Origin of the sequence: Flavobacterium chungangensis, from assembly GCF_042654045.1 — a bacterium.
Classification (GTDB): domain Bacteria; phylum Bacteroidota; class Bacteroidia; order Flavobacteriales; family Flavobacteriaceae; genus Flavobacterium; species Flavobacterium chungangensis.
Genome location: NZ_JBHSFY010000001.1, coordinates 230,686 through 461,371, shown reverse-complemented (window position 1 = coordinate 461,371; position 230,686 = coordinate 230,686). Strand labels below are relative to the sequence as shown.

General features: G+C 34.0%; 195 protein-coding genes, 5 tRNA genes and 3 pseudogenes (2 of these 203 running past the window's edge). 97 read left to right on the top strand and 106 right to left on the bottom strand.

Annotated elements, in window-relative coordinates; all coding sequences use genetic code 11:
* The 9 genes from ACFO3N_RS02040 to flxA all read right to left on the bottom strand — a co-directional run.
* Nucleotides 1-407: the 5' portion of a hotdog family protein gene (locus ACFO3N_RS02040; RefSeq protein ID WP_379795018.1), read on the bottom strand. It extends 22 nt beyond the left edge of the window; only the first 407 of its 429 coding nucleotides appear in the window; the start codon lies at nucleotides 405-407; its stop codon lies off the left edge, out of view.
* Nucleotides 407-1,540, bottom strand: coding sequence for a dialkylresorcinol biosynthesis protein DarB (darB, locus tag ACFO3N_RS02035; RefSeq protein ID WP_095930647.1), 1,134 nt, complete (start codon nucleotides 1,538-1,540; stop codon nucleotides 407-409). Before darB ends, ACFO3N_RS02040 begins: the two co-directional genes overlap by 1 nt.
* A gap of 17 nt (nucleotides 1,541-1,557) precedes the next feature.
* Entirely contained in the window at nucleotides 1,558-2,460 is a 903-nt protein-coding gene (locus ACFO3N_RS02030) for an NADPH-dependent FMN reductase family protein (RefSeq protein ID WP_379795017.1), read from the bottom strand.
* Nucleotides 2,461-2,739: 279 nt separating this feature from the next.
* Complete coding sequence (locus tag ACFO3N_RS02025) at nucleotides 2,740-3,621, bottom strand: LpxL/LpxP family acyltransferase (protein WP_379795016.1); 882 nt, start codon at nucleotides 3,619-3,621, stop codon at nucleotides 2,740-2,742.
* Nucleotides 3,622-3,876: an acyl carrier protein gene (locus tag ACFO3N_RS02020; RefSeq protein ID WP_177211448.1), complete on the bottom strand. Its 255-nt coding sequence runs from the start codon at nucleotides 3,874-3,876 to the stop codon at nucleotides 3,622-3,624.
* The gene (locus ACFO3N_RS02015) at nucleotides 3,869-5,104 is read right to left on the bottom strand and encodes a beta-ketoacyl-[acyl-carrier-protein] synthase family protein (protein WP_379795015.1); all 1,236 of its coding nucleotides are present in this window, start codon (nucleotides 5,102-5,104) and stop codon (nucleotides 3,869-3,871) included. The genes ACFO3N_RS02020 and ACFO3N_RS02015 overlap by 8 nt, the downstream gene beginning before the upstream one ends.
* Before the next feature lie 209 nt (nucleotides 5,105-5,313).
* The gene (gene flxB / locus ACFO3N_RS02010; protein ID WP_379795014.1) at nucleotides 5,314-6,045 is read right to left on the bottom strand and encodes a flexirubin biosynthesis SDR family reductase FlxB; all 732 of its coding nucleotides are present in this window, start codon (nucleotides 6,043-6,045) and stop codon (nucleotides 5,314-5,316) included.
* A gap of 94 nt (nucleotides 6,046-6,139) precedes the next feature.
* Entirely contained in the window at nucleotides 6,140-7,348 is a 1,209-nt protein-coding gene (locus tag ACFO3N_RS02005) for a WG repeat-containing protein (protein ID WP_379795013.1), read from the bottom strand.
* Between the two features lie 40 nt (nucleotides 7,349-7,388).
* Nucleotides 7,389-8,909: a flexirubin biosynthesis tyrosine ammonia-lyase FlxA gene (gene flxA, locus ACFO3N_RS02000; protein WP_379795012.1), complete on the bottom strand. Its 1,521-nt coding sequence runs from the start codon at nucleotides 8,907-8,909 to the stop codon at nucleotides 7,389-7,391.
* Between the two features lie 101 nt (nucleotides 8,910-9,010).
* Between flxA and ACFO3N_RS01995 the strand changes: the two genes are divergently transcribed.
* A complete protein-coding gene (locus ACFO3N_RS01995) occupies nucleotides 9,011-10,261 on the top strand; it encodes an NAD(P)/FAD-dependent oxidoreductase (RefSeq protein ID WP_379795011.1) in 1,251 nt (416 codons plus the stop codon).
* 228 nt (nucleotides 10,262-10,489) lie between these two features.
* Here ACFO3N_RS01995 and ACFO3N_RS01990 read toward each other — a convergent pair whose 3' ends face one another.
* The 4 genes from ACFO3N_RS01990 to ACFO3N_RS01975 all read right to left on the bottom strand — a co-directional run bounded on the left by ACFO3N_RS01990 (nucleotide 10,490) and on the right by ACFO3N_RS01975 (nucleotide 14,525).
* Nucleotides 10,490-10,825, bottom strand: coding sequence for an L-rhamnose mutarotase (locus tag ACFO3N_RS01990; protein WP_379795010.1), 336 nt, complete (start codon nucleotides 10,823-10,825; stop codon nucleotides 10,490-10,492).
* A 4-nt stretch (nucleotides 10,826-10,829) separates the two neighbouring features.
* The gene (locus ACFO3N_RS01985) at nucleotides 10,830-11,687 is read right to left on the bottom strand and encodes a fumarylacetoacetate hydrolase family protein (RefSeq protein ID WP_379795009.1); all 858 of its coding nucleotides are present in this window, start codon (nucleotides 11,685-11,687) and stop codon (nucleotides 10,830-10,832) included.
* A 380-nt stretch (nucleotides 11,688-12,067) separates the two neighbouring features.
* The gene (locus tag ACFO3N_RS01980; protein WP_379795008.1) at nucleotides 12,068-12,832 is read right to left on the bottom strand and encodes an SDR family NAD(P)-dependent oxidoreductase; all 765 of its coding nucleotides are present in this window, start codon (nucleotides 12,830-12,832) and stop codon (nucleotides 12,068-12,070) included.
* Nucleotides 12,833-12,869: 37 nt separating this feature from the next.
* Complete coding sequence (locus ACFO3N_RS01975) at nucleotides 12,870-14,525, bottom strand: UxaA family hydrolase (protein WP_379795007.1); 1,656 nt, start codon at nucleotides 14,523-14,525, stop codon at nucleotides 12,870-12,872.
* Nucleotides 14,526-14,696: 171 nt separating this feature from the next.
* Here ACFO3N_RS01975 and ACFO3N_RS01970 point away from each other — a divergent pair, with 171 nt between their 5' ends.
* Entirely contained in the window at nucleotides 14,697-15,587 is an 891-nt protein-coding gene (locus ACFO3N_RS01970; RefSeq protein WP_379795006.1) for an AraC family transcriptional regulator, read from the top strand.
* Between the two features lie 303 nt (nucleotides 15,588-15,890).
* Here ACFO3N_RS01970 and ACFO3N_RS01965 read toward each other — a convergent pair whose 3' ends face one another.
* The 5 genes from ACFO3N_RS01965 to ACFO3N_RS01945 all read right to left on the bottom strand — a co-directional run bounded on the left by ACFO3N_RS01965 (nucleotide 15,891) and on the right by ACFO3N_RS01945 (nucleotide 22,417).
* Complete coding sequence (locus ACFO3N_RS01965; protein WP_198854985.1) at nucleotides 15,891-16,670, bottom strand: L-fucose dehydrogenase; 780 nt, start codon at nucleotides 16,668-16,670, stop codon at nucleotides 15,891-15,893.
* A gap of 276 nt (nucleotides 16,671-16,946) precedes the next feature.
* On the bottom strand, nucleotides 16,947-18,635 hold the full coding sequence (locus ACFO3N_RS01960) for a sodium/sugar symporter (protein WP_379795005.1): 1,689 nt from the start codon (nucleotides 18,633-18,635) through the stop codon (nucleotides 16,947-16,949).
* A 250-nt stretch (nucleotides 18,636-18,885) separates the two neighbouring features.
* Nucleotides 18,886-19,944, bottom strand: coding sequence for a UDP-glucose--hexose-1-phosphate uridylyltransferase (locus tag ACFO3N_RS01955; protein ID WP_379795004.1), 1,059 nt, complete (start codon nucleotides 19,942-19,944; stop codon nucleotides 18,886-18,888).
* A gap of 15 nt (nucleotides 19,945-19,959) precedes the next feature.
* A complete protein-coding gene (gene galK, locus ACFO3N_RS01950; protein ID WP_379795003.1) occupies nucleotides 19,960-21,120 on the bottom strand; it encodes a galactokinase in 1,161 nt (386 codons plus the stop codon).
* A 244-nt stretch (nucleotides 21,121-21,364) separates the two neighbouring features.
* Nucleotides 21,365-22,417: an aldose epimerase family protein gene (locus tag ACFO3N_RS01945; protein ID WP_379795002.1), complete on the bottom strand. Its 1,053-nt coding sequence runs from the start codon at nucleotides 22,415-22,417 to the stop codon at nucleotides 21,365-21,367.
* Nucleotides 22,418-22,519: 102 nt separating this feature from the next.
* Here ACFO3N_RS01945 and ACFO3N_RS01940 point away from each other — a divergent pair, with 102 nt between their 5' ends.
* Nucleotides 22,520-23,518, top strand: coding sequence for a GntR family transcriptional regulator (locus ACFO3N_RS01940; RefSeq protein ID WP_379795001.1), 999 nt, complete (start codon nucleotides 22,520-22,522; stop codon nucleotides 23,516-23,518).
* Between the two features lie 82 nt (nucleotides 23,519-23,600).
* Here ACFO3N_RS01940 and ACFO3N_RS01935 read toward each other — a convergent pair whose 3' ends face one another.
* Complete coding sequence (locus ACFO3N_RS01935; protein WP_095930664.1) at nucleotides 23,601-24,290, bottom strand: NUDIX hydrolase; 690 nt, start codon at nucleotides 24,288-24,290, stop codon at nucleotides 23,601-23,603.
* A 572-nt stretch (nucleotides 24,291-24,862) separates the two neighbouring features.
* Between ACFO3N_RS01935 and ACFO3N_RS01930 the strand changes: the two genes are divergently transcribed.
* The 14 genes from ACFO3N_RS01930 (at nucleotide 24,863) to ACFO3N_RS01865 (ending at nucleotide 45,912) form a co-directional block, all read left to right on the top strand.
* The gene (locus tag ACFO3N_RS01930) at nucleotides 24,863-27,919 is read left to right on the top strand and encodes a SusC/RagA family TonB-linked outer membrane protein (protein ID WP_379795000.1); all 3,057 of its coding nucleotides are present in this window, start codon (nucleotides 24,863-24,865) and stop codon (nucleotides 27,917-27,919) included.
* A 28-nt stretch (nucleotides 27,920-27,947) separates the two neighbouring features.
* The gene (locus ACFO3N_RS01925; protein ID WP_379794999.1) at nucleotides 27,948-29,510 is read left to right on the top strand and encodes a RagB/SusD family nutrient uptake outer membrane protein; all 1,563 of its coding nucleotides are present in this window, start codon (nucleotides 27,948-27,950) and stop codon (nucleotides 29,508-29,510) included.
* Nucleotides 29,511-29,634: 124 nt separating this feature from the next.
* Nucleotides 29,635-30,642 carry an arabinan endo-1,5-alpha-L-arabinosidase gene (locus ACFO3N_RS01920; protein WP_379794998.1) on the top strand — a complete coding sequence of 336 codons (1,008 nt, stop codon included), beginning with the start codon at nucleotides 29,635-29,637 and terminating at the stop codon, nucleotides 30,640-30,642.
* Nucleotides 30,643-30,696: 54 nt separating this feature from the next.
* The gene (locus ACFO3N_RS01915) at nucleotides 30,697-32,235 is read left to right on the top strand and encodes an alpha-N-arabinofuranosidase (protein ID WP_379794997.1); all 1,539 of its coding nucleotides are present in this window, start codon (nucleotides 30,697-30,699) and stop codon (nucleotides 32,233-32,235) included.
* Nucleotides 32,236-32,246: 11 nt separating this feature from the next.
* The gene (locus ACFO3N_RS01910) at nucleotides 32,247-33,869 is read left to right on the top strand and encodes an arabinan endo-1,5-alpha-L-arabinosidase (RefSeq protein ID WP_379794996.1); all 1,623 of its coding nucleotides are present in this window, start codon (nucleotides 32,247-32,249) and stop codon (nucleotides 33,867-33,869) included.
* A 340-nt stretch (nucleotides 33,870-34,209) separates the two neighbouring features.
* Nucleotides 34,210-35,154, top strand: coding sequence for a glycoside hydrolase family 43 protein (locus ACFO3N_RS01905; RefSeq protein WP_379794995.1), 945 nt, complete (start codon nucleotides 34,210-34,212; stop codon nucleotides 35,152-35,154).
* Between the two features lie 110 nt (nucleotides 35,155-35,264).
* Nucleotides 35,265-36,245, top strand: a complete 981-nt coding sequence (locus tag ACFO3N_RS01900; RefSeq protein ID WP_379794994.1) for an arabinan endo-1,5-alpha-L-arabinosidase — start codon at nucleotides 35,265-35,267, stop codon at nucleotides 36,243-36,245.
* Between the two features lie 12 nt (nucleotides 36,246-36,257).
* Nucleotides 36,258-38,237 (top strand): glycoside hydrolase family 127 protein, encoded by a 1,980-nt coding sequence (locus tag ACFO3N_RS01895; protein WP_379794993.1) that lies wholly within the window; start codon nucleotides 36,258-36,260, stop codon nucleotides 38,235-38,237.
* 45 nt (nucleotides 38,238-38,282) lie between these two features.
* Entirely contained in the window at nucleotides 38,283-39,398 is a 1,116-nt protein-coding gene (locus ACFO3N_RS01890) for a glycoside hydrolase family 43 protein (protein WP_379794992.1), read from the top strand.
* A 315-nt stretch (nucleotides 39,399-39,713) separates the two neighbouring features.
* Nucleotides 39,714-41,405, top strand: coding sequence for a ribulokinase (locus ACFO3N_RS01885; protein WP_379794991.1), 1,692 nt, complete (start codon nucleotides 39,714-39,716; stop codon nucleotides 41,403-41,405).
* Nucleotides 41,389-42,090 carry an L-ribulose-5-phosphate 4-epimerase gene (locus ACFO3N_RS01880; RefSeq protein WP_111284502.1) on the top strand — a complete coding sequence of 234 codons (702 nt, stop codon included), beginning with the start codon at nucleotides 41,389-41,391 and terminating at the stop codon, nucleotides 42,088-42,090. The genes ACFO3N_RS01885 and ACFO3N_RS01880 overlap by 17 nt, the downstream gene beginning before the upstream one ends.
* Nucleotides 42,091-42,277: 187 nt before the next feature.
* Nucleotides 42,278-43,786 (top strand): L-arabinose isomerase, encoded by a 1,509-nt coding sequence (gene araA, locus ACFO3N_RS01875; RefSeq protein ID WP_379794990.1) that lies wholly within the window; start codon nucleotides 42,278-42,280, stop codon nucleotides 43,784-43,786.
* A gap of 140 nt (nucleotides 43,787-43,926) precedes the next feature.
* Complete coding sequence (locus ACFO3N_RS01870; RefSeq protein ID WP_379794989.1) at nucleotides 43,927-45,111, top strand: aldose epimerase family protein; 1,185 nt, start codon at nucleotides 43,927-43,929, stop codon at nucleotides 45,109-45,111.
* Between the two features lie 336 nt (nucleotides 45,112-45,447).
* The gene (locus ACFO3N_RS01865) at nucleotides 45,448-45,912 is read left to right on the top strand and encodes an OsmC family protein (RefSeq protein WP_379794988.1); all 465 of its coding nucleotides are present in this window, start codon (nucleotides 45,448-45,450) and stop codon (nucleotides 45,910-45,912) included.
* Nucleotides 45,913-45,958: 46 nt separating this feature from the next.
* On the opposite strand, the gene ACFO3N_RS01860 is transcribed toward ACFO3N_RS01865, so the two are convergent.
* Nucleotides 45,959-47,226 (bottom strand): IS3 family transposase gene (locus tag ACFO3N_RS01860; protein WP_379794987.1). Its coding sequence is split into 2 segments (ribosomal slippage): nucleotides 45,959-46,887 and nucleotides 46,887-47,226, totalling 1,269 coding nucleotides; the frame shifts between segments, so codons are not numbered across the junction.
* A gap of 80 nt (nucleotides 47,227-47,306) precedes the next feature.
* Nucleotides 47,307-47,386, bottom strand: a tRNA-Leu gene (locus ACFO3N_RS01855).
* 285 nt (nucleotides 47,387-47,671) lie between these two features.
* On the opposite strand from ACFO3N_RS01855, the gene ACFO3N_RS01850 reads away from it, so the two are divergent.
* The 4 genes from ACFO3N_RS01850 to ACFO3N_RS01835 all read left to right on the top strand — a co-directional run bounded on the left by ACFO3N_RS01850 (nucleotide 47,672) and on the right by ACFO3N_RS01835 (nucleotide 51,337).
* The gene (locus ACFO3N_RS01850) at nucleotides 47,672-48,613 is read left to right on the top strand and encodes a ribose-phosphate pyrophosphokinase (protein WP_177211423.1); all 942 of its coding nucleotides are present in this window, start codon (nucleotides 47,672-47,674) and stop codon (nucleotides 48,611-48,613) included.
* 122 nt (nucleotides 48,614-48,735) lie between these two features.
* Nucleotides 48,736-49,347, top strand: a complete 612-nt coding sequence (locus tag ACFO3N_RS01845; RefSeq protein ID WP_035646439.1) for a 50S ribosomal protein L25/general stress protein Ctc — start codon at nucleotides 48,736-48,738, stop codon at nucleotides 49,345-49,347.
* Between the two features lie 608 nt (nucleotides 49,348-49,955).
* Nucleotides 49,956-50,585, top strand: a complete 630-nt coding sequence (gene pth, locus ACFO3N_RS01840) for an aminoacyl-tRNA hydrolase (protein WP_379794986.1) — start codon at nucleotides 49,956-49,958, stop codon at nucleotides 50,583-50,585.
* Between the two features lie 140 nt (nucleotides 50,586-50,725).
* Complete coding sequence (locus ACFO3N_RS01835; protein ID WP_095930681.1) at nucleotides 50,726-51,337, top strand: superoxide dismutase; 612 nt, start codon at nucleotides 50,726-50,728, stop codon at nucleotides 51,335-51,337.
* A gap of 885 nt (nucleotides 51,338-52,222) precedes the next feature.
* On the opposite strand, the gene ACFO3N_RS01830 is transcribed toward ACFO3N_RS01835, so the two are convergent.
* From ACFO3N_RS01830 to ACFO3N_RS01810, 5 genes are all read right to left on the bottom strand, one after another.
* Entirely contained in the window at nucleotides 52,223-54,121 is a 1,899-nt protein-coding gene (locus tag ACFO3N_RS01830; protein ID WP_248728938.1) for an amidophosphoribosyltransferase, read from the bottom strand.
* An 83-nt stretch (nucleotides 54,122-54,204) separates the two neighbouring features.
* Nucleotides 54,205-55,128: a PfkB family carbohydrate kinase gene (locus tag ACFO3N_RS01825; protein ID WP_095930683.1), complete on the bottom strand. Its 924-nt coding sequence runs from the start codon at nucleotides 55,126-55,128 to the stop codon at nucleotides 54,205-54,207.
* 293 nt (nucleotides 55,129-55,421) lie between these two features.
* Complete coding sequence (locus tag ACFO3N_RS01820; protein WP_379794985.1) at nucleotides 55,422-56,318, bottom strand: alpha/beta hydrolase family protein; 897 nt, start codon at nucleotides 56,316-56,318, stop codon at nucleotides 55,422-55,424.
* A 20-nt stretch (nucleotides 56,319-56,338) separates the two neighbouring features.
* Entirely contained in the window at nucleotides 56,339-56,743 is a 405-nt protein-coding gene (locus ACFO3N_RS01815; RefSeq protein ID WP_379794984.1) for a hypothetical protein, read from the bottom strand.
* Nucleotides 56,727-57,314 (bottom strand): RNA polymerase sigma factor, encoded by a 588-nt coding sequence (locus ACFO3N_RS01810; protein WP_111286420.1) that lies wholly within the window; start codon nucleotides 57,312-57,314, stop codon nucleotides 56,727-56,729. Before ACFO3N_RS01810 ends, ACFO3N_RS01815 begins: the two co-directional genes overlap by 17 nt.
* 298 nt (nucleotides 57,315-57,612) lie before the next feature.
* Between ACFO3N_RS01810 and ACFO3N_RS01805 the strand changes: the two genes are divergently transcribed.
* Nucleotides 57,613-57,960, top strand: coding sequence for a DUF6249 domain-containing protein (locus ACFO3N_RS01805; protein WP_095930687.1), 348 nt, complete (start codon nucleotides 57,613-57,615; stop codon nucleotides 57,958-57,960).
* Between the two features lie 53 nt (nucleotides 57,961-58,013).
* Here ACFO3N_RS01805 and rnhA read toward each other — a convergent pair whose 3' ends face one another.
* Nucleotides 58,014-58,490 carry a ribonuclease HI gene (rnhA, locus tag ACFO3N_RS01800; RefSeq protein WP_379794983.1) on the bottom strand — a complete coding sequence of 159 codons (477 nt, stop codon included), beginning with the start codon at nucleotides 58,488-58,490 and terminating at the stop codon, nucleotides 58,014-58,016.
* Nucleotides 58,491-58,569: 79 nt separating this feature from the next.
* Nucleotides 58,570-59,133: a phosphoribosylglycinamide formyltransferase gene (gene purN, locus ACFO3N_RS01795; RefSeq protein ID WP_095930689.1), complete on the bottom strand. Its 564-nt coding sequence runs from the start codon at nucleotides 59,131-59,133 to the stop codon at nucleotides 58,570-58,572.
* Nucleotides 59,134-59,308: 175 nt separating this feature from the next.
* Between purN and ACFO3N_RS01790 the strand changes: the two genes are divergently transcribed.
* The 14 genes from ACFO3N_RS01790 (at nucleotide 59,309) to ACFO3N_RS01725 (ending at nucleotide 75,385) form a co-directional block, all read left to right on the top strand.
* Nucleotides 59,309-59,545, top strand: a complete 237-nt coding sequence (locus ACFO3N_RS01790) for an acyl carrier protein (protein ID WP_007137004.1) — start codon at nucleotides 59,309-59,311, stop codon at nucleotides 59,543-59,545.
* A gap of 237 nt (nucleotides 59,546-59,782) precedes the next feature.
* Complete coding sequence (gene fabF, locus ACFO3N_RS01785; RefSeq protein ID WP_250834532.1) at nucleotides 59,783-61,036, top strand: beta-ketoacyl-ACP synthase II; 1,254 nt, start codon at nucleotides 59,783-59,785, stop codon at nucleotides 61,034-61,036.
* 10 nt (nucleotides 61,037-61,046) lie between these two features.
* Nucleotides 61,047-61,787: a ribonuclease III gene (gene rnc, locus ACFO3N_RS01780; RefSeq protein WP_095930691.1), complete on the top strand. Its 741-nt coding sequence runs from the start codon at nucleotides 61,047-61,049 to the stop codon at nucleotides 61,785-61,787.
* 125 nt (nucleotides 61,788-61,912) lie between these two features.
* The gene (locus ACFO3N_RS01775) at nucleotides 61,913-62,401 is read left to right on the top strand and encodes an IPExxxVDY family protein (RefSeq protein ID WP_095930692.1); all 489 of its coding nucleotides are present in this window, start codon (nucleotides 61,913-61,915) and stop codon (nucleotides 62,399-62,401) included.
* 5 nt (nucleotides 62,402-62,406) lie between these two features.
* Nucleotides 62,407-63,840 carry a pyruvate kinase gene (gene pyk, locus ACFO3N_RS01770; RefSeq protein ID WP_095930693.1) on the top strand — a complete coding sequence of 478 codons (1,434 nt, stop codon included), beginning with the start codon at nucleotides 62,407-62,409 and terminating at the stop codon, nucleotides 63,838-63,840.
* 599 nt (nucleotides 63,841-64,439) lie between these two features.
* Complete coding sequence (locus tag ACFO3N_RS01765; protein WP_379794982.1) at nucleotides 64,440-66,107, top strand: arylsulfatase; 1,668 nt, start codon at nucleotides 64,440-64,442, stop codon at nucleotides 66,105-66,107.
* Nucleotides 66,108-66,166: 59 nt separating this feature from the next.
* Nucleotides 66,167-67,183, top strand: coding sequence for an HAD family hydrolase (locus tag ACFO3N_RS01760; protein WP_379794981.1), 1,017 nt, complete (start codon nucleotides 66,167-66,169; stop codon nucleotides 67,181-67,183).
* Between the two features lie 94 nt (nucleotides 67,184-67,277).
* Nucleotides 67,278-68,102 (top strand): hypothetical protein, encoded by an 825-nt coding sequence (locus ACFO3N_RS01755; protein WP_379794980.1) that lies wholly within the window; start codon nucleotides 67,278-67,280, stop codon nucleotides 68,100-68,102.
* Nucleotides 68,103-68,145: 43 nt separating this feature from the next.
* The gene (locus tag ACFO3N_RS01750; RefSeq protein ID WP_379794979.1) at nucleotides 68,146-69,546 is read left to right on the top strand and encodes a DUF2252 domain-containing protein; all 1,401 of its coding nucleotides are present in this window, start codon (nucleotides 68,146-68,148) and stop codon (nucleotides 69,544-69,546) included.
* Between the two features lie 289 nt (nucleotides 69,547-69,835).
* Nucleotides 69,836-70,414, top strand: coding sequence for a DUF4136 domain-containing protein (locus ACFO3N_RS01745; protein WP_095930698.1), 579 nt, complete (start codon nucleotides 69,836-69,838; stop codon nucleotides 70,412-70,414).
* Nucleotides 70,415-70,544: 130 nt separating this feature from the next.
* On the top strand, nucleotides 70,545-71,720 hold the full coding sequence (locus tag ACFO3N_RS01740; protein ID WP_379794978.1) for a helix-turn-helix domain-containing protein: 1,176 nt from the start codon (nucleotides 70,545-70,547) through the stop codon (nucleotides 71,718-71,720).
* A gap of 71 nt (nucleotides 71,721-71,791) precedes the next feature.
* Nucleotides 71,792-72,760, top strand: a complete 969-nt coding sequence (locus tag ACFO3N_RS01735; RefSeq protein ID WP_379794977.1) for a SphA family protein — start codon at nucleotides 71,792-71,794, stop codon at nucleotides 72,758-72,760.
* 47 nt (nucleotides 72,761-72,807) lie between these two features.
* Nucleotides 72,808-73,968, top strand: a complete 1,161-nt coding sequence (locus ACFO3N_RS01730) for a BamA/TamA family outer membrane protein (protein ID WP_379794976.1) — start codon at nucleotides 72,808-72,810, stop codon at nucleotides 73,966-73,968.
* A 220-nt stretch (nucleotides 73,969-74,188) separates the two neighbouring features.
* Entirely contained in the window at nucleotides 74,189-75,385 is a 1,197-nt protein-coding gene (locus ACFO3N_RS01725; RefSeq protein ID WP_379794975.1) for a C1 family peptidase, read from the top strand.
* A 68-nt stretch (nucleotides 75,386-75,453) separates the two neighbouring features.
* On the opposite strand, the gene ACFO3N_RS01720 is transcribed toward ACFO3N_RS01725, so the two are convergent.
* The 3 genes from ACFO3N_RS01720 to ACFO3N_RS01710 all read right to left on the bottom strand — a co-directional run bounded on the left by ACFO3N_RS01720 (nucleotide 75,454) and on the right by ACFO3N_RS01710 (nucleotide 76,664).
* The gene (locus ACFO3N_RS01720) at nucleotides 75,454-76,047 is read right to left on the bottom strand and encodes a zeta toxin family protein (protein WP_379794974.1); all 594 of its coding nucleotides are present in this window, start codon (nucleotides 76,045-76,047) and stop codon (nucleotides 75,454-75,456) included.
* Nucleotides 76,040-76,204: a hypothetical protein gene (locus tag ACFO3N_RS01715; RefSeq protein ID WP_379794973.1), complete on the bottom strand. Its 165-nt coding sequence runs from the start codon at nucleotides 76,202-76,204 to the stop codon at nucleotides 76,040-76,042. Before ACFO3N_RS01715 ends, ACFO3N_RS01720 begins: the two co-directional genes overlap by 8 nt.
* 64 nt (nucleotides 76,205-76,268) lie before the next feature.
* Entirely contained in the window at nucleotides 76,269-76,664 is a 396-nt protein-coding gene (locus tag ACFO3N_RS01710; RefSeq protein WP_379794972.1) for a helix-turn-helix domain-containing protein, read from the bottom strand.
* Nucleotides 76,665-76,842: 178 nt separating this feature from the next.
* On the opposite strand from ACFO3N_RS01710, the gene ACFO3N_RS01705 reads away from it, so the two are divergent.
* On the top strand, nucleotides 76,843-77,121 hold the full coding sequence (locus tag ACFO3N_RS01705; RefSeq protein ID WP_379794971.1) for a hypothetical protein: 279 nt from the start codon (nucleotides 76,843-76,845) through the stop codon (nucleotides 77,119-77,121).
* Nucleotides 77,122-77,240: 119 nt separating this feature from the next.
* On the top strand, nucleotides 77,241-77,921 hold the full coding sequence (locus ACFO3N_RS01700; protein ID WP_379794970.1) for a hypothetical protein: 681 nt from the start codon (nucleotides 77,241-77,243) through the stop codon (nucleotides 77,919-77,921).
* Nucleotides 77,922-79,043: 1,122 nt separating this feature from the next.
* Here ACFO3N_RS01700 and ACFO3N_RS01695 read toward each other — a convergent pair.
* The 3 genes from ACFO3N_RS01695 to rseP form a co-directional block, all read right to left on the bottom strand.
* Nucleotides 79,044-79,117 (bottom strand) — tRNA-Asn (locus ACFO3N_RS01695).
* Nucleotides 79,118-79,156: 39 nt separating this feature from the next.
* Nucleotides 79,157-79,230: transfer RNA gene (locus ACFO3N_RS01690), tRNA-Asn, on the bottom strand.
* An 83-nt stretch (nucleotides 79,231-79,313) separates the two neighbouring features.
* On the bottom strand, nucleotides 79,314-80,657 hold the full coding sequence (rseP, locus tag ACFO3N_RS01685) for an RIP metalloprotease RseP (RefSeq protein WP_379794969.1): 1,344 nt from the start codon (nucleotides 80,655-80,657) through the stop codon (nucleotides 79,314-79,316).
* Nucleotides 80,658-80,855: 198 nt separating this feature from the next.
* On the opposite strand from rseP, the gene ACFO3N_RS01680 reads away from it, so the two are divergent.
* The 9 genes from ACFO3N_RS01680 (at nucleotide 80,856) to hflX (ending at nucleotide 93,302) form a co-directional block, all read left to right on the top strand.
* Nucleotides 80,856-81,770, top strand: a complete 915-nt coding sequence (locus ACFO3N_RS01680) for a hypothetical protein (protein ID WP_379794968.1) — start codon at nucleotides 80,856-80,858, stop codon at nucleotides 81,768-81,770.
* Nucleotides 81,751-82,383 carry an ATP-binding cassette domain-containing protein gene (locus tag ACFO3N_RS01675; RefSeq protein WP_379794967.1) on the top strand — a complete coding sequence of 211 codons (633 nt, stop codon included), beginning with the start codon at nucleotides 81,751-81,753 and terminating at the stop codon, nucleotides 82,381-82,383. Before ACFO3N_RS01680 ends, ACFO3N_RS01675 begins: the two co-directional genes overlap by 20 nt.
* A gap of 143 nt (nucleotides 82,384-82,526) precedes the next feature.
* Nucleotides 82,527-83,597: an NADH:flavin oxidoreductase/NADH oxidase gene (locus ACFO3N_RS01670; RefSeq protein ID WP_379794966.1), complete on the top strand. Its 1,071-nt coding sequence runs from the start codon at nucleotides 82,527-82,529 to the stop codon at nucleotides 83,595-83,597.
* 77 nt (nucleotides 83,598-83,674) lie between these two features.
* Nucleotides 83,675-84,718: a Gfo/Idh/MocA family oxidoreductase gene (locus ACFO3N_RS01665; protein WP_379794965.1), complete on the top strand. Its 1,044-nt coding sequence runs from the start codon at nucleotides 83,675-83,677 to the stop codon at nucleotides 84,716-84,718.
* A gap of 583 nt (nucleotides 84,719-85,301) precedes the next feature.
* Nucleotides 85,302-86,522: an MFS transporter gene (locus ACFO3N_RS01660; protein WP_248728963.1), complete on the top strand. Its 1,221-nt coding sequence runs from the start codon at nucleotides 85,302-85,304 to the stop codon at nucleotides 86,520-86,522.
* Nucleotides 86,523-86,736: 214 nt separating this feature from the next.
* Nucleotides 86,737-89,556, top strand: a complete 2,820-nt coding sequence (locus ACFO3N_RS01655) for a carboxypeptidase-like regulatory domain-containing protein (RefSeq protein ID WP_379794964.1) — start codon at nucleotides 86,737-86,739, stop codon at nucleotides 89,554-89,556.
* Nucleotides 89,557-89,567: 11 nt separating this feature from the next.
* Nucleotides 89,568-90,905 carry a DUF5689 domain-containing protein gene (locus ACFO3N_RS01650; RefSeq protein ID WP_379794963.1) on the top strand — a complete coding sequence of 446 codons (1,338 nt, stop codon included), beginning with the start codon at nucleotides 89,568-89,570 and terminating at the stop codon, nucleotides 90,903-90,905.
* Nucleotides 90,906-91,042: 137 nt separating this feature from the next.
* Nucleotides 91,043-91,900: a hypothetical protein gene (locus ACFO3N_RS01645; protein ID WP_379794962.1), complete on the top strand. Its 858-nt coding sequence runs from the start codon at nucleotides 91,043-91,045 to the stop codon at nucleotides 91,898-91,900.
* Between the two features lie 166 nt (nucleotides 91,901-92,066).
* The gene (hflX, locus tag ACFO3N_RS01640) at nucleotides 92,067-93,302 is read left to right on the top strand and encodes a GTPase HflX (protein ID WP_379794961.1); all 1,236 of its coding nucleotides are present in this window, start codon (nucleotides 92,067-92,069) and stop codon (nucleotides 93,300-93,302) included.
* Nucleotides 93,303-93,471: 169 nt separating this feature from the next.
* Here hflX and ACFO3N_RS01635 read toward each other — a convergent pair whose 3' ends face one another.
* The 6 genes from ACFO3N_RS01635 to ACFO3N_RS01610 all read right to left on the bottom strand — a co-directional run bounded on the left by ACFO3N_RS01635 (nucleotide 93,472) and on the right by ACFO3N_RS01610 (nucleotide 97,663).
* Nucleotides 93,472-94,422 carry a DUF3078 domain-containing protein gene (locus ACFO3N_RS01635; protein ID WP_379794960.1) on the bottom strand — a complete coding sequence of 317 codons (951 nt, stop codon included), beginning with the start codon at nucleotides 94,420-94,422 and terminating at the stop codon, nucleotides 93,472-93,474.
* Nucleotides 94,423-94,500: 78 nt separating this feature from the next.
* On the bottom strand, nucleotides 94,501-95,010 hold the full coding sequence (locus tag ACFO3N_RS01630; RefSeq protein ID WP_379794959.1) for a DUF2480 family protein: 510 nt from the start codon (nucleotides 95,008-95,010) through the stop codon (nucleotides 94,501-94,503).
* 82 nt (nucleotides 95,011-95,092) lie between these two features.
* On the bottom strand, nucleotides 95,093-95,416 hold the full coding sequence (locus ACFO3N_RS01625; protein ID WP_017494560.1) for an SUF system Fe-S cluster assembly protein: 324 nt from the start codon (nucleotides 95,414-95,416) through the stop codon (nucleotides 95,093-95,095).
* Between the two features lie 167 nt (nucleotides 95,417-95,583).
* Nucleotides 95,584-96,009 carry a SufE family protein gene (locus ACFO3N_RS01620; protein ID WP_379794958.1) on the bottom strand — a complete coding sequence of 142 codons (426 nt, stop codon included), beginning with the start codon at nucleotides 96,007-96,009 and terminating at the stop codon, nucleotides 95,584-95,586.
* Nucleotides 96,010-96,011: 2 nt separating this feature from the next.
* Nucleotides 96,012-96,437, bottom strand: a complete 426-nt coding sequence (locus ACFO3N_RS01615) for a hypothetical protein (protein ID WP_095929600.1) — start codon at nucleotides 96,435-96,437, stop codon at nucleotides 96,012-96,014.
* Between the two features lie 11 nt (nucleotides 96,438-96,448).
* Nucleotides 96,449-97,663, bottom strand: a complete 1,215-nt coding sequence (locus tag ACFO3N_RS01610; RefSeq protein ID WP_379794957.1) for an aminotransferase class V-fold PLP-dependent enzyme — start codon at nucleotides 97,661-97,663, stop codon at nucleotides 96,449-96,451.
* Nucleotides 97,664-97,882: 219 nt separating this feature from the next.
* Between ACFO3N_RS01610 and ACFO3N_RS01605 the strand changes: the two genes are divergently transcribed.
* The gene (locus ACFO3N_RS01605; protein ID WP_379794956.1) at nucleotides 97,883-99,232 is read left to right on the top strand and encodes a serine hydrolase domain-containing protein; all 1,350 of its coding nucleotides are present in this window, start codon (nucleotides 97,883-97,885) and stop codon (nucleotides 99,230-99,232) included.
* Nucleotides 99,233-99,338: 106 nt separating this feature from the next.
* Here the strand turns inward: ACFO3N_RS01605 and sufD are convergent, their stop codons facing one another.
* The 5 genes from sufD to ACFO3N_RS01580 all read right to left on the bottom strand — a co-directional run bounded on the left by sufD (nucleotide 99,339) and on the right by ACFO3N_RS01580 (nucleotide 103,841).
* The gene (gene sufD / locus ACFO3N_RS01600) at nucleotides 99,339-100,655 is read right to left on the bottom strand and encodes a Fe-S cluster assembly protein SufD (protein ID WP_379794955.1); all 1,317 of its coding nucleotides are present in this window, start codon (nucleotides 100,653-100,655) and stop codon (nucleotides 99,339-99,341) included.
* 66 nt (nucleotides 100,656-100,721) lie between these two features.
* A complete protein-coding gene (gene sufC, locus ACFO3N_RS01595) occupies nucleotides 100,722-101,468 on the bottom strand; it encodes a Fe-S cluster assembly ATPase SufC (protein ID WP_008466070.1) in 747 nt (248 codons plus the stop codon).
* Between the two features lie 11 nt (nucleotides 101,469-101,479).
* A complete protein-coding gene (locus ACFO3N_RS01590) occupies nucleotides 101,480-101,968 on the bottom strand; it encodes a flavodoxin family protein (protein ID WP_379794954.1) in 489 nt (162 codons plus the stop codon).
* A 7-nt stretch (nucleotides 101,969-101,975) separates the two neighbouring features.
* Nucleotides 101,976-103,424: a Fe-S cluster assembly protein SufB gene (sufB, locus tag ACFO3N_RS01585; RefSeq protein ID WP_111286338.1), complete on the bottom strand. Its 1,449-nt coding sequence runs from the start codon at nucleotides 103,422-103,424 to the stop codon at nucleotides 101,976-101,978.
* An 87-nt stretch (nucleotides 103,425-103,511) separates the two neighbouring features.
* Nucleotides 103,512-103,841 (bottom strand): HesB/IscA family protein, encoded by a 330-nt coding sequence (locus tag ACFO3N_RS01580; RefSeq protein WP_068841559.1) that lies wholly within the window; start codon nucleotides 103,839-103,841, stop codon nucleotides 103,512-103,514.
* A gap of 319 nt (nucleotides 103,842-104,160) precedes the next feature.
* Here ACFO3N_RS01580 and ACFO3N_RS01575 point away from each other — a divergent pair, with 319 nt between their 5' ends.
* Together ACFO3N_RS01575 and ACFO3N_RS01570 are read left to right on the top strand one after the other, a co-directional pair.
* A complete protein-coding gene (locus tag ACFO3N_RS01575) occupies nucleotides 104,161-105,075 on the top strand; it encodes a hypothetical protein (RefSeq protein ID WP_379794953.1) in 915 nt (304 codons plus the stop codon).
* A gap of 78 nt (nucleotides 105,076-105,153) precedes the next feature.
* Nucleotides 105,154-106,011, top strand: a complete 858-nt coding sequence (locus ACFO3N_RS01570) for an MBL fold metallo-hydrolase (RefSeq protein ID WP_379794952.1) — start codon at nucleotides 105,154-105,156, stop codon at nucleotides 106,009-106,011.
* Between the two features lie 85 nt (nucleotides 106,012-106,096).
* Here the strand turns inward: ACFO3N_RS01570 and ACFO3N_RS01565 are convergent, their stop codons facing one another.
* Both ACFO3N_RS01565 and ACFO3N_RS01560 read right to left on the bottom strand, forming a co-directional pair.
* Entirely contained in the window at nucleotides 106,097-106,798 is a 702-nt protein-coding gene (locus tag ACFO3N_RS01565; RefSeq protein WP_379794951.1) for a glycoside hydrolase family 78 protein, read from the bottom strand.
* Nucleotides 106,799-106,800: 2 nt separating this feature from the next.
* Complete coding sequence (locus ACFO3N_RS01560) at nucleotides 106,801-111,429, bottom strand: T9SS type A sorting domain-containing protein (RefSeq protein ID WP_379794950.1); 4,629 nt, start codon at nucleotides 111,427-111,429, stop codon at nucleotides 106,801-106,803.
* Nucleotides 111,430-111,708: 279 nt separating this feature from the next.
* On the opposite strand from ACFO3N_RS01560, the gene ACFO3N_RS01555 reads away from it, so the two are divergent.
* Together ACFO3N_RS01555 and ACFO3N_RS01550 are read left to right on the top strand one after the other, a co-directional pair.
* Complete coding sequence (locus ACFO3N_RS01555) at nucleotides 111,709-113,346, top strand: S8 family peptidase (protein ID WP_379794949.1); 1,638 nt, start codon at nucleotides 111,709-111,711, stop codon at nucleotides 113,344-113,346.
* A 64-nt stretch (nucleotides 113,347-113,410) separates the two neighbouring features.
* Nucleotides 113,411-115,291 carry a M1 family metallopeptidase gene (locus ACFO3N_RS01550; protein ID WP_379794948.1) on the top strand — a complete coding sequence of 627 codons (1,881 nt, stop codon included), beginning with the start codon at nucleotides 113,411-113,413 and terminating at the stop codon, nucleotides 115,289-115,291.
* An 86-nt stretch (nucleotides 115,292-115,377) separates the two neighbouring features.
* On the opposite strand, the gene ACFO3N_RS01545 is transcribed toward ACFO3N_RS01550, so the two are convergent.
* Nucleotides 115,378-116,574 (bottom strand): DUF418 domain-containing protein, encoded by a 1,197-nt coding sequence (locus tag ACFO3N_RS01545; RefSeq protein ID WP_379794947.1) that lies wholly within the window; start codon nucleotides 116,572-116,574, stop codon nucleotides 115,378-115,380.
* 176 nt (nucleotides 116,575-116,750) lie between these two features.
* Complete coding sequence (locus tag ACFO3N_RS01540) at nucleotides 116,751-117,689, bottom strand: L-threonine 3-dehydrogenase (protein WP_095929615.1); 939 nt, start codon at nucleotides 117,687-117,689, stop codon at nucleotides 116,751-116,753.
* A 320-nt stretch (nucleotides 117,690-118,009) separates the two neighbouring features.
* On the opposite strand from ACFO3N_RS01540, the gene ACFO3N_RS01535 reads away from it, so the two are divergent.
* Nucleotides 118,010-118,618: a hypothetical protein gene (locus ACFO3N_RS01535; protein WP_248728991.1), complete on the top strand. Its 609-nt coding sequence runs from the start codon at nucleotides 118,010-118,012 to the stop codon at nucleotides 118,616-118,618.
* A complete protein-coding gene (gene mfd, locus ACFO3N_RS01530) occupies nucleotides 118,611-121,976 on the top strand; it encodes a transcription-repair coupling factor (protein WP_379794946.1) in 3,366 nt (1,121 codons plus the stop codon). Before ACFO3N_RS01535 ends, mfd begins: the two co-directional genes overlap by 8 nt.
* Nucleotides 121,977-122,042: 66 nt before the next feature.
* On the opposite strand, the gene ACFO3N_RS01525 is transcribed toward mfd, so the two are convergent.
* From ACFO3N_RS01525 to ACFO3N_RS01515, 3 genes are read right to left on the bottom strand one after another with little or no spacing between them, the layout of a single operon-like run.
* Nucleotides 122,043-122,303: a DUF6169 family protein gene (locus ACFO3N_RS01525; protein WP_379795186.1), complete on the bottom strand. Its 261-nt coding sequence runs from the start codon at nucleotides 122,301-122,303 to the stop codon at nucleotides 122,043-122,045.
* Nucleotides 122,304-122,306: 3 nt separating this feature from the next.
* Nucleotides 122,307-122,549, bottom strand: coding sequence for a hypothetical protein (locus ACFO3N_RS01520; protein WP_379794945.1), 243 nt, complete (start codon nucleotides 122,547-122,549; stop codon nucleotides 122,307-122,309).
* Nucleotides 122,533-122,682 (bottom strand): hypothetical protein, encoded by a 150-nt coding sequence (locus ACFO3N_RS01515; protein WP_379794944.1) that lies wholly within the window; start codon nucleotides 122,680-122,682, stop codon nucleotides 122,533-122,535. Before ACFO3N_RS01515 ends, ACFO3N_RS01520 begins: the two co-directional genes overlap by 17 nt.
* A gap of 179 nt (nucleotides 122,683-122,861) precedes the next feature.
* Here ACFO3N_RS01515 and ACFO3N_RS01510 point away from each other — a divergent pair, with 179 nt between their 5' ends.
* On the top strand, nucleotides 122,862-123,416 hold the full coding sequence (locus tag ACFO3N_RS01510; RefSeq protein ID WP_379794943.1) for a DUF5683 domain-containing protein: 555 nt from the start codon (nucleotides 122,862-122,864) through the stop codon (nucleotides 123,414-123,416).
* A 165-nt stretch (nucleotides 123,417-123,581) separates the two neighbouring features.
* Here ACFO3N_RS01510 and ACFO3N_RS01505 read toward each other — a convergent pair whose 3' ends face one another.
* The 6 genes and pseudogenes from ACFO3N_RS01505 to ACFO3N_RS01480 all read right to left on the bottom strand — a co-directional run bounded on the left by ACFO3N_RS01505 (nucleotide 123,582) and on the right by ACFO3N_RS01480 (nucleotide 130,053).
* Nucleotides 123,582-125,729: a glycoside hydrolase family 97 protein gene (locus ACFO3N_RS01505; protein ID WP_379795185.1), complete on the bottom strand. Its 2,148-nt coding sequence runs from the start codon at nucleotides 125,727-125,729 to the stop codon at nucleotides 123,582-123,584.
* Between the two features lie 339 nt (nucleotides 125,730-126,068).
* Nucleotides 126,069-126,200, bottom strand: a pseudogene (locus ACFO3N_RS01500) (sigma factor-like helix-turn-helix DNA-binding protein); the annotation flags it as partial.
* Nucleotides 126,201-126,614: 414 nt separating this feature from the next.
* Nucleotides 126,615-127,271, bottom strand: a complete 657-nt coding sequence (locus ACFO3N_RS01495) for a hypothetical protein (protein ID WP_008466087.1) — start codon at nucleotides 127,269-127,271, stop codon at nucleotides 126,615-126,617.
* A 124-nt stretch (nucleotides 127,272-127,395) separates the two neighbouring features.
* Nucleotides 127,396-127,767 (bottom strand): YraN family protein, encoded by a 372-nt coding sequence (locus ACFO3N_RS01490; RefSeq protein ID WP_379794942.1) that lies wholly within the window; start codon nucleotides 127,765-127,767, stop codon nucleotides 127,396-127,398.
* 194 nt (nucleotides 127,768-127,961) lie between these two features.
* Entirely contained in the window at nucleotides 127,962-128,861 is a 900-nt protein-coding gene (locus tag ACFO3N_RS01485) for a S66 peptidase family protein (RefSeq protein ID WP_286971473.1), read from the bottom strand.
* Between the two features lie 154 nt (nucleotides 128,862-129,015).
* Nucleotides 129,016-130,053 (bottom strand): annotated as a pseudogene (locus tag ACFO3N_RS01480) (serine hydrolase domain-containing protein).
* A 167-nt stretch (nucleotides 130,054-130,220) separates the two neighbouring features.
* On the opposite strand from ACFO3N_RS01480, the gene ACFO3N_RS01475 reads away from it, so the two are divergent.
* The 3 genes from ACFO3N_RS01475 to ACFO3N_RS01465 all read left to right on the top strand — a co-directional run bounded on the left by ACFO3N_RS01475 (nucleotide 130,221) and on the right by ACFO3N_RS01465 (nucleotide 132,252).
* Entirely contained in the window at nucleotides 130,221-131,321 is a 1,101-nt protein-coding gene (locus ACFO3N_RS01475; RefSeq protein WP_379794941.1) for an endonuclease/exonuclease/phosphatase family protein, read from the top strand.
* Nucleotides 131,322-131,436: 115 nt separating this feature from the next.
* Nucleotides 131,437-131,976 carry a 3-hydroxyanthranilate 3,4-dioxygenase gene (locus ACFO3N_RS01470; RefSeq protein WP_286971470.1) on the top strand — a complete coding sequence of 180 codons (540 nt, stop codon included), beginning with the start codon at nucleotides 131,437-131,439 and terminating at the stop codon, nucleotides 131,974-131,976.
* Nucleotides 131,977-132,063: 87 nt separating this feature from the next.
* Nucleotides 132,064-132,252 carry a hypothetical protein gene (locus ACFO3N_RS01465; RefSeq protein WP_379794940.1) on the top strand — a complete coding sequence of 63 codons (189 nt, stop codon included), beginning with the start codon at nucleotides 132,064-132,066 and terminating at the stop codon, nucleotides 132,250-132,252.
* A gap of 17 nt (nucleotides 132,253-132,269) precedes the next feature.
* Here ACFO3N_RS01465 and ACFO3N_RS01460 read toward each other — a convergent pair whose 3' ends face one another.
* Nucleotides 132,270-133,226, bottom strand: coding sequence for an MBL fold metallo-hydrolase (locus ACFO3N_RS01460; RefSeq protein WP_379794939.1), 957 nt, complete (start codon nucleotides 133,224-133,226; stop codon nucleotides 132,270-132,272).
* A gap of 112 nt (nucleotides 133,227-133,338) precedes the next feature.
* Here ACFO3N_RS01460 and ACFO3N_RS01455 point away from each other — a divergent pair, with 112 nt between their 5' ends.
* The 6 genes from ACFO3N_RS01455 (at nucleotide 133,339) to ACFO3N_RS01430 (ending at nucleotide 138,551) form a co-directional block, all read left to right on the top strand.
* A complete protein-coding gene (locus tag ACFO3N_RS01455; protein ID WP_379794938.1) occupies nucleotides 133,339-133,962 on the top strand; it encodes a hypothetical protein in 624 nt (207 codons plus the stop codon).
* A 65-nt stretch (nucleotides 133,963-134,027) separates the two neighbouring features.
* Nucleotides 134,028-135,581 (top strand): L-piperidine-6-carboxylate dehydrogenase, encoded by a 1,554-nt coding sequence (gene amaB / locus ACFO3N_RS01450; RefSeq protein WP_379794937.1) that lies wholly within the window; start codon nucleotides 134,028-134,030, stop codon nucleotides 135,579-135,581.
* Nucleotides 135,582-135,709: 128 nt separating this feature from the next.
* Nucleotides 135,710-136,522 (top strand): leucine-rich repeat domain-containing protein, encoded by an 813-nt coding sequence (locus ACFO3N_RS01445; RefSeq protein ID WP_379794936.1) that lies wholly within the window; start codon nucleotides 135,710-135,712, stop codon nucleotides 136,520-136,522.
* A 30-nt stretch (nucleotides 136,523-136,552) separates the two neighbouring features.
* Nucleotides 136,553-137,596 (top strand): hypothetical protein, encoded by a 1,044-nt coding sequence (locus ACFO3N_RS01440; protein WP_379794935.1) that lies wholly within the window; start codon nucleotides 136,553-136,555, stop codon nucleotides 137,594-137,596.
* A 6-nt stretch (nucleotides 137,597-137,602) separates the two neighbouring features.
* Nucleotides 137,603-138,166, top strand: coding sequence for a LemA family protein (locus tag ACFO3N_RS01435; RefSeq protein WP_379794934.1), 564 nt, complete (start codon nucleotides 137,603-137,605; stop codon nucleotides 138,164-138,166).
* Nucleotides 138,135-138,551, top strand: a complete 417-nt coding sequence (locus tag ACFO3N_RS01430) for a hypothetical protein (RefSeq protein ID WP_379794933.1) — start codon at nucleotides 138,135-138,137, stop codon at nucleotides 138,549-138,551. The genes ACFO3N_RS01435 and ACFO3N_RS01430 overlap by 32 nt, the downstream gene beginning before the upstream one ends.
* Nucleotides 138,552-138,602: 51 nt before the next feature.
* Here ACFO3N_RS01430 and ACFO3N_RS01425 read toward each other — a convergent pair whose 3' ends face one another.
* The 18 genes from ACFO3N_RS01425 to aspS all read right to left on the bottom strand — a co-directional run bounded on the left by ACFO3N_RS01425 (nucleotide 138,603) and on the right by aspS (nucleotide 158,861).
* A complete protein-coding gene (locus tag ACFO3N_RS01425) occupies nucleotides 138,603-141,452 on the bottom strand; it encodes a pectate lyase family protein (protein WP_379794932.1) in 2,850 nt (949 codons plus the stop codon).
* 478 nt (nucleotides 141,453-141,930) lie between these two features.
* Nucleotides 141,931-142,701: a Bax inhibitor-1/YccA family protein gene (locus tag ACFO3N_RS01420; RefSeq protein WP_379794931.1), complete on the bottom strand. Its 771-nt coding sequence runs from the start codon at nucleotides 142,699-142,701 to the stop codon at nucleotides 141,931-141,933.
* Nucleotides 142,702-142,863: 162 nt separating this feature from the next.
* The gene (locus ACFO3N_RS01415) at nucleotides 142,864-144,255 is read right to left on the bottom strand and encodes an NADH-quinone oxidoreductase subunit N (protein ID WP_095929642.1); all 1,392 of its coding nucleotides are present in this window, start codon (nucleotides 144,253-144,255) and stop codon (nucleotides 142,864-142,866) included.
* A gap of 66 nt (nucleotides 144,256-144,321) precedes the next feature.
* Nucleotides 144,322-145,761: a complex I subunit 4 family protein gene (locus ACFO3N_RS01410; protein WP_379794930.1), complete on the bottom strand. Its 1,440-nt coding sequence runs from the start codon at nucleotides 145,759-145,761 to the stop codon at nucleotides 144,322-144,324.
* 10 nt (nucleotides 145,762-145,771) lie between these two features.
* Nucleotides 145,772-147,655, bottom strand: coding sequence for an NADH-quinone oxidoreductase subunit L (gene nuoL, locus ACFO3N_RS01405; RefSeq protein WP_379794929.1), 1,884 nt, complete (start codon nucleotides 147,653-147,655; stop codon nucleotides 145,772-145,774).
* Nucleotides 147,656-147,661: 6 nt separating this feature from the next.
* Entirely contained in the window at nucleotides 147,662-147,982 is a 321-nt protein-coding gene (gene nuoK, locus ACFO3N_RS01400) for an NADH-quinone oxidoreductase subunit NuoK (protein ID WP_008466103.1), read from the bottom strand.
* Entirely contained in the window at nucleotides 147,982-148,521 is a 540-nt protein-coding gene (locus ACFO3N_RS01395) for an NADH-quinone oxidoreductase subunit J family protein (RefSeq protein WP_308067632.1), read from the bottom strand. Before ACFO3N_RS01395 ends, nuoK begins: the two co-directional genes overlap by 1 nt.
* Nucleotides 148,522-149,067 (bottom strand): NuoI/complex I 23 kDa subunit family protein, encoded by a 546-nt coding sequence (locus ACFO3N_RS01390; protein WP_111286267.1) that lies wholly within the window; start codon nucleotides 149,065-149,067, stop codon nucleotides 148,522-148,524.
* An 86-nt stretch (nucleotides 149,068-149,153) separates the two neighbouring features.
* Nucleotides 149,154-150,206, bottom strand: a complete 1,053-nt coding sequence (nuoH, locus tag ACFO3N_RS01385) for an NADH-quinone oxidoreductase subunit NuoH (RefSeq protein WP_095929647.1) — start codon at nucleotides 150,204-150,206, stop codon at nucleotides 149,154-149,156.
* Nucleotides 150,207-150,212: 6 nt separating this feature from the next.
* Nucleotides 150,213-151,241: an NADH-quinone oxidoreductase subunit G gene (locus tag ACFO3N_RS01380; protein ID WP_111286263.1), complete on the bottom strand. Its 1,029-nt coding sequence runs from the start codon at nucleotides 151,239-151,241 to the stop codon at nucleotides 150,213-150,215.
* 171 nt (nucleotides 151,242-151,412) lie between these two features.
* Nucleotides 151,413-152,783, bottom strand: a complete 1,371-nt coding sequence (nuoF, locus tag ACFO3N_RS01375; RefSeq protein ID WP_201999056.1) for an NADH-quinone oxidoreductase subunit NuoF — start codon at nucleotides 152,781-152,783, stop codon at nucleotides 151,413-151,415.
* A gap of 1 nt (nucleotide 152,784) precedes the next feature.
* On the bottom strand, nucleotides 152,785-153,315 hold the full coding sequence (locus tag ACFO3N_RS01370) for a complex I 24 kDa subunit family protein (protein WP_057115709.1): 531 nt from the start codon (nucleotides 153,313-153,315) through the stop codon (nucleotides 152,785-152,787).
* Nucleotides 153,316-153,514: 199 nt separating this feature from the next.
* Entirely contained in the window at nucleotides 153,515-154,753 is a 1,239-nt protein-coding gene (locus ACFO3N_RS01365; RefSeq protein WP_095929651.1) for an NADH-quinone oxidoreductase subunit D, read from the bottom strand.
* Nucleotides 154,754-154,774: 21 nt separating this feature from the next.
* The gene (locus tag ACFO3N_RS01360; protein ID WP_379794928.1) at nucleotides 154,775-155,296 is read right to left on the bottom strand and encodes an NADH-quinone oxidoreductase subunit C; all 522 of its coding nucleotides are present in this window, start codon (nucleotides 155,294-155,296) and stop codon (nucleotides 154,775-154,777) included.
* 1 nt (nucleotide 155,297) lies between these two features.
* Nucleotides 155,298-155,846, bottom strand: a complete 549-nt coding sequence (locus tag ACFO3N_RS01355; RefSeq protein ID WP_095929653.1) for an NADH-quinone oxidoreductase subunit B — start codon at nucleotides 155,844-155,846, stop codon at nucleotides 155,298-155,300.
* A gap of 150 nt (nucleotides 155,847-155,996) precedes the next feature.
* Nucleotides 155,997-156,362, bottom strand: coding sequence for an NADH-quinone oxidoreductase subunit A (locus ACFO3N_RS01350; protein WP_095929654.1), 366 nt, complete (start codon nucleotides 156,360-156,362; stop codon nucleotides 155,997-155,999).
* A 242-nt stretch (nucleotides 156,363-156,604) separates the two neighbouring features.
* Nucleotides 156,605-156,799, bottom strand: a complete 195-nt coding sequence (locus tag ACFO3N_RS01345) for a cold-shock protein (protein WP_007137066.1) — start codon at nucleotides 156,797-156,799, stop codon at nucleotides 156,605-156,607.
* 310 nt (nucleotides 156,800-157,109) lie between these two features.
* A complete protein-coding gene (gene aspS, locus ACFO3N_RS01340; protein WP_379794927.1) occupies nucleotides 157,110-158,861 on the bottom strand; it encodes an aspartate--tRNA ligase in 1,752 nt (583 codons plus the stop codon).
* Nucleotides 158,862-159,018: 157 nt separating this feature from the next.
* Between aspS and ACFO3N_RS01335 the strand changes: the two genes are divergently transcribed.
* Nucleotides 159,019-160,014 (top strand): TlpA family protein disulfide reductase, encoded by a 996-nt coding sequence (locus ACFO3N_RS01335; protein ID WP_379794926.1) that lies wholly within the window; start codon nucleotides 159,019-159,021, stop codon nucleotides 160,012-160,014.
* A 210-nt stretch (nucleotides 160,015-160,224) separates the two neighbouring features.
* On the top strand, nucleotides 160,225-160,572 hold the full coding sequence (locus tag ACFO3N_RS01330) for a toxin-antitoxin system YwqK family antitoxin (RefSeq protein ID WP_095929657.1): 348 nt from the start codon (nucleotides 160,225-160,227) through the stop codon (nucleotides 160,570-160,572).
* Nucleotides 160,573-160,629: 57 nt separating this feature from the next.
* On the opposite strand, the pseudogene ACFO3N_RS01325 reads toward ACFO3N_RS01330, so the two are convergent.
* The 7 genes and pseudogenes from ACFO3N_RS01325 to ACFO3N_RS01295 all read right to left on the bottom strand — a co-directional run bounded on the left by ACFO3N_RS01325 (nucleotide 160,630) and on the right by ACFO3N_RS01295 (nucleotide 171,047).
* Nucleotides 160,630-161,742: pseudogene (locus tag ACFO3N_RS01325) on the bottom strand (PepSY-associated TM helix domain-containing protein).
* 251 nt (nucleotides 161,743-161,993) lie between these two features.
* The gene (locus tag ACFO3N_RS01320; protein WP_379794925.1) at nucleotides 161,994-163,544 is read right to left on the bottom strand and encodes a PepSY-associated TM helix domain-containing protein; all 1,551 of its coding nucleotides are present in this window, start codon (nucleotides 163,542-163,544) and stop codon (nucleotides 161,994-161,996) included.
* 5 nt (nucleotides 163,545-163,549) lie between these two features.
* Nucleotides 163,550-163,849 carry a hypothetical protein gene (locus ACFO3N_RS01315; protein ID WP_320494617.1) on the bottom strand — a complete coding sequence of 100 codons (300 nt, stop codon included), beginning with the start codon at nucleotides 163,847-163,849 and terminating at the stop codon, nucleotides 163,550-163,552.
* Between the two features lie 13 nt (nucleotides 163,850-163,862).
* Nucleotides 163,863-164,195 carry a hypothetical protein gene (locus ACFO3N_RS01310; protein ID WP_250834461.1) on the bottom strand — a complete coding sequence of 111 codons (333 nt, stop codon included), beginning with the start codon at nucleotides 164,193-164,195 and terminating at the stop codon, nucleotides 163,863-163,865.
* A 61-nt stretch (nucleotides 164,196-164,256) separates the two neighbouring features.
* Nucleotides 164,257-166,737, bottom strand: a complete 2,481-nt coding sequence (locus tag ACFO3N_RS01305) for a TonB-dependent siderophore receptor (RefSeq protein ID WP_379794924.1) — start codon at nucleotides 166,735-166,737, stop codon at nucleotides 164,257-164,259.
* 218 nt (nucleotides 166,738-166,955) lie between these two features.
* On the bottom strand, nucleotides 166,956-168,197 hold the full coding sequence (gene odhB / locus ACFO3N_RS01300; RefSeq protein WP_379794923.1) for a 2-oxoglutarate dehydrogenase complex dihydrolipoyllysine-residue succinyltransferase: 1,242 nt from the start codon (nucleotides 168,195-168,197) through the stop codon (nucleotides 166,956-166,958).
* Nucleotides 168,198-168,272: 75 nt separating this feature from the next.
* Nucleotides 168,273-171,047 carry a 2-oxoglutarate dehydrogenase E1 component gene (locus tag ACFO3N_RS01295; protein WP_248729027.1) on the bottom strand — a complete coding sequence of 925 codons (2,775 nt, stop codon included), beginning with the start codon at nucleotides 171,045-171,047 and terminating at the stop codon, nucleotides 168,273-168,275.
* Nucleotides 171,048-171,164: 117 nt separating this feature from the next.
* Between ACFO3N_RS01295 and ACFO3N_RS01290 the strand changes: the two genes are divergently transcribed.
* Both ACFO3N_RS01290 and ACFO3N_RS01285 read left to right on the top strand, forming a co-directional pair.
* Entirely contained in the window at nucleotides 171,165-171,716 is a 552-nt protein-coding gene (locus tag ACFO3N_RS01290) for a hypothetical protein (RefSeq protein WP_379794922.1), read from the top strand.
* Nucleotides 171,717-171,767: 51 nt separating this feature from the next.
* Entirely contained in the window at nucleotides 171,768-172,118 is a 351-nt protein-coding gene (locus ACFO3N_RS01285; protein WP_379794921.1) for a hypothetical protein, read from the top strand.
* Between the two features lie 69 nt (nucleotides 172,119-172,187).
* Here ACFO3N_RS01285 and ACFO3N_RS01280 read toward each other — a convergent pair whose 3' ends face one another.
* Nucleotides 172,188-172,541 (bottom strand): hypothetical protein, encoded by a 354-nt coding sequence (locus ACFO3N_RS01280; RefSeq protein ID WP_250834455.1) that lies wholly within the window; start codon nucleotides 172,539-172,541, stop codon nucleotides 172,188-172,190.
* Between the two features lie 67 nt (nucleotides 172,542-172,608).
* Nucleotides 172,609-173,583, bottom strand: a complete 975-nt coding sequence (locus ACFO3N_RS01275; RefSeq protein ID WP_379794920.1) for a polyprenyl synthetase family protein — start codon at nucleotides 173,581-173,583, stop codon at nucleotides 172,609-172,611.
* Nucleotides 173,584-173,849: 266 nt separating this feature from the next.
* Here ACFO3N_RS01275 and ACFO3N_RS01270 point away from each other — a divergent pair, with 266 nt between their 5' ends.
* From ACFO3N_RS01270 to ACFO3N_RS01245, 6 genes are all read left to right on the top strand, one after another.
* Nucleotides 173,850-174,371, top strand: a complete 522-nt coding sequence (locus ACFO3N_RS01270; protein WP_379794919.1) for a YceI family protein — start codon at nucleotides 173,850-173,852, stop codon at nucleotides 174,369-174,371.
* Nucleotides 174,372-174,479: 108 nt separating this feature from the next.
* Entirely contained in the window at nucleotides 174,480-175,079 is a 600-nt protein-coding gene (locus ACFO3N_RS01265) for a TetR/AcrR family transcriptional regulator (RefSeq protein WP_095929670.1), read from the top strand.
* A gap of 92 nt (nucleotides 175,080-175,171) precedes the next feature.
* Nucleotides 175,172-176,506 carry a TolC family protein gene (locus ACFO3N_RS01260; RefSeq protein WP_379794918.1) on the top strand — a complete coding sequence of 445 codons (1,335 nt, stop codon included), beginning with the start codon at nucleotides 175,172-175,174 and terminating at the stop codon, nucleotides 176,504-176,506.
* 12 nt (nucleotides 176,507-176,518) lie between these two features.
* The gene (locus ACFO3N_RS01255; RefSeq protein WP_250834450.1) at nucleotides 176,519-177,586 is read left to right on the top strand and encodes an efflux RND transporter periplasmic adaptor subunit; all 1,068 of its coding nucleotides are present in this window, start codon (nucleotides 176,519-176,521) and stop codon (nucleotides 177,584-177,586) included.
* 92 nt (nucleotides 177,587-177,678) lie between these two features.
* Nucleotides 177,679-180,855 carry an efflux RND transporter permease subunit gene (locus ACFO3N_RS01250; protein WP_379794917.1) on the top strand — a complete coding sequence of 1,059 codons (3,177 nt, stop codon included), beginning with the start codon at nucleotides 177,679-177,681 and terminating at the stop codon, nucleotides 180,853-180,855.
* A gap of 329 nt (nucleotides 180,856-181,184) precedes the next feature.
* Nucleotides 181,185-182,408, top strand: coding sequence for a TCR/Tet family MFS transporter (locus ACFO3N_RS01245; protein WP_379794916.1), 1,224 nt, complete (start codon nucleotides 181,185-181,187; stop codon nucleotides 182,406-182,408).
* Between the two features lie 82 nt (nucleotides 182,409-182,490).
* On the opposite strand, the gene ACFO3N_RS01240 is transcribed toward ACFO3N_RS01245, so the two are convergent.
* Complete coding sequence (locus ACFO3N_RS01240; protein ID WP_379794915.1) at nucleotides 182,491-184,479, bottom strand: T9SS type A sorting domain-containing protein; 1,989 nt, start codon at nucleotides 184,477-184,479, stop codon at nucleotides 182,491-182,493.
* A 53-nt stretch (nucleotides 184,480-184,532) separates the two neighbouring features.
* Entirely contained in the window at nucleotides 184,533-184,970 is a 438-nt protein-coding gene (locus tag ACFO3N_RS01235; RefSeq protein ID WP_095929782.1) for a retropepsin-like aspartic protease, read from the bottom strand.
* 254 nt (nucleotides 184,971-185,224) lie between these two features.
* Here ACFO3N_RS01235 and ACFO3N_RS01230 point away from each other — a divergent pair, with 254 nt between their 5' ends.
* The 5 genes from ACFO3N_RS01230 to ACFO3N_RS01210 all read left to right on the top strand — a co-directional run bounded on the left by ACFO3N_RS01230 (nucleotide 185,225) and on the right by ACFO3N_RS01210 (nucleotide 191,285).
* A complete protein-coding gene (locus tag ACFO3N_RS01230) occupies nucleotides 185,225-186,196 on the top strand; it encodes a CDC27 family protein (RefSeq protein WP_379794914.1) in 972 nt (323 codons plus the stop codon).
* A 263-nt stretch (nucleotides 186,197-186,459) separates the two neighbouring features.
* On the top strand, nucleotides 186,460-187,974 hold the full coding sequence (locus ACFO3N_RS01225) for a S41 family peptidase (protein WP_379794913.1): 1,515 nt from the start codon (nucleotides 186,460-186,462) through the stop codon (nucleotides 187,972-187,974).
* A 313-nt stretch (nucleotides 187,975-188,287) separates the two neighbouring features.
* The gene (locus tag ACFO3N_RS01220; protein WP_250834443.1) at nucleotides 188,288-189,067 is read left to right on the top strand and encodes a TatD family hydrolase; all 780 of its coding nucleotides are present in this window, start codon (nucleotides 188,288-188,290) and stop codon (nucleotides 189,065-189,067) included.
* A 63-nt stretch (nucleotides 189,068-189,130) separates the two neighbouring features.
* Complete coding sequence (locus ACFO3N_RS01215; protein WP_095929678.1) at nucleotides 189,131-190,267, top strand: 1-acyl-sn-glycerol-3-phosphate acyltransferase; 1,137 nt, start codon at nucleotides 189,131-189,133, stop codon at nucleotides 190,265-190,267.
* Nucleotides 190,257-191,285: an asparaginase gene (locus ACFO3N_RS01210; RefSeq protein ID WP_379794912.1), complete on the top strand. Its 1,029-nt coding sequence runs from the start codon at nucleotides 190,257-190,259 to the stop codon at nucleotides 191,283-191,285. Before ACFO3N_RS01215 ends, ACFO3N_RS01210 begins: the two co-directional genes overlap by 11 nt.
* Before the next feature lie 216 nt (nucleotides 191,286-191,501).
* Here ACFO3N_RS01210 and ACFO3N_RS01205 read toward each other — a convergent pair whose 3' ends face one another.
* Nucleotides 191,502-192,743: an MFS transporter gene (locus ACFO3N_RS01205; RefSeq protein ID WP_379794911.1), complete on the bottom strand. Its 1,242-nt coding sequence runs from the start codon at nucleotides 192,741-192,743 to the stop codon at nucleotides 191,502-191,504.
* A gap of 90 nt (nucleotides 192,744-192,833) precedes the next feature.
* On the opposite strand from ACFO3N_RS01205, the gene ACFO3N_RS01200 reads away from it, so the two are divergent.
* The 5 genes from ACFO3N_RS01200 (at nucleotide 192,834) to ACFO3N_RS01180 (ending at nucleotide 195,869) form a co-directional block, all read left to right on the top strand.
* The gene (locus ACFO3N_RS01200; protein WP_379794910.1) at nucleotides 192,834-193,703 is read left to right on the top strand and encodes a LysR substrate-binding domain-containing protein; all 870 of its coding nucleotides are present in this window, start codon (nucleotides 192,834-192,836) and stop codon (nucleotides 193,701-193,703) included.
* A gap of 61 nt (nucleotides 193,704-193,764) precedes the next feature.
* Nucleotides 193,765-193,851, top strand: a tRNA-Ser gene (locus tag ACFO3N_RS01195).
* A 163-nt stretch (nucleotides 193,852-194,014) separates the two neighbouring features.
* Nucleotides 194,015-195,019, top strand: coding sequence for a virulence RhuM family protein (locus ACFO3N_RS01190; protein ID WP_379794909.1), 1,005 nt, complete (start codon nucleotides 194,015-194,017; stop codon nucleotides 195,017-195,019).
* Between the two features lie 6 nt (nucleotides 195,020-195,025).
* Nucleotides 195,026-195,113 (top strand) — tRNA-Ser (locus ACFO3N_RS01185).
* Nucleotides 195,114-195,365: 252 nt separating this feature from the next.
* Complete coding sequence (locus ACFO3N_RS01180; protein ID WP_379794908.1) at nucleotides 195,366-195,869, top strand: hypothetical protein; 504 nt, start codon at nucleotides 195,366-195,368, stop codon at nucleotides 195,867-195,869.
* Nucleotides 195,870-195,963: 94 nt separating this feature from the next.
* On the opposite strand, the gene ACFO3N_RS01175 is transcribed toward ACFO3N_RS01180, so the two are convergent.
* The 4 genes from ACFO3N_RS01175 to ACFO3N_RS01160 form a co-directional block, all read right to left on the bottom strand.
* The gene (locus tag ACFO3N_RS01175) at nucleotides 195,964-196,347 is read right to left on the bottom strand and encodes a helix-turn-helix domain-containing protein (RefSeq protein ID WP_379794907.1); all 384 of its coding nucleotides are present in this window, start codon (nucleotides 196,345-196,347) and stop codon (nucleotides 195,964-195,966) included.
* Between the two features lie 251 nt (nucleotides 196,348-196,598).
* On the bottom strand, nucleotides 196,599-197,348 hold the full coding sequence (locus ACFO3N_RS01170; protein WP_379794906.1) for an SGNH/GDSL hydrolase family protein: 750 nt from the start codon (nucleotides 197,346-197,348) through the stop codon (nucleotides 196,599-196,601).
* Between the two features lie 67 nt (nucleotides 197,349-197,415).
* On the bottom strand, nucleotides 197,416-198,198 hold the full coding sequence (locus ACFO3N_RS01165; RefSeq protein ID WP_248729058.1) for a DUF3050 domain-containing protein: 783 nt from the start codon (nucleotides 198,196-198,198) through the stop codon (nucleotides 197,416-197,418).
* 90 nt (nucleotides 198,199-198,288) lie between these two features.
* Nucleotides 198,289-199,467, bottom strand: a complete 1,179-nt coding sequence (locus ACFO3N_RS01160) for an acyl-CoA dehydrogenase family protein (RefSeq protein ID WP_248729059.1) — start codon at nucleotides 199,465-199,467, stop codon at nucleotides 198,289-198,291.
* Between the two features lie 165 nt (nucleotides 199,468-199,632).
* Between ACFO3N_RS01160 and ACFO3N_RS01155 the strand changes: the two genes are divergently transcribed.
* Nucleotides 199,633-201,408 carry a helix-turn-helix domain-containing protein gene (locus tag ACFO3N_RS01155; RefSeq protein WP_379794905.1) on the top strand — a complete coding sequence of 592 codons (1,776 nt, stop codon included), beginning with the start codon at nucleotides 199,633-199,635 and terminating at the stop codon, nucleotides 201,406-201,408.
* Between the two features lie 19 nt (nucleotides 201,409-201,427).
* Here the strand turns inward: ACFO3N_RS01155 and ACFO3N_RS01150 are convergent, their stop codons facing one another.
* Genes ACFO3N_RS01150 through ACFO3N_RS01135 form a run of 4 tightly spaced genes read right to left on the bottom strand, consistent with a single transcriptional unit; the run spans nucleotide 201,428 to nucleotide 202,145 of the window.
* Nucleotides 201,428-201,571 carry an rSAM-modified peptide gene (locus tag ACFO3N_RS01150; protein WP_379794904.1) on the bottom strand — a complete coding sequence of 48 codons (144 nt, stop codon included), beginning with the start codon at nucleotides 201,569-201,571 and terminating at the stop codon, nucleotides 201,428-201,430.
* A gap of 45 nt (nucleotides 201,572-201,616) precedes the next feature.
* Entirely contained in the window at nucleotides 201,617-201,763 is a 147-nt protein-coding gene (locus ACFO3N_RS01145) for an rSAM-modified peptide (RefSeq protein WP_379794903.1), read from the bottom strand.
* 48 nt (nucleotides 201,764-201,811) lie between these two features.
* Entirely contained in the window at nucleotides 201,812-201,958 is a 147-nt protein-coding gene (locus ACFO3N_RS01140) for a TIGR04149 family rSAM-modified RiPP (protein ID WP_379794902.1), read from the bottom strand.
* A gap of 46 nt (nucleotides 201,959-202,004) precedes the next feature.
* Entirely contained in the window at nucleotides 202,005-202,145 is a 141-nt protein-coding gene (locus ACFO3N_RS01135) for a hypothetical protein (RefSeq protein WP_379794901.1), read from the bottom strand.
* Between the two features lie 577 nt (nucleotides 202,146-202,722).
* Here ACFO3N_RS01135 and ACFO3N_RS01130 point away from each other — a divergent pair.
* The 9 genes from ACFO3N_RS01130 to ACFO3N_RS01090 all read left to right on the top strand — a co-directional run bounded on the left by ACFO3N_RS01130 (nucleotide 202,723) and on the right by ACFO3N_RS01090 (nucleotide 215,310).
* Nucleotides 202,723-204,279, top strand: coding sequence for a vitamin K epoxide reductase family protein (locus ACFO3N_RS01130; protein ID WP_250834426.1), 1,557 nt, complete (start codon nucleotides 202,723-202,725; stop codon nucleotides 204,277-204,279).
* Nucleotides 204,280-204,342: 63 nt separating this feature from the next.
* Nucleotides 204,343-204,525 carry a hypothetical protein gene (locus ACFO3N_RS01125; RefSeq protein ID WP_379794900.1) on the top strand — a complete coding sequence of 61 codons (183 nt, stop codon included), beginning with the start codon at nucleotides 204,343-204,345 and terminating at the stop codon, nucleotides 204,523-204,525.
* Between the two features lie 258 nt (nucleotides 204,526-204,783).
* Nucleotides 204,784-204,975, top strand: a complete 192-nt coding sequence (locus ACFO3N_RS01120) for a hypothetical protein (RefSeq protein WP_250834424.1) — start codon at nucleotides 204,784-204,786, stop codon at nucleotides 204,973-204,975.
* A 657-nt stretch (nucleotides 204,976-205,632) separates the two neighbouring features.
* The gene (locus ACFO3N_RS01115) at nucleotides 205,633-207,195 is read left to right on the top strand and encodes a TlpA family protein disulfide reductase (RefSeq protein WP_379794899.1); all 1,563 of its coding nucleotides are present in this window, start codon (nucleotides 205,633-205,635) and stop codon (nucleotides 207,193-207,195) included.
* An 8-nt stretch (nucleotides 207,196-207,203) separates the two neighbouring features.
* Nucleotides 207,204-208,292 carry a DUF6625 family protein gene (locus ACFO3N_RS01110; RefSeq protein ID WP_379794898.1) on the top strand — a complete coding sequence of 363 codons (1,089 nt, stop codon included), beginning with the start codon at nucleotides 207,204-207,206 and terminating at the stop codon, nucleotides 208,290-208,292.
* Nucleotides 208,293-208,403: 111 nt separating this feature from the next.
* The gene (locus ACFO3N_RS01105) at nucleotides 208,404-210,596 is read left to right on the top strand and encodes a peptidase domain-containing ABC transporter (RefSeq protein WP_379794897.1); all 2,193 of its coding nucleotides are present in this window, start codon (nucleotides 208,404-208,406) and stop codon (nucleotides 210,594-210,596) included.
* 2 nt (nucleotides 210,597-210,598) lie between these two features.
* The gene (locus ACFO3N_RS01100; RefSeq protein WP_379794896.1) at nucleotides 210,599-211,888 is read left to right on the top strand and encodes an HlyD family secretion protein; all 1,290 of its coding nucleotides are present in this window, start codon (nucleotides 210,599-210,601) and stop codon (nucleotides 211,886-211,888) included.
* Between the two features lie 52 nt (nucleotides 211,889-211,940).
* The gene (locus ACFO3N_RS01095) at nucleotides 211,941-213,593 is read left to right on the top strand and encodes a S41 family peptidase (protein WP_379794895.1); all 1,653 of its coding nucleotides are present in this window, start codon (nucleotides 211,941-211,943) and stop codon (nucleotides 213,591-213,593) included.
* Between the two features lie 82 nt (nucleotides 213,594-213,675).
* A complete protein-coding gene (locus ACFO3N_RS01090) occupies nucleotides 213,676-215,310 on the top strand; it encodes a S41 family peptidase (RefSeq protein WP_379794894.1) in 1,635 nt (544 codons plus the stop codon).
* A 48-nt stretch (nucleotides 215,311-215,358) separates the two neighbouring features.
* On the opposite strand, the gene ACFO3N_RS01085 is transcribed toward ACFO3N_RS01090, so the two are convergent.
* From ACFO3N_RS01085 to ACFO3N_RS01075, 3 genes are all read right to left on the bottom strand, one after another.
* The gene (locus ACFO3N_RS01085; RefSeq protein ID WP_379794893.1) at nucleotides 215,359-216,066 is read right to left on the bottom strand and encodes a tRNA1(Val) (adenine(37)-N6)-methyltransferase; all 708 of its coding nucleotides are present in this window, start codon (nucleotides 216,064-216,066) and stop codon (nucleotides 215,359-215,361) included.
* Between the two features lie 77 nt (nucleotides 216,067-216,143).
* Nucleotides 216,144-216,668 carry a ribosome maturation factor RimM gene (rimM, locus tag ACFO3N_RS01080; RefSeq protein ID WP_095929708.1) on the bottom strand — a complete coding sequence of 175 codons (525 nt, stop codon included), beginning with the start codon at nucleotides 216,666-216,668 and terminating at the stop codon, nucleotides 216,144-216,146.
* A 15-nt stretch (nucleotides 216,669-216,683) separates the two neighbouring features.
* Entirely contained in the window at nucleotides 216,684-217,244 is a 561-nt protein-coding gene (locus ACFO3N_RS01075) for a 30S ribosomal protein S16 (protein ID WP_248729074.1), read from the bottom strand.
* Between the two features lie 189 nt (nucleotides 217,245-217,433).
* Between ACFO3N_RS01075 and ACFO3N_RS01070 the strand changes: the two genes are divergently transcribed.
* On the top strand, nucleotides 217,434-217,925 hold the full coding sequence (locus ACFO3N_RS01070; RefSeq protein WP_379794892.1) for a DUF6252 domain-containing protein: 492 nt from the start codon (nucleotides 217,434-217,436) through the stop codon (nucleotides 217,923-217,925).
* 113 nt (nucleotides 217,926-218,038) lie between these two features.
* Nucleotides 218,039-218,383 carry an RNA recognition motif domain-containing protein gene (locus tag ACFO3N_RS01065; RefSeq protein ID WP_250834416.1) on the top strand — a complete coding sequence of 115 codons (345 nt, stop codon included), beginning with the start codon at nucleotides 218,039-218,041 and terminating at the stop codon, nucleotides 218,381-218,383.
* 139 nt (nucleotides 218,384-218,522) lie between these two features.
* Here ACFO3N_RS01065 and leuB read toward each other — a convergent pair whose 3' ends face one another.
* The 6 genes from leuB to ACFO3N_RS01035 all read right to left on the bottom strand — a co-directional run bounded on the left by leuB (nucleotide 218,523) and on the right by ACFO3N_RS01035 (nucleotide 226,079).
* On the bottom strand, nucleotides 218,523-219,578 hold the full coding sequence (leuB, locus tag ACFO3N_RS01060) for a 3-isopropylmalate dehydrogenase (protein WP_026727055.1): 1,056 nt from the start codon (nucleotides 219,576-219,578) through the stop codon (nucleotides 218,523-218,525).
* 108 nt (nucleotides 219,579-219,686) lie between these two features.
* Complete coding sequence (locus ACFO3N_RS01055; RefSeq protein WP_379794891.1) at nucleotides 219,687-221,207, bottom strand: alpha-isopropylmalate synthase regulatory domain-containing protein; 1,521 nt, start codon at nucleotides 221,205-221,207, stop codon at nucleotides 219,687-219,689.
* 234 nt (nucleotides 221,208-221,441) lie between these two features.
* The gene (gene leuD, locus ACFO3N_RS01050; RefSeq protein ID WP_095929714.1) at nucleotides 221,442-222,038 is read right to left on the bottom strand and encodes a 3-isopropylmalate dehydratase small subunit; all 597 of its coding nucleotides are present in this window, start codon (nucleotides 222,036-222,038) and stop codon (nucleotides 221,442-221,444) included.
* 171 nt (nucleotides 222,039-222,209) lie between these two features.
* A complete protein-coding gene (gene leuC, locus ACFO3N_RS01045) occupies nucleotides 222,210-223,604 on the bottom strand; it encodes a 3-isopropylmalate dehydratase large subunit (RefSeq protein ID WP_229353150.1) in 1,395 nt (464 codons plus the stop codon).
* A gap of 518 nt (nucleotides 223,605-224,122) precedes the next feature.
* The gene (locus ACFO3N_RS01040) at nucleotides 224,123-225,043 is read right to left on the bottom strand and encodes a helix-turn-helix domain-containing protein (RefSeq protein ID WP_379794890.1); all 921 of its coding nucleotides are present in this window, start codon (nucleotides 225,041-225,043) and stop codon (nucleotides 224,123-224,125) included.
* 232 nt (nucleotides 225,044-225,275) lie between these two features.
* Nucleotides 225,276-226,079, bottom strand: a complete 804-nt coding sequence (locus ACFO3N_RS01035; RefSeq protein ID WP_379794888.1) for an SDR family oxidoreductase — start codon at nucleotides 226,077-226,079, stop codon at nucleotides 225,276-225,278.
* Nucleotides 226,080-226,413: 334 nt separating this feature from the next.
* Between ACFO3N_RS01035 and dnaE the strand changes: the two genes are divergently transcribed.
* Nucleotides 226,414-230,686, top strand: the 5' portion of a protein-coding gene (gene dnaE, locus ACFO3N_RS01030) for a DNA polymerase III subunit alpha (RefSeq protein WP_379794887.1). It continues 263 nt past the right edge of the window; only the first 4,273 of its 4,536 coding nucleotides appear in the window; it begins with the start codon at nucleotides 226,414-226,416; the stop codon falls past the right edge of the window.

Genomic DNA, 230,686 nt, shown 5'->3' with positions numbered 1-230,686 from the left:
ATTTGTCCTCTGGCAATCTCTTCATTATTTAAAGTCGTAACAATATCCACCAAAGTAATTCCGGCAAATTCCTGCAGTATAGTAACTTCAGATTGAATGTTATCGCTAAGCTTTGGAAGTTTCTTAATTTCAATTTCTTTAATAGAACCAATATAGCCCGTTGGAGCAATTTCGTTTTTCAAAAAATATTGATATCCCGTATGCAATGCCACAGATTGTGCCATATGTTCTATTAATCCAGCTTCAAGAAAAATATCGTTTGATACAAAAATATTCTCGCGCTGAATTTCTAAACCCGAAACCAACGAAGTTTCAGAATAAGAATGTATAGCGTCTACCATCACAAAAGGAAACTTTTGAGGCAGTAAATTTTCGACCATTTCTTTTTCTAAAAGCATTGTTTCCATTAACAAACCGTTAAATATGCATACGCAAAAGAGAATCTTCCGCTTTCTGGAACAGATAATAAAATTTTATCTCCTTTTTTCAAATTTCCTGAACTCATTAATTCTTCAAGAGCTAAGTAAATAGAAGCAGAGCCAACATTTCCAACTCTAGAAAGATTCATGAACCATTTATCATCGCTCATTCCGATACCTTTTTCGTTTAATCCTTTTTTAAGTCCTTCAACAAAAAAGTTAGAAGAAACATGAGGAATAAAATACGTAATATCTTCCGATTTAATATTGTTTTTATCCATGGCGTCTTTCATGCTTTGAGCACCTTTTGCCAGGATAAATTCATCTAATAATTTAACGTCTTGTTTTATTGAAAAAACAGATTCGTTTAGCCATTGTTCTGGCGAATAATCGCTCCAGCCTTTAATTTCACCATTTTCCAATTTATCACCTCCGGCATACATACAGGTTTCTAATTCATAGGCATACGAAAAAGCTTCCATCCATTCGATTTTTAGTGAAATTGGTCCTCTTGGTTTGTTTTCCAAAAGAAAAGCTCCAGCACCATCTGACAGCATCCAACGAAGAAAATCTTTTTTGAATGCAATAATTGGCTGTTCTTCAAGGCTTTTTAAATTATCGGCCTCGTGATTGTATTTTTGGGCATTTAGCCAGGTAGAAACTTTTTCTGATCCTGTGCAGATTGCGTTTTTTGAATTTCCAGATTTTATAGAAAGAAAACCAAATTTAAGAGAGTTCATTCCGGCACAGCAAACTCCTGTTGAAGAGTTTAATTCTACCGATTTATTTTTTAGCAGACCATGAACCATCGCTGCGTGCGAAGGCAGAAAAATGTCTGGAGTTGAGGTCCCGCAAGAAAGTACCTCTAAATCTTGAGGCGTAAAATTTTCGTCGAATAACGGTAAAATGGCATTTTTGGTTAATTCGGCATTGCTATGTGTGCTTTTTCCTTCTTTGTCAACAGCGTAATATCGGCTTGTAATTTTATTGTTGCGCAAAATAATGCGTCTTGCTTTAGAAGCAGTATCATTGATAAGGCCCAAGTAGGCTTCCATTTCATCATTAGAAACAGCTTCGTTTGGCAAATATTTTGCAGCTTTTGTAATATATACTTCAAACATAATTTAAATTTCGTCTTCTAAACTCCCTGATAATATTGAGTTTCCTTTTTTATAGATTTTAACTTAAGCGGATAGGTAATAAGGTGCAATATATACACTATTGGTGAGATTAACCATATCGCAAGGAATAAATAAACATTAAATACTTTAAGTAACTGTTTTCGGTTTTTTTGATTTTTATAAATGATATTTGACCATTTATTAAAAATTTTGTTGGCCGTTTTATCAACCGTTACTAAATACGAACTTATTTTTACAGCGCCAGCATCAACCAATTTTGGCTGTAATTGCGCTAAATTATTTTGCTGTAAAGAATCCAGCATGATTTCTCCAAACAGACTCGATTCTTGTATGTCTTTTTCTGAAACTCCAGGAAGCGGAAAAATACCTAAATATTTTTTCTTAACTCCAGAGAACATCCATTCTACAATGGTGATTACACTTATTAAATTTCCAACACGGTCTACCAAAGCTACGTTTCCAACCAAATTGGCATTGGCCTTTCTTAGCAAAACTTTGATTTTTTCCTGAGCCATGATCCACATGTTTCTCGAGCCGCTGATGGTAATAACAGGTGTATTGTTTAAAATTTTCTTGGCATCGTCACTTTTCAAAAATGAATTAATGGGAATAGAAGGCGATAAATACCAAACCTGATAATGAAATAATACTAAATCAAATTTTGTGTTTAAAATTTCCTCAGGAACAGGTTTTAATGCGGTCGGAATCTGTAAAAATGATTCTGGAAAAGCATCAAAAAATGATTCTTTGTTCCAAGGAAAAGGAAACGGTTTCTCTAATTGTATTTCATGAAATGTGAGCTTTATTTCTTCTGAATCTAGAAATGGTTTTGCAATATTTCGTGCAATAGATTCCAGCTGTCCAGATTGTGTATAATAAATTACGAGAACATTTTTCATTTTAGGTTTTTGGGCTTTGGTGGTCAGCAAAAATAAGTAAATTTATTTAAACGAATTTTCTTATTTCGACCAATGGTTTTTTATTAGCCACGAATTCACGAATTATTCAAAATACAGCTGTTATGAATGATTTTGTTTAAATTATGAATGACATTTATTTCACGAATTACCATTCGTGCAAAAGTTATGATTTTACAAAAAATAGATTAATGTAAATTAGTGAAATTCACAGCTAAAATTTCGGTACAAATAATTAGCGAAATTCGTGGCTAAAAAGAATTAAGATTTTATGTCGTTCCAAAAATCAAAATAATTGAACCATTGTAAAGGATAACGATTTAAGATGCTTTCTACGCTTTTTACATATTCCTTCAAAAGCGCTTTTTCGTCTCGGTGCTTTACTTCGGCTTCTCTTGCGTACAAATGATAATGAAGATTGGGTTCTTTCATTACATAAACAAAAACCACAGGAACTTTTAATCGTGAAGCAATTAAAAACGGACCTGCAGGGAAATTGGCTTCTTTGCCCAAAAGGTTTTCAGAAAGCGATTTTGTTCCTTCAAAATAACGATCGCCTGTAAAGCAGATTAGTTCGTTATTGGCCAAAGCGGCATTGATCTCAAATATATGAGATAAATCTTCTTTGATGATAATAAACTTTACAGTTGGTTTTTGAGAAACGCTTTCGAGATAATTCTTAATGGCAGAATGCTCTAAATCTGTTGTAACCAAATTGATTTGGAAATTAAGATCAATATCTCCCAAAAAATGTTCGGCAATTTCAAAATTTCCGACATGGGCACTAATTAAAACACCGCCTTTTTTCTCGGCAAGTAATTTTTTTAGTGTTTCTATTCCGTCAAATTCGTAAGTAAATTTGTTTCGCATTCCTGCCGAAATGGAAACTTTATCAATAATAGTCTGTCCAAAAGTATAGTAACTTTTGAAAACCATTTTTTTGGATTTGAAATAGGAGTATTGCAGTCTTTCTTTAAAATAATAGAAAATGGCTTTGTTGCTTTTTCTTAGAAATAAAAAATAATAAGACGCAACAAAATAAAGTAAGACATAAGCCGCTTTGACACCCGCTTTTTGAATTAAAAAAACGAATATTTTATAACCTAATACAGTTCCTTTGGATTTACCATCCCATTGACTCATTTAAGCTGATTTGGCTTTTATTTTAGTTTCGATTAAGTCATAAAAACTTTGAAAATCAGAAATTCCAACAAAATCTGCTTCCACTAGTTTTACACCAAAGTTTGCCTCTATTGAAACGACTAAATCAACATAATCCAGACTGTCTAACCCAAGTGTATCTTTCAAATTAGCATTTGGTTCAATGTCGTCACTATCAACTTCAAATTCATCAACTAAAAAACCATTAATTTTTGCTATAATCTCTTCTTTATTCATTGTTCAATTTAAACTTTTTAACCACCAACGCAGAGTTGGTTCCTCCGAAACCGAAAGAATTGGACAAAAATATGTCAAATTTTTTGTTTAACGTAGTTTTAACTAAATTTAATTTTGACGCATCTTCATCTGGAGTTTCCAAATTGATGTTTGGCGCGATAAAATCGTGCTGCATCATTAGGATAGAATAAATGATTTCGCTAGCTCCTGCCATCCAGCATTCGTGGCCAGTCATTGATTTTGTAGAACTTACAGGAGGATTTTTTTCTCCAAAAACTTCAAAAATGGCTTTAGCTTCATTAGCATCTCCAACAGGTGTTGAGGTGGCATGGGCATTTATGTATTCAATATCTGAAGCTTCTATTTTTGCATCATCAAGTGCACGTTTCATTGCTGTGGCGGGTCCTTCAATGTTTGGAGTAGAAATATGACCACCGTTTGATGAAAATCCGTACCCGCCAATTTCTGCAATGATATTGGCACCACGCGCAATGGCAGATTCGTAACTTTCTAAAATTAAAGTTGCACCACCACCACTCGGAATTAATCCGTCACGACCAATATCAAAAGGTCTTGAAGCTTTTGTAGGATCGCCTTCTCGGTTAGAAAAAACGCCCAATCCGTCAAAACTGCTCATGGCATATTTGTTGATTTCCTGAGCTCCGCCAGTTATAACAATATCTTGGAAACCGCTTTTGATTAAAAAATAAGCCAAACCAATAGAGTGAGAACCGCTTGCACAAGCCGCACTTACAGTAAGATTGATCCCGCGAAGTTTAAAAATCGTCGAAAGATTCATCGTAACCGTAGAATTCATCGATTTAAAAATAGCGCCAGAACCAATAAGAGCGGTGTCTTTTTTCTCGCGAACAATATCTGTTGCGTCAATAATAGCTTTAGAAACGCTGTCGTTTCCGTACATAATACCTACTTCGCGTTCGTCAAAAAAAGCATCATCAATGTTAGCGTTTTTTAAAGCTTCTATAGTGGCCATATAAGCATATTCGGTTTCTTCACCGATGCTCATACGTTGTCTGCGCGTCAATAAATTTTTAAGATCGGCTTTCGGAACCATCCCTGTTAAGGCCGACTGGAAACCAAATTCTTTACGTTCAGAATCAAACTGAATACCAGATCTTCCTTCGTATAACGAATCTTTTACTTCGTCTAAAGAAGTTCCGATACAAGAATAAATTCCCATTCCAGTAATTACAACTCGTCTATTCATCGTCTTTCAAAAGTAATTTTTTATCCTTAAAGTGTAATTTTTAAAACAAAGGCACAAAGTTTTTATTTTTTAATCTCGCAAAGTCGCAGAGTCGCAAAGGTTCTTTTTTAAAGTCTTTTTTTAATAAAACTTTGCGACTCTGCGACTTTGCGAGCATTTTTTTTGTTAAGTAAAAAACTTAAAAATAAACTTCGCAAACATAGTATTCTTTAAGAATATATTCCGCCGTTAATATTGATAATTTCTCCTGTAATATAGCTTGCTTTTTTAGAAATCAAAAAGCTTACCAAATCTGCAACTTCTTCAGCCTCGCCAAAACGGTTTACTGGAATTAGCTTTAATAATTCTTTTTCATCCAATTCGCTCGTCATGTCAGTTCTAATGAAACCTGGAGCTACAGCATTTACAGTAATATTTCGTTTTGCAACTTCCTGAGCCAAAGCTTTGGTTGCTGCAACAATTGCACCTTTTGCAGCCGAATAATTGGTTTGCCCTGCAGTACCTTTTACTCCAGAAACCGAAACCATATTTACGATTCGGCCATATTTATTGCGAAGCATTTTTTGAATAAAAAACTGCGTAACATTAAAGAAACCGTTTACACTTGTATTCATAACGCCGTTCCAGTCTTCTGGTGTCATCCACATAAAAAGACCATCTTTTGTGATTCCGGCATTGTTTACAATTGCTTCAACCAATTTTTCAGGATTTGCTTCCTGCCAAGCAGTTAAAACATTTTGTACGTTTTCATAATTAGAAACATCAAAACCTAAGATTTCTCCTGTTGCACCTAATTTTTGTACTTCTTGTAATGTTTCTTCGGCAGCTGTTTTATTCGAATGATAATTAATTAGAATATGATAATCGGATTCTACGGCTAGTTTTTTACAAATCGCACTTCCAATTCCTCTTGAACCGCCTGTTACTAATACACACTTCATTGATGTAGGGTTTATTTTTATTCATCATAAATGAAACCGCTTTATAGAATGCGATTTCATTTATGCAAATGTCTAATTTATTTGGAGATAAATATTATTTCTTTTTTTTCGGTGCAGGCTTTGTCGCAGCTTTAGTTTCCTGTTTTGGTTTTTCAGCAGGAGCTGCAGCTGGTTGTGGTTTTTCGGAACTTTTAGAAAACAATTCAGCGTTTTCAAACCATTGGTTGGCTAAAACGGTTCCGTCTGGTTTAAGAAATCCCCATTTTCCTTCGTTTTTTACGCGGGCAACGCCATCAATAAATCCTTTGTCTTGTTGTACAAACATTGCAATTATGGCATTTGCAGTAATGCCGTATTGAGTTGGAATAACCAGTTTTCCAGATTCGTTGATGAATCCCCAATTGCTTTCTTTTACTGGAGCAAGACCGTTTGTACTAAAAACTTCTGCGTCGCTGTAAGTTGGTTCAATAACAAATTTTCCTTCTGGATTAATGAATCCCCATTTTTTTCCAACCAAGACTGGAGCTAAATTTTTTGAGAACGCTTTTCCTTTATCATAAATAGGAAGAATGGCCCAGTTTCCTTTTAAGTCGATGTAACCAATTTTTCCGTTTTTCTTAGCAAAAGTCAAATCCTGAGTTTCAAAATCCCAAATTTTTTCGGCTCCGTCAACTGGAATAAATTTTCCACCGCTTACCAATCCGAAAGTTTTATCTTTTTTAGCCCAAGTTGTTCCTTTAAAATAATTTCCAACTTCGGCATACACTGGCTCAACCAATTCTTTTCCGTTAGCATCAATAATTCCCCAGTTTTTGTTCAGTTCTACTCTGGCGTAACCATTTTCAAAAGGTTTGATCTGATCGTATTTTGGTTCTAAAACAACAGTCATTTTGTTGTTGATTAGACCCACTTTGTTGTTTTGTCTGAAAAAAGCAACACCGTCGTTAAAATCAAATACTTTGTCCGTAGTTGGTCCTTTTTGGATCTCTCCTTTTGTATTAATATAAACCCAGTCTTTGTCTTTTTGTACAACTGCGATTCCGCTGTTAAAATCTTTAGCATCTTTAAAATCGGCTGGAATTACCCAGCTTCCTTTTGCATCAATAAAACCCCATTTTCCGCCATTTTCTACGGCAGCTAATCCGTCAGAAAAACTTCTGGCAGATTTATACTGAGGCTCAATTTTAAAAGATCCATCTTTAGAGATATATCCAATTTTAGAATTTTTCTTAACTAATGCTAATTCTTGACTATTAACAAATTGAATGCAGCTTAGCAATAAAAAAACAAGTGACTTTTTCATGATTTTAAGATTCAATATTAATACTGTAAAATAAAGATTTTTAACTGTTGATCAAATAATCTTTTACTTTTTGAACAAAAGGATACATTACCTGATCTTCCTTAAACTCTGGAATTATATTTCTGATATCGTCGTACCATTTTTTAGTTGTAGACGAAATTTGATCTTTTTGTTTCAAATAATCAATTGCCTGAACAATGGTGATTAATTCGATCGCTAAAACTTCAAATGAGTTTTCAATTACTTTAGATGTAATAACCGCCGCATTGGTTCCCATACTTACAATGTCTTGATTGTCATTGTTGTTTGGAATACTGTGCACGTACATTGGGTTAGACAACATTTGGTTTTCGGCAGTTGTTGAAGTCGCTACGAACTGAACGCCCTGCATTCCGAAATTAAATCCTAATGTTCCTAAATTTACGAATGGAGGAAGAATTTCGTTGATTTTTGAATTCAATAAATAATTCAATTGACGTTCTGCTAACATCGTTAATTTGGTAATAACGATTTTCAATTTATCCATTTCTAGCGAAATATAATCTCCGTGGAAATTTCCGCCATGGTAAACGTGTTTGTTTTTTACGTCTATAATTGGGTTGTCGTTTGCCGAGTTAAATTCGTCTTCTAGAATAGAAGCGACATTATTTATAGTTTCTAAAACTGGTCCTAAAATTTGAGGAACACAACGTAATGAATAATATTCCTGAACTTTTTCTTTGAAGATTTCTTCGGTGTTTTCGCCAGAATATAAATGGTCTTCTCTTTTACGGATTAAAGTACTGTCAGAAAGATTTTGTCTCATTCTTTCAGCAACTTCCTGTTGTCCTTTATGGCGTTTAGTCTGGTTTAATTCTTCAGAAAAATGATCGTCATAAGCTTGAACTAATTCGTTAATTGCACAAGAGGCTTTTAACGACCAGTCTAATAATTTTTTAGAATAATGAACATTTACCACTCCAATTCCTGTCATTACAGAAGTTCCGTTGATTAATGCCAGACCTTCTCTAATTTCTACTTGAATTGGTTTTAAACCTTCAATTTCGAAAACTTCTGCCGTTGGACGTCTATCTCCTTTATAAAAAACTTCTCCTTCGCCAATTAATACTAAAGCTAAATGTGATAATTGTACTAAATCGCCGCTGGCACCAACACCACCGTGTTCAAAAATTAAAGGCGTAATATCTCGATTGATCAATTCTGCCATTAAATGAATAACAGAAGAATGAACTCCTGAATTTCCTAAAGAAAGGGTATTTAATCGTGCTAAAATTGCTGCTTTTGCGCACTCAGCGTTTAAAGGTTTTCCAGTTCCAGAAGAGTGGCTTCTAATTAAGTTATATTGCAATTGAATTTGATCCGATTCCTTAATTCTATATTGAGCCATTGGCCCAAAGCCAGTATTTACTCCGTAGATTACTTTATTTCCTGAGAATTCTTTTAAGAAATTAAAACTTTCGTTTACTCGATTTTGAACCACATCGCTTATGGCAACTTTGTTTTTTCCAAAGATTATGGCTTCAAATTCTGCTAAACTTAGATATTCATTTATTGTATTCATTAAATCGATTTTGGTTGTGCTAATTTAATTTTATTTATCAAAATAAATGTAGTTATTTTGATGATGGCAAATGTAGGTTAATTAATGATAATAATTCTAATATGACAAAGGAGTTTGTTGATGTTTTAGTGATTGGTGCAGGACCGTCTGGATGTGTTTCGGCATCGTATCTTTTTAAAAACGACGTAAAGGTAAAAGTTGTAGAAAAAACGAAGTTTCCGAGACTTGTAGTAGGCGAAAGCCTTATTCCGCGTGTTATGGATCATTTTGCTGAAGCAGAATTGTTTGACGCTCTTGACGCGATGAACTTCGAAAAGAAATTAGGAGCCCGTTTTATCAGAGGGGAAGAAATCTGCAATTTTGATTTTAGCGTAAAATTTGGCGAAGGCTGGGATTGGACTTGGCAAGTTCCAAGAGCTGATTTTGACAATACAATGGCTCAGGAAGTCATAAGAAAAGGAATAGACTTAGAATTTGAAACCGAAGTTTTGGAGGTTTCTTTTGAAGGGAAAAATTCAAAAACTATTGTAAAAGATAAGGACGGAAACCTAAAAGAAATTCACGCTAAATTTATCATTGATTCTAGCGGATATGGACGCGTTTTGCCGAGACTTTTAGATCTCGATACGCCTTCAAAACTAGATCCGCATTCTTCGATTTTTACGCATGTAAAAGATATTAACAGACCAGAAGGTGAAGAAGGAACTCAAATTTCATTTGACATTCTGGAAACTCAAGTTTGGCTTTGGGTAATTCCGTTTTCTAACGGAAATACGAGTTTGGGAGTTGTGGGTCCGACAGATTTTATTAATTCTCTTTCTGAAAACAAAGACAATGCTGAAGCTTTGCGAAATGCCATTCAGAAGTCTGATTACTATATTAAAAGATTTGCTGGAACAGAATTTTTGTTTGAACCAGTTAAATTAGAAAACTACTCAAGAGCAGTAAAAAGAATGTATGGTGACGGTTTTGCTTTAACTGGAAATAGTTCTGAATTCTTAGATCCGGTTTTCTCTTCGGGAGTAGCTTTTGCAACCGAATCGGGAATGCTGGCAGCAAAATTATATTTGAAAGAATCACAAGGAATTCCTGTTGACTGGGAAGTGGAATTCACGCAATATATGAAACGCGGAATCGCTGTTTTTACCACTTACGTTCAAGAATGGTACACAGGAAATCTTCAGACGCTGTTTTTCCACCAGCCTGAAAATCCAGAAGTAAAAGAAAAAATATGTTCGGTTTTAGCAGGTTATGTTTGGAATGAAGAAAACCCTTTTGTCAAGAAACATGATCACGTAATTGCGAATATGGCGTATTTATTGAATATGCAAAAAGAACAAAGCCCTGAATAATCAGGGCTTTTTTATTGAGATTGTTGCTCCAGCGGAGCAAAATATTTATAGGAAATAAAATTTGAAAACGAAAGAAAGCTCCAGCGGAGCGATATATTTCAAAGCGTCGGAATATATGATTATGATTCGTATTCCCGTGGTTGAAACCACGGGCTATGTTTAGAGTAGTAACGCAATAAAAAAGAGGATTTTGAAAAATCCTCTTTTTTTATTTTTTGAATGAATATTTTACAATCCAAATATCTTATCCATTAAAATCCATTTTTGCCCTGGTTTTGCCCACGGTAAAGCTTGTTGGAATTTCCACATTAAGGTTTCCCATTCCTGAACTTTTTCGTTTGCTGCATCTGCTTTGTCTTTTTTCTCAAAAGTAAAATCAACATCTGCTTCGATGATCATGAACAATCTGTTTCCCGTGCAATAAATATCTAAAACTTCAATTCCAGAGTCTTGAATGCTTTTTTTAATTTCTGGCCACACATTTTCGTGTAGTTTTTTATATTCTTCAATTAAATTGACGTCATCTTTTAAGTCTAGTGCCAGACAAAATTTTTGAGTTGCCATAATTTTAGTTTTGTTGATACGCTACGGCAGTTTGTTTACTTGTGCCTAAACCTTCAATTCCTAATTCGATTACGTCGCCCGCTTTAATGTAAATTGGATCTGGTTTAATTCCTAATCCAACTCCCGGAGGCGTTCCAGTACTAATTACATCGCCAGGAAGCAATGTCATAAACTGGCTTAAATAATGAACTAAGAAAGGAATTTTGAAAATCAAGTTCGAAGTGTTACTGTTTTGGAATGTTTTTCCGTTTACAGTAAGCCACATTTTTAGGTTATTTACATCGCCCACTTCATCTGGAGTTGCCATAATTGGACCAAGAGGAGCGAAGGTATCAGAACCTTTTCCTTTTGCCCATTGTCCGCCGCGCTCGATTTGAAATGCTCTTTCGCTATAATCATTTAGAAGGCAATAACCAGCGATGTACTTTGGCGCATCCTCTTCAGAAACGTAGCTTGCTTTTTTACCTACAACAAAAGCCAATTCAACTTCCCAGTCTGTTTTTTCACTGTTTTTTGGAATGATCAAATTGTCATTTGGTCCGCATAAAGAAGTGGTTGATTTGAAGAAAATAATTGGTTCTTCTGGAATTGCAGCACCCGTTTCTTCGCAGTGATCTACATAATTTAATCCGATGCAGATAATTTTTGAAGGACGCGCCACTGGCGAACCTAAACGTACTGAATCGCTTACTTCTGGTAAAGATGGGTTATTTTTTAAAGCTTCTTCTAATTTTGCTAAACCGTCATTTTCAAAAAAAGCTTCGTTGTAATCTGATACGATAGACGAAACATCATATCTTTTATCATTTAGTAAAACACCTGGTTTTTCCTTTCCTTCTTCTCCGAATCTAATAAGTTTCATATTTTAATTTTTTTAGTAATGTGTTTATTTTTTTGCCACAGATTTAAAGGATTAGAATGATTTTTTAAACTGTGCTTAATTTTTTTTGCACGCAGATCTTGCAGACAGAGCAGATTTTTTTAAATCCTTTTAATCTTTATAATCTGTGGCTTTATTTTTTTTAAACACATAGAATCATAGTTTTTCTTTATCTAAAAAAGGCATTTCATTAATCTGAGGTCACATAAGCTATGTGTTCAAATCTAGATTTGTTCTTTACTCTTTTACTTATTAAAAAAATCTATGTTTCTATGTGTTTAAATTTTTTCACACAGATTTAGCAGATTTAGCAGATTTTTAAAAATCATTTTAATCCTTTAAATCTGTGGCTAAATAAATTTTTAGTTATTTAATTTAATAAAACCACCATCAATTGGGTAATCTGAACCTGTAATGAAAGAAGACTCGTCGCTACATAAGAATAAAGCTAAAGTTGCGATTTCTTCTGGTTTTCCCATACGGCCGATTGGCTGTGATTGTGAAAGTTTTTCGAAAATCTCTTCTTCTTTTCCAGGATAATTTTTAGCGATAAATCCGTCTACGAAAGGTGTGTGAACTCTCGCCGGAGAAATAGAATTACATCTGATTTTATCATTCAAATAATCTTTTGCAACTGATAAAGTCATCGCCATTACAGCGCCTTTTGCAGTAGAATAAGCAAAACGATCTGGAATTCCAACCCAGCAAGCAATCGAAGCCAAGTTCAAAATTACACCTCCGCCAGAATTTCTTAATGCTGGAATAGAAGCATGAAGACAGTTGTAAACTCCTTTTACGTTTACATTCATAATACGATCAAAATCAGATTCTGAAGTGGTGTCTACTTTTCCAACGTGAGCAATTCCAGCGTTGTTTACTAGAATATTAATGTTTCCGATTTTTTGGAAAGTTGAATTTACTTGTTCGTGGTTTGAAACGTCGCAAGCGTGAGCAAAAACACTTCCTCCAGCTGATTTAATTTCTTCAACCGTTTCTTTTGCGCTTTCTTCAGTCAATTCTAAAATGTGAACTTCAGCTCCTTGTTTCGCAAATAAAACCGAAATCGCTCTTCCAATTCCGCTTCCACCGCCCGTGATAATTGCTTTTTTATTTTGTAATGAAAACATTTGATATAAATTTTTATGAGTTGTTTTTAATAGTCTTTTACAAAGATACGCCGCGTTTCCACGGAATAAAATCGTCTTGGTTTAATTGAACTGCTTTCGGAATAATTTCACCACTTGCCGCTTTGATGCAATATTCTAAAATTTCTTCGCCCATTTCTTCAATAGATTTTTCACCAGAGATAATTGGTCCGCAGTCAATATCGATAATATCTTTCATTCTGGTTGCCAGAACAGAGTTTGTTGCCACTTTAATTACAGGACAAACAGGATTTCCTGTTGGAGTTCCCAATCCCGTTGTAAACAAAATTAAAGTCGCTCCAGAAGCTGCTTTTCCAGTTGTTGCTTCCACATCATTTCCTGGCGTACAAACTAAACTTAAGCCTGGTTTTGTAACCAATTCGGTATAATCTAAAACATCAACAACAGGAGAAGTTCCGCCTTTTTTTGCCGCTCCAGCACTTTTTATGGCATCCGTAATTAAACCATCTTTGATATTTCCCGGTGACGGATTCATATGGAAACCTGAACCTACTTTATGTGCCAGTTCATCATAAGACTCCATTAAATCTATGAATTTTTTCGCCTTATCTTCCGTAATACATCTGTCAATTAAATTCTGCTCGGCACCGCATAATTCTGGGAATTCAGCCAAAAGAATTTTTCCGCCTAAAGCTACGACTAAATCTGAAGTATAACCCACAGCAGGATTTGCAGAAACACCGCTGAAACCATCGCTTCCTCCACATTTTACACCAATACATAAATCGCTTAAAGGCGCATCAGTTCTTTCGTATTGGTTGATTTCGATTAAACCTTCAAAAGTTTTTTTGATTGCATTGGTAATTAGAACTTCTTCGCTTTCTGTCTGCTGTTGCTCAAAAATAAACAACGGTTTGTCAAACTCTGGATTTTGTCTTTTTACATCATTTACAAAATCTTGAACTTGTAAATGCTGACATCCTAAACTCAAAAGTGTGATTCCGCCCACATTTGGATGATTGGCATAAGAAGCCAATAAAGCGCTCAAAGTTGAAGCATCTTGACGAGTTCCGCCACAGCCGCCTTGGTGATTTAAGAATTTAATTCCGTCTACATTTTCAAAAACACGTTTGTTTTTTGGCGTCGGATTTAATTCAATATTAATATCGTTAATGTCATTTCCGTTCAAATAACCCTCAAGTAATTCGTGCGTAAATTGATTGTATTTGTCTGTAACAGCATAACCCAATTGCTTGTGCAATGCTTCTTTGATAACATCTAAATTTCTGTTTTCACAAAAAACAGTCGGAACAAAAAGCCAGTAATTTGCCGTTCCAACGCGTCCGTCTTTTCTTTTGTAACCTTTAAAAGTTCTGTTTTCAAATTTGGAAACATCTGGTGCATTCCATTCGTAAGAAGCATTTCTGTAGGCATAAGGATCTGCAGCATGTTTAAGGTTTTCGGTTGTCATTAGACTTCCTTTTGCCAAATCGTTTTGCACTTTTCCAACCAAAACACCGTACATATTTACTTCTTCTCCCTGCTTCATATCCTGCATGTAGAATTTATGTTTGGCTTTGATGAGGTCTTGTAAAACGTAAGTTTCATTTTCAAAATGAATGGTTTCGCCTTTTTGAAGATCGGTTAAGGCAACCAATACATTATCGTCTGGATGCAGTTTTACAACCAGTTTTTTTGTGTTATTCTCAGACATTGTGTAGTTTGTTTTTTCTTTTTTTTTGATGTCACTGCTTTCGTTTTATAACAATTTAATCCCTTGATTTTTATAGAATTCGGGCAGTTAACGAAAAATAAAATTAGTTTTTTTACACATTGGTTAATAGTCTAATATTATCCGTATCTAATCTTTAATTATCTTTGCAGTATGAAATTGGAACAAACCAAAATAGCGTCTTATCTTAACACGAAGGTTTCGGTGCTGAATCGTATTGAACCTTTTTTTCAAGCGCCTTTTCATTCGCATCCGGAATTGGAATTGGTGTATGTAAAAGAGAGTTTCGGCAAGCGGATTATCGGAAATTCGGTAATGCCATTTGAACCTGGAGATATGGTTTTTTTAGGTTCTGATATTCCGCATGTTTGGTTAAATGACGAAAAATATTATCAGGGAATTGAGGATTTAAGAGCCAATTCGATTGTCGTATATTTTCATAAGGATATTTTCGGACCGACTTTTTACGAATTAAAAGAAACCCAAAAAATCAACGAACTCTTTTTTCAGGCAGGAAAAGGAATTTCGATTATCGGAAAAACCAATAAACAGATTGCGAAGAAACTAGAGAAGTTAGTTGCTAAAAAAGACTTCGAAGTCATTGTTGGACTTTTTGAGATTTTGTCTATTCTTTCAGAAAGTCAGGATACGATTTACATTAATGACGAGATTTATTCTTTGATGCAGAAGGATTCGAAAGTAGATCGTCTTTCGGAGGTTTTTCAATATGTGAATAAAAATTATAAAAAGAATATTTCGCTAGAAGAAATTGCTGCTGTCGCGAATATGACGCGGACTTCGTTCTGCAGAATGTTCAGGGTAAAAACGAAGAAGAATTTTGTAGATTATCTGCACGAAATCCGAATTTCGAATGCTTGTAAATTGTTGTTGGAAACGGATAAAAGCATGTCTGAAATTGCGTATGAATGCGGTTATAAAACGGCTTCAAACTTTAATAAACTCTTCAAAAAAGTTAAAGGAATTACGCCTTCTGATTTTAAAAATAATGCGAAGGTTAGTTTTGCCACAGATTATAAAGATTAGAAGGATTTTTAGAATTAAATCTGCTTGATCTGCCGAATCTGCGTGAAACAAAAAAATAAACACATAGAAACATAGAATTTGTCATCCATAAAAGGGTGAAAAAACAAATCTAATTTGAACACATAGTGCTATGTGAATTTAAATAAATGCCACAGATTAAAAGGATTAAAATGATTTTTACGTCCAGTTTTGTCAGGCTGAGCGGAGTCGAAGCCCACGTCCAATTGGAACGCCCTTCGACTTCGCTCAGGGTGACAAACTAAAGCGAATCATTCTAATCCTTTTAATCTGTGACTAAAAAAATTAAATAGAACGATCTAAATGCGTATAACCGCCATCAACATAAATAATTTGACCTGTTGTATGACTTGATTTTTCGGACAATAAGAAAACCACCATATTCGCGATTTCTTCTGCGGTTGTCATTCTGTTTTCTAACGGAATATTTTTGGTAATTGCAGCCAGTTTTTCTTCTTTATTTTCAAAAGTATTAATCCACGTTTCATAAAGCGGTGTGTAACATTCAGCAACGATTACAGCGTTTACACGAATGCTATATTTCAATAATTCAACGGCCCATTCTCGGGTTAAAGCATTTCTTCCGCCGTTTGAAGCGGCGTACGCTGAGGTTCCGCCTTGACCTGTTTCGGCAGTTTTAGAACCAATGTTTACAATGGCTCCTTTTGATTCTTTTAAATACGGAAGCGCGTGCTGCGCCATTAAATAATAATGCACTAAATTTTTGTGAAGGGAAGCAGCGAAATCTTCATAATTTCCGTTTTCTAATCCAACGCCGTCATTAACGCCGGCATTGTTTACCAATCCGTCAATTCTTCCGAATTTTTCGATTACGGCTTCAACGGCTTTTTTGCAGTCTTCAGGTTTTGTCAAATCGGCGGCAACTTGGTGCGCTTCTTTTCCAATGGCTTTTAATTCTTCTACGGCTTTGATGTTGTCATTTTCGTTACGTCCAACGATAAACGGAATGGCATTTTCTTCGGCTAGAACCTTAACGATTCCTAAACCGATTCCTTTTGCGCCTCCCGTAACGATAATGATTTTTTGGGTTAATGATAACTGCATGGTATTTATATATTATAATTTAAATTCTGTTTAATATTTTTTGCCACAGATTATAAAGATTAAAAGGATTTTTTAAATCCAGTTTTGTCAGGCTGAGCGAAGTCGAAGCCCACGCCCAATTGGAGCGCCCTTCGACTTCGCTCAGGGTGACAAAATAAAGCGAATCATTTTAGTCTGTAGCTTTTATTTCTATTTTAAAACTTTTTTAAAAATTTACAGCTGTTGTTCATGACAAACAACAGCTGTAAAGATAGAGAGAATAGAACTGATAATTTATTACCAGAACTTAACATAAAGCGCAGCAATAATCAATAATGTAATTACGATTAAGACTGTTGTCTGCGGTTTAACTTTAAACATTTCAGAATCAATTTCAAATGCTTTAGGGTTTACTTTTGGACCAGCGAAACTTATTAGAATCATGGCAATCATTGTAAATAAGAATGATAATCCCATACAGATATGGAACGGAATTTCGAAACCTCCTTTTCCGTTAGGGTAAGCTGTGTATAAAAGTGTATCGTTTCCAAATAAAGCCGGAGCGTATTCGTTGAATAAAACAGATAATAAGAATCCTAAAATTACCCCAACAATTGCCGCTGTTCCAGTAGTTCTTTTCCAGAACATACCTAAGAAGAACATAGCAAAAACTCCAGGGCTAATGAATCCGGTGTATTTTTGGATGTAGGTAAATCCTCCAACGCCACCAATTCCTAAGACATCATTCCATGTAAATAACACAGCTAAAAGCATGGCAACAAAAACGGCAAGACGCCCGATGTTTACCTGCTGTTTTTCGCCAGCATCTTTCTGGATGTATTTTTTATGAACGTCTAATGTGTAGATTGTAGAAATACTGTTTACTTTTCCAGCTAACGATGCTACAATTGCAGCAGTAAGAGCCGCAACAGAAAGACCTTTTAATCCAGTTGGAAGGAATGTTAATATAGCAGAATATGCCTCGTCTTTTACTCCTCCCTCCAATTGAGGTAAATGGCCGTTTGTATATAAAACGTAAGCAGCAATACCAGGAAGCATTACGATAAGTGGCATTAATAATTTTAACATACCAGCGAATAAAATTCCTGTACGAGCGGTTTGTAAATCTGCTCCAAGTGCTCTTTGTGTAATGTATTGGTTACATCCCCAATAGTTTAAGTTGATGATCCAGATACCAGCAGCGTAAGATAACAATCCAGGGAAAGTTAAATATTTATCGATTTCAAGCTGAGAAGACGTCGCAGTTGGTTTCGGAATAATCATTTTAAAATGCTCTGGCGCCTCTCTCATCAAGACTTTGAAACCGGCAATTGCGTTTTGGCCAACACCAAAAGCTTCTGCAACTGTTGTTAAGGCAATATAAGAAGTTACTAAACCTCCAATAATTAATACAGCCACCTGAATAACGTCTGTATAAGCCACAACCTTCATTCCTCCAAGAGAAATAAACAAAGCAAAAATAGCCAATCCAAGCATAATTACGTGAAGATATTCTCCACCCGCAAGTTTGTTAATCGCAACAGCTCCTAAGTATAAAATAGAAGTAAGGTTTACGAAAACATATAAAAACAGCCAGAATACAGCCATGATAAGTGCAGTAGATTCGTTGTAACGTGTTTTTAAGAATTGTGGCATCGTGTAAATCTTATTTTTAAGATATACAGGAATAAACCACACCGCGACAATAATAAGAGCAACGGCAGCAAGCCATTCGTAAGCAGCAACAGCAATTCCTAAGAAGAATCCTTCGCCGCTCATTCCGATGAACTGTTCTGCAGAGATATTAGAAGCAATAAGAGAAGCTCCAATTGCCCACCAAGTTAAATTTCCTTCAGCCAAAAAGTAAGCTTTAGCATCTTGTTCGTCTTGTTTACGTTTGCGGTAAACGGTATAACCGTAGACCGAGACTACGATAAAATAAATAATAAAAACCGCATAGTCTGCGAAAGCGAGGTTTTGGTTCATTGTTAGTAGTATTTTAAATAATTATTATAGGGTTGTTTGTTTATGTGGTTTTAAATCAGTTTTTGTGTTGTCAAATCTTGTTAAAAATGCAAGATGTGTTTTATTTCTGTTATTTTTTTGCGAAAATAAAGCAGAAGCCAAATGTAAAATAAAAATTTAGAAATTAACCATTAGTAAATGTGTTTTTTACATTTATCTAATAAGAATTGTGTTAAATTTTTAGATTTGGATTAAGGACAACACAAAACCATTAAGCTTTTACTAGACTTTTGTAATGTACATCTGAAAGCTGTCTCAAAATTTCAGCACTTTTTTCAGGTGTAATATCACGCTGCGATTCGCCCAACATTTCATATCCGACCATGAATTTCTTTACCGTTGCAGATCTCAACAAAGGTGGATAAAAATGCATGTGGAAATGCCATTCTGGATGGATTAAACCATCTGTTGGCGATTGGTGAATTCCTGACGAATATGGGAATGAAGTATTAAATAAATTGTCATACTTCGTTGTAAGTTGCTTTAAGATTTTCGCGAAAGCGGTGCTTTCATCTTCAGTAAAATTGGTGATTTTGTTTACAGCTCTTTTGCTGATAATCATAGTTTCGTATGGCCAGATTGCCCAAAATGGAACCAATGCCACAAAATGATCATTTTCGATTACGATGCGATCGCCAGCTTTCAATTCGGCTTTTACGTAATCTTCTAACAATGTTGTCTGATTTTTATCGTAGTACGATTTTAAGCTGTTTTGTGTTTTTTCAACCTGAGTCGGCAGAGAAGATTGTGCCCAAATTTGGCCGTGCGGGTGCGGGTTGCTGCAGCCCATAACACTTCCTTTGTTTTCAAAAATCTGAACGTGGTTGATGAATTTAATATTTCCTAAATCGGTGTATTCTTTCTGCCAAGTTCTAATGATGTTTTCAATATCGGCAATTTCCATTTCTGGAAGAGTCAGATCGTGTCTTGGCGAAAAGCAAACCACTCTCGAAATTCCCTGTTCTGGTTTTGCTTTAAAAAAAGTATGTTTAATATCATCTTCAAAAATGATTTCGTCCTGTTTCATAGCAGCAAAATCATTTTCAAAAACAAAACTGCTTTCGTATTGCGGATTATTCATTCCGTTGGCACGAACATTTCCTGGACACAAGTAACAAGTTGGGTCGTACTTAGGAAGTTCTTCTGTTGAAATAGTTTCATTTTGTCCTTGCCAAGGTCGTTTTGCACGGTGAGGTGAAACCAAGACCCATTCGTTAATTAATGGGTTGAAGCGTCTGTGAGGATCTTCGTTAATGTCAAAATTTTTCATTGTACAGTTGTGGTTTTAAAGTAGCGTTGTTCCGTTAGAGATTTTTACATCATAGAATTTTAATTCAATTCCAAATGTATCTAAATAAAGTTTAGAGAACTTACGCTTTACCTCATTTTCATTTCCTTTTTTAACTAAATTGATAGTGCAGCCTCCAAAACCACCTCCCATAAGTCGGGAACCAATAATGGAATCGTCTTCTTTTGCGGTATCAACAAGCATGTCTAATTCTTCGCAGCTTACCTCGTATTCTTTAGATAGACCATAATGTGTTTCAAAAAGCAATTCTCCTAAAAGTTCAATGTTTCCTTGGTCTAATGCTTCACAAGCTTTGATAACGCGATTGATTTCTTTTACAACAAAATGAACTCGGTCAAAAACTTTTTCAGTCATTTTATCTTTTAAGCTCAAAACTTGTTCTACAGAAGAATCTCTGAAACTTTTTACTTCTGGGAAATGATTTTTTATGATAGATAAACCTTCCTCACATTCAATTCTTCTGGTATTATATTCTGATGTAAAAAGCGAATGTTTTACATTAGAATCAAATAAAATTAGAGAATAATCTTTGAAGTCGGCATTGTGATATTCAAAATCTAAAGTGTTGCAATCTAGTTTGATCACTTTATTTTCAAGACCGTGAACGCTTGAAAACTGGTCCATAATTCCGCAGTTGATACCAACCCAATGTTCTGCTTTTTGCCCTAATAATGAAATGTCTTTTTTCTCGATTTTTAAATCAAACAGCGATTTGATTCCGAAAATCATTCCGCATTCCAAAGCTGCAGAAGAAGACAATCCAGAACCAACCGGAATATTACTGCTAAAAACACAGTTGAAGCCATCAAACGAAAATCCGTTATCTTGCAATTGTTTGATTACACCACGAATGTAATTGGTCCAAACCACATCGCTCAGTTTTACCTCCTGAGTCAAATCGATTTCAAATTCTTCATTCAAATCGATGGCAATTATTTTGGAAGTTTTGGTGTTGTTTTTTTCAAAAGCAAAGCAAATCACTTTGTCAATTGCAGCAGGCAAAACATAACCGTCATTGTAGTCAATATGTTCTCCAATGATGTTGATTCTGCCTGGAGAAAGTACCGTTTTTTGAGGAGTAGATCCGAAAGATTTCTCAAAAAAAGCAACGGTATTCTGTATTAAAATATCATTCATTATATAGTTAGTGTATTGTGGTTTTAGAATTTTATATGTGTTGAGTGAAATTATTTTTTCTATTCTACCTACTACTTATAGCTTAAATCAAAATCTGTCTAAATCAGCTTTAATCTGTGTAAATCTGCGTGAAAAAATCTTGGCAAAAGTATTTCACGCAGATTTTAAAAGATTTCAGCAGATTCAATTAGATTTTACTTGATGGATGAAATTATTTTTATTTTATTTTATCTAGCAGTTATTATTAATTTAAACTTTCAAATTTGTAAAGTGTTTTTTGCGTGTATTCTTCGCCTTTTTTCAAAACTGCATTTGGAAAATGCGCATGATTTGGCGCATCTGGGAAATTTTGAGTTTCAAAACAAATTCCGCTTTGCGCATTATAATCAACGTTTTCTTTTCCTTTGAGTTTTCCGAAGCAATTTCCGCCTACATATATATGTACACTTGGCTGATCGGTATAAACATTCATTCTTAAGTTATTTTTTAAGCTGAGTAACTGCGCTACGATTTCAGTTTTAGAATTCACTACAAAAGAATTGTCAATTGGAAACGGACAGTTTTTTGAAGTTCTAAAATCAAAATCATGATTGGTTAAATCGGTAAAATTTCCTGTTGGAATATTATCAGAATTGGTTTCCAGCATTTTAGCCGATTTGATAAACATTTGCTGTTCTAAAACATTTCCGTCATGTCCATCCAGGTTAAAATAGCTATGGTGCGTCAAATTGATAATCGTATCTTCTGTTGAGGTTGCTTTGTATTCTAGCTTCAATTCATTCTCTTCGGTCAAAGTATAAGTCAAATAAACCGTCATTTCTCCAGGAAAATTTTCGTCTAAATGATCACTCAAAAGGGCAAAAGTAATAGAAGGATTTTCGCCAGAAGTTGGATTAACAACACTCCATGCTTTTCTTCCAAATCCCATTACTCCTCCGTGAAGCGTGTTGCCGTTGTTGTTTCCGTCTAGCTGAAACTTTTTATCGTCAAGGCTAAAAGTCGCATTATGAATACGTCCTGCGTAACGGCCAACTGTAGTTCCGAAATAAGGAGCGCTTGGTAAATTATAAGATTCTAAATATGCTTCAAGATTATCAAAACCTAAAACAACATCTACTAATTTTCCGTCAAGCGGAATTTGGATAGAAGTTACAGTTGCTCCATAATTGATGATCTGAACTTTCATTCCATTTTTATTAACCAGATCAAAAGAATAAATTTCTTCCTTATTAGGCATTAAACCAAATAATTTGCAATTATGAATCTCTTTTAAATGCGATATGTGTTTTATTTCCATAAAATTTTTACCAAAAATGAAATCCAAAAATAGAAACATTTATTATTTTTGCATACCAGTACCTACCAGTTTTTGTTATTTATAGTCAAAATGACTTTTATTATGAACATTATTTCAATTCAAAATAACATCGGTCTGCCAAAATATAAGCAGATTATTCTTTCAATCGAAAAAGCGATTGAAGAAGGAAATTTGATTAAAGGCGATAGGCTTCCATCGGTAAATAAAGTCTGTCTGGCTTTTTCTTTATCTCGCGATACGGTCTTATTGGCATATGACGAATTGAAGAAAAGAGGAATCATTTACGCTATTCCAGGAAAGGGATATTACGTTAAAAGCGTTGAAATCACTATAACTCAGAAGGTTTTTTTGCTTTTTGATGAGTTGAATATTTTTAAAGAAGATATTTATAATTCGTTTTTAAAAAACATCGGAAAAAATGTTCAGGTCGATATTTTTTTTCACCACTTTAATGTTCAAGTTTTCAAAAAGCTGCTAAATGACAGCAATGGAAATTATACAAAATACATTATTATGCCGACGAACTTAAACGATATCGTCGATTCTATAAAAACCCTACCAGTAAGCGACGTAATTATTTTGGATCAGACCAATTCAGATTTAAAAATGTTTCCTGCAATTTATCAAAATCACCAAAAAGATATTTTTGAAGGTTTGATGAAAGGCAAATCGCGATTGTCAAAATACAAGAAACTGATTTTAATTTTCCCTGGTTTTAGAGAACCTCCCGGAATGAAATTAGGGTTTGAGTCGTTTTGCCAGACTTATGGTTTTGATTATGAAATTATTTCAGATTTCAGCAATCAATCTATTGCTTTGGGAGATCTGTACATTATACCTCATGATCGCGACTTGCTTTTGGTTATAGAAAATGCAATGAGCAGAAATTTAAAGTTGGGAGAAGATTTCGGAATTATATCGTACAATGAAACGCCATTGAAGAAAATTGCCGCTAACGGAATTACCACCATTTCAACCAATTTTGAATTGATGGGAAAAATTCTGGCCGATATGGTTTTAAAAGGAACAAAAGAGCAGATCGAAAATAGATCTGCTCTTATATTGCGTAACTCGCTGTAAATTTCTCCCGCAGATTTAGCAGATGCAGGGGGATTTCTTTTATCAGCCAAATCTCCTAAATCTGCGAGAGAATAAATAAAGTTTATAAATTCAATACAAAATTATTGAGTAGTTTTTCTTCATATTTCTCTTTGTTGAAGGTATATAAGTAAGAACCTTTTCGAGAAGACTGCATGTCTTTTTCTTCTAGTTTATTTAGAATTTCCAGAGAGTTTATTTTACTGATGAAATTTCTTTTGTCTAATTCTTTGCTCAAAATAGCTTCGTACAATTCTAAAAGCTGGCGCATGGTGAATTTCTCCGGAAGCAATTCAAAACCAATTGGTTTTACAGAAGTTTTATATCGAAGCCTCTTAATCGCATTTTGAACCATTTCGTTATGGTCAAAAATTAAGTTTGGAGCGTCGTTAATCGGGAACCATTCAGCGTGGTAATTCTGGATCAATTCTGCATTGTGGTTTTCGATGTTAATTAACGCGAAATAAGAAACCGAGATGGTTCTTTCTACAGGGTCACGATCAATTTCACTGTAAGCATGAAGTTGCTCCATATAAATATCATTAAGACCTGTATAGGTATTTAAGATTCTGGTTGCGGCAGCATCTAAGACTTCATCGCGTTTTAGAAAACCTCCAATTAAGGACCATTTTCCTTTTTCTGGCTCAAAATCTCTTTGAATTAAAAGGATTTTTAGACCATCATTGTCGAATCCGAAAATGATGCAGTCTACTGCCAGTAAAACTTTATCAGCAGAGCTATAACTATTTAGCATATATTATTAATTTGGATGGGTAAATATATGAACTTCTTAAAACGTATCATAATTTATTAATGTAGATTTCACACTTACATAATTAACTACTCAAATGTATAGTTAAAAAAGTTACTTTTTACATAAAAATAACATACAAATTCTCTTTTTAAGATTTTTTTAAGAAAAAAACAGGACAGTCAAGGATAGTTTTTTGTAAAAATAGGTTCTGTTTAGCCAAAAAGACTCAAAAATAAACAATCTTTTACCTACAAAACTGTCTTTTTTTTGAATTCAAAACATTAAAAAACAGATTATTTATACTTTTTTTATTCCCATCATTTTTTGATTAAAAAACGACTTTTTCAGTAAAAGTGTATTTTTTACACAATTAAAATCATTAAAACAGCAATTTTTTTGAAAAAAACTTGAATTTTTAAATGTTAATTTGACACTTAATTTGCGATATGTGTTTTTTTTGAGCTCTTTTTTTGTGATATTAATTTGTTTACATGATTTTTTTTTAGTTAAATTTACAAATGTAAGATTAACACTTATTAACTAAACCACTAACCAATCTTAACTAAACCATTATGATTACAAAACAAAAATTACTTTTGTATTGCAATTTTCTATTGCCAAAAACAAATTGGATTTTAGCAGTTTTAATGCTATTATTTTCTGTTAATCAGATGTCTGCTCAAGGCAAAACGATAACAGGGGTTGTTACATCGGCGCAAGACAATCTTCCTTTGCCGGGTGTAAACATTATAATAAAAGGAACCAAAACAGTTGCTACAACTGGATTTGATGGAGAGTATTCGATTAAAGCATCGCCAAATGATGTTTTAGTTTTTTCATTTATAGGATTTCAGAACAAAGAGATAGTCGTAGGAAGCCAGTCTAAAATTGATGTGGCGTTGGGCGAAGACACTAATAAACTTAACGAGGTAGTTGTTATTGGTTACGGAACTCAAAAGAAATCAGATTTAACAGGTTCTGTAAGTGTTGTAAATTTAGAATCGGCTAAAAAAGTAGTTACGTATGATGCCGCAAAAATGCTTCAAGGACAAGTGCCAGGTGTTACTGTACAATCTTCAGGAGAACCAGGAGGTTTTGTTAATGTGAAGATTAGAGGTATAACTTCATTTAGCAACAATAATCCACTTTTTGTAATCGACGGAATTATGGTCGATTCACCTTATGATTTTGCTCCAGGAGAAATAGAATCTATGCAGGTTTTAAAAGATGCATCATCGGCTGCTATTTATGGTGTTCGCGGTGCAAATGGTGTTGTAATTATTACGACTAAAAAGGGGAAACAAGGCAAAATGGATATTAAATTCAAGTCTATTGTAGGTCTTCAAAATGTTGCTAAAAAGTGGGATGTTACAGATCGAGTAGGTTATCAGAAAATTACGAGCGAGGCCGAAAGAAACAGAGATATTAGAGCAGGTGTTCCTGTAAGTATTGCTCCAGGAAATGACCCAAACAGTTCATCGTACATATCAAATGTAGATACAGATTGGCAGAAAGAATCTTTTCAGACTGGTGTTGTACAAAATCAAGCCTTGACATTTACAGGAGGTGCAGAAAGTATTGCTTATAGCTTTAATGTTGACTATTTTAAAAATACAAGTTACATTAAAACACCTCAGGACTATGAGAGATTGTCAACCAATTTAAATTTAAATGGTAAGAAAGGAAAATTTAAATACGGTGCAAAAATAGCTTATACACAATCTGATAAAGAAATTTTTAATGAATACAATGCAGGTCAAACGGTTGTAAGTGATATTTTAGGTGCTATTCCGACTATGCCAGTTTATGATGCAAACAGGCTTGGAGGTTATGGAGGTACAGATAACTTGACTCAGAGAGCAATTTCTATGAACCCTATTGGATACAACAATCTGATTGATAATAATGGAAAAAGAAATCGTTTTATTGGAGATGTTTGGGGAGAAGTAGAAATCGTAAAAGGCCTAAAATACAAACTGGATGTAAGTTACGATAGAACAGACTGGGAAAATAGAAAATTTATTCCGCCAAGTGATTTAGGATGGTATTACATTACTACAAATGACGAAGCCTCTCTAGATGTTGAAACGGGAAATGAGTTAAGAACATTTTTAAATAACATTTTAACTTATGAAGTTACATTAGGCAAACATAAATTTGATGCTCTTGCAGGTTGGATTCAAGAAAAAAGAGATTATCATAGATATAATATGAGAGGTGTAGGTTTTACTCCAAACGATATTCCGATGCTTCAATATGCAGACGCTAGAAATGCGTCTGAATATAAATTTACGATTACAGGAATATCCTATATCAGTAGATTGAATTATTCTTATGATGACAGATATTTAGTGCAGGCTAACTTTAGACAAGATAAAACGTCTCTTTTTAGTGAAAAAAATAATTCGGCAAACTTTTACTCTTTTTCAGGAGGTTGGAAACTTAGTAACGAAAAATTCTGGACATTGCCAGAATGGATCAGCAATATTAAACTTAGAGGAGGTTACGGGACATTAGGAAATAATACCATTTCGCAATATTTCTTTGCTTCAACCGTAAACAGTTTTGCAGGTTATGATTTTAATAATGAGCTTGCCCCAGGCACGACGGTAGTTGCGGCATTGGATCCTAATGTAAAATGGGAAAAATCTACAAACTCAAACGTAGGTATCGAATTAGGTTTCTTAAACAATGATTTACAGTTTACAGCAGAGTACTTTGTAAAAAAATCAGATGACTTATTGTTAGGCGTTCCGCTTCCGTTTTCTACAGGGGCATTTCCAGCAAGTGTTACCACAAATGCAGGATCAATGAAAAACTCAGGGGTTGAGTTTACAGCAGCTTACAGCAATCATCATCATAAATTTAAATATGATATTTCTGCAAACTTTGGAACACTGAAAAATGAAGTTACTAAAATCGGTGTAAACGGAAATCCGATCTACGGAGCAGTTTCTAAAACCGAAGTAGGAAGATCTGTTGGAGAAATGTTTGCTTGGGAAGCAGTTGGAATTTTCCAAAATGCAGCTGAAGTTGCGTCTTCTCCAACTCAAACGGGTGCGGCTCCTGGAGACGTGAAATTTAGAGATGTAAATGGTGACGGAATAATTACAGATGCAGATAGAACTTTCCAGGGAGTAACAATTCCTAAATATGGCTTCGGATTCAATTTCATTGCTTCTTATTCTAACTTTGATTTCTCTATGTTTTGGCAGGGAGCGGGAGGTAACAAAGTATTTAATGCAATGTACCGCAATTTGATGATCGGACAATATACAAACCATCATACAGATGAGTTAAATTATTGGACACCAACTAATACCAATACCAATATTCCAGCTCCAGTTATTGGAGATCCAAATGGAAACAGCAGAGATTCAAACAGATTTATTGAAAGCGGTGATTATGTGAAACTGCAAACAATGGAAATCGGGTATAACATTCCGATAAAAGATAAATTTATTGAAAAAGCTAAGGTTTACCTAAATGGTCAAAATCTGTTGATTATCTCTAAATATAAAGGATATGATCCTGACTTTAACAGTGACGGATTACTTTCAAGAGGATATGATGCAGGATCTTTTCCAAATCCAAGAACAATTTCTTTAGGAGTAGAAGTGAGCTTCTAACCAGGTCTAACCATTAAAACGTATTAAAATGAAATCTAAATTTTTTAGCTATATAACCGTTTTCCTTTCACTAGCCTTGGTAACCACAAGCTGTGTGGATAACGAAGATTTGACTCAACTAGATCCAAATAATGATTCAGTCGATAACTTTTGGAAAACAGATGAAGATGCATTGCAAGGTGTAAATGCTGCTTACGGAAGTTTACTAACAGATGGAACTTACATGAGAAGCACGCCATTATTGCTAGATGTAAAAGCAGATGATTCTCGTACCAATAGCCCTTGGGGTTCAATGTATAATGTGGGGCACTTTAATTCAAATGTTGCAGATGCAGCGATTTATGGATGGGCTTACGAAACCTATTATCAAGGTATTTACCGTGCCAATCAAGTATTGACAAATGTACCCGGAATTGAATTTGAAGACGAAGCTTTAAAAAACAGGATTATAGGACAAGCTTATTTCTTAAGAGGATTGTATTTTTTTCATGCAGTAAACATGTTTAAGAATGTACCTCTTCCAACAGAATTAGCAGTTTATTATCCTCAAAAAACACAAGATGAAGGCTGGGCACAAGTTATTGCAGACTTTAAAGCAGCAGCAGAATTACTTCCAAATTCTTATGTTGGCCTTTCAGGATTAGATGGAGGACAAAAAGGACGTGCAACTAAAGGTGCAGCGTTAGGATATTTAGGAAAAGCCTATTTGTTTACAAAAGATTTTACAAATGCTAAAACAACGTTTAAGCAAGTAATAGATTTAGGAGTTTATTCTTTGGTTGCAAATTACCGTGATAACTTCACAACAGCAAACGAAAACAATTCAGAATCTCTTTTTGAAGTGCAATTTAGCCGTGATGCCGGAGGTGTCGATTTAGGTTGGGGAGGTGCTCCTGCTTCTGGATGGGGAAAAACATCTGCAAGAGCCATTACCTATGCACCACGCGCTTTTGGATGGACAGACGTTCAGCCAACTTGGGCATTGTTTAATGAATTTAAAGAAGAAAAAACAAAAACAGGACAAGATGATCCTCGTCTAGATGCTACTATTTTCTACAATAAACCAGGCGGAATGCAATTGTACGGAAAAGATTTTGCAACATTCTATGCCTCAAGTCCAGCCGATTTAAATGATTTATTCTGCAGAAAATACCAAAACTCTGACGGACAATTTGCAGACGAATACGATTGGCGTTCCGGAATCAATGAGCGTTTATTAAGATATGCTGATGTTCTTTTAATGTATGCAGAATGTTTGAATGAAACGGGCGATACTCAAGGAGCTTATACTTACATTCAAATGGTAAGAGACAGAGTAAATCTTCCTGATTTAGCCACTGCAAAACCAGGATTGTCTCAAGCGCAAATGAGAGAACAAATTGGTCACGAAAGATTTTTAGAATTCCCTCTAGAAGGACACCGTTTTGACGATATCCGCCGTTGGGGATGGCTTCAAGACCCTGCTAAATTAGCTTGGTTAAAAGCAAGAGATGCAGAGTTTAATTCTTATACAGCAGGAAGAGAATATTTCCCAATTCCACAATTAGAAATGGATAACAACCCGGGAACTGTTCAAAACGACAGTTATTAATATTTATTTGAGTTAGTTTGAATACCTAATATCATGTGAAGGTTGTGGATTCTTCACATGATATTATGCCTTAGAATTTGGAATACAAGAGAAGTAATTTTTAACAGTAACTAAAATTAGAATAATGAAAACAATTACAAGTTTGATTTTATTAGCGATATTATTTGGGAGTTGTCAGAATGAAGATATTGTCCCAACTCAAGAAGGAACAACAGCAGTTGTAAATGCAGAGGATTCAAAGGTTACCAATTCAACAGCCAAAACAGTCAGCGGAAATGTGCCATCACATGATCCAAGTACGATTGTAAAAAGTGGTGTTAATTATTATGTTTTTACTACGGGAGATAATATTCCAGTAACTTATTCTACAAATCTTACAAGCTGGGCATGCGGAACATCGGTGTTTTCATCAACACCAAGTTGGATTACAGGATATGTTCCAGGATTCGTGAAAACGTTTTGGGCACCAGACGTTGCTTGGTTCAATAACAGATGGAATATGTACTATTCCTGTTCTACATTTGGTTCGGCTACTTCTGCAATCGGATTGGTTACAACACCAGCCATTTCGCAAAGCGCAGGAACAACATGGACAGACAGAGGAGTTGTTGTTTCTTCTTCATCAGCATCAGATGTTAATGCAATCGATCCGTCAATTTTAGTAGATGGAAGCAATGTCTATATGGCTTACGGTTCATGGCATGCAGGTATTGGTGTAATTCAAATTAATCCTTCAACAGGAAAAACAACAGGAAGCAAAACCATTGTTGCTGGCGGAAACAGCGCATCTTGGGAGGCTCCTTGTTTAATTAAAGAAGGAAGCTATTATTACTTATTTGTAAACCGAGGAACTTGCTGCAATGGAGTTAACAGCACCTACTATATTGTAGTTGGGCGTTCTACAAGTCCGTTTGGGCCTTTTGTGGATAAAAACGGAGTATCTCTAAAAAGCGGCGGCGGAACAACCGTTTTGGCTTCACAAGGAAATTATATCGGTCCAGGGCATTTGTCAAGAATTACAGGAACGCAAAAGGGAGCGGTTCATTATTATGACGGAGCCGACAGCGGAAATCCAAAACTCGAAATTGTATACTTTACTTGGTCATCAGGATGGCCGACACTTTCTTATTAAAAAATTAAAATTCAGAGGAAAGTTTTTGGGCTTTCCTCTACAATAAAAACCACTATGAAAAAAGCACTTTTAATCACATTTCTTATTTCGTTTTGCAGTCAGCTAAATTTTGCGCAGACCACAATCACCATTAAAAATACGGCCGATGCGCCAACAATTGACAAAAATATCTACGGTCATTTTGCAGAGCATTTAGGGCGTTGTATTTACGGAGGATTTTTTGTGGGAGATACTTCGAAAATTCCAAATACAAAAGGAGTAAGAAATGATATTATTGCGGCTTTAAAAGATTTAAAAATTCCAAATTTAAGATGGCCAGGAGGCTGTTTCGCTGATACTTACCATTGGAAAGATGGAATCGGGCCACAAGAACAAAGACCAACTATTGTAAACAAATGGTGGGGCGGAGTTACTGAAGATAACAGTTTCGGAACACACGATTTCTTGAACATGTGTGAACTTCTTGGAGCAGAGCCTTATTTATCTGGAAATGTAGGAAGCGGAACGGTTCAGGAACTAGCAGACTGGGTTCAGTATACGAACTTCAGCGGTAAAAGTCCGATGAGTGATTTACGTGCTAAAAATGGAAGAAAAGAACCTTGGAAAGTCAAGTATTGGGGAATTGGAAATGAAGCTTGGGGATGCGGTGGAAATATGACCGCAGAATATTATGCGGGAGAATATCGCAAATACGCAACTTTCATGTCTGACTGGGAAAATACGGGAGGAATCACAAGAATTGCTTCTGGATCAAACAGTGCAGATTACAATTGGACAGAAGTTTTAATGAAAGGAATTCCGCTAAATATGTTAGGCGGAGTTGGAGTTCATCATTATGCTGTAATTGACTGGGGTAAAAAAGGAGACGATAGAAATTTTACAGAAGAAGGTTATTTTAAAACGATGCAGTCGGCTCTAAAAATGGAAGAATTGGTTACGAAACATTCTGCTATTATGGACAAGTACGATCCTGAGAAAAAAGTAGCTATGATTGTTGACGAATGGGGGGGATGGTACGAAGTAGAAAAAGGAACAAATCCAGGATTTTTATATCAGCAAAATACAATGCGTGATGCGGTTTTAGCTGGAGCGACTCTTAACATTTTCAATAACCATGCAGATCGCGTTCGTATGGCAAACCTAGCACAATGTGTTAACGTTTTACAAGCTGTAATCCTTACAGACAAAGCTAAAATGATTGTAACGCCAACCTATCATGTAATGAAAATGTACAGCGTGCATCAAGATGCGAAGTTATTGCCAGTAAGTTTCGAATCGCCATCATACACTTTTAATGGAGAAAAACTTCCTGCGGTTTCGGTTTCAGCATCAAAAGATAAAAATGGCGCAGTTCATATTTCATTAGTGAATGTGGATGCAAAAAACAAAAACAAAATAGAAATTGATGTAAAAGATTTAGGTGTGAAAAACTTCACAGGAGCGGTTATAACATCGGCTAAATTACAAGATTATAATTCATTTGAAAACCCAAATAAAATTGTTCCAACAGCTTTTAAAGGTTTCGAAAACAAAAAAGGAAAACTTGAAATCACTATTCCTCCTTTCTCAGTTGTTGTTTTAGAAGGAAAATAAAATAGAGGCAGATGAAAAAAGAAAACTTCATTTTAAAAACCATTTCTTCCATCGGATTTTTTGTAGCAGTAATTCTAATGACAAGCTGTTCTAAAGATGATCCAGCGGTACCTGAAGTTGGTGGGCCAGATCCTGTCGTACCGCCAGTGGTTACTCCAACATTTAACGGGCCAACTTATGCAGACAATTATACGGCATTTGCAAGTTGGACCACTAGATCACAATGGAATCTGGCAAATGTACATGATCCGTCAGTCGAAAAATCGGGAGAATATTATTATATGTACCAAACCGATGCTTCGTACGGAAATGCACATGAGGGTAACGGACATTTTTTCTATAGAAGATCAAAAGATTTAATCAATTGGGAATTTATGGGCTCTTCAATGGATCAGGCTCCAGCTTGGGTAAAAGATTCTTTAAATAATAAAAGAGCTAGAATGAGTCCAGCTCTTCCTCCGATAGAAAATCCAAATTATGGATTTTGGGCGCCATGCGTTCGAAAAGTAGGTAATGTTTTCAGAATGTATTACAGCATCGTAGTAACCAATCCCATTACTGGAACAGACACCAATACTTCTTGGACAGAACGTGCTTTTATTGGTTTGGCTGAAACAACAGATTTAGCTTCTAATAATTGGGTTGATAAAGGAATGGTAGTCTGCTCAGAACCTGACGGTGTAAAAAGTTATTTTAGAAACGGAGGAAACGATTGGGATGCCTATTTTAAATTCAACGCCATTGATCCGAGTTTTATTGAAACTCCCGAAGGCGAACAATATTTAATTTACGGTTCTTGGCATTCTGGAATTGCGGCTTTAAAACTAAATCCAACAACGGGAAAACCAGATAAGTTAAAAACAATTGATGATTACGGAGTTCGAATTGCAGGTCGCGGAAATGTAAATACAAATCGTTGGCAAGCACTTGAAGGACCAGAAATTATCTACAATCCAGAGACTCAATATTATTATTTGTTTTTGGCTTATGACGAATTATCGGTTGCTTATAATACACGTGTAGCTCGTTCTAAAAATATTCTTGGGCCTTATGTAACCAATACTGGAATGAGTATTACAAACGGTGCAGAATGTTTTCCGTTGGTAACGCATCCGTATCAGTTTAAAAATCATACGGGTTGGGTTGGATTTGCGCATTGCGCTGTTTTTCAGAACCCAGAAACAAAGCAATGGTTTTATGCTTCGCAGGCGCGTTTGCCAGAAGGTGTTGCGGGAATTGCCGTTTCAAATGCAGTTATGATGGGACACGTTCACGGAATTCAATGGACGGAAGACGGCTGGCCTGTAATCGAACCAGAACGTTACGCTGGAGTACCAACAACCACTTTTGCAGAAGGAAATCTGGTAGGAACTTGGGAACAAATCACCATGAATTATCAATACAAAACGATGCAGAAAGCGGTTACGATTTTTTTAACGGCCGATAAAAAAGTAAGTGGTGATATAACAGGAACTTGGTCTTACGATCCTTCAAAAAAAATCGCTACCATAAACGGAGTGAAATGCAATGTAATTGATGCCTGGGATTGGGAATCGGCAACCAGAAAAGTGACTCTAAGTTACACCGGAATCAATAGTGCTGGAATAGCGGTTTGGGGTAAAAAAATAAACTAGAAAATTCCAATTTTTTAATACCAAATTCCAAGTATTAAGAATAGCCATTCCCGATAGCTATCGGGATAAAGGATTAAAAAGATTTAAAAAAAAATCTGCTCAATCTGCCAAATCTGCGAGAGAAAAAAATCTAAACACATAGAGACATAGGTTTTTTGATCCGTAAAAAGAGTACAAAACAAATCTAGATTTGAAAACATAGATTGCTATGTGAATTAGATAAATGAAATGCCTTTTTCAGACAAAGTAATACTATGATTCTATGTGTTAAAAAAAGAAACTATAGACTAAAAGATAAATCCATTTAATCTGTGAAATCTGTGGCAAAAAAAAGTAACAAATGAAAAACCTATTTATAAACCTTTCTGTTTTGCTTTTATCGATTGTGGGAACAGCACAATCGGTAAAATTCAACAACCCCATTATTACAGATAAATATACAGGAGATCCCGCAGCATTGGTTTACCAAGACAAAGTGTATTTGTATGCAGGTCATGATGAAGCGCCAAACGATTTTAATTTTTATAAAATGAATGAATGGCTAGTGTATTCTTCTTCTGATATGAAAAAATGGGAATCACATCCTGTGCCATTGAAAGTAACCGATTTTAAATGGGCAAAAAGTGATGCATGGGCTTCGCAGGTAATAGAAAGAAATGGAAAATTTTATTGGTACGTAACGGTCGAACATGGAACTGTTCCAGGAAAATCGATTGGAGTTGCTGTAGCCGATAATCCGCTTGGACCTTTTAAAGATGCATTAGGAAAAGCATTAATCACCAACGATATGACCAAATTTAGCGACATAAGTTGGGACGATATCGATCCAACTGTTTTTATTGATACTGACGGACAAGCGTATTTATTTTGGGGAAATACAGCTTGTCATTATGCTAAATTAAAAGAAAATATGACGGAAATAGACGGAGAAATTTATCACATAAAATTACCAAATTTCACTGAAGCACCATGGATTCATAAACATAATGGCTGGTACTATTTGTCATACGCATATGAGTTTCCCGAAAAAATAGCCTACGCCATGAGCAAATCCATTACAGGGCCTTGGAAGTTTAAAGGAATTCTGAATGAATTAGCAGGAAACAGTAACACCAATCATCAATCTATAATTGATTTTAAAGGACAATCGTATTTCATTTATCACAACGGAGCATCAAAACCAAATGGAGGAAGTTTTAGAAGATCGGTTTGTGTCGATAAATTATTTTATAACAAAGATGGTACGATGAAACGCGTCGTAATGACATCTGGAGGAATACAGTGATTAGTGTTCAGTGGTCAGGTTTTTAGTGTTCAGTTGCAGTTGCAGTTTGACTTATATTATCTAAAGCAGTTCTCATTTAGTCAAAACTTAAATTTACTTAAATCACTTATATGGTTTACAAAAATATAAAATATACAATTTCAGCTTTTCTGATGTTCACGGCTTCCATGGTTATGGCGCAGGAAATTGTCGTGCACGATCCTGTTGTTATTAAGCAAAAAGGCACTTATTATTTGTACTGTACAGGCAACGGAATAAGTGTTTTTAGTTCTAAAGATTTAAAAAAATGGAATAAAGAACCACAAGTTTTCAAAGAAAAACCAGTTTGGGCAGATGGCGTTGCAGCCGATTTTAAAAATCATATTTGGGCGCCAGATATTTCATTTCACAACAATACCTATTATCTGTATTATTCAGTTTCGGCTTTCGCCAAAAATACATCGGCGATTGGCGTTGTGACCAATACAACTTTAGATCCAAAAGATAAAAATTACAAATGGGTTGATCACGGAATTGTCATTCAATCACAACCAAATAGAGATATGTGGAATGCTATTGATCCGAATCTAGTTTTTGATGAAAATAATACGCCTTGGCTTTCTTTCGGTTCTTTTTGGGAAGGATTGAAATTGGTCAAACTAAATCCCGATTTAAAATCAATTGCACAACCTCAGGAATGGCATACGATTGCAAAACGCAAAAGAACTTTCGAATTAGCAGATGCTGATCCCGGAGATGGCGCGCTCGAAGCTCCTTTTATCTTTAAGAAAAACGGATATTATTATCAATTTCTTTCTTGGGATTTGTGCTGTCGCGGAGAAAAAAGCACTTACAAAGTGGTCGTTGGAAGATCTAAAAATGTCACAGGACCTTATTTGGATAAAGAAGGGAAACAACTCGATCAAGGTGGAGGAAGTTTAGTAGTTCAAGGCGATGAAAATTATTTTGGCGTAGGTCATAACAGTGCTTATACATTCGATGGAAAAGATTATATGTTTTATCATGCTTATGAAAAGAAAACCAACGGAACACCGAGATTAATAGTTAAAGAAATACAATGGGACGCTGATTTGTGGCCTGTTTTAAAATAGAATACAGCAATAATGAAGAAATACAACTTACCTATTTTAACGATTTTCATGTCACTTCTGGTTTTGGTTTCTTGCAAAGAGACCCAAAACGATGTGGTGCAGCATAAAACATCTGTTTTAAAAGCAGGTTACGAAATCGAGCCGGTTAACATTCAAAATGTAAAACTGACGGATTCTTTTTGGCTTCCAATTATCAAAAGAGTACAGGAAGTAACAATCGAATATGCCATAAAAAAATGTGATGAAGAAGGTCGTTTTGAGAATTTTTTAATTGCAGGAAAACAGAAAACGGGAAAAGTGCGAGGCGATATGCCTTTTGATGATACCGATGTTTACAAAATCATAGAAGGAGCATCCAACACTTTAATCAGTGCTCCAAATCCGAAATTGGAAAGGGTTTTAGATTCGATGATTGCCATTGTAAAAATTGGTCAGGAACCAGACGGATATATTACCACTTGGAGAACGATAAATCCCGCAAAACCACCAGCGCCTTGGGTTCCTGTAATCGAAGGAAAACGCTGGGAATCTTTACAGATTAGCCATGAATTGTATAATCCAGGACATTTAATTGAAGCAGCGATCGTGCATTACGAAGCAACAGGAAAAACTAATTTCCTAGACATTGCCATAAAAGCTGCCGATATGTTGGTAAGAACTTTTGGCGATAATCCCGGACAGGTAAAAGGAGTTCCGGGGCATCAGATTGTAGAAACGGGCTTGATAAAATTATACCAGATTACAGGAAAAGAAGAATATCTGAAATTGGCAAAATACTATTTGGACAATCGCGGAAATCCGAACAATCATAAATTATATGGAGAATATGCACAGGATCATATTCCTGTAATTCAGCAAAATGAAGCTGTGGGGCATGCGGTTCGTGCGGTTTACATGTACGCAGGAATGACCGATATTGTTGCCATGACCAAAGATAAAGCTTATGAGAATGCCGTAAATAATTTATGGGATAATATGGTTAATAAAAAAATGTACATCACAGGCGGAATTGGCTCAAGGCATGACGGCGAAGCTTTTGGAGCAAACTACGAATTGCCAAATCTAACGGCTTACAACGAAACTTGTGCTGCAATTGGCGATGTATATTGGAATCATAGACTGCATAATTTATACGGAAAATCACAATATTTTGATGTCATAGAAAGAACGATGTACAACGGATTAATTTCGGGTATTTCGCTTGACGGAAAACAATTTTTCTATCCAAATGCTTTAGAGGCAGACGGTGTTTACAAATCAAATAGAGGTTCTTGCACGCGTCAGGCTTGGTTTGACTGTTCTTGCTGTCCGACGAATTTAATTCGTTTTATTCCGTCAATTCCAGGGTTGATTTATTCGAAAACAAAGAACGATTTGTATGTGAATTTATATGCTTCAAACGATGCTTCTTTCACATTAGGAAAAACCGATTTACAGATTTCGCAACAGACTTCTTATCCTTGGAACGGAAAAGTTGGAATCTTAGTTAATCCTAAAAAAGAAAGCAAATTCACGATTAAACTTAGAGTTCCAGGTTGGGCAAGAAATGAAGTTTTGCCAGGAGATTTATATACGTACAAAAAAGCTTCGACTCAAAAACCAACGATTACTGTAAACGGAGAAGCATTGGCAATTCAGCCTGAAAATGGTTATTTCAATGTAACAAGAAACTGGAAAAAAGGAGACAAAATTGCACTTAATTTCCCGATGGAAGTTCAAGAAGTTGAAACGAATTCTAAAGTAGAAACGAATAAAAATAAAGTTTCTTTAGAATACGGTCCGCTAGTATATGCAGTTGAAGAAATCGACAATAAAAACAACTTTGATAAAATCGATATTTCTTCTTCAGATACTTTCAAAGTGAGAAAAGAAGTGAATTTACTGCAAGGTGTAAATGTGATCGAAAATTCAAAATTCAAAGCCATTCCATATTATTCTTGGTCAAATCGCGGAGTTGGGAAAATGAAAGTGTGGATTGATTTTAAAGACTGAATTAATTCCTCACAAATAAATTAAATACAAACAAACCAGTATAACATGCAAACAAACCTATTAAAAAATTGGGCACTATCAGCCATTGTTTTTGTAAGTGTTTCTTCCTGTACAGATAAAAAAGCAGAAAAAGAGTTGTCTAAAAAAGAAGCGACGACTACAAAAACAACCTTAACTAATAAACCTATTGTTTTGCAAAGAGCAGATCCTTTTATCTATAAGCATACAGATGGGTATTATTATTTTACGGGATCGGTACCAACCTATGACGCTATAGAGTTAAGACGTGCAAAGTCTATTGCTGAACTTCAAAATGCTGAGACTTTTAGAGTATGGGAAAAACATAAAAGCGGACCAATGAGCCGTCATGTGTGGGCTCCTGAAATTCATTATTTGGATGGAAAATGGTATGTGTATTTTGCAGCAAGCGAAGAAGAAGATATTTGGAAATTAAGACCTTATGTTTTGCAATGTACAGGTCAGGATCCTTTACACGACAAGTGGATTGAACTTGGGCAAATGCAAGCAGCTGATGCAGATCCAAAAAGCTTTACCGATTTTTCTCTGGACGGAACTGTATTTGAGCATAAAAACAAACGCTATTTCTGTTGGGCAGAAAAAACAGGCGGACAGTTTGCCGCTTCCAATTTGTATTTAGCCGAAATGGAATCGCCTGTAAAACTAAAAACAGTTCAATTCATGTTAACGACTCCGGATTATGATTGGGAACGTATAGGTTTTTGGGTAAATGAAGGTCCTGCGGTGATTAAAAACAAAGGAAAAATTTACATTACTTTTTCGGCAAGTGCTACTGGTTCTTGTTACAGTATGGGAATGATGGAAGCAGATGAAAATGCTGATTTACTAGATAGAAATTCTTGGAAAAAATCGAGATATCCAGTTTTAAAAACCAATGAAGCAAAACATATTTACGGACCAGGACATAACTCATTCACAGTAGATGAAAATGGAGAACCCTTAGTAATTTATCATGCAAGGGATTACGAAAAAGCTGTTGGCGATCCAAAAGTGGTGCCTGCAACAGATAAAAGACCGTTGAAAGAAATTATTGCAGATCCGTTATATGATCCTAATCGTCATGCTAGAATGATGAAATTAAAATTTGATGAAAATGGTAAACCAATATTCGAATTTAACTAAAAACTCGAAATGGTAATGACGAAAATTTATTCGCTTCACCAACCAAAATTAGTCTAAAAGAAAGTCAGTTTTAGATAAGTGGAAGCAAAGTTCAGTATGATTTTCCAGCTTATTCTTTCACTGTTTTGAAAATTAAGATGAAATAATCGCAAGATTATAAATGTAACATTGACATTTATTTTTTGTTTTGAGCTTAAATCTTTGTTTTGATGCATTTTTTGTAAAAATTAAAGAACAGAATTTTGTTAAGTGTTTTTTATACACTTATAAATTATTTATAATTATATTTGTCAATATTTTAAAAATAAAATACGAATGAAAAATTATGTAATAGGATTGGACTACGGAACAGATTCTGTTCGCGCGGTGCTAATTGATACAGAAAATGGGCAGGAGCTAGCATCGAATGTTTCTCATTACAAAAGATGGAAAAACAAACAATATTGTGACGCTTCTATAAACCAATTTCGTCAGCATCCTTTGGATCATATCGAAGGATTGGAAACGACGATTCAAAACGTTGTAAAAGAAAGTAAAGTAGATCCTTCATTAGTAAAAGGAATTTGTATCGATACAACTGGATCGTCTCCGGTGCCGGTTACAAAAGACGGAACACCCTTAGCCTTGACAAAAGGTTTTGAAGAAAATCCGAATGCCATGATGGTATTATGGAAAGATCATACTTCAATTAATGAAGCAAACGAAATCAACGAACTGGCAGTAAGCTGGGGAGGAGAAGATGTTACAAAATATGTGGGCGGAATTTATTCTTCTGAATGGTTTTGGGCAAAAATCCTTCATATTGCAAGACAAGACGAAGCGGTTAGAAATGCAGCGCACACCTGGATGGAACATTGCGATTTAATGACGTATTTGTTAATTGAAGATAAAGATTTAAAAACCTTCAAAAGAAGCCGTTGCGCGGCAGGACACAAAGCAATGTGGCACGCAGACTGGAACGGATTACCGCCAGTTGAATTTTTAGAAAAATTACATCCGTATTTAGCGCAGCTTCGCGGTAATTTATATGATGAAACGTATACATCAGATCTAGTTGCTGGAAAATTAAGCAAAGAATGGGCAGAACGTTTAGGACTTTCTACAGAAACTGTTGTGGCTGTTGGAACTTTCGATGCACATTCAGGAGCTGTTGGAGCTAAAATCGAAGAGAATACTTTGGTTCGTGTTATGGGAACTTCAACTTGTGATATCCTTGTTGGTTCTTATGATGAAGTGGGAACAAAAACCGTTCGCGGCATCTGCGGACAAGTTGACGGTTCTGTTATTCCGGGCTTTATTGGTTTAGAAGCAGGACAATCTGCTTTTGGTGATTTATTGGCTTGGTATAAAGAATTATTAATGTGGCCAACTGAACATTTATTAGGAACATCTTCTGTTTTAAATGAGGCTCAAAAAGAGCAGTTAAGAGAGGAATTCAGCGATAAATTAATTGTAGAATTGACAAAAGAAGCAGAAAAAATCCCCGTTTCAGAAAGCCTTCCAATTGCTTTAGATTGGATTAACGGACGCAGAACTCCAGATGCTAATCAGGAATTAAAAAGCGCAATTTCAAATTTATCATTAGGAACAAAAGCGCCTCATGTTTTCAAAGCTTTAGTGAACGCAATCTGTTTTGGAGCAAAGAAAATAGTAGATCGTTTTGAAGAAGAAGGAGTAAAAATCGACAGCGTTATCGGAATTGGCGGTGTTGCTAGAAAATCTCCTTTCATTATGCAGACTTTGGCCAATGTTTTAAACAAGCCAATTAAAGTTGCAGCTTCAGACCAAACTCCTGCTTTAGGTGCAGCAATTTACGCAGCCGTTGCAGCTGGAATTTATCCAAATGTAATCGAAGCAAGTCAAAAAATAGGAAGTGATTTTGATGGTGAATATTTCCCTCAGACAGATAAAGTTGAAGCGTATCATAAACTGCTTTTAGGATACGAACAATTAAGTGCTTTTGCAGATCCAAACCTTAAAATATCGCAACATGAGCTCTCTTTATAAAGATTTAAAACAAGAATGTTACGAAGCCAACATGCAGTTAAATGCATTGAATTTGGTGGTGTATACTTTTGGAAATGTAAGTGCCGTGGATAGAAAAAATGGTGTTTTTGCCATTAAACCAAGTGGTGTTCCTTATGAAGATTTAAAACCGGAAGATATCGTAATTGTCGATTTTGATAATAATGTTATTGAAGGCACAATGCGTCCATCATCTGACACCAAAACACATGCTTATTTATACAAACATTGGCCAAATATTGGCGGAGTGGCTCATACACACGCTACTTATTCTGTGGCTTGGGCACAATCGCAACAAGATATTCCGATTTTCGGAACAACGCATGCCGATCATTTAACGGCAGATATTCCGTGCGCGCCCCCGATGGCAGATCATTTAATTGAAGGAAACTACGAACACAATACCGGAATTCAGATTCTAGATTGTTTCAAAGAAAAAAATCTTTCTTATGAAGAAGTAGAAATGATTCTGATTGGAAATCACGGTCCGTTTGCATGGGGAAAAAATGCAGCAAAAGCGGTTTACAACAGTAAGGTCTTAGAAGTTGTGGCAGAAATGGCTTACTTGACTTTACAAATAAACCCAAACGCACCAAGATTAAAAGATTCATTAATAAAGAAACATTACAACCGTAAACACGGAAAAGATTCGTATTACGGACAGTAAAAGTTTTGTTTCAGGTTTTAGGTTTATTTTGTTTCAAGTTTTTGGAACGTTGAACTTTAAACTTTAAACAAATAAAATTTAAAACAAAAATAATAACAATTCGAGTTTTCAGATTCCAACAACTTGACTCGAGAGCTATGCTCGAACAGGCGAAGCAAACCTGAAACTTGAAACAAAAAATAACAAAATGATTGACATTTCTCAAAAAGAAGTATGGTTTGTAGTAGGAAGCCAGGAATTATACGGTGAAGAAACACTTAGAAAAGTAGCGGAACACTCTCAGATAATTGCAAAAGGATTAGACGCTTCGTCTTCAATTCCAGTAAAAGTGGTTTACAAAGATGTGGTGAAATCTCCATCGCAGATTTTAGATGTATGTTTGGCAGCGAATTCTGCTAAAAACTGTATCGGAATTATCGCTTGGATGCATACTTTCTCTCCAGCAAAAATGTGGATTGGCGGTTTAAATATCCTTAAAAAACCATTATGCCATTTACATACACAATACAATGCTGAAATTCCGTGGGGAAGCATCGACATGGATTTTATGAATTTGAACCAATCGGCTCACGGAGATCGTGAATTCGGTTTTATCATGTCTAGATTACGTAAAAAACGTAAAGTTGTTGTTGGACATTGGGAAGATCAAAGAGTGCAGAAACAATTAGGAATCTGGTCAAGAGTTGTCTTAGGATGGGACGAACTTCAAAACTTAAAAGTGGCTCGTATTGGAGACAATATGCGTGAAGTTGCCGTGACAGAAGGTGATAAAGTGGAGGCTCAAATTCGTTTCGGAATGTCTGTTAACGGATACGATTCTTCAGATGTTACCAAACATATTGAAAAAGTAACTGACAAAGAATTAAACGATTTATTAGCCGTTTACGAACAATCATACAACTTAACAGATTCATTAAAAGAAGGCGGAGCACAAAGAAGTTCATTAGTTGAAGCTGCAAAAATCGAATTAGGATTAAGAGCTTTCCTTGAAGAAGGAGGATTTGGAGCTTTTACAGATACATTTGAAAATCTTGGAGTTTGGAAACAATTACCAGGAATCGCAACGCAAAGATTAATGGCCGATGGTTATGGTTTTGGCGGAGAAGGAGACTGGAAAACAGCTGCAATGGTAAGAGCTTTAAAAGTAATGTGTGTTGGTTTAGAAGGCGGAACTTCTTTCATGGAAGATTATACATACCATTTCACACCACAAAAATCATACGTTTTAGGATCTCACATGTTAGAGATTTGTCCATCAATCGCTGACGGAAAGCCTTCTTGTGAAGTTCACCCATTAGGAATTGGAGGAAAAGAAGATCCTGCTCGTTTGGTGTTTAATTCGCCTGCAGGAGATGCAATCAATGTTTCTTTGGTGGATATGGGAACTCGTTTCCGTTTAATTGTAAACGAAGTAGAAGCGGTTAAGCCAATGGCAGAATTACCAAAACTTCCTGTCGCTAGAGTTTTATGGGATTGTAAACCAAATTTAGAAGTTGCAGCAACAGCTTGGATTTTAGCTGGAGGAGCGCACCACACGGTTTACAGCCAATCGATTACAACCGAATATATGGAAGATTTTGCAGACATTGCTGGAATCGAATTATTGGTAATTGATGAAAAAACAACTGTAAGAGAGTTTAAAGATAAAATCAATGCTAACGAAGCGTATTTCCATTTGTTTCAGCACGGCCTGTAAGGCGGTAAAATGTAATTTGTAAGATGTAAAATGTGAAAAAACTTAAAAAGGTAATTTTTACATTTTTAAAATGATTAAATTTCACATCTAACAATTTACATCTAACATTTAACTTTTTTACAAACCCAAAATTATCATTTATGAATGTATTAAAACGCTCTCTTTTCATATTAAGCATGCTTGGTATTGCTATAGTTTCAGTTCAGTGTAAAGGCGATAAAAAAGCTGATACAGAAAAAACGGAAGCCGATGCAAAAGCTTTAGTTACAATTGACAAATCGGAATACGGAACAACTGCTAAAGGAGAAAAAGTAGAAAGCTATAAATTGAAAAACCAAAATGGGATGGAAGTCAATATCATCACTTTTGGCGGAAGAATTACAGATTTGAAAGTACCTAATAAAGCTGGTGTTTCTGAAAATGTAGTAATAGGATTCAGTTCTTTAGCACAATACGAAAAAGAGAATCCATTTTTTGGAGCTTTGATCGGAAGATACGGAAACCGAATTGCAAAAGGTAAATTTTCATTAGATGGAAAAGACTATCAATTAGCTTTAAACAACGCTCCAAATGCTTTGCACGGAGGTCCACAAGGATTTTTTAATGTAGTTTGGAAAGCAGATGAGGTTAAATCTGGCGATACAGCTTCTTTAAAATTATCTTATGTAAGTAAAGATATGGAAGAAGGTTATCCAGGAAACTTAAAGGTTTTTGTGACTTATACCTTGACAAATGATAATCAGTTGGAAGTGCTTTACGAAGCAACAACAGACAAAAAAACAGTTGTTAATTTGACGCAACATTCATACTTCAATTTATCAGGAGATTTTACCAAAACAATCTTGGATCACGAATTGACTTTAAATGCTGATAAATTAGTTCCAGTTGATGCAGATTTGATTCCGACAGGAAAATTAGAAGATGTTGCTGGTACACCTTTCGATTTCAGAACTCCGAAATTAATTGGAAAAGATATCAATGCTAAAAATGACCAGTTAGAAAAAGGAAAAGGTTACGACCACTGCTGGGTGTTGAATAACCCTGAAAAAGGAAAAACAATTATTGCAAAAGTATACCACGCAGCAAGCGGAAGAGTTATGGAAATGACAACAGACGAACCTGGAATTCAGTTCTACTCTGGCAACTTCCTTGACGGAACTTTACCAATGCCAAATGGAGGAACTTTTGCACACAGAACAGGATTATGTCTAGAAACAGAACATTATCCAGATTCTCCGAACCAGAAAAATTTCCCAACAACGGTTTTAAACCCGGGAGAAAATTATAAAACTAAAACTACTTTTAAATTCTCAGTAAAAAAATAGTTTTAGAATCTGTTAATTAGTTTAGTAATTCTCTAAAACCTCGGAAGTTAAATGCTTTCGAGGTTTTTTTTATTTGTAGAAGCGCCTGTTAAAACAAAGAGTTCGCTCATTTTTGTCATTTCGACGGAGGAGAAATCTCCACAAGTAACTCTGCAACGAAGAATCCAATCTTTGTCGAGCTTCTCACGGAGATTTGCTTCGCCAATTCGCTATCGCTCGAGTCTCCTCCGTCGAAATGACAAGATTGCACTTAATCCTTGCGACTCTGCGACTTTGCGAGATTAATTCATTAGCAGTTTATAAAATCTTAACTTAGCGTCATTAAAAGCAAGCAAAATGAAACATTTATTCAAAGCAGAATTAAATTGGACTTCAAATAAAAATCAAGAGGTAATAGTTGGGAAAGTTTATAATAAAACCCATCAAATTAAAATTGAAGGAAAACCAATTTTAGATGCTTCGGCAGCAAAAGCTTTTAAAGGCGATCCGGAATTATACAATCCTGAAGATTTATTGTTAAGCAGTTTAGTTTCCTGCCACATGATGTCATATTTATATGTTTGCTCTCAAAACGGAATTGAAGTTCTCGAATATTCAGACAACGCCGAAGCAACGCTAGAGGTAAATCCAGATGGTAGCGGGCGTTTTATTGAGGCAAGATTATATCCGAAAGTAAAAATCTCAAATTCAGCTCAAATAGAATTGGCTTTAGAGTTGCATCATAAAGCAAATCAATTGTGTTTTATTGCTAATTCGTGCAATTTTCCTGTTTTGCATAATGCGAGTTGTGAAGTGATATAATGAGTCGTCCTGAAAAAAGTTGACTCGATTAGTAATATAAAATTAGTTAAATCGGAACAGAATTACTTTTGTTCCGATTTATTTTTTTCCATGTTTTGAGTTTAATTTGATTTTGTAAATGTGCTTGATTTGGAGTTAGCATATTTATTGATAAATGCACTCTGATTTGATTGTAAAATAAAATGGATTGCTGGACTTGCTTTTTTAAGTTCTCAAAATCTTCAAAGATTTCCGATAATCCGAACTCCTCTTTTAAAATGCCATTTACTCTTTCTGCAATTGCATTTTCATATGGATCATAGTTTTGTGTCATACTTATAAGGATCTTACTTTGAGATAAATACTGAGTATACTCTTTGCTGCAATATTGAAGACCTCTATCGGAATGATGTATAAGATTTCTGTTGTATTTTCTATTGCTAACAGCCATCTTTAAAGCTTCTAATGTAGAACAAGCCATTAAATTATCCGATAAATTATAGCCTACAATCTTCTTTGAATAAGCATCAGTTATTAAATGAAGGTAGTACGTTTTTTCTTTTATTCTTAGATAAGTAATATCAGCAACCCAAACCTGCTCCGGCTCATTGAGCTTAATTTCTTTTATTAAATTGGGATATTTACGCATCCAATGCCTTGAGTTTGTTGTTTTATAATATCTTCTAACTTTAGGAATCAATAAATATTCATCACGTAAAAAATCAAATAATTTATCTCTGCCAATCTTTATTTGATATCTTTTTAAATCATCTTTCAGCATATAATACAGTTTCCTGCCGCCAGTTTTTGGTAGTTTTTGACGAACCGACATTACCAAAGATTTGAGATATTCTTTGTCATGACCTAACTTTAATTGATGTGATGTTCGTTTGTAATAAGCCTGTTTACTATATCCAAACAATCGACATATTTCACAAGGACTAACCTTGTGCATACGATTTATTTCTTGGACTGCTTGGAACCAGACTTTTTTACAATCTCGATTTTTAGTTCGCGTTCGGCTATTTCTATAAACTTTTTAAAGACCAGTAATTCCTGCTCTTTCTTAGCTAATTGAGCTTCGAGTTCTTTGATGCGTTGAGATTGAGGATCTTTCATAGGACGTCCCAGTGTTAGTTTTTCCAGATATGTAAATTTACCATATTTTCTTAACCAACTATCAATACAGCTATGGCTTCTGATTTGATAGCGACGACGTAGATCTGCTTTACAAAATAATCCCAATTCAAATTCTTTTACAACCTGTTTTTTGAATGCCTCACTGTAAGTGCATATAGGCATAACTCTTTTAAATTCTTCTCTTGGTAATGACATAATTAGATTAATTATAGTCAACTTTTTTCAGGACGAGACATAAAAAGAAAAAACCTCTTCCGTTAAGAAGAGGTTTTTCGTACCCGGAGCCGGAGTCGAACCGGCACGGTTTCCCACAGGTGTTTGAGACCAGCGCGTCTACCAATTCCGCCATCCGGGCTTAGCAGACGAAAAAATAATCAAAAGTGATTATTTTAACGCAATAGAATGAAGTCATAAATGGCGCCATTCCTTTAACACGGTGCAAATGTAAAAAATAATTTTAAACGAACTACTAAAAATACTTAAATTTTTGCTTTCAGTGTTCAATAAATTTTATAAATTTGCAGCTCGTTAAAACGAAGCACACACAACTAACTACATCCGAGACATTTATACGCATTCCACTTTATTGAAATATAAAGTTGAATTTTTTAAAAGTAACGGGATAAAACAACAAATTACAATGTCGCACCTAGAACCAGAAGCTAAAATTTTTGCTTGTTCACAAAGTGTTTATCTTGCAGAAAAAATTGCAAAAGATTACGGAATTCCGTTAGGAAAAGTAACGATGTCAACGTATAGTGATGGAGAATTTCAGCCGTCTTACGAAGAATCAATAAGAGGTTTACGTGTATTCATCGTATGTTCAACTTTTCCAAGTGCAGATAATCTGATGGAATTGTTGTTAATGATTGATGCGGCAAAACGTGCATCGGCAAGACATATTACAGCTGTTATGCCTTATTTTGGTTGGGCAAGACAAGATAGAAAAGACAAACCAAGAGTTCCAATTGGAGCAAAGTTAGTAGCAAATCTATTGACTGCTGCAGGAGCAACAAGAATCATGACAATGGATTTGCACGCAGACCAGATTCAAGGATTCTTTGAAAAACCAGTAGATCATTTATTTGCATCTACCATCTTTTTACCATACGTAGAAAGTTTAAAATTAGAAAATCTAACAATTGCATCTCCAGATATGGGAGGTTCAAAAAGAGCATATGCTTACTCTAAGTTTTTAGAATCAGATGTGGTAATCTGTTACAAACAAAGAAAAGCAGCCAACGTTATCGACACTATGGAGCTTATTGGTGAAGTAAAAGGGCGTAACGTAATCTTAGTAGATGACATGATCGATACAGGAGGAACTTTAGCGAAAGCGGCAGACCTAATGATCGAAAAAGGAGCACTAAGTGTAAGAGCAATTTGTACGCACGCTATTTTATCTGGCGGAGCATACGAAAAAATCGAAAACTCAAAATTAACTGAGTTAATCGTAACAGATTCTATTCCGTTAAAGAAAGAATCAAAAAAGATAAAAGTGGTAAGCTGTGCGCCTCTATTTGCTGAGGTTATGCAGATGGTTCACCACAACAATTCCATCAGTGGAAAATTCATTATGTAAAAGCAGTAAGCTGTAGGCATTAGTCCGTAAGCATATTTACTTTGCATAAAAAGCCTAAAGCATATTGCTTAAAGCTTACAGCAAAATTGAATATTTATATTAATAACTATATTTTTTTTACAATGAAATCGATTACAATTAAAGGATCAGAAAGAGAAAGCGTGGGCAAAGTGTCAACTAAAGCCTTACGTAATGCTGGAGCGGTTCCTTGCGTGTTATACGGAGGAAATCAGGCAGTACACTTCTCAGCAGACGCTGCAGCGTTCAAAAACTTGGTTTACACTCCAAACGCACACACAGTTGTGATTGAGCTTGGAAAAGGAAAATCATTCAATGCAATTTTGCAAGATATCCAAGTTCACCCAGTATCTGACAAAATTTTACACATTGACTTCTTCCAATTATTTGATGATAAAGAAATCACAATGGAAGTTCCTGTGAAAATCGTTGGTACATCTAAAGGTGTTCTTGCGGGAGGTGTTTTACGTTTAAACCAACGTAAATTAAAAGTTAAAGCTTTACCAGCAAATCTTCCTGATTTCGTTGAAGCTGACATCACTCCACTTGAAATGGGTAACAAATTATATGTTACTAAAGTTGGAAAACCAGAGTACAAAATTATGCACCCAGACAACACTGTTGTTTGTCAAGTAAGAATCTCTCGTGCTGCTATGAAAGCTGCTCAAGAGGCTGCAAAAGCTGCAAAAGCTCCTGCAAAAGGAAAGAAAAAATAATTTTTTTCAACTCAATACAAAAAGCCTCAATCTTACGATTGGGGCTTTTTTTTTAGATGCTAAGTTTCTAAGATGCTGAGATGCTAAGGTTTTTTATTGTGAAAAGGCTTCGACTCCGCTCAGCCTGACAAATAGAACGCGTGTCAGGCTGAGCGAAGTCGAAGCCTTTTTTATGATTTGTTTTTAGAAGCAGAATCTTTGCGGGTTTTTCAAGACGCAACATTCCTGCCATCCGCTGTATCTTTTCCTGGTTAAAGAAACCAGAAAAAGGATGCCGCTCCTGTCAGGGCTAGCAAGAAAATATCTTTTTCATAAGTCTCGAAGTTTGTAAGATGTTGGTGTTCTAAGAGAAAAAAATTTCTAGCGTGTCAGGATGAGCGAAGTCGAAGCCCGCCCAAAGTATGGAATTTAGATTGTCGAGCTTCTTGCGTTCCTTCGGCTCCGCTCCGGATGACAAGAAAATCTGCCAAGGGATATTTTCTTTGCGTTCTTCGCGTAAACCTTTGCGAACTTTGCGGTTAAAATTCACCCAGTAAACAATTCTCTAATTTTCACATTTTCAAATTATCCAATTGCCACATTCTCTAATTAGTCTTACTTTTGCAAACATGATAAAATGGATAACAAAACTGTTTTCATCAAAATCAAAAGAAGAGAACATAGAAGACAATATGAAGAAATATTTAATTGTAGGTTTAGGAAATATCGGAGCCGAATACGTAAACACCAGGCATAATATCGGATTTAAAGTCCTAGACTTTTTAGCAAAAAAAGAAGGGCTTTCATTTGAAACCGTGAAATTAGGTGCTTTGGCTGAATACAAATTTAAAGGAAGAACCTTTTTTCTTTTAAAGCCAAACACTTACATGAACCTAAGTGGTAAAGCGGTAAAATATTGGATGGATAAAGAAAATATACCATTGGAGAATATTTTGGTCATTACAGACGATTTAAATCTGTCATTTGGTACTATTAGAATCAAACCAAAAGGAAGTGACGGTGGTCATAACGGTTTAAAAAACATTAACTTGGTTTTAAATACGCAAAACTATACACGTTTTAGATTTGGTATTAGTGATGAATTTAAAAAAGGGCAGCAGGTAGATTATGTTTTAGGAGAATGGACAGCCGAAGAAGAAGCAAAACTTCCAGAACGTTTAGAAACTTCAGCAGAAATTATTAGAACTTTTGGAACCGCTGGTTTAGAAAATACAATGACAACATTTAATGGAAAATAAAGATTTTCAGATGATTATATTGTAAAAATGTAAATTATCAGAGAATTTAATTCAATTATAACGAAATAGTATTTTCAATTCCAAAGTTAAATGTCTAAATTTGGGATAAATTATTTATAAACCATAAAAATCATAATACCATGGCTTTTGAATTACCACAATTACCTTATGCATACGATGCATTAGAACCACATATTGATGCACGTACAATGGAAATCCATCATACAAAGCACCACAACGCCTACACTACAAATCTTAACGCAGCTATTGCTGGAACAGATTTAGAAGGAAAAACAATCGAAAACATCTTAATCAACTTAGATAAATCTAACGCTGCAGTTCGTAACAATGGTGGAGGTTTTTACAACCACAATTTATTCTGGACTGTAATGTCTCCAAACGGTGGAGGATTACCTACAGGTGATTTATTGGCTGCAATCGAAGCTTCTTTCGGATCATTCGAAGAATTTAAAGCAAAATTTGCTAAAGCTGGAGCTACACAATTCGGTTCTGGATGGGCTTGGTTAACAGTTCAAAAAGGAGGAAAATTAGAAGTTGTAGGTACTCCAAATCAAGATAATCCATTAATGCCAGAAGTTGCTGGTAACGGTGGAACTCCAATCTTAGGAATGGACGTTTGGGAGCACGCTTACTACTTAAACTACCAAAACAGAAGACCAGATTATATTGAAGCTTTTTTCAGTGTAATTAACTGGACAGAAGTTGCTAGAAGATTTGCTTTAGACAAATAAGAAAATAGAATAAAGAATAAAGATAAAAGACGAGCCCAAAGGTGCTCGTCTTTTTTTATATATACATTTCGTCTATTCTCTTTTCTCTATTTTCTTTTCTCTCTTCTCAAAAAAAGAAAAATAAAAAAGGCAGATATTACTCTGCCTTTTTTGCCCCAAATCTACCATAAACTTAACCTACTAATGTTATGGTCTTGTAAATGTATGGTAGCTATTATTATTAAAAAAACTTTTCAGATGAATGGTCAATATATCCGATTAAGTAAAAAGAGAATAGAATAAAGACAAAATTTTTTAAGTCTAATCTACTGTCTTTATTCTATGTTCTATTCTCTAAAAAAAAGAAAATAAAAAAGGCGGAATTTCTTCCACCTTTTTTGCCCCAAATCTACCATAAACTAACCTACTAATGTTATGGTTCAGTAAATGTATGGCGGACATTTTTATAAAGAAAATTTTTTAGATGAAACGCAATTATATCCGATAAAGTCCACTTAAGTAATTGTTTTTCAGTGTATTACATATTAAAATAAAAAAGGCAGATGTTACTCTGCCTTTTTTGCCCCAAATTTACCATAAACTAACCTACTAATGTTATGGTATAGTAAATGTATGGTAGTTATTTTTGTGATGAAAAAAATTTAGATGAAAGGTAAGTAAATCCGATTAAGAGATATAATCGGCTGTTTATAAATTGTTTGAGTTAATTCCAATAAAAAAGGTGGAATTTCTTCCACCCTTTTTGCCCCAAATCTACCATAAACTTAACCTACTAATGTTATGGTATCTCAAAAGTATCATAGCTTTTCAATTTCACCAAAGAAATAGGATGAACGGCAAAAAAAACCGATGAAATGCACAATTTAACCTTTTGTTAGTATTTTATTAATAAGCTCGAGCATCTTTTCCTTCGTAAAAATTCATGAAGGCACGATTTACAACTCGATTTCCACCAGGAGTTGGGTAGTCTCCTGTAAAGTACCAGTCTCCTAAATTTTTAGGACATGCTTTGTGTAAATCGTCTACGGTTTGGAAGATGATTTTTACTTCGGCATTAATTTCTGGAGAGCTTAACATTTCTGCAATTTTATCTGAAATCTCCTCGTCTGTAAACTGGTCGTAAATTGCTGTTACGTAGTTTACAACATCTTTATCAAGGAAATTTTCTTGAGCTTTACATTTTGCATATACTTCATCTACAATATGGTAAAGGTTTCTTTCTTTTAATAAAGCAAGAGCTGCTCTAAAAGCAACTAGGCCTTCTAGTTTTGCCATATCAATTCCGTAACAATCTGGATAACGAATTTGTGGTGCAGATGAAACGATTACGATACGTTTAGGTTTTAAACGATCCATCATTTTAATGATACTCATTTTCAATGTAGTACCACGAACAATACTGTCGTCGATAATTACCAAATTATCTTCTGGTTTAATTACACCATAAGTAACATCATAAACGTGAGCTACTAAATCGTCACGGCTACTATCTTCGGTAATAAAAGTTCTAAGTTTAGCGTCTTTAATGGCAACTTTCTCTGTACGAATCTTTACAGCTAAAAGTTCCTGAAGGGTTTCTGTCGTTAATGTATTTCTATTTTCAAGAATATAATTGTTTTTTCTCTGATTTAAGAAATCCTGAGCAGCTTCAACTAAACCATAAAAAGAAGTTTCGGCTGTATTTGGAATATAAGAGAAAACGGTATTATCTGTATCGCTATCAATTGCTTTAAGAACAGCAGGTAAAATTAATTTTCCTAAATCTTTACGTTCTTGGTAAATTTCGGCGTCGCTTCCTCTTGAGAAATAAATTCTTTCGAACGAACAAGCTTTTTTGATTGTTGGTTCCAAGATTTGATTCATAGAAACATTTCCGTTTTTCTTGATGATTAAAGCGTGGCCAGGATCGATTTCTTGAACACTTTCAAAAGGAACGTTGAATACAGTTTGAATAACAGGTCTTTCAGAAGCTACAACCACAACTTCATCATCTTGATAAAAGTAAGCTGGACGAATTCCTGCTGGATCTCTAAATACGAAAGCATCACCATGACCTAATAAACCTGCCATAGCATAACCTCCGTCTAAGTTTTTAGCCGAACGACCTAATATTTTGGCAATATCCAAACGTTCTGCAATTACTGGAGAAGCTTCTCTTTTAGAATATCCTTCCGCTTTACAGTCTTGGTATAATTGCATTACTTCCTTATCTAAGAAGTGACCAATTTTTTCCATTACCGTAACAGTATCAGCCATTTCTTTTGGATGTTGTCCTAATTCAACAAGATTTTCGAAAAGCTCTTTAACATTGGTCATGTTGAAGTTTCCTGCCAAAATCAAGTTACGGTGCATCCAGTTGCTTTGACGCAAAAATGGATGAACACTCTCGATGCTGTTTTTTCCAAAAGTTCCATAACGAACGTGGCCTAAAAACAATTCTCCAACGTAAGGGATATTTGCTTTTAGCTCTTTCATGTCGTCTCCAAGTTCTGGATGCGCTTTTAGTTCTTCGCTAACGCGCTCATTGATTTGTTTGAAAACATCTTGGATAGGTTGCGAATGATTTGAACGGACTCTGCTAATGTAGCGCTGTCCAGGTTCAACATCAAATTTAATGCTAGCAAAACCAGCTCCGTCTTGTCCGCGGTTGTGCTGTTTTTCCATCATTAAATACATCTTCTGGATTCCGTAGAAAGCAGTTCCGTATTTTTCTTTATAATATTCAAGCGGTTTTAGTAGTCTAACTAAGGCTATACCACATTCGTGTTTTAAAGCGTCGCTCATTGTTTTTTGTTATTTGTGTGTTGTTGTAAGTTGTGTGTATTAACGTAATAAAAAAAGCCCCGTTTTATCGAGGCTCTTAGGCATTATATTTCTATGTCAAACTGAGTTAACGACTTAAATTGTTGTAATCGAATCGCTACTTCGGCTTTGCTTAATGTTTCCATCCTTTCAGTTCCAAATTTCTCAACGCAGAACGAAGCTAAATTTGAACCATAAATAATTGCATTCTTCATGTTGTTAAACGAAATGTTTTCGCTCTGTGCAATAAATCCAGAGAAACCACCAGCAAAAGTGTCTCCAGCTCCTGTTGGATCAAAAACATCTTCTAATGGTAAAGCTGGTGCAAAGAATACTTCTCTGTTGTGGAATAAAAGTGCTCCGTGCTCTCCTTTTTTGATCACCACATATTTTGGTCCCATGTCTTGGATTTTAGAAGCTGCTTTTACTAATGAATATTCGCCAGAAAGCTGTCTAGCTTCTTCATCATTGATTGTAATAACATCTACACGTTTAATAACGTCTAATAATTCTGGAAGAGCGCAATCCATCCAAAAGTTCATTGTATCTAAAACAACTAATTTTGGTTTTTTCTCCATTTGATCTAAAACACTGCTTTGAACTAATGGATGTAAGTTTCCTAACATCACAACATCAGCATCTTTGTAGTTTTGAGGAACTTTTGGCTGAAAATCAGCTAAAACGTTCAACTCTGTTACAAGAGTGTCTCTAGAATTTAAATCGTTGTGGTATAAACCGCTCCAGAAAAAAGTCTTTCCTCCTTTTACAATTTCGATACCAGAGATATCAATATTTTTTGAAGTTAAAAGATCTAAATGTTCTTGAGGGAAATCGTCGCCAACTACAGAAACAATGGCCGATTGCAAGTTAAAAAATGAAGCTGATAAACCAATATACGTTGCAGCACCACCTAATATTTTATCTGTTTTTCCGAAAGGAGTTTCAATCGCGTCGAAAGCAACTGTTCCAACAATCAATAGTTTATTCATTTTATGAATTTCGAATTAGGGTGCAAAGATACTTCATAAGTTACAATCTTGCAATGGTTTAGGTTCTCAAAATTTTCTTAAAAAAATGACAACGATTTCGGAGTAAAACTATTGTAAATGAATTGGTTAAAATTGATTTTTTAAGGAGATTAAAATATGTTTTTTAGATTTAAATTGCAAGTTTTTTGAAAATAATTGCGAATAATTTACAACTGATTCTTCTATCTTAATTTTCTAAATGAAGAAGATTTTCTTTTTCGATTGAAACACGAAAAATTCTTGCGCATGATTTCTTAATTTGTTTTTCTATTTTTCATCCAATTGATTGCATCTTTCATAGGTTCTTCAGAGTCTGAAAATGCGGTGTTGTGACCTAAGTTTGGAAACAATTTATATTCATAAGGTTTCCCTTTAGATTTTAATGCATCAAGATATTCGATTGATAGATTCGCAGGAACTTGAATATCCTTGCCTCCAAAAATCCAAAATCCCGGAATTGATACTTTAGCAAGAATGCTTTTGGGATCTGTGTCGACAAATTCGTATTTATCAGGGTCATTAAATACATGTTTTCTTGCTACTTCTTCTGAATGTGTATCCCAAAATAAATTATTGCCATTTGTATAAAATTGGAATCTCAATTGTTCTTTAACTGTTATAAGAGCTCCGCTAAATATGGTCATAAATTTAACGTTCTTATTTTTCTCTGCAGCCAGTGGAATTATCCATCCAGCTTGACTGCCTCCAATTAAACCGACTAGTATTTTATTATTGGATAGAGATTTGGATAAAGTGTTTACAGCAGCACTCGCATCTAAAGACAAAAGATTTAGATTGAAGAAATCAACATTGTTAGTTCCTACTTCAGGTCCGGCATATACACCACCTGATTCTCCGACTCCACGTTTATCATACGTTAAAACGGCAATTCCGTTGTTGGCTAGAATTGTAGCAAAGTCTATCATTCTTTTTTCTTGCCCAGATCCATGAACAATAACAACGGCAGCCTCAATGTTGTTAGGTATAAAAACAGTTCCAGCGAGTGAAATTCCTTCACTAACAAATTTTGTTTCCTTAGTAGTAAAGCTTGTTGAAATTGCAGATGCATAATTAGTGATAGAAAACAACAATATTAAAAGAGAATAGGTATATGTTTTTTTTGCTCTTAAAGAGTGTTTAAATATTGCCATTTTATTTTTCATTTTTAAATCTATAATTGATACTTCTTATCAAAATAATTTTTCAAAATTCCAACCTGAATTAAAATCATAATGGGAACAATTAAAATGGCATACAAAATGTTTTTAGAGAAATGAATTCCAGAAAAGGCTGTTGACATTCTATCAGAATATAATTTCCCAACTTCGTCAATTTTGAAATCAGTTTCTGAAACTGAGAATAGAGATACATAAATTACTAATGCCGCTACCGCCAAGCCGATAGAAATCCAGATTGGTTTAGAAATTAAAGGCTTGTATGTTTTCAATTTTTTCTCTTCTAAAATTTGAACACTTGCCATAATTTTTGAAGTGAAATCTATTGATGGTGACTGCAGTTTGTCTTCAGCCATCATTTTATCAATAAGTTGTTCTATATTTTTATCGCTCTCTCTCATAGCATTCTATTATTTCTGGTTCTAACTGCTGTCTCAAAATTACAGCTAATTTCTGTCGGCTCCTAAATAATTTTACTTTCGCATTATTGGCCGAAATGTTCATTATTTTTCCGATTTCTTCTAAATTCTGATCATCAAAATAAAATAAGGTTAAAAGGAAGTTTTCGTCACTGGGTAATAAATTTAGACATTTTTGAATGGTTTGCTTTCGTTCTTTTTCTTCCAAGGCACTCAAAGCATTGTCCATTGTTTTGATTAAATGAGACGAAAAATCATCAATAGAAATATTTAAATCTTCTTTTTTGTTTTTCTTTAAACGATCTAGACAAGTATTGTAAGCAATTTTATAAATCCAAGTCGAAAATTTAGATTCTCCTTTAAATTTTGTCAGCGAATTATAAATCTTTATAAAAGTGTCTTGTGCAACTTCTTCTGCTTCTTCCCGGTTTTTAACCATTTTAAGAGCCAACGTAAAGATCATATCCTTATAACGATCCACAAGAACGGCAAACGCATTGGTCTCGCCTTGCAGAATTTTATCGATATAATGTTGATCATGTATTGTGCTCATATTATATATGACGATAGGTTGTTTGTTTAGGTTACAAGAAAATTGAAAATAAATTTCAAACTTTTTAAATTCCAAATTCCAATCTTTATATATAATAAAGTATAGAGTTCAACTTTGTCAAAGTTTTAAACTTTGACAAAGTTGTAGCGACGAATAAATTCAAGTCAAAACTAACTGATTATCAGTTAGTTTTGGGGTTGGAATTTAAAAATTAAAATTTTTTACCAAAAAATTGTAACCTGATTTTAAAAACCCTCGTCATATGGGATATATCAATCAATTAAAAACGTAAAATATCATGGACGACAAAATTTTAATTCCAATTAGCTTTTTCTTAATGATCTTCGGAATTGTTTATCTTATTTATTCAACAAGAAACAGAGAGCGTCTGGCTCTTATAGAAAAAGGAGTAGATGCCAGTATTTTTATTCAGGGAAAAGGAAATGGAGTTCCGGCTTGGAAAATCTTTGTGGTAAATCTAGCATTCTTATTAATAGGTAGCGGTGTCGGAATTTTTCTTGCGCTGTTAATTACAACTTATACCTCTTTAAATGACGGAGCGGTTTATCCTTCAATCATTTTTATCATGGCGGGAATCGGACTTTTGACTGGATTTAAAACAGCAAAAGATTTAGATAAAGAATAAATAAGAAATAAAGTTAGTACAAAAAACGCATCAATTATTTGATGCGTTTTTTTTTATTCTTTTGATCCGATGGTTTCGTAATAAACATCAACCGAAAGTTTTGGTTGAATGGATGCCATAACAGCCAATTGATCGCAACGCTCATTTTGCGGATGATTGTTGTGGCCTTTAATCCATTTAAAGTCGACTTGATGTTTGCGGTAGACAATTAGAAAACGTTTCCATAGATCGGGATTTTTTTTATCCTTGTATCCTTTTTTCTCCCAGCCAAAAACCCATTTTTTTTCGACAGAATCTACAACGTATTTAGAATCGGAAACTACAAGGACTTTCATGTTTGGTTTTTTGAGTTTCTCTAAGCCTACAATTACGGCTAGAAGTTCCATTCTATTATTGGTAGTAAGACGAAAACCTTCATAAAATTCTTTTTTATGAGGAGTGCCAACCAATTCCATTACCACGCCGTAACCTCCATTACCAGGATTTCCTTTTGCTGCGCCATCAGTATATATATGTACTTCGTGATTCATTTAATTTTAGATTTCAGATTTTAGATTTCAGATTGATCTAAAATTGATTTTTGTAATTGTAATTGATTTTTGAATTGATTTATTTTTCCAATATTCTATGAATAATCTCTGGAAAATGTTTTTGCTCCAGTTCATGAATCTTTTCTGCAACTGTTTCAGGTGTGTCTTCATCAGTTAAGGCAACATTTGCTTGAAAGATAATGGCACCTTCATCATAGTTTTCATTAACGTAATGAATCGAGATTCCTGTTTCTTTCTCCTTATTATTTACAATTGCTCTATGAATGTGCATTCCGTACATTCCTTTACCTCCGTAATTAGGTAAAAGTGCAGGATGAATATTAATTATTTTGTTTGGATATTGTTCGATTATGTTTTCTGGGAACTTTAGTAAGAAGCCAGCCAAGATTATTAAATCTGGGTCGATTTCTTGTACTTTTTGTAGTACGTTTCTTTCTAAAAGTTCGTTTTTTGAGAAGATTTCGACTGGAATTTGATGATTTTTTGCTCTTTCAATCACTTTTGCCGAAGCATTATTGGTAAAGACCGAAACGACCCTTGCAATTTCGGTGTTCGAAAAATATTTTATAATGTTCTCTGCATTAGTTCCTGATCCTGAGGCGAAAACGATAATTTTTTTCATAGAGTTGTGTGTTTTGAGACTGCAAAAAACGGAATAAAAAACGAAAATAAATAGCTTTAAAAGACCTTTCTTGAAATTAATTTTATAAATTAGTGTCACATTTATAAACTAAATAGTTGTTTTAAAATAAAGTTTTTTATTTTTGCCAACAAATTAAATTCTAAAATTAAAGATTATGTCAGACATTGCATCAAGAGTAAAAGCGATTATCGTAGACAAATTAGGTGTTGACGAAAACGAAGTTGTAACAGAAGCAAGCTTCACTAATGATTTAGGAGCTGACTCATTAGACACTGTTGAGCTTATTATGGAATTCGAAAAAGAATTTGATATTCAAATTCCAGACGATCAAGCAGAAAACATTGCTACTGTTGGTCAAGCTATTTCTTATATCGAAGAAGCAAAAAAATAATAATACCACACCCGATTTCTAAAAATCCCAATTTTTGAAATTCCAAATTCCAATTGGAATTTGATTTTTGAAATTTGAAATTTTTAAGAGTCGGGTGTTATTATTTTTTAAATTTTTAAATTTCGATTGATTTTCAATCAAACAAGATATATTTATATAAATACCCATGGCTCTTAAGTAGCAATACGATTAAGAATGCAATGGGTTTTATTTGTTTAAGACACAAAATACATATTTATGGCATTAAGGCGAGTTGTTGTAACAGGATTAGGTGCACTTACTCCTATTGGGAATAATATCCAGGAATATTGGAATGCACTTGTGAATGGAGTTAGCGGAGCCGCTCCGATCACATATTATGATACCGAGAAACACAAAACGAAATTTGCCTGCGAAGTAAAAAACTTCAATATTGAAGATTACATGGATCGCAAGGAATCTCGTAGATTAGATAAGTTTGCACAATATGCAATTGCTGCCAGTGATGAAGCTATTAAAGATGCTGGAATCACAAATGATAACGTAAACAAACAAAGAGTTGGTGTTATCTGGGGAGCAGGAATTGGAGGTTTAGAAACTTTTCAGGATGAAGTATTGTATTATGCAAAAGGCGATGGAACTCCAAAGTTCAATCCTTTCTTTATACCTAAAATGATTGCCGATATTGCTCCTGCGCATATTTCTATGCGTAACGGGTATATGGGACCAAATTATACAACGGTTTCTGCTTGTGCATCTTCTGCAAATGCATTAATCGATGCTTTCAACTACATTCGTTTAGGAATGTGCGACGTTATTGTTTCTGGTGGTTCTGAAGCTGCAGTTACAATTGCTGGTATGGGAGGATTTAGCTCAATGCACGCTTTATCTACAAGAAACGAAAGCCCAGAAACGGCTTCAAGACCTTTTGACGCAACAAGAGATGGTTTCGTTTTAGGAGAAGGAGCAGGAGCTTTAGTTCTTGAAGATTATGAGCATGCTAAAGCAAGAGGTGCAAAAATCTACTGCGAAATTGGCGGTGGAGGTATGTCATCTGATGCTTACCACTTAACTGCACCACATCCAGAAGGAATTGGAGTTATCGCAGTAATGGAAAACACATTGAGAGATGCTGGTATGACTCCTGATCAAGTGGATCATATCAATACTCACGGAACTTCTACTCCATTAGGAGACGTTGCAGAGTTAAAAGCAATTAGTAAAGTTTTTGGTGAGCATGCTAAAAACATCAACATCAACTCTACAAAATCTATGACAGGACACTTGCTTGGTGCTGCCGGAGCTATTGAAGCAATTGCTTCTATCTTGGCAATGCAACATGGTATTGTTCCTCCAACGATTAACCATACAGTTGTTGACGAAAACATTGACCCATCTTTAAACCTTACTCTAAACAAACCTCAAAAAAGAGAAGTAAATGTTGCTATGAGTAATACATTTGGTTTTGGTGGACACAATGCTTGCGTATTGTTTAAAAAACTAGCTGATTAATTTTCTGTATATGAATATTATCAAAAAAATATTTTCTAAATCCCGTTCTCTAGAAGACGGGATTTTTTTTGACACTATTCAGAAAATTCTTGGTTTTCCGCCTACAAATGTTGATTTTTATCGAAGAGCTTTCACGCATCGCTCTTCTAATAAATTAGATCAAAATGGGCATCCTATAAATTATGAACGCTTAGAATTTTTAGGAGACGCGATGTTAAGTGCCGTTATTGCTGCACATTTATTTAATAAAGCTCCAAATGGCGATGAAGGTTATTTAACCAAAATGCGTTCGAAAATCGTGAGCCGAGAACATTTGAACGAATTAGGAAAAGATTTAAATTTAGTACAGTTTGTAGAAAGTAAAGTGCCCATTCAGCACTTTGGAGAAAACATTCATGGTAATATTTTTGAGTCTTTGATTGGAGCAATTTACTTAGATAAAGGCTATTCTTTTTGCGAGAAATTCATCCAGAAAAGGGTAGTTACTCCTTATGTCGATATTGCTCGACTAGAAGGAAAAGTTATAAGTTATAAAAGCCTTGTTATTGAATGGTGTCAGAAGGAAAAAAGAGTTTTTCATTATGACATTTTTGAAGACAATGGTATAGACGGCCAGCGTTTATTTGGTGTCAAATTGAGCATTGATGATAAAGTTGTCGCAAGAGCGCGCGCAACATCAAAAAAGAAAGCAGAAGAAAAAGCATCGCAAAGAGCTTATTTTGCATTTCAAGAGAAAATTGACAAGAAATAGCTGCAAAAATGTTGTAACTATCACAAGGCTACAACGTTTTCGTTTATAATTTAACAAAACAAGCATGTCATAACTGTTGATGCTCCGTTTAGAAATAGTATATTTACAACTTGATTTTTCAAGACATGGCTATTCATAAATTGGATTTAGACGAATTTGACGAAATTGATTATTATTTAATGGCAATTCATACTTCATTAGAAGATTATAGATTAGCCTATTTTATCAATAAAATCCTTCCGATCAACTTAAGTAAGAGCAAAAACGAGATTCATGCTCAAACTAAGGAAGGTGAAGCAAATTTTTCAAGATTCTATTATTATGATGAAGAAAAAGCTGTTTCCTGGAATTTAATTCAGAATAAAAATGAAATCATTTCTGTGAGTACAAATGATTTTCAGAATTTGTTTTCTAATGAAACAAGTGAGGTTTCTACAACAATTCATTTACTTCCTGAATTTAAAAAAGTCGATTTTTTCCTGAAAATTGATAATAGCGAAGAGGCGCTTAATTTTTCAGAAATTCAACAAAAATTAAACACAATAGAAAGTATTGCGGCTATTTATGCCGTTGATACAGACAAAATAAAATCAAAAAACAATCTAATTTTTTAAAAAAAATGCTAACAAACAAGAAAACCAAAATTGTTGCTACACTTGGCCCCGCTTGTAGTACAAGAGAGATCATTAAAGATATGATCGATGCAGGTGTTAATGTGTTTAGAATCAATTTTTCGCATGCAGATTACGAAGGAGTAAAAGAAAAAATCGACATTATTAGAGGATTAAACGAAGAGTTTGGTTACACAACTGCAATCTTAGGAGATTTGCAAGGACCAAAACTTAGAGTTGGTGTAATGGAAGAAGGAACTGTGGTAAATGATGGTGATGAAATCACTTTTACAACTGCAGAAGATATTATCGGAAATGCAAAAAAAGCATTTATGAAATATCAAAATTTCCCAAATGATGTAAATGTTGGAGAGCGTATTTTGCTTGACGATGGTAAACTTATTTTCGAAATTGTTTCTACAGATAAAAAAACAGAGGTTGTTGCTAAAGTTATTCAAGGTGGAGAATTAAAATCTAAAAAAGGAGTTAATCTTCCAAACACAAAAATTTCTTTACCAGCTTTAACAGAAAAAGATATTGCAGATGCTATTTTTGCAATCGAACAAAAAGTAGACTGGATCGCACTTTCATTCGTAAAAACTCCACGCGATTTACAAGATTTGCAAGAATTAATTGCAAAACATTCAGAAGTTAAAATTCCAATTATTGCTAAAATTGAAATGCCAGAAGCTCTTGAGAACATGGATAAAATTGTAGCGTATTGCGATGGTTTAATGGTGGCTCGTGGAGATCTTGGTGTTGAGCTTCCTGCTCACGAAGTTCCATTGGTACAAAAAGATTTAATCAGAAGAGCTAAAACAGCTAGAATTCCTGTTATCGTTGCTACACAAATGATGGAAACAATGATTACAAGCTTAACTCCAACAAGAGCAGAAGTAAATGACGTTGCAAACTCTGTAATGGATGGTGCAGATGCTGTAATGTTGTCTGGAGAAACTGCAACAGGAAACTATCCAGTACAAGTAATTCAAAGAATGGCGCAAATTTGCGAGGCTGTAGAAAACTCTCCGCTTATTCAAGTGCCTCAAAATACACCACAAATTAAAACTAAACGTTTTGTTACTAAAACAGTTTGCCACCAAGCAGCGTTATTAGCTAACGAAATTGAAGCTAAAGCAATTTGTACGCTAACAAATAGCGGTTATACAGCGTTCCAAATTTCAGCTTGGAGACCATCAACGGCTCACATTTTAGTATTTACTTCAAACAGAAGAATCTTAACACAATTGAATTTATTATGGGGAGTTAAATCTTTCTACTATGATAATGAAGAAAGTACAGATGATACTGTAACAGATGTAAATCAAATTGCAATCGAAAAAGGTTATGCACAAAAAGGAGATTATTTGATTAACCTTGCTGCAATGCCAATTAAAGATAAAGGAATGGTTAATACGATGAGAGTTTCTGAAATCGAATAATTTATTCTTTAATAATTTAAAAAAAGTCGCTTCTGTAAGCGGCTTTTTTTTGTTTTAGCCTGTTTTTGCAAAACTTCATTTGCTTTCCTGATTTAGCTATTTTGTCTTTTAGAGGATATTTCTAAAATCGAATTTCTGACAATTTGTTAAAATTTTACCTAAAAGAGAAGATTTTTGTTTCATTACGCCATTTTTAAAAAGAAGCTTCTCAAAAAACAAACTCCATTCATTCTTTCCCTCTTTTTTCTCCTTTTTTTAAATTAAAACATAACTTCTTAATTTTCTGATGTTTTGATGTGTTTCATTTTAGAAAGTGAAACATTTTGGTGCAAATTCTCCAATTTTCTTGTTTCATTTTATAAAATGAAACAAGTTCATGCCGAATAAATTCAATAGTTCGTTCTTTTACTAGTTAAATTTGAGATACTTAAGAAAAAGTTAAAAATATTTTGTTTCAGATTTTAAAATAAAAATGAATTTGAAACATCGAGAAGATGCAACCTTAAATTAGAAGTGTTTTTTAAGGTCATCATTCCCGCATACATTTTTTAGATTTTCATACTCATAAATAGCAAGAATCATTAACGAATTTTTTTATCATGAAGCAAATCAAATTAGAATGCAGATTTTTTTATACCACATTGATATTATTTTTTGTGGGAGTTTCTATGACGGCGCAAAAAAAGCCTAATATTCTGGTGCTTTGGGGCGATGATATTGGAACTACTAATATAAGTGCCTACAGTGACGGACTTATGGGATATACTACTCCCAACATCGATCGCTTAGCCAATGAAGGATTACGTTTTTTACATTATTATGGAGAACAGAGTTGTACAGCTGGGCGTGCAGCATTCTTAACAGGACAGCACGGTTTAAGAACTGGGCTTACAAAAGTAGGTTTTCCAGGGGCACCAATGGGAATGAGTCAGTTAGATCCTTCTGTTGGAGGAATCATGAAAAGTTTAGGATATGTGACTGGTCAATTCGGTAAAAACCACGTTGGAGACCGAAATGAGAGTTTGCCAACCGTTAATGGTTTTGATGAATTCTTTGGAAACTTGTATCACTTAAATGCTGAAGAAGAACCAGAATTGCCAGATTATCCAAAAGATCCAGAATATTTGAAAAAATTTGGACCACGTGGAGTCTTAAAATGTACTGCAACAAATGCTGATGACGCTACTACAGATCCTCGTTTTGGAAGAGTTGGAAAACAAAAAATTGAAGATACTGGAGCCCTTACCAAAAAAAGAATGGAAACTATAGATGATGAAACCTCTGCCGCAGCAATTGATTTTATCAAGAGACAAAGCGCTTCGGGAAAGCCATTTTTCTGTTGGTTTAACGCAACTCGTATGCACCTTCGTACACACGTAAGAGCTGAGCATAGAGGCAGATATACTCACGGAGATAGTGAATATATCGACGGTATGATTGAGCATGATGAAACTATCGGAAGTATCTTAAAAGCACTAGACGAGTTAGGAATTGCTGATAATACTATTGTAGTTTATTCTACAGATAATGGACCTCACATGAATACTTGGCCTGATGGTGCGATGACACCTTTCCGTTCAGAAAAAAACACGAACTGGGATGGGGCTTTCCGTGTACCATGTATTGTACGCTGGCCAGGGCATATCAAACCAGGCACTGTAACTACAGAATTGATGAGCCATAATGACTGGATTCCTACATTCGCTTCAATCGCAGGCGAGCCAGATATTGTGAATAAACTTTTAAAAGGATATTCAGCAAATGGAAAAACCTATAAGGTGCATTTAGATGGTTATGATCAAAGTAAATTTTTAGAAGGGAAGACAGAAAAAAGTTTCAGAGAAAAATTCTTTTATACAGATGATGATGGACTTTTAGTTGGTTTAAGAGAAGGGGATTATAAATATGTTTTTGCAGAACAGCGACTAGAAGGTACAATGGGGGTTTGGGCAGAACCGTTTACAAAACTACGTTTACAAAAGATTTTCAATTTGTATCAAGATCCTTTTGAGAGAGCAGATATAACTTCTAATTCATTTTGGGAATGGCAGCTAAATCATGTACAGTTAATGTACGGTGCAATTCAAGATGTGGTTGCATTTGCAGAGACATTTAAAGAATATCCTCCAAGATCAATTCCGCCAAGTTTCTCTGCTTATACTATTATGGAAGAAGCAATGAAAGACATCAAAGCACAAAAATATGTAGAGAAAAATGTTTTACCTAAGTTAAAAGAAGAAGAGGCAGCTTCAAAAAAGAAAAAATAAATAATCTAAAAAGAGATTCAGGTTCAAATCTGAATCTCTTTTTCTAACATAAAAACATCATGAAAAAAAGTATATACATATTATCTCTGGTGGTGTTGTTTTTCTTGTCCTGTAAAAAGTCTGACACCTTAACTTCTCCAATAGAAAATAAACAAACAGAAACTACCGCAACCAGCGGCGATCCGCTGCCGAGCTGGAATGACGGAGCTTTAAAAAAAGATATTATCGCTTATGTTGAAAAAGTAACCAAAGAAGGAAGTCCAGATTTTATTCCGGTAGAAAGCAGAATTGCAACCTTTGATAACGACGGAACTCTATGGGCTGAAAAACCATACGTACAAGAACTTTTTGCTTTTTATAAAGTAAAAAAAATGGTTGAAGCCAATCCTGCTTTAGCTCAAAAACAGCCATTTAAAGCCGTTGTAGAAAAAGACAAAACGTTTTTTGAAAAAGGAGGCGATAAAGCACTTATAGAATTGGTTGCAGCAACTCATACCGGAATGACAGAAGATGAATTTGAAGCATCAGTTAATGATTTTTTTAAAACAGCGCAATATCCTGGTAAAAATGTTCCAGTAAAACAAATTAGATACCAGCCTCAATTGGAACTTTTGAATTATTTGCGTGCAAATGGTTTCAAAACTTTTATTGTTACTGGCGGAACGGTTGAAGTTGTTAGAGCAATATCTCAGGATTTTTACGGAATTCCAAAAGATCAAGTTGTGGGAACGTCTTTCAAATACAAATTTGATGATGCCAAAAATGCAGTTTTAAGAGAGCCAGCTTTAGATCATTTTAATGACAAAGAAGGAAAACCTGTTGGCATACAGCTGCACATTGGTCAAAGACCTGTTTTTGCCTGCGGAAATGAAGGCGGAGCTGGAGACCTTGCCATGTTGAGATATTCTTCTGGAAGTAAATATCCATCTTTTCAATTAATTGTAAACCATAATGACTCCATTAGAGAATACAATTATCAGGAAAAAGATAATCTTTCATTAAATACGGCAACAAAATATAAATATCATGTAATAAGCATGAAAGACGATTGGAAACAGGTTTTCGCAGATAAATAATTTGAATTTAGTTAAAATCTAAAATGAAGTGCTTTGCTGGTTGAAAGTGCTTCATTTTGATTTTGAAATTGATAAAACTTTTAAAAATATATTCATGAAACAAAATAAGCATTTTATCAGCCTTAAATTATTTTTCTGTATAAGTCTTTTTGCACTGTCATTTACGGTTTTTGCACAAGAAGAGCCAAAGTCGGGAAATAGCGCACAGGAACTTGCCGATAAAATGGCCAATCCTGTGGCAAGTTTAATTAGTGTTCCGCTGCAAAATAATCTCACTTATGGGATTGGTGCTTATAATGGATCAAAATATCAGATCAATATACAGCCAGTTGTTCCTTTTAAGTTGAGTGAAAATTTAAATTTAATTACGCGTTATATTCTTCCAGTTGTAGATCAGCAGGATGTTACGGGAGAAAACACGCATGAGTTTGGTTTGAGCGATGCAACAGTCACAGCATTTTTTGCTCCTAAAACAAAGGGAATTATCTTGGGAGTTGGTCCTGCTTTTTTGGTGCCAACGGCTACAGAGAAACTTCTAGGAACAGAAAAATTTGGAATTGGACCCAGCGTTTTGGTCATGCATCAAGGAAAAGGACTTTCTATAGGTTTTCTAGCCAATCAAATTTGGTCTGTTGCAGGAAATGCCGACAGAGCAGATTTTAATCAGTTTTACACGCAATTATTTCTAACACATAGTTATAAAAGCGGTGCAAGTTTAGGAATCACTTCAGAAATAACCCAAAATTGGGAAGGAAAAACAACTCTTATTACCGTTAGCCCAAACGTTGGCGCCATTACAAAATTAGGAGGTCAGACCATGCAATTTGCGGTTATGCCTTTAATTCCGGTTGTTGGGCATTCAAGCATAAGATCAGATTGGGGGTTAAGAGCAGTCGTAGCCTTTATATTTCCACAATAATAAAAGAAGTTTAAAGGTCTTTTTAATTTTATTTATCGGAATTATGGAAGAAGATTCAAAACATACAGCCGAAACCGCATTTAATCCGATAGCATCAAAGGCAGAACGTTATGATAAAGGAGCTTCGATTAGAAAGAAAATCCCTTTAGCGAAGCATGGAGAATGGAATTCTTTTAAAAACAGAAAAGATCCAGTAGATATTTTAATTCAGACCAGTGTGGGAAGGGTTGAAAGTCTTTTGCCTATTCGGTACAGAAGAATGATGGAATCTCCTTTTTCATTTTACAGAGGTGCGGCTGCTATCATGGCTGCCGACTTGGCTCATACTCCAATATCTGGAATAAATCTGCAGCTTTGCGGGGATTGCCATTTGATGAATTTTGGCGGATTTGCAACTCCAGAACGTAAATTGGTTTTTGATATTAATGATTTTGATGAAACTTATCCAGGACCTTGGGAATGGGATGTGAAAAGACTTGTAACCAGTTTTGTTATCGCAGGGAGATGGCGAAAATTTTCCCATAAAAATTGTAAAGAATTTGCGTTTAATGTGGCCGACAGTTACAAAAGGCACATGTTGGATTATAGTAAACTCTCAGCGCTTCAAATTTGGTATGCAGATATTGATCTCGCAGAATTGATTGAATTAGGCCGAGACAAAGACTTTAAAGAATTTGACCAGAAGAGAATTAAAAAAGCATCAGAATATACAGCTCACGAAAAGGAGTTTGCCAAAATGACCTATTTTGATGGAGCCAGAGCACGCATAAAAGATGATCCGCCTTTGATATTTCATCCAACCGGAGATCTTGAAAAACAAGTGGCCAAAGAAGGAGAAATTATACACAATAGATATTTAGAATCCCTTTCAGAAGAAAAACAAGTTTTGCTAAGCAGATATAAGCTTCATGATATAGTCATAAAAGTTGTTGGTGTTGGCAGTGTTGGAACATTGTGTGGCATTAGTCTGCTGATGTCGGCAACAGGAGAACCTATTTTTTTACAGTTTAAAGAAGCCCGAAAAAGCGTATTGGAAGGCAATGTAAAAACAAAAGGAAAATACAGCCATCAGGGCGAACGAATTGTGATGGGACAAAAACTAATGCAATCGGCATCTGATATGTTTCTGGGCTGGACAGACGATAGCAAAAACAAGTTCTTCTACATACGCCAGCTTAGAGATGCTAAAGTAAAACCGGTTTTAGAGGTGATGAAACCCAAAAACATGGCAGAATATGCCAAAGCCTGCGGATGGGCGCTTGCAAGGGCTCACGCACGTTCGGGAGATCCTTCGCTGATTTCTGGCTATATTGGAGATAACAACGAATTTGCTAATGCCATTTCGGAGTTTTCAGTTTTGTACGCCGATCAAAACGAATCGGATTATAACAAAATGCTGGAAGCGATAAAACACGGAAAGTTGCCTATAGCTGCAGAAATTTAATAAGCATCATATAGATAATGATGTAGCTGTACAAGGTAAATTAAGCTTAAAAAAATCTTTAAATTTTGAACAAAATAAGTCTAGAAAATAGAAAGTAAGATTTTATTTATTTAATACTGTTAATTAAATAAAATGATTTATCTTTGAGTTTGATCTAAGTAATTGTTTAGTAGGTGTTTGTGTCGTACTTACAATTATTAATACATTTTTACCCTCCGTTCAAGATTTTTACGATTTTAATACATTCGAGTTAAACTGATTTAATTATTAATTTAATAAATACCACAACATGAATATTAAAAGAACAAGTCTTCGTATACTCCCAGTCTTATTTTTGGGTTTGTTTTACAGTTGCTCTCCAACTGTAAAAGTTACAACTGATTATGATCATTCTGCTAACTTCAGCGAATACAAAACTTTTGCGGTTTATGACTTAAAAGCGCAGCAAGGTCAAGTAAATCAGTTAAATGTTGATCGTGTTGCAAAAGCAATCCGAAATGAAATGCTAGCAAAAGGATTTACAGAATCCAGCAATCCTGATTTAAAAGTGAATGCCGTTTCTATCTTAAAAAATAAAACTCAAGTAACAGCCGATAGTAATTTTTATGGCTATGGCGGAATGTATCGTCCATACGGATATTGGGGTGGCGGTGCTATGATGGGTGGCGGTACCACAACATTTAACTCTTACGATTATGTTGATGGATCATTAATTATAGACATCGTATCTTCAAAAACAGACAAGCTGGTTTGGCAAGGAATCGGAAATGCCGAAATTGACAGTAAACCAGACAATCCAGAACAATTCATCAACGATGCAATCAAAAAAATATTAACTGGTTTTCCTCCGGGAGCAGTTAAAAAATAACTACAGCCCAATATTGTACTTGCCAAAGTCTGGCAAGTACAATGTTTTATACTTCTACATACGCCCCCCCATCGTATTCTATTTTTAAGATTTTAAGAAAAATAATTGTTACTAATTTAAGCTTAAAAAAATGATCGATATTTTACTTTCCCTTTTCTTTTTTATAGCCACAATTGCTGGCCTGGCTACTGCAATTATGGTTTTATTTTCCAAAAAAAACTATTCAAAGAGTTTCTTTTTGGGAATGTTCTTATTGAGTCTTGCGTTGGTAAGTATCTACAATTTTTATTTGTCGGCCAATTTATTTAAAAATTTCCCAGATCTATTTACCATCACAAAAGCGTTTATATTTTTAACCGCTCCTTGCTCATTTTTGTACGTTAGAAACATTTTATCATTAAATAAAAGTTTCAGAAAATACGACTGGCTGCATTTTGTGCCATTTGCTATTTATTTCTTTTTAACGCTCGTTGTTTATGTCGGAAGTTACACTAATTTAAAAGTGGTCCATTATATTGCGGGATTAATTAAAAATCCATTTTCTGTTTTAACACTGACGATTTGGCTTTTCTATGTCTTTTTTCAAACCATGTTGATTTTAAATTATGATCTGAAAAAATTTACAGGAAACCAATTTCATCATAATAAAGTAATTAACTGGATTAGAGTATATAATCTCATGATTTTGTTTTTATTTTCGGCACTTTTTGTGCATCATTTTTTATTGCAAAAAGTAGAGGCAACAGATCTTTCGTGTTATATTCTCCTTTCTTCTGTATTGTTTTTCACGGTCGGTTGGCTTTATTTCAAACCTCAAATCTTTCATGACGAAGAAGAAACATTCGATTTTGTTGTAGATAATACGATTGTCGTAAAAACTAAAGAAACCAAGAATATACTTCCAATCGCAAACGAGTTAACATCAGAAAAAAAAGAAGAGTATCTTTTAAAACTTGACCATGTTTTAAACACCAAAAATCTATTCTTAAAGAAAGATTTCGTAATAAGAGATTTGTCTGATGAAACAGGAATATCGGTACATCATTTATCCAATTTGATTAATTCCGAATTTGGTCTTCATTTTCAGGATTATGTTAATCTAAAAAGAATTGAATATTTTAAAGATAAAATAAACGATCCCGAGTGGAAAGACTTATCCTTAGAAGGGATGGCTTGGGGGTCTGGTTTTAAATCCCGAACAACTTGTTTTAGAGCTTTTATAAAACATACTGGAAAATCTCCTTCAGAATATTTTAAAACCATACGAATAAATCCGGATCATAAAGGAGCGTATTATTTTAAATAAAATTATCCCCTTCCAAAATAGCGTTGTTGACAGCGGTTGTAAAGTCTTAATTTATTTTAAAACATTTCAGCATGAAGGCAAAAAAAATTTTTTCAATACAAACATTCCGATCAATATATGCAGCAATGCTTTTATTGATTTCTTTTTGTGGGAATGCTCAATTAAAAGGTGGGCATATTTTGGGTGCAATGGGGCTTCAATCTGGAACTCAGGCTCCAGAGAAAACGTTGAGCGTGTACATTCCTGGCTATATTTATAGCGCATCTTCTTTAAGAAATGCTGAGGGAGATAAAATGGGCAATCCAGACCTTACCATGTTTATAACAGGTGCTGGAGCCAATTATGTAACTGATTTTAAAATTCTAGGAGCCAATTACGGTGCTACAATTCTGTTGGCTGGAGCGTCTAATACTATTCAAGGAAGTTACATCGATTCTAAAAGCAGTTTTGCTTTTACAGATATGTACATACAGCCCGTTCAGTTAGGTTGGCACAATAAAAGAGCCGATTTTGTATTCAGCTATCAATTGTATATGCCAACAGGAAAATATGAACTTGGAGCTAGCGATAATAGCGGTTTAGGAATGTTTATGAATGAGTTTTCGGCAGGGACAACTTTATTCTTTAATGATAAAAAGACATTTCATTTTTCAGCTTTAGCCTCCTATGAGATTAATGGAAAAAAGAAAGACACCGACATTAAAACCGGAGATATTTTAAGCATTGAAGGAGGTTTGGGAAAAACATTTTATTGTATGAATGCCGAAAAAACGGCACCAAAAGGTATATTCAATGCAGGATTGATTTATTATCTGCAATATAAAGTGTCAGACGATAAAATTCCAGTAGGAAGCATTTTGGTTGTTGAACCCGACAAAGATCGAGTTGGCGGACTAGGCGCTGAGGTGAATTACTTGCATCTTGGCTGTATGACCTCGGCAGGTTTTAGATGGATTGGAGAGGTAAGTGCAATAAATAGATTTCAAGGAAATACTTTCTTTATTACGTTGGCACACGTATTCAGTTTTAAGAAAAAATAATTGCTGGAGATTTTTTTTGAATTTAAATCTAAAACGATAAATAGTCTATGGAAAACAAAAAAACAACAAAAAAAAGCGTTCTGTTTTTGCTTTGCATGATTGTATCGTTGAATTTCTTAAATGCTCAAAAGCATCATACCGTTATGAAAGATTCGCTAGACGGAGCTTTCGATTTAAGCGATTTTCTTATTTATGCCAACGGATTCATAGTCGTGCCAACCATAATTACAGAACCCGCCGTTGGAGGATTTGGGGCTGCAGTTGCACCAATTTTTCTAAAAAAACGCGCTCCTGTTATTGAAGCAGACGGAAAAAAACGATTTATAAATCCAGATATTACAGGAGGAGTCGGAATGTATACCGCCAACAAAAGCTGGATGGTGGGCGCTTTTCGCTCGGCAACATTGGTAAAACCTAAAATTCTGTACCGGGCTTTTGCGGCTTATGGCGACATGAATTTATCTTTTTATGCCAATAACTTGCCCAATCAGAAAGATGAGGAATTTAAATTGAACTTTAAATCGACTATTTTTTATACGCAATGGCTCAAACAGTTTAACAATGCCAAATGGAGTGTAGGGCCTCAGTATTTGTTTTTAAACTCAAAAATAAATCTGCCCGACTTTAATCTTCCGCCGCCATTTGTAGATCCAAAAGATATTAAAAGCACCATAAGTCAGCTTGGAGCCGCGCTTCAGTTTGACGGACGTGACAACATATTTACGCCAGATAAAGGAATAAGAATCCAAACCGATTTTTTCTGGTCAGATAAAGCGCTGGGAAGCGATTATCAGGCGTGGCGCATCAATTTATCGGCAATTGGATATTATCCTTTGGCCAAAACACTAATTGGCGGACTCAGGATTGAAGGGGAGCAGGCGTTGGGGAGTCCGCCTTTTTATTTAAAACCAGGAATTAATATGCGCGGAATTCCAGCGGCGAGATACATGGGAAACACCAGTATTGTGAGCGAGTTAGAATTTAGATGGGATCTTTACAGACGATGGAGCTTAATGGGTTACGGAGGTCTTGCCAGCGCCTTTAACGATTGGGATCAGGCTTTTGCCAAACCCGTTATTTACAGTTACGGAACCGGTTTTAGATATCTTATTGCCAGAAAGTTTAAACTCCGAATGGGAGTAGACGTTGCCAGAGGGCCAGAAGAGTGGGCCTACTATATTGTTTTTGGAAGCAATTGGATGCGATAGATTTAAAGTGAAAAACTTGTAAGAAGTTAATTTATAAATTAATAAACGCAAAAAGCCTCAATGATACGTTATTGAGGCTTTTTGTGTTAAATGCCTTAATAATTAATGCCGTTAAGAAAACATTAACAACTAAACATTACACAAATTGTATAATATTTAATTGTTTTGTAACAAATTGGAAACATTGGAGACTAATTTTGTTAAATCTTAAACATAAATTATGAATACATTTTCATTCAAATCAGTGTTTGCTGCTTCAGTATTTTTGGCTGGAACTGCAGGCTGTTTTGCGCAAGACATCTTAGTAAATTCACTTAAACTAAATGCAAGCGACAAAAGTAAAGAGAACTTCAAATTTACAGAAGTAATTAACCTAGGTACAACATCGGTAAAATCTCAAGGATCATCTGGAACTTGCTGGAGTTACTCAACAAACTCATTCTTAGAGTCAGAAATGATTCGTTTAGGAAAACAGCCAGTTGAGCTTTCTCAAATTTATTCTGCAAGAAACGTGTATGTAGAAAAAGGGGTAAACTATGTTCGTATGCACGGAGCAATTACGCTTGGTGACGGAGGTGCTCTTCACGATGTAATTAATATGTATAAAAAATACGGAACTGTGCCAAGAGAAGTTTATACAGGATTAAACTACGGAACAGACAAAAACAAATTTGCTGAAATGGGAGCTCTTATGGAAAGTGTTCTTGCAGCAGTAGTGAAAAACCCGAACGGAGAATTGACTCCAAACTGGCAAAAAGCGTACGCAGCTGTTATTGATTCTTACTTAGGAAAAGTGCCAGAAAACTTTACTTACAAAGGAAAAAACTATACGCCACAATCTTTTGCTAAAGAAGTAGTGGGAATTAACCCAGATGATTACGTAGAAATGTCATCTTTTACAAATGCTCCGTACTACCAAAAAACAACTATGATGGTGCCAGACAACTGGTCATTGGATCAAGTTTACAACGTAAAAGTGAACGATATGACAGACGTTATCGACAACGCACTTAAAAAAGGATACACTGTAGCTTGGGCAACAGATGTTAGCGAGAAAAGCTTTAGCTGGAAAAACGGTGTAGCTTATGTAGCATCTAAAAAATTCGACGATATGACGGCTGAAGAAAAAGCAGACATGTTTAACGGACCAAAAGCAGAACCAGAAATTACTCCAGAAATGCGTCAGGCGGCGTTTGATAACTACACTACAACAGACGACCACGGAATGCACATTATTGGTCTTGCAAAAGATCAAACTGGAAAAGAATACTATATCGTAAAAAATTCTTGGGGAGAAACAAACGACTACAAAGGTTTCTTGTTTGTAACTAAGAACTTCGTAAAATATAAAACTACTGCATTACTAGTAAACAAAGGAGGAATTCCTGCTGAGATTGCTAAGAAATTAGGGGTTTAATTAACCTGAGAGTTTTACAGAAATAGAAAAGCGCCGTAATCTTTAGATTGCGGCGCTTTTTTTTTGTTCTATGAAATTATATTAGGTATCAAATCTTTTAAATAATCTGGCACATAATTTATTGATTGAATTTTTCCTGATTCAATGGATAATACATAAGAAGGTTGTTCCTTATATGCAGAAGAGTCATATATGTCAACATAATCAAAATGATCGAAGAATTTATTGAGATTATCATATCCTTCTTGATAGCGTCTTTCAATTTCATTTTCCGGAACAAAGTGTCCTCCATTTTCTACACGAATAGCAACTCTTTTCTTAGCCTCTTGAATTGAATTTAGGCATAGAAAAATAAGTTGTAAATCATATCCATTATTTTTAAAAATATCAGGCCAGTGAAGAGGAGTTGAATTGAAATTAGTTTCATAACAAAAACTAGATTTATTGGCAATAGCTATTTTAATTTGATTTTCCAATTCATTAAATGCTAAGCTATGAGCCATCTCTTCTCTTATATCTGAATCGAATAAAGAGTTGTAAAATTTTAAAAAATAGAAATCGTAATCAAAGGGAGTAAACTTTTCAGGAGAAAGTACTTTAGAAAAAGTAGATTTTCCAGAGCCATTGCATCCAGCAATGACTGTCAAAATAGGTTTAGACATTCTTAAATTGAGGAGCTATTGGAGGATTTTTTTGATTTTTTCCTAAAGCTATATTTCTTTCATAAACAGCCACTTGTTTCTTTACAGAAGGCATAACTTTACTCATTTGCTTTAAAGCAAATTGTACTCTTTCGGATGTGTTAGAAATATCTTTCATAATGATGCAAATTTACAAAAAACAATTGAAAGAAAGGATATTGCAGATTTTATTGTGTTTCAAATCATTTCCCCTTCATCAACCTTTCCAAATATTCCACCTTATCCTTTTCAGCCTGAACCAAACGCTCATAAAGTTCCACAACTTTATCAAGTGGGTTGAAGTTACAATTATGGTTTACAGTTGGTCCGCTATGAATAACAGAACCTTCGTGATTATTTTGAATGTTGTTTAATACAACTTCATCGCTATAATTCTTGATTGCTTCAGCTGAAACTCCTAAAGCTTCAGCAATAGAGTTTAGTCTTTCATCGTCAACATTTTCGCTTCCTTCAATCGTAGAAACATATTGTTGGCTTACACCTATCGCAATGGCAAGTGCTTCTTGTTTCATTCCTCTAAGCTCTCTAATGCGGCTTATGTTTCTCCCGATATGTTTTGGTTTTGTTGCTGTGCTCATACTTCAAAGATATTAAAAATCCTTAAAAATTAGGAATATTGTAAAATACAATCTTTTTGCTTGTGAGATAAAATCACGATCTATTTTGTTAGAATGTATCCTATCGTTTATTTAGCTGAAGCAAAAATACAATTTTTCATACAATAATTTTCCCTAACCAAAACCATAAATAAACGCCATGAAAACAGAAAACGAAAACAATGCAAATCAAAACAAAATAATAGAATCGGTAGCGAGATTGGTATCAGATCTTTGTTTTGACGGAGAATATAAAAACCATACAGAATACTTAACCGAGATTTTTGAGCATCTTCTAGAAACAGAATCGGGTGACAGCCGTTCCTTACGAATTAAAATGCTAAGCTGCATTAGAACCAGTAAAATGGTGGCAAAAGCGCTGGAACCATTTTCAGACGAAGAAATACAAAAAGCCTGTGTTCAAATGATAAATTCTTAAAAAGAAGTATTTTATCGGTTTTCTAAGTAATTCATGGTTAGGATGAAAGCTAACTAAAAGAAAATCAGTAACTTTAGGCTGAGTTTTTTAATTGGGGCATCTAATTTTATTCAAAAATCATGAAAAAGTATGAAGCAATTTTATGTACACTTGCGTTCGTATTTTCTCTCGGCTGTTTTGCTCAGCGCACCAACCATGCCTCCGCTTCTCCAGCAACAGGAAAAACGACACTTTTGACGGATAGTCTTTCTAATGATGATTTGGTCATTCAATCTTATTATGTAGAAGAGAGAATAAATAAACTTTTTGGAGGTAGAATTATTACCTACCAAGTTTCAAAATTGGACATGGTCGATACTTACGATCTTGGACCAAACAATACTAGAACAGTAATTCCTAATTACGTAAAAAGAAAGCCTAAGGTAGCTCCAAATGCAATAGAGACTAAAACCCTTGTTGCAAGTTCGTCTGTCTCTGTAGAGCCCGTTAAAGTCGAAATTACAGCTCCTGCACCGACAACTTCAAAATATGTAACCGTTAATATGGTTGACACGTACACAAAAGTTATTGATAAAGGGTATAAATCTATCGACATGCTTAAAAAAGTAGCAGACCGTTTTTATTTTGAAGGAAATCTAACTGTGGCAGTTGGTTATTACGCTCAGTTATTTGAAGAAGCCAAAGATTTGGATGTTATTTATTATTACAGATATGCTCAGTCCTTAAAAGCAATAAATGAAAATGAAAAAGCAAATACTTTAATGAAAAGGTTTAAGAGTGAAACTTTGAGTATGAAATAGGGTTTTGTTTTTTTTAAACCGCAAAGAGCGCAAGGGTTTTACGCAAAGTTCGCTAAGGTTTTATGCAGAGTTTTTTAACCGCAAAGGACGCTAAGATTTTACGCAAAGTTCGCTAAGGTTATTTTGAGGTAAATCTAAAGATTAAGTTCGCAAAGCTTTGTGTTTATAAAGCTCTGCGAGCTTTTTTTTGTTTAACCTACAGTTTGTCATCCTGAGGAACGAAGGATCACACTCGTATATCGACAAAGATTGGGAATATGCTTTGTAGAGTTTCTAGTGCGATCCTTCCTCCGTCAGGATGACAAGATTGCGTTAATTTTTTTAACGCAAAGTACGCTAAGATTTACGCAAAGAGCACAAAGCTATTTGAATATGGAGTTTAGCCAAAATCTAAAGATTAAGTTCGCAAAGCTTTGTGTGTATAAAGTTTTGCGAATTTTTTTGTTTTACCTACAGTCGTTAGGATGACAAGATTGGGTTAATTTTTTTAACGCAAAGTGCACTAAGATTTACGCAAAGAGCACAAAGCTATTTGAATGTGGAGTTTAGCCAAAATCTAAAGATTAAGTTCGCAAAGCTTTGTGTAGATAATGCTTTGCGAATTTTTTGTTTTCCTACAGTTTGTCATCCTGAGGAACGAAGGATCACACTCGCATATCGACAAAGATTGGGGATATGCTTTGCAGAGTTTCTAGTGTGATCCTTCCTCCTTCAGGATGACAAGATTGGGTTAATTTTTTTAACGCAAAGTGCGCTAAGATTTACGCAAAGTTCGCTAAAATTATTTTGAGCTAAATCTAAAGATTAAGTTCGCAAAGCTTTGTGTAGATAATACTTTGCGAATTTTTTTGTTTTACCTACAGTTTGTCATCCTGAGGAACGAAGGATCACACTCGCATATCGGCAAAAGATTGGCAACCTTTGCGATCTCTTTTATAGATTCCTATTAAGTCTCGGATAAAAAAAACTCTTGGCGTTCTCTGCGTTAAATCTTTGCGACCTTTGCGTAAAAACTTTGCGCACTCTGCGGTTAAATAAACAACCCTATTATTGGAATTTGGAATTTCTAAACTTTGGGATTTAGACAAAAAAAAAGACCATCATTTCTGATAGTCTTTTTTGCTCCCCCTCTTGGGCTCGAACCAAGGACCCTCTGATTAACAGTCAGATGCTCTAACCAACTGAGCTAAGGAGGAATCACCTTAAAAGGTTAATATGTTTGCTAAAAAAAGTTGCTCCCCCTCTTGGGCTCGAACCAAGGACCCTCTGATTAACAGTCAGATGCTCTAACCAACTGAGCTAAGGAGGAAAGTGTTGCTCTTTTTAGCGAGTGCAAATATAAAACTATTTTTAGTTTCTCAAAAACATTTTCACTCTTTTTTTGACTTTTTTTTACTTGCCTACAATTGCTTTGTAAATGTCGTTACCATTAGCAAATAGTAGTAGTGAAATAAGTAAAACAAAACCAACCATTTGCGCATTCTCTAGGAATTTATCGCTCGGTTTTTTGCCGCTTACAATTTCATATAATAAAAACATTACGTGTCCACCATCAAGTGCCGGAATTGGCAATAAATTCATAACTCCAAGCATAATTGACAATAAAGCCGTGATTGACCAGAAAACTTCCCAGCTCCAAGAACTAGGGAAAATATTGTAAATAGCCGCAAAACCACCCACTTGTTTGTAAGCTTTAGTTTCTGGATTAAAAATCATTTTCAATTGTTTTCCGTAACCTACCAATTGATCTTTTCCTTTTTGAAGACCAACCGGAATAGATTCGAAGAAACCGTATTCTTTTGTACTTATTTTATAGTATCCTAGTTTCTCTAATGATTTCATGTCTAAACCACCAGAAACAACACCTAATTTACCATCATTACTAACTTTTAAAGTAATTGGAGTTTCTTTTAGATCACGTAAAACAACTGCAGGAATTTCCTTTCCTTTGTTCATATCCAAAACAGCTTTAGCTTCATCAAAATATTTAATTTTTTGTCCGTTAAGAGAAAGGATTAAATCTTTTGGTTTTAAATTATGGTTTGGAGAACCTTCCGTAATCTGGCTAATTGCAAAAGGTCTACGAATTCCAACAAGAAGACCTTTTTCTGTTTTAGAAAGTTGGTCAACAAAATCGGTTGGCATTGTAATAGTCTGCTGTTGTCCGTTTCTTTCAATCAAAACGTGTTTTGCCATGATCACATTCATGTTCATATCACTGTCAAAATTTTCTACCGCTTTACCATCAATAGAAATAATTTTATCACCGGTTTTAAACCCAGCTTTAAGCATAGCAGGATTTTCAATCGCAACACCATCTTTTAAGTCAGAGTTTGCAATGTAAGTATCTCCGTAAGCAAATGCCATTCCGATATAAATAATAAAAGCCAGAATAAAGTTTACCGTAACACCGCCAAGCATAATAATTAAACGTTGCCAAGCCGGTTTAGTACGAAATTCCCAAGGCTCAGGCGGAAGCGCCATTTGCTCTTTGTCCATACTTTCGTCAATCATTCCAGAAATTTTCACATAACCACCAAGCGGAAGCCATCCGATACCGTATTCTGTTTCTCCAATTTTCTTTTTGAAAAGTGAATATTTAACATCAAAAAACAAATAAAATTTTTCGACTCTGGTTTTAAACAATTTAGCAGGGATAAAATGCCCTAATTCATGAAGAATAATAAGTAAAGATAAACTCAATAGAAATTGAGAGAGTTTGATAACTATATCCATTTTTTGTTTTTAATTCGTATTTAACGCACAAAAGTAGCGTTTTCTATTTTAATATAAGAGTGCAAGATAGTGTTTAAGGTTTTAAATGTTTGTTAATAATTGCTCTTAGTTTTAATAATTTAAATTAACCTCATTTTATTAGTAACGAATTTGCTATTTATGTTACAAATATGCTATAACGATTAACTTGGTAAGATATTGACTACGATTTTAGAATATTTGTTTATTGTTCGTTTTAGAAAGTTAATTTCTAAAGGAGACCGTATAGCCTTACTTTTGATTGTACTTCTTTATTTTGCGATTGCATTTTTAGTTTTTAGAAATTACCAGCATTTTCAAAATTATATTTTGCTCTTTTTTCTTGATACTGTTGGTTATCATTTGCAAAGATCCGATATCGAAATCTTGAAGTTGAAAAAAAATTATAAAGCAATATTGTTCTTAGAATATCTTATTTATTCCCTGCCTTTTTATTTGGTTTTATTATTTAAAGAAGAGTTTTTGCTTATTACGGGAGTATTAATTTTTAATGTTGTTTTAATAAATCTTCCAAAATCAAATTTCAAAACAATACGATATCCTTTTAATTTGTTTAATGTTTACTGGCACATCAATTTTAGAAAATACAAGTTAATATATCTATTTCCTCTTTTAGCCATTTTAATTTATGTAGCCGCAGAATATCAAAATCATAATCTTATTTATTTTGTATTGCTTGTTTTAGGAATAATAGCTTGTAGTCCGTCTTTTGAGAGAGAACAGGCAGAAGAAATTAAACGAAATCCTTATACGGCAGAAAAATATTTGAAGTGTCAACTAAAGAATACCGTTATTAATACATTTTACATCACCATTCCAATTGCCGTCATGCTTTGTTGTTTTCAGCAATGGGAAAAATTACTATGGGTTGGATTTGTATTTATTCCACCATTATTAAATGTTATTTTGAAATACCTCTATTTTAGAAATGACCTAATGCATCAAATTGTTTTTGTTCTATTTATTGTTTCAAGTGTCCTATCTTTTGGAGCTTCATTAATAGCAATGCCATTTATGTACAAAAAAGCAATTAAAAATTTAAAAGCCATTAAATATGCTGAAGATTCAAATTGATCAAAAAAAATACGGCGACAAACTAATATTAGAAGACATCAAGATTAACATTAAAAAACCTGGAATTTATGGTGTGATTGGAAAAAATGGACATGGCAAAACAACACTTTTTAAATGTATCTTGGGTCTTGAAAGGTATAATGGAAGTTCTATTTTAAATCAGGAAAAACTAATGCTGCAGAATGCGGGTTGGGTTCCTACTGAGCCTCCAATTTATGACGAACTTACGGCTCCAGAATTTTATGACTTTTATGCCCATTTGTTAGATTTGAAGACTTTTGTTTTTGATGAAATTTTTGAAGTTCCAGAAAACCAGTTAATTCGAGAATTTTCAACAGGCATGAAAAAGAAAACGTATCTCAATGCTGTTTTTCAGAAAGATTTTTTAATCTACATTTTAGACGAACCTTTCAATGGATTGGATTTAGAATCAAATTATTTGTTAATGAATTACATTCGAGAACTTTCTAAAACCAGCATAGTTTTGATTTCTTCTCATATTCTAGAAATCTTATACAAAGATTGTGATCAAATTTTTCTGCTAAAAGACAAAAACATACAGCTATTTGAGAAAACTGAATTTTCAGAAATAGAGAAAATGCTTTTTAGGTAATGTAGTATAAAGTGGCTTTTGATTTAAATGTTTGTTAATTAATAAACATTTCGATTTCTCGTTTTAACAAGATACTGTAACTTTACTTTTCGAACACTGCCTTACTCGATTGGCAGTAAAAAATCACTAAAAGTTACAAGTATATGGCAACGAAATTATTTTCTCCGCTCACCATAAAAAAAATCACTTTAAAAAATAGAATCGCTATTTCGCCAATGTGCCAGTATTCTGCAATTGATGGATTTGCAAACGATTGGCATCTGGTTCATTTAGGAAGCCGTGCCAGCGGAGGAGCCGGACTTATTATTCAGGAAGCGACGGCGGTTTCTCCAGAAGCAAGAATTTCTCCAGCCGATTTAGGAATCTGGAAAGACGAACATATCGAAAAACTAAAACAAATCAACGCTTTTATTGTTTCTCAAAATTCGATTCCTGGAATTCAGTTAGCGCATGCAGGAAGAAAAGCAAGTGTTTCGGCTCCATGGTTGGGAAATAAAAAGTTAGATTTCGCTCAAGGCGGATGGCAAACCGTTGCACCAAGTGCGATTCCGTATCATGATAACGAACCCTTTCTTCCAGAAGCGTTAGATAAAAACGGAATCCAGAAAGTGATCTCCGATTTTAAAACCGCTACAAAAAGAGTAGTAGAAGCAGGATATCAGGTTGTAGAAATCCATGCGGCTCACGGATATTTATTGCACCAATTTTTATCGCCTTTAACAAATGTAAGAACCGATGAATATGGAGGAAGTTTCGAAAACAGAATTCGCTTCACTTTAGAAGTTGTAGAAGCAGTACAGTCAGAATGGCCGTCAGATCTACCTTTATTGGTTAGAATTTCAGCAACCGACTGGGCAGAAAATGGTTGGAATCCAGAAGAATCTGTGCAGCTTTCTAAAATATTAAAAGAAAAAGGAGTAGATTTAATTGATGTTTCGTCAGGCGGATTGGTTTCGCATCAGAAAATCACATTAGGGCCAGGTTATCAAGTTCCATTTGCAGAAAAAGTGAAACAAGAGGCGGGAATTTCTACAGGTGCAGTGGGTTTAATTACAGAAGCCAAACAAGCAGAAGAAATTTTAAATAACAGTCAAGCCGATCTGATTTTATTTGCCAGAGAATCTTTAAGAAACCCAAATCTTCCTTTGGATTTTGCCAAAGAACTAAACGACGATATTCAATGGCCAAAACAATACGAAAGAGCTAAACTTTAATTTTTTTTCCGCCACGAATTCACGAATCTATTTTTTTTAATTCGTGAATTCGTGGCGAATAAACTAAAACAAAACCAATGCAAAAGATAAAAACAGCATTATTATCATACGGAATGTCGGGGAAAGTTTTTCACGCTCCATTTTTAGATATTCACGAAGGATTTGAACTTTTAGGTTCTTGGGAAAGAAGCAAAAAATTAATTCAAGAAGATTATCCATACGTAAAAAGTTATGCTTCGCTCGACGAATTATTAAACGATGATGTCGATTTAGTAATTGTAAACACACCCGTTGGAACGCATTACGAATATGCTAAAAAAGTGCTTTTGGCAGGAAAACATGCTGTTGTAGAAAAAGCATTTACCACAACGGCTGAAGAAGCAAAAGAATTGGCAAAAATCGCGAAAGAAAAAGGCTTGAAATTGGCTGTTTTCCAGAACAGAAGATGGGATAGCGATTTTAAAACCGTTAAAAAAGTAATCGATGATGGTCTTTTGGGAGATTTGGTCGAAGCCGAATTTCATTTTGACAGATACAATCCGTTATTGAGTCCGAAAGCACATAAAGAAACTGCCAATGATGGAGCAGGAGTTCTAAAAGATTTAGGCCCTCATATTATAGATCAAGCAGTAAGTTTATTTGGCTGTCCAAAAGCTGTATTTGGAGATATTCGAGTAACGAGAGAAAATTCTGTTGTAGACGATTGGATCGATCTGACTTTGTTTTATTCTAATTTCAGAGTTCGTTTAAAAGCAGGATTTTTTGTGAGAGAAGCCAATCCGGCATATACCATTCACGGAAAAAAAGGTTCTTTCTTAAAACCTCGAGGAGATGTTCAGGAAGACGATTTAAAAGTGGGCAAAAAACCAAACCTAGATTCTTGGGGAACAGAAGATGAAAGTTTACAGGGACTTTTACACACCGAAATAGAGGGTAAAATTGTGCGAGAAAAAATACCAACGCTTCAAGGCAATTATTTCAGTTTCTTCGATGGCGTTTACGATTCTATTGCAAACGATAAAAAAGAACCTGTTACCGCAGACGAAGGTGTAAAAGTAATGCAGGTTATAGAAGCTGCAATTGCGAGTAATGCACAGCAAAAGGTAATAGGCATATCATAATACATTCCGTTAGGAATGTCTCATTGGTAGTAATGCAGGTTATAGAAGCAGCAATTGCGAGTAATGCACAACAAAAAGTAATAGGCATATCCTAAAAACATTCCGTAGGAATGTCTGATCGGTAGTAATGCACAGCAAAGGTGATAAACATATCATAAAAACATTCCGTAGGAATGTCTCGTCGGTAGAAAATAATAATATTCATCCGCGTTTACGTTCCGTAGGAACGTTTGATTTTGGGTATTATTTTTTAATAATCTAATGTCTCAAACGTTCCTACGGAACGTAAAACATAGACAACGATATTTTTTTTCTACCGATGAAATGTTCCTACGGAACAATGAAGTATAAATAAAAAAGGGATAATCTCAATTTTTGAGATAATCCCTTTTTATTTTCTTAAAAAAAATCAAACCAATTATAATTCTACTAAAGCCGAAAAATTGTAATTTTAGGAATAAGAATTCAACTCAAAACCTTTGAATTTATAAACAATAACGTTGTATATTGTGTATAACCTTAGCCTTTATGCACTTTAACGAGCGTTTTTAGTATTTTTGATCCTATTCCAATAAAATTCAATATGCTGTTAAACATTAATCCATTATCGCTTTTTCAGACCAAAGCCAAAATCAAGAAAGTATTTAGAGAAGCCAAAGCTTCCTATTTAAATCGGATTCGTTTTGCTGTGGGAATGTTTTATTTCGGAATGGGTTTGAGTTTTGCCACATGGGCTAGTAGAATTCCAGATATCAAAACCGCTTTACATTTAACAGAAGGAGATTTAGGTTCTATTCTTTTTGCACTTCCGGTTGGACAGCTAATTGTTATGCCTTTTTCAGGAAAAATGGTAACCAAATTCGGTAGCCATCGTATTCTAATTTTCTCTTTAATTATGTATGTTTTGTGCTTAATCAATTTAGGTTTGGCGACAACATCGTTACAATTATCATTAGGATTATTTTTGTTTGGCGTGTTCGGAAATCTTGCCAATATTGCCGTAAACACGCAAGGGGTTTATACTGAAGTTTTGTTCAAAAAAACAATCATGTCCTCTTTTCACGGAATGTGGAGTTTTGCTGGATTTACAGGTGCACTTGTAGGTTTGGGAATGCTGGCTTTAAAATTAAGTCCGCTACATCATTTTATAATTGTAGCCGGAATTGTTTTATTGATGGTGGCATTTAACTTTAAATTTTTGGTTAGAGCTAAAGAAAAAAAGAAACCAAAAGAAGAAGGCAAAAAGCTATTTGTAAAACCAGATACCGCGTTACTTTGGTTAGGTGTTATCGGATTCTGCAGTATGGCCAGCGAAGGCGTTATGTTCGACTGGAGCGGTGTTTACTTTAAAGATATTGTAAAAGCACCTGGACCATTGGTGGTTTTAGGCTACACTTCTTTTATGATTATGATGGCCAGTGGAAGATTTCTTGGCGACGGATTAATCAATAAATTTGGCCGAGAACGCGTTATGCAGATCAGTGGTGTTATGATTTCGGCTGGGCTTTTTACAGCTGTTTTTCTTCCTTATATTATTCCGTGCACAATCGCCTTTATGTTTGTAGGTTTGGGTGTTGCCACGATCGTTCCTACTGTGTATAGTATTGCAGGTAAAAACCCGACCGTTCCTGCGGGCGAAGCTTTAACGATTGTTTCGAGTGTAAGTTTCTTAGGGTTTTTAATGGGGCCGCCAGTAATTGGGCATATTGCACAAAGTTTCGGGCTTCAGTTTTCTTTTGCCTTTATCGGAATTTTTGGTGTTCTAATTGCTTTTATGGTTTCTAAAATTAGAACAGAAGCGTAATAGTTTGCCTTTTTAAAATTGTCTATTATTAGCTATTCTTTCATTACATCAAAATAGATTTGAGAGAATTTACTTATAATTAAATATTTTGTTTATTTTTGAATTTCAAACTTCAAGCTCTGAAGTTTGAAATTTTTTTTTCCAAAAACCAATTTTATCTTTTGAATTAAGGATTACAATCCTAGAATATTTTCAAAGTTAATAGTAGGTTTTAATGGTAAAAAATTACGTAGTCTTCTTTATTTTTTGGTTTTTTAATTTTGCTTTTTCGCAGAAAGAAATTACGGTAACAGGAATTGTTATTGATGCCCGAACGCAGAATCCGTTGGAAAGTGTAGTGGTAACGATCCAGAACACAGCCGTGATGCAGCTTACGTCAAAAACAGGGAAATTTGAACTTCATATATTTCCTAAAAAAGAACAGCTGCTTTTACTAAGAAGTCAAGGATACAAAGATTTTCTTTTAAAAGTAAAGTCTAATTCTGGGCAGGATATTGATCTCGGTATTTTACAATTAGAAGATACCTATTCAGACGAGGTTCCGGCTGCATTGATTACGCTCTCAGATAATGATTTTTCAGATGATAACAGTTCATCAGAAATGACATCTGGACTTTTACAATCTTCAAGAGATGCTTTTATGCAAGCATCGGCATTCAATTGGGGACAAGCTAGATTTCGTATGCGTGGTTTAGACAGCGAAAATGCAGTCACGATGCTTAACGGAATGCCAATGAATAAAATCTACGATGGCAGACCACAATGGGGAAATTGGGGTGGTTTAAACAATGTGCTTCGAAATCAGGAATTCTCAGTAGGAACGGCTGCTTCCAATTATACTTTTGGAGGCGTTTTAGGAACACAGCAGATTTTTACTCGTGCTTCTTTGTATAGAAAAGGAACATCACTAACGTTTTCGGGAAGCAATACCACTTACTTATGGCGGGCAATAGGAACATATGCTTCAGGTATGAATGCTTCTGGCTGGGCATATGTCGTTTCAGTAGGAAGACGGTGGGCAGATGAAGGCTATTTTGAAGGAACCAATTTCGATGCTGATTCTTTTTTTCTTAGTGTCGAAAAGAAATTAAACAACAGACATTCTATCAATTTTACAGGATTTTACACGCCAAATTCTCGCGGAAAGAATTCTGCTAATACAGCTGAGGTTACTGATTTAATGGGCGAAAAATACAATTCGTATTGGGGATTTCAGAATGGTAAAAAGAGAAATGCAAGAATAAAAAATGTAAAAGAGCCACTCTTTATGCTGAATCATTATTTTAAAATAGATGATAAAACCAATCTGAATTCTTCTATTATGTATCAATTCGGTAAAGTTGGAAACAGCAATATCGATTACCAAAATGCTGATAGTCCAGATCCTGTTTATTATAAAAAAATGCCAAGCTATTTTAGTTCGCTTTACGCGAAAGATCAAGGCGAATTTTCGGGTGCATTTACTCCAGATTATGAAAATGCAGAAAAAAACAAAGTGGCATTTCTGGAACATCCGCAGATCAATTGGGATGAAATGTACTTTGCCAATCAAAAAATAGAACAAAATGGTTATTTGCCTGCTCAAAGTCATTATGTGCTTTATGAAGACCGAACAGATGATCGGACTTTGGCAGTAAATTCAAATCTGAATACACAGATAACTCCCAATATTTCTTTTGATGGCGGATTTACTTTCAAAAAATTAAAATCGCATAATTTTCAATATTTATTAGATCTTCTTGGCGGAGCCTATTTTGATGATATTGATCCGTTTTATAAAGGAAGCCTTTCGCAATCCAATTTGCAGCATCCAGATCGCCAAGTCGTAAAAGGAGATATGTACGGATACAATTATAATTTACTGGCCAATACTTTAGATGTTTTTGCGCAATTTAAATTTAGCTATAATAAAACAGAATTCTTTTTGGCGCAATCCTATTCCATGTCAGATTACCAAAGAGAAGGATTATATCAAAACGGATTGTATCCAGCAAATTCGCTAGGTAAAAGTGAGAAAGTAAATTTTGAGAATTTCGGTTTCAAAGGAGGTTTTACCTATAAAATTTCAGGAAAACAGTTGTTGTTTTTTAATGCTGCACATTTTACCAGAGCGCCTTCGCTTCGAAATACGTTTTCAAATTCACGTTTAAATAATAATGTCGTTGACGGAATCGAAAGTGAAAATATCAGTAGTGCCGAGGCTAATTATGTATACCGTTCAGCAAAACTCAAATTACGCTTAACAGCATATTATTCTTTGATTAAAAACACTTCGAAAACTTCTTATTTCTATGCAGAAGGAATTTTTGACAACGGTTCGGGTTATGATTCAACCAATGCATTTGTAAGTCAGACTTTGACCAATTTGGATAAGAAAAACACTGGAGCAGAATTAAGTTTTGAATATCAGATTTGGCCAACAGTAAAAACAACTTTATCTGCAGCATTCGGAAATTACATCTACAATAGCAATCCGAACGTAATTATTGTAAACGATGCCAATAGAGCGAAAGAAGGAGCGCAAACAACTTTTGATTTTGGAGAGGCTTATTTAAAAAACTACAAACAGCCAGGAACTCCACAACAGGCCTATTCTTTTGGATTAGAATATCGTGATCCAAAGTTCTGGTGGATTGGAGGCAACATCAATTATTTGGCAGAAAGTTATATTGATGTTTCGCCAATTTCTCGTACTTCTCAATTTTATATCAATCCAGCCAATAGTTTTCCTTTTCCTGAAGCAACATCTGAAAGAGGAAATGAATTGTTAAAACAAGAAAAGTTTAATCCTGCTACATTACTAAATTTTAGCGGAGGCAAATCTTGGCGTATTCATAAAAAATATGTGGGGCTTTTTGCCAGCATAAATAATGTTTTCGATTTAATGTATAAAACTGGTGGTTTTGAACAGGCAAGAAATGCCAATTTTAGAGCATTAAATCAGGACGCATCTAGTGGAACGCCATCTTTTGGACCAAGATATTATTATGGCTATGGCCGAACTTATTTTCTAAATCTTACAATCGGTTTATAAACCTATTCCTCATGAAAAAACTAATTTTATTTTTTGTTATATCGTTACTGTATGGTTGCAGTAACGAGGTTGAAACGCCAGAATTAAAATGTAATCAACCTAATTTTACTGTAAACAAATCGGTAGCAAAAGTATGTGAGCTTTCGGGAACGACTGCAAAACAATATTTATATGATGATATCATAGAAGCTTATGTTATATCGAGTGATGAAGGAGGTAATTTTTTCAAAACGATTTCATTACAGACAAAAGAAACTGAAAATGCGCCTGCGATTGGTTTTAGTGTTCCAGTTGATGCCACCAATACTTACATTGATTATCGAGTGGGAAATAGAGTGTTTGTAAAACTTAAAAATCAATTTACAGATTTGTATTATGGTGGTTTAAGAATCGGAAGTTTGTATGTGAGCAATGCTGGAGATCCGACAATTGGAAGAATTTCTCAAAACGAATATAGAAATGTGTTGAATGCTTCCTGTACAACTATAGACGAAAATCAATTGGTAAAATCACTTTCTGTGGAAGAAGCGTTTTCAGATTCTAAACTAAATACTTTGATTGAATTAAACGATGTTGAATTTACAGAAGCGGCATTAGGACGACATTATTTTGAAGAATCCAATAACGTTGGAGGTTCTACCAATTGGTATTTGAGAGATAAAACAGGAAATCAGATTATTTTTAGAACCAGCGCTTATGCAAAATTTGCAGATCATTTTGTGCCAGAAGGAAGCGGAAAAGTAAGAGGTATTCTAACAAAATTTGGTTCTGATTATCAGTTTATGGTTCGCTATGAAAGTGATATTGTGATGAATGGGAAAAGAAACACTCCATTTTTTTCTGAAGATTTCCAATCCGTTAAAAACAATGTCAATTTTACGCTTCCAGGTTGGAGTAATATTGTTGAAAAAGCGGCAAAATTGTGGAAAAGCATGGTGTATTCTGGAAATGGTTATGCAGAATTTAATACCACAAGTACAACTGCGACTGAGAATATAGCTTGGTTAGTTTCGCCAAAAATAAATCTTACAGGGTATAAAAATGCTGTTCTCTCGTTTAGAAGTGCACAGCATGATTTGAAAGTAAATTCGCCTCTAAATACTTTAGAAGTTTATGTTTCAACCAATTTTGATGGTGCAAGTGTGACCAAAGCAAAATGGACAAAATTGGAAGCAAAGGTGCCAACGCTTTCAACGCCTGCTCGAGAATTTATAAGTTCTGGCGGAATCGATCTTTCTGCTTATTCTGGAAACATACATATTGCATTTAAATATATTGGTTCTGGAAAAGACAAAACATTAAATGGTGCTTTTATGGTAGACGACATAAAGATATTTGGAGAGAAGTAAAAAGTAATTTAGAATAATGGAAATAATGTGCTGATTTTTAAAGTATTATTGAAAAGTTTGTAGTTTTTGTATTTCAAAACGTTAAAATCTAATTGAATTTTGTATTTTGGTCATCCCAAATCAATACAAAAACAAATATGAAAACCTACTTTATTGCCATCTTAATGATGGTGTTTCCTTGCTTGATGCACAGTCAAGACGACGTTAAACTAAAGCAGATTAACATTGTAAGAACAAATTACCAAAACTCTAAAGACGGCGAAATTGTTAACAAAACAATGGTTTTTAAAGAGGGTAAGCTTCAAACCATAACCACTTCAGATGTTGTACAGCATTTTTATTACAACAAAAATGGTTTGCTGGATATGACTGTAAAAGACAAAGTGGGAAGCGATTGGAAAGAAGTAATCAACTATACTTACAACCCTGATAACAACATTACCAAATTTGTGAAAAAATATCAGGAAGGCCCTAATTATATTACAAAAGTGGTTTCGTTTGTATATGAAGGAGCAAGGGTAAAAGTAACTACAAAAAAGAGCACCAACCACCAGAATTTAGTAGACGATATTGAATATCTTGTTGAAAACGGAATTATTGTAAGACGTACTTCACGAGATAGAAATAAGGCTATTATTGGAAAATTAGAATATGTTTATGTAAACGATAATGTATCAAGACATAAAGGATTGGTAGGAGACAAAATCTCTAAATCATACACTTACGATGATAAAAAGTCGGTTGACCAGTTAATCGTTCAGAGTCTTTTTGGAGATAATTACAAAGTAATTGTTCCAATGATTTCTTATCATGAAGAAGAATTTGAGTTTGAATCTATTTCTTATAATAACGAAATGAATTTCAGCCCATCATCTACAGCTTTAGTTGCGGTGAGCAGAAAATACAAATACAACAAATTAAATTACCCAATTTCTTGTTCTCAAATAGAAGAAAACGGAATTGTGAAAACGGAAAAAACGTTTATTTACGAATAAAGGTTTTAAACTTAGACCATTCATTTGAAAAGTGGAACTTTAGTTGAGTTTATCTTGACGGGTTCCATTTTTTTTTGAATTATAATGTCTTAATATAAGTGTAAAAACAAAATTGTATAATTGATTGTAGCTGACAAATGATTAAATTTGCACCTTATTCAAGACTATGTTAGAAAAAGAAGTTATAAATTTTGAGAGAACAGTTATCGTTGGTATTGTTACTCAGAATCAAAGTGAAGAAAAACTAAATGAATATTTAGACGAATTGGAGTTTTTAACTTTTACCGCTGGAGGTGAAGTTATTAAACGTTTTTCGCAGAAAATGGAACGCCCTAATCCTAAGACTTTTGTTGGAACAGGGAAAATTGACGACATCAATCTTTTTGTAAAAGAGAACAAAATATCGACTGTAATTTTTGATGATGAATTAACGCCATCTCAGCAAAAAAATATCTCAAGAATAATTGACTGCAAAATCTTAGACAGAACGAACTTGATTCTAGATATTTTTGCACAGAGAGCAGAAACTTCATACGCGCGAACGCAGGTAGAATTGGCACAATGCCAATATTTATTGCCAAGACTTTCTGGTTTATGGACACACCTTGAACGTCAAAAAGGAGGTATCGGTATGCGTGGACCTGGAGAAACGGAGATCGAAACAGACAGACGTATTGTGCGTGACAGAATTTCGCTGCTGAAAGATAAAATCAAAACGATCGACAAACAAATGAGTATTCAGCGAAGCAACCGTGGAGCAATGGTTCGTGTAGCCCTGGTTGGATATACCAATGTTGGAAAATCGACTTTGATGAATGCAATTGGTAAAAGTGATGTTTTTGTTGAGAATAAATTATTTGCAACTTTAGATACAACAGTTAGGAAAGTGGTTATTAAAAACCTTCCTTTTTTACTTTCTGATACAGTAGGATTTATTAGAAAATTGCCAACACAATTGGTTGATTCTTTTAAAAGTACCCTAGATGAGGTTCGTGAAGCCGATTTGTTGCTTCATGTTGTAGATATTTCTCATCCAGATTTTGAGGATCATATCGAGTCTGTAAATAAGACTTTACAAGAGATTAAAAGCAACGATAAACCAACCATTATGGTTTTTAATAAAATTGATGCTTACAAACATCTTACAATCGATGAGGATGATTTAATTACAGAAAGAACTCGTAAACACTATACTCTTGATGAATGGAAACAAACTTGGATGAGTAATGTAGGAGGAGATAAAGCACTTTTTATCTCTGCACGAAATAAAGAAAACTTTGAAGAATTTAGAGAAACAGTTTATGAAGCGGTTAGACAGATTCATATTACTCGTTTTCCTTATAACAAATTCTTGTATCCAGATTATAAGGATGCAGTTGAAAAGGATGAAGAAGAGGAATAGTTAATTAACCGCAAAGAACGCTAAGATTATTTAAAGTATCTTTAGAAAATATAAAGTTCGCAAAGCTAAATCTACATATAGCTTTGCGAACTTTGTTTTTTATATAAATGTAACTTATGAAAATCTTAGCGTTTTTTGCGGTTAATTATTAGCAGTTTCAATTTTTAGATTAAAATCCAAAATTAACTCCTAAACCAAATACTTGTCTGGTTTGAAGTCCTCTGAAGGCATTGTCGTCATATATTGCTTGAAAAGCAAAATTTGCAGATAAGAATTTGTTAATTTTCATAATGATATTCAAAGAATAATTGATATCTACATTTTGAGGATCTTCTAGATAATTAGAATATAAATTAAGTGCGTTTTCTGCCGTTACATTCGTCATAATGGCTAATTTGTAATAAACTGATGCATAAAAACCCAGTTCATAGCGCATGGTTTTGCCTTCGTCAACACCAAAATAATCTCCATCTACATAAGGCAGGCCAGTAAACCTGTCTATGCCGCTTGTATAAGCGTTGTCTACAAAAGTGAATTTTGAAGTCAGTGGTGCAAAGTTAATTTTAAGATTTTCATCTTTAGACCAATAAATACCAGGTCCAGTGGTAAGATATCCTGGTGACATAAACTTCGTCTGTTCAGTTCTGATCTCTTTACCGTTGGCATCCTGCCCATAAATATAACCTGTCGTAAATTGAGTTCTGAAGTTTAAGAAATAAGAGTAATACCATTCACCAAAGGCTCTTTTGCCAAGTATGGAATTAAATTCTAAACGGTCGTCAGTCTTTTTTCCGAAATCAGTATTTTTAGTTTGTAAAAGACCATATGACGCTAGTATTTTGTTATCCCACGTTATATCTTCTTTTTTGTAATTGAAGTCGTAATTGATTCCGAGTGTTCCCGAAAAGCTGTCTTCACCTCCTGCAATCCAGTTATTGAAGCTAGACTGATTTAATAAAAGAGATACGGTTCCTTTTGCTTTCCAGCCTTCTTTTTCAATTGTATCATTGATTTTTTTTACGGCTTTTTCGGTATTTTGGGCTAGTTCTTTTTCGGTGTTTTGGGCTTGAACAAAAGTAAGATTTGCTAAAACGAAGAGCAATGATAGAATCTTTCTCATGGTTTTTAGTTTAGAGTGTATTATCAAATATACTAAAAACCAATGGAAAGTTAAGTGATGTTATCCTGTTAATGCAGGTTATTTCTTAGATTCTTTGTATAAAGGTACTGCAGAGCATGCTTCGCCGTACATAATGCTTCTGGCAAATGGCTGCAGATAAGTTGTTGCCAAAATGTAAGCCCTCATAGGAACGGGTTTTCTAGAGCAACCTTTCACAATTACAGGTTTGCCTATGTATGCAGAGTAATCAATTTTAGTTAGAATTTCTTCGTAAAGACTGGCGTCAAGATCTTCAATTGTTCCGTTAACGACTTTTTTTGCGAAAGGTGCTAAATGAACACTTACTAAAATTAATGCCCAAGCAGGAATTATAGCATCTGTACTGCAATGTACAGCCACATATTGATCTTGATATTGAGACCAATCATGATTTTTTAAATGCTCTCTAAAGTCTTTTTCTTTCAATAAAAATCCTTCCAAAAGCCATTGCGAAATGTCAATCTGCACACGCATTCCTTTTGGATAATAATCCTCTAAATCAAAAACTTCTAAAGCACTATTGGCAACTTTATTGATGATTTCTTCCATATGAAAAGTTAGTTTCAAGTTTGAGGTTTCACGTTTCAAGTTGTGTAACCTGAAACGTGAAACTTTAAACCTGAAACAGGTATTAAAGCATTCCTAATTCTAATTTCGCTTCTTCGCTCATTAAATCTTTGCTCCAAGGCGGATCAAAAGTAATTTCAACGTCAACATCTTTAATGTTTTCGATTGTTTTCACTTTTTCTTCTACTTCCCTTGGTAAACTTTCAGCAACTGGGCAGTTTGGAGAAGTAAGTGTCATAAGGATTTTTACTTCGTAATCTGTGTTTACCATTACGTCGTAGATTAATCCTAATTCGTAAATATCTACAGGAATCTCAGGATCGTAAATGCCTTTTAAAACTTTTACAATTGATTCTCCTAATTCGTTTGTGTCTATTTCTTGTTCCATTGTTTTTGTTTTTGAACACTAAGTGTTTTATGTTTTTACCATTAAGACATTAAGAAAATTAAGTTTTGCTTTGTGTCAAAATAGCAAGCTTAATTTACTTTTTACTATTAAGGAAATTAAGCATATCATCTTTATGAAACTTAATTTCTTAATGGTTTAATTAAAATTTAATTTTTGTTTTTAGCATCAAAAGCCAAAGCGTACATTTTGATGTTTTTTATCATCGAAACCAAACCGTTGGCACGCGTTGCAGATAGATGTTCTTTTAATCCAATTTCATCGATAAAATCAGTATCGGCTTCTAGGATATCTTTTGGTTTTTGATTAGAGAAAGCACGAATTAAGATTGCGATTATTCCTTTTGTCAAAATAGCATCGCTGTCGGCTGTAAAAACGATTTTATCGCCCTGCTCTTCACCTTGTAACCAAACTTTTGACTGACAGCCTTTAATTAAATTATCATCGGTTTTGTATTCTTCTTTTATTAACGGAAGACTTTTTCCTAGTTCGATGATGTATTCATAACGTTGCATCCAGTCATCGAACATTGAAAATTCATCTATTATTTCGTCTTGTATTTCTTTTATTGTCATAATTATTCTTTAGAAAAGTCAACTAATAAATTAACTAGTTTTTCGATTTCTTTTGGAGGAAAACCGTTATCAAAACCTGGAGTTTCATACGTTTTTCCGTCTTTTACTATTTTTAAATTTCCTATTGCAGCACCGTCGTAAGTACGTTTGTCTGTTGGTGCTTTTAAAGTAGAAAGTCCTTCTAAATTTACTTTTGAAAACGCATCAACAATTTTATTCCATTTTGCATCATCAATATTACTGCTAACGGCTTCAGCATTACGTTCCTTAATAACCGAAACAGTTTTGTCTTGTACCGTTATCACTTTAAAATAACCTCTAGAATGAGCGGAGTATTCAATTTGTGTCGATTTCATATCGGTCTTTTTTTGACTGCAACATCCAGTTGCAATAAAAAGAGTTAAAAGCAATAGTGATAATATTCTCATATGTTTCTTTTTTAGCTTAACATGGTTTGTGCTTTTTTCACAGCATCAACCATTGCGTCAATTTCTTCTTTTGTGTTGTAAAAAGAGAAAGAAGCACGAATTGTTCCTGGAATACAGAAGAAATTCATAATTGGTTGTGCGCAATGATGTCCTGTTCTAACGGCAATTCCTAATTTATCTATAATAGAACCAACATCATACGGGTGAATTCCGTCAATATTAAATGAAACTACAGAAGCTTTATTTTTGGTGTTTCCATAAATTCGGATACCTTCAATTTCGTTAAGGCGTTTTGTAGCATGCTCTAACAATTCATTTTCATATTCATGAATTTTATCAAAACCGATCTCATTTAAATAATCAATTGCAGTACCTAAAACAATCCCGCCAGCAATATTTGGCGTTCCTGCTTCAAATTTATGAGGTAAATCAGCGTAAGTTGTTTTCTCAAAAGTAACTTCTTTGATCATTTCACCACCGCCTTGATAAGGAGGAAGTTTGTTTAGCCATTCTTCTTTACCGTAAAGAATTCCTGTTCCTGTTGGCCCGCACATTTTATGCCCTGAAAAAGCATAAAAATCGCAATCTAATTCTTGAACATTTGGTTTTAAATGCGGAACAGCTTGCGCGCCATCAATTAAAACTGCAGCACCCACTGCGTGAGCTTTATCGATAATATATTTGATTGGATTAATTACACCCAATGCATTTGAAATATGATTTACAGTAACAATTTTCGTTTTGTCTGAAAGCAATTTGTCAAATTCCTCAATGATTAATTCTCCATTGTCATTGATTGGGATAACTTTTAAAATTGCTCCAGTTTTCTCGCATAACATTTGCCAAGGCACAATATTACTGTGATGTTCTAATGAAGAAACTACAACTTCGTCACCAGGTTTTAAAATGGAAGCAAAACCATTTGAAACCAAATTAATTCCGTGTGTTGTTCCCGAAGTAAAAAGAACTTCGTGTGCGTGCTTTGCGTTGATATGGTCTTTTACTTTTCCGCGAGCAACCTCGTAAGCATCAGTTGCTAACTGGCTTAAAGTGTGAACGCCACGATGAATGTTGGCATTAATTTCTTTATAATATTTTACTTCTGCATCAATTACAACTTGTGGTTTCTGAGAAGTAGCTCCGTTGTCGAAATATACTAATGGCTTTCCGTTTACAGTTTGAGAAAGTATCGGGAAATCAGCTCTTATTTTTTGAATATCTAGCATGTCTTATTTAGAAAAAATCTATTTACAAAAGTACTAAAACTAAATTTGTTTATACAGTAATTCTATAATTTCCTTTTATGGTGCCATTGATTTAGGGCGTAAATGCTGATTCCGTAAAAATCAAATCAGTTTTCTGAATTATCTGAAACGGTTTTCTAATTTGATGCTTAAAATCTTGAACATAAATTATTTATATTGCAGTAAAAATATCTAATCATCATGAAAAAATTTCTCAAAGTACTTTTGCTTGCAGTGGTTCTTGCTTTTTTGTATTTCGGATTTACAACTTATCCAAAGCTTGATTTGATTTCAGGCTTCTCGGCCAAAAGTGTCGCATCTGGACATTTTATAGATAATCGTCCGTTGGATTTAATTGAAAAAACCGACAATGATATCGATATGATTGATTTGGCGAAAAATTCAATTGATGAAGCTGGGAAATTTGCCACTTCAAATATTTATGGTTTAAAGGAAAGAAAAGCAATTTATCGTGAAGGTTTAGGTGCAGTTTTGATTAATGATAATTTTGATGTTTCAAAACCATATCTGCTTCCAAAAAGAACAAAATTAGAAAACAATCTACCATTTCCATATGGAAATAATGAGCCAAAAGATACTGCATTTTCTGATATAGATTATTCGAAATTGAAAAAAGCTGTCGATAATGCTTTTGACAAAACAGGTGGAAAAATCAAAAGAACTCGCGCTGTTGTGGTTTTGTATAAAGATAAGTTGATTGCCGAAAAATACGATACAGGTTTTAATAAAGACAGTAAAATTTTAGGCTGGTCAATGACAAAAAGCATTACAAGTTCGGCTTTTGGCGTTTTGGCTAAACAAGGAAAAATAGATATTTACAAGCCTGCTCCAGTTACAGAATGGAAAAATGATGAGCGTAAAAACATCACACTTAATGATTTGCTTCACATGAATTCTGGTTTAGAATGGGAAGAAAATTACAGTACAATCTGTGATGCTACAAAAATGCTTTTTCAGGCCGAAGATATGGGAAAAGTACAATTGGATAAACCAGCACAATTTAAACCCAATACACATTGGAATTATTCATCAGGAACAACCAATTTATTATCTCTGATTTTAAGAAGACAATTCAAAACACAACAAGAATATCTTGATTTTTGGTACAGCGCCGTAATTGATAAAATCGGAATGAACTCGATGATTGTCGAACAAGATATGTCAGGAACTTTCGTAGGCTCATCTTACGGATGGGCAACGCCAAGAGATTGGTCAAAATTTGGATTATTATATCTGCACAAAGGAAACTGGAACGGTGAACAGATTTTGGATGAAAGCTGGGTAAAATATACGTCAACTCCAACCAATACTTCAGAAGGAAAATACGGAGCACAATTTTGGTTAAACGCTGGAGGAAAATTCCCGGATGTTCCTAGAGATATGTTTTATTGCAGTGGTTATCAAGGTCAAATGGTGGCGATTATTCCGTCTTTGGATATGGTTATTGTGAGAATGGGAGTAAGAGAAGGTGATAAAAGTTTTGACTTTAATGGGTTTTTGAAAGATATAATTTCTTCAGTAAAAAAATAAGATTTAACCGCAAAGAGCGCAAGGATAAAAGCCCAAAGTTCGCAAAGTTTTGTAATAAACCTTTGCGAACTTTGCGTAACCTTTGTGTCTTTGCGGTAAAACCTGACTACAAATCAAATCCTAAATTCACGCCCAATTTCATGGCAATGATTTTAGTAATTCTTTGTTTTAATTCTGGTATTTTAATGCTTTCGATAACAGCATTTGAGAATGCGTACATCAATAAAGCTTTTGCTTCTTTTTTAGGGATTCCGCGTGATTGCATGTAGAACATTGCTGTTTCATCCAATTGTCCAACTGTACAACCGTGAGAACATTTTACGTCATCAGCAAAAATCTCTAATTGCGGTTTTGCGTTGATAGTTGCTTTGTCACTCAATAAAATATTATTGCTTTTTTGGAAAGCGTTTGTCTTTTGAGCTTCTTTTTCTACTAAAACTTTTCCGTTGAAAACTCCAGTAGAACGATCAGAGAAAATTCCTTTATAATCTTGGAAACTTTCGCAGTTTGGCTGTGCGTGGTTTACCAAAGTATAATGGTCAACGTGCTGTTTGTCATTTAAGATTGAAATTCCGTTTAACGTACTTGTCAATCTTTCACCAAAGTGATAAAAGTTTAAGTTGTTACGAGTTAAATTTCCACCAAAAGAGAAAGTATGAACATAAGCATGACTTTCTTGTTGTTGAGAAACGTAAGTGTTGTCAATTAAATTCGCTTCGCTGTTGTCGTTTTGAATTTTGTAATAATCAACAATTGCACGTTTTTGAGCAAAAATCTCCGTAACAGAGTTTGTTAAAACTGGATTTTCATTCAAACTTTGGTGACGCTCAATAATCTGAACATGTGAATTTTCGCCTACAATAACCAAATTTCTTGGCTGAACCATTAAAGCCGCTTCATTTCCAGTTGAGAAATACATAATCTCAATTGGTTTATCAGTCACTTTTTTCTTTGGAATATTGATAAAAGCACCCTCAATTGCAAAAGCTGTATTCAATGAAGTCAAGCTGTCGTCTTTATTTGCAATTTGATTAAAGTAAGTATCAATAACCATTTTATATTTTGGTTTGGTCAATGCCGATGACATCAAGCAAACATCGATTCCGTCATGTGTTGTTGAAGACAAATGCGAACTGAAAACGCCATCGATAAATACTAATTTGTAAGTATCAATTTCGTGTAAAAAGTATTTTTTAACTTGATTGAATTCGATTGCATTTTCCTGTTTTGGAAAAACCGTAAAGTCATTTTTTAAGATGGCATTTAGCGATGTATATTTCCAAGCTTCTTCTTTTTTGGTTGGGAAACCTTTATTTTCGAAGTTTTTTAAAGCATTTGTGCGTATGTCATGTAAATCTGAATGTACATCGACACGCTCTTCAAAAGCCATAAAAGACGATACTAATTTTTCTTTTAAATCCATTTCTTTAGTTGTAAGTTATGAGTTATGAGTTATGAGTTTTTGCAAACTGTAAACTGTAACTGTAAACTAGTTTTCTGCTTTGATCCAGTCGTATCCTTTTTCTTCTAATTCGTATGCTAATTCTTTTCCGCCAGATTTTACAATTCTTCCGTTGTAAAGAACGTGAACGAAATCAGGAACGATATAATCTAACAAACGTTGGTAGTGTGTAATAACGATAATTGCGTTTTTATCACTTTTTAATTTGTTTACACCATTAGCCACAATTCTTAAAGCATCGATATCAAGACCAGAATCGGTTTCATCAAGGATAGCTAATTTTGGCTCTAACATTGCCATTTGGAAGATCTCATTTCTTTTTTTCTCTCCTCCAGAAAAACCTTCGTTTAAAGAACGAGATAAGAATTTACGATCAATTTCTAACAATTCAGATTTCTCACGAATTACTTTTAGCATTTCGTTTGCAGGCATTTCTTCCTGTCCGTTTGCTTTACGAGTTTCGTTGATTGCAGTTTTCATGAAGTTAGTAACGCTAACCCCAGGAATTTCTACAGGATATTGAAAAGAAAGGAAAACACCTTTATGTGCTCTCTCTTCAGGAGCTAAATCAGCAAGATCTTCTCCGTCAAGGATAACCTCTCCATCTGTAACTTCATAATTTTCGTTTCCTGCAATAACAGCAGAAAGTGTACTTTTTCCAGAACCGTTTGGTCCCATGATAGCGTGAACTTCTCCAGCTTTAACTTCTATATTAATTCCTTTAAGAATTTCTTTATCACCAATCGCGGCGTGAAGGTTTTTTATTGATAACATTGTTTTTTATTTTATATAAATGTCAATTCTATTTTTGTTTGTTGGTTTAGGGTGTCGGCATTAAAATGCGTGTGTCCTAAATATTCCATGCCTAAATAATCGGCTGATTTTTGAAACGGAATATAAAAACTTTCGTCAGTTTCATCATCGTGAGAATTTGATATCACTCCAATTTTCTTTCCTCTTAGTTTTCTTCCAGTTTCTTTTTCAATTCGGATTAAATCTGAAATCCTGTCGAAAAAGACCTTCATTATTCCGCTCATATTATACCAATAAATGGGCGTTGCAAAAATTAAAGTATCGTACTTTTCGATAATTCCTCTTATCAGAGGTAAAAAATCATCGCCTATATTTTTGCTTTCGTAATCATAATAAGAAATATTATAATCACTTAAATTAACTACATCAATGTTATGTTCTTTCGAAATTTCATCCACAATTTTTGTTGTGTTTCCGTTTTTTCTAGAAGAACCTAAAATGATGACTTTTTTATTTTGCATCTTCAAATTAACCTACAGATCCTTCTAAAGAAATCTCTAATAATTTTTGAGCTTCAACAGCAAATTCCATTGGAAGTTTGTTCAAAACATCTTTACTGAAACCGTTTACAATTAAGGCAATCGCTTTCTCAGTCGGAATACCTCTTTGGTTACAATAGAAAACTTGATCTTCTCCAATTTTACTCGTAGTTGCTTCGTGCTCAATTTTTGCAGATGGATTTTTACTTTCGATATATGGGAAAGTATGCGCACCACAATTGTTACCCATTAACAATGAGTCACATTGAGAAAAGTTTCTTGCATTCTCTGCTCTTGGAGAAATCTGCACTAAACCACGGTAGCTATTTTGTGATTTTCCAGCCGAAATACCTTTAGAAATAATAGTCGATTTAGTATTTTTTCCTAAATGGATCATTTTTGTTCCAGTATCAGCTTGTTGGAAATTATTGGTAACAGCAATAGAATAAAATTCTCCTACTGAGTTGTCTCCTTTAAGTACACAAGAAGGATATTTCCAAGTTACAGCAGAACCTGTTTCAACTTGTGTCCAAGAAATTTTAGCGTTTGTTTCGCATAAACCTCTTTTGGTTACGAAGTTGTAAACCCCACCTTTTCCTTCTTTGTTTCCAGGGAACCAGTTTTGAACAGTAGAATATTTAATTTCAGCATCATCCAAAGCGATCAATTCAACCACAGCAGCGTGTAATTGATTTTCATCACGACTTGGAGCAGTACATCCTTCAAGATAAGAAACATAACTTCCTTCGTCAGCAATAACTAGAGTTCTTTCGAATTGTCCAGTTCCTGCTTGATTGATTCTGAAATACGTTGAAAGTTCCATTGGGCATTTTACGCCTTTTGGAATATAACAGAAACTTCCGTCAGAGAAAACAGCTGAGTTTAGCGCTGCGTAGAAGTTGTCTTTTTGAGGAACAACGGTACCTAGATATTTTTTTACTAATTCTGGATGTTCTTTTATAGCTTCCGAAATTGGACAGAAAATAATTCCTTTTTCTGCTAAAGTTTTCTTGAAAGTCGTAGCTACAGAAACAGAATCGACTACAATATCCATTGCGACATTGTTCATCATTTTTTGTTCATCAACAGAAATTCCCAATTTTTTGTACATCTCTAATAATTCCGGATCAACATCGTCCAAAGTTTTATTAGGGTCTACTTGTTTTGGAGCTGAATAATATGAAATGGCTTGAAAATCTGGCTTTTCGTAACGAACGTTTGCCCATTCTGGCTCGATCATTTCTTTCCATGCACGGAAAGCCTCAATGCGCCATTCGGTCATCCATTCAGGTTCTTCTTTTTTAAGAGAAATAGCTCTTACAATTTCTTCGTTTAAGCCAATAGGGAAAGTCTCAGATTCTATATTAGTATAAAATCCGTACTCATATTCTTTAGTTTCCAGTTCGATCTTTAAATCGTCTTCGGTGTATTTGCTCATTATTTTTGTTATTGTCTAATGTTTTAAAGTCTAAAGTTCGAAAGTCAATTGAAGTCTTTAATGATCTTTACAGCTTTCCGCTTTTGACTAAAGAGAGAATGATTCTCCGCATCCGCAAGTTCTGCTTGCATTCGGATTGTTGAAAACAAATCCTTTTCCGTTTAATCCGCCAGAGAATTCTAAAATTGTCCCAGCTAAATAAAGGAATGATTTTTTTTCTACAGCAATTTGTATGTCGTTGTCAACGAATATTTTGTCGTCATCTCCTTTGGTTTTGTCAAATTTTAAATCGTAAGACAAACCAGAGCATCCACCACTTTTCACGCCTACTCTTACGTAGTCGCTTGCGGCGTCAAAACCATCATCCGTCATCAGGTCGATGATTTTCTTTTTGGCAGTATCAGAAACTTTTATCATTGTTCTTAGATGTTTGTTTTTAATGAACATTTTTTGTCTGTAATGAATTTATTACAGATTTAAAACGCTAATTTTCAATGTTAAATAGAAATTATCTGCAAAGATACGACTTAAAAACCTTTTTCCATAACGGTTCACATTATTATAACAAATGTGAAAATAGATAATACTTATTTTGACAAAATCGAAATCAAAATTCGAAAAGGAATTGTTTTTTGAATCGTGCTGCAAATATCGCTCCTAAATGTTAAAAAACAAGTATTTCTACTGATTATAGCCATTATTTATTCGGTACTTTTGCAGAAAATTGTGAGTAATTATGAAAAAACAACACAAAAATAAGTGGCTAAAACCCTTATTGGCAGTAATTTTTGTTTTTGGATTAGGTGCTGCAGTATTGGTTTTTAGCAGTGAATCTGATAAAATTAAGGAAGAAGTTAAAGCGGAAAGCGATAAAGCTTTAGTGTTTAATAATGAAAGAACAGAACAGGAAAACATTTTAGATTCATTAAGTACACTGAAAGCAGCATACGATCTGGTCATTCAGGAAAATACAGCTCTGTCTAAAGAATTGGAACTGGAACGCAAGAATGTCGAAAATTTAATGGAAATTATAAAAGTTTCGCAAAATCCGTCGGCAGACCAAATTAGAATTTACCGAAATCAGCTTTCGGGGCTAAAATCTTCATTGGACAGTAAGGTCGTAGAGATAAAAAAACTAAAATCTCAGAATAAAAATTTATTGACCGAAATAGAAATTCAGAATGTTGTCATGTATAAACAAAAGGCAGAAAATGACACTTTGATTTCGAAACAAGTGAAATTGGAATCGACTTTAAAAGATGCTTCAAAACTTTATTTAAGCAATTTTAAAGCAATTGCGCTTCGTGAAAAAAATTCTGGAGCAGAACTAGAAACGACAAAAGCAAAGAGCACAAAGAAACTTAAAATTAGTTTTACCGTGAACGGAAATGCCGTTGCAAAGACAGGAAAAAGAGTTTTTTATGTTCAAGTTTTGGATCAAAAAAATACGGTTTTAGGAGATAACAAATTGATTGAATTTGGAAATGATAAAGCACTGGTTTATAGTTTTATTGTCAGCACTGATTTTCAAGGTAAATCTCTTAATGCTTACGGAGTTTTAAATGCAGATGGGTTTAAGAAAGGGACTTATTTTGTGAATTATTTTGATAAGCAGGAAATAATGGGAAGCACTTCGATTACATTAGAATAATCTAAAAGTTTTTTAGCTTTAAATTTTAGCAAAAGGAGTTTGAATTTTCTAGCTTTGTTCTTTTAGAAAATCATTCTCATGAAACTTTACCCAATAGAATCTGGAAATTTTAAGTTAGATGGCGGCGCAATGTTTGGCGTTGTTCCTAAAACCATTTGGAATAAAACAAATCCTGCCGATGCCAATAACCTTATCGATATTGCGGCTCGCTGTTTGTTGATTGAAGACGGAAATCGTCTTATTTTGATCGACACGGGAATGGGCGATAAACAATCAGAAAAATTCTTCGGGTATTATTCGCTTTGGGGATCGCATTCTTTAGATAAATCTCTGGCAAAATATGGTTTCAATAGAGATGATATTACCGACGTTTTTATGACGCATCTTCACTTTGATCATTGCGGGGGAAGCGTACAATGGAATGCCAATAAAACGGGTTACGAGCCGGCTTTTAAAAATGCTAAATTCTGGACCAATAAAAATCATTGGGAATGGGCGACAAAACCCAACGCTAGAGAAAAAGCTTCATTCTTGTCTGAAAATATACTTCCAATGCAAGAAAGCGGGCAATTGAATTTTATTGAAAGACCAGAATCTGATTTTGGCTTTTCAAAAGAACTTGACTTTGATATTTATTATGTTGACGGTCATACTGAAAAACAAATGATTCCGTACATTAAATACCAAGATAAAACGATTGTTTTTTGTGCCGATTTGTTAGCTACAGCGGGTCATATTCCGCTTCCGTATGTTATGGGATACGATACAAGACCTTTGCTGACAATGCCTGAGAAATCGAAATTCTTGAATTTGGCAGCAGATAAGAATCATTATTTATTTTTAGAACACGACGCTCACAATCAGATTATAACTGTGGAACATACCGAAAAAGGTGTTCGATTAAAAGATGTTTTTACTTGCGAAGAAATTCTTTAATTGAAATAAATTAGATATAAAAAATCCCATTTTCAACTGAATGAAAATGGGATTTTTTGGTTTTAACTAATTGTAATTATGAAGTTTAGTTGGTTTTGAATTTCCAAACCTGGCCTACGGATTCACCGCCTTTATTGTCTTTTACAACCACTCTCCAGTAATACTGCGTAGTTGGTTGAAGGGCAACCTCAAATGCTTTTGAAGTTATATTGTCACCTACTTTTGCAGTTGGCGGATTTGCAGTTCCAAAATAGACATCATAAGTTAAAACATCTGCAGTGTCAACATCGAAAGCATTCCAGCTTAAATTTGCAGATGATGTACCGATGTTTCCATTTAAAACAGGAGCAATCAATTCTGGAGAAAAAGGCAAATGATTCACAACAGCTGTTCCAGCAGTGTAAAATTTAAATGTTAACGAATAAGCGCTTGACAATCCTTTGGCATCTGTCGCTTTTACTCTCCAGTAATATGCCGTGTTTTTTTCTAATGCTAAAGCACTTGTAGAAAGAGACGAATTGTCTAGTGTACTTACGATTTGACTGAATGCATTATCTTTTGCAATTTGAATTTGATAGACAATCGCGTCTTTTTGCTCATCGGTTGAAGCGTTCCACTGAAAAGAAACATTGTTGTCTAAACATAATTTATTATCAGCAGGAAGTGTTAATACGGGAACTGTTGGAGCCGTATTGACTACTGGTGGAGTAACAGGGTCGTCTCCGCCTCCGCTTCCGCAAGCAGCAAATACTAAACAGATTATTGAAAGGTATATAGAATTCTTCATCTTTATTTTTTTATAATTTTAATGTATTCTGGAGTTTCTAGATTGACTTTAGCAGCATAAATTCCTGAAGGTAATTTTTCAAGATTTAAAAGAGCTTTTCCGTTTTCAATAGAATAAGTTCCGTTTGAAACTAATTGGCCTCCAAAATTGTATAGTTCAATTGCAACTTCAGTTTTACTGCTTGGAATTTCGATTTCAATAATTCCATTAGTTGGATTCGGATAAGCGGCAAGTATTGTCCCCAATTCGTAAGAAGAAACTTTTTTAGCAAAAATACCTTCACAAGCTTTTGCCGTTGCGACTTCAACTAATCCGGCTGTTTGCATAGAAACTGTGAAGTTTGTATCTGTTGTCTGAAATTGTTCTGTACCATTAACAAATACAGTAAAAGGAGCCGTTCCTTCAGTAATTTCAACTTCTACATTCTTAGCGCTTATGCTAGATTTTCCTGTAGCAGTTGCACCTTTTTGAATAGTTACATTAAAATTTTGTTCATAAATCATTTCAGGAATTGTAATCTTGATATTGTAAGTTCCTGGAGTTAATGCTGTAAGTTTTAAAGCATTGTTTGTAAACGTGTAAGACTTGTTGTTAATCGTTGCGCTGTAAGCAAAAGAAGCTTTTCCAACAATACTGATTTCTCCGTTATTTTCACCAAGACAAGATTCTCCTTTAGTTTCTACAGCAAAGTTGTTTGCAGGTAAATTTATTTCTCCTGTACATTCTGTGTTAAAAGTTGCTATAGCATCTTTTTTCGTAGGCCAAGTACTATTGGCATACGCCACATCATCAACAAGTATACAATACAAGCTCAAATTGCCCGAAAAGGATACGTTATTACTTGTTAGTAATTTATTTGCGCCATTTTGCAGGTTTAAAGTTTGAAGTTTATTATTGTAACAAAGAATAGAACTAACTAAAGGATTTTTGCTAATATCTAAGTTTTTTATCTGGTTATTATTAACATTTAAATAAATTAATTCTTTGTTTTTAGAAAGCTCTAATGACTCAATTTTATTACCGCTGCAATCTAAATTGTATAAAACGATATTATTAGAAATATCTAAACTGGTTAATGCGTTATAATAACAAGTTAAACTTCTCAAAGATTTGTTTTCTGAAATACTTAAACTTGTCAATGTATTAAAAGAGCAATCTAAACTTGTTAACTCTGTATTTTTAGAAACATCTAAAGTCTTTAGAGTATTAGATTTTACGTTTAAGCTCTTTAACGAAGCAAAATCCTGAATTCCAGTTAAGTCTGTAATTTGAGAACTGCTTACATCCAAACTAGTAATTTCAGTTATGTTAGCGGTAGCTACTTTACCATCTTTTTCGCCAGAATCAATTCCAAGAGCGATTAATTTGTCTTCGAATTTCGGATCAGGAATTGCTGTTGAATATTCACAATTTGAACTGTAACTTGCAGTTGCATCCTTGAAATTAGTCCATTTTGTATTCGCATAAGTTTCATCATCTACCTGAATACATTTTAAGTTAGGATTATTTGTGAAGTTTTTAAGCCCAACAGGATCAGAAGCAACATTGTTTCCATTTTTTAAATTTAATGAAATCAGTTTGTTGTCAGAACAATATATAGTTTTTAAGTATACATTCTTTGAAAGGTCTAAAGTAGCAAGGAGGTTATTGTTGCAATAAATGCTTTCAAGTTTGATATTGTTTTTTACATCTAGCTTTGTTATTTCATTTTTAGACACGTTTAAACTAACTAATTTTTGGTTTTTAGACACGTTTATTTTGGTTAGTTTATTTTGGTCGGCAGACAATGACTCCAAGCTTCTAAAATCTTCGATACCAGTTAAATCAGTAATTTCTGCAGATGAAACGTCCAACGATGTTAATGTAGAAATGTTTGCAGTAAGAACTTTTCCATTCTTTCCATCGGTATCAATACCTAAATCAATTAATTTTTGTTCAAATTTTTCATCTGGGATTAATGTTGAATAAGCGCAATCGACATTAAATGTTGCAGTTGCATCTTTATTAGTAGCCCAATTAGTATTAGAATATTCAACATTATCTACTTGGATACAGCTTAGATTTTTATTCCCTTGAAAATTAACTTTAGTTAATTTTGTGTTGTTTCCATTTTTAAGATTTACCGTTTTCAGTTTATTGTCACCAACATGTAATTCAACTAAATTAGTATTCTTTGTCAGATCTAAATCGGTAAAAGCATTACCATAACCTCTAAAATATTGAAGTTGAATATTAGAAGTAAGATCAAGACTGGTCAATTGATTAGCGCCACAATTTAAAGTACTCAATAAAGTATTATTAGAAAGATCTAATGATTTAATTGAGCCGCTTCCGCCGCCGCCATTAGAGACATAACTGCTGCCATAACATTGCAAAGCTATTAATTTTGTGTTTTTGGTTACATTTAATGCCTTTAAAGGATTTTGGCTTGTGTTTAGAGATTCTAATTCAGGGTTTTTAGTTACGTCAATATCAGTTATTTTATTACGCTCAAAATCAAGTCCTTTTAGCAACGGATTATGAGTTACATCCAAAGTTGTAAGTGAATTATCTGTACACCCCAAATAAGTTAATTGCGGATTTCCTGAAACATCAATTTTACCTAATGGGTTATTGCTAATTGATAAGCTAATTAGATCTTTATTGTTTGACACATCTATCGCTGTAATTTTATTTTGGTACACGTTTAAATTTTTTAAAGCCGTGTTTTTTGAAACATTAATCTCCGTTAAACTATTGTTTGATAGATTTACATCTGTCAGAGCTAAATTTTGAGATAAATCGATAGATGTTATATTGTTACTATAACAATTTATAGTTGTTAGCTTTGTGTTTTTTGAAAAATTAAAATTACTTACCTTAATTTTGCTGCAATTTATGGTTTTTAGATTAGTAAAAGCTTCTAGTCCAGTAAGATCGGTAATTGGAGCATCGTCTAGATATAAATATTCACGAGCCGCAAGTTTTCTTGTTAATGCTCTTCCGTCTAAAGCAAAATCAACACCATTATTAACTAATTTTTTTTCAAATTCAATGTCAGGAATAAGTGTATATTCGGGTTCTGTGCAAACCAATGAATAATCAACACTAGCGTCTTTACTTTTTGCCCAATTTGCATTTGCATAGTCAACATCATCAACAAGAATACAAGTTAAAATATAGTTGTCGTATATAATAAGAGCGTTCTCTGGTAAGATCTTATTGTTTCCGTTTTTCAAGTTTATTTGAGATAATTGTCTGTTGTTTCTGCCGTATAAATAAGTCAAAGCAGGGTTTTTGCTCAAATCTAAAGAGGTAATATCAGTATCACTAATACGTAAACTTCCCAATTTTGGATTGCCAGAAAGATCAATACTTGTCAAAGGGTTACTGTCGCAATACAAAGTAGCTAATTTAGGCAGTTTTGTAACATCTAAATTTGTTATTTTATTGCCATAGCACCAAAGCTGAGTTAAAGAAAGGTTTTTCGAAACATTTAAAGTTTCAAGTGTTTTGTTAGACTCGCAACTTAACGATTCCAAAAAAAGATTGTTTGAAACATCTAATTTAGTTAGTTTGTTTTGTGATGCCCAAAGTACTGTCAGAGAAACAAAATCCTGAATTCCTGTAAGATCCGCAATAGAACTAGAAGAAACGTTTAAGAATGTTATTTTGTTAATATTTGCAGTTGGAACCCTTCCATCTGGAGCTCCAGAGTCAAAGCCAAGAGCAATTAATTTATTCTCAAAATTAATATCTGGAATAGACGTATATGGAATTTCTATACTGCAATTAGTGCTATAAGTAGCGGCAGCATCTTTTAGATTTCCCCAGTTTGCCGTTGCAGTAACGTCATTGTCAACCTGAATACAGCTTAAATTTGGATTGTTTTTAAAAGTAGAAGTGGTCGTTAAAATGGTGTTTTTTCCATTTTTTAAATTTAAACTTTTTAATTGATTTGAACTGCAGTCTACAAATGTAAGTGCAGTATTTTTTGAAAGATCCAATGCTTTCAAACTATTTCCCTGACAATTTAATGACTGTAAAGATTTATTTTCTGAAAGATCTAGCGAAGTTAAATTGCTGAAGTTACAGTTTAAAAATGTCAAATAAGTATTCTTAAAAAGAGTTAGTCCATTTGTAAAATCATTTGCAGAACAGTTAAGGCTACTTAGATTAGTATTGTTTTTAAGATCTAAAACTTTAAGCTTATTGTCGTAACAGTTTAATGTTCTTACATTGCGAATTGCCGATATGTCTAAAACAGTTAGCAAATTACTAGCACAATTTAAATTATCTAATAACGTATTTGTTGAAATATTTAAACTTGTTATTTTATTAGAAAAACAATTTAAAGTTAAAAGAGCCGTATTTTGAGAAACATCAAGAGAAGTTAAATTATTAAAAGAACAAATTAACTGAGTTAATGCTTTGAAGTCTTGAATACCAGTTAAATCGCTAATATTTAATCCACTGACATTTAATGTTTTTATGGCAGCAATATTTGCAGTTAAAACTTGCCCATCAGGAACTCCAGAATCGTATTTTTCATTAATTAAGAATTTCTCAAAATTAAGATCTGGAATTTTTGTGTTTTGCGCATAATTAAAAAAACTTGCCAAAAACAGCAACAAGAGTAGTTTTGTCTTCATAGAATATGTTTAGAATTAGGTCGCGCAATGGTACGTCTTTTTAACTGATAATATTTACGTGAACCCGTAAACAATATATTATTTGTTGTTTTTTTACAGTTATAAAAACGATTTGTTTATTTAGAATATATTTTTCTTACAGTTTTTTGTGTAGTAATTTGATTGTATTTTGAAAAAAAAATATTCCTAATTTCATAACACAGTGTTAACAGTTAGTTTTTTGTAACAAAAAAGCATAATTTAGACCCATCTTTTAACTTTACAATTATTTATAGATATATGAGTCATATAAAACCACTTAAATTATCTGCGTTTGCATTACTTGTTTTAGCAGGTTGTAATGCCACTTTACAAGCACAAACTTCAGTGCCAAAACAGCCAATTGTGGCTCCTTTAGCAGTAGTAAAAAAAGCACCAGTTAGCGAAAATGAATTGAAGAGATGGAGTCATCTTGATTTGATAAAAGATTCTATTCCGGGAATGAGTGTAGACAGAGCTTTGACTGAATTACTGCAAGGTAAAAAAGGACAGAAAGTAATCGTAGGAATTGTAGATTCTGGTGTCGATATCGAGCACGAAGATCTTCAAGGAATGATTTGGACGAATAAAAAAGAAATTCCAGGAAACGGAATCGATGACGATAAAAACGGATTTATAGATGACGTTCACGGATGGAATTTTCTAGGAAATGCTGTTCACGAGAATCTAGAAATGACACGTATCGTAAAAAAAGCCGATGACGGTTCTCCAGAATATAAAGCAGCTTTAGCGCAATACACAGAGAAATACAATAAAGCTCTTAAAGATAAAGAACAAGTAGATTTTTTACTTGAGGTTCACAATACAATAAAAAAAGAGCTTAACAAGACAACATACAAAATTGAAGATTTAAGTGCTGTAACTTCTACAGATCCAAAAGTGTCAAGAAGTAAAGCAATTATGACTCAGATTTTCACAAACGCTGGACCTACTTTTGATCCAGAAGCTGATTTTGGAGAATATAAAGATCAAGTTTACGATCAGTTAGAGTACAACTTGAACAAAGATTATGACGGAAGAAAAATCGTAGGCGATAATCCAGAAGATATTAAAGATGCTCATTATGGAAATAATGTGGTTTTTGGTCCAGATAAAGAAAAAGCGCTTCACGGAACTCACGTAGCTGGAATTATTGCACAAATTCGTGGCAATAATTTAGGCGGAGACGGAGTTGCTTCTCCAAATGTTGAAATTTTGACGGTTAGAGCCGTTCCAGATGGAGACGAATACGATAAAGATATTGCTTTGGCAATTCGTTATGCGGTAGACAATGGCGCTAAAGTAATCAATGGAAGTTTTGGGAAAAGCTTCTCTCCACAGAAAGAATGGGTTTATGATGCAATTAAATATGCAGCCAAAAAAGACGTTTTAATTGTGCATGCCGCAGGTAATGACGGTTACAATATCGATGAGGAAAAAAACATCAATTATCCAAATGATTCTAAAGACAACATAAAAGAATTTGCAGATAATGTAATTACAATTGGAGCGATTAATAAATCGTACGGAGAAAATGTTGTTGCTCCATTTTCAAACTTCGGAAAAATAAACGTAGACGTTTTTGCTCCAGGTGAAGAAATTTATGCAACAGTGCCAAACAACAAATACAAATACTTGCAAGGAACTTCAATGGCGTCTCCAAATGCAGCAGGTGTTGCAGCATTAATTCGTTCGTACTATCCAAAATTGAAAGCAGCTCAAGTTAAAAAGATTTTAATGGACTCTGGAGTAGCGCTTCCTTCAATGGTTGTTTTAGGCGAAAGTGAGAATCCAGATGAAAAACCAGTTGCGGTTTCTTCTGCAGAATCATCAAAAACGGCTAAGATGGTAAATGCTTATAATGCGTTATTAATGGCTGAAAAGATGTCTAAAAAATAAACAATAATAAACGATTAATCCAATGGAAGGGCTAACGCTCTTCCATTTTCTATTACATATAAACATGCGAAAAATTATTTTACTTTCTTTCCTAAGCTTAGGTTTTAACTCGGCTTTTGCACAAAGCGCCCCATATTGGCAGCAGCACGCTGACTATAAAATGGAGGTTTCTATGGATGTAAAAAACTATCAGTACAAAGGAAAACAAGAATTGGTTTATACCAATAATTCTTCTGATACTTTAAAAAAAGTATTTTATCATTTATATCCAAACGCTTTTCAACCAGGAAGCGAAATGGATGCACGTCTTCATTTTATTAAAGATCCAGACGGAAGAATGGTAAGCAAAGTAAAACAAGCTGACGGAAAAGAAGTAAAACAAAGCCGTATTGAGACTTTAAAACCAAATGAAGCTGGTTATTTAAAAATTACAAACTTCAAACAAGACGGTGCTGTTGCTCAAACAAGAGTTTCTGGAACGATCTTAGAAGTAACTTTGGCGAAACCAATTTTACCAAATTCTAAAACGACTTTCACTCTAGATTTTGACGGACAAGTTCCAGTTCAGATTCGTCGTTCTGGAAGAAACAATTCTGAAGGAGTAGAACTTTCTATGTCGCAATGGTATCCAAAATTGGCCGAATTTGATTTTGAAGGATGGCACGCTGATCCATACATTGCAAGAGAATTTCACGGTGTTTGGGGTAATTTTGATGTAAAAATTACAATCGATAAAGAGTACACAATTGGTGGTTCTGGATATTTGCAGGACAAAAATTCTATCGGACATGGTTATCAAGATGCTGGTGTAACGGTTACTTATCCTAAAAAAGCAAAAACATTGACTTGGCATTTTATTGCACCAAATGTTCACGATTTTACATGGGCTGCCGATAAAGAATATACGCACGATATTGTAAAAGGACCAAACGATGTAGATTTGCATTTCTTCTACAAAAACAACGAAAAAACAACTGCAAACTGGAAACAGTTAGAGCCGTTAATGGTTAAAGTAATGGAATATTACAACCAGAGAGTTGGAGCGTATCCGTACAAGCAATACTCATTTATTCAAGGTGGAGACGGTGGAATGGAGTATGCAATGTGTACTTTAATGCTAGGAAACGGAACACTTGAAGGAATTCTAGGAACAGCTACCCACGAATTAGGACACTCTTGGTTCCAGCACATTTTAGCTTCAAACGAGTCAAAACACCCTTGGATGGACGAAGGTTTTACAACTTACATTGAAGACAGTGCTTTAAATGAATTAAAAGGAGACAAAAAAGAAGCAAATCCTTTTGTAGGAAATTATAAAGCCTATTACAGTTTAGTAAATTCTGGAAAAGAACAGCCACAGACTACGCACGGAGATCGTTACGATGAAAACCGTCCGTATAGTATTTCTTCTTATATTAAAGGAAGTCTTTTCCTTTCTCAATTAGAATATATAATCGGAAAAGAGAATGTTGATGCAACTTTAAAAAGATATTTCAACGATTTTAAATTCAAACACCCAACTCCAAACGACATCAAAAGAACAGCTGAAAGAGTTTCTGGAGCTGAGTTAGATTGGTATTTGATTGATTGGACACAAACTACAAATACGATCGATTACGGAATTAAAGACGTTGCTGACAATGCAGGAAAAACAACCGTTTCTTTAGAAAGAATTGGAAGAATGCCAATGCCAATCGATTTGAAAGTAGATTACACAGACGGAACATCTGAAACATTCTACATTCCATTAAGAATGATGAATTTCATTAAACCAAATCCAAACCCGAACGAGAAAAGAACAGTTCTAGAAGACTGGGCTTGGGCACAGCAAAACTATAGTTTTACAATAGACAAAAACAAAACGTCAATCAAAAAAATCACTATCGATCCAAGCGGATTAATGGCTGATGTAAAACAAGCAAACAATGTTTTTGAAGTGAAGTAAACGTCTCTTTTAAGATATAAAAAAGCCCTTAAATTTAGTTTTAAGGGCTTTTCTTTTTAATCAAGCTTATTCCAAGTTTCTAATTTTTAGACCATTTTTATATCAGCAGCAACCTCTGGTTGTGCTTTTTTAAAAGGAACCCATTCTCTATAACTTGCAGATCTCCATAGCCATTCAATTGGGCCATAATTGTATTTTGAAAGCCACCATTTACTAATAAACAATTGAATGATAAAAATAAAAACAGCCAATAAAAAGTAAAACCAATACGGCATTGAATCTGCAATTCCGAATCCAATTCCAGAGAAAATAATACCAGCCAATATATTTTGGCTCATATAATTGGTTAGCGTCATTTTTCCGCCTGCGCTAAAATAGCTGAAAACCGTTTTTAATTTGCCATTGACGTATAAAAGACAGATTCCAGTCGAGATAAAAAGCATTGTACTTAACACTAACCAGTAAAGTGGGTGAAAGAATTTTAATAACGGAGCTTTGTATATTATAGCAATATTAAATCCAATCCCGATAAGTACAGCAACAGCCAAACTAATGATGCAGACAGATTTTAAAAGTCTCTTTAATTCTGTTAAGCGATTGAAGAAGTTTAGTTTTTGAAGCATAAACCCAAAAAGCATACAACCCAACATTACATAATGAGCAGTAATGGCGTAGCCTGGAATTATAATTTGTTCGTAGAATGACGCAAGCAGATTAAATCTGAAAAATTCAATCCAGTTTCCAGAATGATACAGTTTTAAATATTCGGGATTTGTTGCAATTTCAGGATGTTCAATTTTTAAACCATTTACATAAGCCATTACAAAAGGAACTGTAAGTATAATTACAGCAGAAATAATGGCTAAAGTTTTGGCAGAACATCTGTAGAAAAGCAATAGTACAAGTCCTAAAAAAGCATAATCTTTTAAAATGTCGCCAAGCCAAAAAGCAGAATTAATAAAGGCTAAAATAAATAGCAAAAACATTCGCCACGCAAAAAAAGCGACAGGATTTTTTCCTTTAGAAGCAACATTGTTAATCAAAATTGCAAATCCGTAGCCAAATAAAAGAGTTAGTAATGTCCAAGATTTTGCCGCAAATAAATAGCGATTAATAAATTGAAGAGTTTCAGAGAAAGCACTATGCTTAAGCTCTTTTTCTATACCGATGTATAGAAAATCCAGATAATTGCCTATGGCTACACCTAATATAGCCCAGCCCCGAAGGATGTCAACAATTGCAGTTCTTTTGCCTTGCTCGACAGGATGATAAGAATTTGTCATTTGATTGATGTTTTTGTTGTGATTTGATTGATGATTTTGGAATAAACTTGATTATTGTTCAAACGCAATCAAAAGTACATAAATTATACAATCAATATTTTTTCTTACAAATAAAAATGTACAAAAAAGCGCGTTATTTTTTAGAATAACGCGCTTTAAAATTTTATCGTTTCAGATTATGCTAAATGCTCCAGCATATCTTTAGTCATAGTTTCCAAATCAAATTTATGATTCCATCCCCAATCTTTCCTTGCTTCAGCATCGTCGATACTTGCCGGCCAGCTGTCTGCAATTTTCTGACGGAAATCTGGATTATATGTGATTTCAAATTCAGGAATATGTTTTTTGATTTCAGCAGCAATTTCAGTTGGAGTAAAACTCATAGCAGCCAAATTGTATGAAGAATGTATTTTGATTTCTTCAGCTGGCGCTTTCATAATATTAATCGTCGCATCGATTGCATCATCCATATACATCATTGGCATTTTGGTTTCAGAAGACAAAAAGCACTCGTATTTTTTATCGGCAATCGCTTTGTAGAATATATCAACGGCATAATCTGTAGTTCCGCCGCCTGGAGGAGTAGACCAGCTGATTAAGCCTGGATAACGAATACTGCGAACATCTACACCATAAATATTATGGTAGTATTCGCACCATCTTTCACCTGCCTGTTTACTAATTCCGTAAACTGTAGAAGGTTCCATTACGGTATATTGAGGCGTATTTTCTTTTGGAGTTGTTGGTCCAAAAACTGCAATACTCGACGGCCAGAAAATTTTCTGAATCTTTTTGGCTTTAGCTAAATTTAAAACATGAAAAAGTGAATTCATATTCAAATCCCAAGCAAAAGCTGGATTTTTTTCAGCAGTTGCCGATAAAAGTGCCGCCATAAGATAGACATCTGTAATTTTATGCACTTCTACCAAATGTTCGATCTGATTAAAATCTAAAGCATTGACCACTTCAAAAGGTCCCGAATTAACAACATCAGTATTTAATTTTCGAATATCAGAAGCGATAACATTCTCGGTTCCGTATATTTTGCGCAGTTTTTGCGTCAGTTCTGTTCCAATCTGACCGCAGGCGCCAATGATCAATATTTTAGGATTCATTTCATGATGATTTTAGAGACACAAATATAACGTTTTCGCAATTACTTGCGCTTTTTTGAAGAATAAATTATAAATTCAATAATTTAAAAGTTTGTTTGTTATATTATTCTCTTTTAAGAGTGTGTCTTTGTGCCTTTTTAAGAACCCCGTGAAAAAGCGCTATTTTATTGATATAATAATCAAATTATTTTTTTTAAAATTGATTTTCTGATAAGGATAAAAAGACGAAAAAATAACCTTGATTTATAGAATCTTTAGCAAAAAACAGAATTCATAATTGTAAATTTACTTCGTAACTTTGCAGCCTAACATTTTAATAAATGAAATACAAAATATCTCTTTTTCTGCTTTTGACAACTGTGTTATTTTCTTGCCAAAATGAAAATGAAAAACGCCTTGCAGAAAATGCAAAAGAAGCAAAAAAGAAAGAAGCTATTTTTAACAACATAAATAAAGGTTGGACTTTTCTAGACGAACCCATTAATGAGATTTCAGAATCGCAATTGAATTCATGGACAGAGTGGCGTGAATTTAATAAAGAAATTGGAGAAAAGCCTAGAAAGACAATTGGGGCATTTCAGAAAAAATCGGCTGCGATTTCTAAGAAAGCAATGGCTTTAAACAATAATATTCCGGCTCAGTTTAATCAGCCACAGATCAAAAGCCGTATTTCTATTTTGATTACTAAAATTAAAATGCTGGATTTATTTATTCATTTGAGCACCATTCCAGATGATAAAGTGGTGTTTTTGATACAAGAAATAAATAAAGAGCTGATTTCTTTGGAAAGACAAATGGATAAAATTGTCGAAAAAGCCAAAATACCTAAAGAACAAGGAGAAGAAGATTTCCTTAGAATGTTAGACACAACACGCGCGATTCCGAGTTCGGCACCGCCTTTAGATAAAAATATACCAAAAGTTGAGTAAAAACGCCTTATATACAACCTACGATAATCTGCCAAAAGCCGAGCAGATTGCTAAAAGTTTACTGGAAGGAAATCAGGTAAAAATGAATATCAGCGGATTGTTGGGATCTGCTGTTTCTTTTATAATACGTTCTGTTTTCAGGAAAACCGAACTGCCTTTTCTGATTGTTTTAGACAATAAGGAAGAAGCGGCATATTATCTAAATGATCTGGAGCAAATGATTGGAGAACAAGATGTGTTGTTTTATCCAGCGTCATTCCGCCGTCCGTACCAGATTGATGAAACAGACAACGCCAATGTGCTGCTTCGCGCTGAGGTTTTAAACCGAATTAATTCAAGAAAAAAACCAGCCGTAATTGTTACGTATCCTGAAGCACTTTTTGAAAAAGTTGTTACGAGAAAAGAACTCGATAAAAACACTTTAAAAGTGGCTTTAAACGATAAAATTTCGATTGATTTTATCAACGAAGTTTTATTTGAATACGAATTTAAAAGAGTAGATTTCATTACAGAACCGGGCGAATTTTCAGTTCGTGGAGGAATTGTCGATGTATTCTCTTTCTCAAATGATCATCCATACAGAATTGAGTTTTTTGGAAACGAAGTAGACAGCATCAGAACTTTTGATGTGGAAACGCAATTATCTGTCGAAACACATAAAAAAATCACGATTATCCCAAATGTGGAGAACAAACTTTTTCAGGAAAACCGAGAAAGCTTCTTAGATTATATTGCTGAAAAAACAGTTCTTTTCATTCAAAATACTGACGGACTTTTTAGTCAGTTAGACAAACAATTTGCAAGGGCAGAAGAAGCTTTTGAGAAATTGTCGAAAGAAATAAAACACGCCACGCCAGAGCAATTGTTCTTAAATCAGGCTTCGTTTATTAAACGCGCTTTAGATTTTTCGGTGGTAGAATTGGCCTCAAGACCTATTTTTAAAACGACTAAAAAATTCGAATTTCATATTCAGCCACAGCCGTCTTTCAATAAACAATTTGATTTATTGCTGAATAATCTGAGCGAAAATCATTTTAACGGATATGTCAATTATCTGTTTTGTTCGAATGATACGCAGGCAAAACGTTTTCACGATATTTTTGAAAGCTTAGATGAAGCCAATTCAGAAAACATCAGAAAACAATATCATACCATTGTATTGCCTTTATACCAAGGTTTTATTGATGAAGAAAATCAAATAACGGCTTACACAGATCACCAGATTTTTGAGCGTTATCATAAATTCAACATTAAAAACGGTTATTCAAAGAAACAGAATATCACTTTAAAAGAATTAACTGCACTTTCTGTAGGCGATTATGTAACACACATAGATCACGGAATTGGAAAGTTTGGCGGTTTGCAGAAAATTCAGGTTGAAGGCAAAACCCAGGAAGCCATAAAATTGGTTTATGCCGATAATGACATTGTGTATGTGAGTATTCACTCTCTTCATAAAATTTCGAAATACAACGGAAAAGACGGAACGCCTCCTAAAATCTATAAACTTGGATCAAACGCTTGGAAGGTTTTAAAACAAAAGACCAAAGCGCGCGTAAAACATATTGCATTCAACTTGATTCAGCTGTATGCAAAACGCCGTTTAGAAAAAGGGTTTCAGTTTGCTCCAGACAGTTATCTTCAAAACGAATTGGAAAGTTCGTTTATTTACGAAGACACGCCAGACCAAATGAAATCGACGGCCGAAGTGAAAGCCGATATGGAAAGCGATCGCCCAATGGATCGTTTGGTTTGTGGTGATGTTGGTTTTGGTAAAACAGAGGTCGCGATTCGTGCTGCTTTTAAAGCGGTTGATAATAGTAAACAAGTTGCTGTTTTAGTGCCGACAACGATTTTGGCGTATCAGCATTACAGAACTTTTTCGGAACGATTAAAAGATATGCCAGTTACAATTGGTTATTTAAACCGATTTAGAACTGCAAAACAGAAAACGCAGACTTTAAAAGATTTAGCTGAAGGAAAACTAGATATTGTAATTGGAACACATCAATTGGTCAATAAAAATGTAGTTTTTAAAGACTTAGGTTTATTGATTGTTGATGAAGAACAAAAGTTTGGAGTTAACGTAAAAGATAAACTGAAAACCATTGCGGCCAATGTCGATACGCTGACTTTGACTGCAACGCCAATTCCGAGAACACTGCAGTTTTCTTTGATGGCGGCTCGAGATTTATCGGTAATTACAACGCCTCCGCCAAATCGATATCCGATTGAAACGAATGTTGTTGGTTTTAATGAAGAAATTATTCGTGATGCGATTTCGTATGAAATTCAGAGAAACGGACAGGTTTTCTTCATTAATAATAGAATTGAAAACATAAAAGAAGTGGCGGGAATGATTCAGCGTTTGGTTCCAAATGCAAGAGTTGGAATTGGCCACGGACAAATGGACGGTGCCAAACTCGAAGAATTGATGTTAGGCTTCATGAACGGTGATTTTGATGTTTTGGTAGCAACAACCATTATCGAAAGTGGTTTGGACGTTCCAAATGCGAACACGATTTTTATTAACAACGCCAATAATTTCGGATTATCAGATTTGCATCAAATGCGCGGTCGAGTAGGGCGAAGCAACAAAAAAGCATTTTGTTATTTCATATGTCCGCCGTATTCGTCAATGACGGAAGATGCGAGAAAGCGTATTCAGGCGTTGGAACAATTTAGCGAATTGGGAAGTGGTTTCAATATTGCCATGAAAGATCTTGAGATTCGTGGCGCAGGAGATTTATTGGGCGGAGAACAAAGCGGGTTCATTAACGAAATTGGTTTTGATACGTACCAAAAAATCATGAATGAGGCGATTGAAGAATTAAAGGAAAACGAATTCAAAGATTTGTATCCTGAAGAAAATGATATTGACACAAAAGAATACGTAAAAGACATTCAAATCGATGCCGATTTTGAGCTTTTATTCCCAGATGAATATATCAATAACGTTTCGGAACGTTTGGTTTTATACAACGAGTTAGGAGCAATAAAAGATGAAGCTGGTTTACAGGAATTTGAGAAAAAATTAATTGACCGTTTCGGACCATTGCCAAAACAAGCAACAGCATTGTTAAACAGCATTAGAATAAAATGGATTGCTACAAAAGTCGGAATCGAGAAATTAGTCTTGAAACAAGGCAAAATGATTGGTTATTTCGTATCCGATCAACAATCAGATTATTACCAGTCGGTGAAGTTTAGAAATGTTTTAAACTTTGTTCAAAAGCATAGTAATCTTTGCAAAATGAAAGAAAAACAAACCGTAAACGGATTACGCTTGTTATTGACTTTTGAAAATGTGAAGTCGATAAAACGTGCGCTGGAATTGATGGAGTTGTTTGAGGAGTAAAGTGTATAGTAATAAATAATAAAAAACCGATATAGAAATATATCGGTTTTTTGTTGCTAGAACTAGCTATGGTTTTTCTCCATTTAAAACATTGCTGATATTATTAAAAGCTTCTGTTATGGTTTTAAAATTAGTATTTTCTTTATGAAACATTAGAGATGTATAAAGTTTAATAGTTTCTGTATCAGAATCAAATTCAATAATATTATCAAGCTTTGTGATATAATTGGTCATGGAACTTTTTTTATACCATCTATCAAAAACAGAAAATCTTTGAAATGCTTTTTTATCATTATCATCGCAGATATAAATTAATGCATCATGAATATTTTAAAAAAATGCGGTAATAATGTTTTTGATTGTTTTTGAAATCAATACATCAAATTGTTCAGGTTGAGAGCTAATTTTGTCAATGGTAATTTGATAAACATTTCCAAGTTCTATATCGTTCCCAACGCAAGATGCTAATGTAAAATCTTCATAGAAAGCAATTCTGTATTCAATTTGTCTTTTTGTAAAGAAACTATAATAACCAGAATCAGAATTAAAAGAATAATTATATTGTTTTAACAAGTTTGATACCTTTTAAAGTTAAGGTTTCTGTAGAAGTTTTACCTTGTAAAAAAGAGCGTACAGCAACCTTATCATCTCTCATCTTGATAATGACTTGTTTAATTGCTTCCTTATTTACTGTTGTAGTTTTCATGTTGCAAAGTAACAGTTTTAAGTTGAATATTGCAAAATTTGTAGTATTATTTTTTCTTTTTAAAAGTATTTTATTGATTATCAGTTGATTTAAAAATTAAGTTTTCTTTATCTTTTATTTAAGAAAAACCTTAGAACTAAAAAGTTTTCTTTGAACCAAAATTTTCAAAGACACTTTATATGCAGAATCAACTTCTTGTTCTTTTTTTATTTCTTGGATGTACTTCAATTTTCGCTCAGGGAAAAGATAGAATTATTTCAAATGATTCCTTAAAATCAGAAACAATCGATCCGCTTCGTCCAGCAAAAGCAGCTTTTTATTCGGCAGTTTTGCCTGGTTTAGGACAGATTTATAATAAAAAATATTGGAAACTTCCTTTGGTATATGGTGCGATTGGTACGAGTGCTTATTTCTACATCGACAATCAGAAGAATTACAATCTTTATAGAAATGAATACAAAAATAGGCTTGAAGGAAAAAAAAGCGATTCTGAATTTTTAGCAGGATTAAGCGAAAGCCAGTTGATTACAGCTCAAAAAGGCTATCAAAGAAATAGAGATTTATCTGCTTTGTGTATGGTTGGTTTTTATGTCTTAAATATTATCGACGCCAACGTTGATGCCGCTTTATCTCAGTTTAATGTAAATGAGAATTTAGCTTTTAAACCCACATTAAATAAAAATGAAATCACGTCGGAGAATAATTTAGGATTTGCTCTGAATTACACATTTTAAAAGATAGAAAAGCGCATGATAATCATGCGCTTTTCTATTTTAACCAAATCGAATTCATTTAACGATCAGTTTTTTAGTAGCTTTAAAATCTTTAGAAATAATCTAGTGTAAAATTCGTGGCAAAAAACTAAGAAACTAAATGCCTCAGTATCTTAGCACTTTAAATTATAACTTTTTCAATCCTTTTAAATCTGAAGCCATTCCTTCTTTTATGCTGATGGCAGCACCACCGCCTGGAGCTAAATACTGCTTCAATTTGCTTTTTGAGTTTACGATAACTTTAGCAACCGTATATTTCTGTGGATTTTGATTCCAATTGGCGTCTTTAGCATCGGCATAAATGGTGGCAACGAAATTTTTTCCTGCAGGTAAATAATCGAAAGAAATGTTTGCTGTTCTGGCATTTTCATCTGTAATTCCGCCAATAAACCATTCGTTTTTGCCTTTTGCTTTACGAGCAATTGTAATGTAATCTCCAGGTTCGGCTTCTAGAATATAACTGTTATCCCAATCTACAGCTACGTCTTTAATGAACTGAAATGCATCTGGAAAACGCTCGTAATTTCCAGGAATATCAGCCGCCATCTGCAACGGACTGTACATCGTTACATAGTAAGCCAATTGTTTTACTAAAGTCGTGTTTACTCTTTGCGAACTTCCTGTTCCGTAATACGAAAGATCAGTCTGGAAAATTCCTGGAGTATAATCCATTGGGCCTCCCATTAAGCGGGTAAATGGCAGAATTGTAGTGTGATCTGGAGCTAATCCTCCCATAGATTCGAACTCGGTACCGCGCGCTGATTCCTGAGCAATCCAGTTTGGAAAAGTTCGGTTTAATCCCGTTGGTCGAACGGCTTCGTGGCTGTTGATCATAATTTTATAATCGGCAGCACGTTTCGCAACGTTGATGTAATGATTTACCATCCATTGTCCGTCATGATGTTCTCCACGCGGAATAATCTGTCCTACATAACCTGTTTTTACAGCATCATAACCGTTATCATTCATAAATTGAAAAGCACGATCTAGACGACGTTCGTAATTGGTTGCAGAGCCTGAAGTTTCATGGTGCATGATAATTTTTACACCTTTTGAAGCTGCATAAGCATGAACCGCTTTTACATCAAAATCAGGATATGCGGTAACGAAATCAAAAACGTCTTCTTTCCAGTTGCCAATCCAGTCTTCCCAGCCAATGTTCCAACCTTCGATAAGGATTGCATCAAAGCCATTTTTAGAAGCAAAATCAATGTATTCTTTGGCGCGTTCTGTTGTAGCTCCGTGTTTTCCGTTTGGAGTAAGTTTCGTAAAATCATCTGTCATTTTTACGTTGTTTTCTTTTCCAAAAGCCCACGTACTTCTTCCTGCAACAAAATATTCCCACCAAATTCCAATGTATTTTACTGGTTTAATCCATGAAACATCTTTGTAACTGGTTGGTTCGTTAAGGTTTAAAATTAATTTTGAAGCTAAAATATCAGTTGCTTTATCACTTACCACAATAGTTCTCCAAGGTGTTTGAGCATCAGTCTGCATATAACCTTTTGCACCAACGGCATCTGGTGCTAAATGACTTGTCATTTTGTTGGTTTTAGCATCAACTTCAAGATACATTGCGGGATAATTAATTAATCCTGCTTCGTGAATGTTGATATATAAACCATCATCAGACTTCATCATAGATGGTGTTTGTACTGACAATTCTTTAATTGGCTGCTGTGCATTGATTTCAATCGTAGCTTTTTTCATCAAAGAAGGGATTTCTGAAATCTTTGATGTTGTATAAGCATATTCGTTGGTGTCATAATCTCCTGGAATCCAGAAAACTTTATGATTTCCAGCCAATTGAAATTCGGTGCGCTCTTCTTTAATTACAAAATAATTCAGGTCATTTTGTTTCGGAAATTCGTATCTAAATCCCAATCCGTCGTTGAATAAACGGAAACGAATACGGATAAATCTATTGTTGTTTTTCGCTTGCGCTAAAGTGACAATCAATTCGTTGTAATGATTACGAATTGTTTTTTCTTCTCCTAAAACCGGATTCCAATTTTCATCAACAGAAGATTGTGCTGTATTTGTAATGGTAAAACCATCCATAAACGAAGCATTGTTTTTAAGCTCTAGACCTAAAGAACTTGGTTTGATAACTGGTTTTTGTTTGTATGATAATTGGTAAGACGGAATACCGCCTTCTTTTAATTCAAATTTTAGAGAAAGATTTTTGTCTGGCGAAGTTACTTCTTGTGCCTGAAGTAAAAATACACTTAGGATAGCAAAAAATAAAAGCGCTGTTTTTTTGTTCAAACGCATTTGAAGCAATGTTTTTTGGGATTGAAAATTCATTTTATTTAGTTTTTTGCAAATCTAACTTTATTATAAACTTTTATTCTTTTTTAGGTATTAAATATTGGTAAGCTTCTAATTAATTTCTGAATCAACAGAAATTGTGCTTCCAGTTAATGCATTTTTCCAGTTGGTATTAGGCAAAGCAATTGGAGTCGTGTAGTTAAGAGATTTCTTCGTTCAAAATTAAAATGAGAAAAACTTTGCGGAAATATAAAACTTGGAATTGATCAAAAAAAAAATCACTCCGAAGAGTGATTTTAAGGGTAATATTTGTGGTTTTGGTTAGATAATTTTAGTATGAAGTTAAAAAAAACCGCGCATCAATTTGAGCGCTTTACTCATTTGGTTCCGGACTGTATTTATCGAGATTCCGAGTTCTTTGCTTATTTCTTCGTCGCTCATTCCTTTTTTCCGACATTTTAAAATCTGACGTCTTTTGGGTGGGAGCTATTTTTATAGATTGTTTAACTTGCATTTATTTAATCCCAATGGTATTAAACTATCAAAATTCGAGGTCTGATGCCTGACTTCTTCACAAATATATAAAAATATTATTCTCAACAAATCATATATAAAAAAACTTAATTCAAATTTTTTGTTAGTTTTTTTAGAGAAAGACATAAAATGTTGTGTAAAGTGGCATTTTACAAGTAAGTGTCATATTGACGCTTTTCTGAAGTAGAAAGTAATTTCTGAATTTTACTTTTGAGAATATTCTTATTTGCTAAAATAGAATTATGTTGATGTACTTTTTTATTCTAAAAAAAATCCTTTCATCTTTTATTAAAAAGACAAAAGGATTTTTGTGTTATAAAGAAGAATCAAAGCGATTCTTTAGATCTTATTTAATTAATTTTTCAAGTCTTTAATTACTTTAAAAGCAACATCAACTTGATCTTCTCCAACTAAAATAGTAAATTCATTTGAAGTCGAAATTACCTCGTTGATGATAATTCCTTCCCAAGCCAAACGCTGGAATATGAAATAGTAAATACCAGGAACAACAATGTTTTCTTTTGGTAATTTTACAGTGATAGAAGCTAAATTATCCAATTTCTGGATTAATTTTTCTCTCATAAAGTGTTTTTCAACTAAGTGATTTACACTGCTGCTCACGACAATATTCGTTTCATTTACTCCACGAGATGAGGTATAAAAAATATCAGATAAAGCATTAATATCAGAGATCAAATCTGCTTGTTTGTTTAAGACAGTTTCAGACGCTGCGAAAGTGTAATCGGTAAGTTCCGAACGAACCGTGATTTCACCAATATTTTTAATTACTTTATTGATTTTGTGGTTTAGTTTAAAATCTAGTTCTTCCGTTAGTCGTTTTAAAGACATTACAACAGCGCCTTGTTTTACTTCTTTGCCAAACTCACTTTCTAATTCGGTCATAATATTTCGCGAAAGTGAAGTTAGGTTAATAATTCCGAGTGACAGGGCATTTAATAAAAATGGTTTTGTTTTAATGTAGTTTTCTACAATAGAAGAAACAGTTTTCATAATCTTTTTTTTTTTTTTTTGGTAACAGTTGAGTTGGTAGTTAATTTAACATTGCGATGTTATAATTCTTTGCAAATATAAATAAAAAAACAAATTGTTACAATTATAACAATAAAAAAATATGTTAAAAGTGATAAAAAGCATCAGTAAGATGTTCAATTGCAAATGATTCGCCATTTTTATGGACTGCAACGATGTCAAAACGGATTTCTAAATCTTCTTGAAAATCCTTTTCCCTATCGTTTATGTAGGCATTTACTGCTTTAATGAGTAATTGGATTTTTTTGGACTTCACAAAATCTTGCGGAGAACCAAAATCTAAACTCGAACGAGTTTTAACTTCAACAATTGCCAAAATATTATCTTTTTGTGCAATTATATCTATTTCTGCTTTTTGGATAACAAAGTTTCGTTCTATAATCGAATATCCATTTTCTTCAAGATGTGCCGCAGCGAGATCTTCTCCTAATTTTCCTAAATCGTTATGTTCTGCCATGGGTTTTGTTTTTTTGTTTCAAGTTTCAGGTTTCAAGTTTTGAGTTTTGAGTTTTTGAAAGCGTCATATTAATTTTATGTTTTTTGCACGCAAAGACGCGAAGCCACAAAGAATACTAAAACTTTGCGACTTCGCGTCTTTGCGAGATTTTATGTGGTATTGTTAGATTTGCTTAGATCCTAAGCAATGTGATATTACTTTTTAAAAGTAACCGTACTTCCAGAAGCTGTAACTTCTATAGAAACAGTATTTCCCATAATTAAAGCTCTGTTGTCTCTAATATGACCGGCTGGAAAATTAAAAATGACTGGAATATTGTATTTTTTCGTAACATCATCAATAATTTCCAATGCATTTTTCCCCCAAGGAACTTCATTGTCTTTCATGCTTGTCATTCCGCCAATGATAATTCCTTTTAGATTTTCGATACATCCGTTACGTCTTAGATTCATCATCATACGGTCAATATGATATAGATATTCGTCTAAATCTTCGATAAATAAAATTTTATCCTTGCAGTCAATTGCCGATGGTGATCCTAACAAACTATATAAAATAGACAAGTTGCCTCCAACCAATTCTCCAGTAGCACTTCCTAAACGATTCATAGGATTTGGACTAATAGAGTAAGAAATAGGTTCGTTAAATAAAGCGGCTTTTAATGAGCTGACGGCATCTGGAGTTGCTCTAGGAACCGTTACTGGCATAATACCATGAATAGATTTATAGCCCATCGTATTCAAATGATTATGTAGAACCGTTACATCACTAAAACCGATAACCCATTTAGGATGCTGTTTAAATTTAGTAAAATCTAGTAAATCTAACATTCTAACAGTGCCATATCCGCCGCGAACGCACCAGATCGCTTTAATATTCGGATTGTCCATTTGTTTCTGAAAATCGGCAGCTCTCTGTTCATCTGTTCCAGCCAATTGATGATAATCTAAACCAATTGTAGATCCGATTACGGCCTCTAAACCCCAACTATGCAATAAATCTATTGTTGGTTTTAAATTGTCGTCAATGTTTTTTCTTGCTGTTGCCAAAAGAGCGACAGTATCTCCTTTTTGTAAATAAGGCGGTGTTATCATGTTTTGTTGAGATTGACAGTTGAATGAATGTAAAGCAAAAATAAGAAATGCGAGTTTACAAAAGACAAAGTGTCTCTTTATATGGTGAAAGCAGTTTTTATTCATTTTTTTCTTGTGCTTAAAATTATAAAATTAATTTTTAAGGTTTAGCAATTTAACCTCCATATTGTTTTTGAAGCTCGGCCAAAAGTAACATTAAACCTTTGTCTGCTTCTTCAGACTGAACATTGGCAAATAAGATAAAAGCTTTATCGATGTCTTTGCAAATATACACTTTGGTTAAAAATGTTCCTGGATTTCCGTAGTGAAAAGAATATTTTAGACCCGATTTTTCATTTATTTCAGAATACCATCCAAAAGAAAATTCAGAAAAACCAAAATGCATTTTATTAAATTCTTCTTCAGACAATACTTTTGATTTTCCTAACAAACCTTGCAGTTGCATCTGTGTAAATTTGCAAAAATCAGGAAGATTTACATTGATATTTCCTGCTGATGAAAGCCAATTTAATTTATAATTTACAAATGGTTTTTCGGGCTTCAAATTTTCATCATGTCCCCACGGCTGGTTTATATCAGTCACGTTTGGTTGTCCAAAACCGAAGTTAATATTTAGCTTTTTACCCAATTCTTGCAATAAAGTTTCATAACTCTTTCCTGTTGCTTTTTCGAGCATTAAACCTGCAGCAACAAAACTTGGATTGGAGCCATACCATTCTTGTTTTTCTGTAATAATTTGTTTTTGCTTAAAAAACCAGCTTATAAACTCATAACGCTGTTCTTGATTATTTCCTTTAATTTCTTGTTGATTTGGAGTTTCATTTCCTTAAGACCAAGTCGGTATTGGCGCTCTAAATGTCAAGAAATCTTGCAGGGTTACATTATAAATTTCTGGATTACTTGCTGCTTTTAATTCAGGATATAAATCAAAAAATTTAGTATCCCAGTTTATTTTTCCTTCTTTAACTAAAGTCGCCGCAATATAACTTGTGACCGTTTTTGTGATGGATCCTAAACGGAATAGATCATTAATTTTTGATTTATGAGAAGACTTGTAACGTTGAAATCCTAAAGCTTCAATTTCAAAAATAGAATCTGATGAAACGACTGCATAAGCCAATTCTGGAATTTTATATTGTTTTCTGATTTCCTCTGCGCTGGAACTATTTTTTTGCCCATAAAATGGATTCATAAAGCTCAAGAATAAAGCAAAAAACAGTATTTTTTTCATGTTATAAATTGTCAGATTTTTTCAGCAAGATACAAGAGTTTTATTAGAAACAAATGTAATATTTTTAAATTTTATTCAAGTAAAAATCTTACAAATTAATTAAGTTTGTCTTTTTAAAAATCTTCTCTATGCCGTTAAAATATAAATTCTCTTTGATTATTCTTTTTGCGTTGAATGTTCTGTTTAGCCAACCCAAAAAATACAAAATACACACCGTAGCTTTTTACAATTTTGAAAATCTGTACGACACTGTAAATGATGAATTTACAAATGATGATGAATGGACTCCAAACGGGGCGCAGCATTGGACAATAGAGAAATATCAGCAGAAATTAAAAAATTTGGCGAGGGTAATATCTGAAATTGGTACACCCGAGAATTCAAATGCTCCAACTTTAATTGGAGGAGCTGAAATCGAGAATCGTGGCGTTTTAGAAGATTTAATAAAAGAACCAAAGCTATTGCCATTAGATTTAGGAATCATTCATTTTGATTCTCCAGACAAACGAGGAATCGATGTGGCTTTGTTATATCAGAAAAAACATTTTCGACCCACTTCTTATTCGAATATTCCTTTAATTATTTATAAAAAAGAAATGGTCAAAAAAGAACAAGAAGCAGAAGTTTTGGATGACGAAATTGAAATTAAAAAAGAAAATAAAAATCGAGTTTTTACAAGAGACCAGCTTTTGGTTTCGGGATTTTTGGAAGATGAAGAAATTCATATTATTGTCAATCACTGGCCGTCCAGATCTGGCGGAGAAAAAGCAACAATGGTATTTCGGGAAGCTGCAGGAAAATTAAACCGAAAAATTATTGATTCATTACAACAAATTAATCCGCAGGCAAAAGTATTGACAATGGGAGATTTTAATGACGGACCATTTAATAAAAGTATAAAAACAGGGCTAGGCGCACGCGGAGTAAAAACAGAAGTTCAAGAATTTGGAGTTTTTAATCCTTTTGAAGAGCTTGCTAAAAAAGGCTTAGGAACTATTGCTTATAGAGACTCTTGGAATATTTTTGATCAAATTATCCTAACAGAATCCTTCGTTAAAGCTGATTTTTCGACTTTTAATTTTTGGAAAGCAGGGATTTTCAATAAACCTTATCTTATTCAAAATTCTGGTGCATATAAAGGATATCCGTTGCGGAATACATTGAGGGAAGCAGGTTTTAGTGATCATTTTCCGGTTTATGTTTATTTGATAAAAGAGTTTTTAAGGTAGAGACGCACTGCAGTGCGTCTGAAGTTTTTCAGAAATTAAAATACAAACCCATAGACGCACTGCGGTGCGTCTCTACAATTTCACTACCTTAGCTTTTCATAAATTTTGAATAAAAATGGCTATAGCAAAACCTTTTAACCTGACGCAATGGATTGACGAAAACCGTCATTTATTAAAACCGCCTGTTGGAAATAAAAACCTGTATGTTGATTCTGGAGATTACATTGTAATGATTGTTGCAGGTCCAAATGCGCGAAAAGATTATCATTATAATGAAACAGAAGAGCTTTTTTATCAGTTGGAAGGAAGCATTAAGGTTGTTATTCAGGAAGATGGACAGCGTAAAGAAATGGAATTAAATGCAGGCGATATGTATCTGCATCCTGCAAAAGTGCCGCATTCTCCTGTCCGTTCAGAAGGTTCTATCGGACTTGTGATCGAAAGAAAACGCGCTGGACAAGGTTTTACAGATGGTTTGCTTTGGCATTGCGATAACTGCAATCATAAATTGTATGAAGTGTATTTTGAACTTCATAATATAGAGAAAGACTTTCTTCCTCATTTTGAGCACTTCTACAATTCAGAAGAATTAAGAACTTGTGATAATTGTGGAACTGTTATGGAAACCGATCCTAGATTTACTGCTAAGAAATAAAATATTTTATTTGATAGAAATATGAAACCTGACAGGTTTCAAAAACGTGTCGGGTTTATAATATGAATGGATTAATATAATTTTAAAATGAATACTGAAAACAATAATGAAAAACTAGACGATGAGGAAAAATTTATTTTAGAATTAAAAGCAGACATCGAGCAAGCAAAAGAAGAATTTCGTGCAGGTAATTTTATTACACATGAAGAAATGCTTATTAAATTAGAGAAAAAAGGTTTAATTAAAAGAAGCGATCTTGATCTTTACAATCAATGAAAACTTTGACTAATAAATCATAATTCTAATTTTTTCCCCTGCTCAGGATAAATAATCTTCAATCCTAAATTGTTTTGAGCTTTTAACTGCTCTTTAATTTTTGCAATATTCTTTGCCGGCGGTTTCAAATGTGTAATAATAATTTTAAAGTTTTCCAGAGAACCTTTTCCTGCTAATTCCTCTAAAACATGAAGTTCCTTCATTAAATAATTCGGAGTCAAATGACCAAACAAAAATTTATCGGGCTGTTCATTTGGAAACGAAACTTCAATAAAAATTCCTTTCAATTTCTTGGCCTTAACCAATGGCGCAACAACTGTCCATAAATTGCGAAGATTATTGCTTTTTTCTACTTCGTCAGGCCCTGTATCACCTAAATACAAAGCATAATTATTGTCGTTTTTAATTAAGAAAGCGGTACTTTCAAACGGATTAACATGGCTTAAAGGAAATGCTTTAACGGTCATTTTAGCATTGGTCAAAAGAGTTTCTTTCGCCAAATCTAAAGTCTGAAAATGATATTTTTTGATATGAAAACCAGGACCTGCATCTCCAAAATTAGCCCAAGTCTGATCGTTGAAGTAGTGGTTTTCCATCATTTCCATGCATTTCTTTGTAGCATAAACCGTTTTCGAAGAATCGGCTGGAGAATTGATTATCAAACCTGACACATGATCTAAATGTGCATGAGAAATCAAATATCCTTTGATGTATTTTCGTAAAACTTCGCTTGTAGAAACTGTAAAAGTTTTCTTTTCTATGGCTTTTTCGATTCCAGAGTTTACAGTTCCAGCGTCTAGACAGATATAATCAGTTGTATTGGCTGGAGCGATTAAATAAGCAGAAAGATTTTTCTCGTCGATACCACCCATTACTCCCAATGGAACTACAGAAAAAGAGGTTTTTTCCTTTTGGGAAAAAGCAATAGATGAAATTAAAATGATGCAAAGAAAAAAGCGATGAAAATTATTCATATTTAAAAAAATTAGAATTGCAAATTTCATCAATAAAGAGAAATAAAGCACTCAATTTTGGAAAAAATCATATTAATTAATCCTAAATTTACATTTAACCAAAATATATAAGATGATTAGAAAGGTACTATTTTTACTGTTTTTGTTTTTAATGAGCTCAGAAGTATATTGCTGTGATTGCTCAGGAAAACCATCAATAAAAGAAAATTGGGAGCTAGCTCATCAGGTTTTTATTGGAAAAGTAGTTAAAGTTGATAGTTCTTTATATTCTGAATATGGTCAAAAAATGTATTCCTATACTATTAAAATTTCAAAAATTTATAAAGATGAGATTATTAATGAACAAAGTTTTAGAACGATTTTAGGAGTTAGTATGGGATCTTGTGATTATTATTTTGAAAAAGGAAAACAGTATTTGATTTATACCAAAAAAGATTATAATGCTTTAGGCTGTTCGATATGTTCGAGAACGAATCTATTACAAAATATTCAGAATAGTGAATTAGAATTGTTAGATGAGTTGTATAATAAATCAAAAAAAAATCGAGGTGTACAAATCATTAAATTTCAGAATAACATTGAATATCAAATAGATTTAGTTAAAAAATCATTTGAAGAAAAATTAGAAAGAAAAAATAAAGTGATTTGTATTTTATCAAGTCTGAGTTTTATTCTTTTTGTTATTCTGCTTTTATTGTTTCTTAAAAATAAGCGTGTTTTTAAAAGCGACAAATAATTAAAATTAATTCTAAAATAATATCTTTACATAAAAATATAACAATTTTAACCAAAAAAGTTACAATGACAACAATAGCATCGCAATTTGGAATGAAGGAAGCTCTTGATAAATTGGGCATCAAGACAATAAATGAAGGAACTTCGACAGGAATTAATAATTTTTCTTCTGGAGAAATCCTAGAAAGTTATTCGCCAGTTGATGGAAAATTAATTGCTTCGGTAAAAATGTCAACGGCAGCAGATTACGAAAAAACAATTCAAACTGCGGCAGAAGCTTTTAAAACTTTTAGATTGATTCCTGCTCCACAGCGTGGTGAAATTGTGCGTCAGTTTGGAGAAAAATTGAGACAAAATAAAGAAGCGCTTGGTAAATTGGTTTCTTACGAAATGGGGAAATCATTGCAAGAAGGATATGGTGAAGTACAAGAAATGATTGATATCTGCGATTTTGCAGTAGGGTTATCTCGCCAGCTTCACGGGTTAACAATGCATTCTGAAAGACCTGGACACCGTATGTACGAGCAATATCATCCGCTTGGGATTGTTGGAATTATTTCTGCATTTAATTTCCCGGTTGCGGTTTGGTCTTGGAACACGGCTTTAGCTTGGATTTCTGGTGATGTCTGCGTTTGGAAACCTTCTGAAAAAACACCTCTTTGCGGAATTGCCTGCCAAAATATAATTGCTCAAGTTATAAAAGAAAACAATCTTCCAGAAGGAATTTCGTGTTTAATAAACGGAGATTATAAAATAGGAGAATTATTGACTGCGGATACTCGTATTCCGCTTATTTCAGCTACAGGTTCTACCCGAATGGGGAAAATCGTAGCACAAACTGTTGCAGGAAGACTAGGAAAATCATTATTAGAATTAGGAGGAAATAATGCTATTATTGTTACTCCAGATGCAGATATAAAAATGACGGTTATTGGTGCTGTTTTCGGTGCTGTTGGAACTGCTGGACAACGTTGTACTTCAACTCGAAGACTGATTATTCATGAGAGTATTTATGATAAAGTAAAAGATGCTCTGGTTGCGGCTTATAAACAATTAAGAATCGGAAATCCGCTTGACGAAAATAATCATGTTGGACCGCTAATTGATACTCATGCTGTTGAAATGTATGCCGCTGCTTTGAATAAAGTTGTAGCCGAAGGTGGAAAAATTCTTGTTGAAGGAGGGGTGCTTTCTGGTCAAGGTTATGAGAGTGGCTGTTATGTAAAACCTGCAATTGCAGAAGCTGAAAATTCGTTTGAAATTGTACAGCATGAAACATTTGCTCCGGTTTTGTATTTAATTAAATATTCTGGAGAAGTAGAGAATGCCATCGAAATTCAGAATGGCGTTGCGCAAGGATTATCTTCTGCTATTATGACGAATAATTTGCGTGAAGCTGAAAGGTTTTTATCTGCAACAGGTTCTGATTGCGGAATTGCAAACGTAAACATAGGAACTTCTGGTGCTGAAATCGGAGGTGCTTTTGGTGGTGAAAAAGAAACAGGAGGAGGGCGTGAGTCAGGATCTGATGCATGGAAAATTTACATGAGACGTCAGACCAACACCATTAATTATACTACAAATCTTCCGTTAGCACAGGGAATTAAATTTGACTTGTAGGCAGGAAGTTTAAAATAAATAAAACCGCTTTTTTCAGTATTTGAGAAAGGCGGTTTTTTAATGCTAAAAATTTGTAGTATTTTTACTTTTATTAGCCTAAACTTTCTATAAATTATAAGCAACCCAAAATGACTCTATTTTTTTTAGCCGGACTTACCCCATTTGGATACGGATTTCTTGGAGTTCTTCTTTTATCATTTTTATTGGCCTATTTTTGGTTGAAATCAAACGGGAAAGAGGATAAAATTGGCTGCGTTTCTATTGGAATTGGAGGAATAATTATTTGGTTTGTTTTGATGTTTCCAACTTTTATTTCCTTTTCGATTATTGAAAATGGAAACCTATGGGCTAAAATTGGAGTTGCTGTTTTTTGGGTCTTAATCTTGGCGTTAGTTGTCTATTTCCGATTTGCAAAAAATACTTCCAGCGTGAAAAAAGTGATTTTTACCTTTTTTAAATACCTTCTTTATTTAATTTTTTTAGGTTTATTTCTGGTTCTGTTTTTCGGAATGGCATTTTATATTTACCAAAGACTTTTCACAAACGAAAAAAATCAAGATCCTGTATGGGTTGCTTTTTTGTGCATCTTTTTTGTAGCCGCACTTATTTTAGCAGGATTGGGACTTTTGAGTAAAAACAAAGAAGAGAAGAAAAGGGAAAAAACATCTTTCTATGATCTGGAACAAGCGAAATTAAAACCAGAATTAGTACTAGAATTGGATTTGTCTAAGAACAAATTGACACTATTTCCTGAAGAGATTTTGAAGTTTAAAAATTTGAAGTTCCTTATTTTAAGTCATAACCAAATTACCGAAGTTCCAAATGAAATCAATAAATTGAGTAAATTGATTGGTTTGGATTTAAGTAATAATCCAATTTCAGATGTAGAGAGAAATAAAATCAGAAAATTACTTTCTACGGAAGTTGAGATCCTATTTTAAACCTTTAACAATATCATTATTTATCATTTTATGAATGATCTTTTCGAATTTTTAACTCAAAATAAAACAGATGCCGTAGAGGTTGTTTTTCTGATGCTTTTTAGTTTAGGAATTGCTTTGTTCCAGACGGTCATTTATTCAGGACTTTTTAATTTTAAATTTCCATCTTGGCTGTTTTTTGTTTTATCTCCTGCAATTGTTGGAGTAAGTTTTTTAATTGATTCTTCGTATCCTTTGGCAGTTGTATTGCTATTGTTTTTGTCTGTTTTTTTATCGGCTTTTATTGGAATGATTGTTTCGGGAATTAGAAGCAGTAAAGAGGAAAGGATAGAAAGGGAAAAATTCAATCGAAAACATAATATTCAAAAAACACCATTGAGTAAAAAAATCCTTGGAATCGTTGTTTTGATCGGTATTATTCTATCTTTTATCTATTTGGCTGAAAATGGAAATTTGAAACTTCTTTTGCTCATTATTCCAGGTTTCATTGTAGTTAGTTCTATATTTTTCCCAAGTAATAAAAGCAAATTTATGAGGCTGCAGTCTATTTTGCCAACTTCAAAAATTGATGCAATAGCGATGGGTCAGGTAGAGATTGTAGGAGATTTAGAAGAAATTGAACCCATTATTTCGCCCTATTTTAATAAACCTTGTATTGGATATTATTATAAAATTGAAAAAGAAAGTCCTCGCGATGATGATGGAAGAACGACTTACAGCACTATTTTTTCAGAAATTAAAACAGGTAAATTTAAGATAAAAGACGAAACAGGCTCGGTAACAGTAGATGGGGAAGGATTAGAATATTATTTCAACAGAATAGATAATCAAGCAGGAGGAAAGACCAGATATACCGAAACGTACTTAAAAAGCAATGATTATATGCTTCTTATAGGTTACGCAGATTCAGACAATGGTACTACCATAATTAGAAAAGGAAGTCCAGATACTGTTTTTGGCATTGCTATGCCGAGAAGTATTTCATTCAGAAATAAATATAAACCTTTATTAGACTCTTTTTTGGTGACTTTGTTTTTCATTTCCCTTATACTCATTTATATCATTTTAAATTAAAAAAATATGACCGCTCAAAACATTGCCTTAATTGTTGGATTACTTCTCATACTTATATTTTTTAATGTACTTATCAGAATTTATAATAAGTTGGTTATGCTAAAGAATAATTATGAGAAAGCTTTTAGAAACATTGATGTTATTTTAATGCAGAGAGCTGATGAAGTTCCAGAATTGGTAAAAGTAGCTTCGAAATTTATGGAACATGAAACTGCAATGCTAACCAGTTTGACCAAATTAAGAACTGATTTTTTGAATTCAAAAACAGTTGATGAAAAAATAGAAAATGCCAATGAGTTTTCAAAAACCATGAAAAATCTATTTGCAGTTTCTGAAAATTATCCCGCTCTTTTATCCAACAATAATTTTCTAGAATTGCAGAAAAGAGTTTCTCAAATGGAAGATAAAATTGCAGACAGGAGAGAGTTTTTTAATGATAGTGTAAGTCTTTATAATGTTGGAATTCAGGAATTCCCTAATTTTATTTTAGCCAAAATGATCGGTTATAAAACGCAAGGTTTATTTGATGTTACACTCGATGAAAAAAAGTATGATGGGATTCAGTTTTAATACTTTTTTTGGTCATGAAAACCAGATTAACAATCTAGGAGACCAAGTTCTAATCTATGGTTTTGCAGGTATTATTTTTAGTATTGTTGCGCTGTTATTTGTTTCAATAGTGATTAGAAAACTGGGTCTTAAAAGTTTCAATAGCTATTTTATTAATCCGCTTATGTTATCTTTAGGATTAACATTACTTGTGGCTATTTTGCCAACAATTGTCTTTTATGTTGTGGCTTCAGATATTTCTGGTGTAAAAATTATGTACAGTTGGATCACCATTTTTATTGGAATGTTGTTTTTTGTTGGTTTTAATCTCGAAACAATCAAAAAATGTTTGAATGAATTTGGAAAAGTTACAGAACAAGAGGAGTTTAGAAATCGAAGAAGATAATGATAATAAAGTAAAAAAGGCTTCCAGATTTGGAAGCCTTTTTAAGTTAAGTTATTTTTTAATTAATGTTTGGTTAAATGACCCGTCAACGGTATAAATTTTAGCTAGATAAGTTCCAGGAATTAAACCGCTTGTATCAATGCTTTCAGAGTTTCCAGAATTAATTACAAGGTTTCCAGAAATATTATAAATAAGTACTTTTTGTACTTTCTGTTCTGGATCTGATAAGTATAATGTACTTGAAACAGGATTAGGATATAAAATTATTTTTGCTGATTCTACAGTTGTAGTTTCGGCTACTGCAGCCATTTTTAAAGTCGCTCCACTGTAAACTGTACTAATATAGAATAAATTAGCAACAGAGCCTTTTGTTATAGTATGAGAACCAGCAGCAATTGAAGCCGTTACGATACCTGCCGATGCTGTATAAGAAACATTGTCTACTTTAATCGTTCCAGTAAAGCTTGAATCGAAAACTAAAGTTAAAGTTGATGAACTTGTTGTTGTATAGGTTATTGATGTGTTAGATTCTATTTTTAAACGCTCTGTCAATGTTAATCCGTTATAGGTCACAGATCCAGGAGTTGAATTCATGTTTCCTGTAATAGAGTAGAACGTACTTGTTTTTCCAGAAGTTGTAAAGTTATGAAGCTCAGATCCGCCAGTTGAGCCTGTTGTAACCGTTATTGTTCCTGATGCTGTTACAGGTGTTCCTGCAGTGCCTGATGTTGTTACAGAATAAGATACATTTGCTATTGGCGTTCCTGTAATAGTTACAGTTTTTGCTGTTGTATTTTTTACAAAAGACAATCCAGAAGCAGGTAATCCAGTTACAGTTGCATCTGTAGCGTTTCCGCCCCAAGTAAATACAATCGAAGCAATAGCAGTTCCAGAAGAAACCGTTTGGCTGTTGTTGCCAGATGAAGTTAATGTTTGTGTTCCAGCAGCGGTAACGGTTACAGTTCCAGAACCAGTGGCTGGGGAACCACTAGTTCCAGAAGTTGCAATGGAATACGAAACTGTTGCAGTTGGCGTACCCGTAATAGTTATAGTTTTAGCTGTAGAATTTTTTACAAAAGATAATCCAGACGCAGGCAATCCTGTTACGGTTGCATCAGTTGCATCTCCGCCCCATGTAAATACGATTGAAGAGATTGCAGTACCACTTGCAACCGTTTGATTGTTGTTTGATGCAGAAGTCAAAGTTAAGGTTTGCGTTCCAGCAGGTGGATTTCCTTCTCCTTGTACAGCTACTAAAGTTCCCGTATAATTTGTAAGAGCTGTTTTTAATGCAGTTATTACTAATGAAGAAGTATCATCTGTTGCATTGTTAAATGTCCATTTTAAATCTCCACCAGAAACACGTCCTGCATATTGAGTAGTCTTTGTTTTCGCCGCAGCTGGAGTATCGATTACTAGATTTTTTACATACAAATTAGCATCTGTATCGAAGTTGTTGTAGACATTGGCGCCCGATTTAGATTTTACTGTACTGCTTACCGTTTCTCCTCTTGTTGCGGCTACGTAAGCATCAAAATCTGTTGTAGAGCTTATTTTTCCTGAAATATTGTACAATGGATTTGGATCATTATAAGCTACAAAACGCATATTGTTTGTTCCGTTAGAAGCATCAAAAGTATTGTTGAAAGCTTTAATGCTTCCTCCAGCTTCACCTGAGAATGTTCCCATTGTTCCAGCATTATTCACTTGGTTTGCTTCGTCCCAAATATCAGAACCTTGAAGTGAAGTTAGCATTGGGTGCTTACTATTTCTAAAATAATTTCCTTCAATAAAAAGTGAAGATCCTAAAGTTGATCCTGCTCCATATTTAGAAACACCATCGTAATAGTTGTTATAAATATGTGCTGAATAATAACGCACACGAGGATGACGTGAATCTGAATGATCAAACCAGTTGTGGTGATACGTAACATATAAACCAGAAGTTGTTCCTTCGCTTAATCCAAGAAGGCTCGCTTTTCCATTATCCCAAAAGTGGTTGTAAGACATTGTAATGTAAGTCGAGGTTTTATTGTCTAATGCTCCGTCACCTTTTATTTGGTCAGCATCGCTTCCTGCATTTCCGTAGAATAAATCACAGTTATGAACCCAAACGTGGTCATTGTCTTGTTGCATTCCTACGTTATCGCCTGCAGTACTGTCGCAATTCATGAATCCGAGGTTACTTACTTCTATGTTTGAAGCCGACTTCAGCCTAACTCCCCATCCATTTGCTACAGCATCATCTCCAATACCTTCAATGGTAACATAGCTAGAAGCGTTGTTTGCATTTTCAATAACTACATCTCCACCTTCCATAACTGTCATATCAGTGATATTTCCGATTAAACGAATAATAAATGGACGTGTATCTTTTCCTTTCTTGATAGCATAAAGAATATTCTGTAAACCAATACAAGGATTTGAGCTTGCACCAGTAATATTCATTGAAATGGTGTTTTTAGTATTTTGTGTAATGTACAAAATTACCGCATTGTCTTTAGGAGTTCCGTCTGCTTTGTATCCTCCAGGAACACGACCGCCATCAAAAGCAAATCCGTTTCTGTCGTGTGCAGTTACAGTTAGATTTCCTGTTGTAGCTCCAGTTCCTTCTGTGCCATTTACAACAGGTTTTACTTTTACAGTGTACGTTCCAGCTTTAAGCCCTGGAATGTCAGCACGGAAATAAGAACCATAACTGCGAATAAGCTGATCATCTATTTTTTTGTCTGTAAATCCATTACCAGTATAATAGACATTGTAAGTTTGGGCACCACTGACAGGCTGCCATTTTACAAAAGCAGTTTCCAACCAGCCAGAAGCTTCATTAATTTGGATAGTTTGGGCCCATAATTGAACTGTCATGAGAAAGACAGCCACGAAAAGTAGGTTTTTTTTCATAAGGTTTGTTTAAGATAGTTAATAAAATAAGTAAGTGGTTTTTACTTCCGATTCCAAGTGGTTTAATTGTAATCGATTACACAAAATTATATATTAATTTTTAATAGTATAATTTTTTTGCTAAAAAAAAGAGGATACTTGAATTATTACGCTTTTAAAATATTAAAAATGTAATAAATTGCATTAATTGTAATTTATTACACATTGACTATTGAGTACGGAAAGCCGTATTTTTCTCGCTTTTAGTAATTTTAAACCTTAAACAAAAAGAATAAAAAAGAAGTGCTAATTTTTTTTTATTACATAAATTACATTTCAATTTTTTGTAGGAAATGGATTCTTTTTGTGTTTTGAATAACAGATTATTCTTAGAAGATTTTGTTAGAATATTGAGTTTTTGCTCAAAATTTTAATTTATAGAAATAAAAAAGCCCTTTTGATTTTACTCAAAAGGGCTTCAATTTTATATTTTTAACTATTAGTCTTTACTAGAAAGTTTTGATAAAAGTCTTAAGAATTCAATATACAACCAAACTAGTGTAATCATTAATCCCATTGCTCCGTACCATTCCATAAATTTTGGCATTTTTTCTCTTGCACCTTTTTCAATTAAATCAAAATCTAAGAAAAGGTTAAGTGCTGCTATAATGATAACAAAAACACTAATACCAATACTCATCATAGAATTTCCGTAATGAACAGGTGTCCAGCTTGTAAACATTGATACAACCCAAGAGATTAAATAATAAGTAGCAATTGCTAACGTTGCAGCAACAACAACAGATTTAAATTGTTCTGTAACTTTGACGATTCTAAATTTGTATAAACCAAGACAAACCAAGAAAGTAACAAGAGTTGCGCCAACCGCATTGATTACAATTCCCGGAAATTTTAATTCAAATATTGCAGAAATACCTCCTATAAATAATCCTTCAAACAAAGCATATCCTGGCGCTAGGTAAGGAGATAACTGTGGTTTGAACGAAGAGACTAATACTAAAATGAAACCAACAATTGCTCCTCCAATTGTAGGAAGCATCGGGTTTATTCCGTTAAAAGTCATCCACCATGTCACCATAGCAGCTCCGCATAAGATTAGAAATAAGATTGCTGTTTTGTTAATTGTCCCAGACACCGTCATTTCTTGATTGTAATCAATAATCTGAGCTTGGTGTACTTCTGTTCTTGATTCAGTATTAGACGAAAAACGCTTACTGTTTAAAAATGGATTTTTTGAATTAAAGTTCATATTTTAATACATTTAATTGAATTCAAATATATGGAGTTTTTTTGAAGTGCAATTGAATAGAAGAATTTTTTAACATGAATTTCTGTTCTATCTAGTGTATAAAAAAAAATCCATTAAAATTGATTTAATGGATTTTCAATATTTTAATTTAAAGAAATTTTCTTATTTCAATAAGTCTAAAACTAATGATGGAAATAAACCTAAAGCAATATTTAAAACAATTGACACTACAGCTGTAGCATAAATAAGAAATGGTCTTCCTGTTCTTTCTTGATTAGGTTCTTTTGAATACATTGCAATGATCAGTTTGAAATAATATCCAACACTAATAATAGAGTTTATTACTGCAACAATAACTAAACCAATATATCCTGCTTGAATAGTTTGATTGAATAAGAACAACTTAGCAAAGAATCCAGAGAAAATAGGAATTCCGGCCATTGATAATAATGAAGCTGTAAGAACTGCAGCCAATAGCGGATTTGTTTTTCCTAAACCGTGAAAGTTTGTAATGTCTTCGTTATCTTGATCTCTGCATACATATAAAATCACACTGAAAGCTGCGATTCCCGCTAATGCATAAGCAGCTGTGTAGTACAATAAAACTCCAGCTGATGCAGAAACAGTTAATAATGTCATCAACATGAAACCTGCGTGAGAGATTCCAGAGAAAGCTAGCATACGTTTTACGTTTACTTGTCTTAATGCCATAATATTACCTACAGACATTGAAGCAATTGAAATTATAACCACTATGACTTCAAAAGTATGTAATAGATCTTGATTTTCTAATGAAGAAATGAAGTTCATGCCAGCAATCAGTTTAAATAAAGTTGCAATTGCGACTACTTTTGCTAATGTACTCATTAAAGCTGTTGTTAAAGCAGGAGAACCTTCATAAACATCTGGAGCCCAGAAATGGAAAGGAACAGCAGCTACTTTAAATAACATTCCAACAACCATTAAAATCATTCCGATTGGAAACCAGATTGGTAACTCTGCAGACAAAGCACTTTCGTGAATTTCGCTGATATCAAAGCTTCCCATAGCACCGTAAATCAAACAGATTCCGAATAAGATAATTCCTGATGCGAAAGATCCCATTAAGAAATACTTCATACCTGCTTCGTTACTTTTGATATTCAAACGATCACTTGCAGCAAGTACATATAATGCAATAGATAAGATTTCAATTCCTAAAAAGAACATCGCTAAGTTTCCGAAAGAAACCATTGCTACAGCTCCAGCTAATAAGAATACTTTAATTGCAACGAAATCTGAAATTTTCGTTGGGTGATTTTGGTAAAAATTGTGACTTAACGCTACAAGGAAAATCGTCAAAACGATAAACAATGATGAAAAAGCTGTAGAAAACTTACTCACTGCTATCATATTGTTGTAATAACTTTGTTCTGTTCCAAATTCACAGTAATTAAGTGCCAATACGCCTATTAAACCCAAAATGGTAATAGGGATTATGGCCTTTCTTAAATTAAGAATTTCAAACAATAGGCAGAAAATACCCAATCCTGTTATAGCTATTAATGTATTCATTTTTATCTTTTTGATTTAGGATTTCAATTTTTAAGTGGAATCCTAATTTATTTTTTGTTTAAAATATTAGTTCTTATTGATAACTTGTAAAATAGTTTCCAAGCTTGGTGTAATCAAATCTGTGATTGGTTTTGGATAGAAACCAAAAAATAATAAAACTGCAATGATTACTGCAAATGAAACTCCTTCGTTAAGCGTAACATCTGCAAAAGTTTTAGAATTAGTTTCACCTAACATTACATGCTGGAACATTCTTAACATATAGTAAGCTCCTAAAATGATAGTTGTTCCGCCAAGAATAGCAAACCAAATATTGATTTGAGATAAACTGTACAATACAGTAAACTCTCCAACAAAGTTAAATGTGCTTGGTAATGCAACAGAAGCCAATACTAAGATTAAAAACATTGATGTGAATTTTGGAGACTGAGTACGGATTCCGCCCATTTCTTCAATTTCTCTAGTTTCATATCTTCTGAAAATTACTTCAGCAGCAAAGAATAATCCAACTACAACAAAACCGTGAGCAATCATTTGCAAAACAGCTCCTCTTAAACCATCAAGAGTTAAGGTGTAAGATCCCGCAGCAATTAAACCAACGTGAGCAAGAGAAGAATAAGCCAATAATTTTTTCAAATCTTTTTGTCTTAATGCAACGATTGATCCGTAGATTACGCCAGCAATTCCTAAAGCAATAAAAATATTCATGTATTGTTTTGCAGCTAAAGGCGCAATTGGTAATTGCCAACGAAGTACGCTGTATAATCCCATTTTTAACATGATACCAGATAAAAGCATTGTTCCAACAGTTGGTGCTTTTTGGTATACATTTGCTTGCCAAGTATGGAAAGGAATAATTGGAATTTTGATAGCATAAGCTAAGAAGAAAGCCAAGAAAATCCAGAATTGCTCGCAAGTAGATAAGTTTACTTTATATAAATCTTCGATTAAGAAAGAACCTGCTTTTTGATATAAATAAATAAATGCAGTTAACATGAATAACGAACCAGCAAGTGTGTAAATAAAGAATTTAACCACTGCTTTTCTGCGTTCTTCAGCATCGCCATTACCCCAGATTAAAGCAATAAAGTAGATTGGAATAAGTGCTAATTCCCAGAAAACATAGTATAAAAGACCATCAGCTGCTAGGAAAGTCCCGACCATAGCAAATGCCATAAACAAGATTAGAGCATAAAAGCCTTTTGCGTTTTTATATTCATTTCCGAAAGAAGAAAATATGATTATCGGAGTTAAAGCTGCGGTTAATAAAACCATTGCTAGTCCAAGTCCATCACCGTTTAAAGCGAAAGAAATTTTTGGCTGATTAATCCAGCTGTTGATTAGGCTGATATTTTCGCCAGCGTTATAATTATTCAATAATACAATTGAACATCCTAAAGCAGCTAAACTAAAAAGCAAAGCAACTTTTGAAGCTAGTTTGTCACCAGAAAAGTAAGTGGCAAATGCACCAATTAAAAGTATAATTAATATAGTAGAAACGTTCATAGTAATAATATTATTGAGCTAAAAATATATAGGAAACAATTGCACAAAGTCCTAAAACAAATACAAATAGATATAATCCTATACTTCCGGTTTGTAATTTTTTTCCTTGGAAAGCAATTTCGCTTGCTATTTTACCTAATCCAAAAACAGCGGCAGATAATACAGTTTCAACGTGATCTCTAAAGAATTTAGATAAAACATTAATTGGCTTCACAAATACTGCATCGTAGATTTCGTCTACATAATATTTGTCATATAAAAGTCTGCTTAAACCAGTAATGTTTTCATCAGATTCTGGAACATTATCTTGTTTAAAGTATTTTACGTAAGCAATTAAAATTCCAAGTAATCCGCCTAAAACAGCTACACCCATTAAAGTGTATTCTGTTGTACCTAAATGGTGTTCTTCACCTGCCACTTTTGTGAAAAGAGGAGCAAGGTATCCATTTAACCAGCTGTTTCCAGGTAAACTTATTAATCCGCCAAAAGTTGCTAAAATAGCTAAGATGATAAGCGGAATAGTGATTAATGAACCACTTTCGTGTAAGTGATGTTTTTGTTCTTCAGTTCCTCTAAATTCTTTGAAGAAAGTCAAGAACATTAAACGGAACATATAGAAAGCTGTCATGATTGAAGCAATCGATCCAACTACGTATAATGGAATACTGTGGTGGAAAGCTGTCAATAAAATTTCGTCTTTAGAAAAGAATCCTGAGAAGAATGGAACTCCTGAGATTGCTAATGAAGAAATCAACATGGTCCAGAATGTAATTGGCATTGCTTTACGCAAACCTCCCATATTACGCATATCTTGTTCTCCGTGTAATCCGTGAATTACAGATCCAGATCCTAAGAATAAACAAGCTTTAAAGAAAGCATGAGTAATTACGTGGAAAACCGCTACTTCATAAGCTCCAAAACCTAATGCTAAAAACATTAGACCTAATTGAGAAACTGTAGAGTAAGCCAATACTTTTTTGATATCGTTTTGAACCAATCCGATTGTAGCAGCAACTAATGAAGTGATAGCTCCAATAATTGCAATTACAGATTGAACATCTGTTGCAAGGTCAAAAACAAAATTTAATCTTGTTACCATAAAAATACCAGCAGTAACCATGGTAGCTGCGTGGATTAATGCAGAAACTGGAGTTGGTCCAGCCATCGCATCAGGTAACCAAGTGTATAACGGAATTTGAGCAGATTTACCACAAGCCCCAATGAACAAGCATAAAGCTGCTAGAGAAAGTAATGGTAAATTTAAATTTGTAGCTCCAGCAATTGCAGTTTTTAAAGTTGCATAATCCAATGTAGAGAACATTGAACCAATGATGAACATTCCGATTAAAAGACCTAAATCTCCAATTCTGTTCATGATGAAAGCTTTTTTTGCAGCATCATTGTAATCTTGGTTTTTATGCCAGAATCCAATTAATAGGTAAGAACAAAGTCCAACACCTTCCCATCCAATGAAAAGAACTAATAAGTTGCTTCCAATTACAAGTGTAATCATGAAGAATACGAATAGATTTAAATACGCAAAAAACTTGTGCATATTCTCATCATCGTGCATGTAACTGATAGAGTATAAGTGAATCAAAGATCCAATTCCAGTTACAAAAAGTAACCAAAGAACAGATAATTGATCTAATAAAAATCCAAGATTGATTTTTAAGTTGCTAATTTGAATCCAATCAAATAAAGTAACTTCGATTCCTTTTCCAGTTGAAGTTATTTGATTAAAAAGTAAAAGAGAAACAACAAAAGAAATTGCTACAGCAATAGTTCCGATTGCACCAGAAACTGTTTTGCCTAAGCTTTTTCCAAAAAAGACATTTACTAGAAAACCTAGTAAAGGAGTTAAAACTAAAATTAAAGCTAAATTGGTATCCATTTCTGATTATCCTTTTAAATTTTTTAAATTATCGATACTGATTGATCCGATATTTCTAAAGATAGAAACTAAAATGGCCAATCCTACCGCAACTTCGGCTGCAGCAACCGCCATCGAGAAGAACACAAAAACTTGTCCTTGTGCATCTTGATGATAAGTTGAAAAAGCAACAAATAAAAGGTTTACCGCATTCAACATAATTTCGATAGACATGAAAACGATAATAGCATTTCGTCTGTACAATACACCAAAAATACCAATACAGAAAAGTACAACACTTAAAAAGATGTAGTTTTCAATACCTATTTGATTTAATATATTACCCATTATTTATTTAATTTTTCTTTTTTAGACAATAGAACTGCTCCAATCATAGCAACCAAAAGTAGGATCGAAGCAAATTCGAACGGAACCATATATTCGTTCAATAATATTTTACCTAAAACTTTAATTGATTGGAAATCTTCTCCAGTAGAATCGTATTCACCCACAATTGGTTTCGAGTTAATAAAGATTGCAATTAAAACAATCAATATTAGACAGAAAGAAACAATTGCACCTAAACGTGTGATTCTAGGTCGGTGAACTTCTCGCTGTTCGTTTAGGTTCATCAACATGATAGTAAACAGGAACAGAATCATAATAGCTCCGGAGTAGACTATTATATGAACAACAGCTAAGAACTGAGAATTTAATAGTAAATAATGACCAGCAATTGAAAAGAAACAAATGACCAAGTAGATGGCACTATGAATCGGGTTTCTGCTGAAAATAGTCAAGAAAGCAGTAATAACGGTAATAAACGCTAAAAAGCAAAAGATAACTTGAACAGTTGTTGCGTGTGCAAAATCAGGAATATGTATCATTTAGTTAGCGTTTTTAAGTTGAGCGTTTTTCAAAGCCATTTCTAAAGGCATTACTAATTTATCTTTCCCGAAAATGAAATCTTCTCTATTGTAATTAGCAGGAACTAAAACTTTAGATTCAGTTAGGTAAATAGCGTCTTTTGGACAAGCTTCTTCACATAAACCACAGAAAATACAACGAAGCATATTGATTTCGTAGATTTCTGCATATTTCTCTTCTCTATACAAGTGTTTTTCATCAGGTTTGCGTTCTGCAGCTTTCATAGTAATCGCTTCTGCAGGGCATGATAAAGCACATAATCCGCAAGCAGTACAGTTTTCACGACCTTGTTCATCGCGTTTCAGCATGTGCTGGCCACGGTAAACTGGACTCATTTCACGAACCTGCTCTGGGTAATGAATGGTAACTTTTTTTCTGAAAAGGTGTTTTACTGTAATAACCAAACCTTTTACAATCGCCACAAGATACAATCGTTCAACAAAAGACATGTCTTTATTTGACACCACCTTTTTTCTACCCGATAATGATATAGTTTCTATTGACATTTTTACTATTATAGTTTATGATTTATAATTTGACATCGATCAAATTCAAAATCTATTTTGTTTTTATTTGAAGCTAATTACAGTTCTTAGAATCCTAAAGCGGCTAAGATTTCGTGTCTTAAAATAACAACACCTGTAATCATGATATTAATGATCGAAAGCGGAATTAAAATTCTCCAGCCTAAGTTCATTAATTGGTCATATCTAAATCTTGGAATTGTCCAACGTACCCACATATAGAAGAAAATGAAGAAACATATTTTTATAAATAATGCTCCAATTCCTAATAAGTTTGCTGTATTTACACCTACATTTTCTACCATCCATTGCATTCCTGGGTAGTTGTATCCACCAAAGAATAATACAGAAATAATAGTGGAAGAGATAAACATACTTGCGTATTCAGCAAATAAATAGAATCCCATTTTCATAGATGAATACTCGGTATGGTAACCTCCAATTAATTCGTTTTCACATTCTGCTAAATCGAAAGGAGTTCTGTTTGTTTCTGCAAATGAACAGATTAAGAAAATTAAGAATGATAAAGGCTGATAAAAAACATTCCAATTCATTCCTTGCTGTTGTAATGAGATTTCTTTTAAACTCATTGTTCCAGTCATCATCAATAAAGCAATTATTGATAATCCCATTGCAACCTCGTAAGAAACCATTTGAGAAGCGGCACGAATAGCTCCCATCAAAGAGAATTTATTGTTAGAAGCCCATCCACCAATCATGATCCCGTAAACTCCAACAGAAAGAACTCCGAAAATGTACAATAAGGCAATGTTTACATCTGTAGCTTGAAGAATAATGTCTCTTCCGAAAAGATGCAAACGATCTCCCCAAGGAATTACAGCACTAGTCATTAAAGCGGTACTCATTGCAATTGCAGGTCCAACTACGAATAAAAATCTATTTGGTGTGTTTGGGAAAAACTCTTCCTTAGAGAACAATTTCATACCATCTGCAAGTGGTTGTAATAAACCTCCCCATCCAGCACGGTTTGGTCCAACACGATCTTGCAAGAAAGCAGCAACTTTACGTTCTGCCCAAGTAGAATACATCGCCATGATCATTGTTACCGCAAAAACGACAACAATAACAACACTTTTTTCTATAATAAATGCACTTTCCATTTCTTACTATTTTTGATCTTTATCAGTTAATGGAATTGCAGCCATACTAATCTTTTTACGGTCAATATCTCTACCTAAAAGGATATTCTTTTCTGTATCGATGGTAACTTTCTCTAATTTTTGAGTGTAATTGTTTTGGTTGATAACAGAATCTTTTTCAAATTCTCTTGGTCCTTCAATAACCCAGTCATTCACATTTTTATGATCAAAACGACAGCTGTTACAGATGAATTCTTCCACTTCATGGTATTCGTCTTTACGACCAGTTACACGCTGAATTTCTCCACCAAACATCCAAACTGTAGTTTTTCCGCAGCATCCTGGAGTAGTACATTCTCTGTGTGCGTTATAAGGTTTGTTAAACCAAACTCTTGATTTAAAACGGAAAGTTTTATCTGTTAAAGCTCCAACTGGACAAACATCAATCATGTTTCCAGAGAACTCATTGTCGATCGCTTTAGAAATTCCAGTTGAAATATTAGCGTGGTCACCACGATCCAATACTCCGTGAACTCTGTTGTCTGTCAATTGATCTGCAACTTGCACACATCTTTGGCATAAAATACAACGGTTCATGTGAAGTTGAATATTTGGACCAATATCTTCTGGTTCAAATGTTCTTTTTTCTTCAATGTAACGTGATTTCGGATTTCCGTGCTCGAAACTTAAATTCTGTAAATCACATTCACCAGCTTGATCACAAATAGGGCAATCTAATGGGTGATTGATTAATAAAAATTCTGTTACAGATTTACGGGCTTCAGTTACTCTTGCAGACGATTTACTGTTTACTTCCATACCATCCATACATCCTGTTACACAAGATGCCATTAATTTTGGCATTGGTCGTGGGTCAGCTTCACTTCCTTTAGAAACTTCAACTAAACAACAACGACATTTACCGCCGCTGCCTTTTAATTTTGAGTAATAGCACATGGCTGGCGGTACTAAATCTCCTCCAATCATACGTGCAGCCTGCAGGATTGTTGTTCCTGGTTCTACGTCTATACTTTGACCGTCTATGGTTACTTTCATCTCTTAATTTTGTTTTTTTAGTTTCAGGTTTCATGTTTCAGGTTGTAACCTAAAACTAAAAAAACTTGAAACTTGAAACTATTTTAAACTTTTGTGTTGAAAGTCGGAATATTCAAAAGAGTTGCTGTCCTTTTAATATTTTTAACTTTATAACTTTCTGCTATATATTTTTTAAACGATTACTTTACCGCCAACTAAATGCTTAACTTGTGAGAAAGGCTCGGCAACAAAGTGATCTCTATTTTTAATTTTTTCTGGGAAACGAACGTGATATTCAAATTCATCTCTAAAGTGACGAATCGCTGCAGCTACTGGCCAAGAAGCAGCGTCACCAAGCGGACAAATTGTGTTTCCTTCAATTTTACTCTGAATGCTCCACAATAATTCGATATCTTCTTCACGGCCTTGACCGTTTTCGATTCTCCATAAGATTTTTTCTAACCATCCAGTTCCTTCACGACATGGAGTACATTGTCCGCAAGATTCGTGGTGGTAAAAACGAGCAAAGTTCCAAGTGTTTCTAACCACACAAGCAGTGTCATTGTACACAATAAATCCTCCAGAACCTAACATAGATCCAGTAGCAAAACCACCATCACTTAAAGATTCGTAAGTCATTAAACGATCTTCGCCATTTGCTGTTTTGAAAATCAATTCAGCTGGTAAAATTGGCACAGAAGAACCTCCAGGTACAAATGCTTTCAAAGGTCTGCTTGAAGACATTCCTCCTAGATATTCATCAGAATTCATGAATTCGTCCACACTTAAACCTAATTCAATTTCGTAAACACCAGGATTTTTAATGTGCCCTGAAGCAGAAATTAATTTAGTTCCAGTAGAACGTCCAATTCCAATTTTTGCATAATCATCACCAGAATTGTTTACAATCCATGGCACCGTCGCAATAGTTTCAACATTGTTCACTACGGTTGGGTTTGCCCAAAGACCAGAAACTGCTGGGAAAGGCGGTTTAATACGAGGGTTTCCTCTTTTACCTTCCAATGATTCAATTAATGCTGTTTCTTCTCCACAGATATAAGCTCCAGCTCCACAGTGTACGTGAAGTTCAAGATCATAACCTGATCCTAATATATTTTTTCCTAACCATCCGGCAGCTTTTGCTTCGGCGATTGCTCTTTCTAAGATTTTGAAAACCCACATATATTCTCCACGAATGTAGATATACGATAGGTTAGCGCCCAAAGCATAGCTTGAAGTAATCATTCCTTCGATCAATAAGTGAGGAATATATTCCATCAAAAATCTGTCTTTGAATGTTCCAGGCTCAGATTCGTCGGCATTACAAACTAAGTGTCTTGGTTTTCCTGATTTTTTATCAATAAAGCTCCATTTCATTCCCGCAGGGAAACCTGCTCCACCACGTCCACGTAATCCTGATTTTTTTACTTCTTCGGTAACTTCGTCTGGAGTAAGTGTTTTTAAAGCTTTTTCTACAGAAGCATAACCACCATTTTGGCGATACACTTCGTAGGTTTTAATTCCAGGAATATTGATTTTATCTAATAATATTTTTTGTGACATCTTATTTATCGTGTAATATTATTTTATCATCTCTACAATCAGCAATGATCTGATCGATTTTTTCTTCTGTCAGTTTTTCTTTGTAGAAATCACCCAATTGCATCATTGGAGCATATCCGCAAGCACCTAAACATTCTACACCAGCAATGGTAAACATTCCGTCTGGAGTTGTTTCGCCCATTTTAATGCCAAGTTTTTCAGAAGTATAATCCATTAAATCCTCGGCACCTCTTAAACAGCAGCAAGAAGTCTGGCAGAACTCAAACATATACTTACCAATTGGCTTCTGGTTGAACATTGTATAGAAAGTAACCACTTCATAAACCTCAATTGGTTTTATCTGAAGAATCTCGGCAACTTTATCTTGCAATTCAATACTAAGCCAGTTGTTATGTGCATCCTGAACTTCGTGCAAAACAGGCAATAAAGCCGATTTTTGTTTGCCCTCAGGATAATGACTGATTAATTCATTGATGCGGTTCATCAATGCCTCAGTCATGTTTATTTCTTGTTTGTAATGTTTACGTTCCATTTTTATTTTAGATTTTAGATTTTAGATTTTAGATTTTTTCAAATCTTTATCTATAATCCTTATTCTGCAATCTTTGTTTTAAGTTTTAGATTCTTCAATCTGAATTTTTCAATTCCTAATTATAATTTTAAACCTAAATTCTAAAATCTGCATTTTTCATCCAGCAATCTAAAATCTACAATCTAAAATCTACAATCTGTTAGGCATCTAATTCTCCAGCAATTACGTTCAAACTTGATAGAATGATAATTGCATCAGAAAGCATAGCGCCTTTAATCATTTCTGGAAATGCTTGATAATAAATAAAGCATGGTCTTCTGAAATGTAATCTATATGGAGTTCTACTTCCGTCTGTTACTAAATAAAAACCAAGCTCTCCATTTCCTCCTTCTACTGGATGATAGATTTCTGCAACTGGTACAGGAACTTCTCCCATTACGATCTTAAAGTGATAAATTAAAGATTCCATAGAAGTGTAAACATCTTCTTTTGGAGGAAGGTAGTAATCTGGAACTTCAGCGTGATATTCGTTTCCTGGAGGCATTTTTTCTAACGCCTGACGAATAATGCTTAAACTTTCCCAAACTTCAGCATTACGAACACAGAAACGATCGTACGTATCTCCTGATTTTCCAACAGGAACAATAAAATCGAAATCTTCGTAAGAGGAGTAAGGTTGTGCTACACGTACATCGTAATCAACTCCTGCAGCACGTAAGTTTGGACCTGTAAATCCGTAAGCCATTGCTTTTTCGGCAGTGATACCACCTACGTTTACAGTTCTATCAAGGAAAATTCTATTTCTCTCGAATAAGTTTTGGAATTCTTGCCAAACTGGTGGGAATTCTTCAAGGAATTTATCTAGTTTTTTGAAAACTTCTGGAGACCAGTCTCTTTCAAAACCACCAATTCTTCCCATATTTGTAGTCAAACGAGCTCCACAAATTTCTTCGTAGATTTCGTAGATTTTTTCTCTAAATTGAAAAACGTATAAGAAACCAGTATACGCACCAGTATCTACACCTAAAATCCCGTTACAGATAATGTGGTCTGTAATACGAGCCAATTCCATCACGATAACTCTTAAATATTGAGCTCTTTTAGGAACTTCAATGCCTAATAGTTTTTCTACAGTCATCCACCATCCCATATTATTGATAGGAGAGGAACAATAGTTCATACGGTCTGTAAGAGGTGTAATTTGATAAAAAGGACGATTTTCGGCAATTTTTTCGAATGCTCTGTGGATGTAGCCAATAGTTGGCTCAGCCTCAAGAATTTTTTCACCATCCATCAACAAGATATTTTGGAAAATACCGTGTGTAGCAGGGTGAGTCGGACCTAAATTCAGTACAGAAAGTTCGCTTCCGTCTTCGTTTAGTCTCTCCTTAATTATTTTAGCATATCGATGCTCTGGTGGTAATAATAGTTCTGACATTTTATAATGTTGAATTATTTTTTAGCAATTTGTTGTTGTTCTTCCGAAGAATCGGTCATCCTTATCTGTTCTTCCGCTGTCTTCCAATGGGAATTCTTTTCTCATTGGGTGAGACTGCATTTCATCCATATTTAAAATACGTTTCAATTGAGGATGTCCAATAAAGTCAATCCCGTAGAAATCGAAAGTTTCTCTTTCCATCCAGTTGGAAGACAAGAAAATGTTTGAAACCGATTTAATTTCTGGTTTTTCGCCGTTTAAGAAAACTTTGATTTTCAATCTTTTGTTTTCGTACCAGTTGTGTAAATGATAAACAACTGCAAACTGACGTTCTGTTTCGTTATCTGGATAGTGAATTCCGCACAAATCGGTTAAGAAGTGAAAACGTAATTCAGGATCATTTTTAAGGAATAGAATTAGAGGCGTAATTTTATCAGCCGAAGCTTCTAAAGAAAAAATATCTCTTTCTTGCTGAAAGTTAAAAACATCATTATTAAATGTTTCTACAAGTTTGTCTTGAATTTGGGTATTTTCTAAAGCCATCTTATGAGATATTATATGAAGCTAATAATTCTTGGTATTCAGGTGAGCTTCTTCGTCTCACAGATTCGCTTTTTACCAGGTCTTGAAGTCTCATAACTCCATCAACAATTTGTTCTGGTCTTGGCGGGCATCCTGGCACATAAACATCAACAGGAATTACTTTGTCAATTCCTTGAAGAACAGAATACGTGTCAAAAACTCCTCCTGATGAAGCGCATGCTCCAACGGCAATTACCCAGCGAGGTTCTGCCATTTGTTCGTATACTTGTCTTAAAATTGGAGCCATTTTTTTAGAAATAGTTCCCATTACTAATAACATATCGGCTTGTCTTGGCGAGAAACTTACACGCTCAGAACCAAATCGAGCTAAGTCATAGTGAGATGCCATTGTTGCCATGAATTCGATACCACAGCATGAAGTCGCGAAAGGAAGCGGCCATAATGAGTTAGCTCTTGCTAAACCAACAACATCACTAAGTTTTGTAGCGAAGAAACCTTCACCAGTAACTCCTTCTGGCGGCGCAACCATATTTACTTTTGAATCGCTCATTTTATTTTAGATTTCTGATTTTAGGTTTTAGATTCATTGAAATCGTAAAAAGTAAAATCAATTTTTTAAATCAGTACTTTAAATTTGAATTTAAATTTTAAATCTCAATATTAGATAAATCTAAAATCTCCGATCTAAAATCTAAAATCATTATTCCCACTCTAATGCTTTCTTCTTGATGATGTAAAAGAAACCAACTAAAAGCAAAGACATGAAAACTAACATTTTTAGCATTCCTTCAATTCCTAAGTCTTTAAAGTTTACTGCCCAAGGATAAAGGAAAATAACCTCTACGTCGAATAATACGAACAAAATGGCAACTAAGAAGTATTTTACAGAAAATGGAATACGGGCGTTACCAACAGATTCGATACCACACTCGAAGTTTTTATCTTTTACTTCAGAGGTTCTTCTTGGTCCTAATTTTCCAGAAATAATGATTGTTCCTACCACAAAACCAACAGCTAGAATAAACTGCATTAAAATAGGAATGTAACTGTATTGATCAGATTGCATAAACTTCGATTTTTTACTTAAAAAATGAGCCACAAAGATAACTTGGAACTCTGTAAAACACAAGCTAAAAAAGGATTTAAGTAGGGTAGTAAACCGCGTTTATGTCTAATTTTTATTCATTATAAATAACATTGCGTTATTTTAATATTTTTTTAAGAATTGGGTAAAAAAAAACGTCCCGATACTTCGGGACGTCTTCTGAGACCATTCAGAGGCAAAAAAAATAAATTGCTATATTTTTCTTAGATTACTGCTACTTTAGCAGCAACTTTCCCTTTTCTTCCTTCTTCTTCTTCATAGCTTACACGGTCACCTTCGCGTAATTCTTCCGCGTTAATTCCTGAAGCGTGAACGAAGATGTCTTTTCCTGTTTCTTCGTCTGTAATGAATCCATAACCTTTAGATTCATTGAAAAATTTTACTGTACCTGTACGCATTTGTAATGTAATAATAATTTATAATAAAACAAATGTAATATTTAAAATCATACAAAAGACATATACGTGTTAATTTTTTGTAAAAATTATTGATTTACAGTGTTTTTACGCGGTTTATTGCGTCAATTTATTTATAAAATACCATAATTTGCGAATCATTAATTGTAGGAATATAAAAACATTACGTTTGTAGGAATATGATAATTCGAAAAAAAACAGCCTTTAAGATTTTTCTTAGTATTTGGTTAAAAACAAAAAGCCGCTGAAATTTCAGCGGCTTTTTGTTTTTTTATGAATAATTTACTTCAAATTAAGCAATATCTACTTTAATTCGAAGTTCTTTTAATTGTGCGTCGTCAATCGCAGCAGGAGCATCGATCATTACATCGCGTCCTGAATTGTTTTTAGGGAAAGCGATGAAATCTCTAATTGTTTCCTGACCTCCAAGAATTGCCACAAGTCTGTCAAGACCAAAAGCAAGTCCTCCGTGAGGCGGTGCTCCAAATTGGAAAGCATCCATTAAGAAACCAAATTGTGCTTTTGCTTCTTCTTCAGTAAATCCTAAATATTTGAACATTAATTTTTGTGTCGCTTTATCGTGAATACGAATAGATCCACCACCAATTTCATTTCCGTTTAAAACCATATCATAAGCGTTTGCACGAACTTTTCCAGGTTCTGTTTCTAGTAAAGCCATATCTTCTGGTTTTGGAGAAGTAAATGGGTGGTGCATCGCATGGTAACGACCGCTTTCTTCATCTAATTCTAATAATGGAAAATCTACAACCCATAATGGAGCAAATTCTTCAGGATTACGTAAGCCTAAACGAGTTGCTAATTCCATACGTAAAGCAGAAAGCTGAGCACGTGTTTTGTTTGCTGGACCAGAAAGAACAAAAATCATATCTCCAGGATTTGCTTCTGTTGCTTTTGCCCAGTTTATCAAATCGTCTTGATCGTAGAATTTATCTACAGATGATTTGTAAGTTCCGTCTTCGTTGCATTTTACGTAAACCATTCCTGATGCTCCAACTTGTGGACGTTTGACCCAGTCAATTAACCCGTCGATTTCTTTACGAGTATAATTTCCTGCTCCAGGAACCGCAATTCCGACAACTAATTCTGCTGCATTAAATACAGGGAATTCTTTGTGTTGTGCAAATTCATTTAATTCTCCAAACTTCATTCCGAAACGGATGTCCGGTTTGTCGTTTCCGTATGTTTTCATGGCGTAGTCGTAAGTAATTCTTGGGAATTTATCTACTTCAATGCCTTTAATTTCTTTTAATAAATGTCTTGTCAATCCTTCGAAAATATTTAAGATATCTTCTTGCTCTACAAATGCCATTTCGCAGTCAATCTGAGTAAACTCTGGCTGACGGTCTGCACGTAAATCTTCGTCACGGAAACATTTCACAATTTGGAAATATTTATCCATTCCACCTACCATCAATAATTGTTTGAAAGTTTGCGGAGATTGCGGTAAAGCATAAAACTGACCTTCGTTCATACGACTTGGCACAACAAAATCTCTTGCTCCTTCAGGAGTCGATTTGATTAAATATGGAGTTTCCACTTCGCAGAAATCTAAATCAGAAAGATATTTACGAACTTCCATTGCCACTTTGTGACGGAATAATAAACTATTTTTTACTGGATTTCTTCTGATGTCCAAGTAACGGTATTTCATTCTGATATCTTCTCCACCGTCAGTTTCATCTTCAATTGTAAAAGGAGGAGTAAGTGCAGTATTTAAAATCGTTAATTCTGAAACTAAAATTTCAATTTCACCAGTTGGGATGTTTTTGTTTTTAGCTTCACGCTCAATAACAGTTCCTTTTACCTGAATTACAAATTCACGTCCAAGTGTTTTTGCCAATTCAAAAACAGTTTTATTAGTACGACTTTCGTCAAAAATAAGTTGTGTAATTCCGTAGCGGTCACGTAAATCGACCCAATTCATAAATCCTTTATCGCGTGATTTTTGAACCCAGCCCGCAAGTGTAACTTCGGTATTAATATTTGAAGCGTTTAATTCGCCACAATTATGACTTCTATACATAATCAAAATTTTAGACTGCAAAAGTAAATACAAAATTCAAGATAATATAGTAAAGTGATAAGTTGATGCAGAATAATTTTAAATATTTTGTTAATTCCAAAAAGTGGAAGCTTTAATTTCTTTAGTTTTGATTATCTAAAAACTAATTGAAATACCTATGAAAAAACTCTTTGTTGCAGGATTAGTAATTTTTAATACTTTAAACATAGTCGCTCAAGACACAAATTCTATCAAGTTTACGGCTACAATTGCCAATAGAAATAGTGATACTTTAATAATTAAGGGAAGAGATAATTTTGAGAAAATAATCCCGATTGATAAAAAAGGAGTTTTTGCAACCGCTTTTGATGCTCCTCAAGGATTTTATGTGTTGTATGATGGGAAGGAATCTTCTAATTTGTATTTAAAGCCAAATTCTGAAGTCAATTTGACACTAAATGCGCAAGAATTTGATGAAACGATTGTATATAAAGGTAAAGGAGTAGAGGAAAGTAACTTTTTAGCGCAACAGGCCTTAAAGGATGAAAACTTTACTAAAGAGGCTTTTACTAAAGAACCGAATGAATTTGCTGCTTTACTAGACGGCAAATTGAAATCGGATACAGAAAAAATAGAGAAGAGTGATTTTCCGGCCGAGTTTAAAACTGCCTTAAAGCGCAGTTTTGAAAGTTTCCACCAATATGTAGCGCAAGATTATGAAAGGGTTTTAAAATCAAATAAATTTATAGGAAAAGCTTCTCCGAGTTTTGATTATGAAAATTATAAAGGAGGAAAAACCAAACTTTCTGATTTTAAAGGAAAATATGTTTACATTGATTTATGGGCAATTTGGTGCGCACCATGTAGAGCTGAGATTCCGTATTTAAAAAAGCTTGAAGAAAAGTATCATGGCAAAAATATCGAGTTTGTGAGTATTTCTATTGATAAATTGAAAGACAGTGAGAAATGGAGAAAATTTGTTGCCGATAAAAGCCTTGGCGGTACACAGCTTTTAGCTGATAAAGATTGGGAATCTGAGTTTATTGTTAATTATAATGTAACTGGAATTCCAAGATTTATTCTGTTAGACCCAAGTGGTAATATTGTAAAATATGATGCTGCAAGACCTTCAGACCCAGAATTGGATAAACAACTTACAGCATTATTGAACTAATTTATTTACGAAATTTACAACGTTATCGTAAAGTTTAAATATTTCTAAAATACCAGTAAAACCAGTGCCTGAGCGCTGGTTTTTTTATTAGGTCTATTTTTCCAATGTTAAGTTTTTAATCAATGTTACCAAATTGTTAAGTAAAAGTTTTTTTAATGTAAACTATTAACTATATTTGATAAAGATTTCTTAACATTAATACCTAAAGATATGAAAAAGAGTGTAATTTTAGCTGCAATATTGTTCTCAGGAATTGTAGTTGCACAAGAAGGAAAGCCTGAATTAGAAGCTGCTGGAAACAAGGTAAAAGCAACGTATTACTATGAAAGTGGTAAAGTGCAGCAAGAAGGCTTTTTTAAAGATGGTAAATTAGACGGTGTTTGGGTATCTTATGACGAAAATGGAAACAAAAAAGCCGTTGGAGAATACGCAGACGGAGTTAAAACTGGAAAATGGATTTACTTTAATGAAGACAGCTTGAAAGAAGTTGCTTATGTTGACAACAAAGTAAGTTCGGTTAAAAATTTACAGAAAAATGCTTTAGCAAACAGAAATTAATCACATAATTTCAGTCCAATTATAAAAAAACCGTCCCGTTAAAACGAGACGGTTTTTTTATGCTTTTACTTTTTTAGATTTCTTGTTTCTTCCAAACCAAATTATAAATCCAGTGATAGGAAGTATGGCAGCAATTAGGCTCACGGTAAAAGCTATAATTTTTCCTGGAAGATCTAAAACTTGCCCTGTATGTATTCCGTAATTCATTTCTACCACTTGTAATCCCAAAGTCTTTTTATCAAATGTCTGGCTTTGAATCAATTTTCCGCTTGACGGATGAAAATAATAATTGCTCTGCTGATCGTAACGTAAGGTATGCGGATAAGCACCTGTACTCACAATATCGCCTTTTTGTTGTGGAATCATTACAAAGAACATTTCTGCTTTTGGCTGTAATTTTAAGGTTTGAGTAAATGCTTTGTCAATTGCAGTAACTGAATTTGCTTTGAAAGTGGTTGTGTCAATCACAGGCATTTTGGTTTCGGCTGCTTTGTCTCCGCCAAAATTGAAAGATTTATAAATTCCGTCGCCAACCCATTCGTACGTAAAAGTAAGTCCGGTTATAGCCAGAATTAAGGCAATTAATGAAATGTAAAAACCGTTAGTATTATGCCAGTCGTAATTGACTCGTCGCCATTTTGCATTCCATTTAATGGTGAAACTTCTTTTAATGTCACTTTTTCGTTTCGGCCACCATTGTATAATTCCCGAAATTAATAATAGAATAAAAATAATGGTTGCGCCACCAATAATATGTTTTCCAATGTAATCGGGCAGGAGAAGGTACAAATGAATGTATTCTACAATAATAAAGAAATCGGTTTTTGGATTTTCTGTTTTTAAATATTTGCCTGTATAGGGATTAAAATAGAGATATAAATTCTCTGTGTCCGAATAGGTATAAACAATTGCCGATCTGTTTTTTCCATAATAAGCAACCATACTGGTTTTGTTTGCCGGAAGAACTTCCTTCGCTTTTTTCTGTAATTCAGATGGTAATAGAAAAGGTTTGTTTTGAGGTTCAACCAAACGCTATTCTTTTCTTGTGATGTCTTTTATTTCGTCGTGAAAACAAAAAATGCAGCCCGTAATACAAACTATAAAAACAATAAGCCCAGAAATTAATCCGAGCCATTTGTGTATAAAGCGTATTTTGGTTTTGAATCCCATATTTTCATTAAAAGCGTAAAAGTATACGCAAAATCGATATGAGACAAATTATTCTAAAGTATTTTGTTTACAAGTGTGAGTTTGTGCTTACAAAGAATTGATTTCTCAAAGCACTAAGTTTTTATTTTAAAGCCACAGAAATTGAAAAGATTTTCTCCCGCAGATTTTATGGATAAAATAATGTTAAAAAAATCTGCAGAATCTGCGTGAAACAAAACTTAGCGTCATCGCGCCTTTGTGGCAAAAATCATTTAAGAAACGACTTTTTTAGACTTTAAATGATAAGCGGTGTATAATGAAATTCCAGCTAGGAAAATCCAGAAAACATCGATAAAGAAAATCTGAAATTTGTTTTCCATAAATGAAGTCCAGAACCAATTTCCAGAAACGATTCCGTTGGTAATTGGAATTAAGAATCCTAAAATACTTCCTGAAATCAGGCAGAATTTGTTGGTAAAAGCATCATTCTTTTTAATAATAAAGAAGATGGTTAGCAATAGCCAGCCTCCAAAATAAAGTGCATACAAATTTGACTGACTTAACGGATAGAAAATTTTGCTTCCTATAAAAGCTAGTGCTGTAATTGGATACATACTCAAGCAGATTGCCAGATAAATGCGAACAACGGCGTTATTGAAACGTCTTTTCTTTTCTGGCATATTGTTTTTTTGTCGGGCAACAAGCCAAATCATTACTCCGGAAATAATGACAAAACAGGTTATAATTCCTAAAATGAAGCTTACAATTTTTAAAGCATATCCGCCATAATCGCCAAAATGTATTCTATACAAAACATTTTTTACAATATCCAAATAACTGGTTTGTGCAATTGGGTCTTTTTTGGCAATTTCTTTTCCGTCGGCAACTCTGTAAACTACTTTTCCAATCCCAGTAAACTTTTTATGGCTTAAAAGTTCGCCTTCTACCAAAACATGCATATTGGCATCTCCATAATTTTGGATAAAAACACGGGTAATTTCAAAGTCGGCCCAATTCTTTTTGGTTTTGGCAACCAGCTCATTAATATTAAATGGATTGGCCAGTTTTTTATTTTCAAATTTATAATCGGGATCTGTATATTCCAGTTCCTTGTATAGTTTATCTTGGTCTCCTTTGTATAAAGCCATTACGGCTGGTGCTACAATTAAAAGTTTAATCATAAAAAATGCTCCTGTAACTGCATATACAAATTGAAATGGCAACCCAATCATTCCTAAAGCTGTATGTGCATCTGTCCAAAGTGTTTTTAATTTTTCTTTTGGACGAAACATATAAAAATTAGAAACAATTTTATTCCAATGCAACAAAACGCCTGTTATGATTGCGAATAAAAAAAACAAAGCTGTAAATCCAGATAAATAGTATCCTACAGGATATGGAATTTGTGCCAGAAAGTGCAGACGGTATAAAAGCTCACCTAATGAATACGATTCTTCATAAGTATAGCCTTTGTAATTTTTGTTGTCTAAATAGAAAAATTCTCCTGCTTGCTGTTTTTTTGGAGCCAAGGTATCTTTGGTTCCTTCCATATAAACAGCTACTCGATTTTCTACTGAAGGTTTAGAAATAGTGATATTTCTTCCGTGCAAAACATATTTTTTGTCCAGATGCTGCAGTGCGTTATTGTAATCTAATTGAATTTCTCTTGTGATTGCTGTAGATTCACTTCTTTCCCAATTGATGATTTCATCTCTAAAAAAAGAAAAAGATCCAGCGAAGAAAATTACAAAAAGAACTACACTGATAACGATTCCGCTGACAGTATGCGTGTGAAAATAGATATTGTAATGACGGTTGTTCATAAATATTATTGTGCCGTATTATAGGTTTGACCCAAATAGATGAAAAGACAAAAAAGTAACGAAAGCAAGATATAAATTCCCCATATTTTCCAACCACTTTTGGCTAAAAATGCGATGATCATTAAAGCGACCCATAGAATAAAACCGCTAAAGGCCATTGTGATTAATACATTGGCACGGTTAAACCAAGAAGCTAAAGCCAAATGAAAAGTTACAGAAACAAAGTATCCTCCTAAAATTGCAGCAGTAATTTTGGAAAAGCGTGGCCAAAAAGAGGGATTTAGATATTTTGAATTTGCTGGCATAATTTGATAAGGATTACTGGTAGTAGAATTCTGTTAGTGCAATAAAAACCAGTAATGCCAAAAGTAACTTACTGTTTATTTTTTTTAATGGTGTAAGGATAATGATTAAACTTCCAACTGTCATGAGCTGAATAAAAAACATCAAAGTGCCACAGCCTAATGATTGCGTAAAAAGCCACATCATATAAGCAGATAACAAAAGCATTAAGCCAATGATTTTAGTTTGTTTTGGATTTTTCTGCATCCATTTTTCAAAACCCAAATCATAAGACAATACAGCTCTTTTTGAAGTATAATAAAGAGTGTAAAAAGCTAAAAAAACGATAACGCTGGCAGTTGTAATCATAATCTTTAAAATTTAAAAAACACCTTTCTTTTTATGAGAAAGGTGCTTTTGCTGTTTTTTATTAGAATCTGTATGAGAAGTTCGCTGCTACAGTTCTCATGTTTCTTGGATGAATTGTTGACCAACCATCATATGTATCAACATTAGCAATATTGTCTAATTTTAATGTCAATGTGTATTTTTCTGTTCCGTAGAAAATAGAAGAATTTAAAACAGTATAAGAAGGTATTGTAAATTGACCAACACCGTTTCTGTTCATGATTAAGTTTTTGTCAGCATAGTTTCCTCCAAATCCTAAACCAAAACCTTTTAAATCTCCTTCTGGGAATTTATAACTTGCCCAAAGATTTGCTAAGTTTCTAGGTCCTGAACTTTCTGGTCTACGTCCTACAAAAGAAGGATCTCCAGCGTTTAAGACAGCATCAACATAGCTGTAACCTGCTACGATGTTTAAACCATCAATAGGGTTTGCAACGAATTCTGCTTCAAAACCTTTATTTCTTTGTGCTCCATCTTGGTAAGGTGTTTGAGATGTTGCCGTATAAACTACATAAACTTGGTCTTTTACCTGAATGTCATAGTAGCTAAATGTCGCGTAAAGTTTATCTTTAAATACGTTTAATTTTGTACCAATTTCAAATTGGTTAGCGTGTTCTGGTTTGAAAGTTCTTGGGCGAGTAGTTCCGTCACCTAAAATTTCTGTTACTGGAGCAGAATTAGCAAAACCATCCATATAGTTTGCAAAAAGCGAAACTTTATCTATAATTGGCTGATAAACGATACCAAATTTAGGAGAAAATGCAGTTTGATTAAAATCATCAGCATTTGTTGATAAATCACCAGCAGTTACAAAACGGTCAACACGTAAACTTGCCATTGCTGATAAAGCAGGTGTAAAATTGATTACATCAGAAAAATAGGCGCTGTAAACTTCTTGTTTTGTTTTGTTCATACTAATTCCAGCACTTGCAATAAGAGCATCAGTTCCAGCTTTAGTTAAGTTTCCATTATCTCCATTAGTAATGTATTTAGTAGGATCTGTGATGTTGTAAAGATATTGATTCACAGTTGCAACATCTAAATTACCAATATAAACATTACCATTTCTTACGTAATTAGAGCTATTGTCAACCATACCTCTGTTGAAGTAGTCTAAACCAACAACAAGACGGTTTCTTAGGTTTCCTATTTTAAAGTCTCCAATAAAGTTTTGTTGAATATCTGTTGTTAGAGTTGTAGAATTTTGATAATTCATAGAACGTCCTAAAACAATTCCTTCGCTTATTTCAGCTGGAGCGTACTGAGTTCCTTCGTATAAATAGCTATAGTATCCATTAGATGAAGAAGAACCTCTTGAAACTACAGTTTGTGAAGTCCATTGGTCGTTGAATTTGTACATCATTTGACCTTGTAAATTGTATGAAGGAGTTTCGATTGCCAATTCATTACTAGTGTAAGAACGTTTGTTGTCGTAACCTAATTCATTCATATTGTGAACCCTTAACGGAGCTGCTCTGTCTAAAAATAACATAGTAGCGTTCGTTTGTTTGTTGTTCATGAATTCTGTATTAATGAAAAACGAAAGTTTATCATTTACTTGGTAAGATAATGATGGAGCAAAAAAGAACGATTTTTTAAATCCAGCATCTTGGAAACTGTTTTCTGTATGATAAGCGGTATTTACGCGGAAATTAATTCTGTGTTCCTCATCTACAGGAGTATTAACATCTGCCGTTACTCTGTTTAAACCGTTGCTTCCAGCAGTGTAGCTAACTTCTCCTCCAAAACGATCATAAGGTTTTTTTGTAGTTAAGTTAATTAAACCTCCATAAGAGATTAAACTGCTTCCGAATAAAGTACCAGAAGGCCCTTTAATTACTTCAATTTTATCTATGTTAGCAGGATCTAAACCTCCGTTTGTTAATCCTGGTAATCCATTAGTCATTGTTGGTTGTACAGCAAATCCTCTTAAAGAGAAATAACCTGCACCATCACCTCCACGACCTGTAGAAGCCCAAAGAGGTGTTAATCCTGGAGCATTTTTAAGCGCATCGTCAAGATTGGTAACTACTTGTTCTTTTAGTAACTCAGCAGTAATTGTAGTATAAACTTGTGGGTTTTCAAGATTTTTAAGAGGTAATCTTGATACTTGTTGTGTTTCTTTACGAGCTAGCGGATTTTTTCTGTTTCCGTTTACAACAATTTCATTTAATTCTTGAGAGTTTTCACTAATTCTAAAATCCTCAATAATTGAATCGCCACCATTAAGGCTAACATTTTTTTCTTTAGAAGAATAACCAATTCCAGAAACTTTTATCACATAGTTGCCTGGTTTGATATTTTTAATTTCATAGAAACCGTTGGCGTCTGTGTTAGTTCCTATTTTTGTTCCTTTCAATGTGACAGAGACATTATCTGCAGCTTGATTATTTGTTAAGCTAATTTGACCTTTAATAGTTGCTTTTTCTTGAGCCAAAGCAGATACGCTGGTCATTAAAGCAAAACAAAAACTCAAAAAAGAAATTGTAAATTTTAATTTCATTTTTATTTAGAATTAATTTTGATAGTGCAAATTTAATTGTTGGACTGCAACTAAACAAGTTATTCTTATTTATTCTAAATTAAATATTTTTTAAAGGGTAAAATTTACATTTTTTTAAAAAATTAACACCTTAAGCTAAAATTAAGCTAATCTTAAGCAAAAAAACCTGTTCAAATTAATGAACAGGTTTTTATTATTGTCAAAAATTACTTTAAAAATTACAACTCTAAAGCACGTTTAGCGTCGCCATTCATCAATAATTCTACTGGGTTTTCTAAAGCCTCTTTTACAGCAACTAAGAAACCAACAGACTCACGTCCGTCGATGATTCTATGATCGTAAGAAAGAGCAACATACATCATTGGGTGAATTTCAACTTTACCGTTTACAGCAATCGGACGCTCGATGATGTTGTGCATTCCTAAGATTCCTGATTGCGGAGGGTTGATGATTGGAGTAGATAACATACTTCCAAAAACTCCACCATTAGTAATTGTAAAAGTTCCTCCAGTCATATCGTCAACTGTAATTTGACCGTCACGAGCTCTTAAAGCTAATCTTTTGATTTCAGCTTCAATTCCACGGAAAGTTAAAAGTTCAGCATTACGAACAACAGGAACCATTAATCCTTTTGGTCCAGAAACTGCGATTGAGATGTCAGCAAAATCATAAGCGATTTTGTAATCACCATCCATCATTGAGTTAACATCTGGATATAATTCTAAAGCTCTTGTAACTGCTTTTGTAAAGAATGACATAAAACCTAAACCAAGACCACCATGTTTTGCTTTGAAAGCATCTTTGTATTCGTTACGAATTTGGTTGATTGGTGTCATGTTTACTTCGTTGAAAGTAGTAAGCATAGCAGTTTCATTTTTAGCTGAAACTAATCTTTCTGCTACTTTACGACGTAACATTGATAATTTTGTACGCTCAGTTCCACGGCTTCCTCCTGTTGGAGTTCCCATTGAAGGCACTGCATTTACAGCGTCATCTTTAGTAATTCTTCCGCCTTTACCAGTTCCTGAAACTGTTGCTGGAGCAATATTTTTCTCGTCTAATATTTTTCTTGCTGCTGGAGATGGAGTTCCTGCTGCATAACTTGCTGCTGGAGCTGCTTTAGGAGCCTCAGCTTTAGGAGCTTCTGCCTTTGGAGCTTCCGCTTTTGGTGCCTCAGCTTTAGGAGCTTCCGCCGCTGGAGCTGCACCGCCTGCTGGTTTAGCAGCATCTGTATCAATTAAACAAACTACAGCACCTACAGCTACTGTATCACCTTCTTCAGCTTTTAGTGTAATTACACCACTCATTTCAGCAGGTAATTCAAGAGTAGCTTTATCTGAATCAACTTCAGCAATCGCCTGATCTTTTTCTACATAATCTCCGTCTTTTACTAACCAAGTTGCAATTTCAACTTCTTTTATTGATTCCCCTGGTGATGGGACTTTCATTTCTAAAATCATCTTATTTCTTTGTTTAAGGTTTTTATGGCTTCAGTCCTGATAGCTATCGGGATTGAAACTTGAAACATTTTTTTATTATCTGAATAAATTTTTATCGAATACCATTCTAATTGCATCTGCATGACGACGTTTTGCACGTGTGTAGCTTCCAGATGCTGGAGCAGAATATGCTTTTAATGAAGCCAATCTCCATTTTACAAGATCAAAGTTCATTAACATAAAGCTGTAAGCTCCCATGTTTTTAGGCTCTTCTTGCGCCCAAACATAATCGTCAGCATTTGGATATTGTGCAATAATTTCTTTGATTTGATCCACAGGGAAAGGGAATAATTGTTCGATACGAACCACTGCAACATCATTTCTTCCGTTGTTTTCTCTTTCTGCTACGATATCATAGTAGAATTTACCTGTAACAAAAACTAAAGTTTTTACACCTTTTTTGTCTACTGTATTGTCATCAATTGTTTCTTGGAAACTTCCGTTTGCAATTTCTTCAACTGTAGATACACATCTTGGATCACGCAATAAACTTTTTGGAGAGAAAACTACCAATGGTTTACGGAAATTCGTTTTCATTTGTCTTCTTAACAAGTGGAAGAAGTTAGCTGGCGTTGTACAATCAGCAACATACATGTTGTGTCTTGCGCAAAGCTGTAAGTAACGTTCCATTCTTGCAGAAGAGTGTTCTGCACCTTGTCCTTCATATCCGTGAGGCAATAATAAAACGATACCATTTTGGTTGTTCCATTTGTCTTCACCACAAGAAATGTATTGGTCAATCATGATTTGAGCACCGTTAGAGAAATCTCCAAATTGTGCTTCCCAAATTGTTAAGGCTTTCGGGTTTGCTAATGCATATCCATAATCAAAACCTAAAACACCATATTCTGATAAAAGTGAATTGAATACACCAAAGTTTCCTTTTTTGTTTTCAATAGCGTTCAATAAGATTACCTCTTCTTCAGAATCTTCTACTTTTACAACAGCATGACGGTGAGAGAATGTACCACGCTCAACGTCTTGACCAGAAATACGAACATCAAATCCTTCTGTTAAAAGCGAACCGTAAGCTAGTGCTTCTGCAGTTCCCCAATCGATGGTATTGTTATCGTAACCAGCTTTTCTGTCTGTAACAATTTTACTTATTTTGTTGATAAACTTTTTATCCTCTGGTAAAGTTGAGATTGTCTTAATGATAGAATCTAATCCTTCTTTGGCAAAAGTAGTATCAACTTTTTGAAGCATTTGAGTATCTGTTACTTGAACAAATCCATCCCATTCGTTTTTCATGAATGGAGTAATGATTGTTAAGTCTTTTTTACGTGAAGCTTCTAAGTTTTCTTCTAAAGCAGATTTGTATTGTTTTTCTAAAGCATTAACATAAGATGCATCGATTACACCATCAGAAAGTAATTTATCTGCGTAGATGTCTCTTGGGTTTTTATGTTTAGCAATTATTTTGTATAAAACAGGTTGTGTGAAACGAGGTTCGTCACCTTCATTATGTCCGTATTTTCTATATCCTAATAAGTCAATAAATACGTCACGTCCAAATTGCATTCTGTAGTCTAATGCAAAAGATACAGCGTGTACAACAGCCTCTGCATCATCAGCATTTACGTGCAATACTGGAGAAAGAGTCACTTTAGCAACGTCTGTACAATAAGTAGAAGAACGAGCGTCTAAGTAGTTTGTTGTAAATCCAACTTGGTTGTTAATTACAATGTGGATTGTTCCTCCAGTTTTGTAACCATCAAGTTGAGCCATCTGAATGATTTCGTATAAAATACCTTGACCTGCAATTGCAGCATCTCCGTGTACTGCGATTGGCAATACTTTAGAGAAATCATCAGCATAATATTTATCTTGTTTAGCTCTTGTGATACCTTCAATTACAGCTCCAACAGTTTCTAAGTGAGAAGGGTTTGGTGCTAAATTGATGTTGATGCTTTTTCCAGATCTTGTTTTTTTGTCGGCAGTAAGACCTAAGTGGTATTTTACGTCACCGTCAAAATATTCTTGATCGTAATCTTTACCGTCAAACTCACCAAAGATATCTTGAGTAGATTTTCCGAAGATGTTTGCCAAAACGTTCAAACGACCACGGTGAGCCATTCCCATTACAAATTGTTCAACACCTTTTTCAGCAGCTTGCTCGATCAAAGCATCTAAAGCTGGGATGATAGATTCTCCACCTTCTAATGAGAAACGTTTTTGTCCAACATATTTAGTATGAAGGAAGTTTTCAAAAGAAACAGCTTCGTTTAGTTTATTTAAGATTGTTTTCTTTTCTTCTGTAGAGAAATTTGGCTGATTAACATTTACAGCCAATTTGTCCTGAATCCATTTTACAACGCCAGGATTTCTAATATACATATATTCAATACCGATATGCTGGCAGTAAATAGCTTTAAGACGATTTACGATATCTTGCAAAGAAGAAGGCACCATGCCGATGGTTTGAGCAGCATCAAAAACAGTCGAAAGATCGGCTGTTGTTAACCCGAAGTTTTCAATATCCAAAGTTGGAGATGAAGTTCTACGGTCACGAACAGGATTTGTTTTCGTGAATAAATGCCCGCGCGTACGGTATCCGTCAATTAATTTTAGTACATTGAATTCTTTTTGCAGTTTTTCTGAAACCAAACTACAGTCTGCGTTGTCGCTAGTCACGTACTCAACGATCGTTTGCACTGGATTTTCGTCGTTATAAGTTGTTTGTCCAAAGTCAAAACCTTGAAAAAAACTTCTCCAGCTAGGCTCAACGCTGTCTGGGTTAACTAAATATTGATCGTATAATTGTGCAAAAAACTCGGTATGCGCTGCGTTTAAAAATGAAAACCTATCCATAATATGAGTGAATATACTTTTTTGTTATATAGAAAGGCAAAAGTACAACAATCACATTTATTTAAATCTTTTTTTTACGTACTTTTACGTAAAAATTTGTTAAAATAAACGTTAACTATGAATAAAATTCAATTTTCAATCGATTGCAAATATTTTTTTGTGATTTTGGCCGTCTTATTTTCAAGTTATAGTATTGCACAACAAAAATATGTCATTGACAACAGTAACCATTTTTGGGAAAAAGTTCAATTTGGGGGTGGTTTAGGTCTTGGGTTTGGCTCTGGATACACTAATGTCTCTGTAATGCCAAGCGCCATTTACAATGTCAACGAAATTGTTGCCCTTGGAGTTGGATTGCAGTTTGGCTATTTATATCAAAAGAATTATTACGAATCATTTGTTTACGGCGGAAGTTTTATAACGCTTGTAAACCCGATTCCGCAACTTCAATTATCTGCAGAATTGGAACAAGTTAAGGTCGATACCGACTACGATGAAAATTATTATCATCCCGGTTTTTCCGATTCTTATTGGAACACAGCCCTATATTTAGGAGCAGGGTACAGGACAGGAAACGTGACAATTGGAGCGCGTTACGATGTTTTATACGATCCTAATAAAAGTCTTTACGGCTCTGGATTTATGCCTTTTGTGAGGGTTTATTTTTGAAGTTGCTAAGGTGCTGAGATGCTGAGTTGTTAAGTTTTTTTTAATTTTTTTATGATAGAACCTGAATTTAGATGTGGTACAGCAAAGGCGATTCAGAAGCTGGTTAAAGAGTTGAATATGCCATATGAAGATTGGATGCAGGATTGGCCTTATGAAGTTGCCAGTCCAAATGAAATAGATAAATACATTAGTTATTATAGGAAGTTAACAGACGATGATGAGAAGTTTGTTCTTATGGAAGCTATTATTCAAGCAACCGAAGATTTGAATACAGATAAACTTTTTGAAGAATATTTAAGTATAATAAAACATTTACTGGAGGACAATTTTACTATTCATCAATATACGATCTATTATTGGGCATCTTTTGATAATGAAATATTGATGACTGCTGGAAGATAAGTTTGTTTATGAGAGAGCTATTTGGCGTTCAGCAAGAAAAAAAACTTAGAATCTCAGAATCTTAGAATCTCACTTATAATAATTTCGAAACCAAACCTTCTGCCATTCTCTTTTTAAAATCAAGAAAGCAACTTGTTCTGCCAAAATAACCAAATCAGAACCGTCAAGTTGTTTGATTTCGTTTTCGGGAACGTCAATGATGTACAACAAGTTTAAGTATTCAGCAAATTTGTACTGAATCATTCGGTAAACTTTTTCGTGAAGCTGAATCTTTAATTCGTCTGGCGAAATGCTTAACGGAAAATCGATTCCTTCATTGGCCAGATTGAAGTCTTTATTAATCTGCTCAATAAGATTCAAATATAAAGTCTCTGCCTGCGCTTGCTCTAATAATGATTCGGTATTTACTGGTGCTACAAACATGTGATTTTAGATTTTTGATTGCTGATTGTAGATTTTTTTCTGAATACTAATTTCTGAAAACTGAACACTAAACCTTGCGTCCCATTAAGTTTTCTCCGAAAGCCCTCAAAACGTTTTTCTTTTCATCGCTGATTTCCATTTTTTCTAACGTTTCAAAAGCTTTAAAAGTATACATTTCAATTGCTTCCTGTGTTGCTTTTGATGCTCCAGATTGGTTAAAAATTGCTTTGGCAGTTTCTATTTTTTCTACATTATTTTCTAGCTGAAGCGTAAATAATTTTTCTAATTCTGAAGCTTTTTCGTCAGTAGAAAATTCTAAGGCTTTTAGGTACAAATATGTTTTTTTGTTTTCTATAATGTCTCCTCCAACTTGTTTTCCAAAAGTTTCAGGATCTCCAAAAGCATCCAAATAATCATCTTGAAGCTGGAAAGCCAATCCTAAATTCAAGCCGAAATCATAAATCAAATCGGCTTCTTTTTCAGAAGTTTTAGATACAATTGCCCCCATTTTCATGGCAGCTGCAACCAAAACAGCTGTTTTGTATTCAATCATTTTAAGGTATTGCGGAATTGTAACATCTTTACGAGTTTCAAAATCTACATCCCACTGCTGTCCTTCACAAACTTCAAGCGCTGTTTTGCTGAATAATTTGGCTAGGTTTCTAAAAACCGTTGGTTCATATTGTTCAAAATATTGATAAGCCAAAATAAGCATGGCGTCTCCAGAAAGAATCCCGGTGTTTAAATCCCATTTTTCGTGAACGGTAACTTGTCCTCTTCTCAAAGGCGCATCGTCCATAATGTCATCATGAACTAATGAAAAGTTATGAAAGACTTCAACCGCCATTGCTGCCGGAAGCGCAATCGAATAATCAGTATCAAAAACCTCTGCGGCCATTAAAGTTAAAACAGGACGGATGCGTTTTCCGCCAAGGCCTAAAATATATTCTATAGGCTCGTAAAGATTTTTAGGCTCTTTATGTATGTTTTGGCTTTGAAGATAATTGATGAAAAAATCTTGGTACTGACTTATATCGTGCATAATAAATTCTGATTTCGAGGCTCAAAGATACAATTCAAATATGAATTTCAATTATTGAAATGATTAAAAGCTTCTTAAAGAATTGGAAAGGGTTCTTAATCATTCTCATTTCTAAGATGTTAAATTTTTTTCTAAAAAACTTGGAAACTTTTTTGGTATTTAGAGTTTCCTGTCTATATTTGCAGCACTATAATGGAAACTAAGAACACTGTAAAAGTTTCCATAAGAGTTTGAATGATTTATAAATTGAATTAAATCAAGTATTTATGAAAACAAAATGGACCTTAGATTCTAGTCAGTCAGATGTTTTATTAGAAATGAGAAGATCAAGAACTGCTTATATGGGTGGAAATACAAATAAATTTGATGGTTATGTAAACATAGAAGATAATGAGATTGAAGATGCTTCGGTTGAATTTTCTTTGGATATCAATAACAAAAATGAAAGTTTCCAATCTATAGATGCTTATTTACAGCTTCAAGACTTTTTTGAAGAAGATGAGCATCCAATTATTAGCTTTAAATCAACTTCATTTCAAAAAGTAAATCAGAATATCAATTTCTTCAAAGGAGATTTAACCATAAAAGATATTACAAGAGTAGTGGAATTGGATGCTGAATTTTTGGGAGAAAATATTTATAACGGAGAAAAGAAAGTAGCTTTTGAAATTAAAGGAAATATCAAACGAGAAGACTTTGGTTTAGATTTTAACTCTTTTAATCATTCTTCTGGCGCCGCTTTGGGAAAAGATATCAAACTTATAGCAAATTTAGAATTTAGCATATAAATCTTACTAAAAGAATAAATTAATGTAAAATTATTACAAAAATATCGGAAACTATTTTTTTGATTTTAGTTTCCAAAGTATATTTGTAAGGCAATTCGAGAATTTAAAATGAAAGAGAAGATTATAGCAAAAGCAAGCGAGTTATTTTTAAAGCTTGGTTTTAAGAGTGTTACAATGGATGATATTGCAGGTGAAATGTGTATTTCTAAAAAAACGATTTACAAATATTTCTGCAACAAAGAAGTTTTGATTGAGGAAAGTACATCATTGGTTCATGGTCAAGTGCATGAAATCATGGATACGATTATAGCAAAGAATTACAATGCTATTCATGAGAATTTTGAGATTAGAGAAATGTTTCGTGATATGTTTAAAAACAACATTGACACTTCGCCAATCTACCAGTTAAAAAAACACTATCCAGAGATTTATCAGAACATTTTGTCTTTTGAAATTGATCAGTGTACGCAACTTTTTAGAGAAAATATCGAAAAAGGAATTCGTGAAGGCCTTTATAGAAGTGATTTGAATGTAGAGGTATATGTTAAGTTTTATTACACTTTAGTTTTTCATATAAATGAAAATACAGTTTCTGAAAGTGAAGCGCAAAGAATAGAATTGGAGGCCTTGGAGTATCATACTCGTGCAATGGCAACCGAAAAAGGAGTAGAGGAATTAGAAAAGCAATTAAAAAAAATAAATAATTAATTATCCAAATTGTCGTCATTTTATTCTGGGAGAGTTGTAAAAGAGGAAATGACGATGCCATCTCAAATTTTTAAAATAAATACTAACTACTTATGAAAAGAATCTTTCTTATAGTTTTGTGTACACTAGGCGTAACTGCTGGCGCACAAGTCAAAACCTTAACCTTGAAAGAGGCTGTTACATATGCACTTGAAAATAAAGCCGATGCTAAGAAGGCAAAACTTCAGGTCGAAAACAGCGAATATAAAATTCAAGAAATACGCTCGAGAGCATTACCGCAAATAACTGCAAATGGTAACTTAACCTATAACCCTATCATTCAAACGACAGTTATTGATGGTGCGGGATTTGGACAGCCAGGAACGACAATTCAAGCTGCTTTTGGTCAGAAATGGACATCAACAGCTGGGGTTTCTTTAACTCAGGCAATATTTGATCAGGCGGTTTTTACAGGTTTAAGAGCAGCACAGTCTACACGTGAATTTTATCAGATTAATAGTCAATTGACAGATGAACAAGTTATTGAAAGAGTTGCAAATAACTATTATTCTGTTTATGTACAGCGTGAAAGACTGATATTGTTAGACAGTAACTATGTAAATACTCAAAAGGTTCGTGATATTGTGCAAGGACAATTTGATAATGGGTTGGCTAAAAAAATAGATTTAGACCGTATTATTGTAAAAATGTCTAACATTGACACAGAGCGTCAGCAAGTTAAAAATCAAATTGAACTGCAGGAAAATGCATTGAAATTCTACATGGGTATGCCTATTGAATCTCAATTTGTGTTGCCTAAAGAAGAATTTGAAGTGGTTCCAACTTCTTTAACAGAAGAGCCAAATGTTGAAAATAGAACTGAATACCTGCTTTTAAAGAAACAAGAAGAGCTTTTAGTATTTAATAAAAAGGCAATTCAGGCAGAATATTATCCTACGCTTTCATTGACAGCTGGATATAACTATATAGGTCAAGGTCCAGAACTTCCTTGGTTTGCAAAACCATCCTCTGGAGTATACTGGTCAGATTTCTCTGGAATCGGATTAAATTTGAGAGTACCGATTTTTACAGGTTTTGGAACTCGTTCTAGAGTAAGACAAGCTGATGTTGAAATCAGATCTCTTCAAGAAGACATCAAAGACACTAAACTTTCTTTGGATTTAGATTATAGAAATGCAATGACGCAGATCAATAATAACCTTGTAACTATTGAAAACCAAAGAGAAAATATGCGTTTAGCGCTTGATATTTTATCAAATACCAAAAACAATTACCTTCAAGGTTTAGCATCTTTAACCGATTTGTTAGACGCACAAAATGCATCGCTTGAAGCACAAAATAACTTTACAAGAGCAGTTTTAAATTATAAAATTGCCGAAATATCTCTAATCAAATCGAAAGGCGAACTAAAATCTCTTACTAAATAACAAATTATTACAATGAAGAAAATAATTATAACAATCGTAATCATAGTCGTGGCTATTGTCGGGATTAACTACATTCTAAATAAGAACAAAACAGAAAACGAAGCGAAAACTGCAATTGTAGCAGAAAAAAATGCAGCCGTTTCTGTAAAAGTAGCTACAGTAAAAACAGAAGATGTTAACTTAGGTTTTACTGCAAACGGAAACTTTGCACCGATTCAGGAATTGACTTTTTCTGCTGAAAAATCTGGAAAAGTAATTAGTGTTTTAGTTAAAGAAGGTGACTACGTAAGAGTAGGACAAACTCTTTTAACAGTAAGAGGCGATGTTATCAATGTAAATGCTCAAGCAGCAGAAGCAGCATATCAAAATGCAAAATCTGATTATGCTAGATATGAAAATGCTTTCAAAACAGGTGGTGTTACAAAACAACAATTAGATCAAGCAAAATTGGCTTTGACTAATGCGCAATCTAGCTATACTCAAGCTAAAATTAATGTTGGAGACACAAGAGTAAAAGCTCCTATTAACGGATACATCAATAAAAAATATATCGAACCAGGTTCTATTTTAGCTGGAATGCCTGCAACTGCTTTATTTGATATTGTAAATGTTTCTAAATTAAAATTGACTGTTACAGTAAACGAAACACAAGTTGCTAGTTTAAAATTAGGACAGACTGTAGATATTACAGCAAGTGTTTATCCTGATAAATCTTTTAGCGGAAAAATTACTTTCATCGCTGCAAAAGCAGATGCATCTTTAAATTTCCCTGTTGAAATTGAAATTACAAACAATGCTAACAATGACCTAAAAGCGGGTATGTACGGAACTGCAAACTTTGGTGCTAAAAACCAAAAACAAAACTTGAAAGTTGTTCCTAGAAATGCTTTTGTTGGAAGTGTGAGCAGCAACGAAATCTTTGTTGTAGAAAACAATGTTGCTAAATTGAAAAAAGTTGTAGCTGGAAGAATTTTAGGAGATAAAGTTGAAATCATTAATGGTTTAAATGACGGAGAAGTAGTAATTGTTACAGGTCAGATCAACTTACAAGACGGAAATACAGTAGAAATTATTAAATAATTATACCGCTTTAAGCCTTAAGCCATAAACTTTAAGCCTTTAATAAAAGCCTAAAGCCTACAGCATATAGCCTAAAGCCAAAAATAAGATATATGAAATTAGCCGAAATATCCATAAAACGTCCGTCGTTGGTAATTGTATTGTTTACAATTCTGACTCTTGGTGGATTGTTCAGCTACAGCCAATTAGGCTACGAGCTGATCCCAAAATTCGAAACCAACGTTATTACGGTTTCAACTGTATATCCTGGAGCTTCTCCAAGTGAGGTTGAAAATACAGTGACAAAGAAAATTGAAGATGCGATTGCGTCTCTGGAAAATATCAAGAAAATTGATTCTAAATCTTATGAATCTCTTTCTGTAGTATCGATTACATTGACATCAAATGCAAACGTTGATATTTCGATGAACGATGCGCAGCGTAAAATTAATGCTATTTTAAGTGATCTTCCAGACGATGCAGATCCACCGTCATTAACTAAATTCTCTTTGAGTGATTTACCAATTATGACGCTTGGTGCGAATGGAAAAATGGACGAAGCAGCATTTTACGATTTGATCGATAAAAAAATTGCTCCAGTTTTATCTCGTGTACAAGGGGTTGCTCAGGTAAACATTATTGGTGGTCAAGAGCGTGAGATTCAAGTAAACCTTGACGCAGTAAAAATGCAAGGTTACGGACTTTCAGTTCCTCAGGTGCAGCAGACTATCTTAACTTCGAATCTGGATTTCCCAACGGGTAACATTCAAACTCGTAACCAAAAAATATTAATTCGTTTAGCGGGTAAATATAAAAATGTTGATGAATTAAGAAACTTAGTAGTTTCTTCACAAGACGGAATTCAAGTTCGTTTAGGAGATATTGCTGATGTTCAGGATACACAAAAAATCGCGGAGAAAATTGCGCGTGTAGATCAAAAAAGTGCGATTGTACTTCAAATTGTAAAACAGTCAGATGCTAATGCCGTTGCGGTAAGTGAGCAATTGATTAAGACAATTAAGACTTTAGAGAACGATTATAAATCGGCTCAATTGAAATTGGAAGTAGCAAAAGACAGTACAGTCTTTACTCTTGAAGCAGCAGACTCTGTTGTACACGATTTGTTAATTGCGGTTATTCTGGTAGCTTTCGTAATGTTGTTCTTCTTGCACAGTATTAGAAACTCATTGATCGTAATGGTTTCTATTCCAGCATCTTTGATTGCGACATTTATCGGAATTTATTTGTTAGGTTACACACTTAACTTAATGTCTTTACTTGGTTTATCTCTTGTTGTTGGTATTCTTGTGGATGACGCGATTGTGGTATTGGAGAATATTTATCGACACATGGAGATGGGTAAAAGCCGAATCCGTGCAGCTTATGACGGAACTGCCGAAATTGGTGCAACAGTAACTTCGATTACATTAGTAATTGTGGTAGTGTTCTTGCCAATTGCAATGAGTACAGGATTAGTATCGAACATTATTACACAATTCTGTGTTACGGTAATTATCTCTACGATGTTTTCATTATTGGCTTCGTTTACCATTATTCCGTGGTTGTCTTCTCGTTTTGGAAAACTAGAACATATTGAAGGTAAAAACATTTTCGGAAGAATCATTTTAGGATTTGAAAGCTACTTAACTCGTTTTACTAACTGGGTATCTAACTTGTTAAACTGGTGTTTAGATCACTATATTAAAACAATGGGAGTTATTCTGGTATTGTTTTTTGGTACGATCTTCTGGTTAATGGGAGGTGGATATATTGGAGGAGAGTTCTTCGCATCATCTGATAGTGGTGAGTTCTTGGTTCAAATTGAGATGCCAAAAGATGCTTCATTAGAGCAAACTAACTTTATGACGCAAAAAGCAGAAGCTTTCTTAAAAGGAGAGAAATATGTTTTCAGCCAAATTACAACTGTTGGACAAACCAGTGAAGGTTTAGGAGCTGCTCAGGCAACTGCTTACAAAGCTGAGATTGACGTTAAAATGATTGATCAAAAAGATCGTACGGATGATGCCAATGTTTATGCTGCAAAAGTAAAACGTAAATTAGAAAAAGTTTTAGTTGGTGCAAAAGTTAAAACGGTTCCAGTAGGTATTTTAGGTACTGCTGAGGATGCAACTTTAGGTTTGATTGTAACAGGTCCAAACGTAGAAAGCGCGATGAAATTTGCAAAAATGGCTGAAGCTGAATTACGTACTATTCCTGGAACAACGGAGATTAAATTAACAGTTGAGGATGGAAACCCTGAGATCAATGTTCAAGTTGATAGAGATAAAATGGCCGCTTTAGGATTAACACTTCAAACGGTTGGTTTAACTATGCAAACAGCTTATAGTGGTAATACAGACGGTAAATTTAGAGCTGGTGAATACGAATATGACATCAATATCAAATACAACGAATTTGATAGAAAAAATATCACAGACGTTAGTAACTTGATTTTCATCAACAATGCAGGTCAGCAGATTAAATTAAACCAATTTGCAACGATTACTGAAGGTTCTGGACCAAGTAAATTAGAACGTAGAGATAAAACAGCTTCTGTAACTGTACAAGGTCAAAATGTTGGGGTACCAGCAGGAACAATCGTTCAGCAATGGCAAGCAAAACTGGATAAATTGCAAAAACCAACTGGAGTTAACTACATCTGGGGTGGTGACCAAGAGAACCAATCTGAAGGATTTGGTACTTTAGGAATTGCATTATTAGCCGCTATTATCTTGGTTTACCTTGTAATGGTTGGATTATATGATAGTTTCGTTCACCCGTTTGTCGTATTATTTGCTATTCCGCTTTCGTTCATTGGAGTTTTATTCGCTTTAGCGTTAACAAACAACACTTTAAATATCTTTACGATCTTAGGGGTAATCATGTTGATTGGTCTGGTGTGTAAGAATGCGATCATGCTTGTCGATTATACCAATCAGCGAAGAGCAGCTGGAGAATCAATTAGAAATGCCCTAATCCAAGCAAACCACGCTCGTTTACGTCCGATCTTGATGACAACAATTGCGATGGTGTTTGGTATGTTCCCAATTGCATTAGCATCTGGTGCAGGAGCTGAATGGAAAAACGGATTAGCATGGGTAATCATTGGAGGTTTGATTTCATCATTATTCCTTACTTTGATTGTTGTGCCAGTTATCTACGACATTATGGAGAAAATTATCCGTAAGTTTTCTAAAGGAGAAAAAATCGATTATGAAGCTGAAATGCATGCCGATTATGAGCATACAGAATTAAGCGAAGACGGTTTTAATCCGAAACATACTCATTAATAGTTTTGATTTTTGATAGTGGAATTCCGAGCCCGAATTCGGAATTTCACAATGAAAAATCCCAAGTTCCTTTAAATTGGAATTTGGGATTTTTTTATTGATTCTTTAAAATTATTTCACGCAGATTTTACAGATTTTGGCAGATTAAATTAAAAGAAATCTGCATGTATCTGCTCAAATCTTTAGTAGATCTGCGTGAAAAAAAACAGCACTTTACATTGGAATTTGGAATTTGGAATTTGAACTTTGGAATTTGAACTTTGAGATTTGGAATTTTCCTATTCTTAATTGAAAAATATGTTTATTTGCATCACCTTACTAAAATAATTATGCTACAAAAAGATAAATCTGCAGCAATTGGTTTTATTTTCATAACCATGTTAATAGACATTACAGGATGGGGAATTATTATTCCTGTAATACCAAAACTAATAGAAGAATTGATTCATGGAGACATCAGCGAAGCGGCAAAAATTGGTGGCTGGTTAACTTTCGCGTATGCGATAACTCAGTTTGTATTTGCTCCTGTAATTGGAAATTTAAGTGATAAATTCGGAAGAAGACCAATCATCTTAATTTCCCTTTTCGGATTTTCTTTAGATTATATTTTACTGGCGTTCTCTCCAACCATTATCTGGCTTTTTATCGGAAGGATTATTGCTGGAGTCACTGGTGCGAGTATTACAACAGCTTCGGCTTATATTGCCGATGTCAGCACTCCTGAAAATAGAGCTAAGAATTTCGGATTAGTAGGTGCTGCTTTCGGACTAGGATTCATAATCGGACCAGTTATTGGAGGGCTTTTAGGCCAATACGGATCACGAGTTCCTTTTTATGCCGCAGCCATTTTATGTATGGTAAACTTTCTTTATGGATTTTTTATTTTACCAGAATCACTTAAAAAAGAGAATCGTAGACCTTTTGATTGGAAACGTGCCAATCCAATTGGAGCTATTTTAGGTTTGAGAAAATATCCAACTTTAATTGGTTTAATTGCCGCAATATTTTTGTTGTATGTAGGTTCGCATGCCGTACAAAGCAATTGGAGTTTCTTCACCATTTATCAATTTAATTGGGATGAAAGAATGATCGGAATCTCATTAGGAATAATCGGTCTCTTGGTAGGAGTTGTGCAAGGAGGATTGGTTAGATACATCAATCCGAAGATTGGAAACGAGAAAAGTATTTACATCGGTTTAGCTTTATATACAATCGGAATGCTGTTGTTTGCTTTTGCAACAGAAAGCTGGATGATGTTTGTGTTTTTAATTCCGTATTGCCTTGGCGGAATTGCTGGACCAGCACTTCAATCTGTTGTTGCAAGTAAAGTTGAGCCAAGCGAGCAAGGAGAAATTCAAGGAACTTTAACCAGCTTAATGAGTGCTTCTTCTATTATTGGTCCGCCAATGATGGCCAATACATTTTACTTTTTCACGCACGATGATGCACCGTTTAAATTTGCAGGAGCGCCTTTTATTTTAGGAGGAGTTTTAATGTTACTAAGTACAGTTGTTGCTTATTTTTCATTGAAAAACATGCTGTTCCACAAATAGAAAAGAAACAGTAAAAGCTATATTTTAAAGTAAAAAGCCTTCATATTTAAATATGAAGGCTTTTTTTATGTGTGGTAAAGTTTTATTCTTTAATAAATTTCACAGCTTTTTCTTTTCCGTCAGATTTTATATTTAAAATATACAGGCCAGAAGCAAGATGAGACAGATCTATTTGAGCTTCGGTACTATTTAATTTTTTTGAAATAACAGATTGTCCTAAAACAGAGAAAATTTGAATGTCTTCAATAGCTGATTTGTTTTTGACTGATAAAATATGTTTTACAGGATTTGGATAAAACTGAAAACTGGTCAAGTCAAAATCTGGATTAGAAAGCGAACCATTTAATTTTGCAGTTACAGCAAGCCGTTCTTTACTCTCGATTCCGTTTATAGTTTGAGAAGCATAATAAGTTACGCCATCAACTAAAACTGTCGATAATGGTAAAGAAGGCTCTATGGCAACTTTACTTGTTTTTCCGGTTGGAGAAGTTCCGGGTCTACTGTACCATTTAATGTTTTGACCATTAATAACAAGATCACCTAAAGTTTGCCCAGACTTAAACTCTAAAACCATTTCTTTTTTACCATCTATTAAAGGCGCTGGCGGATTAACCGTTATATATAACATGGTGTAACAGCCATTTTCATCGATAACATAAATTTCATGATTTCCAAAACTTACATTTGTAAAGACATTATTAGTCACACGTTCGAAAGGATCTAAAGAATAAAGATATTTTCCAGTTCCTCCAACTGCATTTACAGTTATAGTCTGATTTTCAATATTTACACTTACACTTATTGGATCAGGCTCACTTATATGTATTATTGATGATCTTATACTGCAGTTTACGGCATCAATAACATCAACAGTGTAATCTCCCACTCCTAAATATTTAAAAATATTAGACGATTGCGGGTCTGTTAGTTGAGTTCCAATGGCGTTTCTAAGTTGGAATTTGTATGGAAAAACACCGCCAGTTGCATTTGCTTCAATTGATCCGTCTGCTGCTGATTTACAGGATACATTTTTGGCTGTTAAATCAACAGATATTGGGTTATATTGTCTTATAAGAATGTTTTGTGTAAATGTACAGTTTGCATCATCTTTTGTTGTTATAGAATAAGCGCCTGGTTCTAAGTTATTTAAAGTAAAGTTAAATGTTTGATTAGTTATATAAGGAGCACCATTTATAGAATACTGGTATGGCAGTTTTCCGCCTTCGGTAACAATTTTAATTGAACCTTTGTTATTACAAGTAGTATTGGTTATCGCAGCCATTGAAGATAAAGTAGATTTATATTGATTGACTGTAACGTTTGTTGAAGCAATACATCCAACTTGATCTTTTATGTATACAGTATGAGTTCCCGCTTTTAATTCGCTTGATACATTTGAGGCGGAGTAATTTTTTCCATCAAAAGAATAAGTATAAAAAGATGCCCCTCCAGTTCCTGTGATTGTAACAAGATCTTTATCGCCACAACTAACACCTTCTGTAACAGTTGCATTTGCAATCAATGGAGTATAGCTACCTACTTGTATGTGTAAAGGATTATTGAGAGGTGCACAATTTTTACTGTCTCTAATCAGAACTGTATAGTTTCCAGGATCTAAATAGAAGAAACTTGTTGGCTTGTAAGTTTCTCCATAATCAAGAGAATAATAATAAGTGGTATTGCCTCCTGGCCCAACTATCATAATTTGTGATTTTGGTTGATCACAAGTTATTGCAGTTGTGAGATATTGAACTTCAAAAGAGGGATAGAAACCTAACTCAAAATAGTTAGTGCTAATAGTGCCATTATTATTTATTCTGGCATATATAGTGCGAGGATTATAAGAAGAATATCTGACAGGATCAGGTATTGCATTTACATTATTATTAGCGTCTTCAAGACTTAGATGATAGCTAATGTTTGTCTGCAAAGGATTTAAATTTCCAATTAGTTCCGCACTTTTAGTAGTCAAATCAAATAAAGGATAATTTTGGCAGGTTTCAAGCTTGCTAATCTGAGCAAAAATTAAAGTAGGCAATAAAAAGAGAAAACAAAGTAGAGTTTTTTTCATACAGATATATTTGTTAAAATAGCTCAACAAATATATCAAAAAAAGGGATTGTCTTATTTTAAATACAAATAATGGTTAAAATAGTCAATAATTGCTTTTCCTTGCAATAAAACATCGGCACCGATAATACCGTGAACTGGTTTTGCTTTGTACGATTCTAATGCTTCGTTTACATGTGAAAGATCAAAAATGACAATGCTAAAATCTTTACTTTTCCAGCTGCCCAATTGCAGTTTATTTTGAGACGAAATCTGTGTTGCCATTCCGGTTCCTCCAGCTCCAGAAGCTTTTGTTTTAGAATTTTTTGCAGCAAGTTCAAAACGTTCAATAGACTCAAAACCTACACAAGTATTGGATGCGCCTGTATCTAAAATAAAATTTCCAGAATAGCCATTAATTTTAGCTTTAATTAGCAAATGCTGTGTTTTGGTTATTTTAAACTTTATTTTTTTGTACTTCTCTATTTTGAGAATTTCGTGAAGATTTTCCATTCCTAGTATTGATTGAAACTCAAAAATAAAGCAATTAAACCCAAAAAACTAATGATATGCAAAAGATATAATTGGAAGGCTTGTTGGAGTTTCAAAATATACGTAAGGTTTGTTTCCTATTTTTATCCTTTTAATTTTTTAAAGCTTTTTTTAAGTTTTTTTTAATTATATGCAGTTGATTATAATGTGGTTACCTTTTGTTTTTTAAGATTTTTAGGATTCTTTTTTCTAAATTAGCTATAAAATGCTTTTTTATGGATCTAAATACAATTCATCCGGATCAAAAATATATCGACGGACTTGCTGCAAATGACTCGGTAGTAATTGAAATGATATATAAAAAGTTTGCGCCCAAAGTGGTCCAGTTTATAACCAATAATTCTGGAGATAAAGATCAAGCGCAGGATGTGGTTCATGAAATCATGATTTTGCTATTTAATCAGGCGAAAGCGAGAAAACTTCACTTAACATGTCCATTTGATGCGTATTTTTTCTTGCTTTGTAAAAGACGATGGCTAAACGAACTCAAAAATTCTGCCCATAAAGATGTAACAATTTATGAAAACGTGGTATCTGTCAATGAATCTGCTCACGAATTGATTGCTCAAACAGAAAAATTTGAAGAAGAACAAAAGCGTTACGGAAATGAAAATAAACAGGAAATAGAAGAGGATAGAGTTGCTTTTGAAGGAAACCTGACTAAAATTTCAGATAAATATTTCAATAAAAAGAAACATAAAACAGCGTCGCTTAAACCTTGGTATTTTGCCGTAGCAATTTCTATAATTATAATGTTCGGATTGTTTTTCTTTGATTATAGACATTATCCTAATTTTGAAGATTATAACCATCCAGAAAGTGCCTATTTTACAGAAAGAGGCGTTTCTGAAGCCATTTTAAAACAAGCAGAAAATAATTTTAACGGAAAAAGATATGAAACCGCGATTCCGATTTTTGAAAGTATTTTGAAGGAAAACAATTCAGATGAAATAAAATATTTTTATGCTGTTTCATTGTTGCAGGTAAGTAAATACGTAAAAGCAGAAACCATTTTTAAAGAATTGGAAGCAGAAAATTCTGTTTACAAAGAAAAAGCAAAGTGGAATCTGGCTTTATCTAAGCTAAAACAAGGAAAATATAACGAATGCAAAGCCATTTTACAGACCATTTCGCAAGACTATGAAGGCTATGATGATGTAGAACAATTACTTGAAGAATTGGAGTAAAATTAAATTATTAAGAAAAATTTTATCTCTTTACGGGAAACCTCAATCGAATTTGGAATTTTAGTTCTAAATTCGATTTTCTTTTTTAAGGAATAGCCCAAAATCAATTTAACCTAACCATTAAAACCAAAATGAAAAAAGTTATCCTGTTGTTTCTTTTTATTTGTTCGCAAACCATTTTTAGTTTCAATAAAATTACCGAGACTGAAAAGTTGGCTGCGACTTGAAAAATTTGGGGTTTCTTAAAATATTATCATCCAAAAGTGGCTAATGGAGAATTGAATTGGGATAATCAGCTTTTGGAGAAATTGCCATTAATAGAAAAAGCACAAACAAAAGAAGAGTTCTCTTTAATCTTAGAAAATTGGATTGATGATCTGGGACCAGTAAAAGAAATTGCTCCAATTGTTACTCCAAAAGAGGTTAAATTTTTTGATAAGAACTTTGATCTAAGCTGGTTCAATGACAAATTGTTTTCTAAAAGGCTCTCAAAAAAATTAAAATTTATCGAAGAAAACAGATTTCAAAGTAATGAAGAATTTGGACCAAGTTTTGACGGTTTTAAAAACTTAAAAAACTATTTTAATCTTGATTACACTAATAAAAATTCAAAGCTTTTAATGTTTTATGCGTATTGGAATGTGGTAGAATATTATTATCCATACAAATACATAATGGATCAGAGATGGGATAAAACTTTAAATGAGTTATTACCCTCTGTTGTTGAATCCAAAACACCAGAAGATTTTTATAAAGTATTGAGAAAAGCGGCTGCAAAACTCAATGATACTCATGTCCAGTTTCATATTTACCCGTCTGAAACAACAAAAAAGAGTTTTTATTATTTTCCAGCAACAGGTAAAGTAATAGATGAAAAATTAGTAATTACCGAGATTTTGGGAGATAGTCTTGCAGAGGCCGACAATATTAAAATTGGAACTGTAATTACTAAAATAAACGATAAGAGCATTAGAGAAATTATTGAAGAGAAAAGAGATATTGTTTCTGCTTCAAACGAGGTTGCTTTTCTGGATAAAGTTCTGCGTACAATTTTAGTGAGCGAATCTGAAAAGGTAAATGTAGAATTCCTGAAAGATGGAAAGTACGAAACAAAGTCAATGACTTGGTTTAACTATCACGATTCACATCGAAATGAGTATAAAAAAGGAGCACAAATAAAGAAAGATAAATTTAAACTTTTGGACAATAATATTGGTTACGTAAACATGGGAGTTATTAAACCCAAAAATGTTCCTAATATGATTGATGCTCTTAAATCGACAAAAGCTATAGTTTTTGATATGAGAAATTATCCAAATGGAACTTTTGGAGAAATTGGTAATTTTTTGAATTCTGAAGAAAAAGAATTTTGCCTTTATACCTATCCATATCCAAATTATCCAGGAAAGTATACTTGGGAAGAAGGAAGAAAAGCGGGATTTGAAAATAAAGACAATTACAAAGGAAAAGTAATTGTATTGCTTAATGAAGATTCTATAAGCCAGTCAGAATGGACGGCGATGTGTTTTCAAACAGCTGGGAATACCACAATTATTGGAAGTCAGACTGCTGGAGCAGACGGAAATGTTTTTGAATTTGATTTTAGTGGCTATCATACTAATTTCTCTGGTATTGGCGTTTACTACCCAGACGGAAGAGAAACCCAACGTATAGGAATTGTTCCCGATATTGAGATAAAACCAACAATTTTAGGTATTCAACAAGGCAAAGATGAAGTTTTGGAACGGGCTTTGCTATATATAGAAACGGGAAAATAAAACCTCGTTTGTCATACTGAAGAACGAGGGGTCACACTAGCTGATCGAGAGAAAAAATGGGGGTTTTCTTTTCGACGCTTCTTGTGAGGCCCTTTGTTCTTCAGAATAACAAAAATTAGGTGATTATTATTCTGACCTTTGTTAAAGCTTCAAGCTTTGACAAAGGTTTTTTTATTTTCAGGCATTTGTAAAAAGAGAAAATCAGTCAACATCAGCGTTTTCACGAAAGTGATATCCGTTTTATCCGTGTCCGATTTACGAAATTGCTATTCTTTTAATATTGTCGTAATTTTGGCGCTTTAAAATTATAGTCTTGAATTCAACACCCATTATTACCGATACCCACACGCATTTATATTCTGAAGAATTTGATCAGGATCGTGACGCAATGATTCAGCGCGCCATTGATGCCGGAATTACCCGTTTTTTTATTCCCGCAATTGATGCTGCCGCTACACAGTCTATGTACGATTTGGAGAAAAACTATCCCGAAAATGTATTTCTAATGATGGGTTTGCATCCTACTTACGTGAAAGATAATTATCTGGAAGAATTAGCACATGTAGAAGCAGAATTATCTAAAAGAAAATTCTATGCTGTTGGAGAAATCGGGATCGATTTGTATTGGGATAAAACCCATTTAAAAGAACAGCAAATCGCTTTTAAAAGACAAATTCAGTTAGCAAAACAATATAAATTACCTATTGTAATTCATTGCAGAGAAGCTTTTGATGAAATCTTTGAAGTGTTAGAAGAAGAAAAATCTGAAGATTTATTTGGGATTTTTCATTGTTTTTCCGGAACTTTAGAACAAGCAGAACGTGCGATTTCTTACAAAATGAAATTAGGAATTGGCGGCGTTGTTACTTTTAAGAACGGAAAAATCGATCAGTTTTTAAATCAAATAGATTTGAAACACATCGTTTTGGAGACAGATTCTCCATATTTAGCACCAATTCCGTTTAGAGGAAAAAGAAACGAAAGCAGTTATTTGGTCAACGTTATTGCTAAATTAAGCGATGTATATGGAGTTTCTACAGAAGAAATTGCAGCAGTTACAACCCAGAATTCGAAAGACGTTTTTGGGATTTAACCTGTACCTTACAAAACTTTAATTTTTTTTTTGTTCTTTTGCCCACTTAAACCCAAATAAATAATGCAGAGATTTGATGCCATTCGACCGTTTTATGATTCCGAAATAAATGAAGCACTTCATGGTGTAGTAAATCATCCTATGATGAAAACCATGATGAACTTTACTTTTCCGGACGTAGAAGATGAGGTTTGGAAGGAACAATTAAAGAAAACACATTCTATTCGTGATTTTCAATGCAACTTTATTTACAACACAATCCAGAAAGTTTTAGAAAAAAGCTCTGAAGGTCTTACAACTTCAGGTTTTGAAAAACTAGAGCCTAATACTTCTTATCTATTTATCTCGAACCATAGAGATATTCTTTTGGATACAACACTATTGAATGTTTGTTTATTCGAACATGGTTTGGTGATGACTGCTTCGGCAATTGGAGATAATTTAGTAAAGAAAGCTTTCTTGGCAACTTTAGCAAAATTAAACAGAAACTTTTTGGTTTTAAGAGGATTAACGCCTCGTGAAATGCTGCAAAGTTCAAAGTTGTTGTCTGAATATATGGGACAATTACTGCTTCGCGAAAATCGTTCGGTTTGGATTGCCCAAAGAGAAGGAAGAACAAAAGATGGAAATGACGAAACCAATCCAGGAGTTTTAAAAATGATCGGAATGGGTTCTGACGAAGAAAACTTAATGGATTATTTTAAGAAATTAAAAATTGTTCCAGTTTCTATTTCTTACGAATACGATCCGACTGATGTTTTGAAAATGCCGCAATTAATGGCAGAAGCAAATAACGAAGTTTACGTAAAAGACAAAAACGAAGATTTCATGACCATTTTGAGTGGTATCATGGGAACGAAGAAAAGAATACACATTTCTGTTGGCGATGTCCTAGATACAGAAATCGATCAGATTGTGGCTGAAAACGATAATGCAAACAAGCAAGTTCAAGCTTTGGCACAAACGATTGATGATGTTATTTTGAAAAATTACCAATTATGGCCAACAAACTTTATTGCTTACGATATTTTAAACGAAACAGACAAGTTTGCTCACAAATATAAAGAAAGCGAAAAGCAGCTTTTTGAGCGTCGTTTAGAAATGCGTATCGGAAGCGATAATCCTGTGACAAGACAAGGATTCTTGGCTATGTATGCTAACCCTGTTGTCAATAAATTGAAATACCAAGATGTCATCTAAAGCAAAAATATTATTGGTTTATACCGGAGGAACTATCGGTATGAGCAAAGATTTTGAAACTGGAGCGCTTAAAGCCTTCAATTTTGGTAAATTAATTCAGAAAATTCCAGAAATTAAACAATTGGACTGCGAAATCGAATCAATTTCGTTCGAACATCCAATTGATTCTTCTAATATGAATCCCGAAATGTGGACAAGAATTGCCACCATTATCGAGGAAAATTACAATACTTACGACGGATTTGTAGTGCTTCACGGATCAGATACCATGTCGTATTCGGCTTCGGCATTAAGCTTTATGCTGGAGAATTTGGCAAAACCAGTAGTATTTACAGGGTCGCAATTACCAATTGGAGATTTGCGTACCGATGCGAAAGAAAATCTGATTACAGCAATTCAGATTGCTTCTCTTCAAGAAAACGGGAAACCAGTTATTACAGAAGTGTGTTTGTATTTTGAATACAAATTATACCGCGGAAATAGAACTTCTAAAGTAAACGCAGAACATTTTAGAGCTTTTACGGCGCCAAATTATCCTGAATTGGTTGAATCTGGTGTTCATTTAAAATTAAACAAGCATTTATTTCTTCCAATAAATAAAGATGCAAAGCTGATCGTTCATAAAAATTTGGATAATCACGTTGCAATCATTAAAATGTTCCCAGGAATGAGCGAAATTGTTCTAGCTTCAATCCTTGCAACTCAAGGTTTAAGAGGAATTATTTTAGAAACTTACGGTTCAGGAAATGCTCCAACAGAAGATTGGTTTTTAAACCTAATAGAAAAAGCAATCAAATCTGGAATGCATATTGTAAACGTAACGCAATGTTCTGGAGGAAGTGTAAACATGGGACAATACGAAACCAGTACAGCTTTAAAATCGCTTGGAGTGATCTCAGGAAAAGACATCACGACAGAAGCAGCAATTACAAAATTAATGTATTTGCTTGGTCATAATATTCCTCAAAATAGGTTTAAAGATATTTTTGAAACTGCACTTCGCGGGGAAATATCTTAGAATTTAAATTCCAATATTTAAAAAAAACAAATTCCAAAATCTAAAGTTGGAATTTGGTTTTTTTTATTTAAAAATTTCACTTAACCACAAAGTTTGTCATCCTGACGAAGGAAGGATCACACAAGAAACTCGACAAAGATTGTTTCTTTTGCATGCGGAATTACTAGTGTGATCCTTCCTTCGTCAGGATGACAAAATGCAATTGGAATTTAAAACTTAAAACTTGGAATTTCGATACTCAATCGGACAAGTTTCCAAATCTTCGATTGCTTTATGTTTTTTGTAATACAAATAAACAATTACAGAAATAAGACAGATAATTCCCTGAACAGCGACTGTAGCTCTTACACCTAAAAAGTGAGAAACATATCCAATAATTAAACTTCCCACAGGAATCATTCCTTGATAAGCCATCATGTAGTAGCTAATGCTTCTTGAGCGCATATTGACAGTACTATGAGTCTGAATGTAAATGTTGATAGAAGAAGTTTGTCCCATCATTCCAATTCCGCTTAAAGTCATACAGATCAATGCAATTGTAATACTGCTTGAAAGAGCTAGAATAATTACGCTGAAACCAAGAAGTAAACTTGCCGAGATCATTAATTTGTTCATGTTTTCAGCAGATTTTAGATTGGCCAAATAAATTGCAGACAAAACAGAACCAATTCCGGCAGCGCTTTCAAACCAGCTGAAAGTTTCGGCATTTCCGTTAAAAATATCTTTTGCAAAAACCGGCATCAAAGTATTAAAAGAAATGACAAATAAACTGCTGCAGGTAAGCATTAAAAGCATTCTGGCCATTTCGGTTTCTTTTTTTACATAATCTAGACCTTCTACTAAATCATCTAGCATATTCAGCTTGTTTTCGGCTTTAATATGTGGAGTGATTTTCATCAGCATTAGCGAAACCAAAACGGGTACGTAACTCACGAAATTTCCAATAAAACAGATATCTTCTCCATATTGATGCAAGATAATTCCAGCAAGAGCAGGACCTGCAATACGAGCAAAATTATTCATGGTAGAGTTTAGCGCTACAGCATTCGGGAGATCTTCTTTATTATCAACAATATCAATCATCATGGTTTGACGGCACGTCATATCAAAAGCATTGATAATTCCCTGAATAAGGCTTAGCGCAAGTATAAAATTGATATTGTAAATTTTAAGATAAATTAGCAAGGCTAGAGCTCCAGCTTGAAGCATTGCCAAAGATTGCAATACCATCATCGCTCGGTGTCTGTCATAACGCCCAATAATGCTTCCTGCTAAAGGTGCCAGAAACAAAGACGGAATCATACTTAAGAAAGTCGCCAAACCTAATAAAAAAACAGATCCTGTAATGCTGTAAACCATCCAGCTTACTGCTGTTTTTTGCAGCCAGGTTCCGATAACAGATACCGATTGACCGTAGAAAAATAATTTGAAATTTTTTGATTTTAAGGCTTTAAACATGACTCTAAATATTTAATACAAAGGTCGGGATTATGACAGCATTAGAAAAATTAATAATTTTACTGATAATAAGTAGTAAAACTTATCAATATGGAGATTTATCAACTGCAATATTTTATTAAAACAGCTGAGGTTTTGCACTTTACCAAAGCGGCAGAATTGTGTTTTGTAACCCAATCGGGACTTTCGCAACAAATTAAAAAACTCGAAGAAGAACTTGGTTTGCCTTTGTTTAAGCGAATTGGTAAAAAAGTGCAATTGACAGAAGCAGGTTCGGTTTTTTTAATTCATGCTAAAAAAGTAGTAGAGAATGTAGAAAACGGAAAACAGGCCATTGAAGATTTAAACGAAATGATTGGCGGCGAATTGCGTATTGGTGTGACGTATATTTTTGGGTTATTGATTTTACCTGTTGTCAATGCATTTGCTAAGAAATACCAAAATCTCAAAATTATTGTTGAATATGGAACTACCGAGGTTTTAGAACAGAAGTTAATTGATAACGAATTGGATTTAGTATTCGTTATTTCGTCACACGAAATTGAAATGCCGATTCAGAAAGTACCTTTGTTTACTTCAAATATGGTTATGGTGGTTTCTAAAAATCATGCTTTAGCCAATTTGGACAAAATTGCTTTTAAGAAAATAGAAGAGATTCCGCTGATATTGCCAGGGAAAGGATCCAATTCGCGAGAATATGTCGAAGAATTGTTTAAAAAGTTTAATATGAAACCAAAAATTTCGATAGAGCTCCAGTCTATTCACGCATTATTGCAAATGGTCGAAAATAGCGATTGGGCCACAATTGTAGCTGAAATGGCTTTAAAAGATTGGGATAGTTTGCAAGCCATTCAAATTACAGGAGTTTCTACAAAAAGAGATTCCTACATGCTGACAATGGGAGGCTATCAGAAAAAAGCCGTAAAACTATTTATGGAAGAATTTAAAAAAAGCATATAAAAGGAACTTACGTTTTACCTTTGTAAAGTCAGTTTTTTTTGTGTTATTTGCAGACCAAATTAGAAAGGTGTCCGAGTGGTTTAAGGAGCTAGCCTGGAAAGCTAGTATATGGGTAACTGTATCGAGGGTTCGAATCCCTTCCTTTCTGCGAGTTTTTAATTAAAAATAATACCAAACCTCGAAATGTATATTTCGAGGTTTTTTTATTAACTTTCTAGAATTGCGCAATGTACATTTAGAGTAACTAGAATAGGATTAATTGGTAGTACAATTGTTTTTTTGCAACTCAATATATTAAACGTCCTTTTAAGATGGAAAAGCAGGAATTTATTTTTTATAACACCGTTGATGGAAAATCTAATGTAGCTCTTTTTGCAAAAGATGGTGATGTTTGGATGAGCCAAAACCAATTGGCAGAACTTTTTGACACCTCTAAGCAAAATATCAGTCTGCATATTCTAAATATCTTAAAAGAGAACGAGTTAGATGAAAATTCAGTTGTCAAGGATTACTTGACAACTGCCTCTGATGGCAAAAAATATAATGTTGTATTTTATTCTTTACCTATGATTTTGGCAATTGGTTTTAGAGTGCGAAGTATAAGAGGTACACAGTTTAGACAATGGGCAAATCAAAACCTGCAAGAATATATGATTAAGGGGTTTGTAATGGATGACGAACGTCTTAAAAACCCAAGCGGAAGAACAGATTATTTTGATGAATTACTCGAACGAATTAGGGATATTCGTGCTTCTGAAAAAAGATTCTATCAAAAAGTTCGAGATCTTTTTGCTTTGAGTAGCGATTATGATGCTACAGACAAAGCTACTCAAATGTTTTTTGCAGATACGCAAAATAAATTGCTTTACGCTATTACAGGAAAAACAGCCGCAGAATTAATTGTTTCTCGTGCCAATGCAGATGTTCCAAATATGGCACTTACAAGTTGGAAAGGTGGTATTGTGCGAAAACAGGATATTTATATAGCAAAAAATTATCTTACTAGTGATGAGATTGATTTGCTAAATCGATTTGTAGTAGTGTTTCTTGAAACGGCAGAATTACGAGCAAAGAATGCACAAGATATTACAATGAATTTTTGGAAAACAAATGTTGATCGAATTATAGAGTTTAATGACAAAGAAGTTTTAACTCATAAAGGAAAAGTGACGCATTTACAAATGGAAGAAAAAGTTGATGCGATTTATGAAGAATTTAATAAGCAGCGTAAACAACTTGATGCCCAAAAGGCAGATGAACAGGATTTAGAAGAGTTGAAACAATTGGAAGATAAACTTACAAAGAAATCTAACTAATAATTTAGAAGAGATTTTCGAGTGGTTGACGGAGCTAGCCTGGAAAGTTTGTATATGGGTAACTGTATCGAGGGTTCGAATCCCTTCCTTTCTGCAAGATTTTAATTTAAAATAATACCAAACCCCGAAATCTGTATTTCGGGGTTTTTTATTAATATGTTTAGTGACTTATCCTCTTGAAGAATTTTTTATAGCATTAGTTTTTGATGTTGAAAATTTTCAGAAGTTACTTTTTATGTTTCCATAAACAAGTTTTTGTACAGGATTTTATTCATTATGGTAATCCGTAAAATAGCAAGTTATAGTTAATGTAATTTTGATAATATTAATCATAAATTAAAATAGAATGAAAAAATCAATCTCAGTTTTAATATTGCTATTTATAATTTCAGCGTGTAATGATCAAAAGAAATATCAAGTTGAAGATGTTTCTAAGAAAGATTTGGAAACATCCAAAAAAGAATTAATCGTAAATATTTTAAGTATAGTAGGAAAAGATAGAACAACGGTTGAAAAAGTTTTGGGCAAGGCAGAAAATACGGAAAAAATAAAACCATCCAATACACCATGTGTAAATAGAGCTTGTGATAGATTGACTTACAAATCAGGGAAATATGAAGTTGTATTTATTAATGATAAAGCAGATTGGATAACGATTTACAATGTGTCTGAATTTGACACAAAAGCTGAAAAAATTGAATTATTAGGTTTAAAAGTTTCAGACCCTGACTTTAATAGTCCTTTTAATGTTATTAGATGGAAAGACATTCAGAACATTAAAGAGATTAATTTTTTTGATAATGGTTCTGGGAAGCTTGATTACATTTATATTAAAGGTCAGACAGAATAAAATTGACCTCTATAGTTACAGTTTATAATATTTGATAAAACAAAAAAAGAGAGCTTAATAGCTCTCTTTTCTATAACTATATTTATAAAAGGCTTTACTTTTCTTTTAACAACTTCTCCAAATACTCATTTTTATCCTTTTCAGCCTGAACCAAACGCTCATAAAGCTCAACAACTTTATCTAAAGGGTTAAAATTGCAATAATTACCAGTATTAAAAACACCATTATCGTAAATATTATTAAAGTAATTAATAACGGCTTCTTCCGAAAAGTTTTTAATGGCTTCAACGGTCATTCCAAGTACTTTTGCTACTTCTTTAAGTTTTTCGTCGTCTATAGTTTCGCTGTTTTCCATAGCAGAAACACTTTGTTGACTCATTCCTAAAGCTTGTGCCAAAGCTTCTTGTTTCATATCTTTCAGCTCACGAATTCGGCTGATTTTGCGTCCTATATGACTTGGTTTTGTTGTTGTGCTCATACTTCAAAGGTATTTAAAATTTTTTAGAGAAAAATAGATTTCAGTAAAAAACAGGCTTTTTTTGTAAGATACGGTTTATAATTATTCTCAAAAAGCAAATTTACAAAAACAAAACGTCTAATCTAGCCCCGATAGAAGCGATATCCTTTTGTGTTGGGGTTCAACACAAAAGATACAGTCCCGATAGCTATCTGGACGGGACTAAACGTGATTTTGAAAATGAGTCTTTCTGCTTCTAAAAATAAAAAATCTTAATCTTGTAGTGCTATTTTAACCTTCGGCATCATCTTATCGACAAACATTCTATAAGCGGCTTCTGAAGGGTGCAAACCATCTGAAGCAACCAAAATAGGATTGTTAAGTCCTTCGCGCGTGATTTCTGTAATCGATACAAAGGCAATTTGATTGGTGTTGCAATATTTCTCTGCAAAAGCATTGTATTGGTTAATTTCTGTTGAAATGGTGCTGCTTTGATTTCCTGCAAGAGCTTGTCCGTATGGAGTATACGCGTAGTCTGGAATAGAAATTACGACAACATTTTTTCTGTCGCCTTTGGCTAGCATAATGGCTTTGCTGACTAATTCTGGGAATTCTTTTTCGTAAATAGAAAAGCTTCTATGCTGAAATTGATTGTTAACACCAATAAGGAGCGTTACGAGATCATAATTAGGTTCTGGATTTTGAGAATCAATGGCCGAAATTAAATTGGATGTTGTCCAGCCTGTTGTAGCGATTATTTTAAGAGAAATGCTACTAGAGTACATGGCGTTTAAACTTGCCTTTAATTGCTCCGGAAAACGGCATGTAGCACACACGCTTTGACCAATGGTATAACTGTCGCCTAAAGCTAAATAATTTACTTTGCTGGCAATTGGTGGTTCTGTGGTTTTGGGTGGAGTTACAACTGGTGGAGAAGTTGTGGGAGTAGTTTCGTCTGAACTGCAGCTCAAAAGAAATACTGAAAGTATAATAATAACTATTTGTTTAAAATGTGGTTTCATAATTTGTTCCAATTAGATTCTAGTCGCTTTAAACAAATAGTTACGTTAAATATGTGGGTTTGGATTTTTAAACCATTTCGGTTTTCATCACGATTTCTTCTTCGATGGCGTTCCAAAGTGCGATACGTCTTTCTAGGGCAAGAATTGAAACTTCTTCAACCTCTTTCCATTTTTGAGCATCTTCTTCACATAGTTCTGTAATCATTTGCATAGCCATTGGTCCATGCTCGTCGGCATCCAATTCGATATGTCTTTCAAAATAGTATAGCAATTTTGTTAGATCTGTATCGGGAAGGTTTTTCTGGAAATTTTTCAAAATCTGAGTAAACATACTCGGAATCAAATCTTCTCTTCCAAAAGTAAATGCAGCGGCAATTTCGTGCGGTTTTCCTTCTTCGATAACTCTAAAAGTAAAATCAAGGAAAGATTTTACATTTGGATGTAATGAACTTTGTTTGATGGCAACAAATATATTTTGAAGCGAATGCACTTCTGATAAAAAGCTTAAAACTCCGGTTGTATTGGCTCCACAAGCTTCCATTGCTTCTAGATACATTTCGTAGTGGCTTTGTCTTCTTCCGTCAATTGTCAAATCGGTTTCTTCTGCAAGAACAATTTCGTTAATTAAATAACGAGTTTCTGGGTTTTTAGTTGCAAACCAAGGTGTTGTTGTGCAAGTAAGTTTGGCCTGCAATGCTTTTAAAAGTGACATAAAATCCCAGACAGCATAAACGTGTGTTTCTAGAAAGCTGTGTAAGTCATCTATGTTTTGAATCTTATTGTATAAAGAATGATGTAATAGTTGGTCTTTTTGTGTTTGTATGCTTTTGTTTATCGTTTCGATATTCATTTTAAAAAAATTTTAATGCAAAGATAAAAAGCTTCTCTTTTAGAAGAAGCTTTTTAAGATTGATTTTGTATATATTTTAATAATTATCAATTATTTAAACGCAGGGATTCCAGTTACATCCATTCCAGTTATTAATAAATGTATATCATGAGTTCCTTCGTACGTAATCACACTTTCAAGGTTCATCATGTGGCGCATAATGGAGTATTCGCCTGTGATTCCCATACCTCCAAGCATTTGTCTTGCTTCGCGAGCAATCGTAATCGCCATGTTTACGTTGTTTCGTTTTGCCATAGAAATCTGCGCAGTCGTAGCTTTTCCTTCGTTTCTTAAAACACCTAAACGCCAAGTTAATAATTGCGCTTTTGTTATTTCGGTAATCATTTCGGCCAATTTTTTTTGCTGTAATTGAGTTCCTCCAATTGGTTTTCCAAACTGGATTCTCTCTTTTGCATATCTTAAAGCAGTATCATAGCAGTCCATTGCTGCGCCAATTGCTCCCCATGCGATTCCGTAACGAGCAGAATCTAAACAGCCAAGCGGTGCGCCCAAACCAGACTTATTTGGTAAAAGGTTTTCTTTTGGAACTTTTACGTTATCAAAAATAAGCTCACCTGTTGCAGATGCACGAAGCGACCATTTATTGTGCGTTTCTGGAGTCGAAAAACCTTCCATACCACGTTCTACTATTAATCCGTGAATACGGCCTTCTTCATTTTTAGCCCAAACAATAGCAATATCTGCAAACGGAGCATTTGAGATCCACATTTTGGCACCATTTAAAAGATAATGATCACCCATATCTTTAAAATTGGTAATCATGCTTCCTGGATCTGAACCATGATCGGGTTCTGTTAAACCAAAACAGCCAATAAATTCTCCTGTAGCTAGTTTTGGCAGGTATTTCATTCTTTGTTCTTCATTTCCGTATTTCCAAATAGGGTACATGACCAAAGAAGATTGTACAGATGAGGTAGATCTTACGCCAGAATCGCCTCTTTCAATTTCCTGCATAATCAAACCATAAGAAATTTGATCTAGTCCTGCGCCTCCATATTCTACAGGAATATAAGGACCGAAACCACCAATTTCGCCAAGACCTTTTATAATTTGTTTAGGAAATTCAGCTTTTTGAGCATATTCTTCTATTATAGGAGAAACTTCTCTTTTAACCCACGCACGTGCAGATTCGCGAACTAATTTGTGTTCGTCTGTTAGCAAATCGTCTAAGTTATAGTAATCTGGAGATTGAAATAGGTCTGGTTTCATGTTATAAAATTTTAGCAAAGCAAATTTACATAATAAAAATATAACAAATAGATATAAAATTGTTATATTTTTTTATGGTAAAAATAAAATTAATAGGAATTTGGCAAATAAATTGTAGTTTATTGATAATTTATAGACTATTTTTGAATTCCAAAAACAAACTTAATGAGGCTGATCATCTCTTTTTTCTTTTTATTACTAACACTTTTCAGTGGAACGGCTCAAACCAAGGGAGAGCTTACAGAAGAAAAGTACTTAGAATTACAGGATAAAATCCGCTTTAGTGTTAATGGAGATAATGATGAAGGCTTAAGTTATGTGAATCAGATGCTTAAGTCTAAAAACGACATCCACAAAGCTTTTGCTTGTGGGGCAGGTTCATATTTGTATCAGTTAAAAGGAAATGCTGATAAGTCTGAAAAAATGTATTCAGAAGCGATAAAGTACTTAAATAAGATTCCTGAGTCAACCGAAAAAACAAAACTTCAAGCCTATCTATGCAACTACAGAGGTCTTACTTATTGGAAAAGATCTAATTATGGTAAGGCTCTAGGCAGTTATCAAGAAGGAGTTAAGCTTTCTTCTAAAATAAATGATGTTGTTCAAATTGTGAAATTCAAAGCCAATATTGCTTTGCTTAATGAAAGTGTTGGCAACTATCAGTTATCTATAAAAATCTTAAAACAAAATGAAGCATTCTTAGACAAGAATGAGAGTCTGTACGAAAAAGATCAGTTTCAAAATTCTAAAAGTAACACGTATACCAATCTCGGAAATTCTTACGAAGGATATTATTCTAAAAATCGTCAAAAAAGCTATTTATTAGATTCTGCTGAATATTATTATAAAAAAAGTGTAGCCTATTCGGATAAATTTATTGATAACAAGACTACTGCAAAACTTAGTTTGGGTAATATTTATGTGTTTAAAAAGGACTTTACCAATGCCGAAAAAATTTATTACGATATCTCTTTTTATGCAAAACAAGTCGATAATGAATCTCTATATCAAGTTGCTTGTTTTAATTTAGGAGACCTTTATTATTCGATTAAAAAATATGATAGAGCACTCATATTTTTAAAAAAGGTAGATTCTATTAGTCAAAAAAATAAAAAGGTCGACATTAGTTTTTTTAGGTCTAATTATATACAGGCTAAGATTTACAGTATTAAAAATGAACCTGAGCTGGCCTACAAGCACTCTAAACTATACTTGGATTCTTATGAAAAATATGAAGGGAATCTAAGAGATGAAGCATTAGAGGTTAACTATAAATTGGGTACGGCAGATCTTAGCGGAGAAATGCTTAGTGTTCAGGAAAAGTATAAATATGAAGTGTTTTGGAACAAAGCATTGAAAATATTTTATGTTATTCTCGTAATTGGAATTGTATTTTTTCTCATAAAAAATATTAGGGATAAAAATAAAGCGCAAAAGAAGATGAACGCTTTAATTGAAGAGTTCAAAGCTAATCTGGAAAGGAAAGGACTTGAAAAAACAGAAACTGAACAATTTGCAATTGAAGCAATGGTAACAGAAGTTCCAGAAATAGAGGATGTTGCTTTGAAAAAAGAAAATGCTAATCTGAGTATCGACGAAGCCAAAGAAAATAAAATAGTAGAAAAACTATTGCTTTTGGAAGAAAAGCTAGAATACTTAAATGCCGATTTTACGCTTTCGTATGCTGCAAAAAAAATAAAGACCAATACCACTTATTTGTCTTATGTAGTGAATAAAAGATTTGGAAAATCATTTAGTGAATATTCTAACGAGTTGAAAATTAACTATGTTATCAATCAGATGATTACAAACCATTTGTATCGAAAATATTCGACACAGGCAATTGCAGAAAGTGTTGGTTTTAAAAATGCCGTATCTTTTGCAAAATCATTTCGCAAAAGAACTGGAGTGTCTCCAGCTCAGTTTGCGAATAATATTTAATTTCATAAGATATAACTTTTTAATTGTTTCCGTTTCCGCCAGTTTTCTTAGGCTCATTTGGATCAATAGTTGGATCGTCACCTCCTCCTTTAATTGTTTTTTGCTCTTTTCTAGAGATCGTTTCTAATTGAAAATTTTCGAATGTTAATTTGTTATTTTTCATGACTTTATTTTTTGGATTAGTTTTTAAAAGAGTTTTTTCTATTGTTTATGGATTCCCGTTTCCGCCAGTTTTTTTAGGCTCGTTTTGATTATTTGGATCAATTGGATCATCGCCTCCTTTAATTGTTTTTAGCCCTTTTTTAGAGATTGCTTCTAATTGAAAATTTTTGAATGTTAATTTGCTGTCTTTCATGACCTTATTTTTTTTGGATTAGTTTTTAAAGAGTTTTTTTTCTATTGTTTATGGATTCCCGTTTCCGCCAGTTTTTTTAGGCTCGTTTTGATTATTTGGATCAATTGGATCATCGCCTCCTTTAATTGTTTTTAGCTCTTTTCTAGAGATTGCTTCTAATTGAAAATTTCCGAATGTTAATTTGCTATTTTTCATGACTTTATTTTTTTGGATTAGTTTTTAAAGAGTTTTTTTCTATTGTTTATGGATTCCCGTTTCCGCCAGTTTTTTTAGGCTCGTTTTGATCAGTGGGGTCTATATTTCCCCCTCTAATTATTTTTTGTTCTTCTTTAGTAAGTTTATCTATTTGAAAATCGCTGAATGTTAATTTTGAGTTTTTCATGACTTTTATATTTATGGTGTTTAAAAAATTAGTACTATAAATCTTTCATATGTAATTTTTAGCAGTCTTATCATATGCGATGAAAACCACATAAAATTGATTATATAAAGTTTTTTTTTTGGTTTAAAAAGCTGTAGAAAAAGAGGCTTATTTGTGAGTTAATTCTGTTTTTTTTAAATTATATTTCTATGCTTTTTTAGGGAGTTTTTTATTGTTTTCGAGAAGCAGTTTTTAACTTTTTTAAGTCATTTTTTGCTTTATCTCTTATGATTTTTTTCTTGTAAAATCACTTGTTTTTAAGGATCTATTTTTCATGTTTTTTAATGTTTCGATTATTACCTATCCAAAACTAGATAAAAAGCAAAACCGTTAATCGAAAATGGGCTTTCTACGTTTTTTGATAAAGAAACAAACAGTTAAAACTCTAGTATTCAATAGATTGAATCGTGTACTATACTTGGTATAATTTATAAATTGTATGTGGTATAATTAATAAAATGTATGTGTTCATGCGATTTTTATCAATAAAATCTCCAATCTTTGCAGTGTAATTATGATTTAAAAACGATCAAAAACGATGTTAAAACTGGTCCAAAAATTTCTGCAAATCAATCGCTACTCAGATATCAAAAATGAGTTTAAGGATCTGTTTTTGTCACATCCAAATTATCCGAGTTTGTTTGCCATTACAGACTCGTTTGATTTGCTTTCTGTGGAGAACGCAGCAGTTAGAGTTTCGAAAGAGCAGATTGAAGATTTGCCTTCAAACTTTTTGGCTTATTTTAAAGATGAATTAATACTGGTAGAAAAAATTAAAAGTGGCGTAAGAATCACAACTACAAAAAAAGGAACTCAAAAATTATCATATGATAAATTCCTTTTAGACTGGAATGGTGTAATTGTAGCCATTGAACCAAACAACGTTGTAGCAAGAGACAATCTTAAAATAGAATACAACTGGTTGAAATATTTTCTGCCTCTTGCGCTGGTAGCCGGATTATCTTTCTTTTTTAATCGTTTTGATTGGTTTAGCGCTTCCTTTTTGGTAACATCGGTATTAGGTTTTGTCGTAAGCATATTTATTGTACAGGAGAAATGGGGAGTTAAAAATACCGTAATTTCAAAATTCTGTAATTTAAGTTCAAATACTTCTTGCCACTCTGTAATAAGTTTCAATGATGATATTGCAAATAGATGGTTGAGTTTCTCAGATTTGCCATTGCTTTTCTTTGGATCAAGCATCATCGCCATATTAGTTCAGCCTTTAAGTTCGGCTATTTTTATTGGATTTTTAAGTCTATTAGCTATTCCAATAATAGTTTGTTCTATCTGGATTCAGAAATTCGAGATTCAAAAATGGTGTATAATGTGCTTAGCAATATCATTTTTAATCTTAGTTCAAAGTATAGTTTGGTTTTCGTCAGATCTCTTTACGTTGAGTTTTAGTTTTAATGCCATTTTTCCTTATGTATTTTCGTTACTGCTTTTAATTCCGATCTGGGCGACAGTTAAGGTGATGATTAAAAAAATGCTTGATAATGAGAATTCTCTAAAAGAGCTTAAGAAATTTAAAAGAAATTATTCACTATTAAATTTCTTGTCTAAAAAAGTAAAATATACAAAAGGATTTGAAGATTTAAGAGGCTTGACTTTTGGCAACAAAAATGCAGGAGTTAGACTTTCTGTAATTCTTAGTCCAAGTTGTGGACATTGCTATAAAACTTTTCAAGAAGCTTTTGATTTAGTATTGAAGTTTCCAGACAAAATATTTTTGAATGTTCTTTTTAATATTAATCCCGAAAACAACGATAATCCTTATAAAGCAGTTGTAGAAAGACTATTAACAATTAATAGAACAACGCCAGGAAAAACAGTTGAAGCAATCTCAGATTGGTATATCAAGAGGATGGTTCATAAAAAATGGCTTAAAAAATGGAATGTTGATTCTGTAAGCATGATGATAAATCAGGAAATTCAGAAACAATATGATTGGTGCTCTATGAACAATTTTAATTATACACCTATTAAAATTGTCAATGAAAGGCTGTTTCCAAATGAATATGAATTGAATGAACTGAAATATTTCTTGAATGATTTTGTTGAGGAAGTTCAAGTTTTAGAGAAGACAGCATAAAAAAACAGAAATTTCGACTGTTCAAATAGAAAATGTTAATCCCCCGATTTAAAACCTGCAGTTATGTTAAAGAATATTTTGAAATTGAAAGGTGCGGTAGAATTGACTGCAAATGAGCTAAAAACAATGAACGGAGATCATGCTCCTATTTGTGAAGATGGATTTAAAGCGAAAAGATGTACAGAATTTGGAACGGTGCCAGCACATTGGAACTGCATACCAAATAGTTATGTTGGAAGCTGTTAAGGAAAATATTAAGCATCAAGTTATTAAGGATTTGAGGCTTAAACTCAAAAATGTAAATAACCAGTTATGTTAGAAAAAATTTTAAAAAGCAAAGAAACAAGAAAGCTGACAAAAAAAGAGCAGAAAAGCATTTTAGGAAGTGAGTATTCACAAGAACTGAATTGCAATGATACTGCTGTCGAGAAATATTATGCTTGCTGATTTTAATGTTTAGATAGTAACAATCAAGCGCTGTTATTATATAAAAAGGTATTAATTATGTTAAAGAAGATTTTAAAACTCGAAGGTGCTCAGTACATTAACAAAAGTGTACAGAAGACCATGAAAGGAGGAATTCCAGATTGTTGGGTTTATGCTTTGGAAGCAGGATGCATTTTAATACCGTTAGGCGAAACTTGTCCGCTAAATACATCATCAGGTATTTGTGATACAAGCCGTCTTTGTTGTTGATTTTTAACTTTTTTAAAAGTAATACGATATAGCCTTATTTAGAATTTAGTCATGTTTTTTTTGAATGTATAGGCGCTCGATCGTGGAACATTGAGCAAATTCTCAGTATTGATGATTGGTACTGAGATTCTTAGGATTTGGTCGCTGTGTTAATTTTATTTGGTTAGGGTAACCGCGACCATGTCCTAAAGAAATTGTGTTGCTAAAAATTTGTTTTTAAATACGAAACAGAGAAGATCATATCTTCTCTGTTTTTTTATGTTAAAATTCTAATATTGCAATTATGTAAGTTTAAAAGTGTTATATTTATAATAACAGTAGGTTTAATCTTAAAATTATAAATTTGATCGCGAGCAAATCATAAAATTTTAAAATTATTCCTGCAGAATATTTTTTAACTATAACATTTTTAAATTATGAAAAATTTACAAAAATTTGGTAAAGCTTTAAGCAAAGCTGAAATGAAAAGTATTAATGGCGGATTTTCTTGCTCTTGCAATGGTCGCTATCTAGGAGAGTATTCTTCTGCGAGCGCATGTTGTTCTGCTTGCAATGTAAGTTGCTAAATTGCAGAGTAGGGTAAGGAGGCAACTCCTTACTCTTTATAAAACCTTTTTTTAACCAGCAATAAAGCCTCTAGAATTACCTCAAATTATTATGATTATAAGTATTTATAAATATCAACAAAGACTCCTAGTTTTGCTTCTTGTGCTATTTTTTAATCAGGAAACTTTTTCGCAAAATAGTGCAGTTATTCTAGGCAAAGGTTTTGATAAACAAAATGGCAAACTTCTTAAAGTTGCAAAACCAATTGGAAATTATCCTAAAAGTTTTTATAAAAAAAATAGCGACGATATAAAAGTTGAAAATGGACAATTTGTAAAAGAATTAGAATTAGATTCTAACGGCTTTGTTACCATTTATGAGGATCCATATATGTTTGGAAGCTTTTCTTTTTTTGTAGAGAAAGGAGATTCCATAATAATAGAACAAAAGAAAGATAGAATTGAAATAAGTGGGAATAATTCAGCTTTTAATAACCTTTATACAAATAATTCATATTTAAAAGTAAGTCCAGATAGTGTTTTTGATGTTTTGACGGTTTTAAAAAAGTACAAAAATGCTGATGATGTTATTAAAAATATAGATATTCAAAAACAAAAAATATTTAATTTTTACCAAGCTTTACACAAAGAGAAAAAAATTAGTGCGAACTGTTTGAAAGCAGTTAATGCTGAAATAGATGGCCGAATTAATTTTTTTGCGGGTAATTATTCAGAAAACGGAAGAAGCGAGGAAACGAGAAAAAAACTAGGATTAGCATTTGATACTAAAGAAGCTCAAAAATTAGTTGAGTTTTATAATTCAAAATATTCTGTATTTAGCGAAAATAGTTTGTATAGTACCATATTGGATCAAAACCTCTATATGACGGGTTGGAATATGGAAGCACAGGCCAAAAAGACAAATAAAAAAGTCAACAGGTTTTGGAATCAATTTGATGAGCTATTTAAAAGTTGCAGATCAAATTTTGGTGTAATTGATTTTGTAGAGCCCGAACAATACAAAGAAATATATATTGCAAGTTGTATTTTTGAGTCAATACGATTCAATTGTGTAAAAAATAAAAAAGACTTAATAGCTGTTTATAGGGCTTTTATAAAAAAATACCCTGAAAGCAATTATAATACAATAATAGAGAATCTTCTTTTTGAAGATGATCTAAAGCAAAAGGAGAACAATAATTCTCCAATAGGAAGTTTAAGTTCGTATGACGCAGCTGTTGGGTTGTCGATTTCAAATATCCGTATTGATGTAAAGAAATCCTTTGAGGAGGCAATTGCTGAAAAATATCCAAATCAAAATTTATTCATTGATTTTTGGGCAACATATTGCTCTCCATGTATCAAACAATTTGAATATAATGACGAATTGCATCTGTTCTTAAACAAACAGGATATCAAAACGATTTATGTGACTATTGATAATGAAGCAAGTGTCGATTTATGGAAGAAAATGATTAGCGATTACAGTTTAGTTGGGTATCATCTTTTTGCAAGCGAGGTTTATAGAAATGAAAAAATAATGAAAGAAGTTATCGATTATGTGCCTCATTATTTTGTTTATAATTACAAAACAAAAAAAATAACTTTAGTTGAAGGTTATCCAAGTGAGAAACAAAAATTTTATGATAAAATAACGGCTTCCCTTATTAAATAAACTAGAGCATGGATAATTCCAAGAAAATAGCTTTGCTGTATCCTTACTATGGGAAATTTCCATGGTATTTTAAATTTTTTATTGAATCATGTAAGTACAATCCATCAGTTGATTTTATAATTTTCACAGACATAAAAATTAATGAAGAACTGCCAAAAAATATAATCGTAATTGAATACTCCTTTTTAGAATTGAAAAAATTAGTAAGTGAGAAAATGGGCTTTTCTGTTTCATTGAATTCTCCTTATAAATTATGTGATTTTAAACCTGCATATGGAGTGATTTTTTCAGAATTTATTACGGATTATGATTTTTGGGGACATGGAGACATTGATTTAATCTTCGGAAATATAAGGACATTTATGACCGATGAGGTTTTAGATAATTTTGATGTAGTATGTGTTCGAGATGAATATGTTACTGGGTTTTTTACTTTATTTAGAAATAATGAGTTTGTAAATAGATTATACGAGGAAAGTAAAGATTATAAGTTTGTTTTTCAAAACGAAAGAAACTTTGTATTTGATGAATGTGGCAACTTGTTTTCAGAGCTTCAGGCGGGAGAATCTATTTTTGAATTAGAATCGGAAATAGAAACAATGACTCATGTGATAAAAAGACTTAATCAGGAAGAAAAAATTAGAGCTTATTTTGATTTCTTTGTTGTTGAAGGTGTTCCAGGAAATTTGCTTTGGGATAATGGTACACTCAGCTTTAAAGATCAGTACGAAATACTATTGTATCATTTAATCACATTTAAGAATTTTCCACACTTTGTGCCTTTTTTTTGGAAAAAAGTACCTTCAAAATTTTATATCGGTAAGAATTACTTTTCCTCTTATCCTGAGAACTCCGCTAGAATTAAGTTCTATAAGATATTCTTTCAATTTTATTTAAGCATTTTAAATTTAAAAGAGGCATTTTTAAGATGGCTTGAAAATTTAAAAACAGCTACATTGTTATTTTTTAATAAAAACGTATATGATGTAACAGAGGTAGTTATAATCATTGATAATAAAAAAACAAGAAAGGTAAAAAGGTTAGAAAAAAAACAAATTGAAGGAAATGCTTCTAAAGAGATTTTAGGTATAAAATGATTATAGATATTTGACAGAAGAGTTTACAGAACTATTTTGATCTCATCTAATAATTTTATACTTTTTGTAAGTATTTTAGATTATATTGCTGTACAAAAAATTGAATGACAATTGAAAAAATTTCCCCATTATAAACAGGCAGATTACAAAGATTGTGGCCCAACGTGTTTAAAAATAATTGCAAAGCATTACGGAAAAACAATCAAAATTCAGGAATTGCGTGATGCAAGCGAGACAACTCGTGAGGGAAGTAATCTACTTTTTTTAAGCGATGCTGCCGAAAAAACAGGCTTTAGAACTTTAGGGGTAAAGTTAAGCTTGGAGAGATTAGAAGAGGTGCCCTTGCCTTGTGTGCTGCATTGGAACCAAAACCATTATGTTGTACTTTATAAAATCAAAAAAGGGACATATTACATTTCTGATCCAGCTTTTGGATTAATTCAATATAATAAAGAAGACTTTTTAAAATTCTGGATTGGCAATAATGCCGACTATCAAACCAAAGAAGGTGTTGCGCTGTTGCTAGAACCAACACCAGTTTTTTTTCAGTCTGAGTTTGATAAACAAGAAGGTGGAGAAATAGGTTTTGGACTGTTATCGCATTATATTCTTCGCTATAAATCATTTTTGATACAGTTGAGTATCGGTTTATTGGCAAGCAGTTTACTGCAGCTTATCTTCCCTTTCTTGACTCAAAGTATTGTTGATGTCGGAATCCAAAATCAGAATCTTAATTTTATTTATCTGGTTCTTTTTGCCCAACTTTTTCTTTTTGCTGGAAGAACAGGTTTGGACCTTATTAGGAGCTGGATTCTACTACATTTATCAACCCGAATCAACATTTCTCTTATTTCAGATTTCTTTATTAAATTAATGAATCTGCCTATTTCCTTCTTTGATGTGCGAATGACAGGAGATATTATGCAGCGAATAAATGATCATCGCCGTATCGAAAAGATTCTGACCACATCATCGCTCAATGTTCTGTTTTCTGTAATTAATATGTTTATAATGGGAGCTGTTTTGGCCTATTATAATCTGCAGATTTTCTTAGTGTTTTTTGCAGGAAGTGTGTTATACTTTGGCTGGATAATTCTATTCTTGAAAAGAAGAGAAGCATTGGATTATAAACGATTTGCAGAAATTTCGAATGAGCAGAGTAAAGTAATAGAGCTGATAAACGGAATGCAGGAAATTAAGCTTCATAATGCCGAAAAGCAAAAACGATGGGGCTGGGAGTATGTTCAAGCAAGACTTTTTAGGGTTTCGATAAAAGGATTGGTTCTAGAGCAGACCCAAACAATTGGTTCTTCAATTATTAATGAATTAAAGAATATTTTTATCGTATTTCTTTCAGCAAAACTAGTGATTGATGGTTCTATAACTTTAGGTATGATGCTAGCAATCAGTTCGATTGTTGGGAGTTTAAATGGGCCAATTACGCAGCTTATTGAATTTGTTAGGGAGCTTCAGGATGCTAAAATATCTTTAGCCAGATTGTCCGAAATCCATCAAAAAGAAGATGAAGTCCAACAGGAGGTAAACCAGACAAGTGAAGTTCCGCAAGATGTCGATATAGAAATTAAAAACCTCTCTTTTCGATATTTAGGTTCAGATATTCCTGTTTTAGATAATTTAAGTCTTGTAATTCCGAGCAATAAAGTAACTGCAATAGTGGGTGTTAGCGGAAGTGGTAAAACGACTTTAATGAAGCTCCTGCTCAAGTTTTACGAACCTGAAAAAGGAGAAGTGCTTATTGGAAACTCTCAGCTTAAAAATATTTCGCAACATGCATGGAGAGCTAATATTGGAGCCGTAATGCAGGAAGGTTTTATTTTTAGCGATACCATTGCTAATAATATTGCTATTGGAGTGGATAAAATCGATAAAGAAAGATTGCTTTATGCTGCAGATGTGGCAAATATTAAACAGTATATCAGTGAGCTGCCTCTAAATTTTAATACTAAGGTTGGTTCTGAAGGGTTAGGAATGAGTACAGGACAGAAACAGCGTCTGCTTATTGCAAGGGCGGTTTATAAAAATCCCGAAATTTTATTTTTTGATGAAGCGACTTCAGCCTTAGATGCCAATAATGAAAAGGAAATCATGAAAAAACTTGATATTTTTTTTAAAGACAAAACGGTTGTGGTAATCGCGCATCGATTGAGTACTGTTATGAATGCTGATCAGATTGTGGTTTTAGATAAAGGAAAAATCATAGAGATAGGAAGCCATTCGGAATTGGTAGAACAAAAGGGTAGTTATTTTGAATTGGTTAGAAATCAGCTGCAATTAGGAAATTAATCATGAACAAAGATACATTTGAATTAAGAAGCGAAGAGGTTCAGGATATCCTGACCAAAGTGCCACATTGGATGATACGATGGGGTACGGTTTTAATATTTGCCATAATTGTTTTGCTGTTTTTTGTTTCCTGGTTTGTCAAATATCCAGATGTTGTAAAAACAGAAATTGTAATTACCACTAATATTCCGCCAGAGAAAATAGTTTCAAAATCTTCTGGACGTATTGAGGCTATTTTGGTTAAAAATAAAATGCTGGTTCCTAAAAACAGCACATTGGCTATTATTGAAAATACAGCCAATTACAAGGATATTTTTCGACTAAAGGATATTGTTGATAAATACGACATCAACAACTCGCAAAAAGAATTTCCTTTTGAGCAATTGAAAAATACGCAATTCGGTGAAGTAGAAAGTGCGTATGCTGCATTCCAGAAAGATTATCAGGCACAGGAACTCAATAAAGATCTTCATCCATTTCAGATCGAAAGTAGAGCGCAACAGTCCGAAAAAATCCAAATAACAGAAAGGTTGGAAATCCTGCAACAGCAAAAAATAATTAACGAACGCGAATTGGAGCTTCAGAAAAACGAAGTAGCCCGTTTTGAAACGCTGTTTAATAAAGGAATTATTTCTGCACAGGAAATGGAAGTTAAAAAATTGAATTTCCTTCAGGCGCAAAAGAACTATCGAAGCCTGCTGTCTTCGATTTCTCAATTGAGGTCTTCTTTGATTGACAACACAAAATCAAGTCAGAATTTGCAAATAAATAGCACTAAAGAAGAAGTTAATCTTGATCGTAGTGTTTCGCAGTCCTTTTATCAATTGAAAAAAGTGATAAGAGATTGGGAGTTGGCATATGCCTTAAAATCGTCAATTAGCGGAAAGGTTACCTTTTTGCAGGTTTGGAATGAAAATCAGACCATAAATGTTGGCGATAACGTGTTTTCGATTATTCCAGATGCAAAAAACAGTTTCATAGGAAAAGTAAAAGCTCCAGCTTTAAATTCAGGAAAAATAAAAGTAGGTCAGAGGGTCAATATTCGTTTGGCAAATTTTCCTGATAGAGAATTTGGCGTTCTGAAAGGAGAGATCAAAAATATTTCGCTAGTGCCTGATAAAGAAGGAAATCTACTTATAGATGTTGCGCTTCCAAACGGTTTGAAAACTTCATATAATAAACAAATTACTTTCCAACAGGAAATGAAAGGAAATGCAGAGATTGTAACCGAAGATCTGCGCTTAATTGAGAGAATTCTGTATCAGTTTAAAAGCATTTTTGAACAAGTTTAAAAATTAACCAATCCCACAATACCTAACCACTAACCAAAATCACAAATTTTAAATGAAAAAAACATTACTTTTTGCATTTTTACTATTATTTCAATTTTCTTTTTCAAAACCAATTACCGAAACTCAAAAGCTTGCTGCAACCTGCAAAGTCTGGGGTTTCCTAAAATATTATCATTCAAATGTTACCGATGGAAGTAAAAATTGGGATGAACAATTATTTCAAATTCTGCCAAAAGTAGAAGAGGCGAAGACTTCTGAAGCATTTTCTCTTGTAATTGAAAATTGGATTGATTCTTTGGGGGAAATTAAAAAACAGGAATCTTTAAAACCTGCTGTAAAAAAAGAATATTTTGATAAAAATTTCGATTTGTCATGGAGCAATAATAAAGAATTGTTCTCGAAATCACTTTCAAAAAAATTGAAATTTATTGAAGAAAATAGAATTCAGGAAAAACAGTATTATGTTGCTTATGAATTCGGAAGTAATGGTCCTCCATTGCAATTTAAAAATGAAGTAAAATATGCAGATTTTAAATGGACGGACAAAAATTTACGTCTTTTAACCCTTTTTAGATATTGGAATTACATCGAATATTTCTTTCCATATAAATATCAAATGGATGAAAATTGGGATAAAGTATTAAATGAAATGCTGCCAAGATATTATACGCCAGAATCTGAAAAGGATTTTAATTTGGCAATGCGTGAGATCTCTGTAAAGCTAAATGATACTCACGCCTCAACTAGTATGCCTCAATTGTTTGAATATTTTGGCGATAAATTTATTCCTGTAGACGTTACTATCATTGATGAAAAAGCAATTGTTGTTGCATTGAAAAATGATTCTCTGGCAAAAGTTAGTGACATTAAGATTGGCGACGTAATTACAAAAGTAGAAGGGAAGACTATTGCAGAAATTTTGAATGAAAACCGAAAATATGTAGAAGGATCTAACGAGCCATCTGTTTTAAGGAATGCATATTGGGCAATTTTTAATGGCAAAACACCTTCATTTGAAATCGAGTATATTCGAGACGGAAAAACTTCAATAAAGTCTATTAATAGATATGAGTATGAAGATTTAAAAATTCAGTTTCCAGATAAAGAAAAATGGAAAATTTTAGAGGGCAATATCGGTTATGTTGATTTTAATGAACTTGATCCAGCAGATGTTCCGGCCTTAATTTCAGCCTTAAATAATACAAATGCAATAATTTTTGACAATAGAAATCGACCACACGAGGTTATGTATCCAATTGTAGATTGGCTTAATCCTGAAGAGAAAGAATTTGCCAGATTTCTTGATCCAGATGTAAATTATCCTGGACGTTATTATTGGAGAAAAGAAATTCAGAAGTGCGGGAAAAGCAATCCAGATCATTACAAAGGAAAAGTAATTGTGATAACAAATGAAAAAGCTGTAAGTCATGCTGAATTTACTGTAATGAGTTTACAAACGGTTCCTAATTGTGTAGTTATCGGAAGTCAGACTGGTGGAGCTGATGGTGCAAATTACAGATTTCAAATCATTAAAGGATTTGGTTCTTCATTTACCTGCTATGGAGTTTTTTATCCAAACAAAAAAGAAACGCAGCGAATAGGGATTGTTCCAAATATTGAAGTAAAACCATCTATTTTAGGAATTCAGCAAGGAAGAGATGAGGTTTTGGAAAGAGCTGTTCTTTTTGCTAAAAATGGTAAATAGAAAATTTAAATAGAGTCTTTGTCAAAGTTTTAAACTTTGACAAAGATATTTTTTTATAATGAACCCGAATCGCAATTTTTAAATGAAAAGAACATTACTTATTACTTTCGTATTATTGTTTCAACTTTGTTTTTCTAAACCAATAACGGAAACTCAAAAATTAGCCGCAACGTGCAAAGTTTGGGGCTTTTTAAAATACTATCATCCAAATGTTGCTAAAGGAAATTTTAATTGGGACGACCAGCTTTTTAAAGTTTTGCCAAAAATAGAAGAGGCAAAAACAGATATACAGTTTTCAAATGTTATAGAAAAATGGATTAATTCTTTGGGTAAGGTTAAAGCTTATAAAGCAGAACTTCCAAATGAAGAAATAGATTATTTTGACAAAAATTTTGATCTTTCTTGGACACAAAATACAGTACTGTTCTCTAAGAGTCTCTGTCAAAAACTAAAATTTATTGAGCAAAATAGAATTCAGGGAAAACAATATTATGTTGAGAGTGGTGTTGAGTTTACAAATGAAGTAGAATACGATTTATTCGATGATAAAGATAAAAACTTTCGACTTTTAGCTTTGTTTCGCTTCTGGAATTATGTCGAATATTTTTTTCCATACAAATATCAAATGGATCAAAACTGGGATTTAGCTCTAACCGAACTTTTGCCAAGAACAATTAATCCTGTTTCAGAAGTAGATTTTTATTTGTTGCTCAAAGAAATGAGTGCGAAATTAAATGATACTCATGCTTTGTTTGGAGCAAATAAATTATTCGAAATTTTTGGATGGAATTCGGTTCCTTTCGAGTTTAAATTTATTGGAAATAAAGCTATTGTTACCGGTTTTAAAAATGATTCTTTGTCTGCTATAAATGATATAAAAATAGGCGACGTTATCACAAAAATACAAGGAAGGTCAATAGATGTTCTCATAAAAGAAAATTTAAAATATGCCGAAGGATCGAATTATCCTGCGCAATTAAATCATTTAGAATGGCCAATTTTTAGTCAAAAATCTAATGTTTCAGAAATTGAATTTGTGAGAGATGGCAAAATAGGAGTAAAAGAAATTAATTATTATGAGTATAAAGATTTAAAAATTAATTATGAGAACAATAGTGAGAAATATAAATTCATAGAAAATAATATTGGTTACGCTAATTTGGCTGTCTTAACTCCAGATGACGTTTCTACTATGATGGAGAAGTTTAAAAATGCTAAAGCTATTATTTTCGACATTCGAAACTATCCTCAAGGAACTAATTTTGCAATTGCAGAATATCTAAACCCAGAACCGAAAAATTTTGTAAAATCTATAGATGCTGATTTAAGTTGGCCAGGGCGTTATATTTGGAGAAAAGAAGACACGCCTTGCGGGAAAGTTAATCCGGATTATTTTAAAGGAAACGTAATTCTTTTAGTGAACGAAAAATCGATAAGCCATTCAGAATTTACTGCTATGACACTAATGGTAGCTCCAAAAACGACTATAATTGGTAGTCAGACTGCAGGCACGGATGGAAGAAACTATAGGTTTCAAATTATAAAAGGCCTTTGGACTTCCTTTACAACTTACGGAGTTTTTTATCCAAACAAAAAAGAAGTGCAACGTATAGGGATTGTTCCGGATATTGAAGTGAAGCCTAGTATTTTAGGCATTCAGCAAGGAAAAGATGAAATTCTAGATCGAGCGATTCTTTTTGCTAAAGATGGTAAATAATAAATTGTAAATCTTTGTCAAGGTTTTAAATTTTGACAAAGATGTTTTTTACATCTTTAAATAAAAACTTTTAGTCAATTCAATATACTCTGGTGTATAAACATGACGATCGATTTCGATAACAAGTTCGTCGATTTCAATTTGAGAAACTTCATTTCGGCTAAAAGCCAATAAACTACGTTTTATTTCAGATTTTGGAGTTCCTTTTACTCGCGTAATTTTAAAAGGATATAATTCTGCTTCTTTAGCTAGAGCAACAAATTTTTCTTCTTCTCTGAAAGGAAGAATAACTGCTAAAACTCCGTTTTCTGAAAGCAATAAATCGGCAGCTTCAACAATTTCTTCAAAAGGCATTGCATCTTGAAAACGCGCTAAATCGCGTTGTTCATTATCTGTTTTGTAGTCTTCAGCATAAAAAGGCGGATTCGAAACAATTAAATCATATTCGTCTTCTGGTTCTTCAATAAATTCATCTAAACCAGCATGAAAACAAAATAAACGATCGCCCCAAGGAGAACTTTCGAAATTTTCTACCGCTTGTTCGTAAGCGTTTTCATCAATTTCTAGAGCATCAATTTGTTCCGCATGAGTTCTCTGTGCTAGCATTAAAGCAATAATTCCTGTTCCAGCGCCAACATCTAAAACACTAAATGGATTATGATGAATGGGAGCCCAAGCGCCAAGTAAAACACCATCAGTGCCTACTTTCATAGCGGTTTTGTCTTGTTTAACAGAAAATTGCTTGAATGAAAACATTGGAGTATATAATTGAATTTAAAAGTTTATGATGCAGCTAGAAAACTGAACACTAAAAACTGAGACTGAACACTAAATTAAAGGTACATCTCCACAAGACCTTCAGGGAGATCCATGATTACTTTTTTGTTCTCACGATCAATTTTTACAAGGAAATTATCAATCATTGGAACTAAGATTTCAACTTCACCATTTAAAACTTCAAAAAGAGGCTGGGCAGTTGAATCGTTGATAGAAGTTATTTTTCCGAAAACACCTAAACGCTGGTCTTCGATTTCGAAGCCAATAACTTCGTGGAAATAAAATTTGTTACCGGTAAGTTTTGGCAACATAGTTAAAGGAAGGTAGATTGCATTTCCTAATAAAGCATCTGCATCTTCTTCGGTATTTACATCTTCAAAACGAACTCTTAGAAAGTCGTTTTTGTGTAATGAACTTGTTTCAATAAAAAAAGGAACCAAGTGTTTGTTGTGTTCAACAAACACTGATTCCAGATTTTCGTATAACTCAGGCTCATCTGTATCTAAATAGACCAAGACTTCACCTTTGAAACTAAATTTTTTAGCGATTTTACCTAAATAAAAACAGTCTTCTTTACGCATTATCGCTAAGTAAAATTATGCTTCAGTTGTTTCGTTATTCTCTTCAGCAGCAGGAGCTTCTTCAGTAGCTTCAGCAACTTCTTCTGTAGCCTCAGTAGCTTGTGCAGCAGCTTCAGCTTCAGCTTGTGCAGCAGCAGCATCAGCAACACGTTTAGCGTTAACTTCTTGCTCAGCTTTTAAAGATTTTGCTTTAGCATCAGCTTTTGCTTTAGATAAACCATCTTTTTTAGCATCAACTTTACCAGCTTTTGATTCTAACCAAGCAGTTAATTTAGCATCTGCTTGCTCTTGTGTTAAAGCACCTTTACGAACTCCTCCATCAAGGTGGTGTTTCAATAAAGCACCTTTGTAAGAAAGGATAGCTCTTGCAGTATCAGTTGGTTGAGCACCATTGTGTAACCATTTTACTGCGCTGTCAAGGTTTAACTCAACAGTTGCTGGGTTAGTATTTGGATTGTAAGTACCGATTTTCTCTAAGTATTTACCATCTCTTTTTGAGCGTGCATCTGCAGCTACTACCCAGTAAAAAGGTTTTCCTTTTTTACCGTGTCTTTGTAATCTAATTTTTACTGACATAATCTAGTGATTAAATTTTGAGGTACTCGACCTCTGTTAATTAAGGGCGCAAAGATATAATTTTTTTATGAAAAACACGTTTTAAAGAAGATTAAATATACTTGAGTTGTTTTTTTAGCATTTTTTTGACTTTTTAATTTAAGTATTTAGTTCTTAATGCAATACTTTTGCATCAAATTCATTTTAAACATGAAAAAATACTTTTACTTTTTATCATTTTTACTTTTACTTATCTCTTGTACAGAAGATGTAAGATTTAATAATCCAGCTTTTCAGACTTTAAAAGACAATAATTTTTGGAGGGCTCAAGCTTATGAAGCAGGAACAGAATCGAACGGAACTTTTGTTATACATGGTTCTCTAGGGAATGAACAAATAAGTTTTAAACTTCCTGCGCCAACTGTAAAGACCTATGTTTTAGGCATAGATGATGTTACAAAAGCGACTTATAAAAACACTTATAAAGGACAAGAAGCAGAATTTAGTACAGGAGCTGCCAAAGGAAGCGGGCAAATTGTCGTGACGGAATATAATACGGAAGAAAAAACTATTTCGGGAACGTTTAAATTTACTGTAATTAATACTGATCCTAGTGCTGAGAAGCAGGAAATGCACTTTTCTGAAGGTGTTTTTTATAAAATTCCAGTTGCGCCAGAAGGGAATTTTGTTCCCGTTGATTAAGTTATTCGTCTGAATTTATTTTGCAAAATCAAAATAAAAACTTAAATAAACTAATATATAGTAGATTACAGAATAATAAGACTACATTTGCTTATTATTATAAATAAATATCTATGAATATTTTTGTTGGAAGCCTTCCATTCAGTATTGAGGAAGCAGATTTAAGAGAGTCTTTTGAGGCTTATGGAACAGTTGACTCTGTTAAAATTATTACTGATAAATTTACTGGAAGAAGTAAAGGATTTGGTTTTGTTGAAATGCCAAATGATGCAGAGGCTCAAAAAGCAATCGATGAATTGAACGGTGCTGTAGTTTCAGGTCGTACAATCGTTGTAAATAAATCTGAACCTAAACCAGAAGGCGAAAGAAGAAGTTTTAATAACAACCGCGGAGGAAACGATCGTGGTGGTTACGGAAACAACCGTGGCGGAGATCGCGGAAACAGAAGAGAATATTAATGTTTTTTTTCTAAAATATAAAAGGGATCAACGAAAGTTGATCCCTTTTTTTATTTCAGGTTTTATTTGTTTCAAGTTTCACGTTCCAGCAACCTGAAACTTGAAACCTGAAACTTGAAACCTGAAACAAAATAAACTGTTATACGTTCGCAGCTAACCAGTCACCAACTTCTTTGGTGCCGTATGCTTTTCCGCCATTAGCCAAATCTTCAGTAACTACTCCAGCTTCTAAAGCCTTGTTTACAGCATCTCTCATCGCTTTTCCTTCTTCCATCAATCCGAAGTTTTCGAACATCATGGCAGCAGATAAAATAGTAGCCATTGGGTTTGCTATGTTTAATCCTGTAGCTTGTGGGTAAGAACCGTGAATAGGTTCAAATAAAGATACTTCAGCTCCCATAGACGCAGAAGGCATTAATCCCATTGAACCTGAAATTACAGAAGCTTCATCAGTTAAAATATCTCCAAATAAGTTCTCCGTAATCAATACATCATAAGAGTTTGGCCATTGAACCAAACGCATAGCAACCGCATCAACAAATTCGTAGCTTACTTCAACTTCTGGATAGTCTTTTTCCATTGCTTGAACTGTTTCTCTCCACAAACGTGAAGTTTCCAAAACGTTTGCTTTGTCAACGCAGCACAATTTTTTAGAACGAGTCATGGCTAATTCGAAACCTTTTTTAGCTAAACGCTGTACTTCGGCTCTTGTGTAAACACAATTGTCGTAGGCTGTATCTCCGTTGTCTTTTCTTCCTTTTTCACCAAAGTAAATTCCTCCAGTTAATTCTCTTAAGAAAACTAAATCAGTTCCTTCAATTCTTTCTCTTTTTAAAGGAGATTTATCTAATAAAGATGGGAATGTAAAAGTAGGTCTTACGTTTGCGAACAAACCTAATGCTTTACGCATTTTTAATAAACCTTGCTCTGGACGTACTGGTGCAGAAGGATCGTTATCGTATTTTGGGTGACCGATTGCTCCAAAAAGAACGGCATCAGCATTTTTACAAACTTCGTGTGTTGAATCTGGATAAGGCTCTCCCACTGCATCAATTGCAGCAGCACCGGTTAAAGCTGGTTTCCAAGTGATTTCATGTCCGAACTTTTTTGCAATAGCATCAGATACTTTTACTGCTTCATTTATTACTTCTGGTCCGATTCCGTCGCCGGCTAAAAGGGCTATGTTTAATTTCATTCTATATGTGTTATTAAGGTTCAAAGTGACAAAGTTGCAAAGGTTCAAAGTTTTAAAAGCAGGTATAAACCTTTGTCGCTTTGTCACTTTGAACCTTTGCACCTATTATTAAGTTATAATGTTAAGCATTTTTTGCGTTGCAATAATCGCTGCAACGGTTTGATCTGAATCTAATCCGCGGGTTTTGAATTCTTTTCCGTTGTTGACCCATGTAATAATGGTTTCGCACAATGCATCAGAACTACTTCCCGGTGGGATTCTTACCGCATAATCAATTAATTTCGGAAGCGTTAATTTTTTGCTTTTGTAAATCTTGGATAAAGCATTCATAAAAGCATCAAACTGACCGTCTCCTTGTGCATTTTCTTCGATTATTTCTCCGTTTAAATTTAAAGATAAAGTCGTAGATGGGCGCATTCCTTTAGAATGAACCAGCATATAAGAATTTATAGTTATTTTTTCTTCGTAAGTATGACTGTCCAAAACATCCGAAATAATGTATGGAAGATCTTCTTTTGTTACGGTTTCTTTTTTGTCGCCTAGTTCAATAATTCTTTGGGTAACCAATTTTAAATCTTCGTTGTTTAGTTTTAAACCTAATTCCTGAAGATTTTTTTCAATATTGGCTTTTCCTGAAGTTTTTCCTAGGGCATATTTTCTTTTTCTTCCAAAACGTTCCGGAAGAAGATCGTTAAAATACAAGTTGTTTTTGTTGTCACCGTCGGCGTGAATTCCAGCTGTTTGTGTAAAAACATTATCACCAACAATAGGTTTGTTGGCAGGAATTCTGTAGCCTGTAAAAGTTTCTACCAACTTGCTTACAGAATACAGAGAAGTTTCTTTTACATTGATGTTTACTTGTGGCAAATAATCGTTAATTACGGCAACAGTACTTTCAAGAGGTGCGTTTCCAGCACGTTCTCCCATTCCGTTTACCGTTACATGAAGTCCGTTGATTCCAGCTTTTATCGCTTCCATAACATTAGCAACGCTTAAATCGTAGTCGTTATGTGCGTGGAAATCAAAGTGAATGTTTGGATATTTTGCTCTGATTTTTGAAATAAACTCAAAAGTTAGAGATGGAATTAAAACGCCTAAAGTATCAGGAAGTAAAACTCTTTTAATTGGCTGAGTTGCTAAGAAATCTAGGAATTGAAAAACGTAATCTGGAGAATTTCGCATTCCGTTGCTCCAGTCTTCCAGATAAACATTAGTTTCTATATTGTTTTCTTTTGCTAAAACAATGATTTGAGCTATTTCAGAAAAATGTTGTTCAGGAGTCTTTTTTAATTGATGCGTTAAGTGATTCATTGAACCTTTGGTCAATAAATTTTGAACTTTAGCGCCAGCTTTTTTCATCCAGTCAATTGAAACGCCTCCGTCAACAAACGTTAGCACTTCAATTCTTTCAATATAGCCTCTTTCTTCAGCCCAAGAAGTAATACCTTTTACGGCCTGAAATTCTCCTTCGCTTACGCGGGCAGAAGCAATTTCGATTCTATCAATATTTAATTCCTCCAACAATAATTGCGCAATGGTTAGTTTTTCTGCAGCAGAAAATGATACTCCTGAGGTTTGTTCACCATCACGAAGCGTCGTATCCATTATTTCAATTTTTCTTTTTTCCATATTGATATTCTATAATTCTAATGTAATTTGACGCAGATTTTACGGATTTGCTATCGCAAAGACGCAGATTGACGCGGATTTTAACTTTAGCTAAAAAATAAAAATCTGTTTTTTTCCGCGTCTTTGCGATAGCAAATCAGTTTTATCCGCGTCCTATTTTTTCTCATTTAATTTAGAAAGACCCGACTGGTTTTTGAAACCTGTCGGGTCTAATATCCTGAATGAGATTTCTATTTAGTAAGGAAGTTTATCAGCAAAAGCTTTAATATCTTCCTTCATATCTTGTAAGTAATCAATGTCGTCAAAACCATTAATCATATTGTTCTTTTTGTAACCGTTGATAGCAAAAGATTCTTGCTGACCAGTCGACAATAAAGTAATCGTTTGGTTTGGAAGATTGATTTCTAATTCTGTTTTAGGATCAGCTTCAATTGCTTTGAAAATAGTTTCAGCAAATTCTGGACTAATTTGTACTGGCAAAACACCAATATTCAAGCAGTTCCCTTTGAAGATATCCGCAAAAAAACTAGAAACTACAGCACGGAATCCATAATCGTAAACTGCCCATGCAGCATGCTCTCTTGAAGATCCAGAACCGAAGTTTTTTCCTCCAACCAAAATTTTTCCAGAGTAAGTCGAATCGTTTAAAACGAAATCTGCTTTTGGAGTGTCATCCCCGTTATATCTCCAGTCTCTAAAAAGGTTGTCTCCAAAACCTTCACGTTTTGTAGCTTTTAAGAAACGAGCTGGAATGATTTGATCTGTATCAACGTTCTCAATTGGCAGTGGCACTGCACTGCTGGTAAGTATAGTAAATTTATCGTATGCCATTTTGATTTTTGATTTTAGATTAACGATTTCTGATTTTAGATTTGTTTTTGTATCTTAAAATTGTAATCGTTAATGTTTTTTTGTAAAATGTAAATTGAAATTTTAGAAGATTTTTTAATGAAGCGTATCGAAATCTGAAATCAAAAATCGTTAATCTTCATTCCTAAATCTTTAAAAAAGCTCTCTCGGATCTGTTAATTTTCCTGTAACAGCAGCTGCAGCAGCCATAATTGGAGAAGCTAAAAGCGTTCTTGAACCAGGACCTTGACGACCTTCAAAGTTTCTGTTTGAAGTACTTACTGCATATTTTCCAGCAGGAACTTTATCATCGTTCATTGCTAAACAAGCAGAACATCCCGGCTGACGTAATACGAAACCAGCTTCAGTCAAAATATCTAAAATTCCTTCTTCTTTAATCTGTGCTTCAACAACGTGAGAACCTGGAACTAACCAAGCCGTAACATTATCTGCTTTTTTTCTTCCTTTTACAATTTCAGCGAAAGCTCTAAAATCTTCAATACGTCCGTTTGTACAACTTCCTAAGAAAACATAATCGATTTGTTTTCCGATCATTACGTCATCTTCGTTGAAGCCCATGTAAGCCAAAGATTTTTTGTAAGTTTCCTCACCGCCTTCAACTTGATTTGCACTTGGGATATGTTTTGTGATACCAATTCCCATTCCAGGGTTTGTACCATAAGTAATCATTGGTTCGATGTCTTCAGCTTTGATGTTTAATTCAGCATCAAATACAGCATCAGCATCAGTTTTAAGCGTTTTCCAGTATTCAACAGCTTTTGTCCAAGCTTCTCCTTTTGGAGCGTAAAGTCTTCCTTCTAAGAAATCGAAAGTAGTTTGGTCAGGAGCAATCATTCCTCCACGAGCACCCATTTCGATACTTAAATTACAAACTGTCATACGACCTTCCATAGTCATGTTTTCAAAAACATCACCAGCATATTCAACAAAATATCCTGTTCCTCCAGAAGTAGTTAATTGAGCGATAATATAAAGTGCAACGTCTTTTGGACCAACACCTTTGCTTAATTGACCGTTTACGTTAATACGCATTTTTTTTGGTTTTGGCTGCATAATGCATTGAGTAGAAAGCACCATTTCAACCTCAGATGTTCCGATACCAAAAGCAATTGCTCCAAAAGCACCATGAGTAGACGTATGCGAATCTCCGCATACAATAGTAGCACCTGGCAAAGTAATTCCGTTTTCAGGACCCACTACGTGTACAATTCCATTTTTTTGGTGACCTAATCCCCAGTGCGAAATTCCGTATTCGTTAGCATTATCTTCAAGAGCCTGAAGCTGGTTAGCAGAAAGCGGATCCTGAACTGGTAAATGTTGGTTTATGGTTGGTGTATTGTGGTCTGCAGTTGCAAAAGTACGTTGTGGGTATAAAACGTTAACGCCTCTTGACTTTAATCCTAAAAAAGCAACAGGACTCGTAACTTCATGAATGAAATGGCGGTCAATAAAAAACACATCTGGTCCATCTTCAATTTTACGCACTACATGTGAATCCCATACTTTGTCAAATAATGTCTTACTCATTTTTTATTTTTTTTAATTGTAATTTCTATAACCACAGCAATTTCCTGTTCATTATAATAGCAAAACAAAAGTAAAAAAAGATAAAAAAGCGTCAATTTCGATATTTCATTATATACGATACCCAAACTAATTTACAAATTGCCAAACGGCTTTTGCAGACTAAAATTTGAAAGAAAAATGATGAAGAAACTGATTTGCTTTTTCTTTTTCGCCTTTAATTTTACCTGATTGTTTTTTGTTTTAATAGTTTGCAAATTTATCTCAAAATCAATATAAAATATAAGAATTTAATTGAAAAAATCTAACAAAATGAATAAAAATAGTAATAATTGTTAGTTTTGAAATCTCTGCTTAAAAGAGGTTTTTTGAGTTTTTTATCGCTTTTAAAGGAGTTTTTTGGACATTATTTAGATTCAATAAACAGTCTAAATACTACGACATCCAAGAGGTGTATTTTTATGAAATTTTATGATTTTTTAAGACCGAAATTGATTTTTTGAAGACAATAATTTTTAAAATTAATTCAACGAATTTTTAAATTCTAATGGAGTAAGACTGGTTTTCTTTTTGAATAATTTACTAAATGATTGCGGATATTCAAAACCTAATTGATAAGCAATTTCTGCTACCGAAAGATTAGTCGTAATCAAGAAATCCTTTGATTTTTCTATTAATTTCGAATGAATATGCTGTTGCGCATTTAATCCGGTTAAATTACGAAGCATATCGCTTAAATAATGACTAGAAACATTAATCTGCGAAGCCAGAAATTCTACTGTTGGCAATCCTTTTTTCAAGGTTTCTGCATTGCTAATGTAGTTGTCTAAAGTTTCTTCAACTTTTAATAATAAATCGTGGCTGATGGTTTTTCTGGTAATGAACTGGCGTTTGTAAAAACGATTGCTGTAATTCAGGAGAACATCTATATAAGAAACAATCACATCTTGACTCATTTCGTCAATTGCCGTGTTAAGTTCGTTGTCGATACTTTTTAATAATCCAATAATTATTGTTTTTTCATTGTCCGAAAGATGCAGTGCCTCATTGGTGTCATAAGAAAAGAAACCGTATTTTTTGATGCTTTTTCCCAAGGGAGAATTTCGAATAAAATCAGGATGGAATAAAAGCGTATAACCGCCATATTCGGCACCTTCTTCATTTTCGGTAAAAATTAATTGATTAGGAGAAGCAAACAGGAGTCCGCCTTCATTAAAATCGTAATAACCCTGACCGTAACCCATTTTTCCGTTGGTCGAAAACTTATAAGATACCTTATAGAAATCAAGCAAAAAGGCATGATTCGCTAAATCTCCATTAATGACCAATTGTGTATTGTCTACCAAACTCACCATCGGATGAAGCGGTTTTGGCAATCGAAGCAGGTCATGAAACTGCGATATAGAAGAGATTTTTTCTGGATTATTGTTTTTCTTTTCCATGATATAAAAATAAGAAAATTAAAAGACTAATGAGGCTTTCCAAAAAGTATTAAACAAGCTCCTTGATTTATGAAAGATCAGCTTCGGAGAAGCGAAATATTTATAGAAATCGTATTTGTTGTTGAGAGCAAAGCTCCAGCGGAGCGACATCTGTATTGCAATAAATATGTCGCTCCGCTGGAGCTTAAAAAAAGAATATTGAAAGCTTTTTGGACAGCCTTATTAGGAGTTATTATGCTCCAAGAAACTGTTTTCCAAATTTGGTGCGGAAAGTTTCAGCGCCTAATTCTAATCGTTGGTTGTAAAGTGCTTTTGCGTCTTCTCCAGCAACATATCTTAATTGATTTTTTCCGTCGGTTGCTGCTTCATAAACTACATCGGCAATTTGCTCTGGAGTTGATGCCATTTCAAACATCGTGTCAACACTTGCAAACATACTGTTGGTCATGGCCTCGTATTCGGGTTTTGCTCCTGTATCAAGAGAGCCATGCAGAAATTCAGTTTTAATACCACCCGGAGAAACCGTTTTAATATGTACGCCAAACGGATTTAATTCGTAAGCCATACTTTCGCTCCAGCCTTCCAATCCCCATTTCGTTGCGTGATAAACAGATCCTAAAGGGAAAGCAATTAATCCGCCAATAGAAGTTGTTGAGATAAATAAACCGCTTTTTCTTTCTCTGAAATACGGAATAAAAGCATTGGTAACTCGAATAACTCCCAATAAGTTAGTGTTTAATTGTTTGGTGATCTGATCGTCAGAAAGACTTTCCAAGGGGCCAATTAATCCATATCCCGCATTATTAAAAACAACGTCAATATCGCTTAATTTAATGGCTTTTTGAACTGTAGTTTTTATCTGTTCGTAATTGGTAACGTCTAATGGCAAAAGTGTTACATTTTTTAATTGAGAAAGTTCTGTTTCCTTTTCTGGAGTTCTCATAGTTGCAATTACATTCCATCCTTTTTCGTGGAATAGTTTTGCTGTTGCTTTTCCTAAACCTGATGATGCGCCTGTAATAAAAATTGTTTTCATGATTATTGTTTTTTTAATTGTTATAATTTGATGAAGCAAAGTTCAGGATACACTGCAGATTAAAAGTGTTCATTTTGGTGCAATGAGTATCCAAAATGAATAATTGAAGTTTTTAAGAGAAAACAAATGATTTTTTAAGGTTTTTGTCGCTCTTTCATAATCATGTTAAAAATGCTTTTGTTAACAACTTTCGCTTCTTTATTTCTCTAAAAAAAGCGTAAATTTGAATTCCTCCGATTTTTCATTTCGCATTTTGTTATGTTTCATGTTGTCAATGTTTTGCAATGTGTAAGATTTGAGATTTGGATCTTTAAAATTTGACTTTTACAACTCTATGTATTTAATATTCGATACTGAAACAACCGGATTACCAAAACGCTGGGATGCCCCGATAACCGATTCTGATAACTGGCCTCGCTGTATACAAATTGCGTGGCAGCTTCATGATGAAATGGGACAGCTTATAGAACATCAGGATTATTTGGTAAAACCAGAAGGATTTAATATTCCGTATGATGCCGAGCGTATTCACGGAATTTCAACTGAATTAGCTGAAGCCGATGGAATCACTTTGGCCGAAGTTCTGGAGAAATTCAATATTGCTTTAAGCAAAACCAAATTTATCGTTGGACAAAATTTAGGTTTCGACGTTAATATTATGGGAGCCGAATTCCATAGAATGGGAGTGGAGTCTCAAATGAGTTCAATGCCTGTTTTGGATACTTGTACCGAAGTTACTGCTTCGTTACTGCAGCTACCTGGAGGTCGTGGAGGAAAATTCAAACTTCCGACTTTGACCGAATTACACAGCTATCTTTTCGATCAGCCTTTCGCAGAAGCGCACAATGCAACTGCCGACGTTGAGGCAACTACGCGTTGTTTCTTGGAATTGGTTAGAAGAGAAATTTTTACAAAAGAAGAATTAGACGTTCCGAAGGAATATTTCAAAGAATTTCAGGAAAGAAATGCTGAGCCATTTAAGTTAATTGGTTTAAAACATATCAACTTAAAAGCAGCTTCTGATAAAATCAGAGAGCAGCTTAAAGCTTTAGCTGGAGAAGGGCAGCAAAATGTCGTTTCAGAAGAAGATAAAGCCGATTTTAAAGCGGCAAAATTTTCGCATTTACACAATCATACGCAGTTTTCGGTACTTCAATCGACTATCGGAATTGGGAATATAGTTGCCGCTGCCGCTAAAAACGGAATGCCAGCCGTTGCCATGACCGATACTGGAAATATGATGGGAGCTTTCCATTTTGTGAGTGCTGTAATGAACCACAACAAAGCGGCTTCTGGAAAAAATAAAGCTTTGGTTGAAGCTGGAGAAGAACCAACAGAAACCGAAGTAAAACCCATTGTTGGTTGTGAGTTTAATATCTGCGAAAACCATTTAGATAAAAGCAAAAAAGACAACGGTTATCAGGTTGTTTTAATGGCTAAAAATAAAGCGGGTTATCACAACTTGGCTAAAATGGCTTCGATTGCTTATACAAACGGATTTTATTATGTTCCTAGGATTGACCGCGCGATTGTGGAGCAATATAAGGGAGATATTATGGTTTTGTCGGGGAATTTATACGGAGAGATTCCGAGTAAAATTCTGAATATTGGTGAGAACCAAGCCGAAGAAGCTCTGATTTGGTGGAAAGAACAATTTGGCGAAGATTTCTATCTAGAAGTGATGCGCCACAATCAGGAAGATGAAAATCGTGTCAATAAAACCCTGATTGAGTTTTCAAAAAAACATGATGTTAAGTTAATTGCGACAAATAACACCTATTACTTAAATAAAGAAGATGCCAATGCGCACGATATTTTACTTTGTGTAAAAGACGGTGAAAAGCAGGCAACGCCTATTGGACGCGGACGTGGTTATCGCTACGGACTTCCAAATCAGGAATACTATTTCAAGTCGCAAGACGAGATGAAAAAACTCTTCGCCGATTTGCCCGAAGCGATTATCAATATTCAGGAAATTATAGATAAGGTCGAAATATATTCACTTTATCGTGATGTATTGCTTCCAAAATTTGATATTCCAGAAGAATTTATGGTGCCGGAAGATGAAGAAGATGGTGGTGTAAGAGGAGAAAATAAATACTTGAGACACCTTACTATGGAAGGTGCCAAAAGACGTTATGGCGAAATAACCGAATCGATTCAAGAGCGTTTGGATTTTGAGTTAATGACGATTTCAAACTCGGGTTATCCAGGTTACTTTTTGATTGTACAGGATTTCATTGCCGAAGCTAGAAAAATGGACGTATCGGTAGGGCCAGGTCGTGGATCTGCAGCGGGTTCGGCCGTTGCGTATTGTCTCGGAATTACCAATATTGACCCAATTAAATACGATTTACTTTTTGAGCGTTTCCTAAATCCTGACCGTGTATCGATGCCCGATATTGATATCGACTTTGATGATGAGGGTCGTGGACGTGTAATGGACTACGTAATCAATAAATACGGTCAAAAACAGGTAGCGCAGATTATCACTTATGGTAAAATGGCAACCAAATCGGCAATTCGTGATACGGCGCGTGTATTGGATTTACCATTATTTGAAGCCGATAGAATTGCAAAACTGATTCCGGGAATGATGCCGTCAAAGTGGAATTTGGCGCGTTTTATTTCTGAGAGTGAAGAGGAAGTTAAAAAAGCGCTTCGTTCTGACGAATTTGACAATGTAAAAGAATTAATCGCGATTGCCAATGAAGATGATTTGGCAGGAGAAACCATTCAGCAGGCAAAAATCTTGGAAGGATCGATGCGTAACACGGGAATTCACGCCTGTGGGGTTATCATTACGCCATCGGATATTACAAACTATGTTCCCGTAACGACAGCAAAAGACTCCGATTTATATGTAACACAGTTTGACAACTCGGTTGCAGAAAGTGCCGGATTGCTAAAAATGGATTTCTTGGGTTTGAAGACCCTTACGCTGATAAAAGATACCGTAAAACTGGTAAAATACAGAACAGGAATTGATCTGGATCCAGATAATTTCCCAATCGATGATGAAGAAACGTATGCACTTTTCCAAAGAGGTGAAACCGTTGGGATTTTCCAATACGAGTCACCCGGGATGCAGAAATACATGAAAGACCTGAAACCGACGGTCTTTGGAGATTTAATTGCCATGAATGCATTGTATCGTCCAGGACCTTTGGAATATATTCCATCTTTCGTTCGAAGAAAAAACGGTGACGAAGAAATCAAATACGATTTAGATGCCTGTGCCGAATATTTATCTGAAACCTACGGAATTACGGTTTACCAAGAGCAGGTAATGCTTTTGTCTCAGTCTTTGGCAGGATTTACAAAGGGTGAGGCCGACGTCTTACGTAAAGCGATGGGTAAGAAACAAAAAGACGTACTAGATAAAATGAAGCCTAAGTTTGTGGAACAAGCGGCTGCAAAAGGTCATGATGCAAAGGTTCTAGAGAAAATCTGGAAAGACTGGGAAGCCTTTGCGAGTTATGCCTTCAACAAGTCGCACTCAACTTGTTATGCTTGGATTGCGTACCAAACGGCTTATTTGAAAGCACATTATCCAGCAGAATATATGGCAGCGGTACTTTCGAATAATATGAACGATATCAAACAGGTTTCGTTCTTCATGGAAGAATGTAAACGTATGGGATTACAGGTTTTAGGTCCAGACGTAAACGAATCGTACTATAAATTTACAGTAAATGATGATTACGCGGTTCGTTTCGGAATGGGAGCGATTAAAGGCGTTGGTTCTGGAGCCGTAGAAACAATTGTAGAAAACAGAAAAGACGGAAGATATAAATCAATTTTTGATTTGGCGAAGCGAATTGATTTGCGTGCTGCCAACAAAAAAGCGATTGAAAACTTAGCACTGGCTGGAGGTTTTGATTCTTTTGAAGGAACAACCAGAGCGCAATATTTCCATGACGATGGTGACGGAATTACTTTCTACGAAAAGGCAATGCGTTACGGATCGAAGTTTCAGGAAAACGAAAACTCTTCTCAGGTAAGTTTGTTTGGAGAAACCAGTGAAGTACAAATCGCAGAACCGGTTGTTCCTCCATGTGAAGATTGGAGTACAATGGAAAAACTAGCTAAAGAAAAAGAGGTTGTCGGAATCTACATTTCTGGGCATCCGCTGGATGATTTTAGATTTGAAATGAAATACTTCTGCAACGCTCGATTGGAAGCTTTAAAAAGCATGAATGAATATGTAGGTAAAAATCTAAATTTTGCCGGAATTATCAATAACGTACAGCATCGTGTAGCCAAAAATGGAAAAGGTTGGGCGGCTTTCAACTTAGAAGGGTATGATGAAAGTTATGAGTTTAAGATTTTTGGAGAGGAATATTTAAAATTCCGCCACTTCTTAATTCAGAACAATTTTGCCTTTTTAAAAATATTGATCAAAGACGGATGGGTAAACCATGATACAGGTAAAAAGTCGGATCCTAGAATGCAATTTGTAGAGATTCGTCAGTTGCAGGATATTTTAGAAGCTTTCGCTAAGAAATTGATCGTATTATTGAATATCAAAGATCTTCATCCTGAATTTATTCATAAGCTGAGTCATTTGTTTGCTGAATACAAAGGAGAGAATTCTGTGACTTTTG

Excerpts from the sequence above, each read along its gene's own strand:
- darB (WP_095930647.1), bottom strand. The coding sequence starts at position 1,540 with ATGTTTGAAGTATATATTACAAAAGCTGCAAAATATTTGCCAAACGAA.
- ACFO3N_RS02030 (WP_379795017.1), bottom strand. The coding sequence starts at position 2,460 with ATGAAAAATGTTCTCGTAATTTATTATACACAATCTGGACAGCTGGAA.
- ACFO3N_RS02025 (WP_379795016.1), bottom strand. The coding sequence starts at position 3,621 with ATGAGTCAATGGGATGGTAAATCCAAAGGAACTGTATTAGGTTATAAA.
- ACFO3N_RS02020 (WP_177211448.1), bottom strand. The coding sequence starts at position 3,876 with ATGAATAAAGAAGAGATTATAGCAAAAATTAATGGTTTTTTAGTTGAT.
- ACFO3N_RS02015 (WP_379795015.1), bottom strand. The coding sequence starts at position 5,104 with ATGAATAGACGAGTTGTAATTACTGGAATGGGAATTTATTCTTGTATC.
- flxB (WP_379795014.1), bottom strand. The coding sequence starts at position 6,045 with ATGAAGTGTGTATTAGTAACAGGCGGTTCAAGAGGAATTGGAAGTGCG.
- ACFO3N_RS02005 (WP_379795013.1), bottom strand. The coding sequence starts at position 7,348 with ATGAAAAAGTCACTTGTTTTTTTATTGCTAAGCTGCATTCAATTTGTT.
- flxA (WP_379795012.1), bottom strand. The coding sequence starts at position 8,909 with ATGAATACAATAAATGAATATCTAAGTTTAGCAGAATTTGAAGCCATA.
- ACFO3N_RS01995 (WP_379795011.1), top strand. The coding sequence starts at position 9,011 with ATGACAAAGGAGTTTGTTGATGTTTTAGTGATTGGTGCAGGACCGTCT.
- ACFO3N_RS01990 (WP_379795010.1), bottom strand. The coding sequence starts at position 10,825 with ATGGCAACTCAAAAATTTTGTCTGGCACTAGACTTAAAAGATGACGTC.
- ACFO3N_RS01985 (WP_379795009.1), bottom strand. The coding sequence starts at position 11,687 with ATGAAACTTATTAGATTCGGAGAAGAAGGAAAGGAAAAACCAGGTGTT.
- ACFO3N_RS01980 (WP_379795008.1), bottom strand. The coding sequence starts at position 12,832 with ATGTTTTCATTACAAAATAAAAAAGCAATTATCACGGGCGGTGGAAGC.
- ACFO3N_RS01975 (WP_379795007.1), bottom strand. The coding sequence starts at position 14,525 with ATGTCTGAGAATAACACAAAAAAACTGGTTGTAAAACTGCATCCAGAC.
- ACFO3N_RS01970 (WP_379795006.1), top strand. The coding sequence starts at position 14,697 with ATGAAATTGGAACAAACCAAAATAGCGTCTTATCTTAACACGAAGGTT.
- ACFO3N_RS01965 (WP_198854985.1), bottom strand. The coding sequence starts at position 16,670 with ATGCAGTTATCATTAACCCAAAAAATCATTATCGTTACGGGAGGCGCA.
- ACFO3N_RS01960 (WP_379795005.1), bottom strand. The coding sequence starts at position 18,635 with ATGAACCAAAACCTCGCTTTCGCAGACTATGCGGTTTTTATTATTTAT.
- ACFO3N_RS01955 (WP_379795004.1), bottom strand. The coding sequence starts at position 19,944 with ATGAAAAATTTTGACATTAACGAAGATCCTCACAGACGCTTCAACCCA.
- galK (WP_379795003.1), bottom strand. The coding sequence starts at position 21,120 with ATGAATGATATTTTAATACAGAATACCGTTGCTTTTTTTGAGAAATCT.
- ACFO3N_RS01945 (WP_379795002.1), bottom strand. The coding sequence starts at position 22,417 with ATGGAAATAAAACACATATCGCATTTAAAAGAGATTCATAATTGCAAA.
- ACFO3N_RS01940 (WP_379795001.1), top strand. The coding sequence starts at position 22,520 with ATGAACATTATTTCAATTCAAAATAACATCGGTCTGCCAAAATATAAG.
- ACFO3N_RS01935 (WP_095930664.1), bottom strand. The coding sequence starts at position 24,290 with ATGCTAAATAGTTATAGCTCTGCTGATAAAGTTTTACTGGCAGTAGAC.
- ACFO3N_RS01930 (WP_379795000.1), top strand. The coding sequence starts at position 24,863 with ATGATTACAAAACAAAAATTACTTTTGTATTGCAATTTTCTATTGCCA.
- ACFO3N_RS01925 (WP_379794999.1), top strand. The coding sequence starts at position 27,948 with ATGAAATCTAAATTTTTTAGCTATATAACCGTTTTCCTTTCACTAGCC.
- ACFO3N_RS01920 (WP_379794998.1), top strand. The coding sequence starts at position 29,635 with ATGAAAACAATTACAAGTTTGATTTTATTAGCGATATTATTTGGGAGT.
- ACFO3N_RS01915 (WP_379794997.1), top strand. The coding sequence starts at position 30,697 with ATGAAAAAAGCACTTTTAATCACATTTCTTATTTCGTTTTGCAGTCAG.
- ACFO3N_RS01910 (WP_379794996.1), top strand. The coding sequence starts at position 32,247 with ATGAAAAAAGAAAACTTCATTTTAAAAACCATTTCTTCCATCGGATTT.
- ACFO3N_RS01905 (WP_379794995.1), top strand. The coding sequence starts at position 34,210 with ATGAAAAACCTATTTATAAACCTTTCTGTTTTGCTTTTATCGATTGTG.
- ACFO3N_RS01900 (WP_379794994.1), top strand. The coding sequence starts at position 35,265 with ATGGTTTACAAAAATATAAAATATACAATTTCAGCTTTTCTGATGTTC.
- ACFO3N_RS01895 (WP_379794993.1), top strand. The coding sequence starts at position 36,258 with ATGAAGAAATACAACTTACCTATTTTAACGATTTTCATGTCACTTCTG.
- ACFO3N_RS01890 (WP_379794992.1), top strand. The coding sequence starts at position 38,283 with ATGCAAACAAACCTATTAAAAAATTGGGCACTATCAGCCATTGTTTTT.
- ACFO3N_RS01885 (WP_379794991.1), top strand. The coding sequence starts at position 39,714 with ATGAAAAATTATGTAATAGGATTGGACTACGGAACAGATTCTGTTCGC.
- ACFO3N_RS01880 (WP_111284502.1), top strand. The coding sequence starts at position 41,389 with ATGAGCTCTCTTTATAAAGATTTAAAACAAGAATGTTACGAAGCCAAC.
- araA (WP_379794990.1), top strand. The coding sequence starts at position 42,278 with ATGATTGACATTTCTCAAAAAGAAGTATGGTTTGTAGTAGGAAGCCAG.
- ACFO3N_RS01870 (WP_379794989.1), top strand. The coding sequence starts at position 43,927 with ATGAATGTATTAAAACGCTCTCTTTTCATATTAAGCATGCTTGGTATT.
- ACFO3N_RS01865 (WP_379794988.1), top strand. The coding sequence starts at position 45,448 with ATGAAACATTTATTCAAAGCAGAATTAAATTGGACTTCAAATAAAAAT.
- ACFO3N_RS01850 (WP_177211423.1), top strand. The coding sequence starts at position 47,672 with ATGTCGCACCTAGAACCAGAAGCTAAAATTTTTGCTTGTTCACAAAGT.
- ACFO3N_RS01845 (WP_035646439.1), top strand. The coding sequence starts at position 48,736 with ATGAAATCGATTACAATTAAAGGATCAGAAAGAGAAAGCGTGGGCAAA.
- pth (WP_379794986.1), top strand. The coding sequence starts at position 49,956 with ATGATAAAATGGATAACAAAACTGTTTTCATCAAAATCAAAAGAAGAG.
- ACFO3N_RS01835 (WP_095930681.1), top strand. The coding sequence starts at position 50,726 with ATGGCTTTTGAATTACCACAATTACCTTATGCATACGATGCATTAGAA.
- ACFO3N_RS01830 (WP_248728938.1), bottom strand. The coding sequence starts at position 54,121 with ATGAGCGACGCTTTAAAACACGAATGTGGTATAGCCTTAGTTAGACTA.
- ACFO3N_RS01825 (WP_095930683.1), bottom strand. The coding sequence starts at position 55,128 with ATGAATAAACTATTGATTGTTGGAACAGTTGCTTTCGACGCGATTGAA.
- ACFO3N_RS01820 (WP_379794985.1), bottom strand. The coding sequence starts at position 56,318 with ATGGCAATATTTAAACACTCTTTAAGAGCAAAAAAAACATATACCTAT.
- ACFO3N_RS01815 (WP_379794984.1), bottom strand. The coding sequence starts at position 56,743 with ATGAGAGAGAGCGATAAAAATATAGAACAACTTATTGATAAAATGATG.
- ACFO3N_RS01810 (WP_111286420.1), bottom strand. The coding sequence starts at position 57,314 with ATGAGCACAATACATGATCAACATTATATCGATAAAATTCTGCAAGGC.
- ACFO3N_RS01805 (WP_095930687.1), top strand. The coding sequence starts at position 57,613 with ATGGACGACAAAATTTTAATTCCAATTAGCTTTTTCTTAATGATCTTC.
- rnhA (WP_379794983.1), bottom strand. The coding sequence starts at position 58,490 with ATGAATCACGAAGTACATATATATACTGATGGCGCAGCAAAAGGAAAT.
- purN (WP_095930689.1), bottom strand. The coding sequence starts at position 59,133 with ATGAAAAAAATTATCGTTTTCGCCTCAGGATCAGGAACTAATGCAGAG.
- ACFO3N_RS01790 (WP_007137004.1), top strand. The coding sequence starts at position 59,309 with ATGTCAGACATTGCATCAAGAGTAAAAGCGATTATCGTAGACAAATTA.
- fabF (WP_250834532.1), top strand. The coding sequence starts at position 59,783 with ATGGCATTAAGGCGAGTTGTTGTAACAGGATTAGGTGCACTTACTCCT.
- rnc (WP_095930691.1), top strand. The coding sequence starts at position 61,047 with ATGAATATTATCAAAAAAATATTTTCTAAATCCCGTTCTCTAGAAGAC.
- ACFO3N_RS01775 (WP_095930692.1), top strand. The coding sequence starts at position 61,913 with ATGGCTATTCATAAATTGGATTTAGACGAATTTGACGAAATTGATTAT.
- pyk (WP_095930693.1), top strand. The coding sequence starts at position 62,407 with ATGCTAACAAACAAGAAAACCAAAATTGTTGCTACACTTGGCCCCGCT.
- ACFO3N_RS01765 (WP_379794982.1), top strand. The coding sequence starts at position 64,440 with ATGAAGCAAATCAAATTAGAATGCAGATTTTTTTATACCACATTGATA.
- ACFO3N_RS01760 (WP_379794981.1), top strand. The coding sequence starts at position 66,167 with ATGAAAAAAAGTATATACATATTATCTCTGGTGGTGTTGTTTTTCTTG.
- ACFO3N_RS01755 (WP_379794980.1), top strand. The coding sequence starts at position 67,278 with ATGAAACAAAATAAGCATTTTATCAGCCTTAAATTATTTTTCTGTATA.
- ACFO3N_RS01750 (WP_379794979.1), top strand. The coding sequence starts at position 68,146 with ATGGAAGAAGATTCAAAACATACAGCCGAAACCGCATTTAATCCGATA.
- ACFO3N_RS01745 (WP_095930698.1), top strand. The coding sequence starts at position 69,836 with ATGAATATTAAAAGAACAAGTCTTCGTATACTCCCAGTCTTATTTTTG.
- ACFO3N_RS01740 (WP_379794978.1), top strand. The coding sequence starts at position 70,545 with ATGATCGATATTTTACTTTCCCTTTTCTTTTTTATAGCCACAATTGCT.
- ACFO3N_RS01735 (WP_379794977.1), top strand. The coding sequence starts at position 71,792 with ATGAAGGCAAAAAAAATTTTTTCAATACAAACATTCCGATCAATATAT.
- ACFO3N_RS01730 (WP_379794976.1), top strand. The coding sequence starts at position 72,808 with ATGGAAAACAAAAAAACAACAAAAAAAAGCGTTCTGTTTTTGCTTTGC.
- ACFO3N_RS01725 (WP_379794975.1), top strand. The coding sequence starts at position 74,189 with ATGAATACATTTTCATTCAAATCAGTGTTTGCTGCTTCAGTATTTTTG.
- ACFO3N_RS01720 (WP_379794974.1), bottom strand. The coding sequence starts at position 76,047 with ATGTCTAAACCTATTTTGACAGTCATTGCTGGATGCAATGGCTCTGGA.
- ACFO3N_RS01715 (WP_379794973.1), bottom strand. The coding sequence starts at position 76,204 with ATGAAAGATATTTCTAACACATCCGAAAGAGTACAATTTGCTTTAAAG.
- ACFO3N_RS01710 (WP_379794972.1), bottom strand. The coding sequence starts at position 76,664 with ATGAGCACAGCAACAAAACCAAAACATATCGGGAGAAACATAAGCCGC.
- ACFO3N_RS01705 (WP_379794971.1), top strand. The coding sequence starts at position 76,843 with ATGAAAACAGAAAACGAAAACAATGCAAATCAAAACAAAATAATAGAA.
- ACFO3N_RS01700 (WP_379794970.1), top strand. The coding sequence starts at position 77,241 with ATGAAAAAGTATGAAGCAATTTTATGTACACTTGCGTTCGTATTTTCT.
- rseP (WP_379794969.1), bottom strand. The coding sequence starts at position 80,657 with ATGGATATAGTTATCAAACTCTCTCAATTTCTATTGAGTTTATCTTTA.
- ACFO3N_RS01675 (WP_379794967.1), top strand. The coding sequence starts at position 81,751 with ATGCTGAAGATTCAAATTGATCAAAAAAAATACGGCGACAAACTAATA.
- ACFO3N_RS01670 (WP_379794966.1), top strand. The coding sequence starts at position 82,527 with ATGGCAACGAAATTATTTTCTCCGCTCACCATAAAAAAAATCACTTTA.
- ACFO3N_RS01665 (WP_379794965.1), top strand. The coding sequence starts at position 83,675 with ATGCAAAAGATAAAAACAGCATTATTATCATACGGAATGTCGGGGAAA.
- ACFO3N_RS01660 (WP_248728963.1), top strand. The coding sequence starts at position 85,302 with ATGCTGTTAAACATTAATCCATTATCGCTTTTTCAGACCAAAGCCAAA.
- ACFO3N_RS01655 (WP_379794964.1), top strand. The coding sequence starts at position 86,737 with ATGGTAAAAAATTACGTAGTCTTCTTTATTTTTTGGTTTTTTAATTTT.
- ACFO3N_RS01650 (WP_379794963.1), top strand. The coding sequence starts at position 89,568 with ATGAAAAAACTAATTTTATTTTTTGTTATATCGTTACTGTATGGTTGC.
- ACFO3N_RS01645 (WP_379794962.1), top strand. The coding sequence starts at position 91,043 with ATGAAAACCTACTTTATTGCCATCTTAATGATGGTGTTTCCTTGCTTG.
- hflX (WP_379794961.1), top strand. The coding sequence starts at position 92,067 with ATGTTAGAAAAAGAAGTTATAAATTTTGAGAGAACAGTTATCGTTGGT.
- ACFO3N_RS01635 (WP_379794960.1), bottom strand. The coding sequence starts at position 94,422 with ATGAGAAAGATTCTATCATTGCTCTTCGTTTTAGCAAATCTTACTTTT.
- ACFO3N_RS01630 (WP_379794959.1), bottom strand. The coding sequence starts at position 95,010 with ATGGAAGAAATCATCAATAAAGTTGCCAATAGTGCTTTAGAAGTTTTT.
- ACFO3N_RS01625 (WP_017494560.1), bottom strand. The coding sequence starts at position 95,416 with ATGGAACAAGAAATAGACACAAACGAATTAGGAGAATCAATTGTAAAA.
- ACFO3N_RS01620 (WP_379794958.1), bottom strand. The coding sequence starts at position 96,009 with ATGACAATAAAAGAAATACAAGACGAAATAATAGATGAATTTTCAATG.
- ACFO3N_RS01615 (WP_095929600.1), bottom strand. The coding sequence starts at position 96,437 with ATGAGAATATTATCACTATTGCTTTTAACTCTTTTTATTGCAACTGGA.
- ACFO3N_RS01610 (WP_379794957.1), bottom strand. The coding sequence starts at position 97,663 with ATGCTAGATATTCAAAAAATAAGAGCTGATTTCCCGATACTTTCTCAA.
- ACFO3N_RS01605 (WP_379794956.1), top strand. The coding sequence starts at position 97,883 with ATGAAAAAATTTCTCAAAGTACTTTTGCTTGCAGTGGTTCTTGCTTTT.
- sufD (WP_379794955.1), bottom strand. The coding sequence starts at position 100,655 with ATGGATTTAAAAGAAAAATTAGTATCGTCTTTTATGGCTTTTGAAGAG.
- sufC (WP_008466070.1), bottom strand. The coding sequence starts at position 101,468 with ATGTTATCAATAAAAAACCTTCACGCCGCGATTGGTGATAAAGAAATT.
- ACFO3N_RS01590 (WP_379794954.1), bottom strand. The coding sequence starts at position 101,968 with ATGCAAAATAAAAAAGTCATCATTTTAGGTTCTTCTAGAAAAAACGGA.
- sufB (WP_111286338.1), bottom strand. The coding sequence starts at position 103,424 with ATGAGCAAATACACCGAAGACGATTTAAAGATCGAACTGGAAACTAAA.
- ACFO3N_RS01580 (WP_068841559.1), bottom strand. The coding sequence starts at position 103,841 with ATGATAAAAGTTTCTGATACTGCCAAAAAGAAAATCATCGACCTGATG.
- ACFO3N_RS01575 (WP_379794953.1), top strand. The coding sequence starts at position 104,161 with ATGAAAAAACAACACAAAAATAAGTGGCTAAAACCCTTATTGGCAGTA.
- ACFO3N_RS01570 (WP_379794952.1), top strand. The coding sequence starts at position 105,154 with ATGAAACTTTACCCAATAGAATCTGGAAATTTTAAGTTAGATGGCGGC.
- ACFO3N_RS01565 (WP_379794951.1), bottom strand. The coding sequence starts at position 106,798 with ATGAAGAATTCTATATACCTTTCAATAATCTGTTTAGTATTTGCTGCT.
- ACFO3N_RS01560 (WP_379794950.1), bottom strand. The coding sequence starts at position 111,429 with ATGAAGACAAAACTACTCTTGTTGCTGTTTTTGGCAAGTTTTTTTAAT.
- ACFO3N_RS01555 (WP_379794949.1), top strand. The coding sequence starts at position 111,709 with ATGAGTCATATAAAACCACTTAAATTATCTGCGTTTGCATTACTTGTT.
- ACFO3N_RS01550 (WP_379794948.1), top strand. The coding sequence starts at position 113,411 with ATGCGAAAAATTATTTTACTTTCTTTCCTAAGCTTAGGTTTTAACTCG.
- ACFO3N_RS01545 (WP_379794947.1), bottom strand. The coding sequence starts at position 116,574 with ATGACAAATTCTTATCATCCTGTCGAGCAAGGCAAAAGAACTGCAATT.
- ACFO3N_RS01540 (WP_095929615.1), bottom strand. The coding sequence starts at position 117,689 with ATGAATCCTAAAATATTGATCATTGGCGCCTGCGGTCAGATTGGAACA.
- ACFO3N_RS01535 (WP_248728991.1), top strand. The coding sequence starts at position 118,010 with ATGAAATACAAAATATCTCTTTTTCTGCTTTTGACAACTGTGTTATTT.
- ACFO3N_RS01515 (WP_379794944.1), bottom strand. The coding sequence starts at position 122,682 with ATGAAAACTACAACAGTAAATAAGGAAGCAATTAAACAAGTCATTATC.
- ACFO3N_RS01510 (WP_379794943.1), top strand. The coding sequence starts at position 122,862 with ATGCAGAATCAACTTCTTGTTCTTTTTTTATTTCTTGGATGTACTTCA.
- ACFO3N_RS01505 (WP_379795185.1), bottom strand. The coding sequence starts at position 125,729 with ATGCGTTTGAACAAAAAAACAGCGCTTTTATTTTTTGCTATCCTAAGT.
- ACFO3N_RS01495 (WP_008466087.1), bottom strand. The coding sequence starts at position 127,271 with ATGAAAACTGTTTCTTCTATTGTAGAAAACTACATTAAAACAAAACCA.
- ACFO3N_RS01490 (WP_379794942.1), bottom strand. The coding sequence starts at position 127,767 with ATGGCAGAACATAACGATTTAGGAAAATTAGGAGAAGATCTCGCTGCG.
- ACFO3N_RS01485 (WP_286971473.1), bottom strand. The coding sequence starts at position 128,861 with ATGATAACACCGCCTTATTTACAAAAAGGAGATACTGTCGCTCTTTTG.
- ACFO3N_RS01475 (WP_379794941.1), top strand. The coding sequence starts at position 130,221 with ATGCCGTTAAAATATAAATTCTCTTTGATTATTCTTTTTGCGTTGAAT.
- ACFO3N_RS01470 (WP_286971470.1), top strand. The coding sequence starts at position 131,437 with ATGGCTATAGCAAAACCTTTTAACCTGACGCAATGGATTGACGAAAAC.
- ACFO3N_RS01465 (WP_379794940.1), top strand. The coding sequence starts at position 132,064 with ATGAATACTGAAAACAATAATGAAAAACTAGACGATGAGGAAAAATTT.
- ACFO3N_RS01460 (WP_379794939.1), bottom strand. The coding sequence starts at position 133,226 with ATGAATAATTTTCATCGCTTTTTTCTTTGCATCATTTTAATTTCATCT.
- ACFO3N_RS01455 (WP_379794938.1), top strand. The coding sequence starts at position 133,339 with ATGATTAGAAAGGTACTATTTTTACTGTTTTTGTTTTTAATGAGCTCA.
- amaB (WP_379794937.1), top strand. The coding sequence starts at position 134,028 with ATGACAACAATAGCATCGCAATTTGGAATGAAGGAAGCTCTTGATAAA.
- ACFO3N_RS01445 (WP_379794936.1), top strand. The coding sequence starts at position 135,710 with ATGACTCTATTTTTTTTAGCCGGACTTACCCCATTTGGATACGGATTT.
- ACFO3N_RS01440 (WP_379794935.1), top strand. The coding sequence starts at position 136,553 with ATGAATGATCTTTTCGAATTTTTAACTCAAAATAAAACAGATGCCGTA.
- ACFO3N_RS01435 (WP_379794934.1), top strand. The coding sequence starts at position 137,603 with ATGACCGCTCAAAACATTGCCTTAATTGTTGGATTACTTCTCATACTT.
- ACFO3N_RS01430 (WP_379794933.1), top strand. The coding sequence starts at position 138,135 with ATGAAAAAAAGTATGATGGGATTCAGTTTTAATACTTTTTTTGGTCAT.
- ACFO3N_RS01425 (WP_379794932.1), bottom strand. The coding sequence starts at position 141,452 with ATGAAAAAAAACCTACTTTTCGTGGCTGTCTTTCTCATGACAGTTCAA.
- ACFO3N_RS01420 (WP_379794931.1), bottom strand. The coding sequence starts at position 142,701 with ATGAACTTTAATTCAAAAAATCCATTTTTAAACAGTAAGCGTTTTTCG.
- ACFO3N_RS01415 (WP_095929642.1), bottom strand. The coding sequence starts at position 144,255 with ATGAATACATTAATAGCTATAACAGGATTGGGTATTTTCTGCCTATTG.
- ACFO3N_RS01410 (WP_379794930.1), bottom strand. The coding sequence starts at position 145,761 with ATGAACGTTTCTACTATATTAATTATACTTTTAATTGGTGCATTTGCC.
- nuoL (WP_379794929.1), bottom strand. The coding sequence starts at position 147,655 with ATGGATACCAATTTAGCTTTAATTTTAGTTTTAACTCCTTTACTAGGT.
- nuoK (WP_008466103.1), bottom strand. The coding sequence starts at position 147,982 with ATGGGTAATATATTAAATCAAATAGGTATTGAAAACTACATCTTTTTA.
- ACFO3N_RS01395 (WP_308067632.1), bottom strand. The coding sequence starts at position 148,521 with ATGATACATATTCCTGATTTTGCACACGCAACAACTGTTCAAGTTATC.
- ACFO3N_RS01390 (WP_111286267.1), bottom strand. The coding sequence starts at position 149,067 with ATGTCAATAGAAACTATATCATTATCGGGTAGAAAAAAGGTGGTGTCA.
- nuoH (WP_095929647.1), bottom strand. The coding sequence starts at position 150,206 with ATGGAAAGTGCATTTATTATAGAAAAAAGTGTTGTTATTGTTGTCGTT.
- ACFO3N_RS01380 (WP_111286263.1), bottom strand. The coding sequence starts at position 151,241 with ATGAAAGTAACCATAGACGGTCAAAGTATAGACGTAGAACCAGGAACA.
- nuoF (WP_201999056.1), bottom strand. The coding sequence starts at position 152,783 with ATGTCACAAAAAATATTATTAGATAAAATCAATATTCCTGGAATTAAA.
- ACFO3N_RS01370 (WP_057115709.1), bottom strand. The coding sequence starts at position 153,315 with ATGGAACGTAAACATTACAAACAAGAAATAAACATGACTGAGGCATTG.
- ACFO3N_RS01365 (WP_095929651.1), bottom strand. The coding sequence starts at position 154,753 with ATGTCAGAACTATTATTACCACCAGAGCATCGATATGCTAAAATAATT.
- ACFO3N_RS01360 (WP_379794928.1), bottom strand. The coding sequence starts at position 155,296 with ATGGCTTTAGAAAATACCCAAATTCAAGACAAACTTGTAGAAACATTT.
- ACFO3N_RS01355 (WP_095929653.1), bottom strand. The coding sequence starts at position 155,846 with ATGAGCGATTCAAAAGTAAATATGGTTGCGCCGCCAGAAGGAGTTACT.
- ACFO3N_RS01350 (WP_095929654.1), bottom strand. The coding sequence starts at position 156,362 with ATGCAATCTGATCAATACAGTTACATTCCTATTTTAATGCAGTTTATT.
- ACFO3N_RS01345 (WP_007137066.1), bottom strand. The coding sequence starts at position 156,799 with ATGCGTACAGGTACAGTAAAATTTTTCAATGAATCTAAAGGTTATGGA.
- aspS (WP_379794927.1), bottom strand. The coding sequence starts at position 158,861 with ATGTATAGAAGTCATAATTGTGGCGAATTAAACGCTTCAAATATTAAT.
- ACFO3N_RS01335 (WP_379794926.1), top strand. The coding sequence starts at position 159,019 with ATGAAAAAACTCTTTGTTGCAGGATTAGTAATTTTTAATACTTTAAAC.
- ACFO3N_RS01330 (WP_095929657.1), top strand. The coding sequence starts at position 160,225 with ATGAAAAAGAGTGTAATTTTAGCTGCAATATTGTTCTCAGGAATTGTA.
- ACFO3N_RS01320 (WP_379794925.1), bottom strand. The coding sequence starts at position 163,544 with ATGAACAACCGTCATTACAATATCTATTTTCACACGCATACTGTCAGC.
- ACFO3N_RS01315 (WP_320494617.1), bottom strand. The coding sequence starts at position 163,849 with ATGCCAGCAAATTCAAAATATCTAAATCCCTCTTTTTGGCCACGCTTT.
- ACFO3N_RS01310 (WP_250834461.1), bottom strand. The coding sequence starts at position 164,195 with ATGATTACAACTGCCAGCGTTATCGTTTTTTTAGCTTTTTACACTCTT.
- ACFO3N_RS01305 (WP_379794924.1), bottom strand. The coding sequence starts at position 166,737 with ATGAAATTAAAATTTACAATTTCTTTTTTGAGTTTTTGTTTTGCTTTA.
- odhB (WP_379794923.1), bottom strand. The coding sequence starts at position 168,197 with ATGATTTTAGAAATGAAAGTCCCATCACCAGGGGAATCAATAAAAGAA.
- ACFO3N_RS01295 (WP_248729027.1), bottom strand. The coding sequence starts at position 171,047 with ATGGATAGGTTTTCATTTTTAAACGCAGCGCATACCGAGTTTTTTGCA.
- ACFO3N_RS01290 (WP_379794922.1), top strand. The coding sequence starts at position 171,165 with ATGAATAAAATTCAATTTTCAATCGATTGCAAATATTTTTTTGTGATT.
- ACFO3N_RS01285 (WP_379794921.1), top strand. The coding sequence starts at position 171,768 with ATGATAGAACCTGAATTTAGATGTGGTACAGCAAAGGCGATTCAGAAG.
- ACFO3N_RS01280 (WP_250834455.1), bottom strand. The coding sequence starts at position 172,541 with ATGTTTGTAGCACCAGTAAATACCGAATCATTATTAGAGCAAGCGCAG.
- ACFO3N_RS01275 (WP_379794920.1), bottom strand. The coding sequence starts at position 173,583 with ATGCACGATATAAGTCAGTACCAAGATTTTTTCATCAATTATCTTCAA.
- ACFO3N_RS01270 (WP_379794919.1), top strand. The coding sequence starts at position 173,850 with ATGAAAACAAAATGGACCTTAGATTCTAGTCAGTCAGATGTTTTATTA.
- ACFO3N_RS01265 (WP_095929670.1), top strand. The coding sequence starts at position 174,480 with ATGAAAGAGAAGATTATAGCAAAAGCAAGCGAGTTATTTTTAAAGCTT.
- ACFO3N_RS01260 (WP_379794918.1), top strand. The coding sequence starts at position 175,172 with ATGAAAAGAATCTTTCTTATAGTTTTGTGTACACTAGGCGTAACTGCT.
- ACFO3N_RS01255 (WP_250834450.1), top strand. The coding sequence starts at position 176,519 with ATGAAGAAAATAATTATAACAATCGTAATCATAGTCGTGGCTATTGTC.
- ACFO3N_RS01250 (WP_379794917.1), top strand. The coding sequence starts at position 177,679 with ATGAAATTAGCCGAAATATCCATAAAACGTCCGTCGTTGGTAATTGTA.
- ACFO3N_RS01245 (WP_379794916.1), top strand. The coding sequence starts at position 181,185 with ATGCTACAAAAAGATAAATCTGCAGCAATTGGTTTTATTTTCATAACC.
- ACFO3N_RS01240 (WP_379794915.1), bottom strand. The coding sequence starts at position 184,479 with ATGAAAAAAACTCTACTTTGTTTTCTCTTTTTATTGCCTACTTTAATT.
- ACFO3N_RS01235 (WP_095929782.1), bottom strand. The coding sequence starts at position 184,970 with ATGGAAAATCTTCACGAAATTCTCAAAATAGAGAAGTACAAAAAAATA.
- ACFO3N_RS01230 (WP_379794914.1), top strand. The coding sequence starts at position 185,225 with ATGGATCTAAATACAATTCATCCGGATCAAAAATATATCGACGGACTT.
- ACFO3N_RS01215 (WP_095929678.1), top strand. The coding sequence starts at position 189,131 with ATGCAGAGATTTGATGCCATTCGACCGTTTTATGATTCCGAAATAAAT.
- ACFO3N_RS01210 (WP_379794912.1), top strand. The coding sequence starts at position 190,257 with ATGTCATCTAAAGCAAAAATATTATTGGTTTATACCGGAGGAACTATC.
- ACFO3N_RS01205 (WP_379794911.1), bottom strand. The coding sequence starts at position 192,743 with ATGTTTAAAGCCTTAAAATCAAAAAATTTCAAATTATTTTTCTACGGT.
- ACFO3N_RS01200 (WP_379794910.1), top strand. The coding sequence starts at position 192,834 with ATGGAGATTTATCAACTGCAATATTTTATTAAAACAGCTGAGGTTTTG.
- ACFO3N_RS01190 (WP_379794909.1), top strand. The coding sequence starts at position 194,015 with ATGGAAAAGCAGGAATTTATTTTTTATAACACCGTTGATGGAAAATCT.
- ACFO3N_RS01180 (WP_379794908.1), top strand. The coding sequence starts at position 195,366 with ATGAAAAAATCAATCTCAGTTTTAATATTGCTATTTATAATTTCAGCG.
- ACFO3N_RS01175 (WP_379794907.1), bottom strand. The coding sequence starts at position 196,347 with ATGAGCACAACAACAAAACCAAGTCATATAGGACGCAAAATCAGCCGA.
- ACFO3N_RS01170 (WP_379794906.1), bottom strand. The coding sequence starts at position 197,348 with ATGAAACCACATTTTAAACAAATAGTTATTATTATACTTTCAGTATTT.
- ACFO3N_RS01165 (WP_248729058.1), bottom strand. The coding sequence starts at position 198,198 with ATGAATATCGAAACGATAAACAAAAGCATACAAACACAAAAAGACCAA.
- ACFO3N_RS01160 (WP_248729059.1), bottom strand. The coding sequence starts at position 199,467 with ATGAAACCAGACCTATTTCAATCTCCAGATTACTATAACTTAGACGAT.
- ACFO3N_RS01155 (WP_379794905.1), top strand. The coding sequence starts at position 199,633 with ATGAGGCTGATCATCTCTTTTTTCTTTTTATTACTAACACTTTTCAGT.
- ACFO3N_RS01150 (WP_379794904.1), bottom strand. The coding sequence starts at position 201,571 with ATGAAAAATAACAAATTAACATTCGAAAATTTTCAATTAGAAACGATC.
- ACFO3N_RS01145 (WP_379794903.1), bottom strand. The coding sequence starts at position 201,763 with ATGAAAGACAGCAAATTAACATTCAAAAATTTTCAATTAGAAGCAATC.
- ACFO3N_RS01140 (WP_379794902.1), bottom strand. The coding sequence starts at position 201,958 with ATGAAAAATAGCAAATTAACATTCGGAAATTTTCAATTAGAAGCAATC.
- ACFO3N_RS01135 (WP_379794901.1), bottom strand. The coding sequence starts at position 202,145 with ATGAAAAACTCAAAATTAACATTCAGCGATTTTCAAATAGATAAACTT.
- ACFO3N_RS01130 (WP_250834426.1), top strand. The coding sequence starts at position 202,723 with ATGTTAAAACTGGTCCAAAAATTTCTGCAAATCAATCGCTACTCAGAT.
- ACFO3N_RS01125 (WP_379794900.1), top strand. The coding sequence starts at position 204,343 with ATGTTAAAGAATATTTTGAAATTGAAAGGTGCGGTAGAATTGACTGCA.
- ACFO3N_RS01120 (WP_250834424.1), top strand. The coding sequence starts at position 204,784 with ATGTTAAAGAAGATTTTAAAACTCGAAGGTGCTCAGTACATTAACAAA.
- ACFO3N_RS01115 (WP_379794899.1), top strand. The coding sequence starts at position 205,633 with ATGATTATAAGTATTTATAAATATCAACAAAGACTCCTAGTTTTGCTT.
- ACFO3N_RS01110 (WP_379794898.1), top strand. The coding sequence starts at position 207,204 with ATGGATAATTCCAAGAAAATAGCTTTGCTGTATCCTTACTATGGGAAA.
- ACFO3N_RS01100 (WP_379794896.1), top strand. The coding sequence starts at position 210,599 with ATGAACAAAGATACATTTGAATTAAGAAGCGAAGAGGTTCAGGATATC.
- ACFO3N_RS01095 (WP_379794895.1), top strand. The coding sequence starts at position 211,941 with ATGAAAAAAACATTACTTTTTGCATTTTTACTATTATTTCAATTTTCT.
- ACFO3N_RS01090 (WP_379794894.1), top strand. The coding sequence starts at position 213,676 with ATGAAAAGAACATTACTTATTACTTTCGTATTATTGTTTCAACTTTGT.
- ACFO3N_RS01085 (WP_379794893.1), bottom strand. The coding sequence starts at position 216,066 with ATGTTTTCATTCAAGCAATTTTCTGTTAAACAAGACAAAACCGCTATG.
- rimM (WP_095929708.1), bottom strand. The coding sequence starts at position 216,668 with ATGCGTAAAGAAGACTGTTTTTATTTAGGTAAAATCGCTAAAAAATTT.
- ACFO3N_RS01075 (WP_248729074.1), bottom strand. The coding sequence starts at position 217,244 with ATGTCAGTAAAAATTAGATTACAAAGACACGGTAAAAAAGGAAAACCT.
- ACFO3N_RS01070 (WP_379794892.1), top strand. The coding sequence starts at position 217,434 with ATGAAAAAATACTTTTACTTTTTATCATTTTTACTTTTACTTATCTCT.
- ACFO3N_RS01065 (WP_250834416.1), top strand. The coding sequence starts at position 218,039 with ATGAATATTTTTGTTGGAAGCCTTCCATTCAGTATTGAGGAAGCAGAT.
- leuB (WP_026727055.1), bottom strand. The coding sequence starts at position 219,578 with ATGAAATTAAACATAGCCCTTTTAGCCGGCGACGGAATCGGACCAGAA.
- ACFO3N_RS01055 (WP_379794891.1), bottom strand. The coding sequence starts at position 221,207 with ATGGAAAAAAGAAAAATTGAAATAATGGATACGACGCTTCGTGATGGT.
- leuD (WP_095929714.1), bottom strand. The coding sequence starts at position 222,038 with ATGGCATACGATAAATTTACTATACTTACCAGCAGTGCAGTGCCACTG.
- leuC (WP_229353150.1), bottom strand. The coding sequence starts at position 223,604 with ATGAGTAAGACATTATTTGACAAAGTATGGGATTCACATGTAGTGCGT.
- ACFO3N_RS01040 (WP_379794890.1), bottom strand. The coding sequence starts at position 225,043 with ATGGAAAAGAAAAACAATAATCCAGAAAAAATCTCTTCTATATCGCAG.
- ACFO3N_RS01035 (WP_379794888.1), bottom strand. The coding sequence starts at position 226,079 with ATGAAAACAATTTTTATTACAGGCGCATCATCAGGTTTAGGAAAAGCA.